We start from the raw sequence: 230686 nt of genomic DNA on the forward strand, positions 1-230686 counted from the left end.
CCGCCTGCACGGCTCTCGAACCGTTCATGCCGACGGGCGCGCGCATGTGGGGCCGCACGACCGTGGGCGTGCGCTGCGCAGGCGGCCACCCGTGGACCATCTACCTGCAGGCACGCGTGTCCCTGCACGCCACCTACTACCTCGCCGCGCGCGCCATGAATGCGGGCGAAGTGCTCACCGCCGCCGACCTCGTCGCGCGCGACGGCGACCTGACCGGCTTGCCGCAGGCCATCGTTACCGATCCGTCGCAGGCCGTCGGCTCGGTTTCGCTGACGCGGATCGCGGGCGGCATGCCGCTGCGTCGCGACATGCTCAGGAGCGCGTCGGCGGTGTCGATCGGCCAGACCGTGCGCGTCGTGGCAGCCGGCGAAGGCTTCTCGATTTCGGCGGAAGGCAGCGCGATGAACAACGCATCGCCGGGTCAGCAGATCCGGGTGAAAACCGCGAACGGCCAGATCATCTCGGGCATCGTCCGCGATGGCGCGACGGTGGAGATTCAGCTGTGAACTGTCTGGCCGCCCCGAATCGCACGCTGGCTGAGGCCGTGGCGGCGGAACGGGCTTTCCCGCAGGCGGCCGAGCCGCCGAAAGGGCCAGATTGCGTTGAGAAGCAAGGAAATGCGTGGAGCGATTGCGCTAAAGTTTTGATCAGCGGTTGCCGTTATCAGGATCAAATCGTTCAGGAAGCCAATCGTGAAAGTCGATTCCACAACCAATTCGAATCTGCCGGCGTTGAAAGACGCCGTGTCCCGCTCCCAGCAGAGCGACGCCAGCGCAGCGAGCGCCGACACCACGCAGAGTGCTGCGACGTCGGCGACGCAAACCGCGGGCAGCACGTCGGGCGACGCGAGCGTCAGCCTGTCGGGTTTGTCGCAGCATCTGCTGAGTCAGGCGGGGTCCGGCTCCGGCGACATCGACACCGCGCATGTCGCGTCGATCAAGCAGGCCATCGCGAATGGCACGCTGCAGATCGATTCGAGCAAGATCGCCGACGGCGTGTTGCAGACGGCGCGCGACCTGTTGCAGAACAAGACCTCGTCGACCGGCAACTAATCGACACAGTGCAGTGTGGTGAAGTGGCCGGCGACGTTCGACAAACTCGGCTCGCGAATCGTGCGCGAGCCGGCGTGTTTAGCGAGTTGTTGAGATGAAAGACGCCCTGCTTGCCACCCTCATCGAAGAATATTCGACTGTCGAGGCGTTCGCCTCGATTCTGACGCTCGAAACCAAAGCGTTGACCGCCGTCTCGCCGGTCGAACAATTACCGCCGATCATCGAGAAGAAAACGGAGCTGATCGGCGTGCTCGCGAGGCTCGAAGCCGCGCGCGACGCGCAACTGGCCGAGCTGGGTTTTCCGGCCGGCTGGTCCGGCATGGAGCTGGCGGCCAGCACCGACACACGAGTCGCCGAGCAATGGGCGCTGCTGCAAAAAGCGGCCGACCGCGCGCGACGCGTGAACACCAGCAACGGCGAGCTGATCCGCGTTCGGATGGACTACAACCAGCGGGCATTGGCCGCGTTGCAGGTAAACGTGCCGCGCAAAGCCAATTTCTACGGCCCGGACGGACGGATTCCGTCGCAAGTCGAGGTGTGATGATTGTCTGAGGCGGGTCCGGGCGGCGCCTGCGCGCCGCTTTACAGGCCAGTTGATCTGCTTCGTTTGAACGACAAAAAAAGGCTCGTCTTTGACGAGCCTTTTTGCTTTTCCGGCCACCTGTTTTTCAATTCCCCTCCCCCACGACTCCCGGCATTAGCCATCCGGCTAGCTGGCGCACAGACGCGCGACGCGTTGAAATGACAGACCTGTCGAGCTCCACGCCGTCAGCCGGTTCTTGTGTCTGAACCTCATGACGGCGGCTCCCCAACCACTAGCAGGAGTGTGTAATCGTGTGTATAGTAAGAGGAGTACCGCATGAACAGCGCCGAGGTCGTCAAACTGATTCAAACCGATGGCTGGCGTCTGATCCGCATATCGGGCAGTCACCATCACTTCCGGCACGCGGTAAAGCCCGGTCTCGTGACCATCCCGCATCCGAAAAGGGATCTGCCGCCCGGCACCCTGAACAGCATCCTGAAACAGGCAGGCCTGAAATGAAGAACTTGATTTTCCCGATCGCGATCGAGCCTGGCGACTCAGGCCACGCATTCGGTGTAGTGGTGCCCGACATTCCGGGTTGCCACTCGGCGGGCGACACGCTTGAAGAAGCCTACGCCAACGCCAAAGAGGCCATCGAGGCGCATCTCGACACCTTGCTCGACGAAGGCATGCCCATTCCCGAACGGCGCACGCTCGACGAACATCGGCGTAATCCTGAGTTCGCGGCGTTCACATGGGGCTTTGTCACCACGCGCAATATTCCTGCGCTGAAGAAAGCAGTCCGCATCAATATCTCGCTGCCCGAGGTGCTGGTCCACGAGATCGACACTTATGCGCAGGCGCGCGGCATGTCGCGCTCCGCATTTCTCGCGCTCGCCGCGGAACACGAGATGGCTGACGCATGAACAACACAGTGGGTTGAGCGCATCGCGCCAGAACACCAACTGTCCAGTCGTCAGTTTGCCTCGGCGTTTGCCCAGGCCATTTCACGCAACCGAGTGCGCAAACGCGCTACTGCCTGGCTGTGCAACTGGCACACCCGCGATTCGCTCACTTCCATCACCGCGCCAATTTCGCGCAAGTTCATGCCGCGTTCGTAGTACAGCGACATCAGCAGCTTCTCGCGATCCGGCAGGCGGTCGATCGCTTCCACCAGCGCCGAGCGCAGGCTGTCGTCGAGCAGCGCGGAGAGCGGATCGGAATGATCCACGCAATAGCGGTCGAGAAACGGCTCGTCGTCGGCGGAACGGTCGAAGTCTTCGTAATAGATCAACTGGCTGCCATGCAGGTCCTGCAGCATCGACTGATATTCGTCGAGCGGCATTTGCAGTTGCCCGGCAATCTCGGCTTCGCTCGCCGAACGGCCCAGGTTCTGCTCCACCTTGTGCACCGCCGTTTCGACTTCACGCGACGTGCGCCGCAAGCTGCGCGGCAACCAGTCGTTACTGCGCAATTCGTCGAGCATCGCACCGCGAATCCGCTGGCTCGCGTAGGTCTCGAACTGCGCGCCCTGATCTTCCTTGTAGCGCCCTGCCGCATCCAGCAATCCGATCATGCCGGCCTGGATAAGATCGTCGAGATCGACGCTCGCCGGCATCTTGGCGACGATCTGCAAGCCGAGACGACGCACCAGCGGTGCGTACTTCGTCAGAACTTCGGCTTGGGAAATCTTTCCCTGAGCGTTATACATCGTGCTCCCCTTGTCCTCGTGCCGCCTCTCAGGCGTGCTGCGGTGACGGTTGATCGGCGTGTTGCGCCGCTGTAACGGTCGCAGGCGCCCGCCAGGGCGTTTGCGACGACATCGCTGGCCGCATCGGCCAGTACTGCAATTCGGCGGCGAGGTGCCGGAAGTCGCGCGCGGCAGGTGTCGACGGGAATGCATCGACGACACAACGCGACAACTCCTGGGCTCGCGCCATCCGCGCATCGGCGGCAATGCAACCGGCGTCTTCCAGCGCCACCGTCAGGTAGCGCCCGGCCACGCCGGCGAGATTCATGAAAATGGTGTGCGCGTCGTTCACGCTCTGCACGTAATTGACCAGCACCCGGAACTGCGCGATGGCGTGCGCGAAGTGCAACCGTTTCATGCACGCGTACGCATCGGTGATCGCCTGGGCCGACATCCGCGCGACCACCATCACGTCGTGCGCCTGCCGCGCGAATGGCGACAGCTGGCCCTGTTCATCGAGTTGCGCGTCGATCAGCACGATGTCGGCGGTGCCGCCCAGCAACACGTTGAATTGCTGCGTCGTGTGTCCTTCGCGATTGGCGCGCGAGGCGGCCAGCACCGAAAAACCGAGCGGATGACGGGCGGCGGCATCGTCGAGCGTCATCTCGCCGCGCATCACGGCAGCGAAATTGCCCGCGCCGCGCAAGCCGCCGAGCAGCGCACTGACCGAGCGCTCGCCCACACATTCGTCGATCACGAGCACGTCCTTGCCCTGCTGCGCAAGCGCTGCCGCGAGGTTCACGACCACCGTCGTGCAACCGACGCCCACCGGTCCGCCCGTCACCGCGATCACGCGTGCGCCGGTGCGGGTCAACAGTCGCCGCAGTCCTTCTGCCTGATCCGAGATGAGCTTATCCAAAGCGGACCTCGTGCTGTTCGGCGGTCGAGCGTGCGGACAGCGCGGAGAGCAGCGCGGGAATATCGTCGGCGTGCGGCACGAATGGCGAGTTGTCTCGCGGTATGCAGAACGCGCTCTTGATCAAAAATTTCTTCGTGGCGACGTACAGGTTTTCCGGCACCTTCTGACCAGTCGACACGTAATGCACCGGCAGCTTGTAGCGGATCACCGTATCGAGCACGCCGCCCAGGTTGGTAGCTTCGTCGATCTTGGTCAGGATGCAGCCGGCGAGCGGCTGTTGATCCGGCGCGCGCTGATAGGCCTGTACGACTTCGTTGAGCGTGTCGCCGTGGCTCGTTGCGTTGAGCAGCAACAGGCGTTGCACCGGCTGACCGGCGCGGCACAGCATCGCGATCTGGTCGGAGACCAGACGGTCGCGCTGGCTCATGCCGATCGTGTCGATCAGCACGATGTGCTTGTTGCGCAATTCGGAGAGCGCGAGTTGCAGATCGGCGCCGTCCTTCACCGCGTGAACCGACACGCCGAGAATCTTGCCGAAGATGCGCAGTTGTTCGTGGCCGCCGATCCGGTAGCTGTCGGTGGTCAGCAGCGCGACCTTGCTGGCGCCGAAGCGCATCACGCAGCGCGCGGCGAGCTTCGCCGTGGTCGTGGTCTTGCCGACGCCCGTCGGGCCCATCAGCGCGAACACGCCGCCGCGCTCCATCAGCGCGTCTTCGTCTTCCATCACCGGCAGGTTCGATTCGAGCACGGTGCGAACCCACTCCATGCCGGCGTCCATGTTGTCGACTTCGGCAGGCAGGTTGTCGACCATCATCTGCACGAGTTGCGCGGAAAAACCGGCGGCGAACAGGTGCTTGGTGAGCGCGGCGCGCGCCGGGCTGCGGCGCTGGCGATCGCCCCACAGCAGGCCGGCAAAGTGTTCTTCCATCATGCCGCGCATCGACGACAGTTCGTTCATCACGGTGTCGTTGACGACCTGCTCCATGCGCGCCTTGATCGCTTCGGCGACGGCTGCGGGCGTGCGGGCTTCGTCGACAGTCGGCATCGGCGCGATCTTCTGCGCGTTGCGGCGGGCGGCGACCTGCGCCGCTTCGCGGGCCCATTCGGGCGTGTCGGCGGCTTGCGGGCCGGTGACCGGCGGCGTGGCGACCGCGCTGACTTCGACTGCTGCGCCGAGGCCCTTCGCGGTGGCGACCGACGGCGTCATCGGCGACGGACGCGAGCTATGCGCGCCGTCTTCCTGTTGCTGGTCTGCGGCGATGCGACGTGCGTGGTCGATCAGCCAGGGGTTCGATTCGGCCATCGTGCGCGGCGCGTTGGTATCGGCGGTCGCGGTGACCGGCGAAGGCGCTACACCCGCCGCCTTCAGCAGATCGGCGCGCATGTCTTCCGACAGACGCGTGGCCGCTGCGCGGGCGCTCGGAACTGGTTGAACCGGGACTGGAGTAGCGCTGGCGGTCGTGGCGGGCAGCGAGTTGCCCGGTGCGGCGGCGGCAATCGCTGCGGAGATGGCGGAAGGGATCGTCGAAGGAATCGCTGCGGGAGCGCCCAGCGGCGCATCGTTCGCCAGCAGATTCGCGGACAGACCGGCCGGCAAGCTCGGCGGCATCGCGTCGGCGCCTGCTTCGGGGCTCGCGCCGAACACCGACGAGAACACGTCGGGCATGCCGCTCGCATACGGATTCGCCTGCATTGGCGGCAGCGCACGCGGTGCGCCGAATGAGGGCAGTCCAGCGCCCGTATTCATCGGTGCGCCCTGGCCATTCGCGCCCTGGCGAGCCTTGGGCGTGATGGACGCGAGATCGCTGTCGGCCAGCGCGACGATTTCGACGCTGCCGTCGTCCATCGTACGGTTGGACAACACGACTGCGTCTGCGCCGAGGGCTTCACGGACGAGACGCAGAGCATCGCGACTAGTCGCACCGATAAATTTACGAATGTTCAAGCTGGACCCCCGATGAGGTAAACGGACTAACGGACCGGCAACATACCGCTTCCCATTGAGATCAATTATTGCGAAAGCCGTCGAGCGACGATCGATGGATAAAGACCGTTAAAGGTAGGCAATTCGCACGATGGGGAGATGGCGGATGTCACGCGCACGGGCGCATGAAGCGCGTTTGCGCGGGCACCGCGCGTGGCTGCGCAAGCGGCGCGGCAAGGGTCGGTAAGGCAATCCCTGGCTGCCGTCGCGTGCACGCGACGATCCGCCGGATGCGCGCAGGAAAAAGCATCGCCCAAATGAAAACCGGCGCTCTATCGAGCGCCGGTCGAACCGCCTGGGCTGAGTATGCGCAACGCGTCAGGCGTGCGCGCCGATCTGATTCACGACCCGCACGTTGCGCGTGTCGGGCACCTCGGCGTACGAGAGCACCTTCAGCTGCGGCAGACTGCGGCGCAGGAAGCGCGCGATCATCGGCCGCAATGCGTGTTGAACCAGCAGCACGGGCGCGAGACCCGCGTTCTGCTGACGCGTCATCGCCTTCTGTGTTTCGTTCAGCAGCGTGTTCGCCAGCCCCGGTTCGAGGCCGGGATTCGCGCCGGTCGACAGCGCCTGCGACAACACCCGTTCCAGATTCGAGTCGAGGCCCATCACCTGCATGTCGCCGGTTCCGGGGAACCACTGCTGCGTAATCGCGCGACCCAGCGCGAGCCGCACGGCGGCGGTGAGATCGTGCGCGTCGGTGATCTTCGGCGTGTGTTCGGACAGCGCTTCGAGAATCGTGCGCATGTCGCGGATCGGCACGCCTTCTTCCAGCAGGTTCTGCAGCACCTTTTGCAGCGTGGTGAGCGGCAGCACCTTCGGCACCAGATCGTCGACGAGCGACGGCGTGTCCTTCTGCATCCGCTCGAGCAACGACTGCACTTCGCGGCGGCCGAGCAGTTCCGATGCATGCGTGACGACCAGGTGATTCAGGTGCGTCGCGACCACCGTGCTCGAATCGACCACCGTGTAGCCGTACACCTGAGCCTGTTCGCGCAGATTCGTGTCGATCCAGATGGCCGGCAAACCGAAAGCGGGGTCTTGCGTCGGCGTGCCCGGCAACGCGGCGGACACCTGACCCGGGTTGATAGCCAGCCACTGCCCCGGATACGCCTCGCCGACGCCCACTTCGACGCCCTTGAGCGCGATCCGGTAACCGTTCGGCCGCAGTTCGAGGTTGTCGCGAATATGAATGACCGGCGGCAAAAAGCCGATTTCCTGCGCGAACTTCTTGCGGATGCTCTTGATACGCTTCAGCAGTTCGCCGTCCGAGTTCTTGTCGACGAGCGGAATCAGCCGGTAGCCGACTTCTAGGCCGAGCGTGTCGATCATCGTCACGTCGTCCCAGCTTGCTTCGGTGTTCTCGACCGGCGCGGTCACGGCCGGCGTGATGTCGACCAGCGACGGGCCGTTCTTGCGCTCGTCGGCACGCTTTTTCATGGTCCGGCCAAGCTGGATCAGACCGCCGCCCAGCAGCAGAAACGCGAAGTGCGGCATGCCCGGGATCAGGCCCATTAGCACCAGAATGCAGCCCGTGATCATCAGCACGCGCGGATTCGTGAAGAGCTGGCCGGTCAGTTGCGTGCCGATGTCCTCGTTGGTCGCGACGCGCGACACGATCACACCGGCGGCCGTCGAAATCACCAGCGACGGAATCTGCGCGACGAGGCCGTCACCGATGGTCAGCAGCGTGTAGTTCTTGCCTGCCGCGGCAAAGCTCATGTCGTGCTGGACCATCCCGACGATCAGGCCGCCGATGATGTTGATCACCATGATCAGCAAACCGGCGATCGCATCGCCGCGCACGAACTTGCTCGCGCCGTCCATCGAACCGTAGAACTCGGCTTCCTGCGAGACTTCCGAGCGACGCTTGCGGGCCGCATCTTCGTTGATGAGACCCGCGTTCAGGTCGGCGTCGATCGCCATCTGCTTGCCGGGCATCGCGTCGAGCGTGAAGCGCGCGGACACTTCCGCGATCCGCCCCGCGCCCTTGGTGATCACCATGAAGTTGATGACCATCAAAATGATAAAGACGACGATACCGACCGCGAAATTGCCGCCTACGAGGAAGTGGCCGAACGACTCGATCACCTGACCGGCCGCATCGGGGCCGGTGTGGCCTTCGAGCAGCACGATCCGCGTGGACGCGACGTTCAGCGACAGGCGCAGCAGCGTCGAGAACAGCAGCACGCTCGGGAACGCGGCGAAGTCGAGCGGCTTCATCGTGTACATGCTGACGAGCAGCACCATCACGGAAAGCGCGATGTTGAACGTGAACAGCAGGTCCAGCAAAAACGGCGGCAACGGCAAAATCATCATGCCGAGGATCATGCAGATCAGCACCGGCCCGGCGAGGGCTCTCAAATTGGCGGTACTGAAGGCATCCGGCCGTCGGGACAGGAATCCGGCGCGAGCGTTCATGCGGAGGCTCCTGAAGCGTCGTCGTTAGCGGGGTTGAGGGTGTCGGCGGCTTCCTGGTCGGCTTCGTCTGCCGGGACACCACCCTTATCGAGTTCCTCCGGCACGTCGAGCCCGGTCGGTGCGACCGGCTTGACGCCGCCTTCGGTGTTGAAGCGTCGCAACTGGAACACCCAGGCGAGCACTTCGGCGACCGCGCCGTACAGCGGGCCGGGAATTTCCTGATTCAGTTCGACGTTGTGATACAGCGCCCGCGCGAGCGGCGGCGCTTCAAGCAGCGGCACGTTGTTTTCAGCGGCAAGTTCGCGGATCCGCGCGGCCACCAGGTTCACGCCCTTGGCGACCACCTTCGGCGCGCGCATCTCGCCGTCGGTGTATTGCAGCGCGACCGCGAAGTGCGTCGGGTTGGTCACCACGACGTCGGCCTTCGGCACGTTCGTCATCATCCGGCGACGCGCGGCAGCACGCTGCTGCTGGCGAATCTTGCCCTTGATGTGCGGATCGCCTTCGCTTTCCTTGTGCTCGCGCTTCACTTCTTCCTTGGTCATGCGCAGTTTCTTGTGAAACTGCCAGAGTTGGTACGGCACGTCGAGCCCCGCCACGACGAGCATGCCCGCCACCGTCATCCCGCAGCAGACGCCGATCAGATGCACGGAATTGGCGAGCGCGAGGTTCAGCGGCTGGGTCGCGAGCGCGAGGATTTCCTCGCGGCGATTCCAGATCGCGGTCCCGCCGATAATGCCCACCACCAGCGTCTTCGCGAGCGACATGCCGAGCTGGATCGGGCCGTTGATCGAGAACATCTTGCCGAGGCCCGCAATCGGATCGAGCCGGCTGAATTTCGGCTCAAGCCCGGCTGCCGACAATTGCCAGCCGCCCAGTGCCATCGGCGCGAGCAGCGCGGCGAGGCCGGTGAAAGCAAGAATCGGCATCAGCGCGTAAAAGCCTTCGCGGACCGCCGCGCCCGCGCCGATCAGCATCCGGCTGGTCTCGAATGCGCTGGCGTGATCGAACGTGAGCGACGCACGCAACATGCCCTGAAAGTGTTCGCCGATGCTGCCGGACATACCCCATACACCGAAGAATCCTGCTGACAGCAGTGCAAACGTCGACAGCTCCCGCGAACGCGCAACCTGCCCTTCCTCGCGCGCCTTCTGCAGGCGCCGGGGAGTGGCTGCTTCGGTCTTTTCGAGGTCGCTATCCTCTGCCACTAAAACTCTCCAGTCGGCTGAGGCACGGCGCCTCTTTCCAGTGAGAGCGATTATTCCCGCTCGACGCAAGCACCGATCGGCGGATAAGGGCGGAGAAAGGGGGGTATTTCGAGGGATGGAACAGCGCGGCGCCGGGGGTCGTCAGACAGACCCGGAGAATGCGTGGGGAGGTGCCCGGCGGTGGACCCGCATGGCTGAATGCAGCGAAAAAATGCGCCGGGCGAGGGAAGAACGGGCGGTCAATCCAATGCGACTCGCATATTGCGATGGCCGCGCACCGTGCTGAATGTTGTCGAGGCGTCCGCGTTTTCAGGCGCGGACGCGTCAATCAGCAGCCTTCCCAGGCCGCGACGCTTGATGCGTTAGAACGCCACGTACGGCGCGGCGCCGCCACTCGCGGTCTTGTCGATACCGTAAAACACGTGACGGCCGTAGAAGAACGGCAGCCCCAGGTCGAAGTCGGTATTGCCGCCGATCTGCCCGGCCAGGTTATTGAACGCGTAGTTGCTGCCATTGCTGAACAGCGTGGCCGCACTCAGGATGCCAATGTTGGCGCTGGAACTCACGTTGTTCAGACCGACTAGCGTGATCGACCGCGTTTGCGCCGACGACGGGCAGTAAAAACCCGAGTAGGTGCTGCTGCACAGCGCGAGCGTGCTATCGCCGAAGAAATAGCCGTTCGAGCCCGAATCGAGGAACGCCGTCACGGTCGTGCCGTTGAATACGCTGTTCGCCAGATTGCCGTAGGTGTCGGTCGTGAAACTTTGCGTGGCGGTTAGCGCGTTATTCGACTGCGTGCCGACGCCGAACACCAGCGTGCCCGTCGCCGACGCCGCGCCGGTATTACCGATCGGCGGCATCTGCACGATCACGCCATTGTTGTCGACCGGGAATTTCGCCACCGGATTGGCCACCTGCTGCGCTTCGGTCACCGGTGTGCGGGAACACGTCGACCCGCTCGGACACGCGAAGTAGTTGCTATTGTTCACGTTCAGGCAGTTCACGCCGCAATCGTTCGGCGCGGTGCCGATGCCCAGAATGCCGTTCGCGCCGAGATCCGACACCGTGTTTTCCGGCGCACCGGTGCCGCAGCTTCCCGAAGGCAAAGTCGTCGTGCCGATATCGCCGATGGTTTGCAGCGGAATGGCCGCCGACGTCGTTTCGCCGCCGATGCCCACTGTCCCGGTGCGAACCGAGCCCCACGTGTAGCCGTCGGCAAACGTTGCGCATTCGGCCAGCAGCGAGCTGGAGCCGGCCAGCGTGCTCTTCGGCAACGCGTTGAGCAGCGTCGAGTTCAGCACCGAACTCACCACCCGCAAGCCGAATGAACCCGTGTCGACCTGGATGTTGTTGACGGTCTGGCAATTGGTGGTCGAGTTGGGTGCGCAGATCGTCACGCTAACCGTCGGAATATTGATCACGCCGCTCACACCCTGGCCGACCGTGATCGGCACCGTGTTCGACGCGGTCGCGGCGATCGGCTGCATCGACGGGCTGACGGGCAGCGTTCCGCCGTTCAGCGCGTCTGAACTGTTGGAACTGGAGTTGTCGCTGCCGCCACCGCCGCACGCGGCGAGCGTCGCCAACAGGGTCACGGCCGCGACGGCCTGCATCCAGCCTTTGAGCTTCGTTGCAATCTGCATGGTTCGCATCGTCGTCCTCGCTATCACTGGATGTCGGAACCGCTGACGCCGGCGGGCAGCGCGGAAGGCAGCCACGCCTGACCGCTGAAGCCGCCCATATGGCCGCCGGAGCGCACGACGAGACCGCTCTGTTCGACCGCGACCGGTCCGCGCGCATGGCCGCGCGCGGCACGCACGGCCTTGACGCCGTCGACATATTGCGAGAAGTAGGTGCCGAGCAGATCGCTCAGATCCGGCATTTGCGGGCCGTTCCATGCGATACCGAAGACGCTGCCATCTGTCGCCAGATATTCGCGAACCACCGTGCCGCTACCGTACGTGGTTTCACGCACGGTATAGGACGACGAAGCGGAGGAAGCCGAGGATGTGGAAGAAGCTGCGCTCGACGCGGAGCGCATGACGCTCTGTGAAGAGCTGGCGCTGCCGGCCGGCTGAACGATGCGGGAGGAAACCGACGACCCCGCGGGCGGCGTCATCGGAGCGCTACCGAGGCCCGCATAGGCTGATTGCACGGATAACAGGGAACCGGGCAGGACAAGCGCCGTGACGATTCCGGCGCGGCGTAAACAACTCAGCATGACGAGGCTCCTCCCGAGCTGCCGCCGGGTTCGCACCTGGTACGAACCGGCCGCATATAGGCAGATAAAACGGCCGCGCTCCGGTCGCGATCAGGAGGAATCCCTCGCCGTGCCACCCGCCGGAGCGAGGTGTGACCGGAATGCGATGCCGCTGATGAAGCCCCTAGTATGCCTGCGCTTTCTTTCAGTCGTCAGCATTGGCATGCGCCGCGCGGCTTGCTGCATCTACCGATTGCATCCTGCGCGCGATTGACTGCCGGTTGCGTGGCTGCCACGCAACCGGGTGCATCAGAAGCCCAGGCTCGCCAGCAAGTCGTCGACCTGCGCCTGATCCTGCACCACGTCCGTCTTGCCTTCCGGGTTGATCTGCGGACCGTTCAGCAGATGCTCCGGACTGCCGGTCGACGACACCGTTTCAGCCGCCAGCGCCGCCGCGTTCGCCGCGAACTGCTCGCGGCGTTCGAGCGCGATGTTTTCGACCAGTACGCCCAGCAACTGCTGCTCGATCAGATACACGACGTCGGTGATCTTCTTGATCACCTGGCCGGTCAGATCCTGGAAATCCTGCGCGAGCATGATTTCCATCAGCTGCGAGTTGGTCGCGGTGGTCGCTTCCGGCACGCCGCGCAAATACGTGCGCGTGTCGTTCATCAGCGCGCGCACTTCCTCGCGATCGATCGGCGCCGCGTACCACTGCTCCCAGCGCGCGTCGAGTTCGGCCGCGCCGGTCTGCAACTGTTCCTGGATCGGCTTGGCGACATCGATGGCCGACAGCACGCGCTCGGCAGCCTTCTCACTCAGATCCGCGATGTACTTCAGACGGTCGCGTGCGTCGGGCACGGCTTCCGCCGCGCGCTCGACATGCTTGTCGAGCCCGAGTTCCCGCATCGAGTCGCGCAGCGTGCGCGTCAGTTGTCCAATGCGGGCGAGAATGCGGTCGGACGCGAAGTCGCCGCTCTCACTGGCCGCATCGGCGCCAGGCGCTTGGGTCGGCGTAGTCACATCAGCTCCCGGCTTTCGCCATCTTCTCGAGAATCTTGTTGAGCTTCTCGTCGAGCGTCGCTGCCGTGAACGGCTTGACGACATAACCGCTCGCGCCGGCCTGGGCCGCCGCGATGATGTTTTCCTTCTTCGATTCGGCCGTCACCATCAGCACCGGCAGATGCGTGAGCTTGGCGTCGGCGCGGATTTCCTTGAGCATCGCCAGACCGTCGAGGTTCGGCATGTTCCAGTCGGAAATCACGAACTCGTAGGTGCCTCCGCGCAGACGCGCGAGACCTGCCGCACCGTCTTCCGCTTCGTCGACGTTCGAGTAGCCGAGTTCCTTGAGGAGGTTGCGGACAATCCGGCGCATCGTCGGAAAGTCGTCAACCACCAGAATCTTCATTCCCTTATCCATTTCATTCCCTTTGCTTGATCCATGGCGCGGTGTCCGATTGCGTCGATAGCGCTTCGAACAACCGCCTCAATCCATCCGGCTCGCATCATACCCGCTGAACGCGATCGCCCATCGATGACAAACGCGCCATGACGCGTCGGCTCATTTCCGGCAGCGATGCGATCTCGTCTGCCGCGCCGAGCGCAATCGCTTCTCGCGGCATGCCGAATACGATACAGCTCGCTTCGTCCTGTGCAAGGGTGTACGCCCCTGCTTTTTTCATGTCCAGCAGCCCGGCGGCGCCGTCGCGCCCCATGCCCGTCAGAATCACGCCGACCGCGTTCTTCCCCGCGTGCTGCGCGGCCGAACGGAACAGCACGTCCACCGAAGGACGATGCCGGTTGACCGGCGGTTCGTCCGACAGGTGGGCAATATAATTCGCGCCGCTGCGGGCAAGCAACAGGTGAGCGTGACCAGGCGCGATATACGCATGTCCCGGCAGCACGCGTTCGCCATGCTCTGCCTCTTTAACGGTAATCCGGCACAAACCATTGAGGCGTTGTGCGAAAGATTTGGTAAACCCAGGCGGCATGTGTTGCGCGATCAACACAGCGGGCGCATCCGGCGGCAGCGGCACCAGCACTTCGCGGATCGCTTCGGTGCCGCCCGTCGACGCGCCGACAATAATCAGCTTCTCGGTACTGAGCAGCGGATTGTTGAAAAGCGGCGCGGCGCCGACCGGCGCGTGTGCGGCATGAGCCGCCGCGTGATGCACGGGCGCGGCCTGGCGCACGCGCGCACGGGCTGCGGCGCGGACCTTGTCGGCAAGCTTTTCCGAATAGTCGAGCATGCCGTCGCGAATCCCGACCTTCGGCTTGGTGACGAAATCGACCGCGCCGAGTTCGAGCGCGCGCAGCGTGATTTCGTTACCGCGCTCGGTCAGCGACGACACCATCACGACCGGCATCGGCCGCAGACGCATCAGCTTCTCGAGAAAATCGAGGCCGTCCATGCGCGGCATTTCGACGTCGAGCGTCAACACGTCCGGGTTGTGCTGCTTGATGAGGTCGCGCGCCACCAGCGGGTCGGGCGCGGTCGCCACCACGGTCATATCCGGCTGGCTGTTGATGATTTCGGTCATCAGGCTGCGAATCAGCGCCGAATCGTCGACGCACAGTACTTTGATCTTTTGCACGGCGCTCACGCCTCCTCTGTCGTTCTGGCGTTGTTTGAATTAATCGGGCGCGGACTCGAACCGAACAGTTCGATACGCGGCTTCGCGGCGCCGCCGGTCGAGCCGAACAGCTCGATCTTCGGCCGGGCAGCGCCGGCAGCGGGCGACGAAAACAGCTCGACCCGTTTGCGCGCGGCTGCGAGCCGCTCGGCGCGCGCTTCGGCGCTTTGCCGCACGAGCGCCTGTTCGCGCTCGGCCACGCCCGCTTCCTGCTGAAGACGCAATTTCTTCACCATCACCTGACCGGTGCGCGGCATGAACGCGACCTTGCGCGGATGCGAGCCCTGCAAATCCTCGGCGACGATACGGATTTTTTCGGTCGCCAGATAGCGGCGCACGAATTCCGAGTTGCGGTCGCCGATGTTCATCGTCGTCATGCCGGCCAGCACCGCGCCGCCGCCGAATACCTTGGCTTCGAAACGCTCGCGGCGGCCACCGGCCTTGATCAGTTCGTTGATCAGCACTTCCATCGCGTACGCGCCGTAGCGCATCGAATCGGATGCGGCGTGCGCGACGTCCGCGCCGTCGTCGGGCAGCATGAAGTGGTTCATGCCGCCGATCCCGGCGGTGCGGTCCTGAATGCAGGCCGCGACGCACGAACCCAGCACGGTGACGAGCACCATGTCGTCGTGGGTCGTGTAGAACTCGTTGGGCAACAACTTCACGCCGGGGCGCTGGAAGTGGTTGTCGTAGTAGAGATTGGTGGCGATCGGCAAGGCGCTGCTCATGCGATCACCCCGCTAGCCGAATGATGCTGCGACGTCGCACCCGACGCGCGCTGCGGCGTACGCACGCCGGTTGCGTCACGGGTGAGTTCGTAGACGGTCTGGCCGCGCAACTTGAATGCCTGTGTCACGTAGGTGAAGTTTTCCGAGTGACCGGCGAACAGCAGGCCGCCCGACTTCATCAGCGGCTCGAAGCGCGTGAGGACTTGCGCCTGCGTCGGTTTATCGAAATAGATCATCACATTGCGGCAGAAAATCGCGTCGAATTGCGAGCGCAACTGGTAATCGCGGTCGGTCAGGTTCAACTGCTCGAAGCGCACCAGCGAGCGCACTTCGGGACGCACCTTGACCATGCCCGCATGCGCGCCCGTGCCTCTGAGAAAGAAGCGCTTGAGCCGTTCGGGCGACAGATGCTTCACCTGGTCGAACTGATACACACCGGCTGCGGCCTTCGCGAGCACTTGCGTATCGATGTCGGTGGCGAGCACCGACGCCTGACGCGCGCCGCTATCGCCGAGCGCTTCGATCAGCGTCATCGCGATCGAATAAGGCTCCTCACCCGTCGATGCCGCCGAGCACCACACCGACACCGGCTGCGCGCGGCGCGGCACGAAGTCGGCGAGGATCGGAAAGTGATGCGCCTCGCGGAAAAACGCGGTCAGATTGGTGGTCAGCGCGTTGGTGAACGCCTCCCACTCGGCGGGATCGTTCTCCGCTTCCAGCAGATCGAGATACTGCCTGAACGTGTCGAGACCCCGCGCGCGCAGGCGGCGTGCGAGCCGGCTGTACGCCATGTCGCGCTTGTGATCCGATAACGAGATGCCCGCGCTGCGGTGAATCAGCTCGCGAATGCGAGCGAAGTCCGCCGTGGTGAACTCAAAGTCCCGGTTCGACTCGCCGGATCTGGCCGGCTCCTGCCGGTCCGGCCGTGGTTGTGCGCGCGTTGCCATCATGAATGTTCCTGCCTGCGATACGAGCCATCCCGCTTTCCGCCCGAAGGGTGCCCTTGGGAAGAAGGGATTGGTTTCGCGGGGTTGCACGCGCCCGCCGGTTCTGCCTGCACGCAGTCGCCCCGCGACACGCTTTGCGGGCGTGTTTCGATGAATCGCTCATCAACGAGCGGGAGACGGGATGACTGCATGACTTTGTGCCACTTCCTAGAACGTTTCCCAGTCCGAGTCGGAGCCCGCCGTGGCCGCGCTTGCTGCGGCCGGACGTGCTACGGATTCGGATACCGCGCGCGCTGCCTTCGGCTTGAGCGCGGGTTCGACGCGCGAAGCTGCGTCGCGGGTAGATGATGCTGGGGTCGTGCTAATTGCCTCGCTGCCTGATCCATTTACTGTGCCTGCGGCGCCATTGCCTGCCGGGGCCGGCGTCTGCGCCGCGGTTTTGACCGGCGACGCTTTGTACGTCGGGACATTCGCCCGAGTCGCCGTCTGCGGACGCACGGCCGCCACAGCGCCGCGTGTCTGTCCGCCAATGACCTTCCAGCCGCCGATCACCGTCTGCAACTGACGCGTCTGCTCTTCTAGCGACGCCGCTGCAGCCGCCGCTTCTTCGACCAGCGCCGCGTTCTGCTGCGTGACTTCGTCCATCTGCACGACGGCGCGATTCACCTGCTCGATCCCGCCCGACTGTTCTTCCGACGCCGCGCTGATTTCGCCCATGATGTCGGTCACGCGCCGCACTGCCTGCACGATCTCGTCCATCGTCGAGCCTGCACGGCCGACCAGCGCCGAGCCGCTCTGCACCTTGTCGACCGAATCGCCGATCAGTTCCTTGATTTCCTTCGCCGCGCTCGCGCTGCGCTGCGCGAGGCTGCGCACTTCGCCTGCCACGACCGCGAAACCGCGGCCCTGCTCGCCCGCGCGCGCGGCTTCGACCGCCGCGTTCAGCGCGAGAATATTGGTCTGGAACGCAATCCCCTCGATCACGCCGATGATGTCGACGACCTTGTTCGAGCTGGTCGCGATGTCCTGCATCGTCGTGACGACTTCGCTCACCACTTCGCCGCCGCGCGTCGCGATGTCGGACGCGTTGACGGCCAGCTGGCTCGCCTGACGCGCGTTCTCGGCGTTCTGGCGCACGGTGCCGGTGAGTTGATCCATGCTCGATGCGGTCTGCTGCAACGAAGCGGCCTGTTGTTCGGTGCGCTGCGACAGATCGGTGTTGCCCATCGCGATTTCGCGCGCGCCGGTGTCGATCGATTCGGTGCTGCCGTGAACGGCCTTCACCATCGCCGAGAGGCTGTCCTGCATCCGCTTGATACCGGCGAACAGACGGCCGATTTCATTGTGGCTAAACACCTCGATCGGTTCGGACAGATCGCCCGCCGCCATCCGCTCGAAGCAGGCGGTGGCGTCTTTCAGCGGTTGCACGATCAGGCCGCGCAGCGCGAAACGAATGCCGACCACCAGCAGCAACGCGAGAACCGTGACGCCGATGATCAACGTCATCATCAGCGACGCGTTGTCCTGTGCGTTCGCTTGCTGCTCGCTCACGCTCTGTTGCAACGCCTTGACCACCGCCGACGCCGCCGCGTCGTACGCGATGAACATCGGGCTGATCTTCGTATCGGCGATCGCGTGATACGCGGCCATGTCGTTGGCGTTCAACGCGGCGAATTCCGGCTCGACGCCGTCGTGCATCACCGTGTTGTGTTTGGCCGCGACGTCGTCGAGCAAGGCCTGATCGATGCCGGGCTTGGGTGCGTCGAGATACGTCTGCCAGTTCTGGTTGCTTTTCGCGAGCAACTCCTGCGCGCGCGACAGCGCCTGCTTCGCTTCGTCCGCGTTACCCGCGCTTTGCAGCGCGTTGAAGCGGTCCACCGCGACCCGCGAGCGCAACAGATACGACGCCGCGTCGTCGAGAGCGTGAATCGCCACGAGATCGCCGCGCGCAATCCGGTCGAGCGAGGTGCTCGCCCGATTCAGCGCGGTTAGACCCAGCGCGCCGACCACGACGGTCAGCGTAACCAGAAGGACCCCCACCAATGTCAACGACGTGCGGATCGACCACCTGTTCAGCATCTTGACGCTCCCTCTCCAGTTTCCCGTTCGCGGTGTTCCGTTAAACGCCCAGCGTTTCGATCAGCGCCATTTCGCGGCTGGTCATCAGCTTTTCGATGTCCATCAAAATCAGCATGCGGCCGTCGACGGTGCCGAGGCCCGTCAGGTACTCGGTCGTCAGCGTCGCGCCGAATTCGGGCGCGGGCATGATCTGGTCGGTGGCGAGCGTCAGCACGTCCGACACGCCGTCGACCACCATCCCGACCACGCGATGCGCGACGTTCAGGATGATCACCACCGTCTGATGGTCGTACTCGACACGGCCCAGATGGAACTTGATGCGCATATCGACGATCGGCACGATGATGCCGCGCAGGTTGATCACGCCCTTGATGAACTCGGGCGCATTCGCGATGCGGGTCACGTTGTCGTAACCGCGGATTTCCTGCACCTTGAGAATGTCGATGCCGTACTCTTCGGCGCCGAGCGTGAAGACCAGGAATTCCTGACCGCCGGCGTCGGCCTGCTGCGCGTCGCGGCGGCCATTCGTACCGCTCGCGTTCGCCACGCTCGAATTGATGGATTGGACTTCTGCCACGTTAGCCCCCAAACGGTTGGGATGAAATGAATTGAGTGAGTGTTGCGCGTCGTGCTCGTACGAGGGTCGTCATGCGAGGCTCATCGCGCCATGCGCATGGCGGGTTTCGCGGTTCAGCGCCGCCACGTCCACGATCAGCGCGACGCTGCCGTCGCCGAGAATCGTCGCGGCGGAAATGCCGTGCACCTTGCGGTAATTCGTTTCGAGGTTCTTCACGACCACCTGCTGCTGTCCCACCAGCTCGTCGATCAGCATCGCAAAGCGGCGCCCCTCGGTTTGCATGATGGTGACGATGCCCTGGGTCGGTTCCTGCTTCGCGTCTTCGACGTTGAACACTTCGTGCAACGCGACGAGCGGCAGATATTCGCCGCGCACGCGCACCACGCGTTCGCCGTTGGCGACCGTATAAATGTCTTCGGCTTGCGGTTGCAGCGACTCCATCACGAAGTTCAGCGGCAGAATGAAAATCTCGCTGCCGACCTTCACCGACATGCCGTCGAGAATCGCCAGCGTCAGCGGCAACACGATTCGCGTGGTGCTGCCCTTGCCGGCGTGCGACGTGATTTCGACGTGACCACCCATCGACTGGATGTTCCGCTTCACCACGTCCATGCCGACGCCGCGGCCCGACACGTCGGTGACCTGTTCCGCCGTCGAGAAGCCCGGCAGGAAGATCAGGTTCCAGACTTCTTCGTCGGTCATCGTGTCGCTGACGGTCATGCCCTGCTTGGCCGCCTTCGCGAGAATCTTGTCGCGGCGCAGGCCCGCGCCGTCGTCGCTCACTTCGATGACGATGTTGCCGCCATGATGTGCCGCCGACAGCACCAGCTGCCCGGTCGAATCCTTGCCCGCCGCGCGCCGCGCTTCCACGGTTTCGATGCCGTGGTCGAGACTGTTGCGCACGAGGTGGGTCAACGGGTCGATGATCCGCTCGATCAGGCTCTTGTCGAGTTCGGTCGCCTGACCGAAGGTGACGAGTTCCACTTCCTTGCCGAGCTTCGCCGCCAGATCGCGCACCAGACGCGGGAAGCGGCTGAACACGTAATCCATCGGCATCATGCGGATCGACATGACCGCTTCCTGCAGATCGCGCGCATTGCGCTCGAGCTGCGCCATACCGTTGAACAGGCGATCGTGCAGCGCCGGGTCGAACGTGCTGGTGGTTTCCGCGAGCATCGCCTGCGTGATCACCAGTTCGCCGACCAGGTTGATCAGCTGATCGACCTTTTCGACGCCCACGCGAATGGAGCTGCCTTCGGCGGCTGCCGCCGCCGCAGCCGGACGCGCCTTGCGATCGGTTTCGGCCGGTGCCGCAGCGCTGGCTGCGGGTGCCGGTTGACTCGCCGCTGCCGGTTGCGCAGCGGCGGCAGCCGGTGCAGCAGGCGCAGCCGATGCGTCGAACAAACCGTGTGTTGCCTTGCCGGCGGGCGCAGCGGAGTTGGCCGCCGGGGCCGACGATGCTGCGGGTTCCGCCTGACTGGTATGCGTTACATGTGCTGCCTGCGCCGGCGACGAATCGGCTTCGGGCGTTCCAGGTTCGCCTTGTTCCGTTTCGTCCGCCGGTGCGGTGCCGCGGCCGATCGAGATCTGACTTTCGTCGATCACGAAACAGCACACGGCGATGATGTCGTCGGAGGTCACATCGGTCGCGAGCCACAGCGTGAAATCGCCGCCGCTCTTGACCTGCCCAACGATGTTCCCCAGGTTGCCCAGCTCTTCGGCCAGCAGTTCCTGGTCCTTCTCACCCACGCCCCGTAGCGTAATTTTCAGATGGGGACCGGTGTTGTCGTCGACACTGCCCGTCCCCGCGGCTTGCCCGGTCTGTGCCGGTTCGCCGTCATCCCATCCACCCGCCACCTGCACCGCCTGTTCGACGACGTGCTCGGGCGGGGTGCCTTCTTTTACTGCAACTGTTTCAACCGATGCCGCTGCCGGAGCAGCCGCCACCACCGGCGCGCCGCCGCCGAGGCTCTCCGCGTGAAGCTGTTCGAGCTTCGCGCAGATCGCCTTCGCGACTGCTGCGTCCGGTTCGGCGCTCGCGCGATAGTCGGCGAGCTGACCGGACAACACGTCCTTGGTTTCGAGGAACGTGTCGATCATGTCCTTGCGCAGCACGATTTCGTTATTGCGCGCGCGATCGAGCAGCGATTCGAGAATGTGGGTCGTTTCCGTCAACGCGGTAAAGCCGAATGTCGCCGCGCCACCCTTGATCGAATGCGCCGCGCGGAAAATCGCCGCGAGGTCTTCGGGGTCAGGGTTGGCGATATCCAGATTGAGCAGCAACTGCTCCATCTGCGCGAGCAGTTCGTCCGCTTCGTCGAAGAACGTCTGATAGAACTGAGTGATGTCGAGTGTCATGCCTGGGTCACCGCGAGAGTTCCTGTCCGGGCTTGGGGCTTGGGGCCGCCGCGCCGGGTGCTTCGATAGTTTCTTTAACGTGTCCGGGAGTGGCTTAGGCGAGGTCCGGCTCAGCCAGCGCCGCCACGAGTTCGGTCAGCATGTCGGGGTCGAGCGGCTTTTCGATCCAGCCGGTCGCGCCCGCCGCACGTGCCGCTTCCTTGAACGGCTCGCCCGATTCCGTCGTGAGGACGAGGATGGGCGTCGCCTGATAAGCCGGATTGCCGCGCAACGCAGCGATCAGATCGAGACCGGTCTTGCCCGGCATGTGCTGGTCCGTCAACACGAGGTCGAACGACATGGCGAGCGCGTTTTCGAGCCCTTCGTTGCCGTCCGCCGCGAGCGTCACTTCGTAGCCGGCCGTCGTCAGCGTTGCGGCAAGGATCTGCCGCATCGATGCCGAATCGTCGATTGCCAGAATGTGCCTGATCATGAAAACCTCTCGCTGCACTTACGCTATGAATCGCCGGACTGTCCGCGCCAGCGGGCGCGCGACTCGCCTGGCGATCGCTGTCTGTTACTGGGCCGCTGCCGCGGGTGCTGCTGGTGCCGCAGGTGCTTTTGCTGGCCCCAGAAGCGGCGGCATCGGTGCCGCCGTTACCGGCGGCGCAATTTTTTGCAGCAACGGCTTGGAGCCGGCTGCGTCGTCGGACAAGGTGGTCGTGGTGGAGTCGTCGTGATTCAACGAGTCCTCCGACCTCTTGTTCAACACGATGATGCTGATGCGGCGGTTCTCCGGGTCCATCGGGTCCGCCTTGTTCAGGTTCTGCGTCGACGCGAGACCGAGCACGCGCATCACCTTCGCTTCGTCCATGCCGCCTGCGATCAGCTCGCGACGCGACGCATTCGCGCGGTCAGCGGACAGTTCCCAGTTGCTGTAGCCCTTCTCGCCGCCCGCGTACTGCGCGGCGTCGGTGTGTCCCTGCACGATGATGCGGTTCGGCACATCGTTCAGCGTGTGGCCGATTTCGCGCAGGATGTCGCGCATATACGGTTCCACTTCGTCTTTCGCGGTCGCGAACATCGGCCGCTTCTGCGAATCGACGATCTCGATGCGCAGCCCCGTCAGCGTCGAATCGATGCGGATCTGCTGCTTGAACTGGCGCAGCACCGGGTTCGCTTCGATCGCGGCCATCAGCTTGACCTGCAGGTCGTGCAGACGAACCTGTTCGCGACGCTCCAGCTCGCCCTGCAACTGCTTCTGCGCTTCTTCGTTGTTATGCGATACGGTTTGCTCGGCGCGGCTGCTGCTGCCGTCGGTGGAGCGCGTCACGCCTTGCGCGTCGGTCGAAATATCGCGGCCGCCGCCTTTCAGGATGCTCGAATCTTCGGCGCTGCGATCGCCGCCCCAGAGCGTGATCTTCAACGGCTGGTTGAAGTAATCGGCGATGCCCTTCAACTGCACCGTGGATGCCGAACTCAGCAGCCACATCAGCAGGAAGAACGCCATCATCGCGGTCATGAAGTCCGCGTATGCGAGCTTCCACGCGCCGCCGTGATGCCCGGCTTTCTTGGGCGCGGCGCGCTTGACGACAATGGCGCGGTCTTTGTCCTTGCTCATCGATTCGGTTCCCGGCGCCCTTTACTTGGCCTTCACGCGGCGCACGTGCTCTTCCAGCTCGGCGAACGACGGACGCTCGGTCGAGAACAGCACCTTGCGGCCGAATTCGACGGCGATTGCCGGTGCGTAGCCGTTCAGGCTCGCGAGAATCGTCACCTTGATGCACTGGAACATCTTGGTCGACTCGGTCACGCGCTGTTCGGCGACGCTCGCGAGCGGCCCGATCAGCCCGTACGAAAGCAGAATGCCGAGGAAGGTGCCGACCAGCGCCTGCGCGATCATTTCGCCGAGCACGGCGGGCGGTTTGTCGGCGGAGGCCATGGTGTGCACCACGCCCATCACCGCAGCCACGATGCCGAACGCGGGCATCGCGTCGCCGACCTTGTTCAGCGCATGCGCCGGAGCTTCGCCTTCTGTGTGATGCGTTTCGATTTCCTCGTCCATCAGGCTTTCGATTTCGAACGCATTCATGTTGCCGCCCACCATCAGCCGCAGGTAGTCGGTCAGGAATTCGATGATGTGATGGTCGGCGAGAATCTTCGGGTACTGGGTGAAGATCGGACTCTTCGACGGATCGTCGATGTCCGCTTCCAGCGTCAGCGTGCCTTCCTTGCGCGCCTTGGCCAGCAGGACGTAGAGGAGCGCCATCAGCTCCATGTAGACGTCCTTGTTGTACTTCGCGCCCTTGAAGAGGGTCGGAATGACGCGCAGCGTCGCCTTGATCGTCTTCATTCCGTTACCGAGAATGAACGCGCCAACGCCAGCGCCGGCGATCATCAGCACTTCAACGGGCTGCATCAGCGCGCCAAGATGGCCGCCTTCCAGCGCGTAACCGCCGAAAACGGACAAAAGCGTCACGAGTGTTCCCACGAAAACTAGCACTGCCGAGCCCTCACAAAGAAGCGACGGTCACCGTCGTTAATTGGTTTACGGCAACGGAACAGAAAACTTTGACGGAAAAGCGGCTGAGCGCTGCGGTGTAAACCAGAGGGGGCGTCACACGCCGCCCGACACGGACGGCGTGGCTGCCGGTGGCGCCCCGTGCCGCGCCTTGGCTGGCGGGCCGGGCGGACCGCGCTGGCAGAGCGGCCGGTTCGCCGCCGGATGCGTACAGCTCAGACGGCGAGCGCGGCAAGGCTTTCGCGGGCGCGGGCGTCGGCGAATTTCTTTGTCTTACCTGCGCGCGAAGGCGGCTGGCACAGCCCGCAGACGAAGTTGTGCTGCGGATCGTGAGCGTGCGCGACAAAATGCCCACGACAACGGCAGCAGGAGGTCATCTGCAACATCCCGGAATCGAAGAAGCGCACCAGCGTCCACGCGCGCGTGAGGCTGAGCACGGGCTCGTCGTCGTGCAGGCTGACATGCTCCAGATAGAGCCGGTAGCTTTTGACGATCGACTGGATGGTCTTGCAGCCGCCGTGGTCCGCCATGAAACGGTAGATGTTGTAGAACAGCGATGAGTGAAAGTTCGGCTGCCAGGTCATGAACCAGTCAGTCGAAAACGGCAGCATGCCCTTGGGCGGCGACACCCCTTTCAGTTCCTTGTACAGCTTGATGAGCCGGTCGCGGGACAGACTGGTTTCCGCTTCCAGCAATTGCAGACGCGCGCCAAGCTCGATCAGCTCAATGGCTAGCGTGATTTCCTTGACTTCGAGAACAACACTTTTGTAGGCCATCAGCCGAGTTGCTCGACGGGTTGACCGGCCATCAGGATCGCGGAATGCGCCTGAGCCACGGCCGCCGATTTGCCTTTGTCGGCCAGCGCGGACAGCACCGCGTGGTCGTCGAAACGGAAACGGCACAGCACCTGATTGGACGCCGCCAGCTTCACGGTCTGCGCCAACGACAGATTGGCGAGCACATCGGCTAGCTGGTCCGAAATCCCCATGCGAAACATGCCCATAGGCTTGTCTTCGCGCAGCAGACGCTGCGCAAGCAGGAGATAAGACAGGTTGACTTCTCTGATCTCACTGAGCATATCGCTATTCGCGCTCATGATTCCCCCGGGGTGTGTCTGGCTGGTTAATGCCGTGTAAGGAAACGTTTGCCTGAGCGCGCGCACTTCATCCGCACGAATCGGCTCGTTTCTGTGTTGCCAACATTGTGTCTAAATGTAACTGCGACGAAAATCGGACAGACACCCAGCCTGTTTGACGGATAAATCCGTCATTCGTGTAGGAATTTTTCCTACAAAGACGAGCCTGAGGGGATGCAAATTCGGAAGAGGTAGCGCGCAGCGGGTGATTCACGATGCGCTTTGAGTGCCTGGTTCGGCTAAAAGTGAACCAGTTGGTGAGTTTCGATAACTCACGACCCGCACCTTGCAGAGGTGAAAAAGAATTATAAAAGCTTTTCACTCTGCTGTAATGAAGCCCCTTTAGGCGTCATGCTCGGTCTACCAGGCCCAGCGATTGCTGGGGCTCTGCACGGTTATCAGCGTTTGTTTATCTGCGAAATGATCGCTCCCGATTATCGGGACGGCCTCCCAGATGAGCTGTAACCGACCATGTTTCGCGCTGTAACAACGTTAAGCGTTTGAAAAATAACTCGAATTGGCGCGGCCGATCCCGATAATGAAGCTAAGGGATTACCCGATGCAGGATTCGGAGCACCCCCGGGCGGCGGCTTACCGCGCCCAACCGTCCGTTAGGCATTCGCTCCTCCGCTCTAGTCGAGCGCGTCCCGCGATGCCGTTTGAATTGGAGAAAACGCATGCGAATCGCACAAATTGCGCCCCTGTATGAAGCCGTCCCGCCGAAACTCTATGGTGGCACCGAACGCGTCGTGTCGTATCTGACTGAAGCGCTGGTCGATCTCGGCCATGATGTCACGCTGTTTGCCAGCGGCGACTCGGTTACGTCCGCGAATCTCGACGCCTGCTGGCCGCGTGCGCTACGTCTCGATCCGACGATCCGCGACGCATTGGCGCCGCACGTCCTGATGATGGAAAAGGTGCGCAAGGTCGCGCATGAATTCGACGTGCTGCATTTTCACCTCGACTACATGCCGTTCCCGCTCTTCACGACGATGGACACGCCGTTCGTGACGACGCTGCACGGCCGTCTCGATCTGCCGGAATTGCAGCCGGTGTTCGATGCGTTTTCAAACGTTCCGGTGGTGTCGATTTCGGATTCGCAACGTTTGCCGTTGCCGCAGGCGAACTGGCTCAACACGATCTATCACGGTCTTCCTGAGCAGTTGCTGACGCCGCAAACGCACAAGAAGCCGGAATATCTGGCTTTCCTCGGCCGCATTTGCCCCGAAAAGCGCGTCGATACAGCTATCAAAATCGCTGCACAAAGCGGTTTGCCGCTGAAGATCGCCGCCAAGGTGGACAAGGTCGACCAGGAGTATTTCAAACGCGAAATCGAACCGCTGCTGTCGATGGCGCACGTGGAGTTCGTCGGCGAGATCAACGAAGCGCAGAAGCCCGAGTTCCTGTCGGGTGCGAAGGCGCTGCTGTTCCCGATCGACTGGTCGGAGCCGTTTGGCCTCGTGATGATCGAGTCGATGGCTTGCGGCACGCCGGTTATCGCGTTCAACCGCGGTTCGGTGCCGGAAGTGATCGACCACGGCGTGACGGGCTACATCGTCGAAGATGTGCAAGGTGCGGTCGCCGCGCTGCAACGTCTGGATGAACTGTCGCGCACCGAAATTCGCGCGCAATTCGAACGCCGTTTCAGCTCGAAGACGATGGCGCAAAACTATGTCGATGGTTATTCGGCGTTGATTGAAGCAACGCGCCGCCCGGTATTGCGCCAGGTTGCCGTCGGCTAACAAGACGGAATAAAGCGGTTGACGCCTTTTTGCGATCAACCGCTTTAAGCAGTTAGCTGCCGCATACACCGCGTATTCCGATTTTGCGATGAATGAGATGTTAGCTGACAAGTGAATCGTTTGCGCAAGCAGGAAATCAGACTTGTCTGCCGGTTTCTGTAGAAAAAGCCGCCTCATAGGGCGGCTTTTTTATTGATGGGATGGATGCACTGCGATCACCGATTAGCGCATCGCGAATAAGACAAACCTTCAATTCGCTTTCGCGAAAGCTGATAGCCGAATCAAGCTGCGCCAATCAGAAAGCGTTCGCGATTCTTACCGGCAATCCACTTGGGTGGCTTACCGCGCCCGCTCCACGTATTTCCCGATTTGGGATCCTGGTATTTTGCCGGCAGCGGAGCCTTCTTGGGCGGGCGTCCGCGCTTGGCCGCGACTGCAAAACCGAGGTCTTGTGCAGTTAGACCGTATTCAGCGATCTTTTGGCGGATGTCGGCGACTACATTGTCAATTTCAGTACGCCGTGCATCTTCTGCTTGTGCCTGCAATTTGGCGATCTGCGCCTTGAGGTCTGCATATTGAGACATTCGGTTCTCCCCTTTTTAGAACTGATTCGATCGCAGACTAACTGCAATTATAAAAATTCGCAATGGACAATAATACCGATTTAGCGAGATATCCTCTGATAATTATTAAGCCGCGCTGAATCGTAAAGCAGCGTTTTATCTCGAAATAATCGGTAAAGCGCACTCCGCATTGACAATTCTTGACACTGGATTTCCCGGACTTTCCCTAGAATGCGCGCTCAAGACATGCACCACTGTTGCGCTGTGCGTGTTTCCAGAAGCAACACTTTTTAGGAATACCAATCATGCCGTTGTCAAAACGCCTGGTCGCTGAACTATTCGGTACTTTCTGGCTGGTGCTCGGAGGCTGCGGTAGCGCCGTGCTCGCCGCCAATTTCGCGGGTCCGGTTCACGGTCTCGGCATCGGCTTCGTGGGCGTGTCGCTCGCGTTCGGCCTGACCGTGCTGACCATGGCTTTCGCGATCGGCCACATTTCGGGCTGTCACCTGAATCCGGCGGTGAGCGTCGGCCTGACCGTCGCTGGCCGCTTCCCGGCTCGGGACCTGCCGCCGTACATCGTGGCGCAGTTAGTCGGCGCCGTGCTGGGCGCGTTCGTGCTGTCGGTCATCGCGTCGGGCCAGCCGGGCTTCGATCTCGTGACGAGCGGCTTTGCCAGCAACGGATACGGCGATCGCTCGCCGGGCCACTACTCGCTCGCCGCCGCGTTCGTTTGCGAAGTGGTGATGACCGGCTTCTTCCTGTTCGTCATTCTCGGCGCGACCGACAAGCGCGCGCCGGCCGGTTTCGCGCCGATCGCCATCGGGCTGTGCCTGACCTTGATCCACCTGATTTCGATTCCGGTCACCAACACGTCGGTCAATCCGGCGCGCTCGACCGGCCCCGCGCTCTTCGTCGGCGGCGCAGCGGTGGAACAGCTGTGGTTGTTCTGGGTCGCGCCGATCATTGGTGCCGTGATCGCGGGCGTGCTGTATCCGCTAATTGCGGAGAGCCGCAGCGGTAATTCGCAAAAGCTCGCTCTCGATTGATTCGCAATTGCGCATTCAAAGGCAATGCGAAGTTAATTCAGCGGTAATTTAAAGCGGGCGCTACGGCGCCCGCTTTGTTTTGGTGCAAAACTGCGCGCGATGCCGGTCAATCCGGCAATGCGTATATGGCCCCGCTGCTAGAATCGGGCGACTTTCCAAGCTCGCATAGGTGCTACCGATGAACCGTTTCCGCGGATTGCTGCATGGCCTCCTACTCTCCGTCGGCGGCTTGTGTGCGGGCTCGCTTGCCCTCTCCGCCGCTCCCGCGAACGCTGCGGATAGCAATACCGAAACGATCGTCTTCGTGCGACACGGCGAAAAACCTGCGCAAGGTTACGGCCAGCTCAACTGCCAGGGGCTCAACCGGGCGCTGGCTTTGCCTGCGGTGATTGCAGCCAAATTCGGCAAACCCGATCTGATTTACGCGCCCGATCCGGGTCAGCAAAAGGACGATAGCGGCCATCCTTATTACTACATTCGTCCGCTGGCGACAATCGAGCCGACCGCCATTCAATTCCAGATGCCCGTGCAAACGCCCTACGGTTTTGCGCAGATCGACCAGTTAGGGACGGCGCTCGTTAATCCGGCGAACCGCAACAAGCTGATCGTCGTGGCCTGGGAGCACAAGCTGATCGTGAAACTATTGCGGCAGGTGCTGGCCGCTCATGGCGGCAACCCCGCCGACGTGCCGAAATGGCAGAGCGACGACTTCGACAGTATCTATATCGTCAAGCTCGACTGGCAAAACGGCACTGCGCGGGCGAGCTTCAAACATGACCAGCAGGGATTGAACGGTCGCGCGACGGATTGCCCATGCGCTGCTCTGCCGGGCGCATCGGCGGTGGGATCGGCTGGATCAGCGGCTTCTGCGAGTGCGGCGCATTAATTGGGTAATACAGATGTAAGCCGCAATTACGCGCACTGCAGCGTAAATCGCGCCAAATTCGGCTCCGCCCGTTATTGGCATTGAATTAATAAGCCGCAAACGCTTATTAGACGCGGCTTGTAGCCGACCACATGCGATTTCCGGCCCGTTCCGGCCGCGCTTCATCTGCCTTTCAAATCCTGCGACGATGCTTGCAGTCCGTAACATCTCGTCGCAGTCCCCATCCGGCTGAGTGCGTACATTGGTCCTGTGCGACAAACATACGTCGCCTCACAGGAGAACAACATGAAACGCATCGTCACTCATTTGCTGGTTGCTGCCGGACTCGCTGCGGGCGCATGCGGTGTCGCGCAAGCCCACACGGATCTGAATATCGGACTGTCGCTCGGCGCACCGGTTTATGCACAGCCGGCGCGCGTCTACGCGGCGCCGGAGCCCGTGTACTACGGGGGTTGGGATCATCGTTACGACCATCGCGACTATTATCGCGGCGACCATCGGTATGACCGTGGCTGGAACCACGACGACCATCGCGGCGGACGCGATGATCACGGCGATCGCCGTGGAGGGTGGCACGGTTAATCGCGCTTCTGAATCCAACATGTGATTCAACTTGCGCAGCCGCACCGGCCCGCTTCCACTACCGTGGAAACGGGCCGGTTCCGTTCTGGATCAGGACGTCAGTTCGTCGTCGAGCGAAAACAGCTTGCGCAGATGATGCGCGACGCCCGCTTCGAAGTTATTGCCGATACGCGGCACGTTCGGCAGACGCTTGATGAGGTCGGGATTGGCGTTGTTCATCATGAACGGATGCCCCGCCGTTTCCAGTAGATCGATGTCGTTCATGTTGTCGCCGAAAGCCACGCATTGCGACGCGTCGAAGCCCAGGCGCTCGAGCACGATCTGCAACGCGCGGCCTTTCGAGACGTTCGCCGTCATCACCTCGAGGCAGTCCGGCAGCGAGTAGGTCACGTACAACGCGTCGCCGAATTCGCGTTCGAGATTCTCGGCGACTTGCGCGAGATCGGCCGGGTCGCCGATGTACAGCACCTTCGCGATGTCGACGCCGTCGTGTTTCGGCAAATCGGCGACTTCGTATGTAAAGCCCGAATCCTGGTGAAATTTCAGCAATTCAGGCGCATGGCGGTCGATCAGCCACGCCTGATCGGCGAACAGATTGACGATCACGCGGCCATGCGTGCCGACGATTTCCGGTTGCACCAGTTTCTTGACGATGGCCGGCGGCAGATCGTCGGCGTGAATCACGGTGTTGTCCGGCGCGTGAATACGCGCGCCGTTGGACGTAATCAGATACGGACTGATGCCCAGAACGTCGCGAATACCGGCGACATCACAATAGTGACGCCCGGTTGCGATCACGAACCGCAGGCCGTCGCTTTCCAGTTTGCGCACGGTGGCGACTGTGAACGGATCCACCTGGTGATCCGCGTTGAGCAGCGTGCCGTCGAGATCCGTGGCGATGACTTTGTACATGGTATGAGCAACCCGGCAGCGTCAAATTGCGTATTTTACCGTTGCCGGTCGTGTCTGCTGGATTGCGATTGGGGCCGCCGCACGCAGTCGCGATCGCAGTCAGCCGCCCTCAGCTCGCGAGGCGTGCTGCTTCGCGTTGGGCCAACCGCAATCCACCGTGCGCCGAATCGGCAAGAGGTTCACGCAACCGCGCCTGATAGATTTGTGGCACGTATTCGCGCAACGGCGCGCCGAGGCCGCCGCACAACGCGACCGGCAGCGTTCCCGACGGATCGAGCGCGGCGATCATCTTGCCGATTTCGGCCCCCGCCTCGCCCAGCAACCGCGCGGCAAACGGATGCGCGCGGTGCTCCACGGCAATGCGCGCAAGGCTTGCATAAGCGGTCTGATTGGCCGCGCAAAGCCAGACGACGAGGCTATCGAGATCATGTGCGCCGATGTGTGCGAGGAGCGCCTGAGCAAGCTCGTCGTTGGGACCGCGTCCGTCGAGCGCGTGCTGCGCATACACGATAACCCGCAGCCCGAGCCATGCGCCGCTCGCTTCGTCGCCCGATGGGAACCCGTAGCCGCTAACCGTGCGGCACTCGCCATTTGCGTCGAGTACGGCCGCCACGCTGCCCGTACCCAGCGCGACGATCACACCCGGTTCGCCGCCGTGCGCACCCAGCAACGTGGTGAAGGAGTCCTGCTCCACGGCGAGTCCTGCCAACTTGGGCGCGCTCGCGTGAAATCCGGCGAGCCAGTCCCGATTGTTGGCGCCCGCCAGTCCGCAACCAAGCACGCAACGCGACCAGTCGAGCGCCAGGCCGGCCCGTGCGAACGCATCGACACAGCCGGCCTCGATGGATTGCCACGCCCGCTCGATACCGAGGCCCAGCCCCGACGGCCCGCTAGCGGCCTGCGAGAGTTCACGGCCGTGCGCGTCGCCGAGGACCACGCGGGTGCCGGTGCCACCGCCATCAATGCCGATCAGAAAGAAGTCGTTGTTCATCGAATCGAGTGAGTTTTGTGAGTGAATACCGCATAGCGTGGCAGGTCATTTTCAATCCTGCAATTGGCCGAATGGCTGACTTGCGGCGCACGCGGCTTCAGCTATGCTGGCGAGCGACATGACTACGCGGGAGCGCGACAGTGACACAGCAGCGATGCAACTGGGTATCGAGCGAAGCGCTCGCACAGTATCACGACGAAGAATGGGGCGTCCCCTCGCGCGACGATCAGCACCTGTTCGAAATGCTCGTGCTGGAGGGCGCGCAGGCTGGCCTGTCATGGTCGACGATTCTCAACAAGCGGGCCGGCTATCGCCGCGCTTTTGCCGATTTCGACATCGCCAAGGTCGCGCGTTTTACGCCGAAACACGTCGATGCGCTGGTCGTGGACGAGAGCATCGTGCGTCACCGGGGCAAGATCGAAGCGGCCATCAACAACGCTCGCGCCGTGCAGCAAATTCAGGCCGAACACGGCTCGCTGGCCAATTTCATATGGTCTTTCGTCGACCAGACGCCGATTCAGAACGAATGGGCGTCATACAAGCACGCGCCGGCATCGACGGAAATTTCTGACGCGTTGAGCAAAGCGCTTAAGCGCTACGGCTGCAAGTTCGTGGGATCGACCATCTGCTATGCGTTCATGCAGGCGGTCGGCATGGTGAACGATCACGAAACGACTTGCATATGTCGCGCGCGATGCGTGGCACTGGGCAAGAAGGGACGCAATCGCAAGGCGGGTTGAATGGGCGTTGGGGCCGCGCCGCTTAGTGCCGCGTCTCTAACAAAAGCACGCTGCCCAGGGAAAATCCTGAATGCTGCGTTACTTAAATGACGGCTGCCCGATTCACAAGGCCAGGCGGTTGAATGCGAGTGTCGCTCCAGCACGGAACGCGGCTCGAAAATGCCGCGCGCCAAAGTCCTGCTGAGCTTCTCGTGCATTCAGGTCGTTATACATTTATGAGCGCATCAGATGCGACGCCCGCTGTCCCGCCAATGACGCAACGCTAAAACGCGCCAAACCCGGGAATTGAAGGCGTTTCACGGCGTTAGTCCGGGCATGACAAAACGACCCACGCCCGATACTGCTACTCATGCGCTCAAACAACGAATAACCGCTGCGGCAAGCACGGGAGACCAACCATGACAACACTCAACTTCCTGACGCATCAGGACATTTTCGATCAGGCCGTGAATCACCTGTTCGACCAGAAACGCGCCGCTCTGCTACCACGTGGCGGCGGAGCTTACCGCGGTTATTGCGGCGGCTGTCCGGTCGGCAATTTCATCAAGCCACGGGATTACATGACCGCGATGGAAGGCATCCCCGTGCGGTTTATCGGCAAAACGCCCATCGAAGTGCCCGCATATATGGATGTCGGCGTATCTGCGCTGAAAAAGGCGCTTTTGCGCGCGCGAATCAATGTGTACGACCCGACTACCGTGAACCTGCTCAGTTGCCTGCAAAACGTGCACGACGTATTCGGCACGTGGGAATGGCGCGAGCGTCTAGGCTCGATTGCGCGTCAATTTGGGTTGTCGGCTGAACGGTTGAAGAGCGCCGCTTGACGATTCGCGATGTGTGGTGACGTTAGACGTCGTCACACATCACTGCATTTATTGCCTATCGCCCGATAATTAGCGGCGAATGGCACCCAATTCCCCCATCTCTCCGACGCCCCTTACGCTCGGCACTCAAAAACGACCGCCCAAAAGCAAAACGGCGATGTGGCTTCTTTCGAAGCTCACACCGCCGTTCGGCGTACGGAAAAGCGTGCTTAGTGCAGCTTTTTCGGCAGCATCTGGCTGCGCAGGCGCTTGTGCAGACGCTTCACAGCAGCTGCCTTCTTACGCTTACGAGCCGTAGTCGGCTTTTCGTACGATTGACGCTCACGCAGTTCAGCGATCAGGCCATTCTTTTCGATTGCGCGACGAAAGCGGCGAATCGCCACTTCGAACGGCTCGTTTTCCTTCAGAAGAATCGTCGTCATGTAATTCCTAACTCAATCACTTGATACGGGTTAATTTGCGTGGCGGGAGTCCGCTCACGCGCCGGCCCTCCGGTCGTCTCAGTTCATGGCCAGTAACAGGCAAACGCGGGGAAACCCCGGCCAAACCACGAATGAAACGAGAGGCAAAGCGGCCACGGAGGCCGGAAAAGAGAGGTGGGGAGCTCACCGCGGAACGCGGACAGACGTACTTCAAAGCCGCGCCTGCTGCCGTTTCGCCAACCTTTCATCAATGCTTTTTCAACATGAAGACACACTGACGAAACAGGCAAAGATCTCAATTCACTCCCGATGATATCAGGAAACTCTCCATCGTACCAGGGGTTTACGGATTGCGCCAGGCCTCTCGCGCGATCAATTACTTGCTTCGTCCAGCTCGCGAATATCGTCGCCGGTCAGCATCAGATGGACGGCGGCCGCGAGGCTTTTGAGCTGATCCACCGAGGTTGCGCTGGCAATCGGCGCCGTCACGCTGGGACGAGCGATCAGCCACGCAAGCGCGATCGTGGCCGGCGTGCTGCCGTGCCGTTCGGCGACACGATCGAGCGCGGCCAGAATGCGCAAACCGCGTTCGTTTAGATATTTCTCGACCCGGCTGCCGCGCGCCTTATTCGCCAAATCGGCCTGTGAACGGTATTTGCCCGAGAAAAAACCGCTCGCGAGACTGTAATACACCACCGCGCCGAGCTGATTGGCGAGCACCACCGGTTCGATGTCGCGCTCGTATTCCGCGCGGTCGTACAGGTTGTACTCGGGTTGCACCAGCTGATATTCGGGCAGTCCGTGCTCGCGCGACACTGCCAGCGCCTCCTCGATGCGCGCGCCGCTATAGTTCGACGCGCCGATCACTCGCACTTTGCCCGCATCGACCAGCTTCTGGTAAGCACCCAACGTCTCGGCCAGCGGCGTTTCAGTGTCGTCGTCGTGGGAAAAATAGACGTCGATGTAATCGGTTTGCAGGCGACGCAGCGAATCTTCAACGGCTGCCTGAATATTCGCCGCCGACAAACCCTTGCGCTGCGGCAACTTCGACACCTTGGTCGCCAGCACGATCCTGTCGCGCTTGCCGCTCTGCCGGAACCACTTGCCGATGATGGTCTCCGACTCGCCGCCCTGGTTGCCCGGCACCCAGGCCGAATAGACGTCGGCGGTATCGATGAAATCGAGTCCGGCATCGACGAACGCATCGAGAATCGAAAACGACGTGGCTTCGTCGGCAGTCCAGCCGAATACATTACCGCCGAACATCAACGGCGCGACCTGCAATTCAGAACGTCCAATCCTGCGTTTTTGCATGACTTCTCCGGGATCAATTACGAGAAAGACAAGAGAGCGAATGAGAATACGCCGTCTTTGAATTAGCTGCAGTGCGTCCGGCAATCAACTGTAATCCCGGGCTGTAACCCAGGCTACGCGCGGCTTTCAACCTCATTCGCGGCACCTTTCCCGCAAAACAATTGGGTCTCAATTGCATAAAGTCTCTCAAGTTTTTTTTAGGCGGGCCGACATCCTTCACTGAGGCGGCCAGCAATGAACATGTGCTTCCGCCGATGCCAACACTGGCAGGTTTAGGGCTAATGCCTCTACAGGAGAATTTTCATGCTTAGCATTAACAGTAATATCAGCTCGCTGACCGCTCAGGAAAACCTGAACAGCTCGGGCAGCGCACTCTCGCAAGCAATTACCCGCCTGTCGTCGGGCAAGCGCATCAACAGCGCGGCGGACGACGCAGCAGGCCTGGCCATCTCCACGACTCTGCAAACCGCGATCAACGGCCTGAACCAGGGCGTTTCGAACGCGAACGACGGCACGTCGATGGTGCAGACGGCCAGCACGGGTCTGAGCCAGATCACTGCCAGCCTGCAAACCATCCGTTCACTGGCCAACCAGGCAGCCGGTGGTTCGCTGTCGGCAAGCAACCAGGCAGCACTGCAACAGGAAGTTGCACAGCAAGTCGCTGAAGTGAACCGCCTTGCATCGCAAACGACGTACAACGGTATCAACCTGCTGAACGGTTCGGCAGGCGTGGTCAACGTTCAGGTCGGCGCAAACGTCGGTCAAACCATCAGCCTCGACCTGAGCCAGGGCGTGTCGGCAGCGTCGCTGGGTTCGGGCGTTCCGCAAGCAGGCAACACGCTGGGCACGATCACCGGTCTGGATCTGAACTCGGACGGCACGGCGAACTCGTCGGGCGGCACGGGCGCGATCACCCAGATCAACGTGCTGTCGGACGGTACGGGCGGCTTCACGTACACCGACCAGAACAACCAGGCTCTGTCGAGCGCCGCTACGACCGCACTGTTCTCGACGACGTCGTCGGGTGGCGTTCAGTCGCTGTCGCTCAACGGCAGCACCAACGGCCTCAGCGTGACGGCTCAAGTCAGCGCGATCAACGCTGATTTCACGACCGGCGGCGGCTCGGCTGCTACTGCAGGCACGGTGCTGGGCAAGATCTCGGACCTGAACATCGACCCGACGACCGGCTCGACGGCATCGGCAGGCACGCCGAACGCGATCACGTCGATCACGGTTGAAGCGGACGGCAACGGTGGCGTTCAGTACGTCGACCAGAACGGCAACTCGCTGTCGAGCGCTGCTTCGACGGCACTGTTCACGTCGTCGTCGTCGGGTATCGCCATGACTTCCGGCGCAAGCTCCGGTGGTCTGGCTTCGACGGTCGGCACGACGCTGTCGAGCATCAACACGAACAACGCACCGACCTCGGTCGCTGACGTGAACGTGAGCACGACTGCAGGCGCAAACCTGGCGATGGAAACCATCGACAACGCGCTGGCAACCATCAGCAACATCCAGGCAACGCTGGGCGCTGCGCAAAACCGTCTGACGGGTATCTCGACGTCGCAGCAAGCTGAGTCGACCGACTTGTCGAGCGCGCAATCGCAGATCACCGACGCTGACTTCGCACAGGAAACCGCGAATCTGTCGAAGGCTCAAGTGCTGCAACAAGCTGGTATCTCGGTGTTGTCGCAAGCCAACTCGATGCCGCAACAAGTGCTGAAGCTCCTCCAGTAAGGTAGTCTTCGCCAGTCGGCGCGGATGACCCGTCACGCTTCACCGACGGTTCATCCGCGTACGCGTTTCACCGGGAGGCTCGGCCTCCCGCCACGCATACGGGCCCGGCGCGCTTTGACGCCAGCAGTCGCGCTGCCCAGACTTTGTACGGAGCCATTCCATGTCGACCATTTCGACGTCCGCAAGCACCAGCAGTGCCGCAGCCGCCGCTGCGCAAGCCGCCGCCGCCGCCGCGTTGCAACAGGCGAGCCAGTCCATCATCAGCGGTTCGACGGGCTCGTCTCTGGATGTGTCGTCACTGGTCACGGCTCTGGTCAATTCGAAAATCGCCGGTCAGACAGCCACGCTGACGGCCAAAGCGACGACCGACAACACGCAGCTTTCCGCGATCGGCCAACTGTCGGCCTCGCTGTCCTCGCTGCAGGTCGGACTCGCACCGCTTTTCAACGGCTCGCTGCAAACCGCCTTCACCGCGACGGCGAGCGGTACCGGCCTCACGGCAACCGCAGCTTCGGGCGCGGTAGCAGGCACCTACTCCGTCAAGACGACGCAGATCGCGCAGGGGCAAAGCATCACGTCGGGCGCGTTCACGTCGGCTCAGACCGCCAGCATGGGTACCGGCACGCTGAACATCATGGTCGGCAGCAGCTCGATGACCCTCGCGGTCAACTCGACGAACAACACGCTGAGCGGCATCGCCGCGGCGATCAACAATTCCAGCAGCAACCCGGGCGTTGCAGCCACGGTCGTGAACGGCGCGGACGGCGCCCACCTCGTGCTCAGCTCGACGACGACCGGCGCGGCCAATACGATCAACGTCAACGTGACCGGTGCGTCCACGGGCGCGGCGCTGTCGAGCCTCTCGGTGCAGTCCGTCACGGGTAACGATTCGGACACGTCCACGTTCGCGTCCGCGGCCGACGGCACGACCACCTCGATCGGCGCATCGACGCTCGCCACCGGCAGCACGTGGACCCAAAGTTCGGCCGCGCAGGACGCGGTGTTCTCGCTGAACGGCACCATCGCCACCAGCTCGACGAACGCAGTGACGAGCGCGCTGGACGGCGTCACGATGAATCTGGCGTCGGCCTCGGCAGGCACGACGCAAACGCTGACTGTCGCTGCCGATACGGCGACCCAGGTCACCGACATCGAGAATTTCGTCAGCCAGTACAACGCGGTAGTGAGCACGATGACCTCGCTGACCTCGTTCGATTCGAGCGCGGCTGCCGGTTCGCAAGGCGGCCCGCTGCTCGGCGACTCGATGCTCGACGCGATCCAGAACGGGCTGGGCAACATTGTCAGCAGCGGTATCAAGGGCGCGGCGGCCGGCACGACGCTCGCCTCGCTCGGCATTACGCTCAACAGCGACGGCACGATGTCGGTCGACACCACCGCACTGACCGCCGCCGTGCAGTACAACCCGAACCAGGTCGCAGCCGTGTTCAACACGAGCACCGGGATCGCGGCGCAGTTGAACACCACCATCAGCGCGTACACGACCACGGGCGGCATCATCGATGTGCGCACCGACGCGATCACGACCGACCTGGACAGCATCAAGGACCAGTCGAACACGTTGACGGCGTACCAGGCGCAGCTCACGTCGCAGTACAACAACGAGTTCACTGCGCTGAACACGCTGATGGCGACCACCACCAGCAACTCGAACTATCTGACGCAGTTGTTCGGCGGCACGAACAGCTCGGGTTCGATGTCCGACAACAAGGCGTAGTAAAGCAGCAGAGGAGTCCGGAAAATGACTGAAGCACGCCCCGAAACGAATCAAACCCGACTTGTCGAGCAGGTGCTCGCGTTGACCGAGGAAATCGACCATGCTGCGCGCATCGCCGACTGGCAGCGGGCGGCCCTTCTTTCGGAACAGCGTTCGCCATTGCTGATGTCGTTTGCACCGGAGCAGTCGCCCGAAGCACTGGCGCTGATCCGCCGGATTCAGGCTCTGGACGACGTCACGCTGCGGGAAGCGCGAACCGCACAGTCGGAACTCGCCAACGAATACCGCACCGCGATGGATCGCACCCGCGCCGCGAACAGTTACAACAGCGTCGCGTTGATGCGCTGAGCACACGCGCGCCGCTGCATGCCCGAGCACTCATAAGAAGAACAGGCCGGCCAGTCCGGCAACATGCTTCACCAGGCCCGCCTCGCGCGGGCTTTTTTTCACCTCGCCGATTTTCGCGTCGCCTGTCCCGTCGAAGCCACCCTCTGAAATACGGGGCAATCCGGCCTCTACTCCGCCAATCGTCCGCGACGCGCGACCGTAGACTAATCACAGCGCATTGCGCCTGCGTCCCGCCCACTTTGGACTGTCTGGACGGTTTGCCTCGTCCGGCATCCGGCGGACTTCCTGCTGGCAGCGACTCACGCAGACGCGAATGCAAATACTCACGCACCACCCGGCGCCATAGCGAAAGCAACGGCACGCCGCTCCTGGCTTCGACCTCCACGCACGCTCAGGCCGACGCGGCAGGAACAAGCCCGGCAGACGCGCCGTTAAGCAACATCCCAAGGACCGAAGCGAATTCATGACTACCGATGCCGATCTGCAACAGGCTTTGACTCACCATCGCGCCAGGCGTCTGCCGGAAGCCGAGCGACTGTACCGGGCGATCCTGCAGGCTCGCCCCGACCATCCTGAAGCGAATCACAACCTCGGCGTGATGGCCGTCCAGACCGGCCAGCCCGGCGCCGGCCTGCCGTTTTTTAAGGCAGCCGTCGAAGCCGCGCCGCAGCGTCCCGAATTCTGGTCGCTCTATCTCGACGCGCTGATCATGACCGGCCGCGACGACGAGGCTCAGCAGGTAGCCGCACAGGGACGGCAGCGCGGATTGGCGTTGTATGCGGTTCAGGTCGAACCGGTCGATGCGCCAGCGCCGCTTCGCAGCGAACTCGATGCGCTCGCAGACGAATTCATCCAGACGCTGGAAACGCTCGATAAACAGGGCTTGCACGCCGACGCGGAAAATCTCGCGCGTCAGATGACCGGCCTTCTGCCGGAACACGGCTATGGATGGAAAGCGCTGGCGTACGCGCATCTGCGGCGCGGCGATCTGGCCGGTGCATTGCAGCCGCTCACGGAGGCGGCAACACGCGCGCCCGCAGATGCCGAGCTTGCCCGTCACCAGCGCGCGGCAAAGGCCATGCACGATGCGCTCGCGCTGGAGCAGCGCAACGAACTGCATCAGGCAGGCAAGCTTTTCCTGGAAGTCCATGCGCTTTATCCCGACCATCCCATGGTCAACCATCGGCTCGGCGTGATTTCGATCAGGCTGAACCAGTCGAAAGCCGCAGTGGACTACATGGAGCGGGCGCTCGGCGGCGATCCGAACAATTGCCAATACTGGGCCAACTACATCGACGCGCTGCTGCAGGCTGGCGAGTTGAAGGCCGCGTGGATGGCGCTGGAAATGGGCCAGCAGCGCGGTTTGAGCGGACCGAATATCGACAAGCTGATCGGCGTCATGACGATGATGTCGACGCAAACCACCTTCATGGTGCCGAGATCGCTGAAAAGTCCGGGGGAGCCACTTGCGGCTGCACAACCGAACTTGTCAATCAGCGCAGTACTCGCCGCGGCCACTCCGCCGAAAGCCACAGCACCTCTTCGCCAGGCAGGAAAAGCCGCACCGGCCAGCGGCGAAATCGCTGCGCTCGTCGAGCTATACAACCGTGGACGCATCGACGAAAGCATCGCCGCCGCGCGCAAGCTGATCGACACTTACCCGTCGCACGGCTTTGGCTGGAAGTTGATGACCGTCTCGCTGCATAACCTCGGCCGCTATGACGAGGCGATGGAATACTGCGCGAGGGCTCGCGAACTTTTCCCGAACGACGTCGAATTGCTGCAAGTGTCCGCCAGCATTCTTGAAGCAGGTGGTCATCACGAGAAAGCCGAAACTGATTGCCGCCGGATGCTCGAACTCAGCCCGGATCATCCGGAAGGCTTGCGGATTCTCAGTATCGTGCTGATCTCGATGGGAAAGCTGGAAGAGGCCGAACGCGTTTCCCTGCGCGCGATCGAGGTCGCCCCGAACGCGGCGCTACCGTACAGCGCGCTTGGTGTGACCTACATGAAGCAGGGCAATCTCGACAAAGCGGCCGCTACCTTCCGGCGCGCGATCGAACTCAACCCCAACGGCGACCTCGCATACAACAACCTCGCGTTCTGCATGACCCACAGCGAGAATGCCGACCCGGCGGAATTGTTCGCGACCCATCGCCTGTTCGGCGATCAATTCGAAGCGCCTCTCAAGCCGAATTGGGCGCCGCATGACAATGTGAAAGATCCGGAGCGCCGTTTGCGCGTCGGCTTTATTTCCGGCGATTTCTGCCGTCACGCGGTGTCGAATTTCTTCGAACCGGTGCTGGAACATCTCGTTCGCGATCCCCGGATTTCGCTGCACGCCTTCTCGAATACGTCGACCGTCGACCAGGTCACGCAAAAAATGCGCGCGACCTTCGAACACTGGCATCCCGTATTCGGCATGAAAGAAGATGCGATCGCCCAACTGGTCTGCGACAACGAAATCGACATCCTGATCGATCTCGCGGGTCACACCGCGAATAACGGACTGCTCGCCATGGCGCGCAAGCCTGCGCCCATCCAGGCATCATGGATCGGCTACCCCGGCACGACGGGCCTGACCGCCGTCGACTATTTCCTCGCCGACCGCTACTGGGTGCCGTCCGAACAGTTTCGCGACCAGTTCACCGAGCAGATCGTCTATCTGCCCGCGCTCGCGCCGTTCAGCGCCGATCCGCTGTGTCCGCCGGTCAATCTGCTGCCCGCACAGAGCAAGGGTTACGTGACCTTCGGCAGCTTCAACCGGATGGACAAACTGCGTCGCGAAGTCATCGCGCTGTGGGCGCGTTTGCTGCGCGAGGTACCGAACTCCCGCATGCTGATAGGCGGCCTGCCCGCCGACGGCAGCCTCGGTGACCTCCCGGCCTGGTTCGCAGAAGAAGGCATCGCGCGCGAACGCCTCGACTTCCGTCCCCGCTCGAGTGTGCCGGTCTATCTGCAGCAGCATCACCACGTCGACATCTGCCTCGACACGTTCCCGTTCTCCGGCCTAACCACCGCGCTGCATTCGCTGTGGATGGGTGTCCCGACACTGACGTTGCCGGGCAAAACCGTACCAGGGCGCAGCGGCCTGACAGCCATGTCGCACGCCGGACTCGAGATGTTCATCGCGCAGGACAAGGACGATTTCGTGCGCCGCGGAGTCGAACTGACGTCCGATATCGCTGCACTGGCCGCGCTGCGCGCAGGCATGCGCGAACGTTGCGAGAACTCGCCGATGTTCCGCCCCGCGGAGATCGCGGATGGCGTTTCCACAGCGTTGCGCGTGATGTGGCGTCGCTGGTGCGCTGGCTTGCCGGCGGAGTCGTTCGAGGTGAAGGAAACGGCTGCGCAGCAGGTGGCCTGAAGCAGGTGGGTCGACGCGCTGCCGCGCGGCCCACACCACTAATCGACTGAAATCAATGAAACCGATCCGACTCGTATGCGGCACCCGCCGCAGCCGTGAGCAGTTTTCCAACGAAACGGCGCTCGGCCGTTCGCTGAAGCTCTACAAGCATCTGACGGAACCGCAACTGCATCTGTTCGACAGCAACACGCTGGGGTTGTCGACGATCTATAACAACGCGATCCTGTACGCGCAGCAACACCCGGCGATTCTCGTGTTCATTCACGACGACGTCTGGCTAAACGATTTCTTCTGGACCGAGCGGATCGCCGAGGCCGTCGCGAAGTTCGACGTGATCGGGCTCGCGGGCAATAAACGGCGCGTCGCCGGACAACCTTCGTGGGCATTCGTCACGCCCGACTGCAAGTGGGACGAACGGCAATACCTGAGCGGTACGGTCGGACACGGCAAGGGTTTTCCGTGCGAGATCGTGTCGTCGTTCGGGCCGGCCGGCGTCGAAGTGAAGCTGCTGGACGGCCTGCTGCTCGCCGCCGACAGCACGACGCTGGTCAACAGCGGCCTGCGCTTCGACGAGCAGTTCGCGTTCCACTTCTACGATATGGATTTCTGCCGGCAGGCCGAATTGAAAGGCTTGCGGATGGGCACCTGGCCCCTCAGCGTCGTGCATGAAAGCGGCGGCGCGTTCGGCAGTCAGGGATGGCGCGACGGTTACGCGCGGTATTTGCAGAAGTATGGAAGCTGAGGTTTCGCAGACGTCAGCACGATGTTGCCGCAAAGGAAATTCGCGGCAACGTCGTGCGTTGCATCACGCTCCGATCAACGCGAGAGCGTGACCGCCAGATACGCCGCGTAGAGCACGCCGCACACCAGCAACGCCCACACCGGCAGTCCGCGTTCGCGCACATTGATACGCAGCCACGCGGCGGCGACCAGCGTGATCACGATGCCCGTCACCACTTCGATGCGCGGCGTCCACGGCGTCAGCAGAATGCCGATCGCGGGCAGCAACGTCCCCTGAAAAACCATCGCACCGGTGATATTGCCGAATGCGAGCGTGTCCTTGCCGCGCCGGATCCACAGAATGCTGTTGACCTTCTCGGGCAACTCCGTGGCGATCGGAATGATCAGCAGCGACAACAGCAGCGCCGAGATGCCGAGCATCTGCGACACACCGCGCACGCCGTGGATGAACCCTTCCGCGCCCCATACCAGCAAGCCGACCGCGATCAGCAGTTGCAGCGCGATGGTCAGGAGATTGGTCGGCACGCCCAGGCGCGAAAGCAGCATCGTGCCCGGCGCTTCGGTGCCGTGCCCTGCGTCGACGAGATCGCCCGACGCGCGGAACGTCATCACCACGTAGGTCACGTAAACGCCAACCAGCGCGACGCTGAATAGCGCGCGGACAATCATCTGCGAATGCGGCACGTACATCGCGGCGGCGGCCAGCACGAATGCGCACAGGAAGTAGTTGAGATCGCGCGTGAAACCGGTGCGCTCAGGCACGACGTGGCCCGTTACACCGCGCGACCGAAGAATCGCCAGCGTCATCAGGAAAGTGGACAGCGTGGAGAGCATCAGCGGCGCGCCGAGAATCGCGCCCACGCCGATTTCCTGATTAACGGTTTGATCGCTGGTGCCGCTCGCGATGGCGAGCAGCGGCACCAGCGTTTCGGGCAGCGCCGTGCCGACCGCTGCGAAAAGCGAGCCGGTCACGCCTTCCGAGATTTTCAGACGTTCGCCCAGATGTTCGAGTGCATTGGTGAAGAGTTCGGCCGCCACCAGGATGACGACCAGCATGACCGCGAGTTCGAAGAAGAGGCTGGTCATGCGCGGCATCCGGTGCACGAGGTGAAGACATGGCCATGCGCTTGGCGACGGATTGCCGGAACGGCATGCGGGAAGAATGGCGAGGCGCTACGGTAATTCACGGGACAACTCCGCGGTCGGACGACTATGACAAACCAATGACGCACCGCCACCCGTCCGACCAGAACGAGGCAATACGCCAATGGTCTCGCCAAACCGACCCGGTCGAACGCGCCATGACCCGCAGGCCAAGTATGTTGACGCGCTCTCCTTCAACGAATGAAGGAAGGCTACTCCCCAGTGACGAGGGGATTTTACGGGGATGCAGGGCTTTCAACAAGGTTCGACCATAGCGCTAGCAGAATCGCTGATCGATGACGCTTGCGTCTCGCACTCCCCGGTACAGGTCAGCGCCTTTTACAGACGATTGAGAAAACGTGCGCTTGCCGCCCACCCGCGGCTATCTGCATCTGCGCAATTTCAACGGCCTTGAGGCCGCTTGCGTTAAGTAACGGCTCAATCGATGCTTCACTGAAGAAGTTAATGTGTTCGTGCCAGTGTCTGCGCTGACGGAAAATCTCAACTGAGCCAGGATTGGCGCGCATTAAGTCCTCATAGGGTACTTCTATGTAGAGGAGCGTTTCTTGTGCCATCGCGGCCGCAATTTCCCGAAGCGTATCGGCAGGATAGGGCACATGTTCGAGCACGTTCGAGGACACAATCAAATCGTATTGCGTCTCGTCGATCACTTTCTTGTCGACGCGGGTTGCTCCGTCCACCACCGGCTTGCCGGAAATGTCATAAACATGGTGCAACGCACATCGGTTACGTAATGGCGTGTTAAATCCCGTGTCGCCGCCCCAGTCGAGCACCTTCGGAATATCGCGCACGTGGCGCTCGAGAAAAGCCTCGATCTGCGGAATGTAGGGCGATCCATCGACGTAAATCTGGTTGCGAGCTCTGTAGCCCGGCTCGAAGCGCTCCCTCAGCGCGGTGTAGGCCTCACCACGATAGTCTGCGTAAAGCGCCGCCATCTCTGCATCGTCAAAGCGGATGTCGAGAAACATTGCGCCGCAGTCGGCACACTGAACGCTATTGCATAGCGGATAGGCATGGCCCAACTGAATATCACGAAGCCCCCATTCTGGCGTCACTTCAACGGGTTCCCAGCCAAAGGCGCGGTTTGCGACGAATGGCATCAGGATTGAGGGGCTGCGGTTGAGTCGAGTGCCCTGACAGCAGACACAACGGTCTGCAATGCGACTTCGGTGGCGAAAGGGCGAATAAGCGTCCGTCATGCTGAATCCAGTTTATTGTTCGGCGGCGCACATTCCGGCTATTCGCGTCTGCGCCGTCCCGAGGTACATACAACATCAGGAATGTCATCGCGCTGCATTGCATCTATCCGAGAGAACTACCGCAACTACGCAGCGTTCAATTTCACTGCAGACGCGCGTGCCTTCATGGCCTCTCGTGCATAAGCGAGATTCGCCTTGAATTTTTCCGATGTGGGCAACTGTCCGGGCAACATGTCCGTCAGTTCAGTCAGACCCGCAATGAATCGCTGAAGCTCCGGAAAGTGCAACGAGAAACGTACATACACCTCCACAAGACGCTGCTTCGCTGCGAGGATCTCTTTTATAGTCAGGTTGCCGTCAGCGGCTTCACCTCGCAGAAATACCTCCCACTCAATGAGCCCCATCGCGAAAATCGGACTACCGTTTGCCGATTCCTGCGCACCATGCCTCCGGAATGCACCGTGATAGCCGCCTACCACTGCAATCGGCCCCAGCCTGGCCACCGCGAGGTAAGCGCAGACATCGCCAAGAAAGTCAGGTACATGATCTTTGTATTTACTCAAGTCCGCGATCTCGATGCGGCTTTTGTCCAGCATCACGAAACTCGGCTCGCCGATGAAGTTATCCAGTTGCGGCAGCATGTTCCGGACAATGTGGCTTCGATCGATCAATGCTATTTCACCGTTGCCCAGAAGGCGTGGCGGCGTGTGGACAATTGCGCTTTTCGCATCGATCATCACGCGCCCGTGAAACGCCATCGCGGCCTGTGGGAACTTCCGCAATGCATCAACCAGCAATGCCACCGACTCTGGCATCAATATGTCGTCGTAAAAGAGCCACTTGATGTACCTTCCGCGAGCCTTCTCCCATAACGCGCGCGCATTTTCGCCGCCGTTGTCGAAGCCGTGGTGAAAGTACTTGAGCTTCGGATTACCAAACTGGCTCACGATTCCTTCGAGCGCACCATCCGATGTATTGTCGCCGACGAGGATTTCGATGTCCTCGAACGTTTGCGCCAATGCACTGGCTATCGCCTCCGTCAGGAATTCTGGACGGTGCGCAGGAATGAGAATGCTGACTGTGACCACTACTTATCCTCTGGACAATCGCGATGCGATGAAATTCTGACGCCCTATGCCGCGACGGCTTCGGGGGTGACAGGCGTATTGAAGCCGCCCACCCTGTTGACCATGTCGACGAGCGCCTGTTGAGTGAGCCACTCGTCATTGTTGTCGCTGCTGTAGTAGAAGCCGTCGGGCACCGCGTTGCCAACCTTGACGGCATGCCGTTCCGCGCGCCGGTCGTCGAACTCCGGAACGATCACATAATGCGTTCCCATGTCGTAGGTATGGCGCCCCTCGTCTTCGCTGATCAACACTTCATGCAGCTTTTCGCCTGGCCGGATACCGACTACGCGAGCCGCAGGCGAACCCGGGAAGGCTTTGACAAGGTCAAGCATCCTGGTGCTGGGAATCTTCGGGATGAAAATCTCGCCAGGTCCGGCGTGATCGATTGCACTTAACACCAGATCGACGCCTCCCTCCAGATCTATCAGGAAACGAGTCATGCGCGCATCGGTTACTGGCAGAGTAGTTTCGCCCCGACGAATCAGATCTGACCAGAATGGAATGACGCTGCCACGGCTGCCCGTGACGTTACCGTAGCGCACCACGCTAAACCCGATGTCGCGATAGCGCGTATAGGTATTGGCGGCGACAAACAGCTTTTCCATGGCCAGCTTCGTTGCGCCGTACAGGTTCGACGGGCTAACTGCCTTATCCGTCGACACGCCGATCAGACGCTTTACGTTGCGATCGAGTGCAGCCTCGATAATGTTCTGCGCACCGATAATATTTGTCTTTACCGCTTCCATCGGATTCGCTTCGAGTGCCGGCACCTGCTTAAGCGCAGCCGCATGCACCACAATGTCGATCCCGTTGAATGCACGCAGCAGACGCTCGCGGTCGCGGATGTCACCGAGGAAATAACGCACCGGGAACCGGTTTGGCGGAAAAACCTGGGCCATCTCGAACTGCTTGAACTCGTCCCGGCTGAAAATGACGATTTCGCGTGGGTCGTATTCGTCGAGCAATCGCTTGACGAATGCACGCCCGAACGTGCCCGTGCCACCGGTTACCAGGATGGACTTGTTGTTCAGGTAGGAAGAGCGCTTCATAAGGTCTCGCTGCGTTTGTTCATTGATAGCATGCGCATCCGCGATTCAACCTGATCGCGCCTGATGCGGTCGTGATCGCGACGTACGGTCTGTACCGCCAAAAACCGGCTTGTATGGATGCCCAGTTTACGCAGCGCCTGTCAGATCAAAGTGGCGATAACGGGCCCTTTTCCCCGCCAATTCAGACGCCTTCCATGCCCCCGTCGCGCGGTGATGCCTGGAATGTCGACGATCGTCAGGAGCGATGCAGCGGAAAGCAGCAGACCGTGTCTGTCGACGTTTAACCGGATTTTGATCCGCACCATGCCTCGGCCGACGCAGTCTTCTTCTCAACCGAAAAAGCGCGGCGGCCAGTTGCTTTTGCTGCTGCGACAGTCATTTAGCAAAATGGATTGCGTGGGCAAGCTCGAACACCATCCATTGCCGGATCGGAATACTGCCAACCGGTCAGGACGGATCCAGCGCGCGCCCGGTGATCGGCTCACCGCGCTGGAAACTCACGGGCGAAGGTCGCCCCAGCAGGTTGTCCAGATGCTTCGGCGCAAGGCCGAAGCCGGGTCGGATACTGCGCACGTTGTCGTTCGTGAAGGGTTCGCCGGCGGCAATCGGCTTGACGGCGTATAGCGAACGGCGGAACAGTTGGTTGCCTGTTTCGCTGCTTTTACGCGCATAGCCGACGTTGCCCAGCGAGTCCCACGCGGTGCGGGCGCTGCGCACGAGCGCCGCAAGATCGGCCGGCTCGAGCGAGAAGCTGTCGTCAGGTCCGCCGCCGTTGCGGTCGAGCGTGAAATGCTTTTCGATAAGCGCCGCGCCGAGCGCGACGGAGCAGGTTGCCGTCACGTTGTCGAGCGTGTGGTCGGACAGGCCCGTCACCAAGCCGAAGCGGGCGATCATGTCGGACATCGTGCGCAGGTTGTAGTCGCTCGCGGGCGCGGGATAGCCGCTGACACAACGCAGGATCGCCAGTTCCTTGCAGCCGCCGGAACGTGCGGCATCGATTGCCTCGGCGATTTCTTCCGCGCTCGCCATGCCCGTCGAGATGATCATCGGCTTGCCGGTTCGCGCGACGTACCGGATCAGCGGCAGATCGACCGCCTCGAACGACGCGATCTTGTAGGCGGGCGCATTGAGGTCTTCAAGCAGATCTACGGCCGTCGTGTCGAACGGCGAGCTGAAGATCGTGATGCTTTCCTCGCGTGCCTTGTCAAATAGCGGCTTGTGCCATTCCCACGGCGTATGCGCGCTTTCATAAAGTTGGTACAGCGACATGCCGGCCCATAGTCCGCTCGTGATCTGGAATTCAGGCCGGTCGCTGTCGAGCGTGATGGTGTCGGCACGATAGGTTTGCAGTTTCACGGCGTCGGCGCCCGCAGCGCTAGCCGCTTCGATCAGGCGCAAGGCGTTGTCGAGGCTACCGTTGTGGTTCGCGGACATCTCCGCAATGATGTACGGCGGATAGTCCCGGCCGATTGCGCGGCCCGCGATTCGCATGCTGGGCGATGCGTTCGGGTTCATGGTGTGTCTCCGGAAAAGGCAGTGGCGAACGCGCCGCGTGCACCAGACGGCGCAAGCAGGTTCCACAACGCTTCGACGACCCGATCCTGTTCAGCTTCGTCGAGTGTCGCAAACAACGGCAGACTGATCGCTTCGCGATAGTACTGTTCAGCCAGCGGAAAATCCCCTCGGCTGAATCCGAGCTTGCGATAATAAGGCTGCGTATGAACCGGGATGTAATGCAGATTCACACCAATGCCCGCCACGCGCAGCGCGTCGAACACGTCGCGATGAGAACGACCCGCCACCTTGCCATGCTCGTCGAGCACGAGGCGAATCACATACAGATGAAGACTCGAATAGCCGCTGTCGAGTTGGGCGGGCATCGTGACGGGCAGCCCATCGAGCAGGCGATCGTATCGCTGCGCGAGTTCATGGCGCCGCGCGACATACGCATCGAGTCGGTCGAGCTGACTGACACCCAGCGCCGCCTGCAATTCCGTCATCCGGTAGTTGAATCCCAGGTCGATCTGCTCGTAGTACCAAGGCCCGTGGCTGGGTTCGGCCATCGCTGCTTCGTCGCGCGTAATGCCGTGGCTGCGCAGCCTTGCCATGCGCTCCGCAAGCGAGGCGTCGTTCGTCAGCGCAATACCGCCTTCCGCCGTTGTGATGATCTTCACGGGATGAAAGCTGAACACCGTGATGTCCGCGAAGTCCCCGCAGCCGACCGGCCTGCTGCGATAGCGCGCGCCGATTGCATGTGACGCGTCTTCGATGATCCGGAAGCCAAACTCATCGGCGAGCGCGCGAATTTCCGCCATCTCGCAGGGGTGGCCGCACAGGTCGACGGGCACCACGATCTTCGGCAGTTCGTTCCTTACGCGGGCGTGTTCGAGCTTCGCGCGCAAGGCCCGCGGGCTCATATTGCAGGTCGCCGGGTCGATATCTACAAAATCCACGGTCGCTCCGCAATACAGTCCGCAATTCGCGGAAGCAACGAAGGTGATCGGCGTGGTCCAAAGCCGGTCGCCGGGCCCGAGGCCTAACGCGAGGCAAGCGATATGCAAGGCCGACGTCGCGCTGTTGACGGCTACTGCGTGACGCGCGCCGGTATAGGCTGCGACCGCTGCCTCGAAGCGCGGCACGGCTGGTCCTTGAGTCAGGAACGGCGAACGCAGCACTTCGGTGACGGCGTCGATATCGGCGGCGGTGATGTCCTGACGTCCGTAGGGGATCATCGGCGATTCCTTTTCAATGATCTTCGGTGCGCTGCATCAGGCCAGCGTACGCACGGCGGCGCTCGCGAAGCGCTGCAGATTGCGCTGGATTTCTTCCTTCGGCAGGAACGGATACATGTCTTCGAGGGCGGGCGATTCCATCCGGCCGTCTTCCGCGCGACGCGACATCAGGCGCGGCGAACGCGGCTGTGTCGGCGACACGTTGAGTTCGCAGATCATCGGACCGGGTTCGGCGAGGCATGCCGCGAGTCGTGCATCCATTTCCGCGTGGTTTTCGATACGGCAGTAGCCGAGGCCATACGCTGTCGCAAGGCTGTCGAAGCGCGGATTGCCGACGCCCGAACTCGAGTCCGCACCGACCAGATGTCCCGCGAAGTGATTGGTCTGCGTGGCGCGGATCGACTGATAGCCGTCGTTGTTCAGGACGAAAATCTTGATGTTGAGCCGATTCAGGCCGATCGTCATCAGTTCCTGGATGTTGAACTGGATGCTGCCGTCACCCGTCACGAGAATCGTGCGGGCGGCGGGATCACTTAGCCGCGCGACAGCCGCGCCCACGGCGGCAGGCAGATCCCAGCCCATGGCGCCGTAGTTGATGTTCGTGTACACGCGCTGGCCCAGCGTAACCTTGAACGCCTGAATGACGGAGACAGCGTCGAGCGCGTTGCCGGTCAGCACCAGATCCCCGGCGCTCAGGCATTCCGACAGTCGGTCGACGAACACGTAGCTGTTCACGTACTCGCGCTCAGCGCGCTGCTCGGGCGTGACGGTCGGATAGCGCTGTTTCCATTCGCGGCAGGCCACGGGCCAGTCGGCATCGAGATCGAACTTGCGGCTCACGCATGCTTCGTGCAATGCGCGAATGAAGCTTCCTGCGTCGGCCGTCACACCGAGGTGCGGCGTGGGACGCATCTTGCGGATTTCCTCGACATCGCTATTGACGACGATCTTCGTCGAGTGGGGCGAAAACGAATCCGTGTTGAAGCCGATGTTGGTCACCGACATGCTCGCGCCGATCGTCAGCAGCAGATCGCAAGTCTGGATCACGAAGTTCGCGTTGCGCTGCCCGCCCGGCCCGAAACGGCCAGCAAACAGCGGATGATCGTCGCCGATCAGATCGAGGCCGCCGAGCGTCGTGAGCACGGGAATGCCGAGCCTGTCCGCTAGCGCGCGTGCATCGCATTCAGCGCCCGCGTAGTGGACACCGTTGCCGAACACAAGCGCCGGCCGGGATGCCTTCGACAACAATTCGACGACACGCGCCACGTCCTGCACCACGGGTGCGATGCTTTCTGCACGTGTCAGCTTGCACGGCGCGGGCAGATCGATCTGCGCGCCCTGCACATCGAGTGGAATGTTGATCCAGACAGGGCCCGGCCGTCCTCGCGACGCGATGTCGAACGCCTTGTCGAGTTCCGCGCCGATGGTCGCCGGATCGGTGATCGTCACCGCGTACTTCGTGACGGGCCGCACCATGTCGAGAATGTTGATTTCCTGCGGGCCCATCTGCCTGACGCGCGAATAGTCGGCGATCAAATCTCGCCGCACCTGGCCGGAAATCACGACGACGGGCACGGAGTCGACCCATGCGCCCGCGATCGCCGACAACGCGTTCGTGCTGCCGGGGCCCGTCGTTACGAGCAGGACGCCGGGGCGACCCGTCGCGCGCGCGTACGATTCGGCGGCGATCGCGCAGGCCTGCTCGTGGTAATTGCAGATATAGCGGATCGATTCGCTGCGACCCAGCGAATCGACGAGATGCATGATCCCGCCACCGGTGACGGTGAAAATCGCGTCCGTGCCCTGGACCGCGAGGTAATCCATTACGTAGTCAGAAAGTTTCATGTGCGTTCTGCGAGTTCGTAGCGAGGGTGCGCGGCTGGCGCGCACAGCGTGACACGGTTCGATGCGCCTGCCGTCATGGCCCACGCGGCGGTGTGGCGAATCGCGGCGTCGAGCGGCGTGACAGCATGGAGCCCGAGGCGCGCGCGGGAGCGCCCGACATCGGGCGTGAAAAGCTCCGGGCGGCGGCCCGTCGGCTGACTGGCAATCACGACGGGGCTAGCGTCGGTCGCGGTTTCAGCCGCGAACTCACGAGCGATTAACTGCGCCAGTTCACTGATCGAAACAGGTTGATCCGAGCCGACATTGAAGATGTCGCCGTGCTCGCCGCGTAACAACATCGTCCACAGCCACAGAGCCATGTCCGCGCCGTAGAGGTACGAGCGAACGGCCGTCCCGTCGCCCCTGATGAGAATCGGTTTGCCATCGAGTGCGTCGCGCATGAAGTTGCCGGCCGCAAATCCCGAATCCAGAGGCTGGTAGGGTCCGATGAACGAGAAACAGCGTGCCGCAACCGCCGTGAAACCAAGTGCCGTACCCGATGCCATCGCGAGGAATTCAGCCGATGCCTTTCCGAGCGCATAGGCACCGGCAAGGTCGCCGCGCACGCCCGCGAGCGGGTCGGTTTCGTTGAGCGGGCGCTCGAGCGCGTGCGCACGACCGTAGACCGCGCCAGAGCTGATCAGCAGGAAGCGCCGAACTGCGTTGCGCCCGCACAGATCGAGCACATGGCGTGTACCTGTCACGCTCGCGTCAAAAGCGGCTAATGGCGGCGGATTGTCGAGCGCGACATTGGTCTCTGTTGCCGCGTGAATCACATGCGTGTAATGCGCGCCGTCGCCTGCATCGGCGGGCAGATCGCCGTTGCGGATATCGCCGCGCACGAGCCGGACAGAGGGATCGCGGGCAAGATGCGGCGCGATTTCCGCGAGCCGCTCGGGGCGACGCGCGAGCACGTCGATGCGAACCTCTATACCGTATTGTGCTCGCGCCCACAGCGCCGCTTCGAGCAGCCAGCAGCCTACAAAGCCCGTGCCACCCGTAATCAGCACGCGCGCACCGTCGAGCTCACGCCAGAGCGTTTCGCTGCCGCCCAGTACCGCGGCGAGATCATCCGCGAGTGGGCTGGTTGAGTGAAGTGAAGTCATGAAGCTGCGGACACAGGTCAGAAAGCAACGCCAAGGAACTGCTCGATCGAACTCGCCGAGAATTCGAGCATCTCTTCCGTCAGTCCAGGATAAACGCCGATCCAGAACGTGCGATGCATGACCACATCCGTCTGCGTGAGGTCGGACGCGACACGATAGTTGCGTCCTTTCATGTAGGGCTGCTTGAGCAGATTGCCGCCGAAGAGCAGGCGCGTGCCGATCTTCTTCTGATCGAGATATCCCAGAAGATCGTTGCGGCTCACGGGCGCATTCTCGCGCAACGTCAACGGGAAGCCGAACCACGACGGCTCGCTGCCAGGCGTCGGCTCGGGCAGAATCAGATACTCTTCACAGGTCTTCAGACGCTCGCGCAGAAAAGCGAAGTTGCTGCGGCGCTTCTCGATGAAGCCGTCCAGCCGGTCCATCTGCGCGAGCGCGCAGGCGGCCTGCATGTCGGTGATCTTCAGGTTGTAACCGAGATGCGAGTAGATGTATTTGTGATCGTAGCCTGCGGGCAGGTCGCCGAGCTTCCAGCAAAAGCGCTTGTTGCAGGTGTTATCGCGGCCGGGCGCACAGTAGCAGTCGCGGCCCCAGTCGCGGAACGAATCGATGATCGGCTTGAGTTCAGCGTGACGCGTGAACACCGCGCCGCCCTCGCCCATCGTGATGTGGTGCGCTGGATAGAAGCTGAGTGTGCCGATGTCGCCGAACGTGCCGACCAGTTGCCCCTGAAACGTCGCGCCGAGCGCGTCACAGCAATCTTCGATCAGCCACAGGTTGTGCTTGCGGCACAGCGCCGTCACCACTTCGAGGTTATACGGATTGCCGAGCGTATGCGCGAGCATGATCGCCTTCGTCTTCGGCGAAATTGCGGCTTCGAGCAGCTCCGGGTCGACGTTGTAAGTCGGAATGTCGATATCGACGAATACGGGCACGGCCCCGAATTGCAGGATCGGGTTGACCGTGGTCGGAAAGCCTGCCGCCACGCCAATCACTTCATCGCCGGGGCGGATCGCGCGCTCGCCTAGACGCGGCGAGGTCAGTGCTGAGAACGCGATCAGATTGGCCGACGATCCCGAGTTGACTGTCGACACATACGGCACGCCGAGTACGCGCGCGAGCGACGCCTCGAATTGATCGTTGAAACGGCCCGTCGTCAGCCAGCCATCGAGCGACGCTTCGACCATGTTTTTCAGTTCGCCCGCACCGATCACTTTGCCGGCGGGTGGAACGATAGTGTCGCCCGGCACGAACGCTTTCGGCGCGCAGCTCACCTGCGCGTAACGATCGACCAGTTCGAGAATTTCTCGCCGCAGCGCTTCTTGACTCATCTGATTTGCCTGTCTGTGTTGCATAGCCTGACGTGCATTGCGCACGCCGGCCAAAGTCGCGGATTACCTGATCACAGTGTACGAATGACGAGCGTTTTTTAACGGCTGAATACGGGCCACTTTCACTGGCAATTCGTGCGCCTGCCGCCCGACCGGGAACGAGCGGGTCAGCTAGCGCGCTGCGCTGGCGAGATACTGTTCGAGCTGATGCTGCGAGACGCCGCGCAGATCGGCTCGCTCGAGCCACGCTCGATACCACTGCGCCGTCAAAACAAGTGTTTCGTCGAGATCGAGGCGCGGCTCCCACGCAAGGCGCGCGCGTGCTTTCGACGTATCGAGCTTAAGCAGCGTCGCTTCGTGCGGCTGCTTCGTGACCGCACCGAAATGCACGCGCGGCGGCTCGCGCCATGCCGTCGCCTGCGCGAACCGCTCGATCACCTGCCTGACCGTGCGCACGCTGCCTTCGTCCGGACCGAAATTCCACGCGCTGGCGATACCAGGCTCGCGTCGAACCGCGCGCTCCGCGAGTTCCAGATAGCCGCGCAGCGGTTCGAGCACAAACTGCCACGGGCGCACTGCATCGGGGAAGCGGATTTCGAGTTCGGCATTGCGCGAGATCGCACGGACGAAATCGGGTAGCAGCCGGTCGGGCGCGAAGTCACCGCCGCCTATCACATTACCCGCTCGAGCCGTCGCGACGACAACGCCCGCTGCATCGAGAAACGACGAGCGCCATGCATTCGTGGCAATTTCCGCGGCCGCTTTGCTGGCGCTGTAGGGATCGTGTCCGCCTAGCGGATCAGTCTCACGGTAGCCGTAGACCCATTCGCGATTGTCGTAGCATTTGTCGGTCGTCACCACGACGACGGCGCGCACCGACGGTGTTTCGCGCACGGCTTCGAGCAGATTGACGGTGCCCATCACGTTCGCGGCGAACGTCGCCGCGGGCTGGGCATAGCTTTCGCGCACCAACGGTTGCGCGGCCAGGTGAAACACGACTTCGGGCTGCGCGGCCTGCAGCGCCTGCTTCAGCCGCCCGGCGTCGTTGATATCACCGATCACGGATTCGAGGTGCGCGCCGACGTTCGCCAGCTCGAACATGCTGGGCGTGGTGGGCGGCGGCAATGCAAAGCCCGTGGTGCGCGCACCCAGGTGGCTGAGCCACAGCGCAAGCCAACTGCCCTTGAAGCCCGTGTGCCCCGTCAGGAAGACCCGGCGGTTCCGCCAGAAATCAGACATGCTCATGATGCCGCGTGCCGCCACGGCGCCGTGCCGGAATTCCATAGGCCGTCGAGCATCGTCTTGTCGCGCAGCGTATCCATCGGCTGCCAGAAGCCGTTGTGATAGTGAGCGCGTAGTTGCCCTTCGCTCGCAATCCGTTCGATCGGCTCCTGCTCCCACAAGGTTTCGTCACCATCGATGAAGTCGAGCACGCGCGGATTGAGCACGAAGAAGCCCGCGTTCACCCAGCTACCGTCGCCTTGCGGCTTTTCCTTGAAAGAGATGACCTTGTCGCCGTCCACATTCAGTGCACCGAAACGGCCCGGAGGCTGCGCGGCCGTCACGGTCGCGTAGCAGCCATGCGTGCGGTGATAGCGGATCAGCTCCGAGATATCGATGTCGCCAACGCCGTCGCCATATGTCATGCAGAAATCGTCTTCGCCGAGATAACGGCGAACGCGCTTCAGGCGTCCGCCCGTCATTGTCTTCTCGCCGGTATCCACGACGGTCACGCGCCACGGCTCGGCCGTGTGCTGATGGACTTCCACCTTGCCGCGCGCGATATCGAACGTGATGTCCGCGTTGTGCAGCATGTAGTTGGCGAAATATTCCTTGATCAGATAGCCCTTGTAGCCGACGCATACGATGAAGTCGTTGATGCCGTGCGCGGCATAGATCTTCATGATGTGCCACAACATCGGCTTGCCGCCGATCTCAACCATCGGCTTCGGCTTCAGCGTGGTTTCCTCCATCAGCCGCGTGCCGAGGCCGCCTGCGAGAATGACTGCTTTCACGGACCGCCCTCAAGGTAATTTTTGACCTGTCGATGCTAGCCTGGGCGATCGAAGTTCAAATCGGCAGATAGATGTCACAAATGGCCGGATATCGCGCAAATGCTGTATGACGCTGCTTCCCGGCATTGCCGGACGCCCCCGGCTTCAATGAGTTTTCAGAAAGAATAAAGGCACACCGTTAACCGGTCGTTGCAGCTCTATCAAACCGACTTCCACGCAAGCGCCCTGCAGAACAGGCGGAATCAATGCAACGTACCGTTCGCGCGCATGTTGTTCTGCGTTGACTCCAGCGCTTGCCTGGCGCCGGCGTCGCAACAACTCGCCGAGCCGTTCCGCGTGCCGCCACTGTCGCGAAAAAGTATTGGTCGCCGGTCGGCCGCGCTGATAACGCGTACTGCGATCGCAATCTGTTCTGCTCGTGCGTGCCCGCGGCGGATGTCGAGTAAGGAATTCAGCTCGCCACTTGGCGGGCTGCGTCAGAGGCAGAAAAAGCAAAGCCCGGTGACGATTCGATCGTCACCGGGCTTTGCTTTTTGCAAGAAGACAGCGCGCTACTGCGTGCATCGATCGGCTATGCCGACCCGCCGGCGCCCGCCGCATCGGCGGACATTGCGCGGTAGCGCTGCCTGAGAACGGTGATCGGGACATCCCATCCTTCGTTGCCTAGCAGCGCATCCTTGAGCACCGCGAATTCGCTCCCACGATGAAACGTGCCCGCGCCGCTTTGCACGCGCGGCGCGATTCGCCCGTCGCGCAGCGAAGACCAGTTCTCGACGAACAGATCGTTGATCGCCTGTTGCAACTTTGCGTAGCTGCTACCGAGCGTCTCGCTGCCTTCAACAAACGACACTTCGCGTTGCAGCAGAAGCGGGCCGGTGTCGATGCCCTCGTCGATCAGATGGATCGACACGCCCTTCGGCGTTGCGTCGAGAAACGACCACAAGTTCGGATCGGCGCCGCGGTTATAGGGCAGCAGCGAAATATGCAGATTGATGAAACGGTCCGGCGCTGCCGCCAGCACATCGCGCCGCAGAATGTGGCGGTACGAGTGACTTACAATCAGGTCCGGCGCGAGAGTTGCGATATCCTGCGCGCTCACGGGCGTCTCCCGCAAGATCAGCGTTTCACGCTCACCGATCCAGCCGGCCAGGCGCCGCGCCTGCTCTCCACTCGTTAAAAACAGTACTTTCATTTCCCTATGTCAAACCCTGAAGATTTCACTCGCGCTCGTTATGACGCCGTCATCGTCCTCGCGAATCTGATGGACGCGGAGGGAAATCTGAATGATGAAACCCGCGCGCGAATCGACGTTGCTATCGAAGCAATCGAAACCGGACAGGCGCCGTTACTGGTGATGTGCGGCTGGGACTATCGCGACGACTCCGACATTTGCATCGCAGATGCGATGCGCAGCTACGCGATCGAACACCGCAACGTCGATGCGTCGCGCGTCATCGTGGAGATCGCATCGCGCGACACCGTCGGCGATGCCGTCTTCACGCGCCGCAACCTTGCCGCCACGTTCGGCGGTCCACGGATCCTTGTCGCGACAAGCCACTATCACGCTGCCCGTACACTCGAAATTTTCACCTTTGTCTACGGTCCGTCGTTCCACATCGAGATCACTGGCGCCGGCGATTCCGCGACCGCCTCGCAGTTGACCAGCGAGGCGCGTTCGCTCGACGCATTCCGCACCACGTTCGCCGGAGTCAAGCCCGGCGATACAGACGCGATCTTCGAGCGATTGCGCGAGCGTCATCCGTTCTACAACGGCGACGTCTATCCTCGGGCCTGACGTAACGCGCTGGCGCCAATCAGCCGCCAACTCAGGGAAAATCCCTGTCGTTCGTTGCGCAGTATCCGTCACAAGAGGTAAGAACAACGCGGGGAAATACGGGCGAAAAGCGCGCCAATTCGTCCGATGCGCCCGATCCACGCGCCCACCGGAAGCGCGGCGCCGACAGGCCATGGGAGCGGCGTGCTCACCCGTGGCGGGAATACGACCCTGATGACAGTCGGCTCCACTGCCTGCTCGGATTTTGCTCGAGCAAGGCGATGGTTTCATCATTCGCTTCAGCCGCGCTGCAGTTGGCTTTCACCATTGGATACGCCTTCCACACAGTACGCTTCGCAACTCGCGTTGTGCCGGATGGAATCAAACGGGGTCGCTGAGCAGGGAACGGCTGGCGACATCAAGCCGAGCAAGTCAAAGAGCAAAGGCGGATTGACGGGATCGTGGCAGGCGTGACGGCGTCACGCCCAAGCATCGGTACAAGGCAAGACGAGTTGTGACGGCCGATTGACGAATGGCAGACGCTCGGCAGTCGGCCAGCGTCCATCGAACCGCTCAACGGCAAGGAATATTTTGTGACAGGGGTGGAGCAATCAAAGATGACGACGCGGGCTCGAATCCGCTACTGCGCAAGGCTAGTGGCTATTGATCGCGTAACGCATGACAGGACTCGGTACGACATTAAGTCGGTGCGGATCCCAAACCAGAAAACGGAAGCCTGTGCTGATGTGTGCGTCGGCAACCTGATCGGCTTTGTGCGGCCCGAGGCTCGGGCCTGGCTGAATTTTGGTCTGAGCTAAGTGAGCATCGAGCCGAAACCCTTGTCAGACTTGGTGCGCCCGGCTGGGATCGAACCAGCAACCCCTGCCTTCGGAGGGCAGTACTCTATCCATTGAGCTACGGGCGCTTCACGCAAAAGCGCGGCAACCGGAACGGATGCGACGCCAAAGCAAGACCGCAAGAATACCCGGTTTCGGCCCGACCGTCCACCTGACGGCCCATATGACACGATCTCGCGCCCGTCAACCGCGCTTCGCGCTTCGGGTAAACGCCTGCTGAACAGCCCGCCGCGCGCCTCGCCGCCGCTGAAATCTTGCGTCTATAATCGTCCGTGGCTGATCAAAAACAAGAAGTTGCCGTCACGCTGTACCGCTCACATACCCACGGAGACGAGACAAGCATGAGCGAAGCACCCCACGGAGCCCCAATCAAAACACCAGGACAGCTCATCGCCGCGATCATCGCCGGGTTTGCTGTGCCAATCGTCATCATCGTTCTGCTGGCCGTCTACGTCGATAATTCGACCCGCACGGGCGCCGGCACCGACTCTCTCTCCGAAGACCAGGTCACGTCCCGCATCAAGCCGCTGGCTCAGGTCGATATTCGCGACGCCAATGCGCCGCGCGTGTACAAGAGCGGCGAAGAGGTTTACAAGGCGGTTTGCTCGGCGTGTCACGCGTCGGGAGCGGCGGGCGCGCCGAAATTCACCAATACCGCCGACTGGGCGCCGCGTATCTCGCAGGGCTTCGACACGCTGTGGCATACGGCGCTGTCCGGCAAGGGCGCCATGCCGCCGCGCGGCGGCACCAGCCCGGACGACTACAGCGATTTCGAAATCGCCCGCGCCGTGGTTTATATGGCGAACAACTCCGGCGCCAGCTTCCCCGAACCGGCGCAGCCAGCAGCGGGCGCGGCGGCCGCGTCCGGCGCGCCCGCTGCTGCACCGGCAGGCGCATCGGATGCCGGCGCGGCCCAGGCCGCCGCAGCGATGGCGGCGATGGCAAGCGTGCCCCAGGCAGCCGCACCGGCGGCGGGCGGCACGCAAAGCGCGGACGCGTCGCAAGCCGGCAAGGCGTTGTATCAGCAGGTTTGTCAGGCGTGTCACGCGGCGGGCGTGTTGAACGCACCGAAATTCGGCGATAAGGACGCCTGGGCGCCGCGTCTGAAAGAGCCGATGGACACGGTCTATAACTACGCGCTGCACGGCAAGGGCGCGATGCCGGCGAAGGGCGGCTCGAATGCCTCCGACGCCGATGTGAAAGCGGCGGTCGACTACATGGTTAGCGCTGTGAAGTAAGGCGCGGCGCTGATCGTCGCGCTACGGCTTTCACTTGCAGTAGACATAAAAAATCCCTGCTTTGCGCAAAACGCAAGCAGGGATTTTTTTATGCGCACTGATTGTTCAGCGCGCTGGCGCGATGGAAAACCTCCGGGAGTACGAGCCGCGAGGCAAACCAAGCAAGCACCAGCCTGGGCGCGAGCACAAAAACACCACCATCGACTCGCAGGCTCCATCCCCCATCCGCCCGCTCAAGGCTTCTGCAACAGCGCCTTCAAACTCGCCAACCGGTCTTTCGGCGACATCGGCGCTTCTTCCGGCGTGGGCGGCGGTGCATCGTCCAGCAGCATCTCGGGGATAAACCGCGACGGCTCGCACACCACCGTCTCGCGCGCGCGCTTGCGTTTCTTGCACCAGTTCAGATGCAGGCTGCGCTGCGCCCGCGTAATCGCGACGTACATCAAACGGCGTTCTTCCTCGATGCGCGCGTCGTCGATCGGCTCGTCATCGGGACCGCCGCGGTGCGGCATGATGCCCTCCTCGACGCCCACCAGAAACACGTGCGGATATTCCAGACCCTTCGACGCATGCACGGTCGACAGACGCACCGCATCGGGATCTTCCTCACGGCCTTCCAGCATCGACATCAGCGCGACGGTTTGAATCAGACCGAGCAGGTTCTTGCCGGTATCGCCGAGACCGTCGGCGGTGTCGTAGCCGGTGGCTTCGCTGTTAGCTGCATCGGCAGGCTCGGCCTTGGTGCCTTTACGTTTGAGCCACTCCATGAACTCCAGCACGTTCTGCCACTTGGACTGCGCCTGACGTTCGTCGAACGCGTCATACAGATACGCTTCGTAGTGAATCGCGTCCATCAGTTCGTCGAGCAGCGGGCCCGCTGCGTCCTTCTCCGCGCGATCGGTGAGGCGCTGCATGAAGTCGCAGAACACGCGCATCGGCTCGATCTGACGCGGCGACAGGCGCGCTTCGATCCCGCCCATGTACACCGCTTCGAACAGCGACACCTTCGCCTGACCCGCGAACGAGCCGAGCGCCTCGAGCGTCGTATTGCCGACGCCACGGCGCGGCGTGGTGATCGCACGGATGAACGCGGGGTCGTCGTTCGCATTGGCGATCAGGCGCAGATACGCACAGATATCCTTGATTTCGGCCTTGTCGAAGAACGACTGGCCGCCGGACAGCACATAGGGAATCCGCTCGCGACGCAGCACCTGCTCGAAAATACGCGCCTGGAAATTGCCGCGATACAGGATCGCGTAGTCGCGGAAATTCGCGCGCCGCTCGAACTTGTGCGCCGACAAACGGAACACGACCGACTCCGCTTCGTGCTCTTCGTCGTTACAGCCGGTGACGGTGATCGTGTCGCCCATGCCGTGTTCGGACCACAGCTTCTTCTCGAACAGCTTCGGGTTGTTCGCGATCACGTTATTCGCAGCGGTCAGAATGCGCACCGTCGAGCGGTAATTCTGTTCGAGCTTGATCAGATGCAGCTTCGGAAAATCCTTGCTCAGCTGGCCGAGATTTTCGAGCGTGGCGCCGCGCCAGCCGTAAATGGCCTGATCGTCGTCGCCCACCGCCGTGAACGCCGCGCGCTTGCCGGCCAGCAGCTTGACGAGTTCGTACTGGCACGCGTTGGTGTCCTGATACTCGTCGATCAGCAGATAACGCAGCTTGTTCTGCCAGCGGTCGCGCACCTGCTCATTCTTCTCGAAGAGTTCGGCGGGCAAGCGGATCAGATCGTCGAAATCGACCGCCTGATACGCGTGCAGCGTCGCCACGTAATTGCGGTAGACGATCGCGGCCTGATGCTCGTCCTCGGTCGCGGCAATCGCGATCGCCTGCTCCGGCATGATCATGCCGTTCTTCCACAGCGAGATGATCGACTGGATCTTGCGGATAAAACCCTTGTCCGTGGACCCGACCTGCTCCTGGATCATGCCGAAGCAGTCGTCGGAATCCATGATCGAGAACTGCGGCTTCAAGCCGACGTGTTCCGCCTCCTGCCGAAGAATCTGCACGCCGAGCGAGTGGAACGTACACACCGTCAACTGATTGACGGGCACCTTGCGGCCTTCCTTGCCGGGCGTGGTGAGCGTCTTGCCTTCGAGCAGCTTGCCCGCGCGCTCGCGCATTTCCAGCGCGGCCTTGTTCGTGAACGTGACGGCGGCGATGTGGCGCGGCTCGAAGCCTTTGGCTTCGATCAGGTGCGCGATTTTCTGCGTGATCACGCGCGTCTTGCCGCTGCCTGCGCCGGCGAGCACGAGACACGGACCGTCGAGATAACGGACCGCTTCATTTTGAGCGGGGTTCAGGCCTGCGGACATCGTCTGGATGGTGATGCGGTTGAAACTGCGGTTTGTGGGCGCGCCGGTGAGAAAAAACACCGGCCGAAGGCCCGGGGGCATGCTGCGCGCCGTCGGCCGGATCGGGTGCTCCGCAAGCGTGCGAAGGTGATCTGACCCGCCGCGAATCGCGCGAGAGGAGCGATGTTAACACGGATGCCAGGCCCGCACGCTGACGACACGTGTCCTCAAATAGGTGCGGTTAGCTGCATCTTCGAAGTCCGGCAAAGGCGGTCTTTCGAAACGAATCGCCGTGAAAAATGACACCTCTTTCCGTCGAATGGCGACGCGCATTAAGCGCCTTGGCCGCGAACGCCCACGACAGAAACCCCGCCGCCGACCGGCTCGCGCAGCCGCACCATACGCCAATCACCTGCCACGCGCCTGCCGCTCGCCCGTCAGGACATGCCACAATTACGGTGTTGCGCGCCGTCGCCGCGGTGGCAAAACGGCGCGCCGTTTCTGCAGGAAGACACGCATGTCCGCATCGCTGAAGATTGGATTGATGGGTTACGGTTTTGCTGGCGCGACCTTTCATGCGCCGGTGATCGCACATTGCGGACGCGCGAGCGTCGCCGCCATCGCGACCGGTCAGCCCGAGCGCGCGCTGGCCGATTATCCGCACGCAAAAATCGTCGCCGATCTCGACGCGCTGCTCGCGCTCGACGATATCGACTGCGTCGTGATCGCGACGCCCAACGACACCCACTTCGACCTCGCGCGCCGCACGCTCGAAGCCGGCAAGCACGTGGTGGTCGACAAACCGGTGACGCTAACCGCGGCCGAAGCCCACACGCTCGCGAACATCGCGCTCGCTCGCAGCAAATTGTTCGTGCCCTTTCACAACCGGCGCTGGGACGGCGATTTCCTGACCGTCCGCGATCTGCTTGCGCGCGTGGAACTGGGGCGCATCACGCAATACGAATCGCATTTCGACCGGTTCCGGCCGGAAGTGCGTCAGCGTTGGCGCGAAGAGGCGTCGCGTGGCGGCGGCTTGCTGTTCGACCTCGGGCCGCATCTGGTCGACCAGGCGCTGGCTCTGTTCGGCGCTCCGCAAACCGTATCGGCGACGGTGCGCACGCATCGCGACAACGCTAGCGCGCCGGACTACGTACACATTCAGCTTGGTTATGGCGAGTTCGAAGTGGTACTGCACGCGAGCGCGCTGACCGCGCTGGTCGCGCCGCGCTTTACGATCCACGGCACGCGGGGGAGCTATGTGAAATACGGGCTCGACACGCAGGAAGACCAGTTGAAAGCCGGTCTGCGTCCCGGCGATGAAGGCTTCGGCGCCGGCAACACGGCGGGCGTGCTGCGCGTGCTCGAAGGCGATCAGGAAGTGGAACGCGAAGTGCCGACGCGCAATGGCGACTACACGGGCTTCTATATCGCGCTGGCCGACGCCATTCAAAATGGCGTCGCGTTCCCGGTCACCGCTCAGGACGCCGTCGACGTGATGACCATCATCGAGTTGGCCGCGCGTAGTTCCGAAGAAGGCTGCCGCCTGCCGTTCGAGCGAATCCGCTGACATCGTTTTTTCCTGCGCGGCGCGGCGGGCTGTGTACCAAAAACAGCCCGCGCCGCAAGTGCCGCGCGGGCGCGTTTTACCTGACAAAAGAACAGCTACATGACAGGTACACAACGTTACAAAACATCCCGCCTGCGCCGTCAGCGCAAATCCGCCACCATCCGTTGCTACCCACGTAGCACCATCGAAGACAAAGATTTCCGGAGAAACCATGCCTCGAACTATCCGCGCGATTGCCGCGTGCGCTTTACTGACGTCACTTGCCGCCTGCGTCGTGCAGCAACCTGCACCGGCACCGCGTCCCAACCCGCAGCAGATCGCGGATCAGCGCCTGCATCAGGTGGACGGCCGGATCGACAACCTCGGTCGCCGGATCGATAACCACGTGAATCAGGGCTATTACCCGCCCCCGCAAGGCGGCGCGTTGCACCATCGTCTGGAAGTGATCCGCCAGGAAGCGCACGACATGGCCGCACAACACGGCGGCGGTCTTTCGTCCGAAGAGCAACGCGTGCTGAATCAGGAACTGGATAACGCGGCGCACGCCATCGGCGAGTAAACACGCGGGCGTTTCCATAACCTCTGCAACACCAGCGCGGGCATCACGTCCCGCGCTTTTTTTGGCGTGTAAAAACCGCTGCGCTTACTCCCACACGGCCTGCGGGCCTTCAATTGACAAGCCTCCGGCCGTCGCGTACATTCGCCGCACGCGTCGGGAGAGAGCGCTGGCCGCTGGATTTCGCAGGCCGCGCCGCCGAAGGGGCATACCCGCAAACTCTCAGGCAAAAGGACCGACCGCGTCGAAAAACCCGCTTCAATGCAGCACCGAGGCATCCGGTTTTTCGCACTCTGGAGAGCGGCAGTAGCCATCTGTATCGTCCAAACAGCGAACAGATTCAGGCAAGCTGCCCACCGAAGGGGCGCGCGTCTCACCGTGACGAATCAACGTTCCTGGCAACGTCGTCACGGCGGCGCAATCTCTCAGGTATCGAGGACAGAGGGGTCATGCAGAACCACGCTCGCAGGCATTCGGCCGCGAGGCGTAGCGCCGCATGGCCTTTTTTGTTTCGCGAGATGCCCGAGGCCCCATGACCGAACTCAAACACACCCCGCTCAACGCCACCCATCGTGCGCTCAACGCCCGCATGGTCGATTTCGGCGGCTGGGACATGCCCGTCAACTACGGCTCGCAGATCGACGAACATCGCGCCGTGCGCACCGACGCCGGCATGTTCGACGTCTCGCACATGTGCGTCGTCGACTTCATCGGCGAGCGCGTGCGTGCGTTCTTCGAATACGCGCTCGCCAACAACGTCGGCAAACTGCAAACGCCGGGCCGCGCTCTCTACTCGTGTCTGCTGAACCCGAATGGCGGCGTGGTCGACGATCTGATCGTCTATTACTTCGGCGAAGATCACTTCCGTGTCGTCGTGAACGCGGGCACTGCCGATAAAGACATCGCCTGGTTCGGCCAGCTCAACGCCGAAGGCGGCTTCGGCCTGACCATCACGCCGCGCCGCGATTACGCGATCGTCGCCGTGCAAGGCCCGAATGCGCGCGAAAAAGTCTGGCAAACCGTGCCGGCCGCTCGCGCCGCCACCGAAGCGCTCAAACCGTTCAACGCCGTCCGAATCGAAGAAACGCCGTTCGGCGAATTGACCGTCGCACGCACCGGCTACACCGGCGAAGACGGCTTCGAAATCATCGTCCCGGCGGATCACGTCGAAGCACTCTGGCAGGCATTGCAGGCCCAAGGCGTGCGCCCCGCCGGTCTCGGTGCGCGCGACACGCTGCGCCTCGAAGCCGGCATGAACCTCTACGGCCAGGACATGGACGACAACGTGTCGCCGCTCGACGCCGGTCTCGCATGGACCGTCGACCTGGCCTCGCCGCGCGACTTCGTCGGCAAGGCGAAGCTGGAAGCGAACGGTTCGCAGGCTGCGTTCGTCGGCCTGATCCTGCTGAAGGAAAACGGCAAGGCGGCGGGCGTGCTGCGTGCTCATCAGAAAGTCGTCACGCCGCACGGCGAAGGCGAAATCACCAGCGGCACGTTTTCGCCGACGATGCAGGAATCGATCGCCTTCGCGCGCGTGCCCAAAGGCGTGCAAGTGGGCGACACCGTTCACGTTCAGATTCGCGATAAGGCCGTACCCGCAAGCGTGGTAAAACTGCCATTCGTGCGCAACGGCAAGGTGCTGGCGGTTTAAGCAGCCCGCGCGTGCGTCCCTCAGAAAATTTTTTGCCTCGCAGATGAGGAGCCTGGCGGGTCAAATCGCCAGGCTTGGGACCTTCCCCATTTAAGTCACTACCGAATCACCGCATAGGAGCATCCGATGAGCATCCCGGCCGATCTGAAATACACCGAATCGCACGAGTGGGTCCGCACCGAAGCGGACGGCACGCTGACGGTCGGCATTACCGACCACGCGCAGGAAGCGCTCGGCGATATCGTCTTCTTCGAAGTCCAGGAACTGGGCAAGACCGTGACCGCCGGCGACACCGTCGCCGTCATCGAATCGGTGAAGGCCGCTTCCGATATCTACGCGCCGGTTTCGGGCGAGATCATCGAAGCGAACACGGCCGTGGCCGACACGCCCGATTCGGTCAACAGCACGCCGTACGAAAGCTGGCTCTTCAAGATCAAGCCGGCCGACGGCGCGACGCATGACCGTCTGATCGACGCCGACGCGTACTCGAAGTCGATCGGCGCCTGATTTACCTTTACGTTTAACCCGTCAGGTGCGGCGGGTTCTTCCTGAAACGCTGCAACAGGAAGGCAGCCGCACCGCCAGGAACACCCATGAAGCTCGAACACCCGGATCGTCTGATGAACCGCACTCCTCTCTCGCTCGCCGCGCTCGAAGTGCACGACGCCTTCGCCGAACGGCATATCGGCCCGGATTCGGCCGATCAGCAAGCGATGCTCGAAGCCCTCGGCTTCGCATCGCGCGCCGCGCTGATCGACGCCGTGATTCCGAAGACGATCCGCCGCACCGAAACGCTGCCGCTCGGTCCCTTCGCGCAACCCAGAAGCGAAGCCGAAGCGCTCGCCGCACTGCGCGAACTCGCGGACAAGAACCAGGTGTTCCGCTCGTACATCGGGCAGGGCTATTACAACGCGCACACCCCGACGGTGATTCTGCGCAACGTGCTGGAAAATCCGGCGTGGTACACCGCGTACACGCCGTATCAGCCGGAAATCTCGCAAGGCCGTCTGGAAGCGCTGCTGAATTTTCAGCAGATGGTCGTCGATCTGACGGGTCTCGCCATCTCGAACGCGTCGCTGCTCGACGAAGCCACCGCTGCGGCTGAAGCGATGACGCTGCTGCAACGCGTCGGCAAGTCGAAGTCGAACGTGTTCTTTGTCGCCGACGACGTGCTGCCGCAAACCATCGAAGTGGTGAAAACGCGCGCGACACCGATCGGCATCGAAGTGAAAGTGGGTCCCGCAGCAGAAGCCGCGAACGCGAATGCGTTCGGCGTGCTGTTGCAATACCCGGGCGTGAACGGCGACGTGCGCGACTACCGCGCGCTGACCGAAGCGATCCACGCAGCAGGCGGCCACGTGGTCGTCGCGGCGGATCTGCTCGCGCTGACCGTCCTCACGCCGCCGGGCGAATGGGGCGCGGACGTGGCCGTCGGCAATACGCAGCGCTTTGGCGTGCCGGTCGGTTTCGGCGGCCCGCATGCGGCTTACCTCGCCGTGCGCGACGAATTCAAGCGTCAGATGCCGGGCCGTCTGGTCGGCGTGACGGTCGATGCACAAGGCAACCCCGCGCTGCGTCTTGCGCTGCAAACGCGCGAACAGCATATCCGTCGCGAGAAGGCGACCTCGAACGTGTGTACCGCGCAGGCGCTGCTCGCGATCATGGCGAGCATGTATGCGGTTTATCACGGCCCGCACGGTCTGAAGACCATCGCGCTGCGCGTGAACCGCATCGCCGCGCTGCTCGCAGAAGGCGCGAAGCAACTCGGCTACACGCTGGTCAACGACACCTTCTTCGACACCCTCACGTTCGACACCGGCGCGCGCACCCAGGCGCTGCTCGACGCGGCCACCGCGAAGCGCATCAATCTGCGCCGCGTGAGCGCGACGCAAGTGGGCCTGTCGGTCGATGAAACCACGTCGCGCCGCGATCTCGCCGATCTGCTCGCCGTGTTCGCGCAGGCAGCTTTCTCGAGCGACGTGCCGCAAGTCGACGCACTCGACGCAAAGCTCGCGGCATCGAACACGGCTTCGGTGCCGGCCGCGCTCGAACGCACCAGTGCGTACCTCACGCATCATGTGTTCAACCGTCATCATTCTGAAACGGAAATGCTGCGCTATCTGCGCAGCCTGTCGGACAAGGACCTCGCACTCGACCGCTCGATGATCCCGCTCGGCTCGTGCACGATGAAGCTGAATGCGACATCGGAAATGTTGCCGGTCACGTGGCCCGAATTCGGCCAGATCCACCCGTTCGCACCGGCTGAGCAGACCGTCGGCTACCGCGAGATGATCGACCAGCTCGAAGAGATGCTGGTCGCGGCAACCGGCTATGCGGCCGTGTCGCTGCAACCGAATGCGGGCTCGCAAGGCGAGTACGCCGGTCTGCTGATCATCCACGCGTATCACGCGTCGCGCGGTGAAGGTCATCGCAACGTCTGCCTGATTCCCGCTTCGGCGCACGGCACGAACCCGGCATCGGCGCAAATGGCCGGTATGCAGGTCGTGGTCGTCGCGTGCGACGCGCAAGGCAACGTCGATATCGAAGACCTGAAGAAGAAAGCCGAACAGCACGCCGACAAACTGGCGGCGATCATGATCACGTACCCGTCCACGCACGGCGTGTTCGAGGGGAACGTGCGTGAAATCTGCGAGATCGTACACGCGCACGGCGGCCAGGTTTACGTCGACGGCGCGAACATGAACGCGATGGTCGGTCTGTGCGCGCCGGGCCAGTTCGGCGGCGACGTGTCGCATTTGAATCTGCACAAGACCTTCTGCATTCCGCACGGCGGCGGCGGACCGGGCGTCGGTCCGGTCGCAGTCGGCGCGCACCTCGCGCAATTCCTGCCGAACCAGATTTCGTCGGGCTACGAACGCGCGCCGAACGGTATCGGCGCAGTGTCGGGCGCACCGTACGGCTCGGCGTCGATTCTGCCGATCTCGTGGATGTACATCGCGATGATGGGCGCGAAGAACCTGACCGCCGCAACCGAGACCGCGATCCTCAACGCGAACTACGTCGCGAACAAACTCGCGCCGCATTACCCGGTGCTGTATTCGGGCCCCGGCGGCCTGGTCGCGCACGAGTGCATTCTCGATCTGCGTCCGATCAAGGAAACCAGCGGCATCAGCGTGGACGACGTCGCCAAGCGCCTCGCCGACTACGGCTTCCACGCGCCGACGATGAGCTTCCCGGTGCCGGGCACGCTGATGGTCGAGCCGACCGAATCGGAATCGAAGGAAGAACTCGACCGCTTCATCGAAGCGATGATCGCGATTCGCGACGAGATTCGCGCGGTCGAAGAAGGCCGCTCGGATCCCGAGGACAATCCGCTGAAGCACGCGCCGCACACGGCAGCGGTCGTGATCGCTAACGACTGGAAGCATGCGTATGCGCGCGAAACCGCCGCGTATCCGCTGAAGACGCTGATCGCGAAAAAGTACTGGCCGCCGGTTGGCCGCGCGGACAACGTGTACGGCGACCGCAATCTGTTCTGCTCGTGCGTGCCGATGTCCGACTACGAGTAAGCACAAGCACCGCCGCGCATCATCCGCTGCCGTGAAAGCGGTTGAAAAAGGACAATGTGCGGCGGCGCCCGCGATCCTGTCGCTGATGGGCGCAAACGGCTAACATCACACACCGAATCAGCCAAATTAGGAGTTTCGCATGGCGCGAAAGGTGCGATTGATGCAAAGCCGGGCGCACGCAGCGCGCGCCCGAACGTGGTGGCCGACCTGCACATTGCTGATGGCTGGCGCAGCCGCGCTGCTGCCGCTACAGCAGGCGCAAGCCGCAATGAATTTCTGCGCAGCGCCCGCGTTGCAAACCAGTGAACGCACGAACGCCGATCCCGGTGTGAAATTGCTGGTGAGCAACGTCCAGGCGCATCTGAACGAGCAGCCGCACGCGCAGGCAAAGCTGCACACGGAAGGCACGCTGCCGCACGAGGGCATCTACGATCAGAGCGTCGAGGCTGAGCAGGATCTCGATCTGCTGCGCGACGCCGCGCTTGCATGGCGCGCGACCAGCGACGACCGTTATCTGAAGCTCGTCGACCGTCTGCTGTATGCATGGGTCACCACCTATCAACCGAGCTTCAATCCGATCGACGAAACCCGTTTCGAGGGGCTGATTCTCGCGTACGACATGACCGCGAGCGCATTGCCCGTGAAAACGCGCAACGCGTCGATGGCGTTTCTGACGAAGCTCGCGAACGGCTACATCGCGCAGATCGACGCGCAGCCGCGTCCGCTGAAAGGCACGTTCCGCAACAACTGGCAGAGTCACCGTATCAAGCTGATCGCGATGGCCGCGTTCACGCTCGATAACCGCAAGATGATCAACGCGGCGCAGCGTCTGTTCGTCGAGCATATTGGCGACAACATCAACGCGGACGGCTCGACCATCGACTTCAGCGAACGCGACGCGCTGCATTACGTCACCTACGATCTGCAGCCGCTCGTCACGGCTGCGCTCGCCGCGCGCCGTCACAACCGCAACTGGTTGCAGGAGAAAGGCGCGAACGGCGCCACGTTGCTGGCCGCGCTCAACTGGCTCACGCCGTTCGCGACCGGCAAGCAGACTCACGAAGAATTCGTGCATTCGAGCGTTCCGTTCGATGCAAAACGTCGCGAGGCCGGCTTGCCTGGCTATTCGGGTCAATGGGACCCGAAGAACGCGACGGAACTGTTTCACCTGGCCGCGCGTCTCGATGGACGCTTTACGCCAGTCGCGCTGCAACTCGCACCCACGCCGCCTGCCTGGCTCGCCGTGTGTTTGCCGTTGCCGGCGCGCTAAACCTATTACTTTTCAGCAGGGAGCAGTCAATGGCAGTCAGCGTGTTCGATCTCTTCAAAATCGGCATTGGTCCGTCCAGTTCGCATACGGTTGGGCCGATGCGCGCTGCGCTGATGTTCGTGCAAGGGCTTGAACGCGACGCTCTGCTGGCTGCAACGGCTTCGGTGAAGGTCGATCTGTACGGCTCGCTCGGTGCAACGGGCAAGGGCCACGGCACGGATCGCGGCGTGATGCTCGGCCTGCTCGGCGACGCGCCCGATACGGTCGATCCCGACACCATCACGCAACGACTCGAAGCCGTGCGAGTGACGCGCAAGCTCGCGTTGCTCGGCACGCACGACGTGCCGTTCGTGCAGAAAGAGCACATTTCGTTTTACCGGCAGGCGTTGCCCGAGCATCCGAACGGCCTGAAGCTGCGCGCGTTCGACGCGCAAGGCGAGACCTTGCGTGAGGCGACGTATCTGTCGGTGGGCGGCGGTTTTGTCGTGACGGCCGGCGCGCCGAACACAAAGGTACTGAGCGCCGTCGATCAACTCCCCTACCCGTTTCGTACCGGCAACGAGTTGCTCGCGCTGTGCGAATCGAGCGGAAAAAGCATTGCTCAATTAATGTGGGAAAACGAGCGCGTCTGGAACAGCGAAGAAGACACCCGCAGCGGCCTGCTGAAAATCTGGGACGTGATGCAATCGTGCGTGTCGCGCGGTTGCGGCATCAACAACCCGGCTGCGGATGGCAATTTGCCGGGACCGTTTCAGGTGAAGCGCCGTGCGCCGCAGTTGTATCGTGCGTTGTCGGGCAATCCTGAACTGGCGTTGCGCGATCCGCTGTCGATGGTCGACTGGATCAATCTGTACGCCATCGCCGTCAACGAGGAAAACGCGGCGGGCGGTCGTGTCGTGACCGCGCCGACCAACGGCGCGGCCGGCATCATCCCGGCTGTGCTGCATTACTACACGCGCTTCATGCCTGGCTCGAACCAGCAGGGCGTGATCGATTTTCTGATGACGGCGGCGGCCATCGGCATTCTGTACAAGCTGAACGCGTCGATTTCCGGCGCGGAAGTGGGCTGCCAGGGCGAGGTGGGCGTCGCGTGTTCGATGGCGGCGGGTGCGCTGGCTGCGGTCATGGGCGGTACGCCGCGACAGGTCGAGAACGCGGCTGAAATCGGCATGGAACACAACTTGGGGCTGACCTGCGATCCGGTCGGCGGAATGGTGCAGATTCCGTGTATCGAGCGTAATGCGATGGCGTCGGTGAAGGCCGTGAATGCAGCGCGTATGGCATTGCGCGGCGACGGCAGCCACTACGTGTCGCTCGATTCGGTGATCAAGACCATGCGCGAAACCGGCGCGGATATGAAGACGAAGTACAAGGAAACGTCGCGCGGCGGCTTGGCGGTGAATATCGTCGAGTGTTAACGGCGCCTGTTTCATGCAGCGCTGCTGCTTGATGAATGAAAACGCGGACCTGACCGGTCCGCTTTTTTTTATGCGCTGACGCATTCGCGTTGGCCGTTCATCTGCGACGCCGTGACAGCACCTGCACCCTCGGCGTAAGCTGTCGGAGCGCCCATCGCCCGACAGCTTCACCTACGTCCGATGCGGCATCTCACATCGCTCTCACGCACTGCCAGGAGGTTTCTTCGCAATGTCGCTGCCGAATGCTCCCGTTTCTGATTCCAACGCCGCCCAAACCACGGGCGCGCGTCTCGTTGTCGATGCCTTGCTCACGCACGGCGTCGAACGGGTTTTCTGTGTTCCGGGCGAAAGCTTTCTCGCCGTGCTCGATTCGCTGCACGACGAAACCGAACGCATCCAGACGATCGTTTGCCGGCACGAAGCAGCCGCCGCGAACATGGCCGAAGCGGTCGGCAAACTGACGGGCCGTCCGGGCGTCGCGATCGTCACGCGCGGACCGGGTGCCACGCATGCATCGATCGGCGTGCACACCGCGTTTCAGGATTCCACGCCGATGATTCTGCTGATCGGCCAATGCGCGCGCGAACATCTCGACCGCGAGGCGTTCCAGGAAATCGACTATCGGCGCATGTTCGGTCAGATGGCGAAGTGGGTCGCGCAGATCGACGATCCGAAGCGCATTCCCGAATATCTGAGCCATGCCTTTCACACAGCGACGTCCGGTCGACCCGGCCCCGTCGTGCTGTCGTTGCCGGAAGACGTGTTGAGCGACGTGTGCGATATCGTCGCCGGTGCGCCGGCTTATCAACGCGTCGCGGCGTCGCCATCGGGTGCGCAAATCGACAGGCTGCGCGAATTGCTCGAAGGCGCGCAGCGGCCGATGGTGATCGCGGGCGGCAGCGGCTGGACGCCCACCGCGTGCGCGGATTTTCAACGCTTCGCCGAGAACTGGCAGTTGCCCGTCGGCCTCGCATTCCGCTTTCAGGACACGCTCGACAACGAGCATCCGAACTATGCGGGCGATGTCGGTCTCGGCATCAATCCCGCGCTTGCGCAACGTATCCACGATGCCGATTTGCTGATCGTGCTCGGCCCGCGCATGGGCGAGGCGACGACCAACGGCTACACGCTGCTCGACGTGCCGAAAACGAAGCAGACGCTGGTGCACGTGCATCAGGGCGCGGACGAGTTGGGACGGGTCTACTCGGCGGATCTGCCGATCGTTTCCGGCATGCCCGAGATCGCGGCATTGCTCGCGGCGCTGAAGCCGTCATCGGAACAACTTGCGTGGGCTGGCTCAGCCACCGACGCGCATCGCGCGTACCTCGAATGGCGCAAGCCGCGCCCAATTCCCGGCGACGTGCAGATGGGCGAAGTGATCCAGCAATTGCGCGTGCATCTGCCGGACGACGCGATTCTGACGAACGGCGCGGGCAATTACGCGACGTGGCTGCATCGGCACTTTTCGTATCGGCATTACCGCTCGCAACTCGCGCCGACGAGTGGCGCGATGGGCTACGGCGTACCGGCGGCGATTGCGGCGAAGTCGCTGTATCCGCAGCGCGCGGTGGTTGCGCTCGCCGGTGACGGTTGTTTCATGATGGCCGCGCAGGAACTCGCGACGGCGATGCAATACGACCTTCACGTGCTGTTTATCGTCGTGAACAACAGTCAGTTCGGCACGATCCGGATGCATCAGGAACGGCACTATCCGAACCGCGTGCATGGCACGGCGACCACAAATCCCGACTTCGCGGCGTTCGCCAGGTCGTTCGGCGCGCACGGCGAAACCGTAGAGCGAACCGAAGATTTTCTGCCCGCCTTGCATCGCGCGATGGAGGCGAAACGTCCGGCATTGATCGAGATACGGCTGCCGCAGGAAGCGAGTACGCCAGGCGCGACGCTTGAGCAGATTCGCGAACAAGGGCGGAAAATGCGAGGCGAGTAACACGCGCCACGCCATGAAAAAACCCCGCCGAAGCGGGGTTTTTTTTGCAACGTCAGCAGCGAAAAGCGCTTACTTGCCGCCGACGCTTTGCAGCGTCGTCCACTTGCCGTCGACAACCTTGTACAGCGTGATGCCGCCGTTCTTCAGATCGCCGTGCGCGTCATACGCGAGGTTCGACGACGTGACAGCCGGCATCGACGTCTTCGCCAGCACCGGCAGATACTTCGCCGGATCGGTCGAGTTCGCGGTCTTCATTGCGGTGAACATGGCCATTGCGCCGTCGTACGCGTACGGCGAGTACGTTTGCACGTCCTCGTTGAAACGCTTCTTGTACTTCGCGACGTAGTCCTTGCCGCCCGGCATTTCTTCCAGCGGCAGACCCGCCAGCGATGCCACCGTGCCGTTCGCCGCGTCGCCCGCGAGCTTGATGAAGGTCGGCGTGTGAACCATTTCGCCGCCCATCAACGGAGCCTTGATGCCCAGTTGCTTCATCTGCTTGACCATCGGCGCCGCTTGCGAATCTGCGCCGCCGTAATAGATCAGGTCCGGGTTGTTCGACTTCAACTTCGTCAGGATCGACTTGAAGTCCACAGCCTTGTCGTTCGTGTATTCACGATCGACGATCGTGCCGCCCGCCGCCTTCGCCGCTTTCTCGAACTGATCGGCCAGACCCTGGCCGTAGGCCGTGCGGTCGTCGACGATCACGATCTTCTTCATGCCCAGCGTCTTCACCGCGAACGTGCCCGCGACCGAACCTTGCTGCGTGTCGGACGTCATCATGCGGAACGTGGTCTTGAAGCCTTGCTGCGTGTATTCCGGTGCAGTCGCCATGGCGATCTGCGGAATGCCCGCGTTCGCGTAGATGCGCGAAGCCGGGATCGTGGTGCCCGAGTTGAAGTGGCCGAGCATGCCCTTGATGCCATCGTCCACCAGCTTCTGCGCGACGGTCGTACCGGTGCGCGGGTCAGCCTGGTCGTCGGCTGCATCCAGCACGAAGTGAACCTTCTTGCCGCCGATCACCGGATTGGTCGCGTTCATGTCTTCCACAGCCAGCGTGATGCCGTTCTGGAAGTCCTTGCCGTAGTGAGCCTGCGCGCCCGTCATCGGTCCGGCGAAACCCACCTTCACGTCTTCGGTCGATTGAGCCTGTGCCGTCCCCGCAACCGACATCGCAGCAACCAGCGCCGCGCCTGCCAGCTTTGTCATCTTGTGTTGCATCGCTTGCTTCTCCTTGGTACCAGGTGAGTGTGGAGCGGGATCGGGGTCGCCGTACCGCTTCCGTTTTAATTGAGTGATCGGAGAGGTTCGCTCAACCGATCGTCATCAAATTCGCATTACCGCCGGCCGCTGCCGTATTCACGCTGACCGAGCGTTCCGTCAGCAGACGCTCGAGTGCGTAGTCTTCATCGCCGCTTTCCAGCGCGCGCGCCGCGACGCCCTGCACCGACACGATCGGTCCCGAACGCTTCGCGATTTCCTTCACCAGCGCGAGCAGTTCGTCGCTATCGCCTTCGAACAGCACTGCGTCGAATGGCGTGTCGGCGCTCTTCTTCACGCTGGCATGCGACTTCAGCGACGCGGGCAACTGCGCCACCAATTGTTCACCGGCCGCGCCTTCGAACAGCGCACGGTTTCCCGTAGCCAGCGCGGCCGCGAACTGCACGCGCGCGCCGCTCGCCGTCGATGCAATACACAGCACCGTGCCCCGTGCGCCGAGCGTGTACGTGTTGCGCTCGCCGGTCGGCCCGGACAACACCGCCGTCGCGCCCGCCGGCACATGCGACAGATAACCGTCGCAACGTGCAGCCAGCTCGGGCTGACGTTCGGAGATCAGCCAGTCGCGCAGCGTGGTGAGCGCGGCGGTCGGATTGTCGCCGTTTTCGGTCGAGCGCGGGGGTTCCGCGACCAGCGTCTGAGCCAGCGATTTCGGCAAACCAGCCGGACGCGTCGCCAGCAGACGTTGCAGATACAGCGCGCCACCCGCCTTCGGACCCGTGCCCGACAGACCTTCGCCCCCGAACGGCTGCACACCCACCACCGCGCCGATCACGTTGCGGTTCACATAAATATTGCCGACGTGCGCGCGGCTGATCACGTGCGCGATCGTTTCGTCGATCCGCGTATGGATGCCGAGCGTCAACCCGTAACCCGTCGAGCGGATCTGTTCGAGCAGCTTGTCGAGCTGGCTGCGGCGATAGCGCACCACGTGCAGCACCGGGCCGAACACTTCACGCTTCAGTTCGTCGATGCTGTCGAGTTCGATCAGCGTCGGCGGCACGAAGGTGCCCTGTGCGCAACCTTCCGGCATCGGCAGTTGCTCGACCTTGCGGCCCTTGTCGCGCATCGCCGCGACGTGTGCGTCGATGCCGCGTTTCGCGTCGAGGTCGATCACCGGGCCGACGTCGATCGACAGACGGTCCGGATTGCCCACCGCCAGCTCGCGCATCGCGCCGGTCAGCATTTCGAGCGTACGGTCCGCCACATCGTCCTGTAGACAAAGAACGCGCAGCGCGGAACACCGTTGACCGGCAGAGTCGAAAGACGATTGCAGCACGTCCGCGACCACCTGCTCGGCGAGCGCCGACGAATCGACGATCATCGCGTTCTGGCCGCCGGTTTCGGCGATCAGCGGAATCGGCTTGCCGTCCGGGTCGAGCCGGTTCGACAGCGTCTTGTTGATCAGACGCGCGACTTCGGTCGAGCCAGTGAACATCACGGCGCGGGTGCGCGCATCGGCCACCAGTGCCGCGCCGACCGTTTCGCCGTCGCCCGGCAGCAGTTGCACCGCGCCTGCCGGCACGCCGGCTTCGCGCAGAATGCGCACGGCTTGCGCGGCGATCAGCGGCGTCTGTTCAGCGGGTTTCGCGAGCACCGTGTTGCCGGCTGCGAGCGCGGCGGCCACCTGGCCCATGAAAATCGCCAGCGGGAAATTCCACGGGCTGATACACACCACCGGCCCCAGCGGACGATGCGTGTCGTTCGAAAACTCTTCGCGGATTTGCGTCGAGTAGTAGCGCAGGAAGTCGATTGCTTCGCGGATTTCCGCGACCGCGTTCGCCAGCGACTTGCCGGCTTCGCGCACCACCAGGCCCATCAGCGTGTGCATTTGCGCTTCGAGCAGATCGGCGGCACGCGCGAGGCAATCGGCGCGCGCGTCGACCGGCGTTGCCTGCCAGATCGGCGCGGCGGCGACCGCATGCGCGAGCGCGGCGCTCACATGTTCCGCGGTCGCTTCGACCACCGTGCCGACGAGGTCGCGATGATCGGCGGGATTGCGAACGTCGCGCGCATTGCCGACCGCGATTTCGTTGTCTTCGAGCATCGGCGCCGCGCGCCACGGATGATGCGCGCTAGCCAGCAACGCCGACGACAGCGACGCCAGCCGATGCTCGTTCGACAGATCCAGCCCCATCGAATTGAGACGCTCGCTGCCGAACAGATTGCGCGGCAGCGGAATCTTCGCGTGCGGCGCGCCGAGCGGGACGATCTTCGACGCTTCGTCGACCGGATCGGCGATCAGGTCCTTGATCGCGACGTTTTCATCGGCGATACGGTTCACGAACGACGTGTTCGCGCCGTTTTCCAGCAGACGGCGCACGAGGTAAGCAAGCAGCGTTTCATGCGTGCCGACCGGCGCGTAAACGCGGCACGGACGGTTCAGCTTTCCGGCCGACAGCGGGCCTGTGACTTCCTCGTACAGAGGTTCGCCCATGCCGTGCAGGCACTGGAACTCGTACTGGCCCGGGTAGTAGTTGTTGCCCGCGAGGTGATAGATCGCCGACAGCGTGTGCGCGTTGTGCGTGGCGAACTGCGGATAAACCGCGTCCGGCGCGCCGAGCAGCTTCTTCGCGCACGCGAGGTACGACACGTCCGTATAGATCTTGCGCGTGTAGACCGGATAGCCTTCGAGGCCGTCCACTTGCGCGCGTTTGATTTCGGTGTCCCAGTACGCACCCTTGACGAGGCGAACCATGATCCGGTGACGGCTGCGGCGCGCGAGATCGATGATGTATTCGATCACGAACGGGCAACGTTTCTGGTACGCCTGCACGACGAAACCGATACCGTTCCAGCCCGCCAGTTCCGGGTCGAAGCACAGCGCTTCGAGTAGATCGAGCGAGATTTCGAGGCGGTCGGCTTCTTCGGCGTCGATATTCAGGCCGATGTCGTAACGGCGCGCGAGGATCGCCAGCGAGCGCACGCGCGGCAGCAGTTCGCTCATCGTGCGTTCCTGCTGCGAACGCGAATAGCGGGCGTGCAGCGCGGAGAGCTTGATCGAAATACCCGGGCCTTCGTAGATGCCACGGCCGCCGGCAGCCTTGCCGATCGCGTGAATCGCCTGCTCGTACGATGCGTAATAGCGCTGCGCGTCGGCTTCGGTGGTCGCCGCTTCGCCGAGCATGTCGTACGAGTAGCGGAAACCGCGCGCTTCGTATTTGCGGCTGTTGGCCAGCGCTTCGGAAATGTTCTCGCCCGTGACGAACTGCTCGCCCATCAGACGCATCGCCATGTCCACGCCCTTGCGGATCAGCGGCTCGCCGCCCTTGCCGATCATGCGCGTGAGCGCCGACGACAGGCTCGTTTCGCTGTTGGTCGTGATCAGCTTGCCGGTGATCATCAGGCCCCAGGTCGCGGCGTTGACGAACATCGACGGCGCCTGGCCCATGTGCGATTTCCAGTCGCCCTTGCTGATCTTGTCGCGGATCAGCGCGTCGCGCGTCGCGCGGTCGGGAATGCGCAGCAGCGCTTCGGCGAGGCACATCAGCGCGACGCCTTCCTGGCTCGACAGCGAGAATTCGTGGATCAGCCCTTCGACGCCGCCGCCCTTGCTCTTCGAACGCAGCGTTTCGACCAGCTTGCCGGCCAGTGCCTGAACATCGCCGGCGAGGTTCGCGGGCAAACGCGCCTGACCCAGCAGGAACGGCACGCACTCCGGCTCCGGCCGGCGATAAGCCGCCGTGATCGCCGCGCGCAGTACCGACTGCGGTTGCACGTTCTGCGCGAAATCGAGAAACGGATGCGACGCGCCGTCTTCTTCGTTTTCGACTGCGGCGCCGTCGGCCAGATCGGCCGAACCCGTCGCACCCGACAGTTCAGGAGGCAATTGGCCGTGCTCGATCTTTTCGAGGTACGCAAAGATCGCCTGCTTGATGAGCCAGTGCGGAGTGCGTTCGAGACGGGTCGCGGCATCTTTCAGCCGGGTGCGCAGGAGGTCGTCGACCTTGACGCCGAGGGTGGTGCTAGCCATGTTTCCTTCTTCGGAGACCAGACAGATGCCTGGCGAAAGACTAAAAGTTGGGCGAATCGTACGCTTCTCAATAAAAAGGTGCAACCGACTCAGCGACGTGGTTGCACCCTGCTGGAAGCCTTACCCAACATGGCTTTTCGACCGATGGCTTCGCGCCCGGCGACGCCGGTTGCGATCAGTGTTTTCCCTGGCCTGATTCTTTTTGCATTTCACCCTTATCAAACCGTCCGACGCGCCGTTATAGAGCCATAGCGGTACGCGGCCTCACGGCACGCAAAAAAACGATACGGGGTTTTTGAGGACAGAAGAAATGGAAAAGTGGCTGGTAGTAGCGGGCATCTGGGCGATGTGCGCGGCGTGTGCCGTGCTGTTTATCCGTGGCGCGACGGCCCGGTCGGACAAGCGTGCGGCCGTCGGCGGAAACGTGCGTGCGTCGGCGGGCGAGCGACGGGCAGCGCTGAACGATTGATGGGTTAGCCCGCGCCCGACATGGCGGCGCTGACTCATCACCGAACGATGCGTGCAGCAGGCATGCTGCCACCGGGTTCGACCCGGCGGCGCAGCGGACCGCGCACGTCAGTGCGAAACGGAAGGTGTTGGCGAAAACTGCGCGCAGGAGTCGTCGGGCGAGACGAGCTGGTCGTGCAGACGACACAGCCGGCTATGCGCGACGCTCGCGCCGAATCCCGAACTGAATACTGTGAGGCCCGGAATGCTTTGCTCCAGTGAATGCCGATCGTCGGCGCGATACCGGCAGCTTGCGCACTGCGGCGCGCACGCCTGTTCGCGTGCGTCCGCAGTGACGGCGACGCGGACTGAACGTCCCGTTGTCATCAGCCCTGCCCCAAGCTATTCCAATACGATGCGAACACGTGCGCGGACAGCGCGTAGCCGATGGCGATATTGACCACCACACCAGCTGTGAACGCGAGGAACGGCTTGAGCCCGGTCGCCGTGAGCGAGCGCAAACGCGTGGTCAGGCCGATGCTCAGGAAGCAGAAAGTGAACGCCCACGTACGCAGCGCGGTAATCGGCGCAACGAATTCGGGCGTGACGACCTTGCGGTAGTCGGCCAGCGAATAGTGGCTCGCGATCCACGTCACCAAGGCCGACGCAATCACGAAGCCGATCACGAATTTCGGAAAGCGCGCCCAGATTTCGCCCGCATTTGCTTTGGATTTGACGCCGCCATCCTGCGACTCCCAGCGAGTCGTCGCGACGATCGCCAGCACGAAGGCCCAGATGCCGATCCAGATATCGCGGCCGACCACTTTCATCAGCGTGAACGCTTGCAACGATGCTTCGGGCGAGCCGGCGATGGCGCCGCTCGCGTGCTTCGCGAAGTCGCCATAGGCTTGCGCGGCGGCGATGCCGGCGGCGTCCGCGAATTCGGACGTGCCGATCCATGCGCCCGCCACCGCCGTCGAAAGTCCCAGCGAGCGCGACGCGAACGGCAGCACGAAGATCATCACGATGGCCCACAGCACGACCAGCGTGATCGCGACCGATGCCTGCTCACGTTTTGCGCGCACCGCGCCCGCAATCGCAATCGCCGCCGACACCCCGCACACCGCGCCACCGACGCCAAGCACGGCAGCAAAACGTCGATCGAGTCCGAATGCCTTGGCGGCGAAGAAAATCACGAAGAAGGTCACGAGCGACACGATGCTCGCCTGCACGACAGCCACCGGACCCGCCCACACGAGTAACGTGAACGGCAGCGTCGCGCCGAGCAGCACGATGCCGACCTTGATATAAAACTCCACCCGCAAGCCCGCGGAAAACCATTCCGGCAACGTGAACACGTTCGACACCAGCAAGCCGAGCGCGAGCGCCACCAGCGGCGGCTCCAGGTTGTACTTCGACGCGTTGACCCATGCGCCGACCGTAAAGATCAACGCCGACGCCACGAACAGAATCGCGAACGACGCGAGGAATGCGCCGACCCGCTGCTTGAGCGCCGCGAGGCTCACGCCGAACAGCAGCGCGAACACGACGAACAGCGCAATGTAGTTCGGCAGATGCTTGCCGAGATCCTGCGCGGCCTGGCCGACGCTCGTCCATTTGGCTGGCGCAACCGCCAGCCATTTGATGCTGCTGCCCGACGCGAACAGCGCCCACGCGACCACGATCACCAGCAGGCCGACCCACACGGCCCACCAGTCTTCAGTCGAAAAAAGTCCGCCGCCGTGCGCGGTCTGCCGGTTCCTGGGCGCGGCGCCCGTCGGCAGGGTTTGATTGGTATCGCTCATCGCAATGCCCCGAGGAAGTTAAGGTGCATCGGCGCGGGATTGTTGGATTTTTGCCTGAAATATGCGCCGATTCGGCGAAATATAGGCGAGCAGCGCGCTAAAGCGAAACGACCATTCGCTCTATGAATATGACTGGAAGGAGTAAGGCTGACGAAGGCTAACGGGCGGCGTCAGATGTCGAGCGGATCGACTTCGAGATTCCACCGCAGCACGCCTTTGACGCCGCGCAGCAGCGGCTGCCAGGCACGCAGCGTGGCCTGCAACGCGGCCCGCGACGCGCTCTCGATCAGCAGTTGCGCGCGATGCACGTGCATCACCTTGACGATGGTCAGCGGCACGGCGTCATAGACGGTGACGCGCTCGGCGGCCGGAATGCTGGTCAGCTCGGCGGCGGCTTGCTGCAGGAACGCAAGCGCGGCTTCGAGCGTGCGCCCCTCGGCCCGCAACAACGCCTGGTAGACGAACGGCGGCAGGTGCGCATCGCGCCGCTCGGCCAGCGTGGAATTAGCAAAGCCGACGTAATCCTGCCGACCGAGCGCGTGATAAAGCGCGTGTCGCGGATAACGCGTTTGCACCAGCACTTCGCCCGGCAGGCCGGAACGGCCCGCGCGGCCGCTTACCTGCATCAATTGCGCGAAGAGACGCTCACTGGCGCGGAAGTCGTGGGAGAACAGCGCGGTATCGGCGTTCAGCACGCCGACCAGCGACACGCGCTGGAAGTCGTGCCCCTTCGCGATCATTTGTGTACCAACGAGGATATCGACTTCCCCGGCATGGACATCGGAGAAAAGCGCCTGCGCGCTGCCTTTGCGGCGGGTGCTGTCGGCGTCGATACGCAGCACGCGGGCGCCCGGCACCGCGCTCGCCAGCGTTTCTTCGACGCGTTGCGTGCCGCGCCCCATCGGCGCGATGTCGACGTTGCCGCACTCCGGGCAGGATCGCGGAATACGCGCTTCCCAGCCGCAATGGTGGCAGCGCAACGCACGCTCGGGCTTATGCAGAACGACATAAGCCGTACAGCGCGGACATCCGGCGACCCAGCCACAGGAATCGCACGCGAGTTGCGGCGCGTAGCCACGACGGTTCAGGAAGATGAGGCTTTGCTCGCCGCGCTCCAGCCGCAACTTCAGCGCGGCAATCAGTGGCCCCGACAAGCCCTCCACGGACGCCCGCCCGCGCCGGCGTTCCTCTTCGAGATCGATCAGCCTCACCGTCGGCAGCACGGCGTCGGCGACGGCGCGGCGCGACAGCGTGAGCCGCTTGTAGCGCCCCTGGTCGGCCTGCCACCAGCTTTCCAGCGACGGCGTCGCCGAGCCGAGCACCACCGGCAGCGCCAGTTGCTTGGCGCGATAGATCGCCAGATCGCGCGCCGAATAGCGCAGGCCTTCCTGCTGCTTGTACGCCGGATCGTGCTCTTCATCGACGACGATCACCGCGAGCTTCGGCAACGAGGCCAGCACCGCGAGCCGCGTACCCAGAACGATGCGGGCGCGGCCGGTATGCGCGGCAAACCAGTTGCGGGCGCGCTCGCCCTCCGCGAGACCGCTGTGCAGCGTGACGATCGCCGTGGCGTCCAGCGCGGCGAAGCGCGCGCGGAAAGCCGCTTCGAACTGCGGCGTCAGATTGATTTCGGGCACGAGGACGAGCGCCTGCGCGTCCGGCTTCTTCGCCAGAATCTCGGCGAGCGCGCGCAGATAGACTTCGGTCTTGCCGCTGCCTGTCACCCCGTGCAGCAGAAATGGCGCGAAGCCGTCGGCGTCGCGAATTGCTTCGACGGCAACGGCCTGCTCGTCGGTGAGCGTAGGGAGCGCGGGCGCTTCCGCTGAGTTCTGGCTGGACGGCAAGCCGCCGACAGCCGCAGCTTCGATCACCTCCAGCGCGACCCAACCTTCGTCCTGCCACGCGGCGAGGCTCGCCAGCGCTTTGGGATGGAGCGCGCGGGCATCGGCGGCAAGCAGGAATTCCGATTCGGCCAACGCCTGCGCGAGCTTTTTCAGCGCACTTGCGCGGGCGGGTAATGCATCAGGCAAGGCCGAGCGGCCTTCCGGCGTCAGGCTGTAACGCTCTTCCGGCGCGAACAGACGCGACCAGCGCGAAGCGTCGCGCAAGGCTTGAGGCAACGCGGGCAGCGCTACTTCTCCAAGACCACGCTGGTAATAGTCCGCGGCGAATGCAGTCAACTTCAACCATTCCATCGACACCGGCGGACACGCCGTACAGACACTGCTCACCGACCGCAGACGGTCCGGCGGCACGTCACTGTGAGTGGTCACTTCGCATACGAGTCCGACCACATGCCGTTTGCCGAACGGCACGCTGACCAGCATGCCGGGCGCGGCGAGTTCGGGCGTGTCGCACCGGTAGTCGAACAGGGTCGGCAGCGGATGGTCTAGCGCGACACGGACAAAGGCTTCGCTCACGCTGTCGTTATGGGAAATTGGGCGAACGCGGCGAGATGCCGCTGCGACTCTGACGCAAATATGCGCATTGAATAGGCGGCGACCCGGACGAAGTTAAAGTAACACTTCAATTTCGGCGCTAAGTTTTGGATTCCGCTGAACAATTGCAAACGTCCGCCAGCCTGTGGATAACTTTGTTGAGAACTTCGGTCAGAAGAGCCGGAAACCGCGCCGTAGCGGCCTTCTGTGGGATTCCGCACATTTCGTCCCCCCGCCCTGAAACCCTTGCCAGACAAGGCTTAGATCAAATGCGCCCCCACTGTGCAAGGGTCAGGACACGACGAAAGCTTCTACCGCGCCGCAGCGTGGGGAATGTGCATAAGTCAAGTCTTGACAACCGCGAGACCGCCATCTGACGGCCCCTTGAGCACAAATTTCCCCTTAGGCGGAGAGCCCACCTCGCTGCAACGCAGCAAAAGTGGTAACGATTACGGCATCAGGCTGGTGCATGCGCGCCGCTACGAATCGCGCGACTGTGGCGATGCACTTCATCGACAAGTTCGGCGACATTTTCTGGCGGCGTGAACTGCGAAATACCGTGACCGAGATTGAAAACGTGGCCCGGATGATTGCCGAAGCTGTCGAGCACCGCGCGCGCTTCCATGCGGATCGCGGCCGGCGGCGCAAACAGCACCGACGGATCGATATTGCCCTGGAGCGCGACCTTGCTGCCCACGCGCTCCCGCGCATTGCGCAGATTCACCGTCCAGTCGAGGCCGACGGCATCGACGCCGATGTCAGCAATCTCGTCCAGCCACAAGCCGCCGCCCTTCGTGAAGGTGATCACGGGCACTTTTTCGCCGTCGTGTTCGCGCTTCAACTGGCTGACCACCTGCTGGATGTAGTGCAGCGAAAAGCGTTGATAGATGCCGTCTGCGAGCGCCCCACCCCAGGTGTCGAAAATCATCACGGCTTGCGCGCCGGCTTCGATCTGCGCGTTCAGATACGCCGCGACCGAACGCGCGTTGATTTCGAGAATGCGATGCATCAGGTCGGGACGCGCGTAAAGCATCGACTTGACGGTGCGGTGGTCCGGCGAGCCGCCGCCTTCGACCATGTAGCACGCCAGAGTCCAAGGGCTGCCGGAGAACCCGATTAGCGGCACACGCTGACGGCCCTGCGCGTCGGTGAGCGCAGTGCGAATTTCGCGCACGGCGTCGGTGACGTAACGCAGCGTGGCGTCGATGTCGGGCACGGCGAGGCGTGCAACGTCGTCTTCGGTACGCACCGGGCGCGCAAATTTCGGCCCTTCACCCGTGACGAACTCCAAGCCCAGACCCATTGCATCGGGCACGGTCAGGATGTCGGAGAACAGAATCGCGGCGTCGAGCGGATACCGTTCAAGCGGTTGCAACGTGACTTCCGTTGCGAACGCGGGGTTCTTCGCCAGGCCCATGAAGCTGCCCGCGCGACCTCGCGTGGCGTTGTATTCCGGCAGATAGCGGCCAGCCTGGCGCATCAGCCAGATCGGCGTGTAGTCGGTCGGCTGGCGCAGCAGCGCGCGCAGGAAAGTGTCGTTCAGGAGTTTATGGGCCACGTTGCGTACGACTCAGGGCAAAGGGGCATTTTACCGGACCCGGCTCCCGGCATTGCGCCTGATGCGGTCAATAACTGTTGCGCGAAGGGCATGCATCAAGCTTTCGAGCGATTTTTCCCTGCTGATCCGCCCTAACGACACCTGGCTGAATGGCCGATATTCAAGCGGGAAATGCCGGGCTATGATCCTTCAGCCTTACCAGACAATTACAAACCCGCACGGAGACTCGATGAACAGAACAGCCCTCGCATTGCTCGGCGCGCTTGCCGGCATTTTGATGCACGCAGGCGTGGCCAGCGCGCAAACTACCGCCGCCGCTGCGCCTTCACGGCTCGACGAAATCATCTCTCGCGGCACGCTGCGAGCCTGCACCACGGGCGACTACAAACCGTACTCGTTCTATAAGGCGGATGGTCAGTTCGAAGGCATCGACATCGACATGACCGAGTCGCTGGCGAAATCGCTTGGCGTCAAGGTCGAATACGTGAAAACGTCGTGGTCGAATCTGATGAACGATTTCGTCGCGAAGTGCGACATTGGCGTGGGCGGCGTATCGCCCACGCTGGAACGGCAGAAGCGCGCGTTCTTCACGCAGGCTTACATGATCGACGGCAAAACGCCGATTGTTCGATGCGACGACGTGAACAAATACCAGACGGTGGCGCAGATCGACCAACCCGCCACTCGCGTAATCGTTAATCCGGGCGGCACTAATGAGCGGTTCGCAAGGCAGTATTTCCCGCACGCGACCCTGACTGTGTACCCGGACAACGTGACGATCTTCAAACAGATCCTCGCGGGTAAGGCGGACGTCATGGTGACGGATGCGTCGGAAACCCTGTTGCAGCAAAAATTGAATCCGGGCCTGTGCTCGGTGCACCCGGACAAGCCGTTCCAGTACGGGGAGAAGGCGTGGCTGCTGCCGCGTGGCGACGTCGCGTTCCAGCAATACGTCGACCAATGGCTGCATCTGGCACGGGCAACCGGCGAGTATCAGGCGATCTCGGATAAGTGGCTCAAATAGCGGGAGGCGAAATCACCCGTCGCTATGCTTTTCGAAAGTTGCGGGTGGTTTCCGCGCCAGGAAGAATTTACTCGTGCGCCAAAATCATGTAACCGGACGCCGCAATATCAGACGAATGCAAAATCGTGCCTAAGAAATATCGCCCCTCCGTTCACTCCCTTTTTCGCACGCGATGATCGGTTAGGCAAATGTTGCCGCGCAGCACCGGTTTCTGCTTTAGGCGAAGATTTTTTGGAGGCCGTAAAAATGTGTGTAACGCGGGGCTTCATCCCAAAAAACGATGTACATGCAACCATTTCATGCGGAATCGACTGAACGAATTACGCCGCGATATGCACCGCGAATAGCATCAATCACGCGTATGAAATTGCGGCGTAGTCATCGGTAAAAATTACGTTTGAAACGTAAAATTTTGGCAATAAGTCCCGGAGCGCCTTATCTGGCGGGCGTTACAACCTGAAACACTTTGTTACCGCGTTCACAGATTAATTCGCCCACAATGCCTCAACGGTTTCAACACGGATGTGGCTGGGTGCGTGGTGTGAGCGGATACGATGCACTTGCCGGTCGGCGTATGCCGAAGCCCTGTGAAGGGGCATCCCTGCTGGGGCCGTAGTCGACGTAGGGTCGTCGTCTCAGTTGGTTCCAACTTTGGTCTCCTCGCGCTAACCCCGTAGCGTGTGGTTTTTAGCGGGCTCCAGGCCCGCTTTTTTTTCGTCTGGTCAAACGTTTGCGCGTTGCGAAGTTGGTCTTTTCTGACCGGTCCGCAAGCAGGCTTTAGGGCTTGTCCGCGCGAATGTCGAGCAAGCTCTCCGGCATATTTCCCACACTTTTGGCTGTGTCCCTTCGCAGGGTTGCGCGCCGATTTTTTCGCTTGCGCGGTGCCTCGCGTTCAATCAGGCGGTCTTATCTTCCTTTAGTTTTAACTCGCTAATCATCCTTTCGCGCATGATGAATTTCTGCACTTTGCCCGTCACGGTCATCGGCAACTCGTCGACGAAACGGATGTACTTCGGCACCTTGTAGTGCGCGATCTGGCCTTGGCAAAATTGCTGGATCTCGTCGGCTGTCGCCTGCTCGCCTGAGCGCAGCACGACCCACGCGCAGACTTCCTCGCCGTACTTCGTGTCGGGCACGCCGAACACCTGCACGCTCTGAATCTTCGGATGGCGAAACAGAAACTCCTCAATTTCACGCGGATAAATATTCTCTCCGCCGCGAATCAGCATGTCCTTCAGTCGGCCGACAATGTTGCAGTACCCCTCAGCATCGAGCGTCGCGAGATCGCCGGTGTGCATCCAGCCATCGGTAATGCTTTCGCGCGTCTTCGCGTCGTCGCCCCAATAACCCTGCATCACCGAATAGCCGCGCGTGCACAGTTCGCCCGTCTCGCCGACCGGCACGATCTCACCGAGCGGATCGACGATCTTCACTTCCAGGTGCGGCTGGATTCGTCCAACGGTCGTCGTGCGCTTGTCGAGCGGGTCGGTGGTCGAGCTCTGGAACGACACCGGGCTGGTTTCCGTCATCCCGTACGCGATGGTGATTTCGCTCAAATGCATCTTCGAGACGACTTTCTTCATCGTTTCGATCGGGCAAGGCGAGCCGGCCATGATGCCGGTGCGCAAACGTGAGAAGTCGTAGCCGGCGAAATCTGGATGATCAAGTTCCGCGATGAACATGGTCGGCACGCCATGCAACGCAGTGCATTTTTCCTCGGCAACCGCCGCCAGCGTCGCCGCCGGGTCGAACCCCTCGCCCGGAAACACCATGTTCGCGCCGACCGATACGCTCGCCAGCACCGCCAGAACCATCCCGAAACAGTGATACAGAGGGACGGGGATGCACAGGCCGTCCTGTTCGGTCAGCCGCATGGCCATCGCGATATAACGCGCGTTGTTGACCACGTTGCTGTGGGTCAGCGTCGCGCCCTTCGGGTTACCCGTGGTGCCGCTGGTGAACTGGATATTGATCGGCTCGTGGCACGACAATGTGGAGCCGATCGCGTCGAGTTTGGACACATCGAGCGTGGCCCGTCCCTGCTCAATCACGTCGGAAAAACTCAACATGCCGGGTGTTTCCGTGTCGCACATGCGAATTACATAGCGCAACTCGGGCAATCTCATGGCATGGAGGTCGCCGGCCATCTGGGTAGCCAGTTCGGGAGCGAGTTCCTGCAGCATCTCGAGATACATCGAGGTCTTGAAACGCTCGGCCGCGATAATCGCCTTGCAGGCGACCTTGTTCAACGCGTATTCAAGCTCAGCCAACCGGTAAGCCGGATTGATGTTGACGAGTACGGCCCCGATTCGCGCAGTCGCGAACTGAGTCAGCAACCACTCCACCCGATTCGGCGACCAGATTCCGACGCGATCGCCCTTTGCGATACCGAGCGCGAGAAGCCCGGACGCCAGCACGTCCACCTCATCGGCAAATTCCTTCCATGTCCAGCGAATGCGCTGCTCGCGAAATACCACGGCCGGCCGATCAGGAAAGCGCTCGGCGGTATCGCGCAGAAACTGCGCGACAGTTGCTTCGCTCAGCGGAATTTCAGTCGACCCGCGGACATACGAGAGGCCGTCTTTCGGTTCAATGAGTGCACCTTCGCCTGACACTTGCGTTGCCATGGTGTTGTCTCCGTGAGCGGAAGCTCGCTCTATTGAAATGAATTTGAAATCGATTGTGCCACCGGCCCGCGTCGGTTCGGCATCAAGTCTTACCCGCAGCGCATCGCGTCGACGCTACGCCGCGCAGGCTCTTCATCCAGCCGTCGATTGTGCTTACCTTTCCGTAAACGTCAACCTTAGATCAAAAAAAAGCAGCCACGAAGGCTGCTCTTTCTCTGAAACGTACTGCCTAGTTCTGACCACGCAGCTTGCGCAGACGCTGGATCGCAGCGAGCTGAGCCGTCGCGTACGCCAATTCCGCTTGCGCGGTTGCGTATTCGAGGTTCGAACCCGTGTTTTGCAGCGCTTCTTCCGCACGCTTGCGTGCATCTTCAGCTTTGGCTTCGTCGAGATCCTTGCCACGAATCGCGGTGTCGGCGAGAACCGTCACAGCGCCCGGCTGGATTTCGAGGATGCCGCCAGCGACGAACACAAACTCTTCTTCGCCGTTTTCAGCTTCGATGCGCACCGCACCCGGACGGATCCGCGTGATGAGCGGCGTGTGGCCCGGCAGAATGCCGAGTTCACCTGCTTCGCCCGGCAGCGCGACGAACTTCGCCTGGCCCGAGAAGATCTGCTCTTCCGCGCTGACGACGTCTACTTTAATGGTTGCCATAAGTGTCGACTCCTGTGAACGAAAGTCAGCGCTTAAGCGCTAACCCTCGTCCCATGCAAGGCTGGGTTGGGCGTAGTAAGAGGCGCCGGATGTGCGACTGAATGCTGTAATGGCATCCGATCAGCGCGGAGTCCCGCGCCCCGCTTCGTTAAACCCGACCTTTACTGGATCTTCTTGGCCTTTTCGAAGGCTTCGTCGATCGTGCCGACCATGTAGAACGCTTGTTCCGGCAGATGATCGCACTCACCGCCAACGATCATCTTGAAGCCACGAATCGTTTCCTTCAGCGGCACGTACTTGCCCGGCGAGCCCGTGAACACTTCAGCGACGTGGAACGGCTGCGACAGGAAACGCTGGATCTTACGAGCGCGCGCAACAGCGAGCTTGTCTTCCGGCGCCAGTTCGTCCATACCCAGAATCGCGATAATGTCGCGCAATTCCTTGTAGCGCTGCAGCGTTTGCTGCACGCCGCGCGTGATCGAGTAGTGCTCTTCGCCAATCACGTTCGGGTCGATCTGACGCGAGGTCGAATCGAGCGGGTCGACTGCCGGGTAGATACCCAGCGAAGCGATGTCACGCGACAACACGACGGTTGCGTCAAGGTGGCCGAAAGTCGTAGCCGGCGACGGGTCGGTCAAGTCATCCGCAGGGACGTAGACGGCCTGAACCGACGTGATCGAGCCGGTTTTGGTCGACGTAATACGCTCTTGCAGCTTGCCCATTTCTTCAGCCAGCGTCGGCTGATAGCCCACTGCCGACGGCATACGGCCGAGCAGTGCCGACACTTCCGTGCCTGCCAGCGTGAAACGGTAGATGTTGTCGACGAAGAACAGAACGTCGAGGCCTTCGTCACGGAAATGCTCAGCCATCGTCAGACCGGTCAGCGCGACGCGCAGACGGTTGCCCGGCGGCTCGTTCATCTGGCCGTACACCAGCGCGACCTTGTCGAGAACGTTCGAGTCCTTCATTTCGTGATAGAAGTCGTTCCCTTCTCGGGTACGCTCGCCAACACCGGCGAACACGGAGTAACCACCGTGTTCCTTAGCGATGTTGTTGATCAGTTCCATCATGTTCACGGTCTTGCCCACGCCGGCGCCACCGAACAGGCCGACCTTGCCGCCCTTAGCGAACGGGCAGATCAGGTCGATAACCTTGATGCCGGTTTCGAGCAGTTCCGTCGACGGCGACAGTTCGTCGAACGCCGGAGCCTTCTGGTGAATACCGCGAACCACGTCCGAGTTGATCGGGCCGGCTTCGTCGATCGGGCGACCCAGCACGTCCATGATCCGGCCCAGAGTCGGCTTGCCGACCGGCACGCTGATCGGGTTACCCGTGTTCTTCACGACCGTGCCGCGACGCAGGCCGTCCGAAGCACCCAGACAGATGGTACGGACAACGCCGTCGCCCAGCTGTTGCTGGACTTCGAGGGTCAGTTCCGAACCTTCGAGAATGAGCGCGTCGTAAATCTTCGGCATGTCCGAACGCGGGAATTCCACGTCGATCACCGCGCCGATGCACTGTACGATCTTGCCTTCTACCAAAGCAGTAGTACTCATCGCTTTTCCTTTAGATACTCAATTCTTCACTCGCGCAAAGGCGCAATTTCGATGGGGCCGCCAAGGTGGGTGCGCCGCAAAGGGCGCACACGAAGCAGCTTGCCTGACCATTAAGGTCAGACTGCCGCCGCGCCACCGACGATTTCCGACAGTTCTTTCGTGATCGCGGCCTGACGGCTCTTGTTATACACGAGCTGCAATTCGTTGATGACCGTCTTCGCATTGTCCGAAGCGGCCTTCATCGCGACCATCCGTGCCGACTGTTCCGATGCCATGTTTTCCGCGACGGCCTGATAGACCAGCGCTTCAACATAACGCACCAGCAGTTCGTCCACCACTGCCTGCGCATCCGGCTCGTAGATGTAGTCCCACTGCGTGCTCGGCGTCGTGCCGTCTTCTTCCGTGCGCTCGAACTGTTCTGCCGACAGCGGCAGCAGTTGCTCGATCACCGGCTCCTGCTTCATCGTGTTGACGAAGCGCGTGTACGCCAGGTACACCGCCGAAATCTTGCCTTCCGAGTACAGGTCGAGCTGCACCTTCACCGCGCCGATCAGCTTTTCCAGATGCGGCGTATCGCCCAGATGCACGACGTTCGACGACACCTTGGCGCGCAGACGGTTCAGGAAACCCAGACCCTTGCTGCCGATCGCAGTTGCTTCGACCGTCTTGCCCTGGCCTTCCAGTTCCTTGAACTTCTGCAGCGACGCACGCAGCACGTTGGTGTTCATGCCGCCGCACAGACCTTTATCAGTCGTCACGAGGATGAAACCAGCCGTCTTCGCGCCGTCGTTCGACACCATGAACGGGTGACGATACTCCGGGTTCGCACGGCTCATGTGTGCAGCGATATCGCGGACCTTGTCGGCATACGGGCGAGCAGCGCGCATGCGCTCCTGAGCGCGGCGCATCTTCGATGCGGCCACCATCTCCATCGCTTTCGTGATCTTGCGCGTGTTTTGCACGCTCTTGATCTTGCCGCGAATTTCCTTCATTCCAGCCATTGCTTGCTCCTTGTCGACCCAAGTTAGCGCTTTAACGCTTACTTGGGCCCCATGCAAAGCGATCTAAGCAGCGCGGGTTCAGTTGCCCGCGGCCCGCGCCGCTTCAAGGTCTTTTATGCCTTGCGGATCACTCGCAAATCAATAAGCGCCGGACTTCTTGAAGTCTTTGACGGCCGTATGCAGCAGGCCTTCGTCGTCCTTCGAGAGTTCCTTGGTATCTTCGATGCGCTTGACCAGGTCAGCGTGGCTCGCCTTCAGGTGTTCGCGCAGGCCCTTTTCGAACGGCAGAACTTGCGAAACTTCCAGATCGTCGAGGTAACCGTTGTTCGCGGCGAACAGCGACACACCCAGTTCCCACACTTGCAGCGGCTGATACTGCGGCTGCTTCAGCAGTTCCGTCACGCGACGACCGCGCTCCAGCTGCTTGCGGGTTGCTTCGTCGAGGTCCGATGCGAACTGCGCGAATGCTGCCAGCTCACGATACTGCGCGAGGTCGGTACGGATACCGCCCGACAGCTTCTTCACAACCTTCGTTTGAGCCGCACCGCCAACGCGCGACACGGACACGCCGGCGTTAATTGCCGGGCGGATACCTGCGTTGAAAAGGTCGGTTTCCAGGAAGATCTGGCCGTCGGTAATCGAGATCACGTTCGTCGGAACGAATGCGGTCACGTCGCCTGCTTGCGTTTCGATGACCGGCAGTGCCGTCAGCGAACCGCTCTTGCCCTTCACTTCGCCGTTCGTGAACTTCTCGACGTACTCTTCCGAGACGCGAGCAGCACGCTCGAGCAAACGCGAGTGCAGATAGAACACGTCGCCCGGGTAAGCTTCGCGGCCCGGCGGACGGCGCAGCAGCAGCGAGATCTGACGGTATGCCCAAGCCTGCTTGGTCAAATCGTCATAAACGATCAGCGCGTCCTGACCGCGGTCGCGGAAGTATTCGCCCATCGAGCAACCGGCGTACGGTGCGAGGTATTGCATCGCTGCCGATTCCGAAGCCGAAGCGGCCACGACGATCGTGTATTCCAGCGCGCCGGTTTCTTCCAGCTTGCGGACCACGTTCATGATCGACGAAGCCTTCTGGCCGATCGCGACGTAGATACAGAAGAGGTTTTTGCCCTTCTGGTTGATGATCGCGTCGACTGCGACTGCCGTCTTGCCGCACTGGCGGTCGCCGATGATCAGCTCGCGCTGGCCACGGCCAACCGGCACCATCGCGTCGATCGATTTCAGACCGGTTTGAACCGGCTCCGAAACCGACTTACGCCAGATCACGCCCGGAGCAATCTTTTCGATTGCGTCGGTCTTCTTTGCGTTGATCGGGCCCTTGCCGTCGATCGGGTTACCGAGTGCATCGACCACACGGCCGAGCAGTTCCGGGCCCACCGGCACTTCGAGAATACGACCCGTCGTCTTGACGATGTCGCCTTCCGAAATGTGTTCGTATTCACCCAGAATCACGGCGCCGACCGAGTCGCGCTCGAGGTTCAGTGCGAGACCGAAGGTGTTGCCCGGGAATTCGAGCATTTCGCCCTGCATCACTTCCGACAGGCCGTGAATACGCACGATACCGTCGGTCACGGAGATCACGGTGCCCTGGTTGCGAACGTCTGCGTTCGCTTCGAGGCCCTGGATCCGGCTCTTGATCAGCTCGCTGATCTCAGAGGGATTGAGTTGCATTATTCGCTCCTGATAGTCAATTCTGTTGCGTGCCAGCCGCTTCAGCGCGTGTCGCGCTTCAGGCCGTCAGAGCCGTTTGCATGCTGGCAAGCCGCGCGCGGACCGAGGTATCGAGCACTTCGTCGCCGACCGTCACGCGAACGCCGCCGATCAACGACGAGTCGACTTCGACCGTCGGCTTCAGCTTGCGTTGGAACTTGCGTTCGAGACTTGCGACGAGTTCGTTCAACTGCGCGCCTTCGAGCGGGAATGCGCTGACGATCAGCACATCGGCCGCCCCTTCGCGGGCGTTCTTCAACTCTTCGAACTGCACAGCGATTTCCGGCAGCAGTTGCAGGCGATGGTTATCGACCAGCATTTGCACCAGATTCTTCGCTTGCGCGTTGTCCTTGAGCGGCGACTTGACCGCGGCCAGCAGCAGTTCGCTGACCTGGGCGCGGCTTACTTTCGGGCTCGAGGCGATCGACAGCACTTCGGGCAGACGCGCAACCTGTGCCAGCTCCTGCACGAGCGTGGACCAGGCGGCGATGTCACCAGCTTCGGCCACGCCAAACAGCGCTTCTGCGTACGGACGGGCGATGGTTGCAAGTTCGGCCATGATCAGAGCTCGGCTTTCAGTTGATTCAGCAGGTCAGCGTGAGCTGCCTGGTCGACTTCGCGCTTCAGGATCTGTTCAGCGCCCTTGACCGCGAGTGCAGCGACTTCGCCGCGCAGCGTTTCGCGCGCCTTCACGACTTGCTGGTCCGCGTCGGCCTTCGCTTGCGCGATGATGCGAGCGGCTTCAGCTTGCGCTTGAGCCTTGATTTCGTCAGCGACTGCCACAGCGCGCTTTTCCGCGTCAGCAATACGTTGCTGACCGTCGTTGCGTGCCTGAGCGAGTTCCTGGTCGACGAGCTTGTGAGCAGCGGCGAGTTCTTGCTTGCCCTTTTCAGCAGCCGACAAACCGTCAGCAATCTTCTTCGAGCGCTCGTCGAGGGCATTGATCAACGGCGGCCACACGAACTTCATCGTGAACCACGCGAGGATCAGGAACACGACCATTTGCGCAAACAGGGTTGCGTTGAGATTCACGGTGTTTCCTTAAACGTTGCTAGTTCGGAAAAGTGAAACGGCAAGGCGCTCATCGATTCTGTATTCGATCAGCGCCTAAGTGCCCGTTCCGCCCTGCGCCTTTACCAGTTATAGCTCAGGCGCAAACTTCCGAGGAACCTCAGCCTGCCAGCTTCGACAGCAGCGGGTTCGCGAACGCAAACAGCATTGCCACACCAACGCCAATCAGGAACGCCGCGTCGATCAGACCAGCCAACAGGAACATCTTGGTTTGCAGCGGGTTCATCAGTTCAGGCTGACGTGCACATGCTTCGATGTACTTGCCGCCCATCAGGCCGATACCGATACAGGCGCCGATAGCACCCAGGCCGATGATGATGCCGATACCGATGGCGGTCAGACCCTGGATGTTGGCGATGAAAGCTTGCATGATCACTCCTTTGTGAAAAGTCTTTTAGAACTGGTTGGAACTGGGATTTAAAAACTAAAGCGATTCTTTTGACGGCGCAGTTTAGTGCGTGTCGTGTGCCTGGCCGATGTACACCAGCGTCAGCATCATGAAAATGAAGGCCTGCAGCAGAACGATCAGGATGTGGAAGATTGACCACACGCTGCCGGCGATCACGTGGCCGATGAAGCCAAGCACCGTCGTGTCCGCGCCGAAGCTCCAGATGCTGCCGAGCAGGGCAATCAGCAGGAACAACAGTTCGCCCGCGTACATGTTGCCGAACAGCCGCATGCCGAGCGAGACCGTCTTCGCGACGAACTCGATGATGTTCAGTGCAAGGTTCGGGATCCACAGCAGCGGATGCGCGCCGAACGGAGCGGACAGCAGTTCATGCACGAAGCCGCCGGCGCCCTTGATCTTGAAGTTGTAGTAAATCATCAGCACGAACACGCCGAGAGCGATACCGAGCGTGCCGTTAAGGTCGGCAGTCGGAACGATGCGGTGGTGCGGGATGGTTTCGGACAGACCCAGCCAGCCAATCACGTGGCCCGGCAGGTCGACAGGGATAAAGTCGAGCGAGTTCATCAGCGCGACCCAGACGAAAACGGTCAGGGCCAGCGGCGCGATGAAAGTGCGCGAGCCGTGGATCATCGACTTCGATTGATCCTCGACCATTTCGACCAGCATTTCGATTGCGCACTGGAAACGGCCGGGTACGCCCGACGTTGCCTTACGCGCAGCGAGATGCAGGATGAAGATCGTGGCCAGACCGCAAACGATCGACCAGAAAAGGGTGTCCAGATTCCACACGTGGATGTCGAAAATCGACGTCTGATGCGCGGTGGAAAAGTTCTGCAAGTGGTGCGCGATGTACTCGGACGGATCCATTGCGCGCGTGCCTTCGCTAGCTGCCATATCGTTAAAGCCACCCAAATTGTCGAAAATCGTCTTAGGCCGTACCCGCAGCAATGCTGTATTGCGGGAACACGCCGGGTGCGGATCGTGTCTCATCCGCACACCTGTCGCCGGCGCTGCGCGCCAGCCTGAATTTTTTGCTGCTACTTTGTTGCTGCTACCTGGAGGCTAACCTAGCGCCAGGCCAAGGCGATCCAGTATGTCTTGAGCGCGATAAGGTAGGTCACGAGCAGCGGCACCCAGCTTACGTCGTGATACCAGAAGGCGATGGCTACAAACATCGCGATCGTTGTCCCCATCTTGAGCGCTTCGCCGATCATCCAGCTCATCACTGTTTTGGCGCCGCTCAGCGTTCTAAGGCGCGCCGCAAACAGTGCGCCTGGTATCCAGCAAATTGCGCCCCCCAGAAACGCGGACAGCGCAGCAGCGCCCGGCGGCTTATAGAACAGCCACCACAACAGCGTAGCACCCAGGGACAAAACCATTTGCGCTGCCACGACCTTGAAAGGCGTAACGCGCGATGGACGACTCACGTTAGGACCAAACAGCTTTTCAGCTTCGGCCCGCGTAAGCGGAACGATATTGTTATCTTCTTGCGCGACATCCCACTCATCGCCAGATGCAGCTTGCTGACCGGAGGGCAGATCGGAAGCGGTGCGTTTATCGCGGTGTCCGTCGTGCCCATTCTTCGGCGCTTGATTCGACGTTTTGACCGCCATCGCAGTGTTCCGAAAGTCTTGTTCCAGCCCGCGAGCTTACGCTGCGCTTACGGGGTTGCCGTGCAATTAAATCCGGGCGATTGTAAGCGATAGTTGCAGGCAATTCAAGACTTTAGCCCGTTCAATAACCTGCGTGAAACGCGCCTCCACAATGCGGCAACGCCGTTTTTTTGAGCGAAAACACGTCAAATGTAAGGCGGCAAGGCAATAGCAAAACATGACGCACAAAATGGGTTCGCAGATGTGCGGCGAACCGTCGCGAAAGCGCTAAATCGGACGTCTCGTAAATGCAACAAACGTCAATTTATGCGCTTAGGGTTGGACAGGCGATGCATCTACAGGTAAGACGCGCTTGAAATTGGAATCGCCCTGCCCTCTTCGAAAATAATCACGCTTAATTTAATTAGGAATCCAACCAATGAGAAGATGCTCTCGCTGCCGTAGGAATCCAGCGCAAACAAAAGCGCCAGCATCTGCTCAAAAGCAAACGGGCGACTCGATAACGAGTCGCCCGTCGATTCCGCACTGCGTCTATGCAATGTGCGGATCAGGCCGTCGCATTACCGCGCAGGCGCACAAGAATCCCTTCTAGCGCATCCAGATCGCCGAAGTCCACTAGCACCTGTCCACGTCCGCGTCGGCCCAGTTTGATCTTCACCGTTGCCGACAACAAATCCGACAACTCCTCTTCCAGCCGACGCGTATCGCGCCCGCCATCCTGATTCGCACGCGCCTTGACCGCCGGCGCGGCTTTAGTCGTCGTCGTCACCAACTTTTCGGTTTCGCGCACCGACATGCGCTTATTAACCACCTGATTAGCCAGCGTGATCTGCGTCGCGGCATCGACGGCGAGAAGCGCGCGCGCGTGCCCCATGTCCAGATCGCCAGCCAGCAGCATGGTCTGCACGGGCGACGCCAGATTGAGCAGACGCAGCAGATTCGACACTGCGCTACGCGACCGGCCAACCGACTCCGCCGCCTGTTCGTGCGTGAAATTGAACTCGTCGAGCAAGCGCTGGATGCCCTGCGCCTCTTCCAGAGGATTCAGATCTTCGCGCTGAATATTCTCAATCAGCGCCATCGCGGCGGCAGCCTGGTCCGGCACATCCTTCACCAGCACAGGCACTTCGTCGAGACCCGCCAGACGTGCGGCCCGGAAACGCCGCTCGCCCGCGATGATTTCGTACTTGTCCGCGGAAATGGGACGCACAAGAATCGGCTGCATCAACCCCTGCGCGCGGATGCTGGCGGCCAGCTCCTGCAGCGCGCCTTCATCCATGCGCGTACGTGGCTGATACTTACCCGCCTGCATCTTGCTGAGCGGCAACACGTTCGGTGCGCCCTCGATCGTCGCCGTCTCGGTGATGTCGGCCGTGCCACCCAACAGCGCCTCCAGACCCCGGCCCAATCCCTTCTTTCTTGCTACTGCGTTCATTGTGCTTCCTCGATCCGCTTAGGACGCCTGGGGCGCGTCGTTGAAGGCGCGCACCCGTTCAATCATTTCCGCGCCGAACTGCACATACGCCTGCGCACCACGTGAAGCCTTATCGAACACCACTCCCGGCAAGCCATAGCTGGGTGCTTCGGCAAGACGCACGTTGCGCGGGATTACCGCGTCGAAAACCTTGTCGCCGAAATGCTCTTTCAGTTGATCCGAAACCTGCTGCTGCAACGTGATACGCGGATCGAACATCACGCGCAACAAACCGATGACCTTAAGGTCACGGTTCAGGTTTGCATGCACCTGCTTGATCGTGTTGACGAGGTCGGACAGACCTTCGAGCGCAAAGTACTCGCACTGCATCGGGATGACGACGCCATGCGCGGCGCACAGGCCGTTGAGCGTGAGCAGCGACAAAGCCGGCGGGCAGTCGATCAGCACGAAGTCGTATTCGGTTTCGACCGCCGCGAGTGCGATCTTCAGTTGCCGCTCACGGTTCTGCACGCTGACGAGTTCAACCTCCGCACCCGCGAGCTCCCGGTTCGCCGGCAGCACGTCGTACCCCACGGCTTCCGGGCGGATTCGCGCATTGGCGACCGACACGCCATCTACGAGCACCTCGTAGACGGTATTCGCACACGCTGCCTTGTCGATGCCGCTGCCCATCGTGGCGTTGCCCTGCGGGTCCAGGTCGATGAGAAGGACTCGCTGTCCCTGCGCTGCCAAACTCGCGGCCAGATTCACTGTGGTCGTCGTCTTGCCGACGCCGCCTTTCTGGTTCGCAACGCAGAAGATTTTTGCCATCGTTGGAATGTCCCTTTTACTGCTAGATGAAGAAGAATTGCTATTTGATTCTGACGAAGTCGCAAATTGCGAATCGTGGCTACGTAGTTAATTGTTGCCGTCTACCAGAACCTTGATCAGGTGGCGCTCGGCGTCGAGCGACGGCACGTTCAGCCGGATGATCTGTTCCACGTGAGAACCTGCCGGCAGACGCTCAATCTCGCCGTCCGGGCGCACTCCCTTCATAGCCCAGATTGCGCCCTGCTCCGCAACCAGATGACGGGCCAGTGTAACGAAATCCGACAGTTCTGCGAATGCGCGCGAGACAATTACGTCGAACTTTGCAGGTACTTCGGCGCCCGGCTTCAAACTTTCAACCCGGCCGGTCACCACGGACAGATTCGTCAGGCCCAACTCGGCCTTTGCCTGAGCCTGAAACGCCGTCTTCTTATGAACGATGTCGTTCGTGGTAATAGTCCATTCGGGCAGGACGATCGCCAGCACGATGCCCGGCATACCGCCGCCTGACCCCACGTCGAGAACCGACGACGGGCCGAGCGGCGCGAGGTGCGGCACGATCGAAAGCGAATCGAGAATGTGCTGGATCAACATTTGCCGCGGATCGCGGATCGCCGTCAGGTTGTAGACGGCGTTCCACTTCGACAATAACGCGACGTAGTCCAGCAGCTTGTTGAATTGGGCGTCGCTCAATTCGAGGCCGAGTTCGCTGACGCCGTCTGCAAGCAACGACGCCAACTCCTGCGAGGCTGTACTCCCCTTCTGACCCACCATCATTGCGTCACCGGCGTGTTATCGGAGCCCGGTACGGCAGGTTTCGTCGAACGACGTCCCAAACCGCGCTTCAGATGAACCATCAGCAGCGAAATCGCGGCGGGCGTGATGCCGGAAATCCGCGACGCTTGGCCAATAGTTTCCGGGCGGAATTGCGTTAACTTCTGACGCGCCTCGAAGGACAGGCCTCTGACTTCCGCGTAGTCCAGCCCTTCCGGCAAACGCGTGCTTTCATGAGCTTCATTGCGCTCGATTTCACCAGCTTGACGATCGATATATCCCTGATACTTGATACCGATCTCGATCTGCTCCTTGATCTGAGCGAGCAATACTTCGTCTTCGGCGAGTACTTCGGGTGCTGCGCATTCGCCGGCGCGCAGTCCGCACACGCCGTCGTAGCTGACACCCGGACGGCGCAGCAGATCCGCGAGACTATATTCGTGATCGATCGGCTTGCCGAGAAGCGCCGTGGCTTCGTCGGCGGGCAGCGTCTTGGGATTCACCCACGTGGTACGCAGACGCTCTGTTTCACGTGAAACAGCGTCACGTTTACGACTGAATGCATCCCAACGGATGTCGTCGACTACGCCAAGCTCGCGACCAATCTCGGTCAGCCTCATATCGGCGTTATCTTCCCGCAGGCTCAAGCGATATTCCGCGCGGCTGGTAAACATCCGATACGGTTCGGACACGCCGCGTGTCACGAGGTCATCAACCAACACGCCCAGATAAGCCTGGTCGCGGCGCGGACACCATGCGTCTTTGCCTTGCACAAACAAACCGGCGTTGATACCAGCCAGCAGGCCTTGCGCCGCCGCTTCTTCGTACCCGGTCGTACCGTTGATCTGGCCTGCGAAGAACAACCCGTTAATCACCTTGGTTTCCAGCGAAGCCTTCAATCCACGCGGATCGAAATAGTCGTATTCGATCGCATAGCCCGGTCGCAAGATGTGCGCGTGTTCCAAACCGCGCATCGAACGGACAAGCTCCAACTGCACATCAAACGGCAAGCTCGTCGAGATGCCGTTCGGGTAGAACTCATTGGTCGTCAGCCCTTCCGGCTCGAGGAAAATCTGATGCGATTCTTTCGACGCAAACCGGTGAATCTTGTCTTCGATCGACGGGCAATAGCGCGGCCCCACCCCTTCGATCACGCCGGTATACATCGGCGACCGGTCGAGTCCACCACGAATAATGTCGTGGGTACGCTCGTTTGTGTGCGTAACCCAGCACGGCACTTGTCGCGGATGTTGTTCGACACGACCCAGGAACGAGAACACCGGCACCGGATCCAGGTCACCCGGCTGCTCTTCGAGTTGGGAAAAGTCGATCGTACGGCCGTCAATACGCGGCGGCGTACCCGTCTTGAGGCGACCCTGGGGCAGCTTCAATTCCTTCAGACGCGCTGACAACGACACCGCCGCCGGATCGCCGGCACGGCCACCGGTGTAATTGTTCAACCCCACGTGAATCTTGCCGTCGAGGAAAGTCCCCGCCGTCAGCACAATCGCGCGAGCGCGAAAGCGAATGCCCACCTGCGTGACGGCACCGACGACGCGGTCACCCTCAACCATCAGATCATCAACAGCCTGCTGGAACAGCCAAAGATTCGGCTGATTTTCCAGCCGATGCCGGATCGCCTGCTTATACAGCAGACGGTCAGCCTGAGCACGCGTCGCCCGAACTGCCGGGCCTTTCGACGAATTCAGGATACGGAACTGGATCCCGCCTTCATCCGTCGCGGCTGCCATCGCACCGCCAAGCGCGTCGACTTCCTTAACCAGATGGCCTTTACCAATGCCGCCGATGGACGGATTGCAGCTCATCTGGCCGAGGGTTTCGATGTTGTGGGTCAGCAGGAGCGTGGTGTTGCCCATGCGTGCCGAGGCCAACGCGGCTTCGGTGCCGGCATGACCGCCGCCGACGACGATTACGTCAAATTCTGTGGGAAAGAGCATTGCGGATCTCACGCCAGATCGTCGCGTGAGCCTTTCAAAGGAAGAGGTATGGGCGAATTATAACGGGTTCGGTTTAGGCCCGAATTTCGTCCGAATGACCAGGTCGTAAAAAAGCGGTGTGTTTCACGTGAAACACACCGCTTCGAAGTGCGAGGAACAGAAAGGCGCGTGCTTTAGGCCACTTTTTTGGTTAGACCCAGATATGTCTCAATCACACGAGGATTCTTTGCCAAATCCGCCGCCGCCCCTTCCAGCGCCAACTCTCCGGTTTCAAGTACGTACCCATAGTCGGAGATTTGCAACGCGGCCCGCGCGTTCTGCTCGATCAGCAGTGTCGCAACGCCCGTCTGCCGCAACGCGCTGATGATGTGGAAAATCTCCTTCACGATCAGCGGGGCCAAGCCCAGGCTCGGCTCGTCCAGCATCAGCAGATCGGGTTTGCCCATGAGTGCGCGCCCCACTGCCAGCATTTGCCGCTCACCGCCGGAAAGCGTGCCGGCTGCCTGCTTGCGGCGCTCCTTCAACCGTGGGAAAAGCGTAAACACCGGTTCGAGTTGGTCGAGAAAATTGCGCTCCCCTGCCCGCTTTCGCCGATACGCTCCAAGGACCAGATTATCCTCAACCGTCATCGAGGCGAATAACTCGCGCTTTTCCGGCACCAGACACATGCCGCGCGCGACCCGCTTTTCAACCGGCACCGCGCTCACGTCCTCATCCCGATAAACGACGGCGCCTTTTGCATGACCCGTGCTCGGCAACGCGCCCATGATTGCGTTCAACAACGTGGACTTACCGGCGCCGTTCGGGCCGATCACCGAGACAATCTGCCCTGCCCGCACTTTGATCGCCGCGCCATGCAGCGCCTCGACCTTGCCGTATCGGACGGACAACCCGTTAACGTTGAGAATCGGCGCAGCAACATTCATTGTGTTCTCCATCACTCCACCCCGCCCAGATACGCTTCGAGCACAGCCGGGTCTTGTTGCACATCCTGCGGCAATCCTTCGGCGATCCGCGTACCGAACTCCATCACCACCAGCCGATCGGTGAGATTCATCACGAAATCCATATCGTGCTCGACCAGCAGCACGCTCATCCCTTCCGCTTTCAACCGACGCAGCAAGTCCGCAAGTTGCAGCTTTTCCTGATAGCGCAAACCTGCGGCTGGCTCATCAAGTAGCAGCAGCGTCGGATCGCAGCACAATGCGCGGGCGATTTCGAGAATCCGCTGCTGACCCAAAGCCAGGCTGCCAGCCTCGTCATACATATGCTGCTCAAGTCCGACGCGGCGAATCTGGCGTGCCGCTTCCGCCATCAGACGCGCTTCTTCCGCACCATTCAGCCGCGCCACGCTCCGCCAAACCCCGGCTTGGCCACGCAGATGCGCGCCAATCGCGACGTTCTCCAGCACGGTCATGCCCGGCAGCAACTTGACGTGCTGGAACGTGCGGCCGATACCGCGCTTGACGATTTCACGTGAACTCAGCGAATCGATGCGCTCGCCACGGAACGTGATCTCACCGCTCGTCGCCTGAAGCACGCCGGTCACGAGATTGAAGGTGGTGGATTTGCCCGCGCCGTTCGGCCCGATCAGACCGATGATCTGCCCCGCTTTCACTTCGAAGCTGACGTCGTTCACCGCGACCAGACCGCCAAACTGCTTGCGCGCCTTGTTCACCGTCAATAGGCTTTCACCGCTGGCGGGCTTGCTGCGCTGCGGCAACGGCTCTGCGTGATCGGCCAGATGCGCGCGTGGACCACGCGGGAAAAATCGCGCGACGAACGGCCAGACACCCTGTCGTGCGTACTGCAGCAACAGCACCATCAAGATGCCGAACACGATGACCTCGAAGTTGCCGTTCTCGCCGAGCAGCTTCGGCAGCAGCGTCTGCAGATAGTCCTGCAATACGGTCAGAATCGCCGCGCCGAGGACCGCGCCCCACACATGCGACACCCCGCCTACCACCGCCATGAACAGAAATTCGATGCCATGGTTCAGACCAAACGGCGTCGGATTCACCGCACGCTGCAAATGCGCATACAGGAAGCCCGAAATCGACGCCAGCACTGCCGCATAAACGAAGATCACCACGCGCATCCAGCCCGTGTTGACGCCCATCGCCTCGGCCATCATGCCGCCGCCGCGCAGCGCGCGAATCGCCCGCCCCGGTCGACTATTAAGCAAATTTTGAACAGAAATAACCGCCCCGAGGACGACCACCCAGATCAGGTAATAGATATGGCGACCGGATTCCAGGTTGATGCCGAACACATTCAGCACCGGAATTCCGTTGATACCGTCGTACTTGCCGAGCATGTCCAGATTGCCGAACAGGTAGAACAGCGCGAGGCCCCACGCGATCGTGCCAAGCGGCAGAAAGTGGCCCGACAGACGCATCGTGACGAGGCCGAGCATCAGCGCGATCAAGGCCGTTACCACCACGCCCGCGATCAACGCGAGCCACGGCGAAACGCCGTAAGTGGTCGTCAGATAGGCGGTCGCATAGGCACCGATGCCGACGAACGCTGCCTGCCCGAAACTCGTCATTCCGCCGATCCCGGTCAACAGCACCAGCCCGATCGCGACGATCGAATACAGCCCGATGTAGTTGAGCAGCGTCACCCAATACTCGGGGACGTGAATCGGCTGCGGCAACACCGGCAGCGCGAACAGCACCACAAGGAACAACCAGAAGAACCTGTTTTGCATGATCCGTTTCATCGTGTCACTCCTCTTCCTCTTCGGCGTGCGGGCTGGCAAGACTTCGCCAGAGCAGCACGGGGATGATCAGCGTGAACACGATCACTTCCTTATAAGCACTCGCCCAGAACGACGAATACGACTCCAGCAGGCCAACGAGAATCGATCCGGCAGCCGCCAGCGGATAGCTGACCAGTCCGCCGATAATCGCGCCCACAAAGCCCTTCAGACCGATCAGGAAGCCCGAGTCGTAGTAGATGGTGGTCAACGGTGCCACGAGGATGCCGCACAGCGCGCCGAGCCCCGCAGCAAGCGTGAACGCGAGCCGCCCGGCCTGCGTCGTGCCGATGCCGACCAGCCGCGCGCCGAGCCGGTTCACCGAGGTCGCGCGCAATGCCTTGCCCGAGATCGAGCGATCGAAGTACAGGTACAGCGCGCCGATCAGCACGACCGCGGTGCCGACCACCCACAGGCTTTGCCCCGAGATCGACAGACTGCCGAGGTTGAACTTGGCGTCCGAAAACGCGGTCGTGCGCGAACCTTCCGCGCCGAACATCACGAGCCCGAGGCCGACCATCGCGAAGTGCACCGCCACCGCCACGATCAGCAGCAGCAGCGTGGTCGCTTCCGCGATCGGCTCGTACGCGAGCCGGTAGACGAACGGCCCCATCGGAATCACGATCAGCAAGGTCAGCGCGATCTGCACAATCATCGGCAGCGGTTGCAGGAACACGCCACGCGTCAGTGCATAGACGGCAATCGGGAACAGCAGGTATTTGCCGGCCAGCAGCGCCAGCGTGCGAGCCGCGTGTCGGCGCCGCTCAGCGTGCCGCGCCATGCCCCCTACTTCGACGACGAAGCAGGCCGCGCCCATCGCCATCAGCAACCAGCACGTGGCCGGAAACTTCTGTGTCTGCAAGGCGGCGAGCGTCAACGCGCCGTACGAAACAAACTCCCCCTGCGGGATGAAGATCACCCGCGTCACGGAGAACACCAGCACCAGCGCAAGCGCAAGCAGCGCGTAAATCGCGCCGGTGGTGATGCCGTCCTGCGCGAGGATCGCCGCAATTGATAGATCCATACTTCCTCGTCCTGAAGCGTCGAAATCGAAAACCGGGAACCGGTCGAGGTGGCGGCGAAACTCCTGGCCGTCCACCGACCTGCAATGTCTGAAAAGACGCCGCCGCACCGGAACACGGCGCGGCGGGCGATGCCATTGTCGTCGAACAGAATGGCAATGCGGCGTGTCAGGCCGCTGAGTGCGCGAGAGGCGCGTACCGCTTTATGTTGTTAGTCGTTCTGCAGTTTCCACTTGCCGTCGACGATCTGCACGATCACGCGTGCACGCTTGTCGAGGCCGTTGTGGTCGGTCGTCGTGGTGTTCATGATGCCGTGCGAGACCGGCAACTCCTTGACGTTCTCAAGTGCAGCACGCAGTGCCACGCGGAACGCTTCGGTGCCCGGCTGGGCCGTCTTCAGTGCGACGGGGATCGCGGCCTGCAGCATCTGCCCGGCGTCCCACGCGTGACCGCCGAAGGTCGCCACGGAGCCCGCGCCATAGGCCTTCTCGTAGGCCGTCTTATACGCTTCGGACGACGCCTTCACCGGATTCGAATCCGGCAACTGATCCGCCACGAGGATCGGGCCAGCCGGCAGGAACTCGCCTTCGCAATCCTTGCCGCACACGCGCAGAAAGTCGTTGTTGGCGACGCCGTGCGTCTGATAAACCTTGCCCTTGTAGCCGCGTTCTTTCAGCGTCTTGGCCGGCAACGCCGACGGCGTGCCCGCCCCCGCGATCAACACTGCGTCGGGATTCGCGCCCATCGTCTTCAGCACCTGGCCCGTCACCGATGCATCGGTGCGGTTAAAGCGCTCGTTCGACACGATCTTCAGATGATGCGCAGCGGCCGCCGCCGTGAACACGTTGTTCCAGCCGTCGCCGTAGGCATCTGCGAAGCCGATGAAGCCCACCGTTTTGACGCCGTGACGCTCCATGTAATCGGCGATGGCGTCGGCCATCAGGCTGTCGTTTTGCGGCGGTTTGAACGCCCACGCGCGTTTTGCGTCGATCGGCGAAATGATCGCAGCCGATGCCGCCAGCGAGATCACCGGCGTCTTGCCTTCGGCTGCGGGATCGAGCATGGCGAGCGAGTTCGGGGTGACCGTCGAGCCGATGATCGCGTCCACATGATCTTCGTCGATCAGCTTGCGCGTGTTCTGCACGGCCTTGCCGGTGTCGGAGGCGTCGTCGAGGACGATGTACTGCACGGTCTTGCCGCCAATCTCTTTCGGCAGCAACGCGATCGTGTTCTTCTCAGGAATCCCGAGCGATGCAGCGGGCCCCGTCGTGGACAGCGTCACGCCAATCTTCACCTGGGCGAACGCTGCTCCGGCGCCGCACATCAACGCCATCGCGATGCCTGTGCGTACCCATTGCCTGGTCTTTTTCATTGCGAGTCTCCAAACGCTTTTGAAGCGCGTACCTGTAATCCGGCTCATCGACCGGGTGTCTGAATCTAGTTATTGGGTTCAGGCGTGCCAAGCATGGTTTTCCCCTGCCCGACATGAATGCCGTCACCGTCTTTTTTGGTGCCACTACGCTGCCACTGCCCTGCTGCTACCGCCACTACCCGCTGCTGCGATTTCTCTGTCGGACTTCGTCGAGCAGACTACTAACATGTTAGTAGTATTGCGTTCTGCATCATTGACGGTCAATAGACTGAACGGCTAATGCGGGTTTGTCCTGAAACTACGGAACCACACTTTTCACGTGAAGCGCTCACTCGGTGCAATCGCGTAAAACGGGCAATAAAAAAGACGCGTCAACTGCACGCGTCTTTTCTGGATGGGTTCCCGTATCGTTTGCCTTCGCTCAGTCGCCGGCCAACTTCCACTTGCCGCCGACGATCTCCACCATCACGCGTGCACGCTGGTCGAGGCCGGCGTGGTCGTTCGCGCTCATGTTGAAGATGCCGTGCGACGCGGGCATGTCTTTGGTGCTTTCCAGCGCAGCGCGCAATGCGTCGCGGAACGCGGGCGTGCCAGGCTGACCTTTCTTCAACGCGATAGGGATAGCGCGTTGCAGCAGCAGCCCTGCGTCCCATGCGTGACCGCCGAAAGTCGACACCGAGCCCGCGCCATAAGCGCCTTCATACGCATGCTTGTACGCGAGCGCGCTCTTCTTCACCGGATTCGAATCGGGCAATTGATCCGCGACCAGCAGCGGACCAGCCGGCAGATACGTGCCTTCGCAATCCTTGCCGCACACGCGCAGGAAGTCGTTATTCGCGACGCCGTGCGTCTGGTAAAGCTTGCCCTTGTAGCCGCGTTCCTTCAGCGTTTTCTGCGGCAACGCGGCCGGTGTACCCGCACCTGCGATCAGCACCGCGTCCGGGTTCTGCGACATCACCTTCAACACCTGGCCGGTGACCGACGCATCGTTGCGTGCGAAACGTTCGTTTGCGACCACCTTGATCTTCGCGAGCGTGGCGGCGTTGCTGAACTCCTTGAACCAGCTTTCGCCGTACGCGTCGGAGAAGCCGATAAACGCGACCGTCTTCACACCGTGATTCGCCATGTGCTGCGCGATGGCGGTGGCCATCAGGATGTCGTTTTGCGGCGTCTTGAAGACCCACGCGCGCTTCGCATCCATCGGCTCGACGATGCTGGCGGCCGCTGCCATCGAGATCATCGGCGTGGTGCTTTCAGCAGCGACGTCGATCATGGCGAGCGAATTCGGCACGACGGTCGAGCCGATCAGTGCGTCGACGTGATCTTCGCTGGTGAGCTTGCGGGCGTTCTTGACCGCATTGGTGGAATCGGTTGCATCGTCGAGCACGATGTAGTCGATCTTCTGCCCCGCCACTTCTTTAGGCAGCAGCGCAATGGTGTTTTTCTCGGGAATTCCCAGCGATGCAGCCGGTCCCGTTGCCGACACCGAAACGCCAATTTTCACGTCTGCGAATGCATGGGTGCTCCATGCCGAAGATATGCCCGTAGCGACCAATGCCGCGCTAATCCAACGCAATGCCGACTTCATCCCGCTCCTCTGTCTACCCCGGTTATTCATTCGAATTTAAATCCGCAGATTTAAATACCGACCCAGCGGTCGGTGAATAGCGAGTTTAGCGGACGAAAGCGCGACCCCGCAAGCATTTTGCAGGGTTGTGTGGCGTGGAATCAGCGGATATACGGTGAATAAAAAAGGGTCACCGAATTAGAGAAAAAATGGAATGGCGATTAATCGAAAGTACAAATAAAAAGCGCTGTTGGATATCAATCCAACAGCGCTTTCGTCTGGGCACTTAGTGCCTCATTGTCTCCTCGTTCTCCACCTGCAAATTCGGTGCTGCGTCAGAACTGCATGAAGATTAAACGACGACCCTCCAGGCTACAACTAGCAATTACCCTAGTGGTGCACTGCGGCACCGAATTGGGGCACGTTTATGCCTGTTGCGCCCGCTTCCGTTTGATACTTCCGCGCAAGCGGTTTGCAGTCTACCTCAGCTGAATGTCTGAAACCAATACATCGGATTCCAGAGCAATTGTGCGACGCATCGTATTCAGGCTCGCAGCGGCCGAACCCGCGCCACGATCTCGCCAACAATGCCGCGCCGGAACGCCAGCACGCACGCGATAAAAATGATCCCCGTGACGATGGTCACCGATTCGCCCAGCGAGCGGAACCAGTCCACGCCGGTAGCCGCAGCCAATGCCGAGCCGATATCGCCGAGACGGTCTTCGAGCGCGACGATCAGCGCCGCGCCGAGCAGCGGGCCGAACAGCGTACCCATGCCGCCGACCAGCGTCATCAGGATCACCAGGCCGGACATGGTCCAATAGGCGTCGCTGAGCGTCTCAAAACCCTGCACGAGCACCTTGAGCGAGCCCGCAAGCCCGGCAAGCCCGGCGGAAAGAATGAACGCCAGCAGCTTGAAGCGATCCGTGTCATAGCCGAGCGACACCGCACGCGGCTCGTTTTCCTTGATCGCGACCAGCACCTGTCCGAACGGCGAGTGAACGATCCGCACGATCAGCAGGAACGCCAGCACCATCACGGCCAGCACGACAAAATACAGCGTCACGTCCGATGAAAGATCGAGCAGGCCGAACAGCTTGCCGCGCGGCACACCTTGCAGACCGTCCTCGCCATGCGTGAACGGCGCTTGCAGGAACACGAAATAAACCATTTGCGCGAGCGCCAGCGTCACCATCGCGAAGTAGATGCCCTGGCGGCGAATCGCGAAAAGTCCGACCAGCAGGCCGAGCACGGTGGCCGCCGCGGTTCCCGCGAGCACGCCGAGTTCCGGCGAAAAGCCGAGCGTCTGCATCGCATAGCCCGTCACATAACCGGCCGATGCGAGGAACATCGCGTGACCGAACGACAGCAAACCGGTATAGCCGATCAACAGGTTGAAGGCGGCCGCGAACAACGCGAAGCACATCACCTTCATTACGAAGAGCGGATAGATGCCGAGCACAGGCACCGCGAGCAGTGCGATCAGCAGCAGGCCGTAGAGGACTTTTCTCTGCATCATTTTTCCTTGCCGAAGAGACCCGCCGGACGCACCAGCAACACGAGCGCCATGATCACGAAGACGACGGTCGCCGACGCTTCCGGATAAAACACGCGCGTCAGTCCTTCGATCACGCCAAGCATGAGACCGGTGAGAATCGAGCCCATGATCGAACCCATCCCGCCGATCACGACCACCGCGAACACGGTGATGATCATCGGCTGGCCCATCAGCGGCGAGACCTGGATGACCGGCGCGGCCAGCACGCCCGCAAACGCGGCCAATGCGACGCCGAAGCCATAAGTGAGCGTGATCATCAGCGGCACGTTGACGCCGAATGCTTCGACCAGTTTCGGATTTTCCGTGCCCGCGCGCAGGTACGCGCCGAGCCGCGTCTTCTCGATCACGAACCACGTCGCGAAGCACACCGCCAGCGAAGCGACGACCACCCACGCGCGATAGTTCGGCAGGAACATGAAGCCGAGGTTGGTCGCACCGGACAGCGCCGACGGCACGTCGTACGGCTGGCCCGACGAGCCGTAGATTGAACGGAACACACCTTCGACCACCAGCGTCAGCCCGAATGTGAGCAGCAAGCCGTAAAGATGATCGAGCTTGTACAGCCAGCGCAGCATCGTGCGTTCGATCAATACGCCGAACAGTCCGACGATCAGCGGCGCGAGGAAAATCATCACCCAGTACGGGAGGCCGAAATACGACAGGCCCATCCACGCGAGCATCGCGCCGAGCATGAACAACGCGCCGTGCGCGAAGTTGATCACGTTGAGCAAGCCGAAGATGATCGCCAACCCGAGGCTCAGAATCGCGTAGAACGAGCCGTTCACGAGGCCCAGCAGCAACTGGCTCAGCATCGCCGGAAGCGGAACGCCAAAGATGTCCATTAAAGCCCTTAACCCCTGAAGCTAGTGCCAGGGTGAGATCGGTGATGCGCGAGCGGACCGTCACGGACGGCAACATCATGACGTTGAATCCGCCGCGCGCGGCATCCTGAACGGTTGACCGCCGGTCACGGACCGGCAGCCGTCATGCCTTCACGCTGCGTTTATTTCCACAACGCACAACGCGTCTGCGCCTTGGTCGTGAACGCCTGCTCGCCGGGAATCGTCGCCATGATCTTGTAGTAGTCCCACGGCTCCTTCGATTCAGCCGGCGTCTTCACCTGCATCAGGTACATGTCGTGAATCATGCTGCCGTCCTCGCGGATGTAGCCCTTCGCGTAGAAGTCGTCGATCTTGGTCTTGCGCAACTGGGCCATCACCTTGTCGGTGTCGGTCGAACCGACTGCCTTCACCGCGTTCAGGTACGTCATGGTCGCGGAGTAGTCGGCGGCCTGCAGGCTCGACGGCATCTTCTTCGTCTTGTCGAAGTAGCGTTGCGCCCACTTGCGCGTCTCGGGACTCTTGTTCCAGTACCAGCTATCCGTCAGCACCAGACCTTGCGTGGTTTCCAGACCCAGGCTGTGCACGTCGTCGATGAACATCAGCAGCGCAGCCAGCTTCATCGTCTTGGTCAGGCCGAATTCCTTCGCGGCCTTGATCGAGTTGACCGTGTCGCCGCCCGCGTTCGCGAGGCCGAGAATCTGTGCTTTCGATGCTTGCGCCTGCAACAGGAACGACGAGAAGTCCGACGCCGACAACGGTGCGCGCACTGCGCCGAGCACCTGCCCGCCGTTCGCCTTCACGACGTCCGAGGTCGCCTTTTCAAGCGCCTTGCCAAATGCGTAGTCGGCGGTCAGGAAGTACCACGTCTTGCCGCCCTGCTTCGTTACCGCGGAGCCCGTGCCGTTGGCGAGCGCGGTGGTGTCGTACGCGTAGTGGATCGTGTACGGCGTGCATTGCTCGTTGGTCAGCGTGTCGGCACCCGCGCCGATGTTGATGTAGACCTTGTGCTTCTCACCCGCCACCGTGTTCATCGACAAACCCGTTGCCGAGTTCGTGCCGCCGATCAGCATGTCCACGCCGTCACGGTCGAACCACTCACGCGCGCGCGATGCGGCGATATCCGCCTTGTTCTGGTGATCCGCGTAGACCAGCGTGATCGGCTTGCCGTTGACCTTGCCGCCGAAGTCGGCAATCGCCATGCGGATCGCCTCCAGCCCGCCCGGTCCGTCGATGTCCGCGTAGAGCCCCGAAAGATCGGTGATGTAGCCGATCTTCACTGCGTCGTCGGCCGCTTGCGCGCTGCCCAACGTAGACGCGGTAAGCGCGGCGCCCGCAGCAACCGCAAAACAGAGGGAGGTAAGCCGCGCGAGTGGGTTCTTTTTCATTCGTGTCTCCTGTTTCTTCGCTTGTGGTTATCAGAGGCTGATGAGAGGCTGGTGAAAGCCTGACAGGCAATCAGACGCGTTTTTATACGCCCAGTAAATCGTGCAACACCGGCATCTTTCCTTCGAGCTCAGCCGCCCCGAAGTGCTCGACGATCGCACCGTGCTCCATCACGTAAAAGCGGTCGGCAAGCGGCGCCGCGAAGCGAAAATTCTGTTCGACCATCACGATCGTGTAGCCGCGCGACTTCAGCGTGATGATCATCCGCGCGAGGGCCTGGACGATGACCGGCGCTAGCCCTTCCGAGATTTCGTCGAGCAGCAGCAGGCTCGCGCCGGTGCGCAGAATGCGCGCGACCGCGAGCATCTGCTGTTCGCCGCCCGACAAACGCGTGCCCTGGCTCATCCGCCGTTCCTGCAGGTTCGGAAACATCGAATAGATTTCTTCGAGCGACATCATGTGCGCCTTGTCGCCGACCGGCGGCGGCAATAGTAGATTTTCCTCGCACGAGAGGCTCGAAAAAATGCCCCGTTCTTCCGGGCAATAACCGATGCCGCAATGCGCGATGCGATGCGTCGGCAGGTTGATGGTCTCGCGTCCGCCAATGCGGATCGACCCCGTGCGCCGCCCCGTCAATCCCATGATCGCGCGCAACGTGGTGGTGCGGCCCGCGCCATTGCGACCGAGCAGCGTGACCACTTCGCCGCGGTTCACCGTCAGATCGACGCCGTGCAAAATGTGGGATTCACCGTACCAGGCCTGCAGACCCGCAATATCCAGCGCGGGTGCGCCGTTGTCCGCCCCGCTCACTTCAAGGCCTTCGCGCTCAACGATCGTGTTCATCAGTGGGCTCCGGCGAGCGACGCGTCGGCGCTGCCCATGTAGGCCTGCATCACCAGCGCGTTCTTCGACACCTCGGCATAGCTGCCCTCGGCGAGCACTTCGCCACGTTGCAATACGGTAATCGTGTCGGAGATACCGGCGATCACATTCATGTTGTGCTCGACCATCAGAATCGTGCGGCCACTCGATACTTTTTTGATCAGCGCCGTGACGCGGTCGACATCCTCGTGGCCCATGCCTTGCGTCGGTTCGTCGAGCAGCATCAGTTCCGGTTCCATCGCGAGCGTGGTGGCGATTTCCAGCGCGCGCTTGCGGCCGTATGAAAGTTCGACCGTCGGGACATCGGCGAAATCGGTCAAACCGACCTGGGTCAGAAGATCCATCGCGCGATCGTTCAATCGGCGCAAAGTGCATTCGCTTTTCCAGAAATGAAACTCGGTGCCAAGCGAGCGCTGCAAACCGATTCGCACGTTCTGCAATGCCGTCAGATGCGGAAACACTGCGGAAATCTGGAAGGAACGGATGATGCCGCGCCGCGCGATTTGCGCCGGACGTTCACGCGTAATGTCGACGCCGTTGAAGACGATCTGACCCGCAGTCGGCGTGAGAAATTTGGTGAGCAGATTGAAGCAGGTGGTTTTCCCGGCACCGTTGGGGCCGATCAGCGCATGGATCGAGCCACGGCGCACGCGCAGGTTCACACCGTTCACGGCGATGAAGCCTTTGAACTCACGGGTAAGACCGCGCGTTTCGAGAATCGTATCGCCGAGAATCATGTTCCCTTCCATACGGAGTGAGGCGAAGCACTACGATCTTCCGCGCAAAGTTCTGCGCGACTTTTTTATGACGGCGGCACCCCATGCCGCTCGTTGGCGTGCTGCACCAATCCGGACGGTAATCCATGATGCGACACGCAGCCTGGCTGCCATTGTCGCGCCAATGATGCAGCGCATTCATTGGGATTTGCACTTAGTGGGGATGGCTGTTTCAGACGCGGCCAGGGCGCTACCCGAGCAGCAAAGACGCGTGTGAGACATCGGCCGGACGCGTCTGGCCGATGTCTCACACGGTGAATCGTGTCACTCTGCCGTGCCTGTCATACAGCGGACATCGAAGGCGTGGAGCTGGTCTGCGCCGACACACTGCCGGCCACGCGCGCGCGACGATCTTCGCGGATCATCTCGCTCGCGCGCTCGGCGATCATCAGCGTGGGCGAGTTCGTGTTGCCCGACGTGATGGTCGGCATGACCGACGCGTCCACCACGCGCAGTCCGTCAACCCCGATAACTCGTAGACGGTTATCGACGACAGCGGCCGGGTCGTCGCTCGTGCCCATCCGGCAGGTGCCGACCGGATGAAAGATCGTCGTGCCGACTGCACCGGCGGCCTGCTGCAATTCCTCTTCGGTTTGATACTGGATGCCCGGCAAAATCTCCTGCGGCCGATAACGCGCAAGCGCGGGCGCCGCAGCGATTCGGCGCGTGAGACGCAGCGCATTGGCGGCAACATGCCGGTCGTAATCGGTAGAGAGATAGTTCGGCGCGATCAACGGCGGCGCAGATGCATCGGCGGATTCGATGTGGATGCTGCCGCGCGAAGTTGGCCGCAACTGACAGACCGACGCCGTAAACGCATTGAACCGATGCAGCGGCTCGCCGAAGCGATCGAGCGAAAGCGGCTGCACGTGGTACTCGAGATCGGGACGCGTGAGCGAGCGATCGTCGGGATCGGATTTGGCGAACGCACCGAGTTGCGAAGGCGACATCGACATCGGGCCGCTTTGAAACAGCGCGTACTCGACGCCGATCATCAGCTTGCCCCACCAATGCGCGGACGCGGTGTTGAGCGTACGCACGCCATCGACCTTATACGCCATGCGCAATTGCAAATGGTCCTGCAGATTTTCGCCGACACCCCGCAGGTCCTTCACCACCTCGATGCCCAGATTTTGCAGACGCGCGCCATTGCCGATCCCGGACAATTCGAGCAATTGCGGCGAGTTGACCGCACCCGAGCTGAGGATGACTTCGCAACGAGCTTTGGCGAGATAGTCGGTGTTATCGCCGCGATATTCGACACCTGTGCAGCGGCGTCCTTCGAACACGACGCGCTGAGTATGCGCGCCGGTAATGACCGTCAGATTCGGGCGTTTAAGCGCGGGACGCAAAAACGCTTTCGACGCGTTCCAGCGAATTCCGCGTTTCTGGTTGACATCGAAATAGCCGACGCCGGTGTTGTCGCCGCGATTGAAATCGTCCGTTGCCGGAATGCCGTTCTGTTGCGCAGCTTGTGAAAACTCTTCGAGAATCTTCCACTTGAGACGCTGCTTTTCAACGCGCCACGGACCACCCGCGCCATGCGATTCGCTCGCGCCGGCATGATGATCTTCGCTGCGCTTGAAGACCGGCAACACGGAATTCCATGACCACGAAGCGTCGTTGGTGACGCGGGCCCATTCGTCATAATCTTCACGCTGGCCGCGCATATAGATCATGCCGTTGATCGACGAACTGCCGCCCAATACGCGTCCACGCGGATATGAAAGCGCGCGTCCGTTCAAGCCCGCTTCCGGCTGCGTTTTATAAAGCCAGTCCGTGCGTGGATTGCCGATGCAGTAAAGGTAGCCGACCGGTACGTGAATCCAGTGGTAATCGTCTTTACCGCCTGCTTCGAGCAAAAGTACCTGTATGTCCGGATCTTCGGTGAGGCGATTGGCGAGCACGCAACCTGCGGTGCCCGCGCCGACAATGATGTAATCGAATTCGCCTTCGAGCCGCCGCGATGCTGCTGGCGAACTTTCGGTGTGGCTCATCGTTTCGTCTCCATAGCTTTTTTGCTGCGATCCGCGTGATGTTCACGCGGCCGCATCGTCAGGCTTTAATTATGTTTCTACCGCTGCGTTCGATGACGCTTCTAACGCTATTTGGCAACCGGCATCGTAAATTCCGCGCCCTTCGCGATGCTGTCCGGCCAGCGCTGCATGATGCTCTTATAGCGCGTGTAAAAACGCACGCCCTCTTCGCCATAAGCATGGTGATCGCCGAATAGCGACTTCTTCCATCCGCCGAAAGAATGCCAGGCCATCGGCACCGGAATCGGCACGTTGATACCCACCATGCCAATCTGGATCTGCCGCGAAAATGCACGCGCTACGCCGCCGTCGGAGGTAAACAACGACACGCCATTCGCAAATTCATTCGAGTTGATCAGCTCGACTGCCGACGCGAAATCGGGCACGCGCACCACGCACAGCACCGGCCCAAAAATCTCCTCGCGATAAATTTTCATATCGGTCGATACATCGTCGAACAGCGTGCCGCCGAGAAAGAATCCTTTCTCGTGACCGGCCACCTGGTGCCCTCTTCCGTCGACCACCAGTTTCGCGCCGGCCTCGACGCCGGAGTCGATGTAGCCCACCACTTTGTCGCGATGCACGGCAGTCACGAGCGGCCCCATTTCCGCCGCCGATTCCATCCCGTTGAGTACCTTCAGGCTCTTCACGCGCGGCGTGAGGCGCTCGATCAGTTCATCGGCGATATGGCCCACCGCGACCGCGACGGAGATCGCCATGCAACGCTCACCCGCCGAACCGTATGCCGCGCCGATCAATGCATCGACAGCCTGATCGAGATCGGCGTCGGGCATCACGACAAGGTGATTCTTCGCCCCGCCCAAAGCCTGCACGCGCTTGCCGTGTTTCGTGCCTTCTGTGTAGATGTATTCGGCAATCGGCGTCGAGCCGACAAACGACAACGCGCTGACGTCCGGGTGCACAAGCAATGCATCGACCGCGACCTTATCGCCGTGTACGACGTTGAACACGCCGTCGGGCAAACCGGCTTCCTTGAGCAGTTCCGCGAGACGATTCGAGCACGACGGGTCGCGCTCCGATGGCTTCAACACAAACGTATTGCCGCAAGCAATTGCGACGGGGAACATCCAGCACGGCACCATCATCGGGAAGTTGAACGGCGTAATGCCGGCGACCACGCCGAGCGGCTGACGCAGATTCCAGTTGTCGATGCCGCCGCCGATCTGATCGGTGAAATCGGTCTTCAACAGATTCGGAATGCCGCACGCGAATTCGACGATCTCGATGCCGCGCATCACCTCGCCCTTCGCGTCCGAGAACACTTTGCCGTGCTCGCGCGTGATCAGTTCGGCGAGTTCGTCGTGGTGACGGTCGAGCAATTCCTTGAACTTGAATAGCACACGCGCCCGCTTGATCGGCGCCGTTTCGCTCCATGCGGGAAATGCAGCGTTGGCAGCGGCGACTGCCGCGTCCACTTCGGCGACACTCGCCAGCGGCACGCGTGCGCTCACGCTGCCGAGCGCGGGATTGAAGACGTCGCCGAAACGGCCGCTGGTGCCGTCCACAGCGCGTCCGTTGATGATGTGAGTCAGCGCGCGCGCGCTCGCCGCGCTACGCACGGCGTCGTCCTGATATGTCTCGCTCATATGTGTCCTCTTCCTGTGGAGTCTTCCGCCCGGCGCTCACAAAGCGGCGAAGGCGTGCTGAACGGCAAGCGTACGGCGCTTCGGGGCGGCAAATCCAATGAGTAATGCTCAACAGCGCTATAAGCCGCGCTAATATCAGGATATGGATCTGACACTGCTCCGGGCTTTCATCACCGTCGCGCGCGAGGGCAATCTCACGCGTGCTGCGGTGCAACTACATCTGACGCAACCGGCCGTCAGCCTGCAAATCAAGCACTTGCAGGAAACACTCGGCGTGACGCTGTTCACGCGGACTTCACACGGGCTGACCCTCACGCGCGATGGCCAGGCGTTGCTGCCGCACGCCGAACGCGCGCTTGGCGCAGCAGCTGACGTGCAGCGCGCCGCGCAATCGCTGCGTCACGAAGTACGGGGACGGTTGCGGATCGGCACGATCCTCGACCCGGCTTTCTTGCGGCTGGGCGGCTTCCTGAAGCAACTGGTGGAGACGTGGCCGTCGATCGAAACCGCGTTGAGGCACGGCATGTCGGGCTGGGTGCTGGAGCAGATTCGCGCGGGCGAGCTGGATGTCGGCTACTACATCGGCCTGCCGTCCGACGACGATACGCGCGACGGCCCCGCGTTTCACGCGGTCACGCTCACTCATTTCCAGTATCGCGTGCTGGCTCCGGCGGGCTGGAAAGACCGCGTCAAAGGTGCGCGCGACTGGCGTTCGCTCGCCGCGCTGCCGTGGATCTGGACGCCGCCTGCGTCCGCGCATAACAGATTGTTGTCGCGCTGCTTCGGTGATGCGGGCGTGAAGCCGGTCAAAGTGGCCGAAGTGGATCAGGAGCCGTCGATGCTCGATCTGGTCAAATCGGGCGTGGGCCTCACGCTCGCCCGCGACGCCACCGCGATTGCCGAAGCGCATGCGCACGCGTTGACCATCGTCGAAGGCATCACTGTGCCGACCCAGCTCAGCTTCGTCACCCTCGACGAACGCAAGGACGAACCTGCGATAGCCGCCGCGCTCAAGCTGATCGAACAGCAATGGGCCACCTGAGGGAAAACGTGGACGCCGACAACGCCGCCGTGAAACTACACCGTCACGCAGTTTTTGTTAGATTGGTGGTTCGCGCTCTCACGCCGGCTCTGCATTAATCCCGTTTCGCATGACTTTGTCTCTCTGGCAGCTTCGCGTCGTAATCCCGGAAGCTGCCGTCCCTCCCTTTTCCACAGGAACCTGACATGGCACGCAACATCGAAATCAAAGCCCGCGCCCAGCACTTCGACCAGTTGCGCGAACGCGCCGCGAAGCTCGCGCCCGATGCGCCGCTGATCTTCCGCCAGCAGGATTTTTTCTACGATGTCCCGCGCGGTCGCCTGAAGCTGCGCCAGTTCGACGACGGCACGCCCGCCGAGCTGATTTTCTATCAGCGCGATGACCGCGACGGCCCGAAGGCGTCGTACTACACGCGCAGCCCCGTGACCAATCCCGAAGCGATGCATGCACTGCTCGCCACCGCGCTGACCACCCGCGGCATCGTCACGAAGGAACGTCACGTGTACCTAACCGGACGCACGCGGATTCATCTGGACCGGGTCGACGGACTGGGCGATTTCGTGGAACTCGAAGTCGTGCTTGCCCAGGACGACGACGAGGAAGGCGGCCATGCCGAGGCCCACGCAATGTTCGAAACCCTTGGCGTGTCTGAATCGGATCTGGTGGCCGTGGCCTATGTCGATATGCTGAATCTGGAAGGCGAGCCTAAGCAGGCGGCTTGACCTGAGGCTCGCATCCTGGCTCTGAAGCGCGTGGCGGAGTAAACGTTTCGCGCGGACCAGAGCTAACGCTGCAGGCCCGCAGCGTCAGACCGGAGCCGCACCCGGCGACAGATGCGCAAGCGGCAGCGGCCCGTTGCGCTTGAACGTGGTCAGCACGATGTTCGAGCGCACGCTGTCGACGCCTGGCACGCGCATCAGTTTCTTCATCACAAAGGTCGACAGATAATTCAGATCGGGCGCGACGATGCGTAACAAATAATCGGCGTCGCCCACCACCGCGTGACATTCCAGCACTTCGGGCAGCACGTCGATTTGCTGCTGGAATTGTTCGATGATCGAATCGCCGTGGTGCTTCAGTTTCAGACTCGTAAAAGCGGTGACGCCGAGCCCGAGTTTCTCCGGCCGCAACACGACGCGATAGCCGTCTACAACCCCTACCTGCTCCAGCCGCTGCAAACGCCGGCCAATCTGAGACGGCGACAGCGGCACCTCCTCAGCCAGTTGCTGATGGGTGGCCCGGCCAAAGCGCTGAAGGACATTCAACAGCGCGAGATCGAAGTGATCGAGTTCCAGCATGACAGCTATCCGCATTTAATCGACTATTAATGCACGATTATTGCATACACGATCACATACACGCCACTATTGCGCCCTTACCGCACGCTTGCCGCTCTACACTTGCATCACCGTTTTCCACTCGCCGAGCGCAGCAGTCATGTCCACCAGCACCGCCAACACCGTCAAGCTGAAAGAGCAATTCGACGCCGGTCTCGAAACCCGCGCCGATTTCACCATCGATCAGCCCACCGAACGCTACGGCGCTGTCGACCACGCGGTGTGGCAACAGCTTTATGCGCGTCAGACGGCGCTGCTCAAAGGCCGCGTGTGCGACGAGTTTCTGGCGGGCGTCGAGCGTATTGGCATGCCGGCGGACCGCGTGCCTTCCTTCGATGAAATCAACGCGAAGCTCACGCCCGCGACCGGCTGGCAAATCGTCGCCGTGCCGGGCCTCGTGCCTGATCAGGTGTTTTTCGAGCATCTGGCGAATCGCCGTTTTCCCGTCACGTGGTGGATGCGCCGTCCCGACCAGCTCGATTATCTGCAAGAACCGGACTGTTTCCACGACCTGTTCGGTCACGTGCCGCTGCTGATCAACCCCGTGTTCGCCGACTACATGCATGCGTACGGACGCGCTGCGCTGGCCGCCAACGATGCCGGCGCACTGCCTCTACTCGCGCGGCTTTATTGGTACACAGTTGAGTTCGGGCTGATCCGCGACGCAGCCAGTCCAAACGGTGTGAAAATCTACGGAGCGGGCATCGTGTCGAGCAAGGGAGAGACGCTATACAGCCAGCAGAGCGGCGCTCCGAACCGGCTCGGCTTCGATCTGGAACGCGTGATGCGCACGCGTTATCGCATCGACACGTTCCAGAAAACCTACTTCGTCATCGATGACTTCGCGCAGCTATTCGGTGTCGCCCAAACCGATTTTGCGCCGCTGCTGGAGAAGCTCGCCGCTGAACCCGCGTTGATGGCCGGTGACGTGCTCGACGACGATCGCGTCATCACGCGCGGCTCGCAGGATGGCTGGCAGGCCGACGGCGATATCTGAAACGCAGCACGCGAACCATGCACCGCACGCTGCGCAGCGAGTTGGGTGCATCCGTGAAAAAATAGTGAACGCGCACTCCCGCTGACGTGCATACGCAGCACGTTGTCCCTATCGACGAGGCATCGCCATGATTCAGAAACTGACCACCGAAGAACGCGCCACCAAACTCGCCTCGTTGAGCGACTGGCAAGTGCTGAAGGACCGCGACGCAATCCAGCGCAAGCTGCAGTTTGCCGACTTCAACGAAGCATTCGGCTTCATGACGCGGGTGGCGATCAAGGCGCAGGAAATGGATCACCACCCGGAGTGGTTCAACGTGTACAACAAGGTGGAGATTACGTTGTCCACGCACGAGGCCAACGGCCTGACCGAGCGCGACATCAAACTCGCGTCGTTCATCGACAGTATTACAGCGTAATACAGGAAATTTGCGCCCTTGCTGGCGTGCTAATCCGCCACGCATCGAACAATTGACCGGAAATGAAAGGGCAATGCAGGTTATCCCTCGGCCAAACCTTCAGTTCTACAGGCTATTCTTAAGGCTTACGTAAACTTCCCACGCTTGCCTGGCAAACCCGTCTAAACGATCCGGTGATAGCGTCTGCTGACGCTGTACAATCAGCAGCGCATACGGCTTGGAGAGCGCGCTTGCCTCCTTGCACAGAACGAGTTCGTCACCGCTTGAAGGTGAGCGGGCGCGCCAGAAGTTGATCGCGGCTTCCAGTTCGTGGATGGTTATTTCGGACATGACTTCGCGGTTGCCTTGCGCGCAACATGGCGGCTCGATGGCTGCTTCGTGGCCCGTTCCCGTCCTTGTGGCACGGCCACCCGCACGCTGCCTGTGCAGCAGGCGCCCCGGCGAACCGCTTGCCCAAACGCCTAAACCCATTGTACTTGAGCGAAATCCATGCGACTCCTTCTGATCGAAGATGACCGCCCCATCGCACGCGGCATCCAAAGCAGTCTCGAACAAGCCGGCTTCACCGTCGACATGGTCCACGACGGCATTTTCGCCGAGCAGGCCCTCACGCAAAACCGCCATGAGCTGGTGATTCTCGATCTGGGCTTGCCCGGTATCGACGGCATGACGTTGCTCTCGCGTTTCCGCCAGAGCAATCGCCATACGCCGGTCATCATCCTCACCGCGCGCGACGAGTTGAACGACCGTGTCCAGGGCCTGAATTCCGGTGCCGACGACTACATGCTGAAGCCGTTCGAACCCACCGAACTCGAAGCACGCATTCGCGCCGTGATGCGCCGCAGCGGTCCGCACGGCGATATGCCGCGTCCGGAAGTGTCGCTGGGCGGTGTGCGTCTGTCGGGCGTCGATCGCCGCATTTTCAATGACGACAAGCCGCTCGAATTGTCGCCGCGAGAATTCGCAGTGCTCGAAATGCTGCTGCTGCGCCATGGCCGCGTGGTCAGCAAGGCGCAGCTGCAAGACCATCTGACGCATTTCGGCGGCGATCTCGGCGACACCGCGATCGAAGTCTACGTGCACCGGGTGCGTAAAAAGCTCGAAAGCTGCCGTGTGGAAATCGTCACGGTGCGTGGCTTCGGTTATCTGTTGCAGGAAATCCGTCAAGCCGCATAATCGTCGTGAAGGCCGCCTACGAACTTCGTGGCGGCCTGACGGTGCCGGGCCGGCGCCGCGCACGTATTGCCTACGTGCTGTGCAATTCGCCGGCATCGGCGAAATTTAGCGGCGCCTCGCGCCGTAGCCCTCTTCCCGCGCGTTCGATCATGCCCCAGCCGGCCGCCAATAGTCTGCGCCGCACGCTGCTGCGGCGCCTCGCTGCACCCCTTTCGCTGCTCGCGCTGATGAGCGGCCTGATCGCTTACTGGCTGGCGTGGCAATACACGCAGCATGTCGTCGACCGCTCGCTCGCCGACCTCGCCACCGCGATTTCCAAGCAGATCCAGATTGCCGGTCCCGATGCCAAAGTGACCGTGCCACCGCTCGCGCAAGCCATGTTCTCCGATCCGGTCGAACAACTCGTCTACCGGATCAGCAACGGCGAATCAGAAATTGCCGGCGACTCCAGTCTGCCGCTGCAAGGCACCAGCGTGCGTCGTATGCATTACGCGTACGTGTTCGAGACCGAGCATCAGGGTACGACCGTGCGAGTCGCGCAGGTGCGGGTCGATCAGCCCATGGGCAACCCGATCGTGATCGAAGTCGGTCAGCCGGTGCATCACCGGTTTCGAATCGCCGCCGAGTTCCTCGTCGCGATCATGATGCCGCTGCTGCTTCTGCTGCTGGCGGGCTGGGTGATCGTGTGGCGCGTCGTCAACCAGCAGCTCAATCCACTGACCGATCTCGCGGATTCGCTGAACCGGCAAACTCACACATCGCTCGAACCGGTCGATGAAACCTACGTGCCGGTCGAAATCCGGCCACTCACGGGCGCACTGAATGCGCTGCTCGATCGTTTGAAAACCGCGCTCGACGGCCAGCGCAAATTCATCGCCGATGCCGCGCATCAACTGCGCACGCCGCTGACCGCCGTCAAGCTGCATGCCGAACAGGCGGCCACTGCGCGCGATCCGCAGCAGACCCTCGTGGCCGTGCGCGAGTTGCGGGCGGCGGCCGACCGCGCGGTGCGTCTGTCGAATCAGTTGTTGTCGCTGGCACGCGCCGAGCCGGGCGAACAGGCTGCGCGCTTCGTCAATGTGGACATGTCCGCGCTCGCGTTCGACACCGGCGCGGAATGGGTGCCGCGCGCGTTGTCATTCCATGTCGACCTCGGTTTCCAGCGGCTCGACGACCCGGCCAACGATCATCCGCTGATGGCGCGCGGCAATCCTGTGCTGCTGCACGAAGTGATCGCCAATCTGCTGGATAACGCGTTGAAGTATGTGCCGCCGTCGCGCTTCGACGGCGGGCGCATCACGGTGACGGTGTCGCAAACGGTCATCGACGATGTGCGCATGGCAGAGATCATCGTGGAAGACAACGGGCCGGGCGTGCCGCGCGCTCAGCAGGCGGATCTGTTCAAGCGGTTTTTCCGCGGCGACGGTCAGGCCGAAGCAGGCGTGGATAGCGGTGCCGGTCTGGGACTCGCGATCGTCCACGACATCATGGTGCTGCATCGCGGCAGCGTGCATTACGAAGATGCGCCGGAAGGCGGCGCACGCTTCATCGTGCGTATTCCGTTGCTACCGGCAAGCGTTCAGAGCGAGCCTGCGCGAATCGACGCCCCGCGACCGGCAAAAAAATCGGCGCACTCGGCGCCGGTGGATATCTAACGTATTGCGATTCAAAACGGGCTGCTTCGCGTACGCTCATGCTCTCGCTGATAACAGCGTCAGCCCATGAGCAACGCCAGCAGCCCGCGCGTCACTTCTTCTTTGCCTTTTTCGCCGACGTTTTGGCTTCCGACACCTTGGCTTTCTTCGCCGACTTTCCGGCTTTCCCCTCGCCCTTCTCTTTCTCCGGCGGCGCCAGCATCGTGCCGCGGCACTTGCGCGCGCCGCAACGGCATTCATATTCCTTCTTCAGCTTTTTCGTCTGACGCGCGTCGATCACGAGGCCGTAGTCGTAAAAGACTTCCTCGCCCTCGGCGATATCGCGCAACGCATGCACGTACACGTGACCGTCGATTTCCTCGGCTTCGCAGTTCGGCGCGCACGAGTGGTTGATCCAGCGCGCACTGTTGCCGTCCACTTTGCCGTCGATCACCTTGCCGCTATCCAGCGCAAAGTAGAACGTGTGATTCGGTTCGGCCGGATTGTGCGGATGGCGGCGCAATGCTTCTTTCCAGGAGATCCGCTCGCCTTTGTATTCGATCAGCCGTTCGCCGGCCGCAATCGGTTCGAGGGCAAACACGCCTTTGCCGTGCACACCCGAACGGCGCACGGCGATCCTGCGTGAACTCATTGAATGAATCCTTGTGAAGAACTGGGGATGAAGTCCGGCAGCCGCCTGAGATGCCCGCGTCTGACGCGCTGCTTTTTCCTGACGCCAATAGCAAACGCGGCGCCCTGCGAGCGCCGCGTCGACTTGCGACGCACGTGCGCCACATCCGGCATCCTACACGCTCAAGACAGCTTCCTTCAACCGTCAAAAGGACGCATTCATGCAAGCCGTCCGGGCCGCTTCAACGTTGTCCGAACGAAATATCGCCGAACAGCGCTTTTTGCTCGCGCGGCTGCGAACGCCAGTATTGCGGCGGCGCTTCGACCGTCGCGCCGAGTTGCGCCGCGGCGTGCCACGGCCAGCGCGGGTTGTACAACAACGCGCGGGCCAGCGCGATCAGATCGGCGTCGCCCGCTTCGATCAGTTGCTCGGCATGCAGCGGATCGGTGATCAGGCCGACGCCGATCGTGGTCAGCCCGGTTGCCTGTTTGACCGCCTTCGCAAACGGGATCTGATAGCCGGGTTCAAGCGGGATTTTCTGCAACGGCGATACACCGCCCGACGACACGTCAATCCAGTCGCAGCCGCGTTTTTTCAGCTCCTGCGAAAACGCGATGGTGTCCGCAAGCGTCCAGCCGCCTTCGACCCAATCGGTTGCCGACACGCGCACGCCGACCGGTTTGTCGGCGGGAAATGCAGCGCGCACGATATCGAATATTTCGAGCGGAAAACGCATACGATTTTCGAGCGAGCCGCCGTAATCGTCGTCGCGCTGATTGGCGATCGGCGACAGGAATTGATGCAGCAGATAGCCGTGTGCGGCATGCACTTCTACAGCGTCGATGCCGATGCGCGCAGCGCGTCGTGCAGACGCCGCAAACGCCTCGCGGATCCGGTTCAGCCCGGCGGTATCGAGCGCAAGCGGCGGCTCCTCACCGGCCTTATGCGGCAACGCAGACGGCGCGTGCGGCAACCAGCCACCCTGCGACACCGGAATCAACTGACCGCCTTCCCAAGGCACGTGGCTCGACGCCTTGCGCCCCGCGTGCGACAACTGCATCGCCACCTTGATCGACGAATGTTTGCGGATCGCGGCCAGTACGGGCACGAGCGCGGCTTCGGTCGCGTCATCCCACAAACCGAGATCGCCGGGGGTGATGCGGCCGTCCGGCTCGACCGAGGTCGCCTCGATGCACAGCAGTCCAGCACCCGACAACGCGAGACTGCCGAGGTGGATCATGTGCCATGCCGTGGCCTCGCCGCGTTCGGCGGAATACTGGCACATCGGGGATACGACGATACGATTGGGAAGCGTCACGCTACGCAGCGTGAGCGAAGAGAAAAGCGCGCTCATGGATGTCGCCCAGTAGAAACCCGAGAGCGATCGAGCATAGCACCGTGGGCGGTTTACTGCATGTCAGCGCCCGTCAAGGCGTCGGGCTGCCCGATTTCGCTTCCACCTGATCGAGCCATTCGGCAAACATCTTGCGGGTCGCGGTTTCGAGCGCCGGACCGAATTGCGCGGTCTCGGCACGCAACTGCCGTGCATCGATACCGTGGCCGGCAAGCTCTCCCGCATTGCCGATCAGCCAGGGTTCGAACCGGTCGGTCCGAATCTCTGGATGACACTGCAAACCCAGTACGTGATCGCCCCACGCAAACGCCTGGTTTTCGCAGGCGGGCGTCGACGCGAGACGGGTAGCCTGATCGGGCAGATCGAAGGTGTCGCCATGCCAATGCAGCATGGACGTATGCGCGCCGTCGAGATGACGCACCGGCGAAGCGCGGCCGGCATCGGTCAGCGTGAGCGGCGTCCAGCCGATTTCGGTATGTCCTGCGGGATAAACCCGTGCGCCGAGCGCACGCGCGACAAGCTGCGCGCCGAGGCAGATGCCGAGCGTCGGCAACCCTGCCGCTATGCGCTTCTCGATCATTGAGAGCAACGGCACGAGCGTGGGATATAGCGCGTCGTCGGTTGCGCTGATCGGACCGCCAAGTACCACCATCAGCGATGCTGCGACCGGGTTCGGCGCCTCGATGCGGGCGAAACCAACATCGAGATAGCGCACGGGACGCCCGCGCTCGCCGAGCACCAGTTCGAGACTACCCAGATCCTCGAAGTGCACATGGCGAATGGCGAGAACTTCGCGATTCATCGGCCTGCCCTACTTTCAGGTTGACTAAAGACTTGCCGCGCGACTTGCCACAACACGGCGCCAGACGGCTGACAGGCGGCGTAGGCCGCCATGCCAAAGCCGGCATGGCAGTGTAGCGGATTGCCTCGAAAAGAAATCGCGTTACTGCGCGAAGATCTTCCAGGTCTTCTTCTGGGTAGCGACGTCGGCAACTTCGTACACCGAGCAGTCGAGACGCAGATTCGTGTCCGACATCTTCAAACCAAGCAGCGCGCATTGATGCGGCGTCTTTTTCGGATTCTTGCTCGGTTCGAAGTGCGAGCAGCTCAGGCACATGCGGTGCGGCGGAATCTGGCTCTGTGCTTCCAGCTGATGGATGGTTTTGAGCAGCGTGCGGTAGAACACCGCCTGCTCATCTTCACGCAACGTGCCGACAGCCTTGGACAAAAAGTCCGGCCATTGCGCAGCGCGCTTCGCAGCCGTGCGGCCACGTGCGGTCAGGCGAACTGCCAGAGCGCGGCCGTCGTCGAGCGCGCGGCGCTTTTCGACCAGACCTTTGGTTTCGAGCGTGCTGACCGCGTCGCTGGTGGTCGCGGCAGTCAAAGCCGTTTCACGGGCGATTTCGCCAAGGCGCATCGGGCCTTTGCGTTGCATCAACAAGACCAGGATTTCGCCCTGAGTCGGCGTGAGACCCGCGCCTTCCGCCCATTCCCAGGCCTGGCTCCGCATTGCCGTGCTCAATCGCAATAGGCTGTGGGTCACTCGCCCGGTTGCCTGTTCTCCGTATACGCCTTCGCTCATAATCTTCGATTGGTTTATTTGCAGCTCGGGTGCAATGCCGGAGAACTGTTCTCCGACTTCGCCCATAGCTCGTGTGGGGTAGCTTCATCCAACTGCGACGAAACGGTTTCTACTATCTCAAAAATTTACCGCCTTGCAAGCCAGCAAGGCGAAAACAACATTCTATGCGACAGCGGCGAATCGTACAGCTAACTTATCCAACGCGAGTTGTGGATAACCTCGGGAAAACGTTTGGATAGCCTGTGTACCGATTTTTTATACGTGCCTGGAACGAATTCGCCACAACCTGAATTGCCCTTGCAAACCATTGCGGATAAGGCGCTTAACCGTCTGGTTATCATTTTCGCAGCGTGTTGACTTTTCAGGGAATTATTCAGTTGTCCACAGGCAATGGCAAAACTCGTTCGACACTCCTACCGAGGTATACGTAAACTTTGCGGAAATCTGAAGGGCTGTAGGTCAGAAAATTTAATTACGAAAAAAAACCCGCACGAAGCGGGTTTCTCGACGGCCTGGCTCAAACTTGCCTCAGCGGCTACGCCCGCCATTGCAGACATTGCTGCCGCACCGCTTCGTGCAAGGACTTTTCCTGGCTGAAGACGCTGCGCAACCACGTTGCGTCATTCACCTGTCCGCGCGCGATCGCACCGATCTCCGCCAGCGCATTGCCCGAACCCAACGCTTCCGCATGCGGCGCGATCAGGTCGAGCGTTTCGAGGATGTCCTCGGAAATTGTTTTTCGTTCGCCCGTTTGCGGGTTGATGCAGGTCCCGGCGAGACCGAAGCGGCATGCTTCGAAACGGTTGAACGTGTAGACCAGATAGTCGTCTTCCTTCGGCGTGATCGGTTTGTCGAGCAGCAGATGCCGTGCAAGTGTCTGGATGTAGCACGCAATGGCGGCCGCGCGATCCACGGAAAACGGTGTGTCCATCACGCGCACTTCGATCGTGCCGAAACCGGGCTTCGGCCGGATGTCCCAGTAAAAATCTTTCATGCTGTTGACCACGCCCGTGTGGACCATCTTCGAGAAATATTCCTCGAAACTGTCCCACGTCAGCACGAACGGCGCACGGCCCGAAAGCGGAAACGCGAATACGGAATTCAGTCGTGCCGAATGAAAGCCGGTGTCCACGCCCTGCACGAACGGCGACGACGCAGACAGCGCGATGAAATGCGGAATGAAGCGCGACATCGAATGCAGCAGATACAGCGCACTGTTCGGATTCGGGCAACCGATGTGAACGTGCTGGCCAAACACCGTGAACTGCTTCGCCAGATAGCCGTACAACTCGGACAGGTACTGAAAACGCGGTGTATCGACGATCTGCCGTTCGCTCCATTGCTGGAACGGATGCGTGCCGCCGCCGCACAAACCGACGTTCAGATGATCGGCAGCCGACACCAGCGTGTCGCGAATCTTGCGCAAATCGGTGACGGCCTGCTCGTGCGTCGTGCAGATACCCGTCGACAGCTCGATCATGCTTTCGGTGATTTCCGGCGTGATGTTGCCGGGGATTTTTTCGTCCTTGATCAGACGCATCAAATCCGAGCCGGCTTTGGTCAGATCATAGTCATGCGTGTTGACGATCTGCATTTCGAGTTCGACGCCGAACGTAAACGGCTTCGAATCGATGAAGGGTTCGAGTGACATAGCGTCCCCTGAGTCAGGTCGGCCGGGAATGTGTCACATACCCGGCCGTTTTTTGAATCGAATAAGTTGAATCTTGCTGGTCAAACTTCAGGCAACGAAGCGCTTCAAAGCTGCTTTAAAGCCACGGCTTTAAGCCACTGCTAAGCCACGGCTTTAAGCTCCGTTAACCACCGCTGACGACCGCCTACTCTTCGCGCCGTTCGGCCACCACCGCGAGGCTGCGGTAAACGAGCCACGGCCCGAGAATCTGCAGCACGAAAATCGAACACATGACGATGGCGCGCAGTTGCGGATCGAAATTCGGATACAGGTTGTAAGTGTCGTCCACCAGCAGATACGCGAGCGCCGACATCGGCGATAACGACAAACCGAGCGCGACCCCCTGCTTCCAGTTCAATCCGCTCGGTTTGGCAAATGCCAGCACGCCGACGAGTTTCGCCACCAGCCGAGCAACGATCAGACCCAGCGCCGCGACACCGCCAAGCGCGATGTCTTTCCATTCAAACGAAGTCAGCGTGAGCACAAACAGAATCACGGTCAACAGCCAGCCGGCCGTGCCGAAATGCTGCGGCCACAACTGCGGACGCGCCTCATGATTTTTCACGATGATGCCGGCAGCGAGTAGCGCCAGAATGGTCGACAGCTTGAACAGATGCGCGACCGCAATCGCCAGCAACACGAGACCGAACAGTGCAACGAACGAATGCTCGTCCTGCATGTTCAGGCGTCGATAGAAAAACGTGCAGGTGCGCGCCAGCAGATACGCAAGCACGAGCGAGCCGGCCAGCAGATAAAGCGGCTGCAGGATAGTTGCGAAAACGTTGCCGTAAACCTCCTGATGCAGCCAGCTCGACACGAGCTTTTCGATCACCACCGCATACATGCTGTTCAGCGCGGTGAGCGTAAGTAAACGCTGCGTGACCTGCCCTTCCGCGCGCAACTCGGTTTTCAACTGGATCATCATCGCTGGCGACGTGGCCATGGCGATCGCGGCGAGCACGGTGGCCACCATCAGCGGCACTTTCAGAAACAGCAAAACCGGAAGAACCAGCGCGAAGGTCAGCGTGGCTTCTGCAACGCTCGACAGAATCAGCCACGGATTGCGGCGAATCCAGCGCAAATCGAGCCGGCTACCCAATTCGAATAACAGTAAACCGAGTGCGACATCGAGCAGCGGCCGCGCTGCGCGCGCCGATTCTGCATCGATCACGCCGAAACCCGCGGAACCTGCTATCAGGCCAATCACTGCGTAGCCGGAGATGCGCGGTAAACGCCACGCGCGATAACAAAGTTCACCGCACAAACCGGCGGCCAGCAACGCGAGACCAGCCCAAAAAATGGCGTCGGGTGAAAGCGGCCAGGCTGGAAAAAATGAAAACGCCGAATTCATCGTGATGGGTTCTCCTTTGCAGCAACGGCAGACGACACGAACGGCGTAAACACCGGCGAACGCGTAAACGCGAGACACGTTTACCGTCGCAATCGCTTCGCGTGGCCAGCGTTGCGGTTTTTCTATGATCGGATGATCTGAATGCGCTGCAGCAGCAAGAGCCCGGCACATTCATGAGTGCCGCCTTGATTACCGGCGAGGCACGGTGAAAGAACGCCGCCGACTTTGAATCAGATTCTGATTGTCCGGCACCGTTCCGTTAACTGCGTGTGCCGCTACAGGCAGGGCACGACGCGGAAAAGAACGGCGATTGTGCCATAGCTTTTTCAGCCTCAACCGAAAACACACGAACATGCAGGCAAAACGGTAAAAACGTACGTTATCTTCACGGCAAGAGGAAAAAGCGACTTTTTTACCGCTGATGCGAGCCAACGTAAACGTGAAAGATTGACTGTCCCGTGTGTGCTTTTCGGGACATCGACGCAGAAGTTTTGCGCCGTTTTGAAGGGACGGGCTATGCCGATGAGCGCGTCTCCAGCCTCGGCTTTGCTGTTTACAGGTTTACTGTATGTATACGTAGTAACAGTTAACAAGGTGCCTCGGTTTCTGTGGATAACTCCTGTTTACCGAAATGAATCAGCGGTTTGCCGGCGGCATAACCGCATGCACAGCATGTGAGGGACCGGCGCGTATACGAGGGTAACTTTTGGCGTTTTTTGGCGGCGGCCGAGTTACCCCGTTTACGTCCACAACGGTTCCACACGACTTGCGCAGGTTAACTGCGCGGTTATCCACATGTTTCAGTGGATAACTTTTTCGCTCCGTGCGCTCGTTAACATCGGCGGTTAACTCACCGTTCCCTGCCGCAAGGCGCGCAAGAGGAAACGTGCCGGGTCGATGTCTTCTGCGAGATCGCGTTCCAGCGGCCACGGCTCGCCTTCGATCTGCGACGCAATCAGTTCCGCGCCGAGTGCCGACCAGACCAGTCCGCGAGAGCCGTATGCGAAGGCGCCGTATACGCCATCCATGCGCGGTAGATCGAGCGGCCAGGCGCCGCGTAAACGCTGCGCGTCTTCGGCCGCCTGAGCTTCGTCGGCGAGTTGGCCGATCATCGGCATGCGGTCGCTCGTCACGCAGCGAAATGCGACGCGGCCGGCCAGAGACGCCGTCTGCGCATCGTCGATCGCGCCTTCGAATGCCGGCAGCATTTGCGCGACCCGCTCCAGGTTTTCCCGATGACCGTTCGCGCGCAACGATGTTTCGGGATCGTCGAGTTCGTAGGTCGCGCCGGTTAACGTGACGCCGTCGGCAAGCGGCACCGCATAACCTTCGCCGATCACCGGTAGCGCGAGCGGGGGCACCGTCTGCGGCGGCAGCAAGCTCAATTGGCCGCGGATGCTGCGAGTCGGCGCATAGCGCAATCCGGCGATGCGCGCTGCATCGTGAGCGCTTGCGACGATTACCACCGACGCGCTGACGACCGCGTTACCGGCGGTGTCGAATACCGTCCATTGATCGCCGGATCGTTCGAGCCGGTCGACTTCTACGCCGAAGCGCCGCTCGAGATGATCGCCCGCTGCGGCCAGTTGAGCCGCGCAGAGCGACGCCGGGTCGATCCAGCCACCGTGCGGAAACAGCCATCCGCCGCGCGTGAGCGGCGTGCCCGCGAGCCGTTGAGCGTCCCCGGCCGAAACGGGCGTCACATAGTCAGGCGGATAACCGAACGCGGCGATCGCCTCGCTGATCGCGCGGGCTTCGTCGTCGTCCGCGGCGATCTGCAACAGGCCGGGGCCGCCTCGCAACAAACGATGACCCGCGCGTTCCAGTTCGGCCCAGCGCCTGAGCGCGTACAGAAAGCCCGTGCGGGTGACGCGTGACGCAACGCTGTCGTCGCGGGAAATCATGGGATGGAACACGCCGGCGGGATTGCCCGACGCATCCTGCGCGACCGACGCATGCCGTTCCAGCGACGTCACCCGCCAGCCGCGCGCCGCAAGCCGCTCGATCACCGCGCAGCCCGCGAGTCCGGCGCCGATCACCACGGCATGCCGCTCCCGCACCTCTAGCGGCGCGGGAGGCTCATAACGGCGCACCCGCCAGCGCGGCGCAAAGTGGCCAACCAGCATCGCCCGCTTCCAGCCGAATCCGTCGACCTTGCGGTATTCGAAGCCGTTCTGGGTCAGCGCGCGTTTGATGTCGCCCGCGCTGCTGTAGGTGGCGATCGTCGCGCCCTCGCCCGCCAGCCTTGCGAGCGCCTTGAAGATGGCTGGCGTCCAGATTTCGGGATTTCTGGCGGGCGAAAAACCATCCAGATAGAACGCGTCGGCGCGCAGCCGCAACGCGGGCAGGCTCTCGGCCGCGTCGGCGAAAACGAGAGTGAGCACGACGCGCCCTTCGTCGAATTCGAGCCGGTGCGTGCCGGGAACGAGCATCGGCCAGGCGTTGGCGAGCGCGTCTGCCAGTTCGGCAATCGCGGGATCGGACAGCGTCGCGGCATAAACGCTGCGCAAATCGTCGAGCGTAAAAGGATGCTTTTCCGTCGATACGAAATGCAGTCGCTCGCAGCGCGACGGATCGGCACGCCACGCGGCCCACGTCACCAGAAAGTTGATGCCCATGCCGAAGCCGGTTTCGAGCACGGTGAACGTGCGTCGGCCTTGCCACCGTTCGGGCAATGAATTGCCGCGCAGAAAAACGTAGTGAGCCTGGTCGAGACCGCCGACGGCACTGTGATAGATGTCGTTATAAAGCGGCGAAAAAGGCGTGCCGTTGTCGCGGAAAGCGAGGACGGCGGGGATCAGCGGATCGGTCATTCGCGTCGAAAAATGACGCTCGGGGAGAGCGGTCGAACGTTACCGCCAGCGCGCGCAGGTCGCCTGGCGGCGAAAAAGACGCGCGAGACGTTGGTAAAAACCAACGCCAAGCCCCGTCCCTACTGGGTTTCAGCCCTTGGTTGGGGTCGCAAAGGTGGACATATTGCAGTTTCCTTGCGATATCGCCGCCAGAACCGCCGAAATCTTCGAAACCCTTGTCCTGATTGGGTTTGCGCTGCGCTATCATAGCAAGCGCCGCGAGAGGAGCGGCAGCACGGCCGCCGGGTCTGTCAAATTCCCGGCGCTCAGGTCGGAGGGGCTCCGAAGCCGTAGCTGCTCGACGGCGCGGCCCGCGCACGTATAATCGGCGCGTTCGCGCTGTTCGTGTCAACCTAAACCAGAAAGGAACCTTAATGAACAAACAGGAACTGATCGACGCCGTCGCAGGACAGACGGGCGCCAGCAAGGCTCAAACCGGTGAAACACTGGACACGTTGCTTGAAGTGATCAAGAAGTCTGTTTCGAAGGGCGATGCAGTCCAGCTGATCGGCTTCGGTAGTTTCGGTTCGGGCAAGCGCGCGGCGCGTACGGGTCGTAATCCCAAGACCGGCGAAACCATCAAGATCCCGGCTGCCAAGACCGTCAAGTTCACGGCAGGCAAGGCGTTCAAGGACGCAGTCAACAAGCGCTAAGCAGATTACTGCCTGGCAGTTGACACCCGCCCACGGCGGGTTTTTTTTCGTCCGTACGTTTCGAATGACATGAAGGCAAGAAGCCGCGACATGCATCATCGCGGCTTCTAATATGCTTAATCGTGGCGATGCAGGATCTCGCCGTGACCATGACAGTTTTCGTCATGGTCGTGGTCGTGATTGCAGCCATGATGGTGGTGGTGATCGCCGTGATCATGGTCATGATCGTCTTCGTCGAAATCCCACGTGGGGAACGGATCGGCGAATTGCTGCCAACCTTGCGGGCCGAGCGCATATTCGTCGTCGGTCAGCAGGCATGCGTCGAACTTCGCTGTCCACCCGGCCGGATCGATGCCGACGCCGATCATCACCAGCTCCTGGCGACGGTCGCCGATGCTCATATCGTCAGGATCGCCGTACCAGTCGGCGGCGATTTCGGCCAGCAGTTCGTCGTCGCCCTCCGGCCATTCGCTGCGATCCTGCGCGGCCCACCACATACCCGCCGGACCATGCCGGCAAGCGCCGCCCGCTTGCGACAGCGAGCCGCCAATATCGTTACGCGTCGCCAGCCAGAAAAAGCCCTTGCTGCGCAGCACGCCCTTCCATTCCTGATGCAGCAGCGCCCACAACCGTTCCGGATGAAACGGCCGGCGCGCGCGATAGATGAAATTGCCGATGCCGAACTCGTCCGCTTCGCTGTGATGCGAATGGCCGTGCTCATGTTCATGTTCGTGAGCCAGCGATGTCAGCCAGCCCGGCGCACTCGCCGCTTCATCGAAATCGAAACGACCCGTGTTCACGACTTCAGCGAGCGGCACGTTGCCGAAACGGGCAACCACCTGCACCGCACGCGGATTGATGCGCGCCAGAATGCGTTGCAGTTGCGTGAGTTCGTCGGCACTAACGAGGTCGGCCTTGTTCACCACCAGCACATCACAGAACTCGATCTGCTCGATCAGCAATTCGACAAGCGTGCGGTCGTCTTCGTCGGTCGCGGCGATGCCACGTTCGGCGAGCGCGTCGGACGAACCGTAGTCGCGCAGGAAGTTGAACGCATCGACGACCGTCACCATCGTGTCGAGCCGCGCGACGTCGGACAGCGACACACCGTCGTCGTCGACGAAGCTGAATGTTTCCGCGATCGGCATGGGTTCGGCCACGCCGGTCGACTCGATCAGAATCGCATCGAAACGCTTTTCGCCGGCAAGGCGTTTGACTTCCAGCAGCAGATCGTCGCGCAGCGTGCAGCAGATACAGCCATTCGACAACTCGACGAGTTGCTCTTCGACATGGGACAGCGCCGCGGAATCGCGCACGAGCGTGGCGTCGATATTGACGGCGGCCAGATCGTTGACGATCACGGCCACGCGCAAGCCCGCGCGATTCGCGAGGATGTGATTCAGGAGCGTGGTCTTGCCGGCGCCCAGAAAACCGGAGAGCACGGTGACGGGCAGTAGCGGCTGGTTCATCGCAGTACGGAAAACAAGAAGATTGGAAGGCGTGCCGCGAAGCCGTCATGACGTCGGCCTGGACGGCAGCACGAAGCCGCATTGTGCATCAAAACGGCAGACGTTCGCGTGACGCGCGAAGGTCAAAAACAAGAAGGAGGTATACTGCGGGGCTTGTGTGCGGCGCGATTATGCGGTAAAGAGGGTGCGAACCCGCTTATTGATCCCGGCGACTCCCCGCTGACATAGACCGACAGGTACTCCTGACGAATCCCGTGTTCAGCGCGCGGCCGGCATCAGATTCCACTTACGCAGAATTGCGGCGATCTGTTGTGAATACTTGTCGCGCAAAGCCGGCGTTTCAGAGTGATAGGCACCGACGGCTTGCCAGGTGTTGCCGTATTTGTTCATCTGATGGCGAAGATGCCATGCCGCGATATAGACGTTCTTGCACGGCTCCATGAGCGTGCCCTGCGAGATCCCATATTGCGCGAGCACCGGCAGGTGAATCGAGTTGATCTGCATGACGCCGTAGTCGATTGAACCGTTGGCATTCTTGTGTTGCGCGTCAGGCCGGTTGTGCGACTCCTGCCACGCAATTGCTCGCAGAATCAACGGATTGACCTTCTGATACTTCGCCGCTTCGTCAAAACAATCCGCGTGCGCCGACCCTGCCGCTATTAGCAAGGTAAGTCCGGCGGTAACGGTGACAAAGGGTCGTTTCATCGGTCAAGACGACTAAGCAAATCGCAAGGGTAAGGGCTGGTAAGGCTTTTGTCCGGCCACATTTTAGCCGCCGGCAGACGTACGAGCTTGCTGGCCGGGCGTTTGTCGAACATCGGGGAAAACCCGCGTCGGCAAACCCTCAACCGGAACCCGAACCGCTCGTATGATACCGGCAGTCCGGTTTGCATCCAAGTTAGCTAACAGACATAAGCAGGCAGAAAACGGGCATCCCAGAATCGCCGTTTATGCCGATCAGCTTTCAATTGATTAACAGACCAGCACTCGCGTACAAGAATCGCGTCCAGTCGTTCGTTTTGTGACAAATCCGACATGAAAAACTGTTACTGTTCATTTTTTTCGGACACCGGGTGGTCCCCACCCGAGGCGACTTCAGGCCGTGAGGCTGGCCCGCAGACCGGCAAGGCGGCGTCCAGCCTCCGTGTTCGCACTGCATGACCGTCGGCAGCACATGCTGTTGGCATCGACATCACATTCCATGAGAAGAAATAGTATGGCTTTGCGTCGCGTTGCAACGGCGCTGCTGGTGGCTGGATTGATCACCGCGCAGACAGCACAGGCACAGGTGACACTCAACTTTGTGAACGCCGACATCGATCAGGTCGCGAGAGCAATCGGCGCCGCAACCGGTAAGACGATCATCGTCGACCCGCGTGTCAAAGGGCAGTTGAACCTCGTGTCCGAAAACGCGGTGCCTGAAGATCAGGCGCTGAAGACCTTGCAATCCGCATTGCGCATGCAGGGTTTCGCGCTGGTTCAGGACCACGGCGTACTGAAAGTCGTGCCTGAAGCCGACGCCAAGCTGCAAGGCGTGCCGACCTACGTCGGCAACGCGCCTGTCGCGCGCGGCGACCAGGTGGTCACGCAGGTGTTCGTGCTGAAGAACGAATCCGCGAACAATCTGCTGCCGGTGCTGCGTCCGCTGATCTCGCCGAACAATACCGTCGCGGCCTACCCCGCCAACAACACGATTGTCGTGACCGATTACGCCGACAACGTGCGCCGTATCGCGCAGATCATCGCGGGTGTCGATACGGCGGCGGGTCAATCGGTAGCGGTCGTGCCGCTGAAGAACGGCAACGCGCTCGATATCGCCGCGCAGCTGACCAAGATGCTCGACCCGGGCGCGATCGGCAGCACCGACGCGACGCTGAAGGTCTCCGTCACCGCCGATTCGCGCACCAATTCGCTGCTGATCCGCGCGTCGAACCCCGGCCGTCTCGCGTCGGCGAGACAGCTTGCGAAGGAACTCGACGCGCCGACCACGATGCCCGGCAACATGCACGTCGTGCCGCTGCGCAACGCCGACGCCACCAAGCTCGCGAAGACCTTGCGCGGCATGCTCGGCAAGGGCGGCGACTCCGGTTCGTCGAGCGACTCCAGTTCGGCGAACTCGTTTAACGGCAGCGGTAGCGGCGGCTCGGGCGGCAGCAATTCGACGGGTACGTCGGGTACGCCGCCGTTGCCTTCGAGCAGCCTTGGCTCCAGCAGCAGCGGTTCGTCCGCTTCGCCGATGGGCGGCAGCGGCTCGGGCAACAACAGTAACGGCGGCCTGCTGGGCGGCGACAAGGACAAGGACGACAACCAGCCTGGCGGCATGATCCAGGCCGACGCCGCAACCAACTCGCTGATCATCACTGCGTCCGAGCCGGTGTATCGCAATCTGCGCGCCGTGATCGACCAGCTCGACGCGCGCCGCGCGCAGGTCTACATCGAAGCGCTGATTGTCGAACTGAACTCGAATACCAGCGGTAACCTCGGTATTCAGTGGCAGGTCGCGAACAACTCGATATTTGCCGGCACCAACCTGTCGACCGGTTCGAGCAACAACATTATCAATCTGACAACCGGCGCGGCGACCGGCGGTCTCGCCGGGGCGCTTACCACCAATACGCTCCAGCAAGGCCTGAACATCGGCTGGATCAAGAACATTTTCGGTGTGCAGGGTCTCGGCGCGCTGTTGCAAGCACTGTCGACCAGCGCGGACGCCAACGTGCTGTCCACGCCTAACCTGATCACGCTCGACAACGAAGAAGCGAAGATCATTGTCGGGACGAACGTGCCGATCCAGACCGGTTCGTATTCGAACCTGACGAGCGGCACCACGAGCGCGGCGTTCAATACGTACGATCGCGTCGACGTCGGCCTGACGCTGCACGTGAAGCCGCAGATCACCGACGGCGGCATTCTCAAGCTGCAGCTGTACACCGAAGACTCGGCGATCGTGAACGGCACGACCAACGCGACGACCAACCCTGCCGGTCCGGAATTCACCAAGCGCTCGATCCAGTCGACCGTGCTCGCCGACAACGGCGAAATCATCGTGCTGGGCGGCCTGATGCAGGACAACTATCAGGTCAGCAACAGCAAGGTGCCGCTGCTGGGCGATATCCCCTGGATCGGCCAGTTGTTCCGCTCCGAACAGAAAACGCGCGACAAAACCAACCTGATGGTGTTCTTGCGTCCGGTGATCATCAACGATCGCGATACGGCGCAGGCGGTGACGGCGAATCGTTACGACTACGTGCAGGGTGTGCAGGGCGCGTACAAGTCGGATAACTTCATCATGAAGGACAAGGACGATCCGGTCATGCCGCCGATGCCGATCGGCCCGAGCCAGGGCGGCTCCGCTGCGATGAACCTGTTCGATCTGAACGCGATGCGCCGTCAGCAGGCTACCGGTGCACCGGCGCCTGTCGCACCGGCTCCGGCCACGGTGTCGCCGGCACCGACCACCGTTCCGTCGACGGTCACGCCGGCGCCTGCCATTGTGCCGAACCCGGCGATCGTGCCGAATCCGGCCGTGATGCCCGCACCCTCTAACGGCACGCAGTCGCAAGGAGTAACGCAGTGACACAGGCGCCCGCGCAAGCAGCCCATCGCACTCAGGACGGCGACGCAGTCGCCGGCGAGCGCGCTGCGCCTTCGAGCGTCGCGGCCCGGCTCGTGCCGTACGGCTTCGCGCGTAGCGGCCAGATCCTGGTCGCGCATCAGCACGCGGACAGCCTCGAAGTCTGGATCAGCGAGCGCACCAGCGAAGCCGCGCTCGCCGAAGTCACGCGCAATTTCGGCGCGGTGTCGGTGGTGCGTCTGCCCGCCGACGAACTCGCGCAGGCGATCAACCAGGCCTACGCGCGCCAGGACGGCAGCGCGGCGCAGGTGGTCGGCGAGGTCGAAGGCGAAGTCGATCTGTCGCGTCTGATGCAGGACATTCCCGAGGTCGAGGATCTGCTCGAATCGGAAGACGACGCGCCGATCATCCGCATGATCAACGCGCTGCTGACTCAGGCCGCGCGCGAACAGGCGTCGGATATTCACATCGAGCCGTTCGAGAACGCGTCGGTGGTGCGGTTCCGTGTGGACGGTACGTTGCGCGACGTCGTGCGGCCGAAGAAGGCGCTGCACGGCGCACTGATCTCGCGGATCAAGATCATGGCGCAACTCGATATCGCGGAGAAACGTTTGCCGCAGGATGGCCGTATCACGCTGCGTGTGGGCGGGCGTCCGGTGGACGTGCGGGTGTCGACGCTGCCGACCGGTCACGGCGAGCGCGCGGTGCTGCGTCTGCTGGAAAAGGACGCGTCGCGTCTGAATCTCGAAGCGCTCGGCATGGCGCCCGACACGCTCGTCAAATTCGACAAGCTGATTGGCAAGCCGCACGGCATCGTGCTGGTCACAGGCCCGACCGGCTCGGGCAAAACGACCACGCTATACGCGTCGATGTCGCGGCTCGAAACGGCGACGACCAACATCATGACGGTCGAAGATCCGATCGAATACGACCTCTCCGGCATCGGCCAGACGCAGGTCAACGAGCGGATCGGCATGAGCTTCGCACGCGCGTTGCGTTCGATTCTGCGGCAGGACCCGGACATCATCATGATCGGTGAAATCCGCGACCTCGAAACGGCACAGATCGCGGTGCAGGCATCGCTGACGGGTCACCTCGTGCTCGCCACGCTGCACACGAACGACGCGGCTTCTGCCGTCACACGTCTGACCGATATGGGCGTCGAGCCGTATCTGCTGGCGTCGTCGCTGCTCGGCGTGCTGGCGCAGCGGCTGGTGCGTCGTTTGTGCCCGGTGTGCCGAGAAGAGCGCAAGGAAGAGGACGGCAGCGTGCGCTGGCATCCGGTGGGCTGCGACCGTTGTGGCCAGTCCGGTTACGCAGGACGCCGCGGCGTCTACGAACTGCTGCTGATCGACGATGAAATCCGCTCGCTGGTTCACCGCAATGCGGCCGATGCGGAAATTCTCGCCACCGGTCGCGCGCAAGGCATGCGCACGTTGCGCGAGGATTCGGACCGCTGGCTCGCTTCGGGGCTGACATCGCTCGAAGAAGTGATACGCGTGACGGGCGGAGCATAAGCGCATGCCGGCATTTCGTTTCGAAGCAATCGATGCGGCGGGCAAAGCGCAAAAAGGCGTGCTCGACGCGGACAGCGCGCGCGGCGCCCGCACGAATCTGCGTTCGCAGGGACTGACGCCGCTCGTCGTCGAACCGGCGGCCACGCGAACGCGGGGTGAGCGAAATCAGCGTTTGTCGTTGGGACGACGTCTGTCGCAGCGCGAACAGGCCATTCTCACGCGCCAACTGGCGAGCCTGCTGATCGCGGGTCTGCCGCTCGACGAAGCGCTCGCGGTGCTGACCGATCAGTCGGAACGCGATTACATTCGCGAACTGATGGCGTCGATCCGCGCGGAAGTGCTCGGCGGCCACTCGCTCGCCAATGCGCTGACGCAGCATCCGAAAGACTTCCCCGAGATTTATCGCGCACTCGTCGCGGCGGGCGAGCATACGGGCAAGCTCGGTCTGGTGTTGTCGCGTCTGGCCGACTACATCGAGCAAAGCAATGCGCTGAAACAGAAGATCGTGCTTGCGTTCACTTACCCGACCATCGTCACGCTCATCGCGTTCGGTATCGTCACGTTTCTGTTGAGCTACGTGGTGCCGCAAGTCGTGAACGTGTTCGCCAGCACCAAGCAGCAACTGCCCTTCCTCACCATCATGATGATGGCGCTGTCCGGCTTCGTGCGGCATTGGTGGTGGGCGGTGCTGATCGGCGTGTTCGCGCTCTCGTACGTGGTGCGTTCGATTCTTAAGCAGCCTGGTCCGCGTCTCGTTTTCGACCGCTGGCTGCTCACCGCGCCGCTGCTCGGCAAACTCGTTCGCGGCTACAACACCGTGCGTTTTGCGAGCACGCTCGGCATTCTGACCGCCGCTGGCGTGCCGATTCTGCGCGCGCTGCAAGCCGCTGCGGAAACCCTCAGCAACAACGCGATGCGCGGCAACATCGACGATGCGATCGTGCGGGTGCGCGAAGGTACGTCGCTGTCGCGCGCGCTCGGCAATACGAAAACGTTTCCGCCGGTGCTGGTGCACCTGATCCGTTCAGGCGAAGCCACCGGCGATGTGACGACCATGCTCGACCGCGCAGCCGAAGGCGAAGCACGCGAGCTGGAGCGCCGCACGATGTTCCTGACGAGCCTGCTGGAGCCGTTGCTGATTCTGGCGATGGGGGGCGTGGTGCTGGTGATCGTGCTGGCGGTGATGCTGCCGATCATCGAGTTGAACAACCTCGTGCAGTGATGCGGTAACGCGAAACGAGGCCGGGTTGCGCGGCGAATTGCGGCTGACGCAGCCGCGCAACCGGTTGAAGCGAACTAGCTGAAGCAGGGGTAAAAAGCAGGCGGCCCGAAGCAGCAAGGCCGCCTGACTTTAGCGGACGTAAATGGTAGGACCGGCTGCGTTGGCCGGCAGGAATACTTCGGAATGCGCGCCATTGCGGTCGATGATGATCGAGCGGGCGCGGACTTCGGAAAGTTTGGCTCCCTGCATCAACGCGCTGCCGAGCGACACGGCATGCGGCGGTTCTCCGCCCACGCTGACGATCGCCGCAGCGCCTTCCTGCAAAGCGAGGATGCCGAACAGATGCACGTCCTGATTGACGCTGCGCGTGAGCTGGCCGCCGAACAGCGTGGCGGCCTGGTCGGTCGACACCTGGGCGTGCGCGGCGGCCGCGGGCAACGGCGCGCCGGACAGGGTGGAAAGTGTGATGACCCAGTAGGTCAGCGTCGCGCAAAAAACGGCGAACAGCGCGAGCGACAGAAGGCGGATTTGGATGGCGTTCATGCGCATATTGTACGGACTATTGTGAAAATTGCGTTGGGTTGAATCCCTTCAATACCATGACATTAAAATGACCGGCTGGGCCTGTCCAATGGCACCCTATTAGCCACGAGACGCATTCTGACCAGTCAAAATTTCACCTGAAAAGAGGTAGCAAGCTATGCAACTGTCGACCACTCGCCGCACTGAAATCGCGGGTTCGCGCAGCCGTCTGCAACGAGGTTTCACGCTGATCGAAGTGATGGTCGTGATCGCGATTCTGGGCATTCTGGCCGCGCTGATCGTCCCGAAGATCATGAGCCGTCCCGATGAAGCACGCCGCGTCGCCGCCAAGCAGGACATCGGCACCGTCATGCAGGCGCTGAAACTCTATCGCCTCGATAACGGCCGTTATCCGAGCCAGGAGCAAGGTCTGCGCGCGTTGATTGAAAAGCCCGCTACCGATCCGGTGCCGGCCAACTGGAAAGACGGCGGTTATCTCGAACGTCTGCCGAACGATCCGTGGGGCAATGCCTATCAATATCTGAATCCGGGCGTGCACGGCGAGATCGACGTGTTCAGCTACGGCGCGGACGGCAAGGCAGGCGGCGAAGGCAACGATGCCGACGTCGGCTCGTGGCAATAAGCGGCCTTAACAGCCACGTTTTTCATGCGCGCGAACCAGCCTTCGGGCACGCAGCCCAGCGGCGCGGTTCGCGTGTTCTGTCGATGCGTTTTTGTCTGACTCCCAGTTGATCGTTGATGGCCGGCTCTATGCGTATGTCCGCTTGCAAGTCCCGTGTGGACACTCCGTGTACGGCCCCGTTGCCGCGCGCGGCGAGTGCCGCCGCGCGTCGCTCGCGTGATCCGCGCAATCCGGGCAACGCGCATATGAGCGGCGGCCGCCGCCGCGCCGCGGGTTTCACGCTGCTCGAAATGATGGTCGTGCTCCTGATCGCCGGCATCCTCGTGTCCCTCACCGCATTGACGATGACCCGCAATCCGCGCACCGATCTGAACGAGGAAGCGCAGCGTCTCGCGCTGCTGTTCGAATCGGCGGGCGACGAAGCGCAGGTACGCGCAAAGCCCATCGCGTGGCAGCCGCTCGATAACGGTTTCCGTTTCGATCAGCGCACCGAAGACGGCTGGCGTCCGCTGCGCGACGAACTGCTTGGTCCGCGTAACTGGGAAGGCGGTGTGACGGGTGTCACGATCAGCTATCCGGGGTCCGATTCGCATCCGCACCGCATCGTCTTCGGCACCGAGGCGATCGACGTGCCGGTGCAGATCACGCTGTTTTCGGCAGCCGGGAGCGCGACGATCGTCGGCACCGGCAATGGCCGCTATGAGGTGCGCTGAGATGCGTCGTTGCAGCAGTTTGAATCGCGCTGGTTACTCCGGGCGCACGCAGCGCGGCTTCACGATGATCGAAGTGCTGGTTGCGCTGGCGATCATCGCGGTGGCGTTGTCGGCGTCGTTGCGCGCGGTCGGCAGTCTCGCGAGCGGCGAAGCCGATCTGCACAAGCGTCTGCTCGCCGGCTGGAGTGCGGACAACACGCTCGCGCAGTTGCATTTGACGCACGCGTGGCCGAGTGTCGGTTCGACCAGCTTCGAGTGCTCGCAAGGCAACCTGCAACTGATGTGTACCGAAAATGTGACGTCGACGCCGAATCCGGTGTTTCGTCGAGTGGAAGTGATGGTGACGATGCCTGGGCGTTCCGGCAATCTCGCTCAGATGGTCACGGTGGTCGCGAATGAAAACAACCGCTCGCTCTGAGCGCCGCCGCCGATCGGGCGCGCATGGCTTCACGCTGATCGAACTGCTGGTCGCGATTGCGATCATGGCGGTGATTGCCGTGCTGTCGTGGCGCGGTCTCGACCAGATCATCCGCGGCCGGGAAACCATTACGAACGCGATGGAAGAGGAGCGCGTATTCGCGCAACTGTTCGACCAGATGCGGATCGACGTGCGCCACGCCGCATCGGACGACGAATCGGGCCAGGCGGCCGTGTCGCTGTCGGGCAACGTGTTGCAGGTGGTCCGCGAGATGGTGTTGCCGGGCACCGCGCCGCGTTTGCAGGTGGTGCGCTATCGGGTGTCCAATGGACGCGTGACCCGTTATGCGTCGCCGCCGCTGGGCAATGTCGGCGACCTGCGGCGCGCGTTGCGCGGCACCGAAGGCGACGGTTGGTCCGCGATACCGCTGATGGGCAACGTCACGTCGATTTCTGCGCGGCTGTACGTGCCGAAAGTCGGCTGGACCACGCAGATGAAAGACGTGCAAAGCGCGATCACCGAGGCCGACAATAATCTGAAGGTGCCCCAACTGGGCAATGCGCCTTTGCCGCGTTCGGTGACGGGGCTGGAAGTGAGCGTGTCGGCGAAGGCGCTTGTGCGCCCCGTCAGGCGGGTTTTCCTGGTCGGAGAATGAAATGAAATTCTCTTGGTTGTCTGCGCGACGGGTTATGCGTGCCCTGCCCTCTGGCTTCGGTCAGACGCGGGCGCCCGCCTCTACCCGCGCATCCGGCAGACGGAAAACCCGCAAAGCATCGTCGCCTGCGCAACAGAAAGGCGCGGCGATCATCAGTGCGTTGCTGGTCGTCGCGTTGTCGGCGATTCTGGTGTCGGGCATGCTCTGGCGCCAGCAGGTACAGATCCGGCGAATCGAAAATCAGCGGCTGCTTTCGCAGGCGCTCTGGGTGTCGCGCGGCGCACTCGACTGGACGCGGCTGATTCTGCGTTCCGAAGGCGATACGTCGGCGGGCATCACGTATCTCGGCGGCTTGTGGGGCGTGCCGATTGCGAAGACGCGTTTGTCCGACTTCCTTGGACAGATCGGCGAAGTCCGCGCTGAGCAAGGTGCGGAAACGTATCTTTCCGGTTCGATCGAAGACGCGCAGGCGAAATTCAATCTGCGCAATCTGGTGTCGAGCCCCGCGCCCGGCGTGCTGCAACTGAACACCGAGCAGATCAGCGCCTATCAGCGTCTGCTCGTATCGCTCGGTGCGAACAGCCAGCTCGCGAAGAACACCGCAGTGCAGGTGCGCGCGAGCCTCGCGCAATCGGCGACCCGCTTCCAGACGGTCACGTCCACGTCCAGTTCGTCGACCACCACCACGTCGACGAATACAGCGGCCCAGGCGATTCAGGGCGGCGCCACCGGCGGCGGCAACTTCACCGACAAACCCGGTATCGACGACGACAACGACAAAGGCGGTACTCCGCTGCAAATGACCAGCGTCGACTCGCTGCTCGACATCCCCGGCTACACGCCGGAAATGGTCGCGCAATTGCGTCCCTTCGTGACCATTCTGCCGACCGCGACGGCGGTCAACATGAATACCGCATCGGCCGAAGTGATCTCGGCGATCGTGCCGGAAATGAACCTGTCGCAGGCGCAGGCGTTCGTCGCGCGCCGGCAGACGGTGTTTTTCCATAATGTCGGCGACGTGACGCTCGCGCTGACCGGTTCAGGCGTGCAGTCGGCTGCGGTCGATCCGAGCGAAATGGACGTCACCACCAGCTACTTTTTGATTCATGGCCGCGTGCAGCACGAGCGCGCCGAAGTGGACCGCACGACGCTCGTCTATCGCGATGCATTGACTCATACAACGCGTATCGTGCGGGTACAAGACCAACTATGAATAACGCAATTCCCAGAGAGAGTGGCCTTTGAGCACGCTGATCGTCCTATTGCCGCCGCGTGATCCGGCGGTGCCATCGCAGGAATGGCAACTGCCGGAGTTGCCGTTCGTCCTGCTCGACAAATCGGGCCGCACCCAGCGCGCCGGTCGTTCGGCGCTCGCGCTGCTGCCGCGCGCCAACCTGACGGTGCTGATGGTCGCCGCCCGCGACCTGCTGATGATGCCCGCGACGCTGCCGCCGTTGCGCGGGCCGAAGCTGCGTCAGGCGCTGCCCAATGTCGTCGAGGATCAACTGATCCAGGATCCGCAAACCTGCCATATCGCCGTCGATCCGCAGCCGGTCGCGGGCGGAAAGCAGTTGCTGGCGATCATCGATCGCGGCTGGTTCCGCTTTATCGTCGAAGCGTTCTCGACGGCGGGGCATCGCAGCCTGCGCGCGGTGCCGGTGACACGCTGTCTGCCGCAAGTTACCGCCGCGCTCGACCAACCCGTCGAAGTCGCGGAAACGGTCGGCGGGGGCGAGCCGGTCATGGCGTCCGGCGTGGCGACCTCGCTGCCGGGTGTGGCACCCGTGGTTGCGCCAGGTTTGGCATCGGTCACGCCGATGGTGGCCGCCGTCCTCGGCACCGTGGTCCAGACCGCGCCCGCGATGCTGCTGGAAGGTATGGTCGAAAGCACCACGCCGCGCGTCGAACTCGCGATTGCGCGCGGTGTGCAGGGCGAAGGGCTGGCGGTGCCGGCGACGGCGGTGAACGCGACGCTCGGCGCATTGGCCGGCGCGGCGCCGATCTCGCTGTATATGCTCACCGAAGTGCCCGGCAATGAGCCGAGTCTTTCGCCGAATAGTCCGGCGCGGCTTGCGGCGCATATCCACGGTGCGAGCCCGCTGCCGTTCGAGCAACTGGCGCGGCGTGCGTTGGAATGCCGCTTCGACCTGTGTCAGTTCGAATTTGCATCGCAGCCGTGGCGGCTCGACCGGGCGACTCTGCGCCGTCTGCGTCTGCCGATTGTGCTGGCCGTTGCGGCGCTGGTGATCGCGATCATCGGCGCGAACGTGCAGTGGCTGATGCTTTCGCGTCAACGCGACGCGATCAATACGCAGATGACCGAACTGCTGCTCAACACTTTCCCGAAGACAACGGTCGTGCTCGACGCGCCTGATCAGATGTCGCGTCAATTGCAGCAGTTGCGGGTCGCTGCCGGTGAATTGTCGCCAGACGATTTCCTGTCGCTGGCCGACGGGCTGGCGCGTTCGATGTCGCCGGTGCCGGTCAACGGCATTGCCGGACTCGACTATCACGACCGCCGGCTCGACGTGACCTTTAAACCCGAGGTCAAGCTCGATCCCGACTTCGCGAAGCGCCTTGCGCGCAACGGGCTGAGCGGTTCGATCGACAGCAATACGGGCAAGTGGACCATCAGGAACGGACAATGAAAGCTGAACTCGCTCAAACATGGGCCGGATTCTGGGACCAGCGCACCGAGCGCGAAAAAGCCATTCTGGCGTGGGGCGGCGGAGTCCTGGCTGTGGTGATCGCGTGGTCGGTGCTGTGGGCGCCCGCGCAGGATGGCCGCTCGCATCTGCGTGACACGCTGCCGAGCCTGCAACGGCAGCTCGCGCAGATGACCGCCGAGTCGAACGAAGCGCGCGCGTTGTCGGCGGCGGGTCAAGGTGTGGCGCCGACCGGCGCGGCGCTCAAGGACGCGCTCACCGCGTCGCTCGGCGATCACGGCCTGGCCGCGACGCAGGTGCAGGTGATCGGCAACGCGGTGCAGATCCAGATGAAGAACGCGTCGTTTCCAGCGTGGACGAGCTGGGTCGACGACGCGCGCAAGCAATTCAAGGTGCAGGTCGCCGAGGCGCACATCACCGCGCTCAAGGAAGACGGCCAGGTGGATCTGACGGCGTCGTTGCAGCCGTCGACCGCTAAATAATCGCGCCTCCACGGGATCTCGCATGAATTACTGGATGCGGCGCCTGCGCGTCGCGCTGCCCTGGCTGGTGGTCGCGGTGCTGTCGAACGCGGTTGTGATGCTGACGTTGTTGCCGGCTGCCTGGGTTACGCCGCAGTTCGCGAAACAGACGCGCGGGCACGTCAATCTCGTCGACCCGGCCGGTTCGCTCTGGCACGGCTCTGCCACGCTGATGCTCGCCGCCGGTTCCGACATGAGCGCGGCGACGCTGCTGCCTGGGCGGATTGAATGGACTACGTCGTTCTGGCCGTTGTTCACCGGCCGCGTGCGCATGACCATGCGGCACAGCGAGGCGATGCCCGACCCGATTACCGTCGACGCCACGCTGCGCACGGCGACCGTGACGCCCGGCGCAATGGCCGTTCCGGCTTCGCTGCTGGGCGGTTTGGGCGCGCCGTTCAACACGCTGGATCTGCAGGGGAACGTGCAGTTGTCGTGGTCCGACTGGCGCACTTTCAATCGGGAAGCGTTCGGTCAGTTGACCGTGACGTTGAACGACGCCAGTTCGCGGATCTCGCTGGTCAAGCCGCTTGGTTCGTATCGCGTGCTGTTTCAGGCGCAGGGTGCATCGTCCACGCTCGATCTGACGACGATGAAGGGACCGCTGATGCTAAGCGGCAACGGCACGGTGTCGGCGGCGTCGACTTCGTTTCACGGCGTGGCCAGCGCTGCGCCCGAGGCGCGCGATAACCTCGCGGGCTTGCTGAATCTGCTCGGACGGCCGACTGGGCCGGGTACGGTGGCGCTGACTTTCGTGCACTGAAATCCGGGCGAGCACGCGTTGCTCGATCGTGATGAAAAAATAGGCATGACCGCAATGTGCGACCATGCCTCTTTTGCTTTTGCGACCGATGTTCCCGATCAGCGCCGTGCCTACTGGTTCTGAACCTGCTGCGGCACCGCCCCGCTCTGCGCGACGGGCGTCACCGACGACGCCGGCAACGGCGCCGGTGCGGCCACATCGCCGGTTTCGCGGTTCATTTGCGACACGTCCCAGCCGCCGCCCAACGCCTTCACCAGACCGACCGACGACACCATCCGTTCACCCGCAATCGTCTCGAGCTTCTGCTCGGCCGTGAACGCCGTGGTCTGCGCGGTCAGCACGTTGACGAAGCCGACCGTGCCCGCCTTGTACTCGTTCGTCACGATGGCGAGCGCCTGACGCGCCGAATCCACCGCTTGCCGCTGCACGACGATTTCCTGTTCGAGGATGCGTTGCGACGCGAGGTTGTCTTCGACATCCTGGAACGCGGTCAGCACGGTTTGACGGTAGGTTGCGACGTCCGCGTCATACGTGGCGCGCGCTGCGTCGGTTTGCGCCTTGCGCAGACCGGCGTCGAAAATGGTGGCCGCGAGTTGCGGACCGAGCGTCCAGAAGCGCGACGGCGCGGTCAGCAATTGCGAAAACACGGAATTCTCGAAGCCGCCGCTCGCCGACAGGGTCAACGACGGAAAGAACGCGGCAATTGCGACGCCGATTTGCTCGTTCGCCGCCGCCGCCTTGCGTTCCGCCGATGCAATATCCGGCCGGCGTTCGAGCAATGCCGACGGCATTTGCGCGGGCACGGCCGGCGGCGTAGCGGTAAGCGGGCTAGGCGGAATCGAGAACACCGAAGCGGGCACGCCGACCAGCACGGCAATGGCGTGCTCGTCCTGGGCGCGCTGCACGCCATTGTCGATGGCCGATGCCTGCGCCGATTGCAGTTGCGTTTGTGCCTGAATCACATCGGAACGCGCCGCGACGCCCTGCGCGTACTGGTTCTGCGTGAGTTGCAACGTCTTCTGATAGGCCACGACGGTGTCGTCGAGCAGCTTCTGCGTGGAATCGAGCGCACGCAACGAGAAGTAGGTTTGGGCGAGCGTGGCCTGCGCGGACAGACGCGCGTTCGCCAGATCCGCAGCCGCGCCCTGTTGCCCGGCCTTCTGCGCGTTGACCGTCCGCGTGACCGAGCCCCACAGATCCGGCTCCCAGCTTGCATCCAGTTGCACGTTGAAGCTGTTGCTGACGCCGGAGCGGCTGGTGCTCGAGCTTCCGGTGGACGACACGCCCGTGCCCGAGCGCGTTGCGCCCGCCGATGCACCGATGGTCGGGAAATACGCCGCCCGCGCCTCGCCAACCAGCGCGCGCGCCTGCCGGTAGGCGGCGGCATATTGCGCGATGGTCTGATTCGCGGCGTTCAGCTTGTCTTCGAGCGCGTTGAGCTGCGGATCTTCGTAAATCGTCCACCAGTCACCGCGATCGTGCTGATCGGCCGGTTGAGCCACTTTCCAGCCCGGTGCGGCTTCCTTGAACGACGCCGGAATCTCGGCGTCCGGCCGCTTGTAGTCGGGGCCGACAGCGCAGGCCGCGAGCAATACAGCGAGTGCCGCCGATACCGCGATAGTCAGGGCGCGAGGCGCAAACGGCCTCGCGCGCGAGAGTCGATCAGACTGCATGCAATGAATTCCTTCTGGACGCCACGATGCGGCCGATGGCAGCACCGTCGGCCGGGCGAGATCTTGGTCTGCCGGAATGTTAGCGTATGAGCCCGCGAGCGCGGGAAACTGAAAGGGTAATGCGAGGAAGAGTGCAGATGTGTTACTTGGGCGGCCGCGATGGTTACGCGTTGTTACTGCCGCGAGCGTTAAACCCGTGATTCCGTTGACGTCGCCTGACGGGCCTGCTTGCCCGCTGCTGCGCGACACGGCGCATCGCCGCGTGCCTGGCACGCATTGGCCGGGGCGACAGCGCTCGCGGGCGCGAGACTCGACGTCAACAACGGCGTTTTGACCTTGCCCATTTCCGAAGCGGCCTTGACGTCCTTCCGTCCCCGCCGATGCTCGATCCACGCCATGACCACCACCCCGACCGATCCACCTGGCAACACGAACAGCACGGCGAAGAGCGCCAGTTTCCACCAGCGGTGCGGGCCTTGAAAGCTGTTCAGCGCGGAATCGGTCAGTGAGCGGCCCAAGCCGCCAAGGGTGTTTTTGAGGTACAGCATGGGAAATCCTTTTTGCGCGTCGCGCTTGCGACATGCGCGTCTGCGACGTGCGGAAAATCGGTCAGAACATGGTCTCGGGTGGCGCGGATCGCGCGTAACTCGTTGCCTGTCATAATATTGACTATGCAATCAAATTTCAAGATACTTCGCCCTATGGATGGCGGCGCTGTTGTTTTTCGGTCGTCCATCCAGCGTCGATGAAATTTGACTTGCCTGCTTAGGCAGCTAAACTCCGTTTGCTTGCCGATGTTCCGGAAACACAATGACTGATGGCCCCTACAACGCGGACACGACTCCTCTGGAGTCGAGCCTCGGCTACTACCTGACGAAAGCGCGCAACGTGCTGGTCGAACGAACCGATCGCGCGGTTGCGCCGCTCGGTCTCACGGCGCAGCAGATCGGCGTGATCGTCATGCTGTCGTCGCGGCGCGCGAGCACGCCGTTCGAACTGTCGCGCGCTATGTCGTATGACAGCGGATCGATGACGCGTCTGCTGGATCGCCTTGAAAAGAAAGGCTTTGTGGTGCGCACGCGGAGTGACGCCGATCGTCGGATGGTGAAGCTGGAACTGACGCCGCAAGGTGATGAAGCCGCACGCCAGTTGCCGGGTTTGGGTGCGGCAGTGCTGAACGAACAGTTGCGCGGATTTTCCGCCGCCGAGCATGCAACGCTGATCGATCTGCTCAGCCGTTTCATTGCAAACGGACTGGATGGGCCGTCAGGCATGTGCTGCGGATTTGAGCCGACAGCGACGTCAGAACAGCAGTCGCACGAAGATTCACCCGCAGGGTTATCGCCGGAATAAGGCGAGCAGTACCGATGGTCAAAGAGGCGCTTTCAAGAACGCCATTGTTTGAAGATATCTGTCTGGGCAGAGGGTGATCCGGCATGTAAGCACGCCATTCGTCAGGCGTGAGAAGACTGCCGTGACAAGCTTTCCCGATTGAGGAGAAAAAATATGGATGCCACGGCTTCCGCTGCCACGCTGCCCGCCGCCGAACCTGCGCCGCTAAAGGGCGGAGCGCTCGCGCTACTCACCGTCGGCCTGGCCCTGGGCACCTTCATGGAGGTGCTCGATACGTCGATTGCGAACGTCGCCGTGCCGACCATTTCCGGCAGCCTCGGCGTCGCGACCAGTCAGGGCACGTGGGTCATCTCGTCGTATTCGGTGGCGTCGGCGATTGCCGTGCCGTTGACCGGCTGGCTCGCGCGGCGGGTCGGCGAGGCAAAGCTGTTCACGCTCTCCGTGCTGCTTTTCACGATCGCGTCGGCGATGTGCGGTTTCGCGCAAAACTTCGAATCGCTGATCGGGTTCCGGCTTCTGCAAGGGCTCGTTTCCGGGCCGATGGTCCCGCTTTCGCAGACTATTCTGATGCGCTCCTATCCGCCGGAGAAACGCGGCCTTGCGCTCGGGCTCTGGGCGATGACCGTGATCTGCGCGCCGATTTTCGGTCCCGTGATGGGCGGGTACATCACCGATAACTACACGTGGCCGTGGATTTTCTATATCAACGTGCCGATCGGCGTGTTCTCGGCGGTGTGCGCGTACATCCTGCTGCGCGGCCGCGAGACGAAAACCAGCAAGCAGCGCATCGATGCAGTTGGCCTTGCGCTGCTCGTGATCGGCGTGTCGTGCCTGCAGATGATGCTCGACCTCGGCAAGGATCGCGACTGGTTCAACTCGACGTTCATCGTCACGCTCGCGGTGATCGCGGTGGTGTCGATCGCGTTCCTGCTGGTTTGGGAGACGACGGACAAGGAGCCGATTGTCGATCTCTCGCTGTTCAAGGACCGCAATTTCGCGCTCGGCGTGGTGATCATTTCGTTCGGCTTCATGGCGTTCTTCGGGTCGGTCGTGATCTTCCCGTTGTGGCTTCAAACCGTGATGGGCTACACGCCGTGGCTCGCAGGGCTGGCGACTGCGCCGGTCGGTTTGCTCGCGCTGGTGCTGTCGCCGATGATCGGCAAGAACATGCATCGGCTGAATTTGCGGATCGTGGCCAGCTTCGCGTTCATCGTGTTTGCGTTCGTGTCGTTCTGGAACTCGACTTTCACGCTCGACGTGCCGTTCAATCACGTGATCTGGCCGCGTCTCATACAAGGGATCGGCGTGGCCTGCTTCTTCGTGCCGATGACGACCATCACGCTTTCAAGCGTGTCGGACGAGCGGCTGGCGAGCGCGTCGGGTTTGTCGAACTTCTTCCGGACGTTGTCGGGTGCAATCGGCACGGCGATCAGCACGACATTCTGGGAGAACGACACGATCCACCATCACGCGATACTGACCGAGTCGGTCAATGTGTATTCGGCGAACACCAACGCTTATAAGGATGCGCTGGCGAGCCTCGGTTTGTCCGGCGACGGCCTCACCGCGCAGTTGAATCAGACCGTGACCGCCCAGGCTTACATGCTGGCGACCAACGACTTCTTCCGCATTTCCTGCGCGGCGTTTCTGGTGCTTGCGGTGCTGGTCTGGGTCACGAAGCCGCGCAAGGGAGCGGGGCCTTCGATGGGGCATTGATACGCTAATGCGTTTGATGCGCGTGATGCATCAACGCGTGAAGAAGACAGGCGCGCACACGTGAGATTTATCCTCACATGTGCGCGCCTTTTCCATTACGTTATTGCGACATTGCCTCGCCGTTCGCCGCCGGAATCGACTGACCTTGCGAAGCATCCGGGTGCGCAGCCGCCGCCGGAGATTGGGACGGCGTCGTGCCGCTCTGCGGCGTGTTCGCCCCCGCTGCGGTTCCTCGCACGAATTCCTTGAAGTCCGCGCCCGCTTCCCACGGGTTCGGCTTGCAGCCCATCGACCCGTCGCAATGAGCAGCAAAGCCGATGGTCGCTGTGCCATCGGGATTCGCGGTACGCGTGATCTGATACGCGAGCGCGCGCTTGCCGCCGTCCGGTCCGGCAGTCTGGATCAGCGAACTTGTAGACGATTCGATTTTGTACTTCGAATGGCTCTCGACCCAAGTTTGCGCGCGTTGCCACCAGAGATCGCATTGGGCGCTATTCGAGCAAGTCAACGGTGTGGTCGCGACCTGCATGACGTCCGGATTGACCTGCCCTTGCGTCGAACATCCGGCCGCCGCCGTACCGAGAACACACAGCGCGGCCAGTAGAGTTTTGTTTATCACGTTGAGCCCTCCCCTCGATGGAGCGTTTCATATCAGTTTGGACCGTGGCATCGGTAGGGTGTTTCACCTGGATCAGAGAAACGTCGCAGCGCGCGGAGAATTTGCCGATCGCATTCAGACTCCGTCGCGTCGCGATGTAGACGTTACCTGCGTGCCATAAAAAAGCGGCCACCCGGGCCGCTTTTTCCTTACTTCATCCACTCGTTTTTCAGACGCTGAACCGGTTCAACGTATAGGCACGATAAGCCGCGACAAATGCGTCGAATGAACCGACTTCTTCGCGCTCAAGTTTGGCCTGTTCATCGAGCGACTGAGTGGCGAGATCGCTGAACGCTTTCGCCTGCTCTGCATCCAGCGGACGCTCGCGGAAATACGCAGCGTGCGCTTCACTCTGTTCGAGACCGAACGCGAGGAAACTCTGCTGCTTGTCGCGCATGGTTTGCAGCACACGCGCCGACGGCGTCAGCGACGCGTCCGCGAGCTTCGCGCGTTGAACCTGCACCGAGCGCGCGTGCGCATCGCCGCCTTGCAACGCGTCGAGCGCGGCGGCGGCGGCGTCGACCTTGACCAGCAACTCGTTCGCCCAGTCGAGCATCGCAACCGGTTGACCGTCGCGCACCAGTTCGAGGCCCGGCTTGCGGCCTTCCATCGTCACGCGGCCGAAGTTCTGATTGGCTTCCGCGTAGGCATCGGGCGGCAACGGCGCGCTGTCGTCGAGTGCGCAAACCAGCAGATAGGCGTCGAGAAAGCGCGACGTCTCCAGCGAAATGCCGCTCGGCTCGAACGGGTCGATATCCATGCAGCGCACTTCGACGTATTGCACGCCGCGCGCGGCCAGCGCATGCAGCGGACGCTCGCCCGGATGCGTGACGCGCTTCGGACGAATCGTCGAGTAGAACTCGTTTTCGATCTGCAACACGTTGGTGTTGATCTGCACCCACTCGCCGTCGCGCTGCGTGCCGATCTGCTCGTACGCGGGATACGGCTGGCTCACGGCTTTAGCGAGCGCGTCGAGATAGCCCGGGAGCGTGTCGTAGTCGGCATGCAGCGCGGCTTGCGCGGTGGTGTTCGAGTAGCCGAGATCGCTCATGCGCAGGCTGGTCGCGTACGGGCGATACAGCGTGTCGGCGTCGAACGTTTCCAGCGTGTGCTTGCGATCGCGCAGGAAGCGCCGATCCAGCGCCGGCGATGCGCCGAACAGATACATCAGCAGCCAGTTCGTGCGGCGGAAATTGCGGATCAGCGCGAGGTAACGTTCGGACTGGAAATCGACCGCGTTCGCCGTGGATTGCTGATCGGCGTGCAGCACGCGCCAGACTTCTTCGTTCAGCGAATAGTTGTAGTGAATGCCCGCGATGCACTGCATCGTGCGGCCGTAGCGCAGTGCGAGGCCGATGCGATACACGTACTTCAGCTTGCCGATGTTCGAGTCGCCGTAATTCGCGATGGGGATGCCGTCGTCGGTATCGGGCAGCAGGCCCGGCATCGAGTTGTTCCACAAGATCTCGTCGCCGAGATTCGCGTAAACAAAGCGGTGCAGCGTATCGAGTTTGTCGAGCGTGATCGCGACGTCGTGTTCGGCCGGCGTGATCAGTTCGAGCAGGGCTTCTGAATAGTCGGTGGTCAGCGACGGATGCGTGAGCGCCGACCCCAGCGCACGCGGATGCGGCGTCAACGAGAGCTGCCCCTCATGCGTAACGCGCAGGCTTTCCTTCTCGATGCCGCGCAGGCCACGCGTCAGCGCATCGCGCTGCGGGCCTGAGGTCAGCACGGACAGGCGGTGCAGAAACGCGTCGGTCGTGCGGGAAGATGTGGTGTTTGGCATTGATGCGAGTCGGGCGTTGTCGGCCGCCATGTGCCGCGTGACTGCGTGCGGCAGCACTGCGCGGTTGACAACGTTCGGCGGAATTTTCAGTAGCGGGCACTTTAACATCTCGCTACGACGCCTGCTTGAGGCCGCTTCGGCCGCCTGTCCAGGCCCGCCAGTCAGCGATTCCGCCTGCTTTTTCAGACGAACCGGCCACGTTGCACGTTGTCGCTATCGTCACCACTCTACTCGTCGGCCGGTCCTCGCGCGATTCGCGTTTGTCCCTGAAAAACGTTCTCTGCTCAAGCCGCAATCCGGTCGTTGGATTGACCGTGTATCAGCCGCCGCGCGCCGCGCCCGCACGGTCCGCGACTTCGTTCCACAGATGCATCGCTGCATACGCGCGCCACGGCCGCCACGCGTCGGTGCGCGCGCGCTGCTGCGTGGGCCGCACGAGCGACGGATCGCGCGCGGCGATCGACTGCATCAGCACGAGATCCCATGCCGGCCAGGCGTCGGCGTCGCGCCATGCGCGCATCGCGACATATTCGACGGTCCATGGGCCGATGCCGGGCAGCGCGAGCAACGCGGCGCGCAAGCTGTCTGCATCGACGACGTTGCTGTCGACCGGCACGTCACCGGTTGCGACCGCATGCGCGAATCCCTGCAACGCTGCCACACGTTTCCCCGGCATGCCGATCTGCGCGAGATCGACGGCGGCCAACGCGGCTGGCGTCGGAAAACGCCACGCGGTGCTTTCATGCGGATGTCCGTCGATACGCTCGCCCGCGCGCTGCACGAGGCGTCCGATGATCGTGGTTGCCGCCTTCACGCTGACCTGCTGGCCGACGATCGCGCGCACCACCAGTTCGAAGCCCGACCACGCTCCCGGCACACGCAGGCCGGGCACCGCTTCGACCAGCGGCGCGAGCCACGGATCGGCGGAAAGTTCGGCACCGATCTTTTTCGGATCGGCGCGCAGGTCGAACATTCTTGCAATCGGGACGGCGAGTGCGTCGGCGTGACGGCTCACCGGCCCTTCGATGCTCGCCACCACACACCGTTTTCGCGGATGCCGCCGCACGCTCAGCGTGCCGCTGTCGCCGGCCCAGTCGATGGCGCGGCGATACGCGCCGTCTTCGACGGCTTCGACGCCGGGCGTCGCGCGTCCGCCGAAAAAGCGCAGCAGGCGCGGCCAGTCGAATGGGGCTTTGAAGGGCAGTTCCAGGGTTGCGACGTCGTCAAGCGTACTCACGCGGCGTGATCCAGTTTGGTGGTGGGAGGAAGTTTTTGATCGTCGGAGCGTGACTTCCGGGCGCGGTCGTTTGGGCGTGGCGCAGCGCCGCCCGCATGCTGCGCCTCGTTGTCGAGCAGCGCGGCCTTGCGCGGCAAGCCCCAGCGATAACCCGCCAGCGCCCCGCCTTTCTGCACGACACGATGACACGGAATCGCCAGCGCGACCGGATTCGTCGCACAGGCCGTCGCCACGGCGCGCACGGCACGCGGCGAGCCGATCGTTTCGGCGATCTGCGAATAACTGCGCGTTTCGCCGTACGGAATGCGCCGCAGCGCGTCCCACACGCGTTGCCGGAACGAGGTGGCGGCGATATCCAGCGGCAAGTCGAAGTCCTGACGCGTGCCGCGCAAATATGCGTCGATCTGCGCGATGAACGGCGCAAGCTGTTGGGCGTCGTCCAACACCTCTGCATTGGCGAACTCACCGCGCAATTCGTCGATCAGCGGAGTTTTCTCGTCGCCGAAACCGATTTTGCAGATGCCTTTGCCGGTGGCCGCGACCAGCACGAAGCCAAGCGCGGTCGGCGCAATCGCATAGCGCACCGTCAGCCCTGCGCCCTTGCGACGATACGCGGACGGCGCCATGCCCAGTTCGGCGGGGGCGCTGTCGTACATCCGCGACGGCGAGCCGAAACCGGCGTCGAGCGTGGCGCGCGTGACGTCGGCACCGCTGCGAAGCGCGTCGCGCAACGCGGCGCCCCGTTGCGCCGCCTGATACTGACGCGGCGACACGCCAACGACGCGCTTGAACAGACGCTGCAGATGGAACGGGCTGACATGCACGGCGTCGCTCAATTGCGCAAGCGTGAGGCGTTGCTGCGGATCGGCGTCCAGCGCGGCGCACGCGCGCTTCACGATTTCGAGTTCGCGCGGCAGACCGCCCGGCTGGCAGCGCTTGCAGTCGCGGAAACCAGCGGCGCGGGCGGCGTCGGCATCGGTGAAAAAAGCCACGTTCTCGCGACGCGGCTGACGCGACGCGCAAGACGGACGGCAGAACACGCCAGTCGTCCTGACTGCGTAGAAGAATGCGCCGTCGGCCTGCTGCTCGCGACGCGTGACGGCGGCCCAGCGCTCGTCGTCGGAAGTCCAGGTGGTGACGGACTCGGTGTCAGAGTCGGTGAAATCGGTGATGCCGTTCATGATGGTTTCCGATAGACGGTCGAAGTCGATGCTCACCAATTTAAGCGGTAAGCCAACACACTACGCCCCGGTTCTTGCTCTGTCATTCCGCGCTTCGTATCGACGGAAAGCCCCGTTGGGCGGGCCTCTTTGTCAAACCTTGTCAAAAACTGCGACAATTTGGCCCAATATCGGGTTTTCCCTTAAAAAGTTATTGCGTCGCACCAACCCCATGTGTATATTAGGAACTGTCTCCTCCATGTCTCCTCCTGATATGGATTCAGCCCGCTCCACATAGAGCGGGCTTTTTTTCGTCTGTAGTTTCCGCATTTCACCTATTGATCCGGCCCTTCTGATCGTTTCAACTCGCGCGCCCTTGCAGCGGCGCCCAATCTTCTACACTGGCAATTCCATCCGTTCTGCGAAATAGCGAAGGGCGTGCCATGAAAATCCACATTCGCGAGATCGATCACGTTGTCATCCGGGCCACGGACGTCGCGGCCATGGCGCGTTTCTATTGCGATGTCCTCGGATGCAGCATCGAAAAAGAGCAGCGCGATCTGGGCCTGACGCAACTACGCGCCGGCCGCTCGCTGATCGATTTGCTGCAGGTCGGCGCGAAGCTCGACCACGCCGAAAACGGCGTGCCCGGCGCGGGGCGGAATATGGATCACGTGTGTTTGCGCGTCGAATCGTTCGACGCCGACGCGCTGAAAGCGCATCTTGCCGCGCACGGCGCCCGACTGGGCGAACAAGGCGTGCGCTACGGAGCGGACGGCTTTGGGCCGTCGCTGTATCTGTTCGACCCGGAGGGCAATATGGTCGAACTGAAGGGGCCGCCGGAAGCGGCCCGCGTGACGTCGATCTGAGTGATCAGATCACGCGTTGGCGGGTTCCTTCAACACCGTCCACTCGATCTTCACCGCGTCCGCGTCGGCGCTGCCGAGCCAGGCTTCGCCGTCCTGCACCGTGCATTGCAGACGCATCGTGCGTTCTGCCAGCGAGCCGAGCGACGCAGCGATGTCCTCGCCGAGCGACCACACCGTCACGTTGCGCATGCGCTCAACCTTGCTGCGCACGCCTTGCCACCAGATGTCCGAAGTCCGGCCGCCATAAGCGATCACGATTACTTCATTCGAGCGTCCGCTCGCCTTAGCAATCCGCCGTTCGTCCGGCTGACCGACTTCGATCCACGTTTCGATCGCGCCGGTCAGGTCCTTCTGCCACAAATCGGGCTCGTCGACATCCGACAAACCTTTGCAGAATTCGAGGCGTTCCTGCGCGAACAGCGCAAACGCGGCGACGCGGACCATCATCCGTTCGTCAGTTTCGGAGGGATGGCGGGCGATCGTCAGCGAATGGTCGGCGTAATAGTGCCGGTCCATGTTGGCGATCTGCAGTTCCGCCTTGTAAATCGTCGATTTGAGAGCCATGCCGTTACTAAACCAGGCGCTCGCTCCACCGGAGCGAACAGAAAAAGAATCGTCGACGGCGCGTTGCCGTTTTCCGTGTTTGTTGTACATCGCTGGTTCCTCCCCGAGCCGTTAAGCGGCCGTCATATGTGGGGAGGAAGCATTTATCGCGCCACTGCCGCCTCGGAGGGGGTGCCGTAGACCTCGGCGGCGGCTTCCCGCAAGGCATCGAGCACCACGGAGGCCGCCGGCGAAAGCAGATGCGACTGGCGCGTGATGATACCGAATGTATCCATCCTGCACGGTAAATCGATCGGAATACGCTTCAGCACTCCGTACTGTTGGTACTGACGCGCCACTTCGTCAGGTAAAACCGCCAACATGTCGCTTTGAAGAAGGAGGCTCGAAATCGCCAGAAAATTGTTCGTATTGACCACGTTTTGCGGCGGATTCAGCCCGATTTGCGAAAACACCAGATCAAAGCGATGGCGCAGAACGCTGCCCGGCGGGTGCAAAACCCAGCTTGCGTTGACGATTCCGCGCAGTGTCAAACCTGTCTCATTTTCGAGAGGATGGCCGGGCCGCGCGACCACGCAGAGCGGTTCGTCGGCGAGCGGTTCGTAGCGAACCTCGGCCTTGAACTGGTTTTGCCGCTCCAAAACCCGGCCGATCATGATGTCGAGTTCGCCTTCCGCGAGCCGCGGCAGCATCACATCCGAGGTTTCGACCTCGGTCCAGATCTGCAATTGTGGATAACGTTCTTTCACGCTGGCGATCGCGCGCGGCACCATCGTCGCGGCCGCGGCGGCAATCACGCCGATCCGCACCTGCCCGGCGAGCCCGGCGCGCAGCGCGGAGATTTCATCGTGCGCGTGGCTCAGGTTCGACAGCACCATGCGCGCGTGCCGGATCATCACTTCGCCGTACAACGTGGCGTGCATGCCGTGCGGCGTCCGGTCGAACAGGCTGACCTCAAGCATGTCCTCCAGTTCTTTCAGCAGACGCGACGCAGCCGGCTGCGTCATGCCGAGCACGTCGGCGGCCCGCCGCACGTTGCCCTCCTCTTCCATTGCCGCCAGCAGCAGCAACTGGCGCGTCTTGAGCCGCGCCCGCACGAACCAGTTCGAATAGCTACGCGTCATGCATGTCTCCGAGCTTTTTTGGTGAACGGTTTAACGCCGATCCGCCGGAAGCTTTATCCCGGTCAGGCTCCATGATGCCATACCAGAATTGATATCTGGATGGCCTAAAAAGGGATTGGAAAGTTATTGGGGCCGCTCATACCATTCGTGGACTTTCCGAGCTTCCCACATGCCCCCATTCCGTCGATGAACCGCGATCCACTCGTTCCGCTGGTTGCCAGTCCGTTTCGCCATTACATCAATGGCGGATGGGAGACGGGCGCGACCACGGGCGTGTCGTTCAATCCGTCGGATCTGGACGAGCCGGTCGGCGAGTACGTTCGCGCCGACGTGCGCCAGACCGATGCGGCCATCGAAGCCGCGCACGCGGCGTTTCGCGAGTGGTCGCTGGCGTCGGCGCAGCGTCGCGCGGATGCGCTCGACGCCATCGGCACAGAAATGCTGGCGCGGCGCGACGAACTCGGCCGGCTGCTCGCGCGCGAGGTCGGCAAAACGCTGCCCGAGGCCACCGCCGAGGCGACCCGCGCGGGGCAGATTTTTAAGCAGTTCGCGGCTGAAGCGTTGCGGGCGTTCGCCGAACCGGTGGCGTCGGCGCGTGCCGATATCGAGATCGACGTGACGCGCGAACCGCTCGGCGTGGTCGGCATCATCACGCCGTGGAGCGCGCCGCTGGCGATTGCCGCAGCGAAGATCGGCGCGGCAATCGCTCACGGCAATTGCGTGGTGTTCAAACCGGCTGAATCGGCGCCGGCTTGCGCGGCGGCGCTGGCGTCGATCATCAGCCGCGCGGGTTTGCCCGCCGGCGTGTTCAATCTCGTGATGGGCAGCGGCCGGCAGGTCGGCAAACGGATCGTCGCGAATCCGCTGGTCGCGGCGATCAGCCTGACCGGATCGGCGGAAACCGGCTCGCGCGTGCTGCAAGTCGCCGCCGCTCGCCAGGCACGCGTGCAACTCGAGATGGGCGGCAAGAATCCGTTCGTCGTGCTGGCCGACGCCGATCTCGACGGCGCCGTCGATGCCGCGCTGAACGGCGCCTATGGCTCGGCCGGTCAACGCAGCACGGCATCGGCGCGGCTGATCGTCGAACGCGCGGTGTTCGAGCCGTTTGTCGCCGCGTTGCAGGCAAAACTCGCCAGGCTTTCCGTCGATCACGCGTTGAAGCTCGGCACCGATATCGGCCCGGTCGCCAACGCCGCGCAACTGGAGCGCCACCTCGACTACGTGAAGATCGGCCAGCAGGAAGGCGCGCAACTGCTGCACGGCGGCGTTCAACTGGAGCGCGCGACGCGTGGTTACTTCTTCGAACCGGCGCTGTTCGTCGGCGAACCTGAACACCGCATTGCGCGGGAAGAGATTTTCGGGCCGCTCGCCGTCGTGCTGCGCGCGGACGATTACGAGCACGCGCTGCATCTGGCGAACGACACCACCTACGGCCTTTGCGCGGGCATCTGCACGCGCTCGCTCAGCCGCGCGCGGCATTTTCGCCGTCATGCGCAGAGCGGCCTGGTGACGATCAATCTGCCGACGACCGCCGTCGAACATCACGCGCCGGGTGGCGGCCGCAAGGCCTCGGCGTACGGCGCGACCGACGCGGCCTTCTGGACGGCCGTGAAAACGGCCTACGTGGCGGGCTGATCGTGACGCGTGCTGTCTGCGCCGTCCGTGTCGCCATTCGCGTTGCCGCGCACGGCGTCGTTGCCTGCCAGGCGACGCGGCCCGGCGCCGATTTACTGCTTGCCGCGCGACGTGACACGAGAAACGCCACGCCGCGCGTCGCTTACCCACGCTCCGGCTAACACCGCCGGGCATGGCCCCCGCTGCGAAAAATGAAATCAAAGCAGCTTTTCAACCTCAGCAACCACGATGTATGCGACGGGAGCAAGTGCTTTGCGTGAGACAGGGGCAACCCGCCGATCGACCGCAAAAGCGCCGATTCCAGATCAACAGGAGACAGAAATGACCAGCAAGCTTCGCCGTTTGACCCTTACCGCCATCGCGGCCGCCGCCCTCGCCGCTCCGTTTGCCGCGCAACTTTCCGCCCACGCGGATCAGCCGCTCAAAGTCGGCTTCCTCGTGAAGATGCCGGAACAGGCGTGGTTCATCAACGAACAGAAAGCCGCGACGGCGCTCGGCCAGAAGGACGGCTTCACGGTCGTCAACATCGGCACGCCGGATGGCGAAAAAGTGCTGGCCGCGATCGACAACCTCGGCGCACAAGGCGCGCAAGGCTTCGTGATCTGCGCACCCGACGTGCGTCTCGGACCGGCGATTCAGGCGCGTGCGAAGCGCTACAACATGAAGTTCGTCACCGTTGACGATCAGCTGGTCGACTCCACCGGCAAGCCGCTCGCGAACGTGCCGCATCTGGGCATGTCTGCGTTCAAGATCGGCAATCAGGTCGGCACGGCGATCTCCGAGGAAATGAAGCGTCGCGGCTGGAAGCCTGAAGAAGTCGGCGCGCTGCGCATCACGAACTACGAACTGCCGACCGCGAAACTGCGCACCGACGGCGCAACGCAAACGCTGCTGGCCGGCGGCTTCAAGAAGGAAAACATTTTCGACGCGCCTCAAAAGACGACCGATGACGAAGGCGGCTTCAACGCATCGTCGCCGGTGCTCGCGCAGCATCCGAACATCAAGAAGTGGGTGATCTTCGCGCTGAACGAAGAAAGCGTGCTGGGCGGCGTGCGCGCGACCGAACAGCTGCACATTCCGGCAGCGGACGTGATCGGCGTCGGCATCAACGGTGCGGGCGAAGCGTTCGCCGAGTTCCAGAAGAAGGAACCGACGGGCTTCTACGGCACGATCGCCGTCAGCTCGACGAACCACGGCAAGGACAGCACCGAAAACCTGGTCGAGTGGATCAAGGCCGGCAAGCAGCCGCCCGCCGATACGCAAACCACCGGCAAGCTGATGGTGCGCAGCAACTGGCAGGACGTTCGCAAGGAACTCGGTATTTAAGCGGGCAATCAGCGGAAATAAGCAGGATAGCGAAGCAAGACGGCGGAGCCTGACTCCGCAAGTTGCGGGCCGTGCGCGCGTGGAGGCGCAAGCGGCCCGCAAAGTTGTTCACCAGCTTGAGGTTTTTCCAATGATGTCCTCACACACAGAGTCTTCCGGCGACGCATCGGTGTCGGCTTCGGCGGCTGCATTAGCGCCCTCGCCTGCGCTCGAGTCTGGCGATGAACCGTATCTGCAACTCGACGGCATCACCGTGCGTTTTCCCGGCGTGCTCGCGCTCGATCAGGTTTCGCTGGAAGTGCGGCGCGGCGAAGTACATGGTCTGATGGGCGAAAACGGCGCGGGCAAGTCGACCTTGCTGAAGGTGCTGTCCGGCGTGAATCAGCCGGCGGCCGGCACGTTGTCGCTGGGTGGCGTCGAACAGCAATTCACGACGACCAAGGCCGCCATCGAGGCGGGCGTTGCGATCATCTATCAGGAACTGCACCTGGTGCCGGAATTGACCGTTGCCGAAAACCTGATGCTCGGCGCGCTGCCCAACCGCTTCGGCGTACTCGACGAAAAGGCGCTGGTGTCGCGCGCGATGCGCGAACTGGAACGGCTCGGCGAAAAGATCGATCCGTCGCAGCAGGTGAAGAATCTGTCGATCGGACAGCGGCAGATGATCGAAATCGGCAAGGCGCTGATGCGCGACGCGCGCGTGATTGCATTCGACGAACCGACGAGTTCGCTGTCGTCGCGCGAAACCACGCAGTTGTTCCGGATCATTCGCGCGTTGCGGGCCGAGGGTCGCGCGATCATTTACGTCACGCACCGGATGGAAGAAGTCTACGAACTGTGCGACCGCGTGACGGTGTTTCGCGACGGCCGCCGCATCGATACGTTCGAAGCAGGCGCGGGACTCGACCGCGAGCGTCTGATTAGCTGCATGGTGGGCCGCTCGATTGCGGACGTGTACGGCTATCGCTCGCGAGAACTCGGCGACGTGCAACTCGCCGTCAAGGACCTGATGGGACGCGGCTTGCGCGAACCGGCTTCGTTTTCGGCGCGCAAGGGCGAGATCGTCGGATTTTTCGGACTGGTCGGCGCGGGCCGTTCCGAGTTGATGAAGCTGATCTACGGCGCGGTCAAACCGGCTGCCGGCGAGATCACGCTCAAAGGCAAACCGGTGCGCTTCTCGACGCCGCGCGATGCGGTGCGTGCGGGCGTCGCGCTGTGTCCGGAAGATCGCAAGCAGGAAGGCATCGTGTCGATCGCGTCGGTGTCGGACAACCTCAACATCAGTTGCCGCCGCCACTTCAGCCGCTTCAACGTGCTCAACGGCCGCAAGGAAGCGCAGACCGCGAAGGAGTTCATCGCCAAGCTCGCGATCAAGACGCGTAACGGCGACACGCCGATCGGCACGCTGTCGGGCGGCAATCAGCAGAAAGTGATTCTGTCGCGCTGGCTCGCCGAAGAGATCGACGTGTTCCTGATGGACGAACCGACGCGCGGCATCGACGTCGGCGCGCGCAGCGAAATTTACGGGCTGCTGTATGGGCTGGCCGAAGCGGGCCGCACGGTGATCGTCGTGTCGAGCGATCTGGCCGAGGTGATCGGCGTGGCGGATCGCGTGATCGTGATGAAGGAAGGCTGCATCGTCGGCGATCTGCCGAAAGCGCAAGCCACGCCCGATGCGCTGATCAAGCTCGCCCTGCCCCGCTGACCTCGCTACACATTCGACACAACACAACACGACTCAGGCCAAAGCAATTGAATCGCGCCATTGAAATGGAATAAACATCATGAATACACCTTCGACCGATTCCTCGACCCCAGCCGTCGCGTCTGCCGGCATAAGCGCGCGCGCGGCGCGCACGTGGGATCTGATCAACAAGTCCGGCATTGTGATGGTGTTCATCATCCTGTTCGCGGTGCTGTCGTTCACCGTGCCGGACTTTCTCAGCTCGCGCAATATCCAGGGCTTGCTGCTTTCCGTCACGCTGATCGGCTCGATCTCCGTCACGATGATGTTCGTGCTCGCGCTGGGCGAAGTCGATTTGTCGGTGGCGTCGATCGTCGCGTTCGCGGGCGTGGTGGCGTCCACGTTGATCACCGCGACGCATAGCGTGCTGCTCGGCGTCGCAGCCGGCGTGCTGGCCGGGGGGGCGGTCGGTCTCTTCAACGGCGTGCTGGTCGCGCGCTACAAGATCAACTCGCTGATCGTCACGCTCGCGATGATGGAGGTCGTGCGCGGCCTCGCGTTCATCACGTCGAACGGCGACGCGGTGATGATTTCCGAAGAGCGTTTCTTCGACCTCGGCGGCGGCTCGTTCCTCGGCATTTCGTATCCGATCTGGAGCAACATCGTCGGCTTCGTGCTGTTCGGCTTTCTGCTGAAGAAGACCGTGTTCGGCAAGAACGTGCTGGCCGTCGGCGGCAATAGCGAAGCGGCGTTGCTCGCGGGTTTGCCGGTGACGCGCATCAAGATCACGGTGTTCGTGCTGCAGGGTCTCGTGACCGGCTTCGCGGGCGTGATGCTCGCCTCGCGGATGAGCCTCGGCGACCCGAAGACCTCGGTCGGTCTCGAACTCGGCGTGATTTCCGCGTGCGTGCTGGGCGGCGTTTCGCTGACCGGCGGTGTCGCGACGATTTCGGGCGTGCTGGTCGGCGTGCTGATCATGGGTTCGGTGCAGGACGCAATGAGCCTGCTGAACGTGCCGACCTTTTATCAATACCTGATTCGTGGCGGCATTCTGCTGCTGGCAGTGCTGTTCGACCAGTTCCGCCGCAGCAAGCGCGTGCATTGAGGTTTTAGCCGGTTTTCAGTTGTTCCTGCGCTTTTGCGAGAAGGCGTCTGCCGATATGGATTGCAATCAATCCATATCGGCTTTTTTATGTGCCTGGCTCGCGTGTTAAAAACAAAAACGGCCGGGCATTTTTAATGCTTGGCCGCTTCTTGAAACTCACAGGTTCACACGTCCGCCGCTTTATAAAAAGTCAGGCGAATTACGCACGCAAAACCGCATTCCAGGGTTAATCGCCCCGAATTACCGCAGTCGGTTTATTGCTTGATAAAGCGATCGTTTGCCCACAGGCCTTCGGTATCGCTATTGCCGGAATTCACGAATTCAACGTCGTGTCCGACGACGCGAATCACGCGGAAACTCGAATCGGCAGGCGTCGATACGCACTGATATCCGGAGAAGAATTCCTGCATCTTCTGCTGTTCGCCGGCTTGTGCGTGCTGGTCGGCGGCGTCGAGTTTATCTTTCGACAGACACCCGTACGCATTAGCCTTGAATTGAATAGTTTGCTGCGGCTTGACCATGACGTCTTGCGCCTGAACGGTCGCGGCAGCCAAACCCGCAATAGCGAAAACAACGGCGATTCGTGCTTTCATATTTTCCTCCGGTGCGGGGCCGATACTCAGGTTAGCTATGTATTTAACTTTAACGTTGAACCCGCATCTAGCACTTTAGGAGAATGAGAAAGAACGACAAGCACATCTTGTGTGCGGTCGCAACAGTGGCGAATTGTCGCAGCATGCGTGATGGGTGCTTAAACCTTGAGCAGCCGCTTGAATCTTCCTGATTGAAACAGATAACTAAAAAATCATCGGATCGTGCTGCTTTAACCAGTAAAGCTTTGCGCTGCGTATTGGCGTAAACGAGAAGCGCCAATTAAGTGATTTAATACATTCGAAGCACTTGATTTGTGCGTCGCACACAAAGTCATTCAGCCGACTAATAGAAAAATGCGAAATAACGGTTTACGTGCAGGACATAAACGGTGCCAGCCAGGCGGGCAGGATCGTGCGAGCTTGATGCGAACTCCTGTTTTCGCGGACAACCCAACGCACTTCTAAGCCCCCGGCGCTGTGCGGGCATGTGCGGTGCTCTACAATAAAATCATGCTCCTGCGATCGGAGGCCACCGTGATCGAGCAACTGATATTGGGCATTTTTCTGATCATTCCGCTGCTTATCGTCGCGTTTCTTTTCTCCGACGAGTTGTGGCAGGAACACCGCCATCTCCACGATATGAGGCCGCTACACGTCAGACCGCGGCGGATCGACTGGCGGCATCCGTTACGCCGCTCCCGCGAGCGTCACTGAGCCGTCAATCTCTATCGATTCATCTCCTGTTCCGCATGCTGCACTGCATGAAAAGGGCCGCTATCTTAAAATGGCGGCCCTTTGAACAGGAGTTCTCGTGCGCAAATTGATGTCATTGATGCTGCTGGCCGTCACAGCAAGCGCCTTCGTGCCGACAGCAGCCGAAGCGCGTACCGTGTGCCAGCGCGTATGGATGCATGGCCGTCTGGTCACGCGTTGCCACCATGTGCCGCCGCATCACCACCACCATTACCGTCGTCCGCCGCCGCCGCATCACCATGGTCCGGGGCCGTATCATCGGTAAAAGAATTGAGAACCCGCTGCGTGCGGGTTTTTTTTGGGGCATCCACCAACAAAAAAGCCTGCCGTTTCCGGCAGGCTGAAAAAAGAGATCCACACTCAATGCCTTGCGGGTACAAGGCAAATTCCAGTCTAGTCGCCCAACGCGTGCTGCTGGTTTCAATGGCCTTTACAGTTGTTACGGCGCGTGACTACATTCGGCAAACGCGTCGGATCGAAGGGTTGTCGAAAGCCGTCAATCCGCGCGCCAATGCGAGCGAATGCGCTTGGCGAGCGCTTCGAGCGTGTCCGCATCGGCGGCGTCGCGCGCATGCATTTTCAGCGGCTGGCCCTCCCAACGCGGGATCACGTGAAAGTGAACGTGCGGCACCGTTTGTCCCGCCGCCGCGCCGTTGAATTGGCCGATGAACACGCCGTCCGGGCGCAACGCCGCGCGAACCGCAATCGCGAGTTTCTGCGTCATGCGCATGCACGCCGTCAACGACGCATCCGACAGCTCGAAAATCTGCGCCGCCTTTTCCTTCGGCACGACCAGCAGATGACCGTCGGCCTGCGGCATCAGGTCCATGAAGGCGAGGGCGGCATCGGTCTCGGCTACTTTGATGCACGGCAGTTCGCCACGCAAAATCCTTGCGAAGGGATTGCTGTCGTCGTAAGTCATCGGGCTTCCTTTGCGGGTGCAGGTTACGAATTGCGGGTGGGTGTCGATTTCGGAGATCACGCGTTCGGCTTCATTGTCCACCACATCTGTTACGGCGCGCGGGCTGCGCGTTTGATTGCTTGAGGCGGCTGGCCGTATGCGCGCAAAAAGGCGCGGCGCATCCGTTCGGTATCGACAAAACCGGTGTCCGCCGCGACCGCTTCCATCGAGTGACGACCGGCTTCGAGCATCGTGCGCGCGGCCTCGACCCGCAACGCCTCGATCGCTTTCGCGGGCGACTGCCGCGTCTCGTCGCGAAACGCGCGGCTGAATTGACGTGGACTCAGATGCGCAACGCCCGCCAGTTGCTCGACCGTCAGCGGCTCGCGCAGATTGTTTTTCGCATACGACAGCGCGTTCTGGATGCGGTCGGATTTCGGCTCCAGATCCAGCATCGCCGAAAACTGCGACTGGCCGCCCGCGCGCCGGTGATACACCACGAGCTTTTTGGCGATAGTGCGGGAAATATCCGCACCGAGATCGCTTTCGACCAGCGCCAGGCATAGGTCGATGCAGGCTGTCATGCCGGCGGAAGTCCACACCGAACCATCGACGATAAAAATGCGGTCGTCGTCGACCCGCGTCTCGGGAAAGCGCTGCTGCAAATCGCGTGAGTACGCCCAATGGGTGGTTGCGTGGCGGCCGTCGAGAATGCCCGCTTCGGCCAGCACGAAAGCGCCCGTGCAGATGCTGGCGGTGCGCCGCGACGCGGCGAGCGCGTCGTTCAGAAAACTCAGCAAGCCCGGCGACGACGGCGCAATTTCCATTGCGCCGGTGACTACCACGGTGTCATACGCCGGATCGCCGAACTGGCGCGACGCGATTTCGACGCCCGAGGAACTGCGCACCATCCCGCCGAGCTCGGAGATGATCTCGACCTCGTACACCGGCTCGCCGAGTTCGCGATTCGCCAGTTCGAATATCGACACCGCCACCATGTCCAGGATCTGGAAGCCAGGAAAAACGACCACTCCGACGTGTTTCATCGTCGCGTCCTAAAAAGAGGTAAATACGACATTTGAGACAAGAGGCTACGCGCCTAGACTTGCTTCGTCAACAGCGCCAAACCGGACGGAACGGCGCGGCGGCACAGGTTTTCCCATTCACTTGATGGACGAAGCAGGCAGCGACATATGGCTCGCCGCCCGCATGGAGAATTGAGATGGCAACGCAAGCAGGCAAGGGAACGGCAGTGGTGACAGGTGCATCGTCGGGAATCGGCGCGGTGTATGCGGATCGCCTCGCACGACGTGGTTATGACCTGATTCTGGTCGCCCGGGATGTCAATCGTCTGAACGAGCTGGCTGGGCGCCTGACGAAGACGACTGGCCGTCACGTGGAGACGATTGGCGCCGACCTGACCGTGAAAGCCGACGTGCGCCGCATCGAGGCGCGGCTGCGCGAGGATCGCGCGATCACGCTGCTGGTCAACAACGCGGGCGTCGGCGCGACGGCGTCGCTCATCGACTCGAACGTGGACGAGCTCGAAAAGATGATCGATCTGAATGTGACATCGCTTACCCGTCTGACGGCGGCGGCCGTGCCTGGCTTCGTCGAGCGGGGTAACGGCGCGGTGATCAACATTTCGTCGGTGGTGGCGCTGTCGCCGGAAATGCTGAACGGCACTTATAGCGGTACGAAGGCTTACGTGCTGAATCTGACGCAGTCGCTGCATCACGAAGTCGGCGGCAAGGGCGTGCAATTGCAGGCGGTGTTGCCAGGCGCGACCAGCACGGCTTTCTGGGATCGGGCAGGCCTGGCTGTCGAGCATCTGCCGGCGCAGATCGTGATGACCGCGGAGGACATGGTGGACGCCGCACTCGCCGGATTCGACCAGGGTGAACTGGTGACGATCCCGTCGCTGCCCGATGCCGCCGACTGGGAGCGCCTGAACGATGCGCGTCAACGCCTGCAGCCGAATCTGTCGCATAAGGAGCCGGCGGCGCGTTACGCGGAAGCGAAGGCGGCCTGAGCGGGTGTATCTGTAAAAAAACGCGCCCGGCCATTTTGCCGGGCGCGTTTTCAGTTGCGCTCTACCTGTAGCAAGCGACAAGTGACAGACGACAATGTGCAAGTGACAAGCGACAGATGACGCGCAGTACTCAACCCGTCACGGCCACCTGATTTTTCCCGTCCCGCTTCGCCCGATACAGCGCGATGTCAGCGGCTTCGATCAGCGTCGTCACCGGGTCTGTCAGGGACGGCACCAAAGTTGCCGCGCCGATGCTGATCGTGACGATCCCGCTGGCAGACACCGAATGTGGAATCCCCAGTCCCTCGATGGCGAGGCGGATCTTTTCGGCCAGCAAACGCAAGCCGCCCGACGACGTCCCCGGAATCACGACCGCGAACTCCTCGCCGCCGAAGCGCGCGGCGAGATCGGGCGAACGTCCCAGACACGATTCGATCGTCTGGGCGACGCGTTTGAGCACTTCGTCGCCCGCTACGTGGCCATAGGTGTCGTTGTAGGCCTTGAAGTTATCCACATCGATCATCAGAAAGCCGAGGCCCGATTTGTCGCGCATGCCGCGACGCCATTCGGCCGACAGATACTGGTCGAGATAACGCCGGTTCGACAGTCCCGTCAAACCGTCCGAATGCGTGAGCCGCTGCAATTCCAGATTGGTCGCGAGCAATTGCTGTTGCGACTGACGCAGCGCCTGATACGCCTCGTCGCGCTGCAACAGGTTCAGATACGAGCGCGAGTGATAGCGAATCCGCGCGATCAGTTCGATCCGGTCTGGCAGCTTCACCAGGTAATCGTTCGCGCCCGCCGCGAACGCCGCGCTTTTCACCAGCGGTTCTTCCTTGGTCGACAGCACGATGATTGGAATGTCGCGCGTGGCCGGATTCTGCCGATACTGCCGCACCAGCGTCAGGCCGTCCGTGCCCGGCATCACCAGGTCTTGCAGGATCACGGTCGCGCGCGTTTCCTCGGCGATCATCACCGCGTCTTCGGGCGACGCGCAGTAGTGAAAATCGACGCTCGCTTCATCGGCCAGCGCCTGGCGGATCGCCTCGGCGATGATCGCCTGGTCGTCGACCAGCAACACCATGATCGGACACTCGGCAGCCGGCGGGTTGCCGAGGATGCGCGCGAGCGCGTCGTCGACGGCGAGATTGGACGCATCCGCCCCGTCCAGCACCGGTGCCTGCGCAGTCGCGTCGTGTCGGGCGAGTTTTGGCGCGGCGGTGTTCTGTTTCGGTTCAGGAGTGTCCATGGTGTTCTGCCAGAATAAATGTCAATGAATCGCGGCGCATTTGCAGGGACCGGTGTGTGCCTATCGCGCGCCGACCGCAGCCGCCAGCGCGGCGGCGATGCGGGGCAACGGAAGAATCGCGGCGGCGGCGTCGAGCGCGGCGGCCGCCTTCGGCATGCCGTACACCGCGCAGGTCGCCTCGTCCTGCGCGATCGTGTGATAGCCCTTGGTCCGCATGGCCTTGAGTCCGATTGCGCCGTCGCGTCCCATGCCGGTCAGCAGCACGCCGAATGCGCGCGCGGGCCAACGGGCCACCACGCTGTGAAAGAACACATCGACGGAAGGACGATACGGCGTTTCTTCCGGCACACGCGTGTAGCCCAGAACCGAGGGCAACTTCAGATGCAGATGGTCGTCGGTGGCGGCGAGCAGCACGACGCCTGCTTGCGGACGGTCACCCTCGACGGCGATGCGCACCGGCAACGCCGACTGCTGATTCAGCCAGTCCGCCATGCCTGCGGCGAACGCAGCGTCGACATGCTGCACGATCACGGTCGCTGCCGGGAAATCTTTCGGCAAGCCGGCGAGCAGCGTGGCGAGCGCGGCCGGTCCGCCCGCCGACGCGCCGATCGCCACCAGCGGCGTATCGCGCGTCGTCGTCGTGTTCGAGCCAGCCGCACCGGCTGCCGCGCCGGGCGTATGGCGCTCCCTGACCAGCGCGCCGATCCGGTCGATTTTCGCGATCAGCGTCGCGATGCTCTTGTGCGCGTCGGGGCCGCTGAGCGACGGCGTATCGACGGCGTCGAGCGCGCCCGCGCCCATCGCTTCGTAGACCCGCCACGCGTTCGCGCCCACGTCGACGGTGACGATCAGGATCGCGCACGGCGCGCGCGCCATGATGCGGCGGGTGGCCTCGATCCCGTCGACATTCGGCATGACGAGGTCCATCAGCACGATGTCGGGCCGTTGCGCCGTGCAGAAGTCGACCGCCTGCTGGCCGTCCTGCGCGACCCACAGCACGTCGTAATCGTGGCGCGCGGCGAGCGCCCGTCGCAGCGCCTCCACGGCGAGCGGCATGTCGTTGACGATTCCGATCTTCATTGATTTACCCGTAGGCCTCGCCGATCAAATCACGCACGGCATCGAGCAGTGCTTCGTCATGAAAACTGCCTTTCGCGAGATAGTAATCCGCGCCCGCATCCAGCCCGGCGCGGCGGTCCTCTTCGCGATCCTTGTACGAGACGATCATCACCGGTAGCGCCTGCAATTGCGGATCGCGTTTGATGAGCGTGACGAGTTCGATGCCGTCCATGCGCGGCATGTCGATATCGGTAATGACGAGGTCGAAGCGCTCGCCGCGCACGGCGTTCCAGCCGTCCATGCCGTCGACGGCGATCGTCACGTCGTAGCCGCGCGTGGCCAGCAGCTTGCGTTCGAGTTCGCGCACGGTGAGCGAGTCGTCGACCACCAGCACGCGGCGGGTTGCGCGCTGGGTCACGTGCGCGCCGCTGTGTTGCGCGTGCCGGAGGTCGCCGCCGGCCACCAGTTTTTCGACCGAACGCAGCCAGTCGTCGACATCGGCGATCAGCACCGGGTCGCCGTTTTCCATCAGCGCGCCGGCGGTGATGTTGCGGATCTTGCCCAGACGCGGGTCGAGCGGCTGCACGACCAGCATCCGCTCGCCGAGAAAACGGTCGACCACGACGCCGTAGGTTTGCGGTCCGTCGCCGATCACGATCATGCAGACGGTGCCGGTGTCGTCCACGGGCGGCGCGGTGTCGAGAATCTGATGCGCGGTGACGACGCCGATGCGCCGCCCCGAAAACGCAATGTGCTGATGGCCTTCGAGCAATTCGATTTCCGCGCGGCTCACCTGCAGCGTGCGGTTCACGTGCGCGAGCGGCACCGCGTACGGCTCGCCCGCGACTTCGATCAGCAGACTGCGGATCACCGACAGCGTCAGCGGCAACTGCAATTGCACGCGCGTGCCGAGTCCCGGCTCGTGCGTGATGCGGACCGTGCCGCGCACGCGTTTGACGACGTCGTGAACCGCGTCGAGTCCGACGCCGCGGCCGGACACGTCGGTCACCTGATCGCGCAGCGAGAAGCCCGGCAGGAACAGGAATTCGAGCAATTCGGCTTCGGACAGCCGCGCGGCGGTTTCATCGCTCGCGAGTTTTTTGCGAACGATCGATGCCCGCAGCACGTCGAGATCGATGCCCGCGCCATCGTCGGACACGGTGATCAGCAATGCACCGGCCGTGTGACGCGCGTCGAGCGTGAGCGTGCCTTCTTCCGGCTTGCCGCGCGCGGCGCGCACGGCGGGCGCTTCGATGCCGTGATCGAGCGCGTTGCGCAGCATGTGGCCGAGTGGCGCTTCGAGCAGATCGAGGATGTCGCGGTCCACCTGGGTCGATTCGCCGACCAGCTGCCAACGCACTTTCTTGCCGAGCGAGCGCGCGACGTCGCGGACCATCCGCGCGAGTCCGCTGGTGCCGTCGCCGAACGGGCGCATCCGGCATTGCAGCGCGGCGTCGTAGAGCTGTTGCGACAGATGCGTCGAGCGGCGATCGAAGCTCTCCAGATCGGCGAGACGATCGGCCAGCAGATGCTGCGATTCGGCGGTGAGGCGGCGGAGTTCTTCGAGCGCGACTTGCGCGCGCGGGTCGAGCTTCAGGTCCGCGAGCGTTTCGTGAAGCTGGTCGAGCGCACGGGTGCTGTCGCGCTGCACGCGTTTGACCCGCAGCATCGATTGCGCGAAGGGTTTGAGCCAGCGCGATTCGACCAGCGATTCGCCCGACAGCGACAGCAGGCGGTCGAGGTTGTCGGCACGCACGCGGAGCATGCGGCCGGGTTCGGAGGTGGTGGCGGCTGCGTTGCTGCTGCCGGTCACAACGGGCGATGTGGCTGCTTCGTTTGCAGGCGAAGGTGAAGGCGCTGGTGCGGCTTCCGCGCGCAAGGCTTCTGCCAGCAGATTGAAGGCGGCGTCTGGATCGGTGCTGCTCGAAGCGGGAGCCGCATCAGAAGCCGTCGCCGCGCTGCCGGCCGCAGCACCCGGCGTTTCAACAGCCACACTCGGCGCAGGCACTGGAGCAGGCGTCGAAGTCACTTCCGTAACCGGCCTCGCCATCACCTCACGCCGCAAAGGCGCGCCATGCGGCGGCACATTCTTCATCCGCGCCTGCAACGCGGCCACGCATGCGCCGACCGCCTCACGCGCCGATTCATCTTCATCGTTGCCAAGCCGCGCGACGATATCGACACCGCGCAGCAACTCGTCGATCCACGCGGCGTCGAGCAACGCGCGGCCTTCCTGCGCGGCGACGAAGCAATCTTCCATCGCATGCGCCAGATCGACGCCGACCGGCACGCCGACGATCCGCGCCGCGCCCTTCAGCGAATGTGCGGCCCGCATGCATGCTTCGAGTGCGGTGGCGTCGTTCGGCGTGCGGTCGATCACCAGCAGGCCGTCGTTGAGCACGCGCGCCTGGGTCCGCGCTTCTTCGCGGAACAGGTCGATCAGCGACGGGCGGCGCGGGTCGTCCGTCATCCGAGACTCCGGTTCAATGTGTCGAACAGCGCGTCGGCGTCGAGCAGGCCGACGCTCATGCCGCGCCACGGCGCAACCGCGCGTGTGTGCGCGGCGGCCGCTTGCGACAACGTGGCGGGCGGCGCGCAGAAAGTGGCCGCTGCTAGCCGATGCACACCGTCGACCTGATCGACGGGAAACACCGCATGTTCTTCGTCGCGCGATACCACCAGCAGGCGCGGCAAATCGTGCCGCGCGCGACCTTCCGGTGCGGCGGCGTCGGGCTCGAACCCGAGCAGGCGAGCGAGCGACAGGCACACCAGCAATTCGCCCTGCACGTTGACCACGCCCAGCACCGCGCGATGCTGCCGGTGCGGCAACGTGTGAATCGGCCGCGTCTGCACAATGCGTTTGAAGATCGACGTGGGCAGCGCGAGCCATTCATCGCCGATACGGAAAACGAGGAACGAGTCGCTCGCTCCTTGCGCATTGTGGTGAGCACGCCGCTCAGGACTGCGGCTATCGTGCTGCGAAAGATCGACCAGCGGAATCGGCCGTTCGAGCAGTTTGGCCGCAGCCGTTTCGAACACCGGGCAATTCAGGCAGCGCACGTATTCGTCGAGCCGCTCGCACGACGAATCGCCGCGCACGCCGATGCGGTTCCAGCAATCGTCGACGGCGATCATGCGCTCTTCAATCACGCGACACCCCTTGTGCGCGCGACGCGCGTTGCATCAGCAGACGCGCACCGGCGCGGTCGCCTTCGAGTTCGAGCAGCGTCGCCAGATGCGCGAGCGCCTCGGTGTGCTGCGGGTCGAGATAAAGCGCCTTTCGATACTGGCCGCGCGCGAGATTCGTGTCGCCGTTCGCGTCGGCGAGAACACCGAGCAGGTAGAACGCATCGGCGTGCGGCGGATGCTGTTCGAGATACACGTTGATCGCGCTCGCGGCTTCGGCGAGACGGCCCGCATCGGCGAGCGCGTGTGCGGCGTCGAGCGTGTCGCGGGCGGCGTTGGTCGGTGCGGTGACGGCGGGCGCGGGTGAGCCGTACGCGTGCGCAGAGAGCGCTTTGCCCGAGTTCAGCGGTGCGGAGCCGTTCAGCGAAGACGAGCGGGGTGTCGCGCCACTGGCCGGCTGGGCAAACTGCGTCACACCCTCGAACACCGTCCGCGCGACCGGATCGGGCCACGCAAAAGGCTCGGCCGAAAAAACCTGCGCGGGCGCGAGCGCGGGCACCGTCGAATGCGTCATCGCGAGTGCGGCGGCGCCCGCGAGCGGCGCGGCGTGCCAGCCGCTCAATGGCGTGTCAGCCGATACCGCGCGATGAAACGCGAACGCCAGCGGAATCTTCGCGGACTGCATGCCGTGGCGTACCAGTAACCCGGTTTCCGCCGGACCGACGAACAGCGTGCCGTTTTCGGCCAGCACGCTATTGAGCGCCTGCAACGCCGTGTGCTGCGTTTCGCGGTCGAAATAGATCAGCACGTTGCGGCAGAACACGAAGTCGTAGACGCCAAGCGCCGTCGCATCGAGTTGCATCAGATTCGCGCGCGAAAATCGCACCGTGTCGACGATGCGCGGCGCGAGCCGCCAGCCGTCTTCGATACGCGTGAAATGCGCGTCGCGAAACGCAAACGCATTGCCGCGAAACGAATTGCGGCCGTAGATCGCGCGCTGCGCGAGCGCGAGCGAGCGCTCGCTGATATCCATCGCGTCGATACGAAACTGCGTGCCGTCGATACCCGCGTCGAGCAGGGTCATCGCAATCGTGTAAGGCTCTTCGCCGGTGGAGCAGGGCAGACTCAGAATGCGCAAAGGCAGCCCGGCGGCGCGTTCATGCAGGCGTTCGCGCGCGAGCTTCACGAGCGCCTTGAACGCGTCGGCGTCGCGGAAAAACCACGTTTCCGGTACGACGACCGTTTCTATCAGCGCCTGCACCATCGACGGCGATATTTGCGTGGCTTCCCAGTAGTCGGCGAGGGTGCCGTCGGCGTGACCGTCCGCGCGCCACGCGGCGGCGCGTTGATCGACCGCGCGCTCGATCGCGCTATGGCCCAGCGACGCCGCATCCAGCCCCATCGTCCGATGCAGCAGTTCGGCGAAACGCCGGTAAAGCGGCGCGTTGTCGTGGTGCGCGTTCATGCGTGCGCCTCGGGAAACAGCAGCGCTTTTACATCGTCGGGCAGTAGATGCTCGACGCGAATCCATTGCACCAGACCACCTGCTTCACTCGCGACGGGGCCGAGATAGCGCGCGTTCGGCATGTCGAGCCCGGTTGCCTGAAACGCGTCGGCGTCGAGCCGGATCGTGCGTGTCGCGCCTTCCAGCAGCAACGCGAGCATCCGCACCTGTCCGGCATGCGGATAGCGAACCAGCACCACCCGCGTCGACATCAACTGTGCGGCGGGACGGCCCAGCGCAAGCGCCGGCAGATCGATCACCGGCAGCGGCGTGCCGTCGTGATCGAGCACGCCCGCGACCCACGACGGCGCGCCGGGAATCGTCTTCGGCGGCGACTGCGGCGTGAGCGGCATCAGACGCTCCACCTGCGTCGCGTCGATGACGTAGCGTTCGCTATCGAGCGTGAAGAGGATAAAAAGCATCGGCGTGTGGGCGGGCGGTAGGTGGACTGGCTTTGACGGGCGCGCGGTCGCGCACCGTCAGGCCACGACCTTGAAACGCGACACGCCCGTGCGCAGACTGTTGGCGACGTGCGTCAGGTCGTCGATAGCCTGGGTCGACTGACGCAGCGATTCCGCCGTCTGCTGCGCGGCCTCCGACAGTTGCGTCAGCGCCTGCGTGATCTGCTCCGCGCCGGTGGCCTGCGTCTGCATGCCATCGTTGACCATCGAGAAGCGCGGTGCCAGTTGCTGCACCTGCTGGATGATCTGAGTGAGATGGCCGCCGACGTTCTGCACGTCGAGCATGCCGCGCCGCACTTCCTCGGAGAACTTGTCCATGCCCATCACGCCCGCGGCCACAGCCGACTGGATCTCCTTGACCATCTGTTCGATGTCGTAGGTCGCGACGGCGGTCTGATCGGCGAGGCGGCGAATTTCGGTGGCCACCACCGCGAAACCGCGTCCGTATTCACCGGCTTTTTCGGCTTCGATCGCCGCATTCAGCGACAGCAGGTTGGTCTGATCCGCGACCTTGGTGATGGTCGCGACCACCTGGTTGATGTTGCTGGCCTTCTCGTTGAGGATCGCGAGCTTCGCGTTGACCGACCCGGCCGCCTCCATCACGAGGCGCATGGTTTCTTCCATGCGCGCGAGACCCGCGTGCCCGGTGCCCGCGAGCGCCGCCGACTGGCCCGCCACTTCCGACACTTCGTTCATCGTGCGCAGCAGGTCGCGCGAAGTCGCAAAAATTTCACGCGAGGTTGCACCGATTTCGGTCGTCGTCGCGGCGGTTTCGTTCGCGGTGGCCTGCTGTTCGCGCGACGTCGCGGCGATTTCCGTCACCGACGTCGTTACCTGCACCGCCGACTTCTGCGCCTGGCCGACCAGCGCGGTGATTTCGTCGGTCATGCGGTTGAAGCCTGCTTCGAGCGCACCGATTTCATCCGCGCGATTCAGGTGCAGGCGCTGCGTGAGATCGCCCGTGCGCATCACGTCGACGACCTGCAACACCTTGGCCATCGGCGTCGTGACCGCGCGCAGCAGCCAGTAGCCGGCCAGCACGGCCGCGAGCGCGGCGAGCAGCAGCATCACGAGCAACACGACGCGGGTCGTCTCGACCGACTTACGGATGCTTTCGGCAGCCTGGTCCGCGTAACCCTTGTTGTTGTCGACCAGCTTGCGCATCGAGATCCGGCCGGTTTCCCAGACAGGCGTCAGCTGCGCGTTGAAAATGCGCGCGGCGTTGTCTTTCGAGGCGGGCAGGTTGCTCAGCAACGCGTTCTGGATCGGCAGATATTGGGCGTGTTGCTGGCGGAAATCGTTGAAAAGATCCCGGTCGACGTCGCGGAAAATCGTCGCGCCGTAGTCGCTGAGAAGCTTCTGAAGGGTCTGCTGGGTCTCCTGCAAACGCGTGGTGTCGCGCTTCACGGAGTCAGGGTCCGCATCGACATAGATCAGCCGCTGCGTGACGCTATAGTTCTCGAACCAGGCCGCGCGCATCGCGGTGGCGTAGTAGAGGCCGGGCATCGAGTCCTGCTGCTGACTCTTTGCGTCGTGATCGATACCGCCGAGTTGTTCGAAAGTGACGATTGCCATTGCCAGCATCACGATCAGCACGATCCCGAAGCTGCACAGAATCCGTTGCCGGATGGTCCATTGTTTCACGCGCACGCCCCTTACTTTTTTTGGCTTTGTCTCGATCCCAGTGTGTTGCTACCGGTCTGCGCTGGGATCAGGATCGGAAAGCTCTGCGGGTCGTCAGATTTGTCCGACGGGTTATGCGGCGAATTTTACATTGATCGGGGGATTGTTTGAGCCTGACTAATTGCCGGTAGACGAACACGCCTGGCAGGCTGACGGAGTGCGGTTACACCGTAATGTCCGGTTACCACTTGCAGCATCTATTTCTATGTACTCCCTTCACAATTCCTTTCATGCCTGAACGGCGTGGAGATGAACATGAAAAAGATCGCAGTGGCGTTGGTGATGGTCGGGAGTCTGAGCGTGGCGGGGCAAGCGTCGGCTCATGGCAATGGCGGCGACGTGGTCGGCGCGCTGATTGGCGGCGCCGTGCTGGGCGCGGTGGTTTCGTCGGCGTTGGCGCCAGCGCCGGTGGTCGCTTACCAGCAACCGGTCTACGCGCAGCCGGTTTATGCACAACCGGTGTATCAGCAGGCGCCGGTTTACCCGGGGCCGCCGCCGGGATACTGCTATGACCAGTACCAGCGCGCGTACGTCGCGTGCGGTGCGCCGCCAGCCGGGCAGTACGGCTATGCGCAACCGCAGCCTCAACCGGGCTGGTAAGCGCCTTCGAGCACTACAGTTAAAAAGGCCGTCGCATCGCGCGACGGCCTTTTGTTTTATACGCGCCGCTCAGTGCCGGTGATGCAGCCATTCTGCATAGTGCGTGTCGAGCCAGCGCTCAAGCCGTGGCGGCTTGGTGGTGTGTCGATAGTGGGACGATGCCCAGATTGCTACGCCGACCAGCAGCATCACAGCGGGCCCGAGCAAATAAGCGATCAACGATTCAGACATCGGAGCCTCCATAACGACGTGCATCGATGCTTCAGTTTAGGCGATCAAATCGGGGAAGGATGGGTGTGTTGCAGCGGGTTTCGAGGCGTTGGGGCTAATATTTCTATAACCTGATGAGTTGGCTGTTTTCCACGACTGAGTGAGGATCTCGCATCTGCGCTGCCTGATTGTGTACCATAATCCGCATGTTTGACCACAGGGGTGCACCTAGCCACTGACACGCCGATCCCGTTTTTAAACGCGCTCACCGTTTGCTGTCAGCCGCGATCTGCATGTCGACAAAATCCGCCCAACGCTGAGCAATGCGACGTTTTTCCGCCGCCGTCTGCTGATCCAATTCCTGCGACGCGCCGCTCGACGCTGAATCGGGCTCATCATATTCCTGCGCCATCGTTCGCAAATGTGTGGACGCCGTGCGCCGAAAGTCATGCAGAACAAAATGTTCCACCTCCAGCCCAAGCGCCTTGACCGCCTGATTCAGCGTGCTTCGGGCAATCGGCCGGTCGTCGCCCCTGACGCTTGGGAATACGAAATTCCTGCTAGCCCTGGCGTGATGAAGCTCACGCAGCATCGACACGGCCTGCCGCGACAGATAGACATGCTGATCCCGGTCCGCGTTGAGCCGCGCGGCGGGAATGGTCCAGCGCGAGTCGTCCAGATCGAACTCGGCCCAGCGTGCTTCGACCAGGTCCGACTTTCGTACCATCGTCAGAACCAGCAGATGCAGCGCCAGCTTCAGCGGCCGACGAATGCTCGATGCGTCGATTGAGCGGAGCAGCGTGCCGATTTCTTCGCCGGACAGCACGCGAGTGCGGCTGTCGAAAGTGGCGATGGAACGCGCCGACACGACATCCGCGGGATTGCCGGACGCGAGTTGCCGCGCGATCAGATACTCGTAAAGGCGCTTGACGACGTTGCGCGTATGCAGCGCCATTTTTGGCGAGCCACGGCTCTTGATGCTCTCGCAGATCGCGACGATGTCATCGGGCGTGACCGCGTTGATCGGCTTGCTGCCGATGGCGGGCAACACGTCCTTATCGAGCGCGCGGCGGGTGGTGCGCCGATATTCGGCCGATTTGCCCGACATCGCCGTCGACAGATGCAGCTCGGCGGCCTCGCGCAGCACGTCCGCCTTGCTTTCCGCGCCGCGGTCGCGCCGTGCGGTCGCCACCGGCGAGACGCCCTGGTCGACCATTTCCGCGTACTTCAGCGCCTTGGCCCGCGCGACGCGCAGCGAGATCATCCGGTAATCGCCGATGGTGGCGAGCGGCTGGCGTTTGCCGTTCAGCGTGTAGCGGAAGCGCCAGATTTTGGTGCCGGTCGTCATGACCTCGATGACAAGGCCGTTGCCGTCGGCGACACAGTAGCGGGTGGCGCGCGGTTCGAGCGCGCGAATCTGAGATTCGGTGAGGGGTACGGCCAGGCGGGGCATGCTTTTGGATCGTTAAGGCGGAACAGTGCGGATTTTAAGCCTTCCACACGACTGTGTACCAAAGACTTTAAGCTTTTTGGGTCAACCGGAGTTCGCTATGGGTTAGCAGGCGACCGACCCTTTACGCTAGAAACCTCAGTGAATTGAGGGTGTAAGGCGATAAGGCGTCTAGCCGTCACTTGCCAATACAGAATCTGCTGAAAATCACTCCGAGTAGATCGTCGGAACTGAATTCCCCGGTAATCGAGTTCAACTGATCCTGCGCCAGCCGCAATTCTTCAGCGAACAGATCCAGTGCCTGCGAGTTCTGATCGGCATGCGCGGCGGCTGTCGCCAGATGTTCCTGCGCGGCCCGCAAAGCAATCAGATGACGCTCGCGCGCGAGATAAACGCTCTCCGCGCCCGCCTGCCAGCCGGCGATCCGCAGCAATTCGTCGCGCAACAACGCGACGCCGTCGCCCTGTTTCGCCGACAAACGCACTTCGCTGAGATCGCGATCCGCGTCGAGCGCCTGAGTCGCCGGTGCCTGGCCGGTCAGATCGGTCTTGTTCATCACACGCACCACCGGCACTCCGCCCGGGAAGCGGCCAGCGATGGTTTCGTCGTCAGCCGTCATGCCGGTGCGGGCGTCGAGCAGATGCAGCACCACGTCCGCGCGCTCGATCTCGTTCCACGTGCGCGCGATGCCGATCTTTTCCACCTCGTCTTCGGTATCGCGCAGACCGGCGGTGTCGATTACGTGCAGCGGAATGCCTTCGATCTGGATGGTCTGCGCGACCTTGTCGCGCGTCGTGCCGGCGATCGGCGTGACGATCGCCAACTCCGCGCCGGCCAGCGCGTTCAGCAGCGACGACTTGCCGACGTTCGGCTGTCCCGCCAGCACCACCGACAACCCCTCGCGCAGCAACGCCCCCTGCCGCGCTTCGCTTAACACGTGCGCGAGACGCTCGCGGATGCGCGCGAGCTTGCCGCGCGCGTCCGCGGCTTCGAGGAAGTCGATTTCCTCTTCCGGGAAATCGAGCGTCGCTTCGACCAGCATCCGCAGCGTGATCACTTCTTCGACCAGCGCGTGAATGTCTCGTGAGAACGCGCCGTCGAGCGAACGGCCCGCCGAGCGCGCGGCGGCTTCGGTGCTCGCCTCGATCAGATCGGCAACGGCTTCGGCTTGCGCCAGATCCAGCTTGTCGTTCAGAAAAGCGCGGCGAGTGAATTCGCCCGGCTCGGCCAGACGCAGACCGAATTCGCGACCCGCGTCGATGCAGCGTTGCAGCACGAGTTGCAGGACGACCGGGCCGCCGTGGCCTTGCAGTTCGAGCACGTGTTCGCCGGTGTACGAATGCGGCGCCGGGAAGTAGAGCGCGATGCCGCGGTCGAGCGCGCTGCCGCTGGCGTCGAGAAACGGCACATAGCTCGCGTGACGCGGCGCGAGCGCCTGGCCGGTTAGCGTCTGTATCAGCGGCTGGGCTGCTGACTCGCCCGCCCGGCCGAACGAAATCCGCACGACACCGATGCCTCCACGGCCGGGCGCGGTGGCAATGGCGACGATCGGATCGGAATCGGTGGTGAGCATGGGAACGTGGCAAAAAGCGGGAAGAGGGAAGGGCCGGCACAGATGGCGCGCCGAGGCATTGTAACGCGGGTGCATTCGACGGCCGCTGCGCTCCACAGAGGACTACGTCGCTTGGCCAGTATTTCGCATGACCTAAGATTTATCTCAATCAAGCTACGATTGTTATCTGCACACCTAGGAATATTTAAGATAGGTTAAGACACGCGTCGCCCGAAAACGCCCGCCAGATAAAGAAAAGATGAAAAAAATCAAATCTGGCTGAACGCTTTCTCCACCTGGGACGGCAAGCTAAATCTATCTCAAATACGCTAAAACGAAGCTTGGTCAGTTGTCAACTGGTTAGACACTCAATTGCACAATCTGGCTCATGCCGACCACCAAAGAAAAAGCAGCCTTCGCCAAAAGGTTGAAGGAATCGCTAGAGCCGCTGAAGATTCGCGGCGGGACCAAGCTCGCCACCGAGTTCAATCGCCGATATCGCGGCGAGCGTCCGGTTACACCGCAAACCGCGCACAAATGGCTCACCGGTACGACGATTCCGATGCCGGACAAGTTGCGCACGCTGGCCGAATGGCTGGGTGTCAAAGAGCATTGGCTTCACTACGGATCGCCGCCTGCGGAAAACAACCGGGGAATGGCGCGTGGAGAGAAGTATCCGCCGACACCCGAAACCATCGAACTTGCTTCGAAGATTGCGTCGCTCAATCCGAAAGACCGTTCTCTGGTCGAAGAAATGATTGTGCGCTTTTACGGCGACGACACGGAGGAGTGATTGGGCGGCGCTTTCCGAGCGCTACGCCTTATCTTTCTGAAGATCAGGGCGAGCGCCTCCAGAGCCGCTTCAGGACGACCCCAAAGCAATAAAAAAAGCCGCTCGGTTCGCACCGGGCGGCTTTTTGCATCTGCACTGCAAGCTGGCTTTCAGCTTCGACGGAGAAGGGCGTTTCGCCCTCTCCATCGTTCGAACATCAAGCCGCTTTCGGCGTCTTCGGCTTACCCATCATTCGCGTGATGTAGTACTGCTGCGCGATCGACAACACGTTGTTCACCACGTAGTACAGCACCAGACCAGCCGGGAAGAAGAAGAACATGACCGAGAACGCGATCGGCATGAACATCATCATCTTGGCTTGAACCGGGTCCGGCGGCGTCGGGTTCAGCTTGGTCTGCAGGAACATCGAGACGGCCATCAGCACCGGCAGGATGAAGAACGGGTCTTGCTGCGACAGATCGTGAATCCACAAAATCCACGGTGCGCCGCGCATTTCCACCGACGACAGCAGCACCCAGTACAGCGAGATGAACACCGGAATCTGAATCACGACCGGCAGACAGCCGCCGAACGGATTGACCTTCTCGGTCTTGTACAGCTCCATCAGCGCGGCGTTCATCTTCTGCGGATCGCCCTTGAAGCGTTCGCGCAGCGCGGTCATACGCGGCGTGATCGCCTTCATGCGCGCCATCGACTTGTAGCTCGCAGCCGACAGCGGGAAGAACACGGCCTTGATCAGCAGCGTGAGCAGCACGATCGACCAGCCCCAGTTGCCGACATAGCTATGAATCTTCTCGAGCAGCCAGAACAGCGGCTTCGCGATGATCGTGACCCAGCCGTAGTCCTTGACCAGTTCCAGACCCGGCGCGATGCCTTCGAGCATGCGCTCTTCTTCCGGACCCGCGAACAGGCGTGCCGACACGGTGGTCGTCTGGCCCGGCGCGATGGTCGGCAGCGGCTGCTTCACACCCACGCGATACAGCGACGGATCGATTTTCTCGACGTAGATGTCGCGCTTCACGCCATGTTCGGGAATCCACGCCGACGCGAAGTAATGCTGGACCATCGCGATCCAGCCGTTGTCGGCCGAGGTCGCGTAATCCTGCTTGTTCTTGTCGATGTCGCCGAACGTCATCTTCTGGAAGTGATGCTGGTCGGTGTAGACAGCCGGCCCGATGAACGTGTGCGAGAAGCGCGGCGTTTCCACCGGCTGGTCGTCGCGCACCAGTTCCATATAGACCGACGGCGTCACCGGCGTGCTGCCGACGTTCTGGATCTTCGTCTCGACACCGATCACGTAGCTGCCGCGCGTGAACGTGTAGGTCTTGATGACCTTCACGCCACCCTTTTCCGGCGACTCGAAGCTGAGGCTGAACGACTTTTCGTCGCCCGTCAGCTCGGTCTGCTGATTCGGCATCAGCGTGAAAATGTCGTTGTGGTTCGGGAAATCGCCGCCGAGCAGGCCCGTGCGCGCCAGATACGTGTGGTTGTTCGTACGGTCGAACAGCGTGATCACGAGATCCGGCGTCTTGCCGTCGCCCTGTTTGACGAGCGACAGCTTCGACAGCGTACCGCCGCGCGTGTCGATCTCACCGCTATAGACGTCGGTGCTGAACTTGACGAGTTGCGACTGCGTGGCCGCCGGCGCATTGCCGGGAGCGGCTGCGTTGGTGGCCGGCAGATCGGCGGGCTGGGTTCCAGGCGTCGTGGTTCCCGGTGCGGCGCTACCAGTCGTGCTGGTCGGCGTGGCGCTCGGGAAGAACATCGACTGGCGTCCATGGTCGCGTTGCCAGTTGTCGAACAGCATGACCGCTGACATGAAAAAGATGACCCATAGGACGGTGCGTTTGATATCCATGCGTTGTCTCAGTGTCGATGGAACGGCGCGTCAGCGCTTTTCAGAAGTGGGAGGCGGGACGAGATCGATGCCGCCCGCGGAAAACGGGTGGCAGCGGCAAATACGCCTGGCGGCGAGATAAGTCCCGCGCGCGGCGCCATGATACTGGATTGCTTCGCGCGCGTAATCAGAGCAGGAAGGGTAAAAACGGCACCGGTTGCCGAGCATTGGGCTCACGGCAAGCTTGTAAAAACGCAATAAAGCGATGAGTACCGTTTGCATGGCTGGTGCGGCCGGACTGCGCCGCGCAACGTGGAGTACCGGGTGACGCCCGCCTGGCAAGGCTGCCGAAGCTGCTTGGGCTTCAGGAGCCGCAAAACGGGCGGTCACTTGAGCGTCATTCCGACTTGGGCGCTTCCGCGGGTGGCGCCTCACGACGGGTAATTTCGCGCGCTGCCTTGTCGAGCAACGCCTCGATTTCGCTACGGCACAGCGCCTTTAAAGGCGGCGACGAGGCGCTCGGCAAAGCCTTCTTGTCGAAACGCGTGTGCAAACGCAGCAGCACATCCCAACCGCCGAATTCCGCACGACGCAGTCGGAAGGCTTCACGCGCGATTCGACGTACCAGATTACGCGTGGCCGCGCGCGGCGCATACTTCTTGCCGATCACGAGACCTAAGCGAGCGTCATTGCCGGTGGGCCGGCCGTACACCACGAAGTGCGGCGTGCGGCGCCACGGGCGCAAACGAAAAACGGATGAAAATTCATCCGTTTTCAGCAGCCTTGCGGCTTTGGGGAAGGCGGCTTGCGCTGGCAACGGAACCGAGCCCGGTTGCTGCGCCCCAGCCGCTCCCGCATCACCGCGGGCTTCGGTCACAGCGCGCAATCTGCTCGCCTTAGATGGCGAGGCGCTTGCGGCCCTTCGCGCGACGTGCGTTGATGACCTTGCGGCCACCTGCGGTCTTCATGCGAACGCGGAAGCCGTGGGTGCGCTTGCGACGGGTAACGGAAGGTTGGTAAGTACGTTTCATGTTGCTCTCACTTGATCGAAAAAAAACCGCGCGATCATCGCTGAAAGCGCAATGGCCGGAGGTTTACTGAAATTGGTTTTCGCGGAACCCGCTATTTAAACTGGTTTTCCGTTGGCCGTCAATAGTTTAGCCTGGTTCAGCCGAGCCCTGGGCCTGGTTCGGTAGGTGATCCGTCCCTGTGGATAACTCCCTTGCGGGTCCGTTTACGCGTTAGAATCTCGCCTTACTTCCCAAAAATCCTGCACGCCGCTCCGGCTCGCTTGCCCCGCAAACCCTTGTGGCACAAGCGCCTGGAGCCGTTACGCCTGGCTGCTCAGGGCCTTGTTGCGCGCACGCAACGGGGGCAGCGGCGACCGCCGTGCACACCATAACGACAGCAACTCGATGAACGATTTCTGGCAACACTGTTCCGCATTGCTGGAGCGTGAGCTTACGCCCCAGCAGTATGTGACGTGGATCAAACCGTTGGCCCCGGTCGCCTTCGACGCCGCTGCGAACACACTCAGCATCGCCGCGCCGAACCGCTTCAAACTCGACTGGGTCAAGAGCCAGTTCTCCGGCCGCATTTCCGATATGGCCCGCGATTTCTGGCAGGCCCCGGTCGACGTGCAATTCGTCCTGGACCCGAAAGCCGGCATGCGCGCCCCCGCGGCAGCGGCGCCGGCCCAGGCTCGCCCTGCGTCGTCCGCGCCGATGGGCAGCCATGCTGGCGGCGGTGCCGCCGTGGACGCAGCCGTCGGCGCCGTGCAGGCCGCACAGATCGCACGCGCCAATCAGGCAATGTCCGCGCAGAACGCGAACGCCCGCGCGGCAGCCGAAGACGCCGCCGACCTCGATCTCCCGAGCCTCGACGCGAACGAAGCTGCGGCTGCGCGACGCACGTGGCGGCCGGGCCAGAGCGCCGGCTCATCCAATAGCGGCGAAAACGACTCGATGTACGAGCGCTCGAAGCTGAACCCGGTTCTCACGTTCGATAACTTCGTGACCGGTAAGGCCAACCAGCTGGCGCGCGCCGCGGCGATCCAGGTCGCTGACAACCCCGGCATCTCGTACAACCCGCTGTTCCTGTATGGCGGCGTGGGCCTGGGCAAGACCCACCTGATTCACGCTATCGGCAATCAGCTTCTGATGGACAAGGCGGGTGCGCGCATCCGCTATATCCACGCGGAACAGTATGTGTCCGACGTGGTGAAGGCTTATCAGCGAAAGGCGTTCGACGAGTTCAAGCGTTATTACCACTCGCTCGACCTGCTGCTGATCGACGATATTCAGTTCTTCTCCGGCAAGTCGCGCACGCAAGAGGAATTCTTCTACGCATTCGAGGCGCTGGTCGCGAACAAGGCGCAGGTGATCATCACCAGCGACACGTATCCGAAGGAAATTTCGGGTATCGACGACCGCCTGATCTCGCGCTTCGACTCCGGCCTGACGGTCGCGATCGAGCCGCCCGAGCTGGAAATGCGCGTCGCGATTCTGATGCGCAAGGCACAGTCGGAGTTCGTGAGCCTGAATGAAGACGTCGCGTTCTTCGTCGCCAAGCATTTGCGCTCGAACGTGCGTGAGCTGGAAGGCGCGCTGCGCAAAATCCTCGCGTATTCGAAGTTCCACGGCCGCGAAATCACGATCGAACTGACCAAAGAAGCGCTGAAAGACCTGCTAACGGTGCAAAACCGGCAGATTTCGGTCGAAAACATCCAGAAGACCGTGGCTGACTTCTACAGCATCAAGGTCGCGGACATGTATTCGAAGAAGCGTCCGGCGAACATCGCGCGGCCGCGTCAGATCGCGATGTATCTGGCCAAGGAGCTGACCCAGAAGAGCTTGCCGGAAATCGGCGAGTTGTTCGGCGGGCGCGACCACACCACCGTGCTGCACGCAGTTCGCAAAATTGCCGACGAGCGCAGCAAGGACGCGCAACTGAACCACGAATTGCACGTGCTGGAGCAGACCCTAAAGGGCTAAACGGCCGCGATGGAAAAATCGACCTGTTTATTTCCAAACTCGCCCCCATTTTAGTGAGGCGGTTCTGTTTTCAGGCACAATACAGGTTTAACCGCCCGGCGGCCGCGGGCGGATTTCACGCCGTGACAGGCGCTGCATTGCGCCGGCGGGGAGCCACGGCTGCATGCTGGAACGCTTACCTGGCAAGGCGCGCAGGCCGTCATATCAACGAAGGAACTCTATGCAACTGGTCAAGACCGAACGCGATAACCTCCTCAGGCCGCTGCAAACTGTGAGCGGCATCGTCGAACGCCGCCATACGTTGCCGATCCTCGCCAATTTGCTGATTACCAAGAACGGCCCTGATGTGTCGTTCCTGTCGACCGACCTCGAGTTGCAGATCACCACGCGTGCCGATTTCGGCGTGGGCGCTGAAACGGTCGCGACCACGGTGGCAGCACGCAAGCTCCTCGACATTCTGCGCGCCATGCCCGACGGGCAGGTCACGCTCACGCTGAACGACAAGCGTTTGACCGTGCAATCCGGCAAGAGCCGTTTTGCGCTGCAAACCCTCGCAGCAGACGAATTCCCGACCGTCGCGCAAGCCAAAGACTACGGCGCGAGCCTCGTGGCTCCGCAAAAGACATTCCGCCAGTTACTCGGCATGGTCCATTTTTCGATGGCCCAGCAGGACATTCGCTACTACCTGAACGGCATGCTGCTGGTGGTAGACGGCGACCAGCTGATGGCGGTCGCGACAGACGGCCACCGTCTGGCGTTTTCGTCGATGAAGATTGAAGGCTCGTTCCCGCGTCAGGAAGTCATCATTCCGCGTAAGACGATCCTGGAATTGCAGCGTCTGCTCGAAGATATCGACGACACGCTGAAAATCGACATCGCGCAAACGCAGGTGAAGTTCACATTCGGCCAGGTCGAACTGGTGTCGAAGCTGGTCGAGGGCAAGTTCCCCGACTTCCAGCGCGTGATTCCGAAGTCGCACAAGAACCAGTTCCTGATTGGCCGCGAAGAACTGCAGCGCTCGCTGCAACGCGCGGCAATTTTGACGTCGGACAAATTCAAGGGCGTGCGCTGCATCATCGAGCCGGGCCAGTTGAAGATCATGTCGACCAACGCCGACCAGGAAGAGGCGCAGGAAGAACTGGAAATCGCTTACACCGGCGACAGCGTCGATATCGGGTTCAACGTCACGTATCTGCTCGACGTGCTCGCGAACCTGAAGGTCGACATGTTGCAAGTGAGCCTCGGCGACGCCAGCTCCAGCGCGCTGATCACGATTCCCGAGAACGACGAATTCAAATACGTTGTGATGCCGATGCGCATCTAACGCGTCCAATACCGAGAACACACCAAGGGGCGCAGCGCCCCTTTGGCGTTTTTATGGTGTTTTGAAAAGTCCCGAGCAGCAACCAAGCAGCAACGCAGAACCGGAAAAAATCCATGACTGAAACGAACAATACGCAACCCGACAACAGCTACGGCGCCTCGTCCATTCAGATCCTCGAAGGTCTGGAGGCTGTGCGCAAGCGGCCGGGGATGTACATCGGGGATACATCGGATGGCACCGGTTTGCACCACCTCGTGTTCGAAGTGCTCGACAACTCGATCGACGAAGCACTGGCAGGCCATTGCAACGACATCCAGGTGATCATTCACGCGGACAATTCCATCTCGATCACCGACAACGGCCGAGGTGTGCCGACCGGCCTGAAGATGGACGACAAGCACGACCCGAAGCGCAGCGCCGCTGAAATCGTGATGACCGAGTTGCACGCCGGCGGCAAGTTCGACCAGAACAGCTACAAGGTGTCCGGCGGTCTGCACGGTGTGGGCGTGTCGTGCGTGAATGCGCTGTCCGCGTGGCTGCGTTTGACCATTCGCCGCGACGGCAAGAAGCACTTCATGGAGTTCCACCGTGGCGTGCCGCAAAACCGCGTGATCGAAGAGATCGACGGCGTGGCTGTTTCGCCGATCCAGATCACCGGCGACACTGAAAATCGCGGCACCGAAGTGCACTTCCTTGCCGACGAAACCATTTTCGGCAACATCGAATATCACTACGACATTCTGGCCAAGCGCATTCGCGAGCTGTCGTTCCTGAATAACGGCGTGCGCATCAAGCTGACCGACCAGCGCACCGGCAAGGAAGAAGATTTCGCGTTCGTGGGCGGCGTGAAGGGCTTTGTTGAGTACATCAACAAGAACAAGTCTGTGCTGCACCCGAACATTTTCCACATCAGCGGCGAGAAAGACGGCGTGGGCGTGGAAGTGGCCATGCAGTGGAACGACAGCTACAACGAAAACGTGCTGTGCTTCACGAACAATATTCCGCAGCGCGACGGCGGCACCCACCTGACCGGGTTGCGGGCGGCGATGACGCGCGTGTTGAACAAGTACATCAACGATCACGAAGTTGCCAAGAAGGCGAAGGTCGAGACGTCCGGTGACGATATGCGCGAAGGGTTGTCGTGCGTGCTGTCGGTGAAGGTGCCGGAGCCGAAATTCAGCGCGCAGACGAAGGACAAACTGGTGTCGTCGGAAGTGCGTGCGCCGGTGGAAGACGTGGTCGCGAAGGCACTCGAAGAATTCCTGCTGGAAACGCCGAACGACGCGAAGATCATTTGCAGCAAGATCGTCGATGCAGCGCGCGCGCGCGACGCGGCTCGAAAGGCGCGGGAAATGACGCGTCGGAAGGGCGTGCTCGACGGCGTTGGCTTGCCGGGTAAGCTGGCGGATTGCCAGGAGAAAGATCCGGCGAAGTCCGAAATTTATATCGTCGAGGGTGACTCGGCAGGCGGCTCGGCGAAGCAGGGGCGCGACCGGAAGTTTCAGGCGATTTTGCCGCTGCGCGGCAAGGTGCTGAACGTCGAGAAAGCGCGTTATGACAAGCTGCTTTCTTCGGAGCAGATCGTCACGCTGATTACGGCTTTGGGTTGTGGCATCGGCAAGGAAGACTACAACCTCGAGAAGCTGCGTTATCACCGCATCATCATCATGACCGATGCTGACGTCGACGGCGCGCACATCCGCACGCTGCTGCTGACGTTCTTCTATCGTCAGATGCCGGAGATGATCGAGCGTGGGTATATCTATATCGCGCAACCGCCGCTGTTCAAGATCAAGGCAGGTAAGGACGAGCGGTATCTGAAGGATGAGGCTGAAGTTAATGCGCACATTCTGAAGCTCGCGCTGCAGGGTTCGGAACTGGTTTCGTCCGATGGCGCTACGCCGATTACCGGCGATGCATTGGGCGAGCTGGCTCGGGCTTATTTGCTGGCTCAAGGCGTTGTTAACCGGTTGAGCCGGTTGTATGACGCTGGGGCGCTTGAGGCAGTGATGGATGGGGTTGTGATCGACCTTTCTAGCGAAGCTGCGGCTGAAACGTCGGCGATTGCCCTGGAAGCGAAGCTGCGCGACGATCCGTTGAAGCCTGAAGTCAAGGTCACGACGATGTACGACCCGGTGCGTGAATTGCGCTCGCTGCGTGTTGCGCGGACTCATCACGGTAATCAGAAAATCTCGGTGCTGGATCAGGATTTCCAACTCACTGCTGATTATCAACAGCTGATCAATACCGCTAATACGTTTAAGGGCTTGATTCAGACTGGCGCCGTTATTAAACGTGGTGAGCGGAGTATGGCTGTCACCGACTTCAAGAGTGCGATGAAGTGGCTGCTGGCTGATGCTGAGCGCAATGTCTCGAAGCAGCGCTATAAGGGCTTGGGTGAGATGAACCCCGGTCAGCTTTGGGAGACGACGATGGATCCGACCGTGCGTCGCTTGCTTCGTGTGCAGATCGAGGATGCTATTGCGGCTGATGGCATCTTTACGACGCTCATGGGGGATGATGTGGAGCCGCGGCGGGCTTTCATTGAGTCGAATGCTTTGAGGGCGGGGAATATTGATGTTTGAGGCTGTTTGTAGGTAGACGCATAACCTGAGAAAAACGGACCCATAAACTGAGAAATTTATGGGGCGCGGGGCCCTGATAGCCCAGTTTGATTGCGCCGCAGAGCTGTGATGACCAAAGCCCAGGAGGCCTGTAAGCCCGGATACTTACAGGCTTTCCTTGATTTCTGGTCAGGATTTTGGCCGAGGAGCGACGGAAACACACAAGGGCTCGAGCACATCCGAGGGGCATCGAAATGCTGGACTAGTGCTTCTATCACGCGGTGACTGTGAGCAAATCACTCGACTCCAGGACAGTCAGGTCTTCGACCCGGATATTTTGTTGTCACGGCTTGCATCGATAAGTACGATGTCTTCTCTATCCTGAAGCTTGAGGTCGCGGAGAATGCCCGTGATTTTCACCAGCTCGGTATCCGAAAAATACAAAATAACCTTGATAGAACGGTCTGTTTGACTTGCCTTCGCATAGACTTGGACCTGTTTCTCAAGGTTGCGCCTTAGGCTTGAATTGTTCGCCAACTTGAATTCAACAAGGCTAGCGTTTCGCTTTCCCTTCGAGACCTTGTAATCCACCGGACCGCGACCATTGTTGACCTCGGCGTTTACGTCGAACATCGTTGCGTACCAAGTCAGGCGAAACATGGTGTGAAGGTCGCTCTCGCGCTTGACGGGCGTACCGCTCACATAGAAGACCCGATAGCCGTCGTTGTCTTCAATGACATGTTTCAGGTACTTTACTCGCTGCAGAGCTTCCTCGTATGAGTCTCCCTTCTCGTAAAACTCTGTGCCGACCAAGTGTTTCAGAACCAACTCGCGAATGTTGTCCACGAACTGCGTGTGGGTTTCTTGAACCTTCTTGCTGCTGACGACATGCGCTTCTGACGCATTCTCCTCCTTCCATTTAATGTAATGGTCAATCAGCATAGTGAACTGCTTAATAGTTCGCAGGGCTGCGGCTTTCCGTTCATCCTGCGTTGAACGTTCGTTGATTTGCCTCAGGAAGTGGTCATTGACCTGAGCGCGGAGATGCTCGTCCGGCAATGATTGTCGGAGCTGAAAGAACTGACTCAGCATGTCCCCCTGGTTAATCCATGCTTCGTCGCGGGTCAGAATCTCACATGGCGTGAGGATGACGTAGTCGCCGGCATGCCATGGCAGCACGAAGTGTCCAGACTGCCAGCGTCTTGTCTCGTAGTTAAAGTTGACCCGCTCGACATGAACTTGCTTTAACTGGTTCGAGTGCAGATGCTTCTTTGCAAAATCCTCGGTGTACTTGAGCAGGTAACCCTTGATGAGATTCGTCGTGAAATCGCTCAAATGGTCTCGCCCAACACCACCGCTGAGCAGGCCGAGTTTTTCCAAATGTGAGCTCTTCGTCAAGGTCTCCGTCCCAAAATCGCGAAATACCCTTTGAAAGTTCCGCGCAAGCACCTGAGCAAACTGTTTCCCAAGCCCAGTACCACTATTCCCTTGCCGGCTGAATCCAAGCCAATTTTGCTTGACCTCCCGGAAGAAAAGCCACTGGGATATGGCACCCTCGGTCAATTCATTCGCCTGAGCCCGGTCACGCACAAATACGAGGTACTTAATGATGTCGTCGTGTAAGGCCCGGAATTCCGGGCGCTTACTATCGAACAGGAGAAACGGGTCGACGAAAAGCGGCAGGTCGTTAACCAGCGTAATATTGAAAGCACCACGGGCATAGAGAACATCGGGCTCGACATTGAATACATCCGAGAAATAAATCACCTGCCACGCCTCCTTATTTTCTTTGCTGTGTACATAGCCGCACACCCGTAGGCTGGCTTGTGCGATTGCGCTGCCTCGCTATATCTCGCCCCCGAACATCGCCCGCTCTAACGCTTCATGTTCACGCCTCCACCCCGGCATTATTTGGGTAACTAGATTCCAGAAGAGCCGGGTGTGGTTTTTCTCAATGGTGTGGCATAGCTCGTGAACAATGACGTAGTCCTGCACGCTGCCGGCCAGCTCCATCACTCTGGGGTGGAACTGCAAGACGTTCGCAGCATCGCAGCTCGCCCATCGGCTTTGAAAATGCCGGATGAAGGCCCCTGCACCTTTCAGCCCTGTTTCGCGCTCCCAATGACGGACCTTTGGCAGCAGTTTTTCTTCCGCGCGCTCGCGGTAAAAGCTCTCCAACAGAGGCACCAAAGCATCGGACGTGATTGCGCTGCCCGAAGGGGACTCCACCACGAAGCGTGACGCGGTAAATGCCAGCCGTGGCGTCGCCAAAGCAGGCATGTGACGGACCTCCGTGAAGTAGCTGCGTCCACAATACCTGAGCCGGCTGCCGGTCACGATGACGTTTTCGAGCTGCGGCTTGTTCACCAGCGCCAATTTTTCGCGTATCCATCGGGCGCGCCGTCGCACCAGCGCCTCTTGCTCTGGTATATCCACCCACGGTCCGCGCAACAACACAGGGCGGCCACGCTCGACCGTCACATAGTGGCGCTTCAGCCCCGCGTCTGGCCGAAACTGCCACTCGATGGTGGTCTCTCCATAATGCAAGCGCGGCATAGCTCAGTTCTTCAGCAAAATGGTCAGCAGGTGACTGGCGTGGTCTCGCGCTACGGCGCGCTGCCAGCCTGCCAGCGGCACTAGCAAGCTGCTGATGCGCCTCTTGATTTCAGGGTGCAAGTCGGGCATGGCCTTCCAGTGGCCAGATGCCATGGTATGGCTGAGTTCCTCATCCTCGAACAGCTTTGTCGTCACGCCCCGGGCCATGTCGCTCGACAGATGGGACTCTAGGTAGTGGAATGCCGCCGAATGAGCCGGGCTGGAAAACCCGGTGTTGTCTTTCTCCTTGATGCGCTGACCGAACAGGTCCAATTGCTCCAGAAACTTCGCCTGGGTGATGCGGCCAGCCTTCTCCTCTTCAAGCAGTTTTTCCAACTCCTCCGCCAACTTGTCGAAGAACACAGGGTCCTTGTCGCGGCCCGTCTCGATAGTGTGTTTCAATTGGTTCTTCATCACCAGCGCCCGACTGCCGGGGCTGGCTAGCCTCTTGAGCCGGTCCATGTCCGAGGCGTCAAGAATTGACACCTCTTTGCCAAGCAGGCTCTTGGCTGGGCTGGCGCTAATGTGTTCATCCAGCAACTGCTGCAGGAGCACGGATTCGAGTTTGGTAATTCGTTCCCGATATGCCGTACCTGGCAATTTGTCCCGCAACATCAGACGGATTTCAGCAAACAGCGTGAAATACGGTTTGAACTCCACGCCACGCACGTCGGGCAGAATGATGTCGATGCTGCGGTTGAACTGTTTAACCAGCTCCAGAAAGTCTTCCACCTTATCCAACCGGGCTGCCGGGTCGAGGAACGTTTCAGCATCGGCCTTGTAGTCCTCACGCTGGCTGACCGGGTCATGCTTGCGCGGTAAAAGTTTGAGAATCCGTTCGAGAGTCGCTTGCAGCTTGGGCAGCTCGCTTTCCACGCCTTCCCATACCTGAGCAGGCTTGACGTCGCCGCCGTAGATTTTGAGAGCATGGTCCAAGTGTTCCACCACACCGTGGTAGTCCACAATGTAGCCTGCGTTCTTGCCTGCCAAGGTCCGGTTAACGCGTGCTATGGCTTGCAGCAGGGTGTGTTCTTTGAGCGGCTTGTCTAGGTACATAGTGCCGACAATCGGTGCATCCCAGCCAGTGAGCAGCATGTCGGACACGATGATGAGCCCGACATTGTTGGCATGTACCTTTCCGTCCTTGCCCTTTACTTCATCGCCATAGGGCAGCGGAAACAGCTTGCTGACGAAGTTGGCAATCTGCTCGGTCGGCATGGCGACCGGCACCTTGCCGGCCTTGATTTCCTCGCGCACGCGCTCTTCGATGGTGCGGACCTTGTCGGCGCTAACTCCCTTCTCGGCAGCGGCCTCTTTTTCTGACGCACCGGTGCGCGAAGCCGTGATATTGGCCAGCGACACCACCACTCGACTCTCGAAGGTGGGCAACCCTTGCTCGCCACGCTCCTTCATGATTGCGTCGAGCTGGTCTTTGTAGCGTACGGCCATCTCGCGGCCGTCGCACACAAGCATGCCCTTGAGGCCCTTAGCCTGCACGTTGGTCAGAAAGTGCTCAACAAGATGGTGAGCCACTTTTTCCATGCGGTCGCCGGCCTGTCGCCAGCGGGTGAGCAGTGCCTTCTTCAATGCATGCTGCCGCGCCTCGGGCTCGCTAATGAATTGCCCTTTGAACGCTTGGTCGAGGCCGACATCGGGCGCCAGCGCCACCCAGGCGTCCTGATACTTGATGGGCAACGTGGCTCCATCGGCCACGGCCTCATGCAGCCGATACTCGTCGATATATTCACCGCCGCCAAATTCGGCAAGGGTATGTTTGTCGTCGTTCTGCAAAGGCGTACCGGTAAACGCAATGAACTTGGCCTTTGGCAGACTGGCGCGCATAAAGGCGGCCAGAAAGTCGTACTGGCTACGATGCGCTTCGTCCACCAACACATAGAAGTTGGGTTTGGTGCTCAGCACGCGGAAGTTCACCTTCTCGCGGTGGACTTCTTCCCACTTGGGCGAAAACAGCGCTCCGTCTGCATCGTACTGGCCGAAATTAACATTGCGCTCTTCGACCATGAAGAAGTTCTTGCCGTCACGCAGACGCCGGTGGCGCGTCGCTTGGATGGTGTCATCCTCATCCTCAGAAGGTTCGGCCGAAGCCTCCGTGTCAGCGTCTGTCTCGTCCTTCTCCTGAAATTTTTGGACCGTGCTCGTGAACACGCTGCCGTAATCATTCGACAGCATCTTGACCAAACCATCAACGGACACGGCCTGGATGGCCTTGATGCCCACAGCGTGGAAAGTGTCGAAGATTTGCTTGTCGAGGTCGCGCCGGTCGGTCAGCACCAGCACCGTCGGGTTGTCCAAGCCAGTGCTATCGGCGCGCAACAGGCGAGCAAGCAGTGCCATGGTGAGCGACTTGCCGCTGCCTTGGGTATGCCACACGACACCGCCGAGTGGCTTTGGTGCAGTCAGCCGCTGCACCGTCTTACGCACGGCTCGCCACTGCTGGTAACGTGGCAGCTTCTTGACCGTCTTGCCATCGCGGGTTTCGAACAGCACGTAATGGGTAATGAGCTCCAGAAAGCGCGCGGGCTCGAACAACGCCCACAGCAACTCATCTTGTTCGCTCGGCTCATTCCCCAACAAAGCCGTCACCTCGGCACGCTCAGCGTCTTGCAGCCGGTAGTGCGCGTAAAAAGCCGGTGGCGTGAAGATGGCACCATACAAGCCTTGCCGCCCGTTCAACCCCACGCTGACCTGATTGAAAACAAACTGGGATGGAAACGTGGCCCGGTAACCGTCCAGTTGCGCGAGAGCTTCGTCCAGCCGGTGGTGGCTGGCCTTGCATTCGATGATGGCCATGGGCAGGCCGTTGACGAACAGCAGCAGGTCGGGGCGGAACACATCGCCGTCGGCATTGTGGCCCACGTACTGGTCCACTACGTGGAAGTCGTTGTTGGCCGCCGTACTGGCGTCAAAGAAACGCACGCTGCGCGGCTTGCCTTCGGTATCCTTGACCTGGATATCGGAGCGGTGCACCACCTGCTCCCAGAACGCCTTGTTGGCGGGTAACAGGTCGTCGTTGACCCGTTTGCGCAGCTCGATGAGGACCGCGTCCACACCACCGGGCGCGCTTGCCAGCCATGGGTTCAGCGCCAGCAACCGGGGCTTGAGAATGTTTTCCATCACCGGAGCGAGATGGCGGTGTTTGACCACGACCTGGCTGCCGGGCAATTGGCTGTAGCCCAGCTTGACCAGCCAGTCGATGGCTGGAATTTCCACCCCTGTCTTCTCTGCGTTGCCCATTTCCGCTTTCCTTTTTGTTCTTATGGTGCTGTGCGCTCAGGCTGCCAGCGGCTCAGCGCCTTCCAGCTTGACGCGCCATTCGCCGGTTAGCAGCTTTTGCATCAGGCCGCGCTTGAGAGTCTGAAATTCCCTCTGCTTGGTAGTGAGGTTGTTCAGTTTTTTCGACACGCAGTCAAGGACTTCAACAATCCTTGCCTGCTCTTCGAGCGGAGGAACCTTCATGCGCAACTGAGCCAAGTCGTCGTAATAGATTCGAATTCGCACCCCACCATCACCAGAGCGCCCTACAAATCTCTGCCATTCATCCGAACGCCTGAAGTGGTCGAGGTAGGAGTACATTAACTCACCGGGCTTCGTTGCAAAAACAACATAGTCAGGGCTCACCATGACAGCGTGGTCACGAAGATTACGAGCAATAGACCCGATGTTGATACGCATCGGGTTATAGGCGAATGCGTTCGACTCAACGACTCGGCATCGGTCGGTTGTAGCTCCCTTTACCCGTTCTCTCATCGGAATCAGACCTTGGTCTTTCAGGACGCCGCACAGCAACGCATCGTCGAGAATGCCTGCGTTTCGTGCTCGAGTTTCCTGCGAAATCGACGCGAGTGGCTGTACTTCCCACCCCACCGGAATCTCCCCTAGCTCGCTATCCTTGAACTCAGCATGCGGCACCCATCGCCCATCGGCATCTTGGGTACCAACACCCCGGTTGAACAGCGTCTGCATCAACCCGCGCTTGAGGGTCTGGGTCGCCTCAATCTGGCGGGCAATCAAGTTCAGCTTGTCGTCCACGGCGGTGAGGATAGCGGCGATTTTGTTTTGTTCGGGGAGCGGCGGAAATACGACGACCTCCTTGTGCGCGACGTTTCTGTTTAGTGTCGGCACTCCGGTTCCAGTCGAGAATTTCGCAAGACCAACTTCATCTAGCTTGTAATAAACGAACTTTGGCAGGTTGCCCTTGAAATTCTTCACATACAGTGAGGTATTCAGTGGCCAGTATCTGTTTTCCGTGTAGAACAACTTCCCAATCGTTCCTGAGCGTCCAGTAATGACGCCGGGTCCGTCAGCCACACTCGCGTTATGAGAGCCCAGCAATCCATTGGAGCCAAAGATAGGGACTTCGCCATGAACACGGTCTTGCAGGGGCAGGTCCACACCCCGCTGTAACTCTAAGAAATTCAACAGTTCACCGCATTGCCATCCAGTAGGAGTTTCCAACTCCGTCCTCCTAACTACCTCTTCGACTTGCATGTAGCTCATTCTTATTCAATCTCCAGCAGCCCCAATTCGGCCAGATAGCCATTCAACCGCAAATCAATCTGCGCCCCTTCGTTTGCCAGCGCCGCAAGCTGCGCCAAGGTTGCAGCCACGTCAACTGTCTCTTCGGTTTCACCGTTGTCGATGTAACGGCTAATGTTGAGGTTTCCATCGTTCTTGCGGATTTCATCCAACGCCACCAAGCGACAGTAGTTCTCCACCTCGGTCTGGTGCTCAAACGCAGCGCTGTGTGCGGCCACGATACGGGTGATGTCTTCACGGCGCAACGTGTTCTGCGCCTTGCCTTCAAGGTAATCTCGGCTGGCGTCGATGATAATGACCTTATCCTTGAGGGTTGACGGTTTGCGCTTGTTCAGCACCAACACGCAGGCGGGAATCGTAGTGTTGTAGAACAGCGCCGAAGGCAGACCGATGATGGCTTCAATCAAATCACCCGGCTGACTACCGCTGGCGGCGTCGGTACCGAACAGCAGGCCTTCACGAATCTTGCCCTCCTCGCCGCTGCGAAATAGGACGCCGTGCGGCAGAATAACGCCCATGCGGCCTTCTGCCTTCAGGCTGGCGAGCATGTGCTGGGTGAAAGCCAAATCAGCATAGCCTCGCGGAGGAATGCCGTAGCTAAAGCGGCCATAGGGGTCACTGACCTGCTTGTAGTTGGGTGCCTTGGACTTCTTCTCACCCTCCTGCTCGGCTTCGGCGGCGAGTTCCAGCGGCGCCCACCACGTCTTGGCCGAGAACGGCGGGTTGGCAATCACCCGGTCGAAGGTCTTCAGGTAATCGCCATCCAAGTGCCTAGGTTCGACCAGCGTATCGCCGCGCTCAATCTCCGCCCGCATGTTGTGCAGGTACAGGTTGAGCTTGGCGATGGCCCAGGTTCCCAGGTTCTTTTCCTGACCATAGAGCAGCACATTGGGCTTGCCCATGAGGGTGCCACCCGGCAGCTCGGCGATATGGTGGGCGCTCTCCACCAGCATGCCGCCGCTGCCGCACGTAGGGTCGTACACGCTCATGCCCGGCTGCGGGTCGAGCAACTCGACGACCAGCTGCACCACGCCCTTGGGCGTGTAGAACTCGCCGCCCTTCTTGCCCGCGTCATCGGCGAACTGCTTGATGAGATACTCGTAGGCGTCACCCAGCATGTCGGCCTTGTAAAGGTCGTCATTGCCCAGCTTGTACAGGTTGAAGTGGCGCAGCAGACGTTGCAGCGTATGGTCGGACAATACGCGCTTGTCGCCGTACTGCGTCGCAGTCAACACATGTTGCAGGTCGGTGCCTTTTACGCCGGCTTCGATGTCGTGAAAGGCCTTGTCAAGCGCCTCGCCAATGTTCTCGGTACGTGTGATGAGCCAGCCCCAGCGTGCAGTTAACGGGAAGGCGCCCTGGTCCTCACAGACTTCGGCGTCGGCCTCTGCCTGACTCAAACCTTCATCGGCCATCAACTGGTTGACGCGCTCTTCGAACACGTCGTTGAAACGCTTGAGGAACAAGAGCCCGAAGATGTAGTTCTTGAAGTCGGACGAGTCGATAGAGCCGCGCAGAATGTTGGCAGATTCCCAGAGCCAACTCTCCAGAGCTTCGAGGGTAAGTTGATTAGCCATGTCGATATTTCGAGTCTAGTTAAGGTGTTTCGTTGGCACTCAAAGCCGCGAAGTTATTGTCGGGCCAACGCCGAGAGGAGATGTTCACGATTTCGCTCTCAATGTTCGTAATCTGGTCTTCGAGTTCGCAGAGCCGGTCATAGTCCTGCCGAATTTCGACATAAGCCTGTTCGGAGGGTATCGGCACAGAAACCGTCCCTAACAGTGTCGCGGGACTGATATGCTGAACACCAGCGCCGACCTGAAGTCCGGTTAGTTGAGCTTGGCCGTGAGGCGAACGCAGGTACATGAGTAAGACTTCGGGCGACAGATTTTTGTCTCCCAAACTGGGACGTAAGCGTAGTGCGAGACAACTCTGCGACAGAATGATTGGTTGGCGCTGCGCAGACGTCCCCATCAACGCAACCCTTCCGACCGAGCCCTTAATGGTAATGACGATGTCGCCGGACTGTACCAAAGTCGACGTCTTCGGCGCCGATTTCAGATAGACGGCTTTCTCAATATCCTGATTAATTGGCCGCCATTGGCGCATATCAGGCAATCCGACCTCTGTGATTTCATAAGGGGTAGGTTCTTTCGTTGATGCTGGAGGTCTGACTGCTTCGCAGATGTCACCAAGCTTGACGGCAGCATCTCTTAAATCCGCGATGCGCTGTAAGTAGCGTGACGGCGCGAAACTGAATTCGTTCTCTTCAATTTCGTCGTAGCTTACTTGGCGAGCTTTATCCGATTCGAGCAAGCCAAGTGCAATTTCTCGGCCGGCCGACACAATGTCACCGGCCTCAACAAGTGCGCGTCGACCGTGCCCGAGGTCGGCCATGTAAACAGTGTCTTTAGCGGCATCGTTGCTTATCACGGTAATAGCACCTGCGATACCAGTAGACCCAAACACACCTGGCGGCAGTGTGACAATCGCTTTTACCCGACTGTCTTTTCCATCCCGATGAAGCAGAGTCTCTCGCAAACGTTGCTCTTGGCCTTTGTTAAAAAGGACACCCTGAGGGGTCAGGAAAACAGCTCGCTTGTCGATTCGGCTAGCAAACTCAGACAAGGCCCAAGACTCAACGCGAGCGTATTGCTCGTGGGTACGCGTTTCCGTGATGTTCCATGTCAACGCATGGTGGTCCCGAATCCGCATACCGACTGGCGGTACGATAAGCGCATAGTCTGCTCGCAGCATCAGCCGACCAACCTCATCTCGGTCGACTTCGGTACGGACGCGCGAAGGGCGGCACTGCCCAGTCTCAATTATCAGCAAAAGTTGTCGGCTAACTTGCGAGACGGTTAGCGGAGAGGCTGAAAGCACGCGCCATCCACGACGTAATGCCTCTACGGTCAGTTGTCCCTTGCCGTCGAATGGAATCAAAACCTCACTGTCTGCCGGCGCATCGACCATATCCATTAATAACGCAGCCAACTCCGGCACTACAGTCCCATCTGCCGCATCTCTGCGGCTACCGGCGTCAGTGATGCATGGCAAAACGTCCCAAGGATGTCGACCCAGCTCCATCGCCAATTCGGAGACGATAGCTGCCGCAGCATCCCGTCGTCCTCCATTAACAGTAACGGCTTGCGACTGTTGCGTCGCAATTGCGTCGTAGAGTTCCTTCGGGAAGTCCGCGCTCAATAACAAGCGCCATGCATTCATCTCGGCAAGCTGGTCAATCGTTGAGATGCCATTGACTTGTTCTGTAACGACCATCCGGCCGGCGGCGAGCCAAGTCAGCGCAAAGAGCTGCGCATCGTAGATTCCGCCAAGTCGCGCCAGGTTGGTCAGTTTCCAGTAAGCCCGGGCAGCGGGTGATTCGATTTGTTCCATGGTGTCTTCTTAATTGTGACGATGCCCCATCGTGATGACTGTCTGGTCGTCAGCGCTAACCACGACGTACACTCCGGCGAGAGCTTCTACCTGTTTCGTGCGACCCACCGCCCGGCGGAGAGAGTCAAGCGCATCCGCAGTCATCAGATAACGGATGCCTCCGCGCCCGTCGAACTCGCGCTGGCCATAAGCCAGTAGTAGTGGTAGCGCGACCTTGTCAATTCCTCGCTGTTGTGCGCGCTTGTCTGCGTGTCGAGACATCGCTGCACGACGGTCACATGCAGATTCAAACCCAAGATTGTTATCGCTCATCACGACCTCATCTTTGCCATGAATATAATCGTAGCACGCTACGAAATATATTGGAAGGGCTTTCTCGCTCGCGTCCCAAACGTAATTTGGGCAGGAAACGGGACCACATCGCATTCGTTTCGCGCCGTACTGGCCGCGGCGTATTGCTCAGCCGCGCAAAGCGCCATGCCGTATGGCCGGTATTCGACGAGTATCGTGGCCAGCTTGCATCCCGCAAGCTCAAGGAGGTAGATGATGCCTACCGTGAGTTGGCGTCCATGCTCGATGGCGACAAGTCGCTAATCCCGTCTTACAGGGCCATTGTCATCGATGAGACGCAGGACTTCGGCAGGCAATAAAACTTTTGCGGGCGATGATTCCCGCAGGCGCGAATGACCTGTTCTTTGTCGGTGACTGTCACCAACGGATTTATAGTCGTCACCGGGCGGCGATGCGCAAATGCGGCATCGACATCCGCGGACGCTCCAGGAAGCTCTACATCAACTATCGGACCACCGACGAAATCCGCCGTAAGGCAGTTGCTCTGCTCGAAGGTGTCGAGGTTGATGACCTCGATGACGGACAGGACGAGTCGAGCCGTTATCGCTCGCTTACACATAGGCCGGCTCCGGTCCAGGTCGAGGTGAGCGGCTTGGAAAAGGCTGGCGAGAAAGTCTAGGAGTTCTTGCTTCAGTGGCCGAAGACAGCGGATGGTCAGCCTCCTCCAAGTTTTTGTGTGGTTGCGTCCAGTGAGAAAAATCGTGACACCTTGGAGCTGCTGCTGCAGAAGGCCGGCAAAAGGACGGTGTCGATTAGTGCGCAGAGCAATCACACGGAAAAACAAGGCGTGGTGCATATGGGGACGATGCACCAGGCGAAGGGACTTGAGTTCGACTATGTCACCGTCGTAGCACCGAGTTCATATGTCGGAAAGCAGACCGAAGAAAGCAACCGCCGGCAATTGCTTTACGTGGCACTGACGCGTGCGAAGCGTGGGGCGATTCTGGTGTTGTGCTGATTTTCGAACAGGAGTGCGGGGTAACGAAATCCGAGTTGTTCGCATCAGGCCAATAAAATTCAGTGCTATGGACGGCTGTCGACCCGCCGCTCAGTCCGACTGGCGGTGCCGACAGACCAGCCATCTCCACGCGCGCAATATGGCTGGTCTTGCCGCTTTAATGCCAGCAATGTCCGCTAGGATTGGCAAATTGCGGCTTCGAGGCAACGCTTCTACTCTTGGTTCACGCCTCTTCGACCTCTTCGTCGTCTTCGGTTGCAGCCACAATGGTCGAGTTACCTTCGGTCTGTTGTATCGGTTTGCCCATCGCGTTGCCTATCAGCGACAGCAATGCCTGTTTGCGATTGGCATAGAAGCCGTGGAAATCGTCACTTCGGAGCAGCCGCGGCTCGATGGCATGCGTTTTCAGGATGTCGTCCATTGCGTCGTCGTCAATTTTCACCTGGTCATGCTTTTGCAGCTTGCTGAGGTAGACCGAAGGCGCCACGCCACCAATCATGCGATTGGCCTTGTAGGACAGCGGTGTCTTATTGACCACCGTGTTGTACTGTTTTCTGCTGATGCCCTGCTTCTCACACCAGTCTTGCGGAAAAATATGGTGGATGTCCAGCGCCACATCCTCAGTGTCTAATTCGGATATGGTGCCTTTCCAGAATAGGTCAGCTGCGCGTCCACGGAGCAACAGCACGTTGAGACCCTTGTAGGCAGCGCTCAGGCGTGATGTCAACGACCATCGCCTACGACGAGGTAGTCAAGGACGTGGCCTCGCATCTGAAGGTCGCGTTCGACAAAAAAGACGACCTCCTCGTTATCGAGGACAGCATCCTCCGCAAAATTCTCCGTGACTCATTCGAGAAGATGTCTGCTGAGGAACGGGCTGCGGTGTTGAAAGAACTCAATGTGTCTGACCTTTCGATGCTAAAGCCCGCAGCGGGCGCCGCCCTTATCGCCGCCGGCCGCCTGGGTGGGTTCGCTACCTACAAGCTCTCGCTGATTGTGGCCAATGCAGTATCGAAGGCGTTGCTTGGTCGGGGACTTCCTCTTGCCGTGAATGCAACGCTCGCACGCACCATCGGCGCACTGCTCGGTCCCATTGGCTGGGTCGTGACTGGCGTATGGACGTTGGCAGACATGGCCAGTCCGGCCTATCGGGTCACTGTGCCATGTGTCATTCAACTGGCCTACATGCGCCAGAAGGCCATCGTTGAGGTTCATACAAAAGCGTGTCCGTCCTGCGGCGCGCGGAATGAACGCATTTCCCGGTTTTGCGCCGAGTGCGGACAAGCATTTCAAGGAGCGTGAGATGTTTCCTGGCCCGATGGAATATCTTAAGTCACACGCAATCGCTTTTGTTGCGGGCGCCGTGACTGTCCTAGTCGCAAGTGCGTACGTCAGGGTCGCAAAAAGGTGGAACGTTAATGGCAACGGCAACTGAACTGCTTCGCGCCGCGTGATAATTGGCGGACTGGCGGGAACAGCTTAGATGAAGTTAAAGAGTGTGGGGGATTCGAAGAAGGAGTCACGATGTGGAAAGAATCCTCGTATAGTCTCCTCGCACTCATTCTATAAGGTCCGCGTACGTTGCGCTGACCTTATTTCTTCGGTCAGGCGGCTTGCGCCGCCTGTGCCACCCTTGGTCGCACCGCGCTCCAACCCGTTGTCGCCGAGGATGAAGAAGAAACGTTTGCTTCCGTCGTTCGTGCGCCCCTTTACCACGGCAACGTCTAGAACGCGCCCGTTCGAATGGCGTTTGATATCGAACACACCTCGTGATGCGCGAAGAACTGCGTCGCCGACCCGCCAAGCAGGGCGGCGGTGCAGTGCCGCAAAGGGTTTCACTACGCCATCACCCGATTGCTGGATGACAGCCATTGCCCTTATTTTGAGCCCCGTCGGCCGAACACAGGACGACTATGGTCCCAGAGGTAATCCTCCAATGTTTGGAGCACGATAGGGCGCACCTGATTGCAATTACGAACTGTCCAGTACTCAAGCACTATTTGTGTCTGCCGGAGCGACTCCGGCACCCAGCGCGTCAGATGGAGTGCATACGTCCCTTCGAATCCAAATCCGAAATGCTGCAGCAGCCTGCTCGCGAAGTCTCTCGAACTTCCGACATAAAGAGTGACGCCATCATCCGTAACTTCATTCTTGCGACTGAGTTTGTACGAGCGGACTGAACTTTCCGGGAATACTGCGTGAAATTTCCCGGGTACATCGGTCTGGAAGCGGTATACAACGAAATCTCCCTTGGCTGGGAGGCTCAATTCGCCCAATCGGCAACGCAGCTCTTCGGCATTCGAGAATTCCGACAACGAGCATGCAAATCGCTGGACCGGGGATAAAGCAAGCGTTGTCGCTTCTTCTGCAACGCGCGCCATCATCTTTCCAGCCTCTATAGCCAGCGAGTCGCCGTCGAAACTTTCCGCCGCCAATGGCGTCGCTGGCGGCTTTGTTGGCACATGTGTGTCGGATTCGCTGAGCCCCGTCGTTTCAGTGAACGAGAACCTACGACGACTTACGTCATACGCACCGCAACCCAGATACTCCAAGGTGGGAACCAGATAGCAAGCCAAGTTTGGACTTTTCCGCGATAGCAACCAGTCACCCATGCTACCGGCCGGGGGGTCGTCAAAACTGGTTCCAACCAAAACGGGGCTCGGTCTTGGCAGAAACTCTGCTCGGAGCGCATGAATTGTCTCCGAGGGTACCCATCCGGAAATCTGGAACCCCTCTCCGTAGAATAGTTCGATTCCCGTTTCTATGTTTCCCGAGAATTCAAACTGCCCTCTACCACTCGCGGTATTCAGTCGCGTCCGGTCTGTCCTATTTTCCAATTTGAGCTGTCCAATAACGTTTTCTAAAATCCCCGAGCCGTTTGAGGAAGCGCTGCGGTACTGGGAACCTCAACGTTCCCAATATTCATGTCACGCCCACACCACCATCAATAACGACCAATTTTTTGGTTTCTTTACTTAGTTTATGTACCCATCCTTTTCTTTGCGTTGTCGAGCAGTTCAATCACTCCAGACGCACCACCTGATATACCTAAACCTTTGTCCGGTGGTATCCAGTACTCGCGTGGATTAATTCGAATGACACGTGGCCCGTGACATTCACTGAAGCGCCTCACGGTCGGCAACGCCCGGCCAGCGCCAATCTCGACAACAACGAGTCGCTTTACGGACTTAAGCCACTTTGAAAGGCGACTCTTCTGCCTTTCCGCATTCCCGTCCACCCAGTTCCAGTCTCCGAACATCAAGATGTTCGGCCGGGCGAGCCCATTGCAGTATGGGCACATAGGCATCTCATTCTCAAGTAGACAACTCGCCTCGTCGACGATGGGAGAAAAATCATCCGCTGGCCAGGTTTCATCAGTGCAAGCGTCGACACACTGCAACCGGTGGATAGTTCCATGGCACTCCACGATGCGTTCGGCATCAAATCCTGCTTTCTGAAACTGACCGTCGACGTTGCTCGTGAACACGAAGGCACCTTGCTTCATCACCGACGCCCACGCACAAAGAATGCCAAAGCCGGCATGAGGCACTGTCGCGCGATAAAGCGCCAAGCGGTGCCCATAGAATCCCCAGCTCAAGCTAGGATTGCTCGCAAAGCCCGATGGATTGGCCATGTCCTCGAATGAATATCCGTAGTGGCGCAGGGCGGGGTAAGTACGCCAGAATCCATCGGCACCCCGAAAATCAGGTAGTCCAGAATCCACACCCATGCCTGCGCCTGCAGTGACGAGCAGACCATCCGCGTCGCAAATCCAGCGGGCCGCTTGCCTGATTGCAGCGTCGTTATCCATACGTGTCCCCGATTACGTTGCTTGAACTTCAAAGTGTGCGTTTCAATTGTCGGCGCCTAGCGCTGACGTGGCATTTTCATCGCGAATCTGCCGCTAGGAGATGCAAACGCGATGGGTTCAGACTCGCTAGGTGAGCGTATCCACCCGGCTTCTCTTTCGGTCTGCGGTAATTCTATCGGGGGTTAGGGACATTATTTGTCCCCAATCGCATGCACCATTCTTTCCAGCCACAGGAGAGACCCATGATTGCAGACACGAAAATCACCATCGCTGTTTCCGCCCGAGCGCTTTTCGACTTTGAGTCGGAGAACGAGGTGTTTCGGGAGGCCGACCCGTCGGCTTACTGTGCGCTACAGGCGTCGCAACTGGATGTCCCTGCAAGCCCCGGCGTGGCCTTCCACTTCGTGCGCAAGCTCCTGGCCTTAAATGCCAACGGGAGTAACGACGTCGAGGTTGCCATCCTGTCGCGTAACGACCCTGTGACAGGCCTGCGGGTGTTTGCGTCAACTAGACATCATGAACTGGCGATTAGCCGAGCCATTTTCACCAGCGGGGCGCGACCGCACGCTTACCTTGCACCGCTTGAGGCGAACTTGTTTCTTTCCGCTCATGCGTCGGACGTCAAGGAAGCGATGACAGCCGGCTTTCCCGCCGCCTGTGTGTACCCGGTTTCTGGTTTGGAAGCCGCCCCCGACGACGAGCAGTTGCGCATCGCATTCGACGGAGACTCCGTTCTCTTCAGTGATGAAGCCGAGCGCGTTTTTAGGCTGCGACAGCTCGAGGAGTTCAACGACCACGAAGCGCGTTATGCGCGCTCGCCGCTGTCTCCTGGTCCACTGACGCCATTCCTCCTTGCGTTGTCCGCGCTCCGGAACCAGCGCGGGTCGAGAGTGCGTACGGCGCTGGTTACAGCTCGTAGTGCGCCGGCGCACGAAAGGGCGATCCGCACGCTCATGTCCTGGGGTGTCGCAATTGATGAGGCCATGTTTCTTGGTGGTAAGAATAAGACGCGTTTTCTCGCAGAATTCAGGCCGGACATCTTCTTCGACGACCACGTACCAAACTGCGAGTCAGCCTCCAAACTCGTAGCAACGGGGCACGTCCCGCACGGTATCAATAACGAAACACGGCTAGTTCTCCATTAAGCGACCGCGATGAATCGAGAACTCGAGAAGACGCTAGTCACGAGCTATCCGGCTATCTATCGTTCGCTGGAACCCCGCTATTCAGGCGCGTGCCGATTCGAATGTGATGATGGGTGGTACCGCGTAATTGACGAACTGTCCTACAAGCTTGAAGTCATGGCGCAGACGTCGGAACTGCTCGTCATCGAAGTTTGGGCGAGGCTAGGCAGCCTGCGCCTTCTTATCCGAGGCGACGTCACGGATAGGGTAGGTGGCTGGGTTGCCGAGGCGACACTGCTGAGTCAGAGAAGTTGCGAGCGATGCGGCCGCGCTGCGATGTTGCACAGACGCCCGGATGGCCGTATCCGCACGTTATGCCCGGCATGCGCAACTGCGATGAGCTACGTCATCGAATGACTTGTCAACGACAACTTCCGCTGTCTCTAACCTACCATGTGATACGCAATGCCACAGCTACTGGAACCTATTGACGCAATCGCGCGAAAATTGAATCGGGATGTGCTTTACCTTGAGTTCCTCATGGCACAGCGGCCTCACCGCGTGGACTATCGGAGTCTGGATTCGCGCTTGCAAATCGTGCGATGGTTTGGGAGCGAAGGCATCGAATGGCGGGAGTGCGGACAGGTCGCGTCCGAAACCGTGATTCGCTCCTATACCGGCGAGATATTCATCAATGTGCCATTCAGCGAGGCCGACGACGGTTATCGCAAGGTACAGGCTTTCCTCGAGTTTCCTGACGGGTCTATGCGCTATGAAGACGTCAGGTTCTACGTGGTCTCGCTGGAGCTAGCGATGAAAAATGCTCATCACGATGAGCCCGGCTTCTGGGGCCGCTGGGCGGACAATTTCTAAGTAGCAGGACAATACGCCGGAGGCGTTGTGAATACTATTTATCTTCGTGATGGTTCATTGAGAATTGTTGGTCGTATCCAGACCGGAGGCCAGGGGAAGCAATACGCCTACGTGGGCGGCAGAATGGTCGGTATCTACAATCCTCAACTAGATAAGACATTCGATTCCCATCTTAGGGTGTATGGGAATGGCAATCAGCTGATGGCCCTGGTCCGCTTCGATGATGACGATTGAACCTCTCAAGACATGCCCTAATTGCGCCGACATTTAAATCTGACCGACAAATGCGACTACCCACCCGAGAAAGCTGGGAGCGAGACCGCCCCGGCGCGTTGTGGTTTTGTCTGGGCCATTTGCCCACAACACCGCCGATGTTCTACAAATATACATGGCAGATTTGGACGCCAGATTGCAACCTCGAGGGTCGTGAGTTCCTGCGCCGTGGCCCTCGCATGTCGACGAGTTACTTTATGGCGCGCTATCAGCAGATGCAAAACTCCAGACAGCCGGGATGGATATATCGCCACGACCGCCCACGAGAAGGGCCTGGAACGCCGTTCGACCGAAGCCATCAGAAATGGAACGCAGTGGAATTCGCTCCCGCTTGGGACGACGACCCGGACCCCGTCTGGAATGGGCATAAATGACGACTTGGGGCCGTGACTGAGACGGAGGGCATCTCTGCCGCACAAAAAACAAAGCCCAAGCATATTAGCTTCGGGAGCAGAGGGTGACTGCGCAAGGAAACACCTCACTATTCCGCGAAGCATAATCTGGACGGAGCGAGGCTTCGACGACGTCTGCGACTTCTAGTAAATCAGCACAGCCCGAAGTTGTCGTCGCTTCCAGTTCGCGCCCTCTCTTCGTCACTTGCGACACTGCGCCATAGTCGAACATCACTGCCTTTTCGGCAACGACAGGCATGCCATCCGTCATTTGATTGTCTGACCGTACCCTTGCAAGTCGCCGACGATTTGTTATCGGCGCGATACGAAATCTCGACTATTGTGGCTCGATATCGTCGCGTCGCTCATCAACAGCGAAGTAGCTGGCGCGTTCGATTTTGATGCTCGCGTCCTCCAGGGAAGCGTCACTGGTTCCAACACAAGATGAACGGACCAAAACGACTTCCGTTCCACGAAGCAGATTTTTCTGCTCAAGCGGCACACGTTCGACGTCGCTCATCAGGCGGTTACCCGGAGGGAATTCCGCATCGAGGACGAGGATAGGGTCGTCAAGGCATTCCCCCGAGTATCGCTTCCATGGGTCTAGCGGGAATCCCTCTTTGGCCAACTTTGCTTTGTTAAGCCGTTTGTTCTCTTCTTTCGTGATGACGCAAACGAAGCTGTTTTCCCAAAGGTAGGCAGCTGCTTCATTTGCGGTCGAGACATGGTCAGAGAATAGATGTTGCAACATTGCTTCGCGTGGCAGCACATGTTCGGAAATTAGTGCTTTAGTGTTCCCTTGCTTGCATGCGAGCTCCCACGCTGCGACCGACCAATACTGGCCACACTTCCAGCTTTCGCGATAACTGATAGTGTCAGAAGTCGAATAGAAGAAAGAATGCCGGATGTCGTCGACGGTTAGCGTGCCCCCCTTGACCCCATCCCAAAGAACCATGAAGACTTTGAGGGATTTTTCGGCCTGCCGCCAATCCGTTTCCTTGAATTTGGTCCCTGCAACGAACGGGAACTGTCTAATGCGGCGACTGTTGATATCAGAAAAGGTCAATGTCGAGTGTCCAAGGTCGAATATGAATGTATTTGCCAGGTTTCAAGCGGAGTAAAAATTCCCGCCCGACCTGTCGTTATCCAGAATGCGTGAAGCTAAGCAAGAAGAAACGTTGCCCTGCCTTCGGCACGGCTCATCGCGCGGAGTAATGCACGAGCGCGCACAGTGTGTTGACAAGCGCCATCTGCTCGGGCCTCGAGCAGGGAATAGTCAGCAGGTCGGGGCTCGCAACCAGAATGGCAAGTGCCTTGGCACGTGAGATGGCCACGTTCAACCGGTTTTTGCTGAACAGAAACTCAATATCACGCGGCAGGTAATCGGCATTGGAAGTTGCCATTGACAGGATGACGACGTGGGCTTCCTGTCCCTGAAATTTATCGACCGTACCCACGCGTGCGCCCGCCGGCAGCGCGCGCTTAAGTTCATTGACCTGCACATTGTATGGCGCGACGACCAGGATATCGTCGAGCGTCATTGGCACCATGCGGCCGTCGTCGTCGTGCATTCCCTTGAGAAGGTCAGCCACGATGCTGACGACTTTCTGAACTTCCTCTTTGCTCGACTGCGTGTTCCCGTCGTGGGACACCGGAACAAAACGGATTCCCGTCAACGGGACGGCGCTTTGATTGCCAAAGGGCGCGTTGACCACCCGTGCAGCAGTCCCGGGAGCCGACATCAGGCGGCCGTCGTAGACAGCATCCGAGATGAACTCACAGACGTCGGGATGCATGCGGTATGTCGTTTTGAGGAAGATGCCCTTGTCGGCCGGGATAGTGGACACGCCATCAAGCAGATAATCGAGCGTCGAGTCTCCGGAACGCCCCGGATGCATGCCCTTACTTGGTTGGGCGAGCTGCATCTGGTCGCCCAAGAGCACAATGTTCTTTGCGCTCATACCGACAGCCACGAGATTGGCCAGCGCCATTTGGCCCGCTTCGTCTACAAAAAGATAGTCCAGCGTGTCATGCATCTGTTCGCGGACAAAAAGCCACGAGGTGCCAGCAACGAGGTGAGCCTCTCCGCTGAAGATGACTTCATCATCTGTGACGTCGATAATCAGTCCGCTACCGTTGAGAAGTGAATCGTCGCCGGTCGATTTCTTCATTCCGGCGAATTGAAAATCCGCAGCCATCGCGCGCTTTTCAACGGCCATCAAAAGATTGTTGATGGCGTGGTGACTGTTGGAGGTCACGCCGATACGCTTTCCTTGCCTCAATAGCTCAAGAATGACATGCGAGCCAGTGAACGTCTTGCCCGCTCCGGGCGGTCCCTGTATGAAGAGACAGGTTTCATCCATTCCCTTGACAACGCTAACTACCTGCGGAAGGAGCTCGGCATTCTCATTGACAAGCGCAGCTCCAGTCGGGATGTCCTTGATGCTCGGCGTCTTTCGGCCCAGCAATGCATGAACCGCTTTGTATCCGTTGGCGCTGCCTTTGAACTGGGTTGCGAAGTGTTCGAGCGCAACGCGGTGCCATTTTGTATCGACTGGCCCTGTCGGACTAATAGACATGACCGATTCGGGCACGTTGTCGCCAGCCACGGTGAACGACACGCTCAAGTTGTCCATATCGACCTGAAGATTCGACAGTGTTTTGCCCGTGAGGACGTTCATCACGCGGGAGCCGTCCCGCAATTTAGTATCCTGCGGCGGTACGCTGTACCAGTAGCGCTTGGAGCGCTTATCTTTTGTCGGCGGCCGGATGCTATTCCGCACAAGACCACCCAGGCACTCCGCGTCCTCGATGAGCTCGACCTCAGTCATATCTTTTCGATTGAAAACCACCCACCACTCGGGCTTCGCCTCACGTTGGTGAAACAAGACCATATGGGCGATAAGCGCGCAGTAATGATGCTCCGGCTTCCAGTCGACTTCATCTGGAGGCAGGTTTTTCAGAATCGACTCCACGAGCGTCCCGGCTCGAATCACGGCCTCGCTCGGGCTTGACGATACAGGGGAGGCATCTCCACTGTCGGCACGTCGATTCGACCACGGCATGGAAGCTGGGCGGAGTGTCCGCAGCCACTCCCGCAGCTGGAAGGTCGACTCAACGTCATCCTGGTTGTACAGCCCGATATCCCGGAGCAGCCTGTCCGCTTCGGCCTTCTTCTCCGGGTCGCCGCGCAACGCTTTCCAGCGCTCATAGAATACGATGCTGGCGCCAGCGTTCGTGACACCGCCTGCGCGAACGCCGCGATAGAAGCGCTCGATGTACTTGATGGAATAGCTGGACTCGGAAACACGCAGCGCCTGCCGGACTACTCCGTACAAGTCAATGAGCTTGCCCTCGCGCAACAGATTATCGACGGACGCTTCACGCGTGCCGTGCACCGACATCAGCTTTTTCAGCGCAGTCGGCTCGTAGGGAGCGTAATGGTAAATGTGCGCGCCGGGGTAGTCCGCAAGACGCGCATCCACGTAGTCGATGAACTCCTCGAACGCGGTCTTTTCGTCCGCGCGGTTGTGTGCCCAGAATGAAACGAACCGGCCGCCCGGCTTATCGATTTCCCAAACGCCGAAAAGGTATTCAAGGCCACCGTCTTCGAGCGGGTTGCCTTCCATGTCGAAAAAAATATCGCCGGGGTTCGGCTCGGGCAGACGTTCAAAGCCGCGAAGGCGAGGGTCGCCAGGGTTTTTCGATAGCAGCACGGTTCGACGCTGGCCATCCTGGCGAAACAGGTACTGGAGTTCCGCCTGGGAACGAAGTCGTTCGAGGGTTTCCGGCGCAATTCTTTTCACTGACGTGCCCACCGGTGTCTTTGCAAGCCCCGCAAGCGTCGAGATACCTGCGTCTACCAGCTTGCTAACCTGGACGCGCGTAATGCCGGCAACTTGCGACAGGTGATCGTCTGTCTCTCGGCGCTTATCGCAAATCTGACTCCAGCAGCACTGGGGGCATTTGTCGCACGGGTCCGGATAGGTTTCGACGGCGGATGCGGTATCGCTCGCAGAGGTCGCAATTGTCACGCGCGCGATGAAACGTGCCAGTGACGTATCGAAATAGTGTCGATAGTCCGCGCAGCGATAGGTCGCTGTTTTCTTCGAGCCGAGGACGATGGCCATACGCTCAGGATAAACGCCTTGTGCGTTGGCAAGCAGATGCGAGTAGAAAGCCAACTGCGTAATAAACTTGCTTCGCGACGATAGCGCCAGTTTCGTGTCGACGGCTTCATAGCTAAAGTCGCCAAGGGTCGAAGGCTTCGGCACCTTGACCAGGAAGTCGGCGTAACCGAGAAGATTCGCGTCGAGGAATGCCGCCTGATAAATGACGTCGTAGCCCTCACTCATTGCTTTTAACGTTTCTCGAACTCGAGCCTGGATGTCTTTCCCCGCCACTGCGTTAATGTCAATTACGCTCTTGCCTGATGCTGTCAGCTCAGAGAGATATGTTTTCTCGTGCACGATCCCTCTTTCCTGCACGAGCGCGAGTTGTTCGTCTTCTGGATTGCGCTCAAGCGGCGTGTCCAGGTCAATAAGTGCGAGCGTCGTGCTATGTTCACACTCTAGAAACGACACCAGATCCGACGCCGAGTAGGTGCGTTCCCCATTCATTCGCAGCATATTTTTCTCCGTCTCTGACGCCGAGTTCCACATCATATGGACGCTGGGGACAACTTGAGTCCCTGACGTGCAGTCCTCTCGAAAAGACCGACCAGCCCGCTACCGCTTATCGGCTTGATTATTCTGTTCTTTAATGCGTTCGCAGCAGGCAACCTCTCATTTGACTTTGTAGTAACCGATTCTTACTTCCAGGATTGAAACTTGAGAGCGGTGGCTAGGAGGCAAAAGCGTTCGTATAACTGGCAATCTCACGAATTCGGTTAGGCCGCATTGTGCGATTTAACAGGGACGATGGGCGTCTCTCTCGAGAAATGTTTCATACAGCGATTGGCACGTACAGACAGAGATATCGCGCGCATACCTTTCGCTGTTCAGTTTCCGGGTCGGCTGCCGTTATAAGTAGCAGTGGGCCTTGCAAATATACCGCTACTTAAGATTCGCCTTGGCGAACCAAGCTTCCGGATTAAAAACCGGAAGCGCAATAGCAAGAACGAGGAAAAGAATGTCGACGGACATCAGCACGTTGGACGAAGCAATTCTTGAACTTCTGCCAACCGAACGTCACGAAATCAAGTGGATATCGACCCCCGACACGAAGCAACGCCTCCTTGACAAAGGGCATCATATCTACTTGAAGAAAGTGCGCCGGCACCTGATAACTCTGGAAGCCAAGAGGCTAGTTATTTCACGACAGGAAGACGGAGCGCGCGAGATTCTCTGGCAGCGTGTCCCGTTTTTCGCGGGTGCAAATAGAGCAGCCTCGCTTATGGTTGCCTCGGAGGCCGTTGCCTTCAACATGCTTGAGCGGTTCACGACACAGTTGCCTAAAGCCATTCTCAGCGACATTGACAATTTGTTTCGTGCCGCCGAAGTGCGGCTTTCACAAGAGCACGCGGACGGTCGTTTGCACCGTGCGTGGCCTGACAAGGTGGACTCAGTCGACGGTACGTTTGCGCTAGCTCGTCCCGCCCTCAAGGAGGACGCGTTCAACGTAATCAAGACCGCGCTTTTTTTTGAGCGTGTCGTGCATGTGAAATATCGTCCGATGTCTATGGCTGAAAATGACGAGCCACGCATGAAGCCTTTGTGGCCTCTCGCGCTGGTCGAGTCTGCCGGCGTCATGTATCTGGTTGCAGAGGACCCGGCGCATAAGCCGCGGCCCGAAAAGGGTAAGCATAAACCGCTGCGCAGCGTGTACCGCCTTGACCGCGTGCGTGAGGCGCACGAGAGCAAGGAAAACTTCGCTTACCCCAAAGACTTCAAGCTCCGCGATTTCATCGACAACGAACAGCAATTTAACTTCATGGTCGAAGCGCCTGTGTTTATGCGGCTCGCTTTTGAGGGCAACAGCGGCAACCATCTTTTTGAATCAAAGATGTCCACGGACCAGAAGGCACCAATTCGGCTGGTGGACGGGCGCCTTCTCGTAGAAGGAACCGTCAGACCAAGCCTCAAGCTTCGCTGGTGGCTGCGTTCGTTCGGTGCAAATGTCGAAATTCTGGAGCCGCAATCGTTGCGCGATGAATTCGCCGCTGATTTCAAGAGGCTCGCGCAGCGCTACAGTTGAACCTACTCGAAATTAATAAAGCTAACCTAGACTGCATCTATCGAAATGCGCGACATCTCAATCACGCTGGTCCCAATGATAGAGGGCGGGGTACCGAGACCAAGGGCAGCAGAACCAGTGTCGTGATTTGCGATTGGAGTAAAGCGCGCAAAAGGGGGCACCCCTGGCGAGGCTATCGGGCAGTTGCGCACGCTTACGCACGTCCTCAAGACTTCTCGGTACCACCGGACATTCAAGCTGCTTTGCAGGCCAGGTCTGCCTCGTTGCCGCGCAGCACCAAGCGCTCAATGAGGTCGTTAATTCGGGCGATGCGTGCACGTTGAACAGGAGTCAGCGCCGGGCTTGCTGCGATCTCGGCGACACGCATGCGCCAATAGTTTGGGCCGAATACGTTCATCGCCCCGCTGACCAACAAGACGCGTTCTAAATGTGCAATGGGGTAGTCGGCAGTCTTGCCAGAAAACGGACTGACCGCGCGCGGTAATGGCCCAACTTTGGTCGGCTTTACCCCCTTCGTGGAGCAGGTAGCTTTAGGTTTCATCGTATTTGCTTCTTCGCAGTCTCAACACATTGATTCTGTGGTGTGACAGGGACATTCACCGTCCGTAACCCCCGCAACTTTCTGTCGTGTGCGAGAAAAAGGTCCGATGTAACGACCTTCAGAATAGCGAAAATTCGATGAGTTCGTTGCGACAACAAGGTTGCGTCAACTTTCGCCAGGCATCTACTTCCTAAGCGATAGCGTTAGTAACGGCGGTAGCGCAGAACAACCGCCGTGCTCCCGCTCTCAGCCAAGCATTCTCAGTTTCCGTTCGATCTGATCGAACTTCCCGTGACTCTCCTGGATCGCTCTGGCGCTATCGCTCATAGTCGTAACAATGCTCTGGAACTCACGCAGTTGCGGCGCGAAGAAGTCGAGCATCTTTTCGTTGTCAGCCAGGAGTTCGTAGATATCTTTGAAGGTGCTCTTAATGACGTCGCCAATCTCGTCCTTGACCTGCCTCAACTCGGCCTCCAATTCGTGGCTCTTGTACATCTTGTACGCATCGACTCCCAGCGAAATTGCGCCACCCGCAGGACCGGCCCAGGTCGCGATGGCACCCGCAAATTTGGTGGCCTGCCATGGCTTGAACTTGATGGCGATACCCGTGAACTGCCCTAGCAAGTCTCGGGCAGCGAAAATCGTGTTTTTAATGACAGTCGGATTAATCTTCGAAATACCCTTGAGCACGCCGCTGGCCGATTGAAACACGCTCTCGCTCATTGCTTCAACGAAACTTTCGCTCTTGTCGAGTTGGCGACTGATCTCAACTGAAATACGATTCGTGACGGCTGAAGACTGTTCGAAAAAACGATCGACCGCCGTCTTGATATTGAGATTCAGCTTGTAGCCGATGCCGTCTTGTGCATAGCCAATCTCATCTTCGAGATAGCCGCGAATATCCTCAAGCGACAATGGACGCAACTTGTTGAGCAGTTGCTTTTCCATCGCCTGCAACTCCTTGCCAAGCTCCCCACCAAGTCGATTGACATCGGCGCGGCCGCGGTTGATATCGCTCTTGATGCGCTCCGATTCCTCCTGATTCTGCTTTGCATAGATCGCGAGTTCGGCGAGTTGTGCCTGCGCAGCGGCAAGCTTCTGCGCAACGACGTCGCGCACGACGTCAAAGCCGGTTTTCGCGATCAGTGTCGCGGGCACGTTTTCCTTGAGGATTCGCTCCGTCGTCGCCTTAAGATCATTCATGCGTGAGCGGCTTTCGTAGTGTTCCGGCTTGCCGAACCAGAATTCGAGACCCCGGCCATTCGGATTCGCGGCCACGCACACGATATTGAGTTGTGCCGATTCGTCCGGCGAAAGGGCCGCCACACGTTGCAGCTTCAACTTTAGATTGTCCCGCTTGATCGCGGCCTGTTCCGTGTAGAGCGCGTGTTCTGTCAGATCCGTCACCTCGTCCATTTTGTTGATGACGAAGACTGTGGAAGTGAGCTTGTTGAGGTCACGCAATACCCATTTCGCGATCTCGCCGTGGCTTTCCTTAAGCGGATTTGTCGCATCGACCACGTAGAGAATCAGGTGCGCCTCTGAAATGTAACGGCGTGTCAAGTCCTCATACATCACTGTCTGACCGTCGACCGTCTTCTCCTTGTCGCCGAATAGTCCCGGTGTATCGACGATTTCGCATTCTCCCGGCAGCCCCTCAGGTTTGTACACGGCGAGCCTGTCGGAAGATTCGTCCATGTCGATCTTCATGTCGCTCATGATGCGCCCGAGCCATGCAGCGACGACACTCGTCTTGCCATCTGAAAACGCGCCGAGCAGTGCAATGCGCAGCACATCACTCTCGATCGATGCCAATGCGGAGCCGATCTTGTCCAGATCCTGACGCACGTCCAGCCCCAGTTCACCAAGCTCAGAGAGGAGTTCGCGCAACTGGTTCAGCTTGCCGACGGCAGCGTCCTTATCAACGCTGAATTGTTTGAATTGTTCCATAGGGCATTTGTTCGAGTTGAGTTTTGATGTTTGACATCGCGGCAATCTGCTGTTCAATAACGGCGAGTGGGCGCACGAGTTTTGCCTGCAAAGCATCGACCTGTGCCAGCACAGAATTCGCCAATTCCCTGCGAATTGGACCAGCAATCTTTGCTACTTCGCCAGTTAGCTTGCCCATCACCTCGCTACGTAGATCTTCGATCTTGTTCTGCACCTGTGCCTGAGCCTTGCGGATGCGTTTTTCCTTGCTGGTGAAGAACCCGACCACGCTCATGAGTGCGCCGACTGCAGCCCCCGCAATCCCACCGATCAAGGTACCGATGACTGGAAATGCCGAACCGATTGTTGCGCCCGTGACGGCGTAGGAAGCGATATTCAACGCGATGCCGCTCCACTCCTTGAGACTCAGACTCATGTCCAGTTGCTCGATCCGGAATGCCGTCGGGCGGTCGCCAGCATCGAACTTAATGTCTTGCAGGAACTGCATGCGCTGAACATCGACAATCAAGCGCTGCATGGCGTCGCTGGCACGCTCCTGAAGCTCTTCGAGCAACGTTTGAAGATGCTTCTGGATATCCTCCCCCGCCTTGATCTGTAGTGCCGCTGAGTTGCGCTTGAGCTCCGACGCGATAACTTCGTTCTCGCCGTAATTGTTTGCAACGATTGTGTCGGCACGCTCGCTGAGCGCATTGAAGAAGTCGGACCAGCGGTTGGAGAATCCGTTGGCCAGCAGACGCTCGAACGTGGTCAACGATATCTCGACCAGATCACGGCAGTCCTTGAAACTTCCCGACACATCTTTCACGAAGCGCCGATGATCCGCGAGCGCGGTTTGCAGTTCCGCGATATTCGCGGCCAACAATTGGCGCACTTTCACCTTGTTGCTCTCGACAATGTCTTTGCGGAAAGTGGGCAGCTTCGCATCAACCAGTTTCGCGATTACACCAAGCTGGCTGAACTCGAACATCGCCTTGTAGGACGCGAAATGCTTGCGGTAATTGCGTTGCTGGATGACGAGATCCTTGTCTCGCGTTGGGTGGATGGTCGTCCTGCCGCTTGCACTGTCCACAGCGAGTGATGCAAAGCCGATAAGCCCCTGCACGCAGTTACCGGGCAGCAGCACACCTTCGGGCAGCACGATATCAAGCACGCCGACGGTCTGCTTAAGCGCGGCGAGTGCGCCCCCATGCGATCCCAGCGACTCACGATCGCTTTCGAACTCGTAGGAATCGGCGTTTCCGCGTAGGTTCACGAGCGGATAGACCTTTGTGCCCCAGCGCAGATACGAGCGGATCTTCTCGGCGGTGGCTTTCTCAGGCTTCTTGTTTGTGCCGTTGACATAGACGACGAGGTGCGCCTTCGCGACAGCTTCCTCTACGATCTTCGCGTAGCGATTCTCGTCGCCTTCGATGCCGGGCACGTCGAGCAACTGGAAGGTCTTGCCCTTGTGATTCAGCTGATAAACGGTATTGCCCTTAGTGAAGTCCGCCTCGCCGGTGCCGATGATCCGGCCATCCACGCGCGGCGCCGCCAGCCGACGCTCTTCTAGCGCGATTAACGCCTCATGGAACGCTGGGAGCGACGCATTAAACAGACTGTCTAGCGCCTTCGTGGAACCCCGGATGCGGGATAGTGGCGCGCGTGTAGCCTTTACGGGCGAAGGTACGGCCGAGGGTGCGATGCGGGTCGCGTCTTCGTAGAGCGCCTCAGTTTCTACGCTCGCCGTGGTCATAGCAGGCCTCGCAGCACAAGCGTGAGAGGCACCGCGAGCGCACAACCTGCCACGACGCCGCCAAGCACACCCAGCCAGACCTTGCGGCGCACACGCGCCGACGATTCCGCTTTCACCACGCCCGCAAGCGCTGCCGCGCTTTGCCTGATATCGGCAATTTCCGCCGCATAGTCTCCACAAACGCCATCCATGTCTTGCCGGACCTGCTCGACGTGATGCTTAAGCGCCTGTTCGAAACGCTCGACATCGTAAGCCTGTTCGCGCAGCAGTTGCTCGCGCGATTCTTCCTTGAAAAGAATGCGCAGCGACTCAATGATGGTGCTTTTGCCGGCATTTGTCTCGCCGAAGAAGGCAAGCGTGAATTTGTCCCACTCTGCGAATTGCTGGAGATCAGCGAGTTGCAGGTCGAAGCGCGATTGAATTGTGCGCAACCGCTGCAGCATGTTGCCGATTTCCTGCCTGCCTCGCTCGTGCTCGACATTCAGTTCGTCGATATCGGCGATGGCACCGGCGATGCTCACAGAAATGTCCGTGTACAGCCGATCGAAATCCTGTTCAGGATGCATGTTGGGTGACAAGATGATTGATGAAAAAGGAAAGCGAAGCCATCGGAGTCCGCTCGCCCTATCGCGAGATGACGTCTTTCAGCTTACCCGACAACTGGTCGAACAGCGTCGCTTCACGCCGCTGTAGTTCCCGTGCACCACATCGTGGGCAATGGGAACGGATATCTACATCCGGAATCAGGACATCACTATGCGGAGCAAATGTATGCTTCCATCCACATTGACCGCATTTCAACGTAAAAGGTAATGGGCGTACCGGCATATTGCTTCTGGTTGTTTGTTCGTGGTATGCAGCGACTAAGGCTCAAACTTCAATCAGATGCCAGGCCAGATCCGTCTCAGGCGAAGGGTAACGTTATCGCGTAGAGTCGGAGACGACCGGACCGCTGTGCGCGATCCGCATCGCGGGCATTCGGGATCGGGGTCCCGCGGCCCAATAGCATCGCTCTGAAATCCGATCGAGTGAATCCATCCGCATCGACTGCATTTCAGCGTAAAGGCGAATCCTAATGGCATATTGTTCCTGGCAAGGCGTTAGTCGTACGCATCGGACAACAGCAAACCTGCCGCCCGGAGTAGATCGATTCGTGTCAATTTACCCCTGCTGCGCATCGGACTTAACCCAATCGGCGTACGCTCCAACTGCTGCTGTACCAACCACGGCGACCACAAACACAATCGCAAATGCGGCCAGATGTTGCAGGGGGGAAGAATTACAATTCGTGCACATGGTTTCTCCTGGCATGGGTGCAATAGGGCGGCGTCAACATACTGCCTTCTCACGATAAGCACTTCTTCAGTCAAAGCATGTCCGAGCACCTTTAACAAACACCGCTCAACGCTCCGCTCCTTCGTAAATCGCAATCATTGCCCGGGCCTCCGCCGCCAGTTCCGAGCGCAGGCTTTCCGGCCTCAGCACTTCGACGTTCGGCCCGAACGCCCTCAACCACCACCGCAGTCTCTGGCTCAACAGCACAGTTCCGCATACCTCGAGCGTGTCGTCGCCCTGTATGACCTGCTGATCGCCGGACAGCGGCGCTTCGAGCAAATGGTTTCCTGCCCCGTTCCTGAAGCGCAGCCTCAGGTCAATCTCACCCTCTACCATGAAATCGAACTGGCGCTGTTCTCGCACGTACGCCGAGAGTCGGAACTCGCGCGGGTACGCAAACGATTCCGGCAGCATAGTCGCGCGCGTGAGGCGGTCAAGTCGGTACATCGCCGGATTGGGATGGCGTGGCATTGCTGCCACGAGATAGACCAAGCCGCCAACCTCCACCAACCCGAGCGGATGGATGATTTTCGCTTCGGCATTGTCGATTTTCGAGCGCGACTGGTAGACGATCTCAAGTTTCTGCTCGTTAAAGAGCGCCTGCGAAACTGTTGCGAAGATATCGGCATCAACCTCGGGGTATTGCAGTGCGAAGCTGCTGGTTTCGACCTCGACCTTATCGATCCATTTACGGTAGCGTCGCTCGTGCTCGCTATTAAAGGTCGCTAGACGCTTGCCAGCCACATCGAACAACGGCGAAAGCGTTTCGACCACCAGCGCCGGAATCCGCCACGTTGAGAATCGACGCAACGTCTGCAGGGCCAGTGCTTCGTCGTGCGTCATTGCGCCAGCCGCCTTTGCGGCGAGGCCGCTTGCCCCCGCAACTTTGCGCCAATACTTGGCCCTCCCGCGCTGCTCCATGAGGACAAGCGAGTCTTTCAACATTTCTTCGAGTCGTCGCTGCACGGTCTTCACAACCGGCGGGTCGAGCAGCATGCCGCTGAGCTTGCGATGTACGTCGGGAGTGGAAATTGGCTCCTCGCCTCGGGCAGCATCGGGCAAGACCTGCATGATTTCTCGATCTAGCATGTCGAAGAATGGAATCGGGAGGGAGAACTTTTCAATAACCTGTTAACGACATGTCTTCGATGCTCTTTAGCCCAAGGCTTCACAGCGACTATTGCAGGCTTCGTTATCCGTCTGCGGGCACCACGACCAGAAAGTGCTGGATGAAACGGGACACACTTTGTCTTATGGACCGTCTAACCTTCACCATCAGAAAAAGCTCGTGGACTCAGGGAGGCAATTTGGAACGCGGAAAAACCTGTTCCGATTCCCGCAGTAGGGCGACTCGGGCTGCGCGCAATGATCTTCAACCATTGTCCCGACGGCATTGTGACCACCAGTGTTTATAGGGGCGTACTCAAACGCAACATTTCATTTGTGAGTATGACGGTATACCGTCCTGATGATATCCACCACAAGAAGCTGCCGCTCCTTTGAGCAAAATATCTTAGCCGGAAGGCCTATCGGACAATCCGAAAGTCCATTGTTTCAACGAGTACTTGCCAAGGTGATATGCCTAGTCAACCCTACACGACTATATACAAGGCCATTCAATGCGCATCGATGCTGTTCGCAATGCACACGGGAAAAGCGGCAGCTCTCATCCTGATGCTTATTGACGACACGCATATATGGGACATGCGACGCGAAATGATTCGGCTTGCTCGCTACAACCCACTCACCGGCCGACCTAACCGCCTACTGCTGATGCCGCGACTGCGGCATATTCTCAACCGCTTCGGGAGGGATGTCCCTGACGCAGTCTTATTTGTCAATCTCGCGAATTTCAGCAAGTTGGTGACACGTCCAACCGCAAACACGGAGTCGAACTCCTCCACTGCGTCCCGACTCGGCTCAACGCACACCGGGGACTCGCGCAGACGCGGGGCCGTCCTAGGGAAGATGAGTTCGTTATCGGTTTGGAACAGAACGCGAATGCACAGTGCGCTGCAAGCGTTGCCGAGCACATCGTGCAGATGCTGCCAGCGCCGCTTGCGCTCGCGCATGGTACCAACTTGCGAGACGGCGCGAGCACATCCGCCCCGTTGCCGCCCAATTTGCAGTGTGGCAATTCAGTTCTGTTACTTTAAAGCGGTCGTGCATTCTTGATGCCCGTCTTCGCCATCATTCGCACAAGTGGGCTTTAGATTCGCGTTAATAAGCCGATAAAAGCATTGATTGCCCGGGTCAGGCCGGCTTCGATAGATGTCATTTGGCGTCTAGCCTCGCGCGGGATGGCGCCTATACCTTGCCCGGAGTTCGGTCAGATCGACGCAACGACATCCCGGCCCGCGAATATGATGGCGCTGGTTCGCGCGCGTAAATCCTGCAAGGCTGCGACATCAAGTTGCGCTGATAACAAAGAACAACGGGGATCTTGTTTATGACGTTGAGTTGGGGATTGCTTGGCCCGGGCGTACTGACGGTCGAGAGGCGTGTGCGCACGCTCGGCGTGTCTGCGTCCGTGCGACATTTCAATGAACTGGCCGTACCAGGGTTGGGTGGCGTGTGGTTCTGTAAGCAGGTGATGCTTGCCACACTCGGCGTGATGGTCGCGCAGGGTGCGCGCGGGCAACGGCGTCAGCTCACCAACATCGAAACGGCAAATGCAATCGAGGCGCTTGCGTGCTGGCTCGGCTTCGGGCGGAATGACTGGCAGGCGGAGCCCAGACTGCGTGGCGTCAACAAGATGCGTGGTGTAAAGCAAGAAGCGCTCAGCTTCCGCCGCCTGCGCGAGCAGAAGTTTTATGTGACGCAGCCGATGCGCATGTCGACCGTGGAGGCCCTGCCCGCATTCGGTCTCGTTGATGCCACCGGCTCGCGTTTCAACACCTTCGCCTGCACCGAGGCGGGCGAGGCGTTTATTGCGGCGTCGTGCGCTAACGTCCATCCGAATCGCCGCACGGTGGCCGATCATCTGATCGACTGGACCTCGAACGTCAAGCCGATCGGCTCTCTTGACAGACTGGGCCACGTTCTCGTGCCGACCCTGCCGTTGCCTGAACGTGCGAGGGTGTTGTTGACCGAGCGTCTCAGGAGTTGCGGCCGCAACGAGTCCTCCTACCTGCAGCAGCGCCGATGCGAAGCGCTCGATTGGGTCGAGACCATTCGCCTCGCACCTTCAGTGTCTATCGATTGGGACAATCAGCCGGACGAGATCAGAAACGACACGCACTGGGCCGATCTGCGCGGTGGCGCGTTTTTCACCCTCGCCCGCGATGCCGCGCTCGACGTGCTTGATGCGCTCGAAGTGCAGATCTCCAAGAATGAGAAGGGCGGAAGAGGTATGGTCCTGTCGCTGCGCGACGCGCTTCCCGATGGCGTCCACACGAAACTCGACATGCTGCGACGCGCCGGGCAACGCTTCCGCAACGAAAAGCGCACCGAAAGCGAAGCGAACCGCTTCTGTGACGACTGCCTCCTTCCCGACGACAAACACCTCGTGCGCGAACTCGTCAAACGCGATGGCCGTGTGTTGCGACTACGCGGCGACGACATTGTGCCTGGGGCGGCGTATCAGGGGCGCCAACAGCGCGAAACCGCTCCAGCGCGCAACGAAGCGGATGCCGAAGCCGCCCCGCCCGACACCTCGATCGACTGGCCGATGGGCCTCTCGTTCCGCGTACGCAACCTGTTTCTGCTTAATGCCGACCTGCGCGGCGACCTTGAACGCTGGCTTAATCGCGCGAACGCCATTGCACCGATAACCGAAAGCGAATTGGAGGAAACCGCATGACTGGCGACGCGAAACTTCAGCCGCCGTCGCTCGCTCAATGGTTTGCGGGTCCGGAGGACATTTGGGTGGGCCGCTTCGGGTGGCTGTGCGGCTATTCTGCGGACGCCGATTTTCTCGATCTCGCCGCCGAATTCTTCACGCGTCAGACCGCGGCGCAGCGCGCGCATGCGGGCAGCATTGCGCTTGGCTTGATGCTTGATCCCGGCAATCCCGCCATTTCGATGCTGAAAGCACCGGGCGTCGCGCATCTACCAATCCGCGCTGACATTGAAAAGAGATTTGCGCTGGTGCATGCGAAGGTTGCGCTGCTTGGCTTTCGTCATCGTGACCGCGCGGGTGAGTGGATGGTCCGGCTTATCGTGTCGACGGGCAACTGGACGCGGCAGACCATCGAGGAAAGTCTGGATCTCGCATGGTCTGTCGACGTATATTCGCAAGACTTACCCGAAATGCATTCGCCCGACGAGGAAACGCTCCATCGTTGTGCGGACATCGCCGCGGCGCACGGCATGCTCGGACGGCTTTCCATGCTTTTCGACACACGCCTGCTGGATGTCGCTGAGCCTGTGCGCAAGCGTGACACGGGCCTTGCCATTGACGACGTATCGGCGTGGATTGCGCAGTGCGCCAAACACGCACCGAACGGCGTCGCACGCTTTGTTCACAATGAGGACAGATCGCTGCTAGCTCAATTGCCCGAACGTATCGCGCAGGCAGGCATCGACGTGGCGAGTAATCGTCTAGCAATGGGCTCGGGCTTTTATGAGAGCGCGGCGCAATCGAACGCCGTGCCGACGACGCTGTCGGCGATCGTAACTCGTCTCAAGACCAAAAAACTGTTGACTGCGAATCCTGCGGTGGACGTGTTCGTCAATCCACTCGCGTGTCAGGCGGTCGCGAAAAGCGCCAACGCGATGAACAGGGCAAACATGACTATCCGCGCGGCGGCGCAGCCACCCACGATTTTCAGTGATGGACGGGCGCGCGCCCTGCACGCGAAATTCATGCTCGGCTACAAGGCCCGCAACGATTCGCCTTATTGCCTGAGCGCGTGGGTCTATCTCGGGTCAGGCAACCTGACCGGGCCGGGTTTTCAGCGTGCCGCACTAGAGGGCGGCAATCTCGAAGCCGGCGTCATATTCTCCACCTCCGATTTGATCTGGTCGCGCGATCAGGAATTCGAGCCGCACCACTTCGTCGAGAACGTCTTACCAGTGCATCAGCGGGACACGCTCAAACCCGACGCACTGACTGCGGGCGGTGACATGCCGGAGCGCGAGGACGTTTATCTTGCCGCGCCGGTGGCCTGGCTCGCGTGGCAAGCGACAGTCGACGACGCCGGCGAACTCGCGGCAAGCGATGACGCTCAAGGTGAGTTCGAAGTGATCGGCGTGTCGGGCGAAGCCTGCGCGCGCAAGAGCGGCGCGAACATATTCCTGTGGCAGGGGCCGCGACCGCGCATCGTCACAGTGCGTTGGCAAGCTGGCAATAATGTTGTAGTTACGGACGTGCCGGTGGTCGACGAGTTCGGCCGTGTCGCGGCGGCGGCGCTGCCTGCGCTCGAATTGGAGGAAGCTTGGTGGCAGCTTGCCAGCTTCCCGCACCCCCCAGGCGATGACGTCGATGGCGGCGACACCGACGTCGATGGTGCACCCAACCCCGCGGCGCCCCGCGGCGAGCATTCACGCGCGCGCTATGCGGTGCGCGAAATGATGAACTTTATCGAGCGACTGGCCGAACGGCAGACGGCTGTCGCCGAACCGGACTGGAGCGCGTGGTGCTGCCGCCTGGAACAAACTCTCGCGCTGCTTGCCGACAGCGACGGCGTGCGGGCGTTCCGCGAAATGCAGCTCGATCCGCTCGCAGCGTTGCGCGTCGAGTCGTTTCGGCCGACATACGCCGAAAGCGGCGGGACGCCGCACGGTCAAGTGTACGAAGCACTACTCGACCGCATCGGCGAAAGGTGGCAAATGGCGCGGACGGAATCGATTGGGGAGGCGTGGTGAAGCAACATTTCAAAGGCTGGGCGGCGGTCGCGCTCGCGCTCGGTGACATCGCGCGAGAGAGTCGTACTTCGTCCTGGCTTGACGACGGGCAACGAGCGAGCCTCGCGCGTATCGCGGAACACGTTGCACAGAATGGGGTGCTGGTCGCCGATGAGGTAGGCATGGGCAAGACCCGCATCGCGGCGGCGCTGGCGAGCGCGGTGATTCGCGCAGGCGGCCGCGTCGCGATTCTGGTACCACCCGCGTTACCTTA

Annotated in this window: 194 protein-coding genes, 1 tRNA gene, 1 pseudogene and 3 riboswitches (2 of these 199 cut by a window edge); of the genes and pseudogenes, 71 read left to right on the forward strand and 125 right to left on the reverse strand. The window is 61.1% G+C overall.

Going from position 1 to position 230686, the window contains the following annotated elements:
• The 5 genes from flgA to ABH945_RS09750 all read left to right on the forward strand — a co-directional run.
• Window positions 1-506, forward strand: partial view of a flagellar basal body P-ring formation chaperone FlgA gene (flgA, locus tag ABH945_RS09730; RefSeq protein WP_429250436.1) — the 3' portion only. Its footprint begins 988 nt before the window's first position; only the last 506 of its 1494 coding nucleotides appear in the window; its start codon lies beyond the left edge, outside the window; it ends in the stop codon at window positions 504-506.
• Window positions 507-692: 186 nt separating this feature from the next.
• Window positions 693-1052 (forward strand): flagellar biosynthesis anti-sigma factor FlgM, encoded by a 360-nt coding sequence (gene flgM / locus ABH945_RS09735; protein WP_074762469.1) that lies wholly within the window; start codon window positions 693-695, stop codon window positions 1050-1052.
• 94 nt (window positions 1053-1146) lie between these two features.
• Entirely contained in the window at window positions 1147-1593 is a 447-nt protein-coding gene (locus tag ABH945_RS09740; protein WP_429250437.1) for a flagella synthesis protein FlgN, read from the forward strand.
• Window positions 1594-1911: 318 nt separating this feature from the next.
• Window positions 1912-2094, forward strand: coding sequence for a type II toxin-antitoxin system HicA family toxin (locus ABH945_RS09745; RefSeq protein WP_074762471.1), 183 nt, complete (start codon window positions 1912-1914; stop codon window positions 2092-2094).
• Window positions 2091-2501, forward strand: a complete 411-nt coding sequence (locus ABH945_RS09750; RefSeq protein ID WP_074762472.1) for a type II toxin-antitoxin system HicB family antitoxin — start codon at window positions 2091-2093, stop codon at window positions 2499-2501. Before ABH945_RS09745 ends, ABH945_RS09750 begins: the two co-directional genes overlap by 4 nt.
• Before the next feature lie 50 nt (window positions 2502-2551).
• Here ABH945_RS09750 and ABH945_RS09755 read toward each other — a convergent pair whose 3' ends face one another.
• From ABH945_RS09755 to flhD, 20 genes are all read right to left on the reverse strand, one after another.
• Window positions 2552-3286: an RNA polymerase sigma factor FliA gene (locus ABH945_RS09755; protein ID WP_074762473.1), complete on the reverse strand. Its 735-nt coding sequence runs from the start codon at window positions 3284-3286 to the stop codon at window positions 2552-2554.
• Window positions 3287-3314: 28 nt separating this feature from the next.
• Window positions 3315-4184, reverse strand: a complete 870-nt coding sequence (locus ABH945_RS09760) for a MinD/ParA family ATP-binding protein (RefSeq protein WP_429250438.1) — start codon at window positions 4182-4184, stop codon at window positions 3315-3317.
• Complete coding sequence (gene flhF / locus ABH945_RS09765; RefSeq protein WP_429250439.1) at window positions 4177-6129, reverse strand: flagellar biosynthesis protein FlhF; 1953 nt, start codon at window positions 6127-6129, stop codon at window positions 4177-4179. The genes ABH945_RS09760 and flhF overlap by 8 nt, the downstream gene beginning before the upstream one ends.
• Before the next feature lie 357 nt (window positions 6130-6486).
• The gene (gene flhA, locus ABH945_RS09770) at window positions 6487-8589 is read right to left on the reverse strand and encodes a flagellar biosynthesis protein FlhA (RefSeq protein WP_074762476.1); all 2103 of its coding nucleotides are present in this window, start codon (window positions 8587-8589) and stop codon (window positions 6487-6489) included.
• The gene (gene flhB / locus ABH945_RS09775) at window positions 8586-9797 is read right to left on the reverse strand and encodes a flagellar biosynthesis protein FlhB (RefSeq protein ID WP_074762477.1); all 1212 of its coding nucleotides are present in this window, start codon (window positions 9795-9797) and stop codon (window positions 8586-8588) included. The genes flhA and flhB overlap by 4 nt, the downstream gene beginning before the upstream one ends.
• Window positions 9798-10159: 362 nt before the next feature.
• Entirely contained in the window at window positions 10160-11449 is a 1290-nt protein-coding gene (locus ABH945_RS09780) for a DUF3443 domain-containing protein (RefSeq protein ID WP_429250440.1), read from the reverse strand.
• Between the two features lie 14 nt (window positions 11450-11463).
• The gene (locus ABH945_RS09785; protein ID WP_074762479.1) at window positions 11464-12018 is read right to left on the reverse strand and encodes a DUF2844 domain-containing protein; all 555 of its coding nucleotides are present in this window, start codon (window positions 12016-12018) and stop codon (window positions 11464-11466) included.
• A 288-nt stretch (window positions 12019-12306) separates the two neighbouring features.
• On the reverse strand, window positions 12307-13020 hold the full coding sequence (gene cheZ / locus ABH945_RS09790) for a protein phosphatase CheZ (protein WP_074762480.1): 714 nt from the start codon (window positions 13018-13020) through the stop codon (window positions 12307-12309).
• A gap of 1 nt (window position 13021) precedes the next feature.
• Complete coding sequence (gene cheY / locus ABH945_RS09795) at window positions 13022-13417, reverse strand: chemotaxis response regulator CheY (RefSeq protein WP_074762481.1); 396 nt, start codon at window positions 13415-13417, stop codon at window positions 13022-13024.
• Between the two features lie 85 nt (window positions 13418-13502).
• Window positions 13503-14591 carry a protein-glutamate methylesterase/protein-glutamine glutaminase gene (locus tag ABH945_RS09800; protein WP_074766182.1) on the reverse strand — a complete coding sequence of 363 codons (1089 nt, stop codon included), beginning with the start codon at window positions 14589-14591 and terminating at the stop codon, window positions 13503-13505.
• A gap of 5 nt (window positions 14592-14596) precedes the next feature.
• Window positions 14597-15358: a chemoreceptor glutamine deamidase CheD gene (cheD, locus tag ABH945_RS09805; protein WP_074762482.1), complete on the reverse strand. Its 762-nt coding sequence runs from the start codon at window positions 15356-15358 to the stop codon at window positions 14597-14599.
• Complete coding sequence (locus tag ABH945_RS09810; protein ID WP_074762483.1) at window positions 15355-16308, reverse strand: CheR family methyltransferase; 954 nt, start codon at window positions 16306-16308, stop codon at window positions 15355-15357. The genes cheD and ABH945_RS09810 overlap by 4 nt, the downstream gene beginning before the upstream one ends.
• Window positions 16309-16512: 204 nt before the next feature.
• Complete coding sequence (locus ABH945_RS09815) at window positions 16513-18384, reverse strand: methyl-accepting chemotaxis protein (RefSeq protein WP_429250441.1); 1872 nt, start codon at window positions 18382-18384, stop codon at window positions 16513-16515.
• A gap of 40 nt (window positions 18385-18424) precedes the next feature.
• Complete coding sequence (locus ABH945_RS09820) at window positions 18425-18961, reverse strand: chemotaxis protein CheW (RefSeq protein WP_074762485.1); 537 nt, start codon at window positions 18959-18961, stop codon at window positions 18425-18427.
• Window positions 18962-19030: 69 nt separating this feature from the next.
• Window positions 19031-21319: a chemotaxis protein CheA gene (gene cheA, locus ABH945_RS09825; RefSeq protein WP_429250442.1), complete on the reverse strand. Its 2289-nt coding sequence runs from the start codon at window positions 21317-21319 to the stop codon at window positions 19031-19033.
• Between the two features lie 94 nt (window positions 21320-21413).
• Window positions 21414-21791, reverse strand: a complete 378-nt coding sequence (locus ABH945_RS09830; RefSeq protein ID WP_074762487.1) for a response regulator — start codon at window positions 21789-21791, stop codon at window positions 21414-21416.
• An 84-nt stretch (window positions 21792-21875) separates the two neighbouring features.
• Window positions 21876-22919, reverse strand: coding sequence for a flagellar motor protein MotB (motB, locus tag ABH945_RS09835; RefSeq protein WP_429250443.1), 1044 nt, complete (start codon window positions 22917-22919; stop codon window positions 21876-21878).
• Between the two features lie 21 nt (window positions 22920-22940).
• The gene (gene motA / locus ABH945_RS09840; RefSeq protein ID WP_074762489.1) at window positions 22941-23801 is read right to left on the reverse strand and encodes a flagellar motor stator protein MotA; all 861 of its coding nucleotides are present in this window, start codon (window positions 23799-23801) and stop codon (window positions 22941-22943) included.
• 233 nt (window positions 23802-24034) lie between these two features.
• Complete coding sequence (flhC, locus tag ABH945_RS09845) at window positions 24035-24595, reverse strand: flagellar transcriptional regulator FlhC (protein WP_074762490.1); 561 nt, start codon at window positions 24593-24595, stop codon at window positions 24035-24037.
• Window positions 24595-24915 carry a flagellar transcriptional regulator FlhD gene (flhD, locus tag ABH945_RS09850; protein WP_074762491.1) on the reverse strand — a complete coding sequence of 107 codons (321 nt, stop codon included), beginning with the start codon at window positions 24913-24915 and terminating at the stop codon, window positions 24595-24597. Before flhD ends, flhC begins: the two co-directional genes overlap by 1 nt.
• A gap of 716 nt (window positions 24916-25631) precedes the next feature.
• Between flhD and ABH945_RS09855 the strand changes: the two genes are divergently transcribed.
• Entirely contained in the window at window positions 25632-26696 is a 1065-nt protein-coding gene (locus ABH945_RS09855; protein ID WP_074762492.1) for a glycosyltransferase family 4 protein, read from the forward strand.
• A 281-nt stretch (window positions 26697-26977) separates the two neighbouring features.
• Here ABH945_RS09855 and ABH945_RS09860 read toward each other — a convergent pair whose 3' ends face one another.
• Window positions 26978-27280 carry an H-NS family nucleoid-associated regulatory protein gene (locus tag ABH945_RS09860; RefSeq protein WP_074762493.1) on the reverse strand — a complete coding sequence of 101 codons (303 nt, stop codon included), beginning with the start codon at window positions 27278-27280 and terminating at the stop codon, window positions 26978-26980.
• 284 nt (window positions 27281-27564) lie between these two features.
• On the opposite strand from ABH945_RS09860, the gene aqpZ reads away from it, so the two are divergent.
• The 3 genes from aqpZ (at window position 27565) to ABH945_RS09875 (ending at window position 29773) form a co-directional block, all read left to right on the forward strand.
• The gene (gene aqpZ, locus ABH945_RS09865) at window positions 27565-28305 is read left to right on the forward strand and encodes an aquaporin Z (protein ID WP_429250444.1); all 741 of its coding nucleotides are present in this window, start codon (window positions 27565-27567) and stop codon (window positions 28303-28305) included.
• A gap of 178 nt (window positions 28306-28483) precedes the next feature.
• Entirely contained in the window at window positions 28484-29191 is a 708-nt protein-coding gene (locus ABH945_RS09870) for a histidine phosphatase family protein (RefSeq protein WP_429250445.1), read from the forward strand.
• Between the two features lie 285 nt (window positions 29192-29476).
• Window positions 29477-29773 (forward strand): PXPV repeat protein, encoded by a 297-nt coding sequence (locus tag ABH945_RS09875; protein WP_074762496.1) that lies wholly within the window; start codon window positions 29477-29479, stop codon window positions 29771-29773.
• Between the two features lie 90 nt (window positions 29774-29863).
• On the opposite strand, the gene ABH945_RS09880 is transcribed toward ABH945_RS09875, so the two are convergent.
• Window positions 29864-30685, reverse strand: coding sequence for a Cof-type HAD-IIB family hydrolase (locus ABH945_RS09880; protein ID WP_429250446.1), 822 nt, complete (start codon window positions 30683-30685; stop codon window positions 29864-29866).
• Between the two features lie 109 nt (window positions 30686-30794).
• Entirely contained in the window at window positions 30795-31676 is an 882-nt protein-coding gene (locus tag ABH945_RS09885) for a BadF/BadG/BcrA/BcrD ATPase family protein (protein WP_074762498.1), read from the reverse strand.
• A gap of 140 nt (window positions 31677-31816) precedes the next feature.
• Here ABH945_RS09885 and ABH945_RS09890 point away from each other — a divergent pair, with 140 nt between their 5' ends.
• Entirely contained in the window at window positions 31817-32416 is a 600-nt protein-coding gene (locus ABH945_RS09890) for a DNA-3-methyladenine glycosylase I (protein ID WP_429250447.1), read from the forward strand.
• Window positions 32417-32814: 398 nt separating this feature from the next.
• Window positions 32815-33240: a hypothetical protein gene (locus ABH945_RS09895; protein WP_074762500.1), complete on the forward strand. Its 426-nt coding sequence runs from the start codon at window positions 32815-32817 to the stop codon at window positions 33238-33240.
• A 209-nt stretch (window positions 33241-33449) separates the two neighbouring features.
• On the opposite strand, the gene rpsU is transcribed toward ABH945_RS09895, so the two are convergent.
• Together rpsU and ABH945_RS09905 are read right to left on the reverse strand one after the other, a co-directional pair.
• On the reverse strand, window positions 33450-33662 hold the full coding sequence (gene rpsU / locus ABH945_RS09900; protein ID WP_006050883.1) for a 30S ribosomal protein S21: 213 nt from the start codon (window positions 33660-33662) through the stop codon (window positions 33450-33452).
• Between the two features lie 372 nt (window positions 33663-34034).
• A complete protein-coding gene (locus ABH945_RS09905; protein WP_429250448.1) occupies window positions 34035-34976 on the reverse strand; it encodes an aldo/keto reductase in 942 nt (313 codons plus the stop codon).
• 303 nt (window positions 34977-35279) lie between these two features.
• Between ABH945_RS09905 and ABH945_RS09910 the strand changes: the two genes are divergently transcribed.
• The 3 genes from ABH945_RS09910 (at window position 35280) to fliT (ending at window position 38796) form a co-directional block, all read left to right on the forward strand.
• Entirely contained in the window at window positions 35280-36713 is a 1434-nt protein-coding gene (locus ABH945_RS09910) for a flagellin (RefSeq protein WP_429250449.1), read from the forward strand.
• Window positions 36714-36873: 160 nt separating this feature from the next.
• The gene (gene fliD / locus ABH945_RS09915) at window positions 36874-38448 is read left to right on the forward strand and encodes a flagellar filament capping protein FliD (protein WP_429250450.1); all 1575 of its coding nucleotides are present in this window, start codon (window positions 36874-36876) and stop codon (window positions 38446-38448) included.
• Between the two features lie 24 nt (window positions 38449-38472).
• The gene (gene fliT / locus ABH945_RS09920; protein WP_074762504.1) at window positions 38473-38796 is read left to right on the forward strand and encodes a flagellar protein FliT; all 324 of its coding nucleotides are present in this window, start codon (window positions 38473-38475) and stop codon (window positions 38794-38796) included.
• 30 nt (window positions 38797-38826) lie between these two features.
• On the opposite strand, the gene ABH945_RS09925 is transcribed toward fliT, so the two are convergent.
• Entirely contained in the window at window positions 38827-38955 is a 129-nt protein-coding gene (locus ABH945_RS09925; protein WP_429250451.1) for a hypothetical protein, read from the reverse strand.
• A 304-nt stretch (window positions 38956-39259) separates the two neighbouring features.
• Here ABH945_RS09925 and ABH945_RS09930 point away from each other — a divergent pair, with 304 nt between their 5' ends.
• Window positions 39260-42163 (forward strand): tetratricopeptide repeat protein, encoded by a 2904-nt coding sequence (locus ABH945_RS09930; RefSeq protein ID WP_429250452.1) that lies wholly within the window; start codon window positions 39260-39262, stop codon window positions 42161-42163.
• Between the two features lie 55 nt (window positions 42164-42218).
• Window positions 42219-42905 carry a glycosyltransferase family 2 protein gene (locus ABH945_RS09935; RefSeq protein WP_429250453.1) on the forward strand — a complete coding sequence of 229 codons (687 nt, stop codon included), beginning with the start codon at window positions 42219-42221 and terminating at the stop codon, window positions 42903-42905.
• Window positions 42906-42979: 74 nt separating this feature from the next.
• Here ABH945_RS09935 and ABH945_RS09940 read toward each other — a convergent pair whose 3' ends face one another.
• From ABH945_RS09940 to ABH945_RS09995, 12 genes are all read right to left on the reverse strand, one after another.
• A complete protein-coding gene (locus ABH945_RS09940; protein WP_429250454.1) occupies window positions 42980-43990 on the reverse strand; it encodes a sodium:calcium antiporter in 1011 nt (336 codons plus the stop codon).
• Between the two features lie 118 nt (window positions 43991-44108).
• Window positions 44109-44280: riboswitch (yybP-ykoY riboswitch) on the reverse strand.
• A 96-nt stretch (window positions 44281-44376) separates the two neighbouring features.
• Window positions 44377-45267 (reverse strand): class I SAM-dependent methyltransferase, encoded by an 891-nt coding sequence (locus ABH945_RS09945; RefSeq protein ID WP_429250455.1) that lies wholly within the window; start codon window positions 45265-45267, stop codon window positions 44377-44379.
• A gap of 125 nt (window positions 45268-45392) precedes the next feature.
• Window positions 45393-46355, reverse strand: coding sequence for a glycosyltransferase family 2 protein (locus ABH945_RS09950; protein ID WP_429250456.1), 963 nt, complete (start codon window positions 46353-46355; stop codon window positions 45393-45395).
• Window positions 46356-46399: 44 nt separating this feature from the next.
• Window positions 46400-47443, reverse strand: a complete 1044-nt coding sequence (pseB, locus tag ABH945_RS09955) for a UDP-N-acetylglucosamine 4,6-dehydratase (inverting) (protein WP_429250457.1) — start codon at window positions 47441-47443, stop codon at window positions 46400-46402.
• Between the two features lie 447 nt (window positions 47444-47890).
• Complete coding sequence (gene pseI, locus ABH945_RS09960) at window positions 47891-48958, reverse strand: pseudaminic acid synthase (RefSeq protein ID WP_429250458.1); 1068 nt, start codon at window positions 48956-48958, stop codon at window positions 47891-47893.
• Window positions 48955-50175: a UDP-4-amino-4,6-dideoxy-N-acetyl-beta-L-altrosamine transaminase gene (gene pseC / locus ABH945_RS09965; RefSeq protein WP_429250459.1), complete on the reverse strand. Its 1221-nt coding sequence runs from the start codon at window positions 50173-50175 to the stop codon at window positions 48955-48957. The genes pseI and pseC overlap by 4 nt, the downstream gene beginning before the upstream one ends.
• Before the next feature lie 36 nt (window positions 50176-50211).
• Window positions 50212-52020 (reverse strand): thiamine pyrophosphate-binding protein, encoded by a 1809-nt coding sequence (locus ABH945_RS09970; protein ID WP_429250460.1) that lies wholly within the window; start codon window positions 52018-52020, stop codon window positions 50212-50214.
• A complete protein-coding gene (locus tag ABH945_RS09975) occupies window positions 52017-53165 on the reverse strand; it encodes an NAD-dependent epimerase/dehydratase family protein (RefSeq protein ID WP_429250461.1) in 1149 nt (382 codons plus the stop codon). The genes ABH945_RS09970 and ABH945_RS09975 overlap by 4 nt, the downstream gene beginning before the upstream one ends.
• Window positions 53166-53182: 17 nt before the next feature.
• Complete coding sequence (gene rfbH / locus ABH945_RS09980) at window positions 53183-54496, reverse strand: lipopolysaccharide biosynthesis protein RfbH (protein WP_429250462.1); 1314 nt, start codon at window positions 54494-54496, stop codon at window positions 53183-53185.
• Window positions 54497-54667: 171 nt separating this feature from the next.
• On the reverse strand, window positions 54668-55735 hold the full coding sequence (gene rfbG, locus ABH945_RS09985; protein WP_429251076.1) for a CDP-glucose 4,6-dehydratase: 1068 nt from the start codon (window positions 55733-55735) through the stop codon (window positions 54668-54670).
• Between the two features lie 2 nt (window positions 55736-55737).
• Entirely contained in the window at window positions 55738-56511 is a 774-nt protein-coding gene (gene rfbF, locus ABH945_RS09990; RefSeq protein WP_429250463.1) for a glucose-1-phosphate cytidylyltransferase, read from the reverse strand.
• A gap of 571 nt (window positions 56512-57082) precedes the next feature.
• Window positions 57083-57703, reverse strand: coding sequence for a formyltransferase family protein (locus ABH945_RS09995; protein WP_429250464.1), 621 nt, complete (start codon window positions 57701-57703; stop codon window positions 57083-57085).
• Window positions 57704-57709: 6 nt separating this feature from the next.
• Here ABH945_RS09995 and ABH945_RS10000 point away from each other — a divergent pair, with 6 nt between their 5' ends.
• Window positions 57710-58306: a YdcF family protein gene (locus tag ABH945_RS10000; protein ID WP_429250465.1), complete on the forward strand. Its 597-nt coding sequence runs from the start codon at window positions 57710-57712 to the stop codon at window positions 58304-58306.
• Between the two features lie 503 nt (window positions 58307-58809).
• Entirely contained in the window at window positions 58810-59103 is a 294-nt protein-coding gene (locus ABH945_RS10005) for a phage head closure protein (RefSeq protein ID WP_429251077.1), read from the forward strand.
• Between the two features lie 31 nt (window positions 59104-59134).
• Here ABH945_RS10005 and ABH945_RS10010 read toward each other — a convergent pair.
• A tRNA-Arg gene (locus ABH945_RS10010) sits at window positions 59135-59210 on the reverse strand.
• 273 nt (window positions 59211-59483) lie between these two features.
• On the opposite strand from ABH945_RS10010, the gene ABH945_RS10015 reads away from it, so the two are divergent.
• Window positions 59484-60380, forward strand: a complete 897-nt coding sequence (locus ABH945_RS10015) for a c-type cytochrome (protein ID WP_074762519.1) — start codon at window positions 59484-59486, stop codon at window positions 60378-60380.
• 233 nt (window positions 60381-60613) lie between these two features.
• Here ABH945_RS10015 and ABH945_RS10020 read toward each other — a convergent pair whose 3' ends face one another.
• Entirely contained in the window at window positions 60614-62704 is a 2091-nt protein-coding gene (locus ABH945_RS10020; RefSeq protein WP_429251078.1) for a UvrD-helicase domain-containing protein, read from the reverse strand.
• A 496-nt stretch (window positions 62705-63200) separates the two neighbouring features.
• On the opposite strand from ABH945_RS10020, the gene ABH945_RS10025 reads away from it, so the two are divergent.
• The 8 genes from ABH945_RS10025 to ABH945_RS10060 all read left to right on the forward strand — a co-directional run bounded on the left by ABH945_RS10025 (window position 63201) and on the right by ABH945_RS10060 (window position 74623).
• A complete protein-coding gene (locus tag ABH945_RS10025; RefSeq protein ID WP_429250466.1) occupies window positions 63201-64250 on the forward strand; it encodes an oxidoreductase in 1050 nt (349 codons plus the stop codon).
• Between the two features lie 211 nt (window positions 64251-64461).
• The gene (locus ABH945_RS10030; protein ID WP_074762521.1) at window positions 64462-64809 is read left to right on the forward strand and encodes a hypothetical protein; all 348 of its coding nucleotides are present in this window, start codon (window positions 64462-64464) and stop codon (window positions 64807-64809) included.
• 144 nt (window positions 64810-64953) lie between these two features.
• A riboswitch (glycine riboswitch) is annotated at window positions 64954-65054 on the forward strand.
• 35 nt (window positions 65055-65089) lie between these two features.
• Window positions 65090-65258, forward strand: a riboswitch (glycine riboswitch).
• 80 nt (window positions 65259-65338) lie between these two features.
• Window positions 65339-66457: a glycine cleavage system aminomethyltransferase GcvT gene (gcvT, locus tag ABH945_RS10035; RefSeq protein WP_429250467.1), complete on the forward strand. Its 1119-nt coding sequence runs from the start codon at window positions 65339-65341 to the stop codon at window positions 66455-66457.
• 126 nt (window positions 66458-66583) lie between these two features.
• On the forward strand, window positions 66584-66964 hold the full coding sequence (gene gcvH / locus ABH945_RS10040) for a glycine cleavage system protein GcvH (protein WP_074762523.1): 381 nt from the start codon (window positions 66584-66586) through the stop codon (window positions 66962-66964).
• An 86-nt stretch (window positions 66965-67050) separates the two neighbouring features.
• The gene (gene gcvP, locus ABH945_RS10045; RefSeq protein WP_429250468.1) at window positions 67051-69987 is read left to right on the forward strand and encodes an aminomethyl-transferring glycine dehydrogenase; all 2937 of its coding nucleotides are present in this window, start codon (window positions 67051-67053) and stop codon (window positions 69985-69987) included.
• Window positions 69988-70126: 139 nt separating this feature from the next.
• On the forward strand, window positions 70127-71257 hold the full coding sequence (locus ABH945_RS10050; protein ID WP_074762525.1) for an alginate lyase family protein: 1131 nt from the start codon (window positions 70127-70129) through the stop codon (window positions 71255-71257).
• A 29-nt stretch (window positions 71258-71286) separates the two neighbouring features.
• A complete protein-coding gene (locus tag ABH945_RS10055) occupies window positions 71287-72675 on the forward strand; it encodes an L-serine ammonia-lyase (protein WP_429250469.1) in 1389 nt (462 codons plus the stop codon).
• A 229-nt stretch (window positions 72676-72904) separates the two neighbouring features.
• Entirely contained in the window at window positions 72905-74623 is a 1719-nt protein-coding gene (locus tag ABH945_RS10060; RefSeq protein WP_429250470.1) for a thiamine pyrophosphate-binding protein, read from the forward strand.
• Between the two features lie 69 nt (window positions 74624-74692).
• Here ABH945_RS10060 and ABH945_RS10065 read toward each other — a convergent pair whose 3' ends face one another.
• Both ABH945_RS10065 and putA read right to left on the reverse strand, forming a co-directional pair.
• On the reverse strand, window positions 74693-75841 hold the full coding sequence (locus ABH945_RS10065) for a branched-chain amino acid ABC transporter substrate-binding protein (protein ID WP_074762528.1): 1149 nt from the start codon (window positions 75839-75841) through the stop codon (window positions 74693-74695).
• Window positions 75842-75932: 91 nt separating this feature from the next.
• Window positions 75933-79871 (reverse strand): trifunctional transcriptional regulator/proline dehydrogenase/L-glutamate gamma-semialdehyde dehydrogenase, encoded by a 3939-nt coding sequence (gene putA, locus ABH945_RS10070; protein WP_429250471.1) that lies wholly within the window; start codon window positions 79869-79871, stop codon window positions 75933-75935.
• A gap of 310 nt (window positions 79872-80181) precedes the next feature.
• On the opposite strand from putA, the gene ABH945_RS10075 reads away from it, so the two are divergent.
• A complete protein-coding gene (locus ABH945_RS10075; RefSeq protein WP_171910179.1) occupies window positions 80182-80340 on the forward strand; it encodes a hypothetical protein in 159 nt (52 codons plus the stop codon).
• Window positions 80341-80704: 364 nt separating this feature from the next.
• On the opposite strand, the gene ABH945_RS10080 is transcribed toward ABH945_RS10075, so the two are convergent.
• The 3 genes from ABH945_RS10080 to hemE form a co-directional block, all read right to left on the reverse strand.
• A complete protein-coding gene (locus tag ABH945_RS10080) occupies window positions 80705-82123 on the reverse strand; it encodes a YeiH family protein (RefSeq protein WP_429250472.1) in 1419 nt (472 codons plus the stop codon).
• Between the two features lie 170 nt (window positions 82124-82293).
• Window positions 82294-84543 (reverse strand): primosomal protein N', encoded by a 2250-nt coding sequence (locus ABH945_RS10085; protein ID WP_429250473.1) that lies wholly within the window; start codon window positions 84541-84543, stop codon window positions 82294-82296.
• 475 nt (window positions 84544-85018) lie between these two features.
• Window positions 85019-86119: a uroporphyrinogen decarboxylase gene (gene hemE, locus ABH945_RS10090; protein ID WP_074762533.1), complete on the reverse strand. Its 1101-nt coding sequence runs from the start codon at window positions 86117-86119 to the stop codon at window positions 85019-85021.
• Between the two features lie 229 nt (window positions 86120-86348).
• On the opposite strand from hemE, the gene ABH945_RS10095 reads away from it, so the two are divergent.
• Window positions 86349-87143 (forward strand): transporter substrate-binding domain-containing protein, encoded by a 795-nt coding sequence (locus ABH945_RS10095; RefSeq protein WP_074762534.1) that lies wholly within the window; start codon window positions 86349-86351, stop codon window positions 87141-87143.
• A gap of 896 nt (window positions 87144-88039) precedes the next feature.
• On the opposite strand, the gene ABH945_RS10100 is transcribed toward ABH945_RS10095, so the two are convergent.
• The 26 genes from ABH945_RS10100 to ABH945_RS10225 form a co-directional block, all read right to left on the reverse strand.
• Entirely contained in the window at window positions 88040-89770 is a 1731-nt protein-coding gene (locus ABH945_RS10100) for an AMP-binding protein (RefSeq protein WP_429250474.1), read from the reverse strand.
• 229 nt (window positions 89771-89999) lie between these two features.
• Complete coding sequence (locus ABH945_RS10105) at window positions 90000-90425, reverse strand: F0F1 ATP synthase subunit epsilon (RefSeq protein WP_012434800.1); 426 nt, start codon at window positions 90423-90425, stop codon at window positions 90000-90002.
• 161 nt (window positions 90426-90586) lie between these two features.
• A complete protein-coding gene (atpD, locus tag ABH945_RS10110; protein ID WP_074762536.1) occupies window positions 90587-91981 on the reverse strand; it encodes a F0F1 ATP synthase subunit beta in 1395 nt (464 codons plus the stop codon).
• 116 nt (window positions 91982-92097) lie between these two features.
• Window positions 92098-92982 (reverse strand): F0F1 ATP synthase subunit gamma, encoded by an 885-nt coding sequence (atpG, locus tag ABH945_RS10115; RefSeq protein WP_074762537.1) that lies wholly within the window; start codon window positions 92980-92982, stop codon window positions 92098-92100.
• Between the two features lie 138 nt (window positions 92983-93120).
• Window positions 93121-94662: a F0F1 ATP synthase subunit alpha gene (gene atpA / locus ABH945_RS10120; protein WP_074762538.1), complete on the reverse strand. Its 1542-nt coding sequence runs from the start codon at window positions 94660-94662 to the stop codon at window positions 93121-93123.
• Between the two features lie 58 nt (window positions 94663-94720).
• Window positions 94721-95260: a F0F1 ATP synthase subunit delta gene (locus tag ABH945_RS10125; protein WP_074762539.1), complete on the reverse strand. Its 540-nt coding sequence runs from the start codon at window positions 95258-95260 to the stop codon at window positions 94721-94723.
• Window positions 95261-95262: 2 nt separating this feature from the next.
• Entirely contained in the window at window positions 95263-95733 is a 471-nt protein-coding gene (locus ABH945_RS10130; protein WP_074762540.1) for a F0F1 ATP synthase subunit B, read from the reverse strand.
• A 139-nt stretch (window positions 95734-95872) separates the two neighbouring features.
• Entirely contained in the window at window positions 95873-96142 is a 270-nt protein-coding gene (gene atpE, locus ABH945_RS10135; protein WP_007180033.1) for a F0F1 ATP synthase subunit C, read from the reverse strand.
• A gap of 81 nt (window positions 96143-96223) precedes the next feature.
• On the reverse strand, window positions 96224-97075 hold the full coding sequence (atpB, locus tag ABH945_RS10140; protein WP_074762541.1) for a F0F1 ATP synthase subunit A: 852 nt from the start codon (window positions 97073-97075) through the stop codon (window positions 96224-96226).
• 173 nt (window positions 97076-97248) lie between these two features.
• A complete protein-coding gene (locus tag ABH945_RS10145) occupies window positions 97249-97794 on the reverse strand; it encodes an ATP synthase subunit I (RefSeq protein ID WP_429250475.1) in 546 nt (181 codons plus the stop codon).
• A gap of 547 nt (window positions 97795-98341) precedes the next feature.
• Complete coding sequence (locus tag ABH945_RS10150; RefSeq protein ID WP_074762543.1) at window positions 98342-99229, reverse strand: ParB/RepB/Spo0J family partition protein; 888 nt, start codon at window positions 99227-99229, stop codon at window positions 98342-98344.
• Between the two features lie 18 nt (window positions 99230-99247).
• A complete protein-coding gene (locus tag ABH945_RS10155; RefSeq protein ID WP_074762544.1) occupies window positions 99248-100039 on the reverse strand; it encodes a ParA family protein in 792 nt (263 codons plus the stop codon).
• A gap of 87 nt (window positions 100040-100126) precedes the next feature.
• On the reverse strand, window positions 100127-100813 hold the full coding sequence (gene rsmG / locus ABH945_RS10160; RefSeq protein WP_429250476.1) for a 16S rRNA (guanine(527)-N(7))-methyltransferase RsmG: 687 nt from the start codon (window positions 100811-100813) through the stop codon (window positions 100127-100129).
• Window positions 100810-102768 (reverse strand): tRNA uridine-5-carboxymethylaminomethyl(34) synthesis enzyme MnmG, encoded by a 1959-nt coding sequence (gene mnmG, locus ABH945_RS10165; protein WP_429250477.1) that lies wholly within the window; start codon window positions 102766-102768, stop codon window positions 100810-100812. Before mnmG ends, rsmG begins: the two co-directional genes overlap by 4 nt.
• Window positions 102769-102941: 173 nt before the next feature.
• Window positions 102942-103694, reverse strand: coding sequence for an ABC transporter ATP-binding protein (locus ABH945_RS10170; protein ID WP_429250478.1), 753 nt, complete (start codon window positions 103692-103694; stop codon window positions 102942-102944).
• An 11-nt stretch (window positions 103695-103705) separates the two neighbouring features.
• Window positions 103706-105490 (reverse strand): ATP-binding cassette domain-containing protein, encoded by a 1785-nt coding sequence (locus ABH945_RS10175; RefSeq protein ID WP_074762548.1) that lies wholly within the window; start codon window positions 105488-105490, stop codon window positions 103706-103708.
• Between the two features lie 4 nt (window positions 105491-105494).
• Window positions 105495-106550, reverse strand: coding sequence for a branched-chain amino acid ABC transporter permease (locus ABH945_RS10180; RefSeq protein ID WP_429250479.1), 1056 nt, complete (start codon window positions 106548-106550; stop codon window positions 105495-105497).
• A gap of 209 nt (window positions 106551-106759) precedes the next feature.
• Window positions 106760-107920 (reverse strand): ABC transporter substrate-binding protein, encoded by a 1161-nt coding sequence (locus tag ABH945_RS10185; protein ID WP_074762550.1) that lies wholly within the window; start codon window positions 107918-107920, stop codon window positions 106760-106762.
• A gap of 421 nt (window positions 107921-108341) precedes the next feature.
• Window positions 108342-109508 carry an ABC transporter substrate-binding protein gene (locus ABH945_RS10190; RefSeq protein ID WP_429250480.1) on the reverse strand — a complete coding sequence of 389 codons (1167 nt, stop codon included), beginning with the start codon at window positions 109506-109508 and terminating at the stop codon, window positions 108342-108344.
• Between the two features lie 523 nt (window positions 109509-110031).
• The gene (locus ABH945_RS10195) at window positions 110032-111003 is read right to left on the reverse strand and encodes a branched-chain amino acid ABC transporter permease (RefSeq protein ID WP_429250481.1); all 972 of its coding nucleotides are present in this window, start codon (window positions 111001-111003) and stop codon (window positions 110032-110034) included.
• Window positions 111003-111887: a branched-chain amino acid ABC transporter permease gene (locus ABH945_RS10200; RefSeq protein ID WP_429250482.1), complete on the reverse strand. Its 885-nt coding sequence runs from the start codon at window positions 111885-111887 to the stop codon at window positions 111003-111005. Before ABH945_RS10200 ends, ABH945_RS10195 begins: the two co-directional genes overlap by 1 nt.
• Window positions 111888-112048: 161 nt before the next feature.
• Window positions 112049-113272, reverse strand: coding sequence for an ABC transporter substrate-binding protein (locus tag ABH945_RS10205; RefSeq protein WP_074762554.1), 1224 nt, complete (start codon window positions 113270-113272; stop codon window positions 112049-112051).
• An 82-nt stretch (window positions 113273-113354) separates the two neighbouring features.
• Window positions 113355-114113 carry an ABC transporter ATP-binding protein gene (locus ABH945_RS10210; RefSeq protein ID WP_429250483.1) on the reverse strand — a complete coding sequence of 253 codons (759 nt, stop codon included), beginning with the start codon at window positions 114111-114113 and terminating at the stop codon, window positions 113355-113357.
• Window positions 114113-114889: an ABC transporter ATP-binding protein gene (locus ABH945_RS10215; protein ID WP_429250484.1), complete on the reverse strand. Its 777-nt coding sequence runs from the start codon at window positions 114887-114889 to the stop codon at window positions 114113-114115. The genes ABH945_RS10210 and ABH945_RS10215 overlap by 1 nt, the downstream gene beginning before the upstream one ends.
• A gap of 320 nt (window positions 114890-115209) precedes the next feature.
• Window positions 115210-116925 carry a GMC family oxidoreductase gene (locus ABH945_RS10220; protein ID WP_429250485.1) on the reverse strand — a complete coding sequence of 572 codons (1716 nt, stop codon included), beginning with the start codon at window positions 116923-116925 and terminating at the stop codon, window positions 115210-115212.
• Between the two features lie 107 nt (window positions 116926-117032).
• A complete protein-coding gene (locus ABH945_RS10225) occupies window positions 117033-118571 on the reverse strand; it encodes a CoA-acylating methylmalonate-semialdehyde dehydrogenase (RefSeq protein WP_429250486.1) in 1539 nt (512 codons plus the stop codon).
• 142 nt (window positions 118572-118713) lie between these two features.
• Between ABH945_RS10225 and ABH945_RS10230 the strand changes: the two genes are divergently transcribed.
• Window positions 118714-119613 (forward strand): LysR family transcriptional regulator, encoded by a 900-nt coding sequence (locus ABH945_RS10230; protein WP_429250487.1) that lies wholly within the window; start codon window positions 118714-118716, stop codon window positions 119611-119613.
• Between the two features lie 185 nt (window positions 119614-119798).
• On the forward strand, window positions 119799-120335 hold the full coding sequence (locus ABH945_RS10235; RefSeq protein ID WP_074762561.1) for a class IV adenylate cyclase: 537 nt from the start codon (window positions 119799-119801) through the stop codon (window positions 120333-120335).
• 84 nt (window positions 120336-120419) lie between these two features.
• On the opposite strand, the gene ABH945_RS10240 is transcribed toward ABH945_RS10235, so the two are convergent.
• Entirely contained in the window at window positions 120420-120911 is a 492-nt protein-coding gene (locus ABH945_RS10240; protein WP_074762562.1) for an Lrp/AsnC family transcriptional regulator, read from the reverse strand.
• Between the two features lie 139 nt (window positions 120912-121050).
• Here ABH945_RS10240 and phhA point away from each other — a divergent pair, with 139 nt between their 5' ends.
• Both phhA and ABH945_RS10250 read left to right on the forward strand, forming a co-directional pair.
• Window positions 121051-121947: a phenylalanine 4-monooxygenase gene (phhA, locus tag ABH945_RS10245; RefSeq protein ID WP_429250488.1), complete on the forward strand. Its 897-nt coding sequence runs from the start codon at window positions 121051-121053 to the stop codon at window positions 121945-121947.
• 127 nt (window positions 121948-122074) lie between these two features.
• Window positions 122075-122365 carry a 4a-hydroxytetrahydrobiopterin dehydratase gene (locus ABH945_RS10250; protein WP_429250489.1) on the forward strand — a complete coding sequence of 97 codons (291 nt, stop codon included), beginning with the start codon at window positions 122075-122077 and terminating at the stop codon, window positions 122363-122365.
• Between the two features lie 105 nt (window positions 122366-122470).
• Here the strand turns inward: ABH945_RS10250 and ABH945_RS10255 are convergent, their stop codons facing one another.
• Window positions 122471-122695, reverse strand: a complete 225-nt coding sequence (locus tag ABH945_RS10255; protein ID WP_074762565.1) for a DUF3717 domain-containing protein — start codon at window positions 122693-122695, stop codon at window positions 122471-122473.
• 159 nt (window positions 122696-122854) lie between these two features.
• On the opposite strand from ABH945_RS10255, the gene ABH945_RS10260 reads away from it, so the two are divergent.
• Together ABH945_RS10260 and ABH945_RS10265 are read left to right on the forward strand one after the other, a co-directional pair.
• Window positions 122855-123541, forward strand: coding sequence for a response regulator (locus tag ABH945_RS10260; RefSeq protein WP_007180058.1), 687 nt, complete (start codon window positions 122855-122857; stop codon window positions 123539-123541).
• Window positions 123542-123690: 149 nt separating this feature from the next.
• Complete coding sequence (locus ABH945_RS10265) at window positions 123691-125196, forward strand: sensor histidine kinase (protein WP_074766192.1); 1506 nt, start codon at window positions 123691-123693, stop codon at window positions 125194-125196.
• 91 nt (window positions 125197-125287) lie between these two features.
• Here the strand turns inward: ABH945_RS10265 and ABH945_RS10270 are convergent, their stop codons facing one another.
• From ABH945_RS10270 to mnmC, 7 genes are all read right to left on the reverse strand, one after another.
• Window positions 125288-125827, reverse strand: coding sequence for an SET domain-containing protein (locus ABH945_RS10270; RefSeq protein ID WP_074762566.1), 540 nt, complete (start codon window positions 125825-125827; stop codon window positions 125288-125290).
• 220 nt (window positions 125828-126047) lie between these two features.
• The gene (locus tag ABH945_RS10275) at window positions 126048-127160 is read right to left on the reverse strand and encodes an NADH:flavin oxidoreductase/NADH oxidase (protein WP_074762567.1); all 1113 of its coding nucleotides are present in this window, start codon (window positions 127158-127160) and stop codon (window positions 126048-126050) included.
• 73 nt (window positions 127161-127233) lie between these two features.
• Window positions 127234-127962 (reverse strand): glutamine amidotransferase, encoded by a 729-nt coding sequence (locus tag ABH945_RS10280; RefSeq protein WP_074762568.1) that lies wholly within the window; start codon window positions 127960-127962, stop codon window positions 127234-127236.
• A 141-nt stretch (window positions 127963-128103) separates the two neighbouring features.
• Complete coding sequence (locus tag ABH945_RS10285) at window positions 128104-128742, reverse strand: MarR family winged helix-turn-helix transcriptional regulator (protein ID WP_074762569.1); 639 nt, start codon at window positions 128740-128742, stop codon at window positions 128104-128106.
• Between the two features lie 535 nt (window positions 128743-129277).
• A complete protein-coding gene (locus ABH945_RS10290; protein ID WP_074762570.1) occupies window positions 129278-130393 on the reverse strand; it encodes a YbdK family carboxylate-amine ligase in 1116 nt (371 codons plus the stop codon).
• A gap of 184 nt (window positions 130394-130577) precedes the next feature.
• A complete protein-coding gene (locus tag ABH945_RS10295) occupies window positions 130578-131783 on the reverse strand; it encodes a cation:proton antiporter (RefSeq protein WP_074762571.1) in 1206 nt (401 codons plus the stop codon).
• Window positions 131784-132628: 845 nt separating this feature from the next.
• Window positions 132629-134596, reverse strand: coding sequence for a bifunctional tRNA (5-methylaminomethyl-2-thiouridine)(34)-methyltransferase MnmD/FAD-dependent 5-carboxymethylaminomethyl-2-thiouridine(34) oxidoreductase MnmC (gene mnmC / locus ABH945_RS10300; protein ID WP_429250490.1), 1968 nt, complete (start codon window positions 134594-134596; stop codon window positions 132629-132631).
• A 413-nt stretch (window positions 134597-135009) separates the two neighbouring features.
• On the opposite strand from mnmC, the gene ABH945_RS10305 reads away from it, so the two are divergent.
• Window positions 135010-135288 (forward strand): HU family DNA-binding protein, encoded by a 279-nt coding sequence (locus ABH945_RS10305; protein ID WP_006050811.1) that lies wholly within the window; start codon window positions 135010-135012, stop codon window positions 135286-135288.
• Between the two features lie 116 nt (window positions 135289-135404).
• On the opposite strand, the gene ABH945_RS10310 is transcribed toward ABH945_RS10305, so the two are convergent.
• Together ABH945_RS10310 and ABH945_RS10315 are read right to left on the reverse strand one after the other, a co-directional pair.
• The gene (locus ABH945_RS10310; RefSeq protein WP_429250491.1) at window positions 135405-136757 is read right to left on the reverse strand and encodes a GTP-binding protein; all 1353 of its coding nucleotides are present in this window, start codon (window positions 136755-136757) and stop codon (window positions 135405-135407) included.
• Between the two features lie 258 nt (window positions 136758-137015).
• On the reverse strand, window positions 137016-137462 hold the full coding sequence (locus ABH945_RS10315) for a lytic transglycosylase domain-containing protein (protein ID WP_429250492.1): 447 nt from the start codon (window positions 137460-137462) through the stop codon (window positions 137016-137018).
• A gap of 511 nt (window positions 137463-137973) precedes the next feature.
• Between ABH945_RS10315 and gspD the strand changes: the two genes are divergently transcribed.
• Genes gspD through gspF form a run of 3 tightly spaced genes read left to right on the forward strand, consistent with a single transcriptional unit; the run spans window position 137974 to window position 143070 of the window.
• Entirely contained in the window at window positions 137974-140334 is a 2361-nt protein-coding gene (gspD, locus tag ABH945_RS10320; protein ID WP_429250493.1) for a type II secretion system secretin GspD, read from the forward strand.
• The gene (gene gspE / locus ABH945_RS10325; RefSeq protein ID WP_429250494.1) at window positions 140331-141848 is read left to right on the forward strand and encodes a type II secretion system ATPase GspE; all 1518 of its coding nucleotides are present in this window, start codon (window positions 140331-140333) and stop codon (window positions 141846-141848) included. Before gspD ends, gspE begins: the two co-directional genes overlap by 4 nt.
• A 4-nt stretch (window positions 141849-141852) precedes the next feature.
• Window positions 141853-143070: a type II secretion system inner membrane protein GspF gene (gspF, locus tag ABH945_RS10330; RefSeq protein WP_429250495.1), complete on the forward strand. Its 1218-nt coding sequence runs from the start codon at window positions 141853-141855 to the stop codon at window positions 143068-143070.
• A gap of 129 nt (window positions 143071-143199) precedes the next feature.
• Here the strand turns inward: gspF and ABH945_RS10335 are convergent, their stop codons facing one another.
• Window positions 143200-143613: a type II secretion system protein N gene (locus tag ABH945_RS10335; protein WP_074762578.1), complete on the reverse strand. Its 414-nt coding sequence runs from the start codon at window positions 143611-143613 to the stop codon at window positions 143200-143202.
• A 157-nt stretch (window positions 143614-143770) separates the two neighbouring features.
• Here ABH945_RS10335 and gspG point away from each other — a divergent pair, with 157 nt between their 5' ends.
• From gspG to ABH945_RS10375, 8 genes are all read left to right on the forward strand, one after another.
• The gene (gene gspG / locus ABH945_RS10340; RefSeq protein WP_074762579.1) at window positions 143771-144235 is read left to right on the forward strand and encodes a type II secretion system major pseudopilin GspG; all 465 of its coding nucleotides are present in this window, start codon (window positions 143771-143773) and stop codon (window positions 144233-144235) included.
• Window positions 144236-144351: 116 nt separating this feature from the next.
• Window positions 144352-144948, forward strand: a complete 597-nt coding sequence (locus tag ABH945_RS10345; RefSeq protein ID WP_429250496.1) for a GspH/FimT family pseudopilin — start codon at window positions 144352-144354, stop codon at window positions 144946-144948.
• A gap of 1 nt (window position 144949) precedes the next feature.
• Window positions 144950-145366 carry a type II secretion system minor pseudopilin GspI gene (gene gspI / locus ABH945_RS10350; protein ID WP_429250497.1) on the forward strand — a complete coding sequence of 139 codons (417 nt, stop codon included), beginning with the start codon at window positions 144950-144952 and terminating at the stop codon, window positions 145364-145366.
• Window positions 145344-146021 carry a PulJ/GspJ family protein gene (locus tag ABH945_RS10355; RefSeq protein WP_429250498.1) on the forward strand — a complete coding sequence of 226 codons (678 nt, stop codon included), beginning with the start codon at window positions 145344-145346 and terminating at the stop codon, window positions 146019-146021. The genes gspI and ABH945_RS10355 overlap by 23 nt, the downstream gene beginning before the upstream one ends.
• A gap of 1 nt (window position 146022) precedes the next feature.
• On the forward strand, window positions 146023-147234 hold the full coding sequence (gene gspK / locus ABH945_RS10360) for a type II secretion system minor pseudopilin GspK (RefSeq protein ID WP_429250499.1): 1212 nt from the start codon (window positions 146023-146025) through the stop codon (window positions 147232-147234).
• Between the two features lie 28 nt (window positions 147235-147262).
• Window positions 147263-148669: a type II secretion system protein GspL gene (gene gspL / locus ABH945_RS10365; protein WP_429250500.1), complete on the forward strand. Its 1407-nt coding sequence runs from the start codon at window positions 147263-147265 to the stop codon at window positions 148667-148669.
• Entirely contained in the window at window positions 148666-149169 is a 504-nt protein-coding gene (locus ABH945_RS10370; protein WP_074762584.1) for a type II secretion system protein M, read from the forward strand. Before gspL ends, ABH945_RS10370 begins: the two co-directional genes overlap by 4 nt.
• Before the next feature lie 22 nt (window positions 149170-149191).
• Window positions 149192-149971: a type II secretion system protein N gene (locus ABH945_RS10375; RefSeq protein ID WP_429250501.1), complete on the forward strand. Its 780-nt coding sequence runs from the start codon at window positions 149192-149194 to the stop codon at window positions 149969-149971.
• Window positions 149972-150081: 110 nt separating this feature from the next.
• On the opposite strand, the gene ABH945_RS10380 is transcribed toward ABH945_RS10375, so the two are convergent.
• Both ABH945_RS10380 and ABH945_RS10385 read right to left on the reverse strand, forming a co-directional pair.
• A complete protein-coding gene (locus ABH945_RS10380) occupies window positions 150082-151644 on the reverse strand; it encodes an efflux transporter outer membrane subunit (RefSeq protein WP_429250502.1) in 1563 nt (520 codons plus the stop codon).
• Window positions 151645-151832: 188 nt separating this feature from the next.
• A complete protein-coding gene (locus ABH945_RS10385) occupies window positions 151833-152192 on the reverse strand; it encodes a hypothetical protein (RefSeq protein WP_429250503.1) in 360 nt (119 codons plus the stop codon).
• 262 nt (window positions 152193-152454) lie between these two features.
• On the opposite strand from ABH945_RS10385, the gene ABH945_RS10390 reads away from it, so the two are divergent.
• Together ABH945_RS10390 and ABH945_RS10395 are read left to right on the forward strand one after the other, a co-directional pair.
• Window positions 152455-152997 carry a MarR family winged helix-turn-helix transcriptional regulator gene (locus ABH945_RS10390; RefSeq protein WP_429250504.1) on the forward strand — a complete coding sequence of 181 codons (543 nt, stop codon included), beginning with the start codon at window positions 152455-152457 and terminating at the stop codon, window positions 152995-152997.
• 153 nt (window positions 152998-153150) lie between these two features.
• A complete protein-coding gene (locus tag ABH945_RS10395; protein ID WP_429250505.1) occupies window positions 153151-154713 on the forward strand; it encodes a DHA2 family efflux MFS transporter permease subunit in 1563 nt (520 codons plus the stop codon).
• A gap of 100 nt (window positions 154714-154813) precedes the next feature.
• Here the strand turns inward: ABH945_RS10395 and ABH945_RS10400 are convergent, their stop codons facing one another.
• The 4 genes from ABH945_RS10400 to ada all read right to left on the reverse strand — a co-directional run bounded on the left by ABH945_RS10400 (window position 154814) and on the right by ada (window position 159575).
• Complete coding sequence (locus tag ABH945_RS10400; RefSeq protein WP_074762590.1) at window positions 154814-155332, reverse strand: hypothetical protein; 519 nt, start codon at window positions 155330-155332, stop codon at window positions 154814-154816.
• A 208-nt stretch (window positions 155333-155540) separates the two neighbouring features.
• Window positions 155541-157157, reverse strand: coding sequence for a glutamate--cysteine ligase (gene gshA, locus ABH945_RS10405; protein WP_429250506.1), 1617 nt, complete (start codon window positions 157155-157157; stop codon window positions 155541-155543).
• Window positions 157158-157476: 319 nt separating this feature from the next.
• Window positions 157477-158394, reverse strand: coding sequence for a DNA-3-methyladenine glycosylase family protein (locus ABH945_RS10410; protein ID WP_074762591.1), 918 nt, complete (start codon window positions 158392-158394; stop codon window positions 157477-157479).
• Window positions 158391-159575, reverse strand: coding sequence for a bifunctional DNA-binding transcriptional regulator/O6-methylguanine-DNA methyltransferase Ada (ada, locus tag ABH945_RS10415; protein ID WP_429250507.1), 1185 nt, complete (start codon window positions 159573-159575; stop codon window positions 158391-158393). Before ada ends, ABH945_RS10410 begins: the two co-directional genes overlap by 4 nt.
• A gap of 422 nt (window positions 159576-159997) precedes the next feature.
• On the opposite strand from ada, the gene ABH945_RS10420 reads away from it, so the two are divergent.
• Entirely contained in the window at window positions 159998-160423 is a 426-nt protein-coding gene (locus ABH945_RS10420; RefSeq protein ID WP_074762592.1) for a VOC family protein, read from the forward strand.
• Window positions 160424-160432: 9 nt separating this feature from the next.
• Here the strand turns inward: ABH945_RS10420 and ABH945_RS10425 are convergent, their stop codons facing one another.
• A complete protein-coding gene (locus tag ABH945_RS10425) occupies window positions 160433-160987 on the reverse strand; it encodes a YaeQ family protein (RefSeq protein ID WP_074762593.1) in 555 nt (184 codons plus the stop codon).
• 143 nt (window positions 160988-161130) lie between these two features.
• Window positions 161131-162108, reverse strand: coding sequence for a LysR family transcriptional regulator (locus ABH945_RS10430; RefSeq protein WP_429250508.1), 978 nt, complete (start codon window positions 162106-162108; stop codon window positions 161131-161133).
• A 186-nt stretch (window positions 162109-162294) separates the two neighbouring features.
• On the opposite strand from ABH945_RS10430, the gene ABH945_RS10435 reads away from it, so the two are divergent.
• The 4 genes from ABH945_RS10435 (at window position 162295) to araH (ending at window position 167858) form a co-directional block, all read left to right on the forward strand.
• Window positions 162295-163743, forward strand: a complete 1449-nt coding sequence (locus ABH945_RS10435) for an aldehyde dehydrogenase family protein (RefSeq protein ID WP_429250509.1) — start codon at window positions 162295-162297, stop codon at window positions 163741-163743.
• Window positions 163744-164064: 321 nt separating this feature from the next.
• On the forward strand, window positions 164065-165069 hold the full coding sequence (locus ABH945_RS10440; protein WP_074762596.1) for an arabinose ABC transporter substrate-binding protein: 1005 nt from the start codon (window positions 164065-164067) through the stop codon (window positions 165067-165069).
• A 130-nt stretch (window positions 165070-165199) separates the two neighbouring features.
• Window positions 165200-166774 carry an L-arabinose ABC transporter ATP-binding protein AraG gene (gene araG / locus ABH945_RS10445; protein WP_429250510.1) on the forward strand — a complete coding sequence of 525 codons (1575 nt, stop codon included), beginning with the start codon at window positions 165200-165202 and terminating at the stop codon, window positions 166772-166774.
• A gap of 79 nt (window positions 166775-166853) precedes the next feature.
• The gene (gene araH / locus ABH945_RS10450; RefSeq protein WP_074762598.1) at window positions 166854-167858 is read left to right on the forward strand and encodes an L-arabinose ABC transporter permease AraH; all 1005 of its coding nucleotides are present in this window, start codon (window positions 166854-166856) and stop codon (window positions 167856-167858) included.
• Window positions 167859-168112: 254 nt separating this feature from the next.
• On the opposite strand, the gene sap1 is transcribed toward araH, so the two are convergent.
• A complete protein-coding gene (gene sap1, locus ABH945_RS10455; RefSeq protein ID WP_074762599.1) occupies window positions 168113-168451 on the reverse strand; it encodes a surface attachment protein Sap1 in 339 nt (112 codons plus the stop codon).
• A gap of 534 nt (window positions 168452-168985) precedes the next feature.
• Between sap1 and ABH945_RS10460 the strand changes: the two genes are divergently transcribed.
• A complete protein-coding gene (locus ABH945_RS10460) occupies window positions 168986-169165 on the forward strand; it encodes a hypothetical protein (protein WP_074766199.1) in 180 nt (59 codons plus the stop codon).
• A gap of 197 nt (window positions 169166-169362) precedes the next feature.
• Window positions 169363-169548 (forward strand): hypothetical protein, encoded by a 186-nt coding sequence (locus tag ABH945_RS10465; RefSeq protein ID WP_429250511.1) that lies wholly within the window; start codon window positions 169363-169365, stop codon window positions 169546-169548.
• Window positions 169549-169700: 152 nt separating this feature from the next.
• Here the strand turns inward: ABH945_RS10465 and ABH945_RS10470 are convergent, their stop codons facing one another.
• Together ABH945_RS10470 and ABH945_RS10475 are read right to left on the reverse strand one after the other, a co-directional pair.
• On the reverse strand, window positions 169701-170126 hold the full coding sequence (locus tag ABH945_RS10470) for an HIT family protein (protein WP_074766201.1): 426 nt from the start codon (window positions 170124-170126) through the stop codon (window positions 169701-169703).
• A gap of 89 nt (window positions 170127-170215) precedes the next feature.
• Window positions 170216-171151 (reverse strand): GlxA family transcriptional regulator, encoded by a 936-nt coding sequence (locus tag ABH945_RS10475; RefSeq protein ID WP_429250512.1) that lies wholly within the window; start codon window positions 171149-171151, stop codon window positions 170216-170218.
• Between the two features lie 176 nt (window positions 171152-171327).
• On the opposite strand from ABH945_RS10475, the gene ABH945_RS10480 reads away from it, so the two are divergent.
• A complete protein-coding gene (locus tag ABH945_RS10480; RefSeq protein ID WP_429250513.1) occupies window positions 171328-172137 on the forward strand; it encodes an SDR family NAD(P)-dependent oxidoreductase in 810 nt (269 codons plus the stop codon).
• A gap of 130 nt (window positions 172138-172267) precedes the next feature.
• On the opposite strand, the gene ABH945_RS10485 is transcribed toward ABH945_RS10480, so the two are convergent.
• Genes ABH945_RS10485 through ABH945_RS10515 form a run of 7 tightly spaced genes read right to left on the reverse strand, consistent with a single transcriptional unit; the run spans window position 172268 to window position 181180 of the window.
• Window positions 172268-173386 (reverse strand): diguanylate cyclase, encoded by a 1119-nt coding sequence (locus ABH945_RS10485; protein WP_074762603.1) that lies wholly within the window; start codon window positions 173384-173386, stop codon window positions 172268-172270.
• Between the two features lie 60 nt (window positions 173387-173446).
• Window positions 173447-174466, reverse strand: coding sequence for a chemotaxis response regulator protein-glutamate methylesterase (locus ABH945_RS10490; protein ID WP_074762604.1), 1020 nt, complete (start codon window positions 174464-174466; stop codon window positions 173447-173449).
• Window positions 174467-174470: 4 nt separating this feature from the next.
• Window positions 174471-176915 carry a hybrid sensor histidine kinase/response regulator gene (locus tag ABH945_RS10495; protein ID WP_429250514.1) on the reverse strand — a complete coding sequence of 815 codons (2445 nt, stop codon included), beginning with the start codon at window positions 176913-176915 and terminating at the stop codon, window positions 174471-174473.
• Entirely contained in the window at window positions 176912-177580 is a 669-nt protein-coding gene (locus ABH945_RS10500) for a chemotaxis protein CheW (RefSeq protein WP_429250515.1), read from the reverse strand. The genes ABH945_RS10495 and ABH945_RS10500 overlap by 4 nt, the downstream gene beginning before the upstream one ends.
• Before the next feature lie 7 nt (window positions 177581-177587).
• On the reverse strand, window positions 177588-179036 hold the full coding sequence (locus tag ABH945_RS10505) for a CheR family methyltransferase (RefSeq protein ID WP_429250516.1): 1449 nt from the start codon (window positions 179034-179036) through the stop codon (window positions 177588-177590).
• Window positions 179033-179497: a chemotaxis protein CheW gene (locus ABH945_RS10510; RefSeq protein WP_074762608.1), complete on the reverse strand. Its 465-nt coding sequence runs from the start codon at window positions 179495-179497 to the stop codon at window positions 179033-179035. The genes ABH945_RS10505 and ABH945_RS10510 overlap by 4 nt, the downstream gene beginning before the upstream one ends.
• A gap of 57 nt (window positions 179498-179554) precedes the next feature.
• Window positions 179555-181180 carry a methyl-accepting chemotaxis protein gene (locus ABH945_RS10515; RefSeq protein WP_074766205.1) on the reverse strand — a complete coding sequence of 542 codons (1626 nt, stop codon included), beginning with the start codon at window positions 181178-181180 and terminating at the stop codon, window positions 179555-179557.
• Window positions 181181-181474: 294 nt separating this feature from the next.
• On the opposite strand from ABH945_RS10515, the gene ABH945_RS10520 reads away from it, so the two are divergent.
• On the forward strand, window positions 181475-181819 hold the full coding sequence (locus tag ABH945_RS10520) for an ecotin precursor (protein WP_429250517.1): 345 nt from the start codon (window positions 181475-181477) through the stop codon (window positions 181817-181819).
• 69 nt (window positions 181820-181888) lie between these two features.
• On the opposite strand, the gene ABH945_RS10525 is transcribed toward ABH945_RS10520, so the two are convergent.
• From ABH945_RS10525 to mnmE, 3 genes are all read right to left on the reverse strand, one after another.
• Window positions 181889-182050 (reverse strand): hypothetical protein, encoded by a 162-nt coding sequence (locus ABH945_RS10525; protein WP_171910180.1) that lies wholly within the window; start codon window positions 182048-182050, stop codon window positions 181889-181891.
• Between the two features lie 244 nt (window positions 182051-182294).
• Window positions 182295-183482 carry a tyrosine-type recombinase/integrase gene (locus ABH945_RS10530; RefSeq protein ID WP_429250518.1) on the reverse strand — a complete coding sequence of 396 codons (1188 nt, stop codon included), beginning with the start codon at window positions 183480-183482 and terminating at the stop codon, window positions 182295-182297.
• A gap of 175 nt (window positions 183483-183657) precedes the next feature.
• Window positions 183658-185052 carry a tRNA uridine-5-carboxymethylaminomethyl(34) synthesis GTPase MnmE gene (mnmE, locus tag ABH945_RS10535; protein ID WP_429250519.1) on the reverse strand — a complete coding sequence of 465 codons (1395 nt, stop codon included), beginning with the start codon at window positions 185050-185052 and terminating at the stop codon, window positions 183658-183660.
• Between the two features lie 367 nt (window positions 185053-185419).
• On the opposite strand from mnmE, the gene ABH945_RS10540 reads away from it, so the two are divergent.
• Window positions 185420-185824: a transcriptional regulator gene (locus tag ABH945_RS10540; protein ID WP_074762612.1), complete on the forward strand. Its 405-nt coding sequence runs from the start codon at window positions 185420-185422 to the stop codon at window positions 185822-185824.
• A 196-nt stretch (window positions 185825-186020) separates the two neighbouring features.
• Here the strand turns inward: ABH945_RS10540 and yidC are convergent, their stop codons facing one another.
• The 4 genes from yidC to rpmH form a co-directional block, all read right to left on the reverse strand.
• The gene (gene yidC, locus ABH945_RS10545; RefSeq protein WP_429250520.1) at window positions 186021-187682 is read right to left on the reverse strand and encodes a membrane protein insertase YidC; all 1662 of its coding nucleotides are present in this window, start codon (window positions 187680-187682) and stop codon (window positions 186021-186023) included.
• A 30-nt stretch (window positions 187683-187712) separates the two neighbouring features.
• The gene (yidD, locus tag ABH945_RS10550; RefSeq protein WP_006050604.1) at window positions 187713-187943 is read right to left on the reverse strand and encodes a membrane protein insertion efficiency factor YidD; all 231 of its coding nucleotides are present in this window, start codon (window positions 187941-187943) and stop codon (window positions 187713-187715) included.
• A gap of 115 nt (window positions 187944-188058) precedes the next feature.
• Window positions 188059-188538, reverse strand: coding sequence for a ribonuclease P protein component (gene rnpA, locus ABH945_RS10555; RefSeq protein ID WP_429250521.1), 480 nt, complete (start codon window positions 188536-188538; stop codon window positions 188059-188061).
• 19 nt (window positions 188539-188557) lie between these two features.
• On the reverse strand, window positions 188558-188692 hold the full coding sequence (gene rpmH / locus ABH945_RS10560; RefSeq protein WP_004198824.1) for a 50S ribosomal protein L34: 135 nt from the start codon (window positions 188690-188692) through the stop codon (window positions 188558-188560).
• A gap of 384 nt (window positions 188693-189076) precedes the next feature.
• On the opposite strand from rpmH, the gene dnaA reads away from it, so the two are divergent.
• The 3 genes from dnaA (at window position 189077) to gyrB (ending at window position 194563) form a co-directional block, all read left to right on the forward strand.
• A complete protein-coding gene (dnaA, locus tag ABH945_RS10565; protein ID WP_216350599.1) occupies window positions 189077-190654 on the forward strand; it encodes a chromosomal replication initiator protein DnaA in 1578 nt (525 codons plus the stop codon).
• Window positions 190655-190874: 220 nt separating this feature from the next.
• The gene (gene dnaN, locus ABH945_RS10570; protein WP_074762615.1) at window positions 190875-191978 is read left to right on the forward strand and encodes a DNA polymerase III subunit beta; all 1104 of its coding nucleotides are present in this window, start codon (window positions 190875-190877) and stop codon (window positions 191976-191978) included.
• A 113-nt stretch (window positions 191979-192091) separates the two neighbouring features.
• Window positions 192092-194563: a DNA topoisomerase (ATP-hydrolyzing) subunit B gene (gyrB, locus tag ABH945_RS10575; protein ID WP_074762616.1), complete on the forward strand. Its 2472-nt coding sequence runs from the start codon at window positions 192092-192094 to the stop codon at window positions 194561-194563.
• A 294-nt stretch (window positions 194564-194857) separates the two neighbouring features.
• Here gyrB and ABH945_RS10580 read toward each other — a convergent pair whose 3' ends face one another.
• The 6 genes from ABH945_RS10580 to ABH945_RS10605 all read right to left on the reverse strand — a co-directional run bounded on the left by ABH945_RS10580 (window position 194858) and on the right by ABH945_RS10605 (window position 205090).
• On the reverse strand, window positions 194858-196309 hold the full coding sequence (locus ABH945_RS10580; protein WP_429250522.1) for a hypothetical protein: 1452 nt from the start codon (window positions 196307-196309) through the stop codon (window positions 194858-194860).
• 78 nt (window positions 196310-196387) lie between these two features.
• Entirely contained in the window at window positions 196388-197098 is a 711-nt protein-coding gene (locus ABH945_RS10585) for a SprT family zinc-dependent metalloprotease (RefSeq protein WP_429250523.1), read from the reverse strand.
• A gap of 3 nt (window positions 197099-197101) precedes the next feature.
• Complete coding sequence (locus ABH945_RS10590) at window positions 197102-200392, reverse strand: type I restriction endonuclease subunit R (RefSeq protein ID WP_429250524.1); 3291 nt, start codon at window positions 200390-200392, stop codon at window positions 197102-197104.
• Window positions 200393-200428: 36 nt separating this feature from the next.
• A complete protein-coding gene (locus ABH945_RS10595) occupies window positions 200429-201613 on the reverse strand; it encodes a restriction endonuclease subunit S (RefSeq protein WP_429250525.1) in 1185 nt (394 codons plus the stop codon).
• Window positions 201614-201657: 44 nt separating this feature from the next.
• Window positions 201658-203271: an N-6 DNA methylase gene (locus tag ABH945_RS10600; RefSeq protein ID WP_429250526.1), complete on the reverse strand. Its 1614-nt coding sequence runs from the start codon at window positions 203269-203271 to the stop codon at window positions 201658-201660.
• A 19-nt stretch (window positions 203272-203290) separates the two neighbouring features.
• A complete protein-coding gene (locus tag ABH945_RS10605; RefSeq protein WP_429250527.1) occupies window positions 203291-205090 on the reverse strand; it encodes an N-6 DNA methylase in 1800 nt (599 codons plus the stop codon).
• A gap of 431 nt (window positions 205091-205521) precedes the next feature.
• Between ABH945_RS10605 and ABH945_RS10610 the strand changes: the two are divergent.
• Window positions 205522-206399 (forward strand): annotated as a pseudogene (locus tag ABH945_RS10610) (3'-5' exonuclease); the annotation flags it as partial.
• A gap of 223 nt (window positions 206400-206622) precedes the next feature.
• Here ABH945_RS10610 and ABH945_RS10615 read toward each other — a convergent pair.
• Window positions 206623-207126 (reverse strand): hypothetical protein, encoded by a 504-nt coding sequence (locus ABH945_RS10615; RefSeq protein WP_429250528.1) that lies wholly within the window; start codon window positions 207124-207126, stop codon window positions 206623-206625.
• Here ABH945_RS10615 and ABH945_RS10620 point away from each other — a divergent pair.
• Complete coding sequence (locus ABH945_RS10620) at window positions 207120-207701, forward strand: ubiquinol-cytochrome C chaperone family protein (RefSeq protein ID WP_429250529.1); 582 nt, start codon at window positions 207120-207122, stop codon at window positions 207699-207701. The genes ABH945_RS10615 and ABH945_RS10620 overlap by 7 nt on opposite strands.
• 261 nt (window positions 207702-207962) lie before the next feature.
• Here the strand turns inward: ABH945_RS10620 and ABH945_RS10625 are convergent, their stop codons facing one another.
• The 3 genes from ABH945_RS10625 to ABH945_RS10635 all read right to left on the reverse strand — a co-directional run bounded on the left by ABH945_RS10625 (window position 207963) and on the right by ABH945_RS10635 (window position 210210).
• Window positions 207963-208271 carry a hypothetical protein gene (locus tag ABH945_RS10625; protein WP_429250530.1) on the reverse strand — a complete coding sequence of 103 codons (309 nt, stop codon included), beginning with the start codon at window positions 208269-208271 and terminating at the stop codon, window positions 207963-207965.
• 5 nt (window positions 208272-208276) lie between these two features.
• The gene (locus tag ABH945_RS10630; RefSeq protein ID WP_429250531.1) at window positions 208277-209011 is read right to left on the reverse strand and encodes a hypothetical protein; all 735 of its coding nucleotides are present in this window, start codon (window positions 209009-209011) and stop codon (window positions 208277-208279) included.
• A gap of 368 nt (window positions 209012-209379) precedes the next feature.
• A complete protein-coding gene (locus tag ABH945_RS10635) occupies window positions 209380-210210 on the reverse strand; it encodes an SIR2 family NAD-dependent protein deacylase (RefSeq protein ID WP_429250532.1) in 831 nt (276 codons plus the stop codon).
• Window positions 210211-210452: 242 nt separating this feature from the next.
• Here ABH945_RS10635 and ABH945_RS10640 point away from each other — a divergent pair, with 242 nt between their 5' ends.
• From ABH945_RS10640 to ABH945_RS10650, 3 genes are all read left to right on the forward strand, one after another.
• The gene (locus ABH945_RS10640) at window positions 210453-211355 is read left to right on the forward strand and encodes a 5'-nucleotidase (RefSeq protein WP_429250533.1); all 903 of its coding nucleotides are present in this window, start codon (window positions 210453-210455) and stop codon (window positions 211353-211355) included.
• A 444-nt stretch (window positions 211356-211799) separates the two neighbouring features.
• Entirely contained in the window at window positions 211800-212207 is a 408-nt protein-coding gene (locus ABH945_RS10645; RefSeq protein ID WP_429250534.1) for a hypothetical protein, read from the forward strand.
• Window positions 212208-212234: 27 nt separating this feature from the next.
• Window positions 212235-212441: a hypothetical protein gene (locus tag ABH945_RS10650; RefSeq protein ID WP_429250535.1), complete on the forward strand. Its 207-nt coding sequence runs from the start codon at window positions 212235-212237 to the stop codon at window positions 212439-212441.
• 768 nt (window positions 212442-213209) lie between these two features.
• Here the strand turns inward: ABH945_RS10650 and ABH945_RS10655 are convergent.
• Both ABH945_RS10655 and ABH945_RS10660 read right to left on the reverse strand, forming a co-directional pair.
• Complete coding sequence (locus tag ABH945_RS10655; protein ID WP_429250536.1) at window positions 213210-213938, reverse strand: hypothetical protein; 729 nt, start codon at window positions 213936-213938, stop codon at window positions 213210-213212.
• 133 nt (window positions 213939-214071) lie between these two features.
• Window positions 214072-217500 carry a TM0106 family RecB-like putative nuclease gene (locus tag ABH945_RS10660; RefSeq protein WP_429250537.1) on the reverse strand — a complete coding sequence of 1143 codons (3429 nt, stop codon included), beginning with the start codon at window positions 217498-217500 and terminating at the stop codon, window positions 214072-214074.
• Between the two features lie 502 nt (window positions 217501-218002).
• Here ABH945_RS10660 and ABH945_RS10665 point away from each other — a divergent pair.
• Window positions 218003-219067, forward strand: a complete 1065-nt coding sequence (locus tag ABH945_RS10665) for a helix-turn-helix transcriptional regulator (RefSeq protein ID WP_429250538.1) — start codon at window positions 218003-218005, stop codon at window positions 219065-219067.
• Window positions 219068-219299: 232 nt separating this feature from the next.
• On the opposite strand, the gene ABH945_RS10670 is transcribed toward ABH945_RS10665, so the two are convergent.
• The 5 genes from ABH945_RS10670 to ABH945_RS10690 form a co-directional block, all read right to left on the reverse strand.
• Window positions 219300-219608 (reverse strand): hypothetical protein, encoded by a 309-nt coding sequence (locus ABH945_RS10670; protein WP_429250539.1) that lies wholly within the window; start codon window positions 219606-219608, stop codon window positions 219300-219302.
• A 246-nt stretch (window positions 219609-219854) separates the two neighbouring features.
• A complete protein-coding gene (locus tag ABH945_RS10675) occupies window positions 219855-221558 on the reverse strand; it encodes a LeoA/HP0731 family dynamin-like GTPase (protein WP_429250540.1) in 1704 nt (567 codons plus the stop codon).
• On the reverse strand, window positions 221530-223290 hold the full coding sequence (locus ABH945_RS10680) for a hypothetical protein (RefSeq protein WP_429250541.1): 1761 nt from the start codon (window positions 223288-223290) through the stop codon (window positions 221530-221532). The genes ABH945_RS10675 and ABH945_RS10680 overlap by 29 nt, the downstream gene beginning before the upstream one ends.
• A complete protein-coding gene (locus tag ABH945_RS10685) occupies window positions 223287-223811 on the reverse strand; it encodes a hypothetical protein (protein ID WP_429250542.1) in 525 nt (174 codons plus the stop codon). Before ABH945_RS10685 ends, ABH945_RS10680 begins: the two co-directional genes overlap by 4 nt.
• An 880-nt stretch (window positions 223812-224691) precedes the next feature.
• Window positions 224692-225696: a helix-turn-helix transcriptional regulator gene (locus ABH945_RS10690; RefSeq protein WP_429250543.1), complete on the reverse strand. Its 1005-nt coding sequence runs from the start codon at window positions 225694-225696 to the stop codon at window positions 224692-224694.
• A gap of 1378 nt (window positions 225697-227074) precedes the next feature.
• Here ABH945_RS10690 and ABH945_RS10695 point away from each other — a divergent pair.
• The 3 genes from ABH945_RS10695 to ABH945_RS10705 all read left to right on the forward strand — a co-directional run.
• Window positions 227075-228427: a hypothetical protein gene (locus tag ABH945_RS10695; protein ID WP_429250544.1), complete on the forward strand. Its 1353-nt coding sequence runs from the start codon at window positions 227075-227077 to the stop codon at window positions 228425-228427.
• Window positions 228428-228786: 359 nt separating this feature from the next.
• Window positions 228787-230433: a hypothetical protein gene (locus ABH945_RS10700; RefSeq protein WP_429250545.1), complete on the forward strand. Its 1647-nt coding sequence runs from the start codon at window positions 228787-228789 to the stop codon at window positions 230431-230433.
• A gap of 161 nt (window positions 230434-230594) precedes the next feature.
• Window positions 230595-230686, forward strand: the start of a protein-coding gene (locus tag ABH945_RS10705) for a helicase-related protein (protein ID WP_429250546.1). Its footprint extends 2371 nt past the window's final position; 92 of the gene's 2463 nt are visible here — the first part of the coding sequence; it begins with the start codon at window positions 230595-230597; its stop codon lies off the right edge, out of view.

Source organism: Paraburkholderia sp. GAS333 (genome assembly GCF_050435665.1).
In the GTDB taxonomy this organism is placed as follows: Bacteria; Pseudomonadota; Gammaproteobacteria; order Burkholderiales; family Burkholderiaceae; genus Paraburkholderia; species Paraburkholderia fungorum_A.

What these genes read in the sequence shown, in the direction of transcription:
- ABH945_RS10255 (WP_074762565.1), bottom strand. Translation starts at nt 122,695, where the DNA reads ATGTCCGAAATAACCATCCACGAACTGGAAGCCGCGATCAACTTCTGG.
- ABH945_RS10250 (WP_429250489.1), top strand. Translation starts at nt 122,075, where the DNA reads ATGATTCAGAAACTGACCACCGAAGAACGCGCCACCAAACTCGCCTCG.
- ABH945_RS10335 (WP_074762578.1), bottom strand. Translation starts at nt 143,613, where the DNA reads ATGAACGCCATCCAAATCCGCCTTCTGTCGCTCGCGCTGTTCGCCGTT.
- ABH945_RS09755 (WP_074762473.1), bottom strand. Translation starts at nt 3,286, where the DNA reads ATGTATAACGCTCAGGGAAAGATTTCCCAAGCCGAAGTTCTGACGAAG.
- ABH945_RS10480 (WP_429250513.1), top strand. Translation starts at nt 171,328, where the DNA reads ATGGCAACGCAAGCAGGCAAGGGAACGGCAGTGGTGACAGGTGCATCG.
- ABH945_RS10170 (WP_429250478.1), bottom strand. Translation starts at nt 103,694, where the DNA reads ATGAATGTTGCTGCGCCGATTCTCAACGTTAACGGGTTGTCCGTCCGA.
- ABH945_RS10180 (WP_429250479.1), bottom strand. Translation starts at nt 106,550, where the DNA reads ATGGATCTATCAATTGCGGCGATCCTCGCGCAGGACGGCATCACCACC.
- araG (WP_429250510.1), top strand. Translation starts at nt 165,200, where the DNA reads ATGATGTCCTCACACACAGAGTCTTCCGGCGACGCATCGGTGTCGGCT.
- ABH945_RS10275 (WP_074762567.1), bottom strand. Translation starts at nt 127,160, where the DNA reads ATGAGCGCGCTTTTCTCTTCGCTCACGCTGCGTAGCGTGACGCTTCCC.
- ABH945_RS10155 (WP_074762544.1), bottom strand. Translation starts at nt 100,039, where the DNA reads ATGGCAAAAATCTTCTGCGTTGCGAACCAGAAAGGCGGCGTCGGCAAG.
- ABH945_RS09970 (WP_429250460.1), bottom strand. Translation starts at nt 52,020, where the DNA reads ATGAAACTTTCTGACTACGTAATGGATTACCTCGCGGTCCAGGGCACG.
- ABH945_RS10630 (WP_429250531.1), bottom strand. Translation starts at nt 209,011, where the DNA reads ATGGGTGACTGGTTGCTATCGCGGAAAAGTCCAAACTTGGCTTGCTAT.
- ABH945_RS10625 (WP_429250530.1), bottom strand. Translation starts at nt 208,271, where the DNA reads ATGGCTGTCATCCAGCAATCGGGTGATGGCGTAGTGAAACCCTTTGCG.
- ABH945_RS10015 (WP_074762519.1), top strand. Translation starts at nt 59,484, where the DNA reads ATGAGCGAAGCACCCCACGGAGCCCCAATCAAAACACCAGGACAGCTC.
- ABH945_RS10075 (WP_171910179.1), top strand. Translation starts at nt 80,182, where the DNA reads ATGGAAAAGTGGCTGGTAGTAGCGGGCATCTGGGCGATGTGCGCGGCG.
- dnaA (WP_216350599.1), top strand. Translation starts at nt 189,077, where the DNA reads ATGAACGATTTCTGGCAACACTGTTCCGCATTGCTGGAGCGTGAGCTT.
- mnmE (WP_429250519.1), bottom strand. Translation starts at nt 185,052, where the DNA reads ATGCTCACCACCGATTCCGATCCGATCGTCGCCATTGCCACCGCGCCC.
- ABH945_RS09785 (WP_074762479.1), bottom strand. Translation starts at nt 12,018, where the DNA reads ATGCTGAGTTGTTTACGCCGCGCCGGAATCGTCACGGCGCTTGTCCTG.
- ABH945_RS10490 (WP_074762604.1), bottom strand. Translation starts at nt 174,466, where the DNA reads ATGAAGATCGGAATCGTCAACGACATGCCGCTCGCCGTGGAGGCGCTG.
- ABH945_RS09745 (WP_074762471.1), top strand. Translation starts at nt 1,912, where the DNA reads ATGAACAGCGCCGAGGTCGTCAAACTGATTCAAACCGATGGCTGGCGT.
- ABH945_RS10370 (WP_074762584.1), top strand. Translation starts at nt 148,666, where the DNA reads ATGAAAGCTGAACTCGCTCAAACATGGGCCGGATTCTGGGACCAGCGC.
- ABH945_RS10215 (WP_429250484.1), bottom strand. Translation starts at nt 114,889, where the DNA reads ATGATTCTCGGCGATACGATTCTCGAAACGCGCGGTCTTACCCGTGAG.
- ABH945_RS10055 (WP_429250469.1), top strand. Translation starts at nt 71,287, where the DNA reads ATGGCAGTCAGCGTGTTCGATCTCTTCAAAATCGGCATTGGTCCGTCC.
- mnmG (WP_429250477.1), bottom strand. Translation starts at nt 102,768, where the DNA reads ATGCTCTTTCCCACAGAATTTGACGTAATCGTCGTCGGCGGCGGTCAT.
- ABH945_RS10485 (WP_074762603.1), bottom strand. Translation starts at nt 173,386, where the DNA reads ATGGACACTCCTGAACCGAAACAGAACACCGCCGCGCCAAAACTCGCC.
- ABH945_RS10290 (WP_074762570.1), bottom strand. Translation starts at nt 130,393, where the DNA reads ATGTCACTCGAACCCTTCATCGATTCGAAGCCGTTTACGTTCGGCGTC.
- ABH945_RS10690 (WP_429250543.1), bottom strand. Translation starts at nt 225,696, where the DNA reads ATGCAGGTCTTGCCCGATGCTGCCCGAGGCGAGGAGCCAATTTCCACT.
- ABH945_RS10390 (WP_429250504.1), top strand. Translation starts at nt 152,455, where the DNA reads ATGACTGATGGCCCCTACAACGCGGACACGACTCCTCTGGAGTCGAGC.
- atpA (WP_074762538.1), bottom strand. Translation starts at nt 94,662, where the DNA reads ATGCAACTCAATCCCTCTGAGATCAGCGAGCTGATCAAGAGCCGGATC.
- ABH945_RS09780 (WP_429250440.1), bottom strand. Translation starts at nt 11,449, where the DNA reads ATGCGAACCATGCAGATTGCAACGAAGCTCAAAGGCTGGATGCAGGCC.
- ABH945_RS10270 (WP_074762566.1), bottom strand. Translation starts at nt 125,827, where the DNA reads ATGAGTTCACGCAGGATCGCCGTGCGCCGTTCGGGTGTGCACGGCAAA.
- ABH945_RS10105 (WP_012434800.1), bottom strand. Translation starts at nt 90,425, where the DNA reads ATGGCAACCATTAAAGTAGACGTCGTCAGCGCGGAAGAGCAGATCTTC.
- pseC (WP_429250459.1), bottom strand. Translation starts at nt 50,175, where the DNA reads ATGATCCCCTACGGACGTCAGGACATCACCGCCGCCGATATCGACGCC.
- rfbG (WP_429251076.1), bottom strand. Translation starts at nt 55,735, where the DNA reads ATGTCTGATTTCTGGCGGAACCGCCGGGTCTTCCTGACGGGGCACACG.
- ABH945_RS10665 (WP_429250538.1), top strand. Translation starts at nt 218,003, where the DNA reads ATGTCGACGGACATCAGCACGTTGGACGAAGCAATTCTTGAACTTCTG.
- ABH945_RS10605 (WP_429250527.1), bottom strand. Translation starts at nt 205,090, where the DNA reads ATGGAACAAATCGAATCACCCGCTGCCCGGGCTTACTGGAAACTGACC.
- rpmH (WP_004198824.1), bottom strand. Translation starts at nt 188,692, where the DNA reads ATGAAACGTACTTACCAACCTTCCGTTACCCGTCGCAAGCGCACCCAC.
- putA (WP_429250471.1), bottom strand. Translation starts at nt 79,871, where the DNA reads ATGGCTAGCACCACCCTCGGCGTCAAGGTCGACGACCTCCTGCGCACC.
- ABH945_RS10080 (WP_429250472.1), bottom strand. Translation starts at nt 82,123, where the DNA reads ATGAGCGATACCAATCAAACCCTGCCGACGGGCGCCGCGCCCAGGAAC.
- ABH945_RS10210 (WP_429250483.1), bottom strand. Translation starts at nt 114,113, where the DNA reads ATGAACACGATCGTTGAGCGCGAAGGCCTTGAAGTGAGCGGGGCGGAC.
- ABH945_RS09830 (WP_074762487.1), bottom strand. Translation starts at nt 21,791, where the DNA reads ATGATCAGGCACATTCTGGCAATCGACGATTCGGCATCGATGCGGCAG.
- ABH945_RS09940 (WP_429250454.1), bottom strand. Translation starts at nt 43,990, where the DNA reads ATGACCAGCCTCTTCTTCGAACTCGCGGTCATGCTGGTCGTCATCCTG.
- gspG (WP_074762579.1), top strand. Translation starts at nt 143,771, where the DNA reads ATGCAACTGTCGACCACTCGCCGCACTGAAATCGCGGGTTCGCGCAGC.
- pseB (WP_429250457.1), bottom strand. Translation starts at nt 47,443, where the DNA reads ATGAAGCGCTCTTCCTACCTGAACAACAAGTCCATCCTGGTAACCGGT.
- fliT (WP_074762504.1), top strand. Translation starts at nt 38,473, where the DNA reads ATGACTGAAGCACGCCCCGAAACGAATCAAACCCGACTTGTCGAGCAG.
- ABH945_RS10465 (WP_429250511.1), top strand. Translation starts at nt 169,363, where the DNA reads ATGGCCGTCTGGTCACGCGTTGCCACCATGTGCCGCCGCATCACCACC.
- ABH945_RS10050 (WP_074762525.1), top strand. Translation starts at nt 70,127, where the DNA reads ATGGCGCGAAAGGTGCGATTGATGCAAAGCCGGGCGCACGCAGCGCGC.
- flhD (WP_074762491.1), bottom strand. Translation starts at nt 24,915, where the DNA reads ATGAGCGCGAATAGCGATATGCTCAGTGAGATCAGAGAAGTCAACCTG.
- ABH945_RS09895 (WP_074762500.1), top strand. Translation starts at nt 32,815, where the DNA reads ATGACAACACTCAACTTCCTGACGCATCAGGACATTTTCGATCAGGCC.
- ABH945_RS10095 (WP_074762534.1), top strand. Translation starts at nt 86,349, where the DNA reads ATGAACAGAACAGCCCTCGCATTGCTCGGCGCGCTTGCCGGCATTTTG.
- ABH945_RS10475 (WP_429250512.1), bottom strand. Translation starts at nt 171,151, where the DNA reads ATGAAACACGTCGGAGTGGTCGTTTTTCCTGGCTTCCAGATCCTGGAC.
- ABH945_RS10430 (WP_429250508.1), bottom strand. Translation starts at nt 162,108, where the DNA reads ATGACGCGTAGCTATTCGAACTGGTTCGTGCGGGCGCGGCTCAAGACG.
- ABH945_RS10125 (WP_074762539.1), bottom strand. Translation starts at nt 95,260, where the DNA reads ATGGCCGAACTTGCAACCATCGCCCGTCCGTACGCAGAAGCGCTGTTT.
- ABH945_RS10420 (WP_074762592.1), top strand. Translation starts at nt 159,998, where the DNA reads ATGAAAATCCACATTCGCGAGATCGATCACGTTGTCATCCGGGCCACG.
- gshA (WP_429250506.1), bottom strand. Translation starts at nt 157,157, where the DNA reads ATGCCAAACACCACATCTTCCCGCACGACCGACGCGTTTCTGCACCGC.
- ABH945_RS10620 (WP_429250529.1), top strand. Translation starts at nt 207,120, where the DNA reads ATGTCAACGACCATCGCCTACGACGAGGTAGTCAAGGACGTGGCCTCG.
- ABH945_RS10145 (WP_429250475.1), bottom strand. Translation starts at nt 97,794, where the DNA reads ATGGCGGTCAAAACGTCGAATCAAGCGCCGAAGAATGGGCACGACGGA.
- ABH945_RS10240 (WP_074762562.1), bottom strand. Translation starts at nt 120,911, where the DNA reads ATGCTGGAACTCGATCACTTCGATCTCGCGCTGTTGAATGTCCTTCAG.
- atpB (WP_074762541.1), bottom strand. Translation starts at nt 97,075, where the DNA reads ATGGCAGCTAGCGAAGGCACGCGCGCAATGGATCCGTCCGAGTACATC.
- ABH945_RS09740 (WP_429250437.1), top strand. Translation starts at nt 1,147, where the DNA reads ATGAAAGACGCCCTGCTTGCCACCCTCATCGAAGAATATTCGACTGTC.
- ABH945_RS09935 (WP_429250453.1), top strand. Translation starts at nt 42,219, where the DNA reads ATGAAACCGATCCGACTCGTATGCGGCACCCGCCGCAGCCGTGAGCAG.
- ada (WP_429250507.1), bottom strand. Translation starts at nt 159,575, where the DNA reads ATGAACGGCATCACCGATTTCACCGACTCTGACACCGAGTCCGTCACC.
- ABH945_RS09875 (WP_074762496.1), top strand. Translation starts at nt 29,477, where the DNA reads ATGAAACGCATCGTCACTCATTTGCTGGTTGCTGCCGGACTCGCTGCG.
- ABH945_RS10495 (WP_429250514.1), bottom strand. Translation starts at nt 176,915, where the DNA reads ATGACGGACGACCCGCGCCGCCCGTCGCTGATCGACCTGTTCCGCGAA.
- ABH945_RS10380 (WP_429250502.1), bottom strand. Translation starts at nt 151,644, where the DNA reads ATGCAGTCTGATCGACTCTCGCGCGCGAGGCCGTTTGCGCCTCGCGCC.
- ABH945_RS10195 (WP_429250481.1), bottom strand. Translation starts at nt 111,003, where the DNA reads ATGCAGAGAAAAGTCCTCTACGGCCTGCTGCTGATCGCACTGCTCGCG.
- ABH945_RS10530 (WP_429250518.1), bottom strand. Translation starts at nt 183,482, where the DNA reads ATGCCCCGCCTGGCCGTACCCCTCACCGAATCTCAGATTCGCGCGCTC.
- ABH945_RS10510 (WP_074762608.1), bottom strand. Translation starts at nt 179,497, where the DNA reads ATGCTTTTTATCCTCTTCACGCTCGATAGCGAACGCTACGTCATCGAC.
- motB (WP_429250443.1), bottom strand. Translation starts at nt 22,919, where the DNA reads ATGAGCAAGGACAAAGACCGCGCCATTGTCGTCAAGCGCGCCGCGCCC.
- ABH945_RS10260 (WP_007180058.1), top strand. Translation starts at nt 122,855, where the DNA reads ATGCGACTCCTTCTGATCGAAGATGACCGCCCCATCGCACGCGGCATC.
- ABH945_RS09945 (WP_429250455.1), bottom strand. Translation starts at nt 45,267, where the DNA reads ATGACGGACGCTTATTCGCCCTTTCGCCACCGAAGTCGCATTGCAGAC.
- ABH945_RS10640 (WP_429250533.1), top strand. Translation starts at nt 210,453, where the DNA reads ATGATTGCAGACACGAAAATCACCATCGCTGTTTCCGCCCGAGCGCTT.
- ABH945_RS10590 (WP_429250524.1), bottom strand. Translation starts at nt 200,392, where the DNA reads ATGGGCAACGCAGAGAAGACAGGGGTGGAAATTCCAGCCATCGACTGG.
- rsmG (WP_429250476.1), bottom strand. Translation starts at nt 100,813, where the DNA reads ATGATGGTGGGTCAGAAGGGGAGTACAGCCTCGCAGGAGTTGGCGTCG.
- ABH945_RS10435 (WP_429250509.1), top strand. Translation starts at nt 162,295, where the DNA reads ATGAACCGCGATCCACTCGTTCCGCTGGTTGCCAGTCCGTTTCGCCAT.
- ABH945_RS10540 (WP_074762612.1), top strand. Translation starts at nt 185,420, where the DNA reads ATGCCGACCACCAAAGAAAAAGCAGCCTTCGCCAAAAGGTTGAAGGAA.
- ABH945_RS09815 (WP_429250441.1), bottom strand. Translation starts at nt 18,384, where the DNA reads ATGCTGAACAGGTGGTCGATCCGCACGTCGTTGACATTGGTGGGGGTC.
- ABH945_RS09860 (WP_074762493.1), bottom strand. Translation starts at nt 27,280, where the DNA reads ATGTCTCAATATGCAGACCTCAAGGCGCAGATCGCCAAATTGCAGGCA.
- fliD (WP_429250450.1), top strand. Translation starts at nt 36,874, where the DNA reads ATGTCGACCATTTCGACGTCCGCAAGCACCAGCAGTGCCGCAGCCGCC.
- ABH945_RS09810 (WP_074762483.1), bottom strand. Translation starts at nt 16,308, where the DNA reads ATGATGGCAACGCGCGCACAACCACGGCCGGACCGGCAGGAGCCGGCC.
- ABH945_RS10265 (WP_074766192.1), top strand. Translation starts at nt 123,691, where the DNA reads ATGCCCCAGCCGGCCGCCAATAGTCTGCGCCGCACGCTGCTGCGGCGC.
- ABH945_RS10305 (WP_006050811.1), top strand. Translation starts at nt 135,010, where the DNA reads ATGAACAAACAGGAACTGATCGACGCCGTCGCAGGACAGACGGGCGCC.
- ABH945_RS10150 (WP_074762543.1), bottom strand. Translation starts at nt 99,229, where the DNA reads ATGAACGCAGTAGCAAGAAAGAAGGGATTGGGCCGGGGTCTGGAGGCG.
- ABH945_RS10190 (WP_429250480.1), bottom strand. Translation starts at nt 109,508, where the DNA reads ATGAAGTCGGCATTGCGTTGGATTAGCGCGGCATTGGTCGCTACGGGC.
- ABH945_RS09855 (WP_074762492.1), top strand. Translation starts at nt 25,632, where the DNA reads ATGCGAATCGCACAAATTGCGCCCCTGTATGAAGCCGTCCCGCCGAAA.
- gspF (WP_429250495.1), top strand. Translation starts at nt 141,853, where the DNA reads ATGCCGGCATTTCGTTTCGAAGCAATCGATGCGGCGGGCAAAGCGCAA.
- gspK (WP_429250499.1), top strand. Translation starts at nt 146,023, where the DNA reads ATGAAATTCTCTTGGTTGTCTGCGCGACGGGTTATGCGTGCCCTGCCC.
- ABH945_RS10375 (WP_429250501.1), top strand. Translation starts at nt 149,192, where the DNA reads ATGAATTACTGGATGCGGCGCCTGCGCGTCGCGCTGCCCTGGCTGGTG.
- ABH945_RS10200 (WP_429250482.1), bottom strand. Translation starts at nt 111,887, where the DNA reads ATGGACATCTTTGGCGTTCCGCTTCCGGCGATGCTGAGCCAGTTGCTG.
- rpsU (WP_006050883.1), bottom strand. Translation starts at nt 33,662, where the DNA reads ATGACGACGATTCTTCTGAAGGAAAACGAGCCGTTCGAAGTGGCGATT.
- atpD (WP_074762536.1), bottom strand. Translation starts at nt 91,981, where the DNA reads ATGAGTACTACTGCTTTGGTAGAAGGCAAGATCGTACAGTGCATCGGC.
- ABH945_RS10585 (WP_429250523.1), bottom strand. Translation starts at nt 197,098, where the DNA reads ATGCCGCGCTTGCATTATGGAGAGACCACCATCGAGTGGCAGTTTCGG.
- flhA (WP_074762476.1), bottom strand. Translation starts at nt 8,589, where the DNA reads ATGAACGCTCGCGCCGGATTCCTGTCCCGACGGCCGGATGCCTTCAGT.
- ABH945_RS09995 (WP_429250464.1), bottom strand. Translation starts at nt 57,703, where the DNA reads ATGAAAGTACTGTTTTTAACGAGTGGAGAGCAGGCGCGGCGCCTGGCC.
- ABH945_RS09885 (WP_074762498.1), bottom strand. Translation starts at nt 31,676, where the DNA reads ATGAACAACGACTTCTTTCTGATCGGCATTGATGGCGGTGGCACCGGC.
- ABH945_RS10280 (WP_074762568.1), bottom strand. Translation starts at nt 127,962, where the DNA reads ATGAATCGCGAAGTTCTCGCCATTCGCCATGTGCACTTCGAGGATCTG.
- ABH945_RS09870 (WP_429250445.1), top strand. Translation starts at nt 28,484, where the DNA reads ATGAACCGTTTCCGCGGATTGCTGCATGGCCTCCTACTCTCCGTCGGC.
- aqpZ (WP_429250444.1), top strand. Translation starts at nt 27,565, where the DNA reads ATGCCGTTGTCAAAACGCCTGGTCGCTGAACTATTCGGTACTTTCTGG.
- ABH945_RS10285 (WP_074762569.1), bottom strand. Translation starts at nt 128,742, where the DNA reads ATGAGCGAAGGCGTATACGGAGAACAGGCAACCGGGCGAGTGACCCAC.
- mnmC (WP_429250490.1), bottom strand. Translation starts at nt 134,596, where the DNA reads ATGACCGATCCGCTGATCCCCGCCGTCCTCGCTTTCCGCGACAACGGC.
- araH (WP_074762598.1), top strand. Translation starts at nt 166,854, where the DNA reads ATGAATACACCTTCGACCGATTCCTCGACCCCAGCCGTCGCGTCTGCC.
- ABH945_RS10220 (WP_429250485.1), bottom strand. Translation starts at nt 116,925, where the DNA reads ATGAGCCACACCGAAAGTTCGCCAGCAGCATCGCGGCGGCTCGAAGGC.
- ABH945_RS10310 (WP_429250491.1), bottom strand. Translation starts at nt 136,757, where the DNA reads ATGAACCAGCCGCTACTGCCCGTCACCGTGCTCTCCGGTTTTCTGGGC.
- ABH945_RS10675 (WP_429250540.1), bottom strand. Translation starts at nt 221,558, where the DNA reads ATGGAACAATTCAAACAATTCAGCGTTGATAAGGACGCTGCCGTCGGC.
- gcvP (WP_429250468.1), top strand. Translation starts at nt 67,051, where the DNA reads ATGAAGCTCGAACACCCGGATCGTCTGATGAACCGCACTCCTCTCTCG.
- phhA (WP_429250488.1), top strand. Translation starts at nt 121,051, where the DNA reads ATGTCCACCAGCACCGCCAACACCGTCAAGCTGAAAGAGCAATTCGAC.
- ABH945_RS10100 (WP_429250474.1), bottom strand. Translation starts at nt 89,770, where the DNA reads ATGGCAACGCAAGTGTCAGGCGAAGGTGCACTCATTGAACCGAAAGAC.
- gspI (WP_429250497.1), top strand. Translation starts at nt 144,950, where the DNA reads ATGCGTCGTTGCAGCAGTTTGAATCGCGCTGGTTACTCCGGGCGCACG.
- ABH945_RS10185 (WP_074762550.1), bottom strand. Translation starts at nt 107,920, where the DNA reads ATGAAAAAGACCAGGCAATGGGTACGCACAGGCATCGCGATGGCGTTG.
- ABH945_RS10355 (WP_429250498.1), top strand. Translation starts at nt 145,344, where the DNA reads ATGAAAACAACCGCTCGCTCTGAGCGCCGCCGCCGATCGGGCGCGCAT.
- ABH945_RS10020 (WP_429251078.1), bottom strand. Translation starts at nt 62,704, where the DNA reads ATGTCCGCAGGCCTGAACCCCGCTCAAAATGAAGCGGTCCGTTATCTC.
- gcvT (WP_429250467.1), top strand. Translation starts at nt 65,339, where the DNA reads ATGACCGAACTCAAACACACCCCGCTCAACGCCACCCATCGTGCGCTC.
- gcvH (WP_074762523.1), top strand. Translation starts at nt 66,584, where the DNA reads ATGAGCATCCCGGCCGATCTGAAATACACCGAATCGCACGAGTGGGTC.
- ABH945_RS10670 (WP_429250539.1), bottom strand. Translation starts at nt 219,608, where the DNA reads ATGAAACCTAAAGCTACCTGCTCCACGAAGGGGGTAAAGCCGACCAAA.
- ABH945_RS10680 (WP_429250541.1), bottom strand. Translation starts at nt 223,290, where the DNA reads ATGACCACGGCGAGCGTAGAAACTGAGGCGCTCTACGAAGACGCGACC.
- gyrB (WP_074762616.1), top strand. Translation starts at nt 192,092, where the DNA reads ATGACTGAAACGAACAATACGCAACCCGACAACAGCTACGGCGCCTCG.
- ABH945_RS10295 (WP_074762571.1), bottom strand. Translation starts at nt 131,783, where the DNA reads ATGAATTCGGCGTTTTCATTTTTTCCAGCCTGGCCGCTTTCACCCGAC.
- gspD (WP_429250493.1), top strand. Translation starts at nt 137,974, where the DNA reads ATGGCTTTGCGTCGCGTTGCAACGGCGCTGCTGGTGGCTGGATTGATC.
- atpE (WP_007180033.1), bottom strand. Translation starts at nt 96,142, where the DNA reads ATGCAAGCTTTCATCGCCAACATCCAGGGTCTGACCGCCATCGGTATC.
- ABH945_RS10635 (WP_429250532.1), bottom strand. Translation starts at nt 210,210, where the DNA reads ATGGATAACGACGCTGCAATCAGGCAAGCGGCCCGCTGGATTTGCGAC.
- ABH945_RS10230 (WP_429250487.1), top strand. Translation starts at nt 118,714, where the DNA reads ATGGATCTGACACTGCTCCGGGCTTTCATCACCGTCGCGCGCGAGGGC.
- ABH945_RS10175 (WP_074762548.1), bottom strand. Translation starts at nt 105,490, where the DNA reads ATGAAACGGATCATGCAAAACAGGTTCTTCTGGTTGTTCCTTGTGGTG.
- ABH945_RS10025 (WP_429250466.1), top strand. Translation starts at nt 63,201, where the DNA reads ATGTCCGCATCGCTGAAGATTGGATTGATGGGTTACGGTTTTGCTGGC.
- cheY (WP_074762481.1), bottom strand. Translation starts at nt 13,417, where the DNA reads ATGGATAAGGGAATGAAGATTCTGGTGGTTGACGACTTTCCGACGATG.
- pseI (WP_429250458.1), bottom strand. Translation starts at nt 48,958, where the DNA reads ATGAACCCGAACGCATCGCCCAGCATGCGAATCGCGGGCCGCGCAATC.
- ABH945_RS10030 (WP_074762521.1), top strand. Translation starts at nt 64,462, where the DNA reads ATGCCTCGAACTATCCGCGCGATTGCCGCGTGCGCTTTACTGACGTCA.
- dnaN (WP_074762615.1), top strand. Translation starts at nt 190,875, where the DNA reads ATGCAACTGGTCAAGACCGAACGCGATAACCTCCTCAGGCCGCTGCAA.
- ABH945_RS10205 (WP_074762554.1), bottom strand. Translation starts at nt 113,272, where the DNA reads ATGAAAAAGAACCCACTCGCGCGGCTTACCTCCCTCTGTTTTGCGGTT.
- ABH945_RS10235 (WP_074762561.1), top strand. Translation starts at nt 119,799, where the DNA reads ATGGCACGCAACATCGAAATCAAAGCCCGCGCCCAGCACTTCGACCAG.
- ABH945_RS10315 (WP_429250492.1), bottom strand. Translation starts at nt 137,462, where the DNA reads ATGAAACGACCCTTTGTCACCGTTACCGCCGGACTTACCTTGCTAATA.
- flhC (WP_074762490.1), bottom strand. Translation starts at nt 24,595, where the DNA reads ATGGCCTACAAAAGTGTTGTTCTCGAAGTCAAGGAAATCACGCTAGCC.
- ABH945_RS10470 (WP_074766201.1), bottom strand. Translation starts at nt 170,126, where the DNA reads ATGACTTACGACGACAGCAATCCCTTCGCAAGGATTTTGCGTGGCGAA.
- cheA (WP_429250442.1), bottom strand. Translation starts at nt 21,319, where the DNA reads ATGACACTCGACATCACTCAGTTCTATCAGACGTTCTTCGACGAAGCG.
- ABH945_RS10425 (WP_074762593.1), bottom strand. Translation starts at nt 160,987, where the DNA reads ATGGCTCTCAAATCGACGATTTACAAGGCGGAACTGCAGATCGCCAAC.
- ABH945_RS10695 (WP_429250544.1), top strand. Translation starts at nt 227,075, where the DNA reads ATGACGTTGAGTTGGGGATTGCTTGGCCCGGGCGTACTGACGGTCGAG.
- ABH945_RS10660 (WP_429250537.1), bottom strand. Translation starts at nt 217,500, where the DNA reads ATGCTGCGAATGAATGGGGAACGCACCTACTCGGCGTCGGATCTGGTG.
- yidC (WP_429250520.1), bottom strand. Translation starts at nt 187,682, where the DNA reads ATGGATATCAAACGCACCGTCCTATGGGTCATCTTTTTCATGTCAGCG.
- ABH945_RS10505 (WP_429250516.1), bottom strand. Translation starts at nt 179,036, where the DNA reads ATGAACGCGCACCACGACAACGCGCCGCTTTACCGGCGTTTCGCCGAA.
- ABH945_RS10440 (WP_074762596.1), top strand. Translation starts at nt 164,065, where the DNA reads ATGACCAGCAAGCTTCGCCGTTTGACCCTTACCGCCATCGCGGCCGCC.
- ABH945_RS10385 (WP_429250503.1), bottom strand. Translation starts at nt 152,192, where the DNA reads ATGCTGTACCTCAAAAACACCCTTGGCGGCTTGGGCCGCTCACTGACC.
- ABH945_RS09750 (WP_074762472.1), top strand. Translation starts at nt 2,091, where the DNA reads ATGAAGAACTTGATTTTCCCGATCGCGATCGAGCCTGGCGACTCAGGC.
- ABH945_RS10525 (WP_171910180.1), bottom strand. Translation starts at nt 182,050, where the DNA reads ATGTCTGAATCGTTGATCGCTTATTTGCTCGGGCCCGCTGTGATGCTG.
- ABH945_RS10065 (WP_074762528.1), bottom strand. Translation starts at nt 75,841, where the DNA reads ATGCAACACAAGATGACAAAGCTGGCAGGCGCGGCGCTGGTTGCTGCG.
- ABH945_RS09905 (WP_429250448.1), bottom strand. Translation starts at nt 34,976, where the DNA reads ATGCAAAAACGCAGGATTGGACGTTCTGAATTGCAGGTCGCGCCGTTG.
- ABH945_RS09880 (WP_429250446.1), bottom strand. Translation starts at nt 30,685, where the DNA reads ATGTACAAAGTCATCGCCACGGATCTCGACGGCACGCTGCTCAACGCG.
- ABH945_RS09910 (WP_429250449.1), top strand. Translation starts at nt 35,280, where the DNA reads ATGCTTAGCATTAACAGTAATATCAGCTCGCTGACCGCTCAGGAAAAC.
- rfbH (WP_429250462.1), bottom strand. Translation starts at nt 54,496, where the DNA reads ATGAGTCAAGAAGCGCTGCGGCGAGAAATTCTCGAACTGGTCGATCGT.
- ABH945_RS10060 (WP_429250470.1), top strand. Translation starts at nt 72,905, where the DNA reads ATGTCGCTGCCGAATGCTCCCGTTTCTGATTCCAACGCCGCCCAAACC.
- ABH945_RS10225 (WP_429250486.1), bottom strand. Translation starts at nt 118,571, where the DNA reads ATGAGCGAGACATATCAGGACGACGCCGTGCGTAGCGCGGCGAGCGCG.
- sap1 (WP_074762599.1), bottom strand. Translation starts at nt 168,451, where the DNA reads ATGAAAGCACGAATCGCCGTTGTTTTCGCTATTGCGGGTTTGGCTGCC.
- ABH945_RS10500 (WP_429250515.1), bottom strand. Translation starts at nt 177,580, where the DNA reads ATGATCGCCGTCGACGATTGCTGGAACCGCATCGGCGTGCGCGGCGAT.
- ABH945_RS09930 (WP_429250452.1), top strand. Translation starts at nt 39,260, where the DNA reads ATGACTACCGATGCCGATCTGCAACAGGCTTTGACTCACCATCGCGCC.
- atpG (WP_074762537.1), bottom strand. Translation starts at nt 92,982, where the DNA reads ATGGCTGGAATGAAGGAAATTCGCGGCAAGATCAAGAGCGTGCAAAAC.
- cheD (WP_074762482.1), bottom strand. Translation starts at nt 15,358, where the DNA reads ATGAGCAGCGCCTTGCCGATCGCCACCAATCTCTACTACGACAACCAC.
- ABH945_RS10645 (WP_429250534.1), top strand. Translation starts at nt 211,800, where the DNA reads ATGCCACAGCTACTGGAACCTATTGACGCAATCGCGCGAAAATTGAAT.
- ABH945_RS10395 (WP_429250505.1), top strand. Translation starts at nt 153,151, where the DNA reads ATGGATGCCACGGCTTCCGCTGCCACGCTGCCCGCCGCCGAACCTGCG.
- ABH945_RS10520 (WP_429250517.1), top strand. Translation starts at nt 181,475, where the DNA reads ATGAAAAAGATCGCAGTGGCGTTGGTGATGGTCGGGAGTCTGAGCGTG.
- ABH945_RS09975 (WP_429250461.1), bottom strand. Translation starts at nt 53,165, where the DNA reads ATGACTTCACTTCACTCAACCAGCCCACTCGCGGATGATCTCGCCGCG.
- ABH945_RS10345 (WP_429250496.1), top strand. Translation starts at nt 144,352, where the DNA reads ATGGCCGGCTCTATGCGTATGTCCGCTTGCAAGTCCCGTGTGGACACT.
- ABH945_RS10000 (WP_429250465.1), top strand. Translation starts at nt 57,710, where the DNA reads ATGTCAAACCCTGAAGATTTCACTCGCGCTCGTTATGACGCCGTCATC.
- yidD (WP_006050604.1), bottom strand. Translation starts at nt 187,943, where the DNA reads ATGCAAACGGTACTCATCGCTTTATTGCGTTTTTACAAGCTTGCCGTG.
- ABH945_RS10600 (WP_429250526.1), bottom strand. Translation starts at nt 203,271, where the DNA reads ATGGCTAATCAACTTACCCTCGAAGCTCTGGAGAGTTGGCTCTGGGAA.